We start from the raw sequence: 181157 nt of genomic DNA, 5'->3' as shown, positions 1-181157 counted from the left end.
AAAATTGAATAGATTCATCACTTTTTTTATCAAATATAAAGCTTTTTATTAAATTATGGGTAATTGCGGACAATCAAAACAATTATTATTATTTTCAAAAAACAATATAAAAAACCATTAAAATGGATACAAATTCAAACAAAATGAGCCCGATACAATATCGAGCTCATTATTATCAAAATTAATTATAAATTTGTCTAAACTTTTGGGTTCAGTCTAATCATCCAACAGTGGTTTTTTTTTAATTTTACTATTTCTAGCTATTTCCTTTTTTGAAATCAGCTAAAAAAGTAGCCAAACCAATATCAGTAAGCGGGTGTTTTAGCAATCCTTCAATCGCGCTCAAAGGACCTGTAATAACATCCGATCCAACTTTCGCACAATTGATAATGTGCATTACATTACGCACTGATGCAGCCAAAATTTGTGTTTCGTAACCGTAATTATCATAAATCAATCTGATTTCTTCAATCAAAGCCATTCCGTCTGTAGAAATATCATCTAATCTTCCGATGAAAGGAGACACATAAGTTGCTCCTGCTTTTGCCGCCAATAACGCTTGACCTGCAGAAAAAACTAAAGTAACATTAGTTCTTATTCCTTTGCTTGAAAAATATTTACAAGCTTTTACTCCGTCTTTAATCATCGGAATCTTAACTACGATTTGCGGATGCAAAGCGGCTAGTATTTCGCCTTCGGCAACCATTCCTTCAAAATCTGTCGAAATTACTTCGGCACTTACGTCACCATCAACTAGTTCACATATTTTTACATAATGTGCAATAATATTGTCAGCTCCTGTAATACCTTCTTTCGCCATAAGCGATGGATTAGTAGTTACACCGTCTAGAACTCCTAGATCATTAGCTTCCTTGATGTCTTTTAAATTTGCGGTATCAATAAAAAATTTCATTTCTTTTGTGTTTATTTTTGATTATTATTTACTTTCTTCGATGTATTTTAGAATTTCTTTTGAAGCACTTTCAGGATTGAATCCAAATTTTTGATCCAAAACACTTGCTGGTGCCGAATAACCAAAATGGTCTAATCCAATCACTTTTCCGCTATCGCCTATCAATCCTTCTAAGTTTACAGGAAGTCCAGCGGTAAGCCCGAAAACTAATTTCCCTTTAGGAATAACGCTTTCTTGGTATTCCTTTGATTGTTGTTTGAACAACCCTTCTGAGATGATAGAAGCTACATTCACTTTCAAATTATTCTCTTTTTCCAAAATCGCTGCAGCATCCATAAGTGTAGAAACCTCCGAACCGTTGGCAAATAAAGTAATATCTGGATTTGGTGTTGACTTCACTAAATAACCTCCTTTATTAGCTTCTGTTGCCTCTTGATATCTTGAAGCTCCTGTTGCTGGAATGTCTTTAATGTTTTGTCTTGAAAGTATCAAAGCGGTTGGTGTCGTAGTGTTTTTCAAAGCCATATCCCAAGCTACTGAAGTTTCGATAGCATCGGCAGGGCGAAGTGCTAATAAACTTTGGTGACCAGAATGGTTTTTGATTTTTTCCATCAAACGCATTTGTGCTTCTTGCTCAATGGGTTGGTGCGTTGGTCCGTCCTCTCCTACTCTAAATGAATCGTGAGTCAAAACATATTTCACTGGCAATTCTTGAATAGCCGCTAATCTAATAGCTGGTTTCATATAATCTGAGAATACAAAGAAAGTCGCTACAACAGGAACAACTCCTCCGTGAAGGGCGATTCCGTTGGCGATAGCTGTCATTGTTAACTCAGCAACTCCAGCTTGTAAAAAAGCACCTTTGAAATTATTTTTTTGCAAAACAGTAGTTTTTTTCAAGAAACCATCTGTTTTATCACTGTTGGATAAATCCGCCGAAGAAACAATTACGTTTTCTAAGTTTTCTGCCAAATATGCTAATACTGCCGAAGAAGCCTCTCTGGTAGCCACATTTGCTTTTTGAACTACTTGACTCAAATCTAAATCAGGAAGTACTCCTGAAAGGAACATTTCCATTTTTTGTGACAAAGCTGGGTTTGCTTTTTTCCAAGCAGCAACTGTCTCTTTTTTGATTGCAGCATTCGCCACTTTTTTAGCCAATACTTCTGAATAATAGGCTTGAACATCCTCGTAAATATCAAAAGAACTTTCTGGATTGGCTCCTAAGTTGATTAAGGTTTGTTTGAAATCTGCTTTGGTATCACCAATTGGTTTTCCGTGCAATTCGCATTCGCCTTCGTACATATCGCCATTGGCCAAAACGCAACCTTTACCCATAATGGTTTTACCAATAATTAAAGTAGGTCTTTCGGTTTCTGCGTTGGCATCGTCTAATGCTTTTCGGATTTGCTCGTGATTGTGACCATCGATATTGATTACTTTCCATCCCCAAGCTTCATATTTCATCGTTGTGTCTTCTGAAGATACTTCGTCTGTCATGGAAGAAAGTTGCACATCATTCGAGTCATAGAACATAATAAAATTGTTCAGTCCTAAATGTCCAGCAATACGACCAACTCCTTGAGAAATTTCTTCTTGAACTCCTCCATCTGTAATGAAACCGTATATTTTATGTTCAAAAAGACCAGTAAATCTGGCATCTAGGAATTTGGCAGCTATTGCAGCTCCAACTCCCATTGCGTGTCCTTGTCCCAGTGGTCCTGAGGTATTTTCTATTCCTCTCAACACATCAACTTCAGGGTGTCCTGGAGTTATAGAACCCCATTGTCTGAAATTTTGCAAATCTTCTTTTGAATAATTTCCTAATAAACTATATTGTGCATACATCAAAGCCGATAAATGTCCCGCATCCATAAAGAAACGATCTCTGAAAGGCCAATCCATCTCCGTTGGATCAAAATTTAAATATTCTGAGTATAAAATGTGTAAAAAATCTGCGCCTCCCATTGCGCCTCCAGGATGACCTGAATTTGCCTTTTCTACCATTGATATGGCTAATGCTCTAATGTTATCAGCGGATAAATTGTCAATTTTTTTGTTCATGTTGTTTGTATAGTTTATAGTTTAATCTCAGTTTTTTAAGTGTTTATCTGCAAAAATAATTAATAAGTGTGAAATATACATTTACAAATGTAACAAAATTATTAATACAAAAAATAAAAAAACATTCTTTCTATTTTCAAATTAAAAAAGGATTTGAAATGAGTTTCAAAATTTATGCTTAATTCTAAATTTATCAGTCAAACACAAAATATGAGTTGGAAGAATAAATCGGAAACAGGGTGTCAAGTGAAAATTTATAAAAAAATAAAGCCAATTTTTTTGATAAAATTTTTCTTTTTTTTAACGCCACAAAAATAAGCAAATAACTCTTTATAACGAGCAAAAAAAGTATAAAAAATGAGGTTTTTTATTAAAAAATGAAATATCTTATAAATCAAAATCCAGGAAACAGAATGCTGTGTTTTTGATGATTTCGAGACACTTAAAAAATTACATAACGAATAAAAACACTTATTTTACAAGGGATAACAGGAATAATTTTCCGATTTTAAGAAAAAAAATGCCTCTATTAATGTGCAAAATAAAACATAATTTAATGTGTTTTTGAGACTAATAAGAATAATCATTTTTTAAAAAACAATCGGTTGCATAAAACAACCGATTGTTTTTTTATTGAAAATAATTTAAAATCCATTATAAAATAAAAATAAAAAATAATATTTTTACATCTTATACTTATAAGATTATACCATCAACTGGTGCAAAAAGATCAGAATGAACAAAAAATTCAGCTTTCTGCACTTTGTTATACTACTTTTGGAATAGAATAAAAATTATGCCGTTAAAATTCAATCTGAACATCAAAATTATATCCTTAAATAAATGAAACTTACAAAAATTTTTACTTGCATTTTAACGTTTTTCTTGATTGGAATTAGTAATGCTCAGGAAAAGCCAAAGACTAATGATTGGGAAAATCCGGCAATATTTCAAATTAATAGAGAACCCGCCAGAGCAGCTTTTTTGCCTTACGCGGATGAATCGTCGGCAATTGCAGATGATTATACTCGATCGCCTTGGTTTTTGACTTTGGACGGAAAATGGAAATTTAATTGGTCGCCTACCCCTGATGAAAGACCAGAAGACTTTTTTAAAACAGATTTTAATACAATCAATTGGAAGGAAATTTCGGTGCCATCTAACTGGGAGCTACAGGGCTATGGAATTCCTATTTACACTAATGTAACGTATCCATTTGTTAAAAATCCACCATTTATTGACCATACCGATAATCCTGTGGGTTCTTATCTGCGTACTTTTGAACTACCTAAAAACTGGGATGGCCGCCGTGTTTACCTACATTTTGAGGCTGGAACTTCGGCAATGTACATTTGGGTAAATGGCGAAAAAGTAGGCTATAGTGAAAACACAAAAAGTCCAACAGAATTTGATATTACCAATTATGTAAAAGCTGGCAAAAATAAGATTGCTGTCGAAGTGTATCGTTGGAGCGATGGTTCTTACTTGGAAGATCAAGATTTTTGGCGATTGTCGGGTATTGATAGAGCCGTTTATCTTTACAGTACTGAAAATGTTCGGATAGTCGATTTTTTTGCACGTCCAGACCTTGATGCTTCCTATAAAAATGGAAGTTTGTCGGTTGATGTTAAAATCAAAAACCTGAATACCGTTTACAAAAATAACCAAACTGTAGAGGCCAAATTAGTCGATGGTACAGGAAAAGAAATTTTTACAAAAACTTTAAAAATAAGTGTAAAAGCCAATACTGACCAATCCATTACCTTTAACCAAAATGTTGCTGCGCCTAAATTATGGAGTAATGAAACACCTTATTTATATACGTTATTACTCAAACTAAAAGATGAAAACGGAAAGTTCATTGAAACAGTTTCGACCCAAATTGGTTTTAGAAAAGTAGAATTGAAGAACGGACAGTTACTGGTTAACGGTATCCGAATTATGGTGCACGGTGTCAATATTCACGAACATAATCCAAAAACAGGTCATTATCAAGATACAGAAACGATGATGAAAGACATCAAAGTAATGAAGCAATTGAACATCAATGCGGTGCGATGCAGTCATTATCCAAACAATTTGATGTGGGTAAAACTGTGTAACAAATACGGTTTGTTCCTCGTTGATGAAGCCAATATAGAAACCCACGGAATGGGAGCGGAATTACAAGGTGGGTTCGACAAATCAAAACATCCTGCTTATCTTCCAGAATGGGAAGCAGCTCATATGGATCGAATTTATAGCTTGGTGGAGCGAGATAAAAACCAACCATCAGTTATTCTATGGTCTTTGGGAAATGAATGTGGCAATGGTCCCGTTTTTCAAGAAGCTTATAAATGGATAAAAAACCGAGATAATTCGCGTTTGGTACAATTTGAGCAAGCAGGTGAAACCGAAAATACCGATGTGGTTTGTCCGATGTATCCGGGTATTAATTATATGAAAGATTATGCCAAACGCAAGGATGTAAAACGTCCATTTATTATGTGTGAATACTCCCATGCGATGGGAAATAGCAGTGGTAATTTTCAAGAGTATTGGGATATTATTCGCAGTAGTCCCAATATGCAAGGTGGATTCATCTGGGATTGGGTTGATCAGGGATTCGAAATGACCGATGAAGTGGGTCGGAAATATTGGGCTTATGGAGGCGATATGGGAAGTCAAAATTACACAAATGATGAAAATTTCTGTCATAATGGATTGGTTTGGGCTGATCGAACACCTCATCCAGGCGCTTTTGAAGTAAAAAAAGTCTATCAGGATATTTTATTCTCGGCAGTTGATTTGAAAACAGGAATTATTCAAGTAGAAAACGGATTTGGTTATACCAATTTAGATAAATACATTTTTAAATATGAAGTTTTAAAAAATGGGTTGGTTGTTAAATCTGGCACTATTAATTTGAGTCTTGATCCACAATCTAAAAAACAAGTTCAGCTTGAATTACCAAAAATATCTACTGAAAATGGGGTAGAATATTTGCTAAATATTTTTGCTTATACTAAAGAAGGCAACGAAGTATTACCTCAAAATTTTGAAGTAGCCCGAGAACAATTTTCAATTGGAGAAAGCAACTATTTTGCAAAAACTACCGATTCTGGAACAAAACCAACCGTTAATGACACTAAAGATGCCATCACGCTTATTGCAGCAGGCGTAGAAGTGACAATCAGTAAGAGATCGGGTTTAATGCAACAATACAAAAGCAAAGGCGAAAGTTATTTTAATCTGATGCCGGTTCCTAATTTTTGGCGAGCGCCCACAGATAATGATTTTGGAAACCGAATGCACTTGACCAGTAATGTCTGGCGATCCGTGGGAAGATACAATACAAGTCTAACTTCTATTATCGTGAAAGAAGAATCAGGTAGAACGGCTGTTGTGGTAACTCTTTACCTGAAAGATGTCGCATCGACCTATACAATTACTTATACAATGAGTTCTGATGGAAGTTTAACTTTGTTGAATTCATTCAAAGCAGGAGAAAATCCTTTGTCTGAAATGCCCCGTTTTGGAATGTTGTTTAGCCTTAAAAATGACCTAAATAATTTTAGTTATTATGGAAGAGGGCCTTGGGAAAATTATCAAGATAGAAATACATCTTCTCTCAAAGGTATCTATCATAGCAAGGTAGAAGATCAATATGTTCCTTATTCACGTCCACAAGAAAATGGGTATAAAACAGATGTTCGTTGGTTAACACTCACAAATAATCAGGGAAATGGTATTGAAATTGAAGGATTACAGCCCTTAGGAGTAAGCGCTCTAAATAATTATCCCGAAGATTTTGATCCAGGTTTGACCAAAAAATACCGACATACCAATGATATTACACCCCGGAATGAAGTGATTTTATGTGTTGATTTAGCGCAAAGAGGCGTTGGTGGCGACAACAGTTGGGGCGCTCTACCGCACGAACCTTATCTACTGAAAAACAAAGAATATAACTATGGTTTTGTCATTAAACCCAAAAAGAAATAAGAATGTATTATAAGGTTTAATGGTCAAAATAGATATAAAAAAAAGGGTATTGAAGAAAATTTCAATACCCTTTATATTTATTCAAAACTTATCCAATCAACTTCGACTTGTTTATTATTATCTGTTAATTGCACAGACACATTTTGAATACCTGATTCAAACTTTTTAACAGGAACTTTTATATCCTGCCAAGTGGTGCTTACGGGAATTTTGACTTCGGCAATTACAGTACCATTTATTCCATTGGTGCGTATTTGCAAAATGCCTCCAGTAGAAGACAAGGCTTTTACAGTAACCGATTTTAATCGCTTTTTGCCAAAATCGACTGTGTTGTATTCAATCCAAGCATTCGATTGGCTCAAAACTGTTTTCCAACCTTTGAAAGTATCAACTGCATCAACAAAAGCGATTGACGTCCCTTTTTCGCTGATATTGCTGTATCTATCCATCTGAATTTCGTTTACAGCACTAGTTACACCAATTCCTCTTAAAGTTGGAATCACTTTATTAATCGTACCATCCAAATTAAAAGTTAGAAAATCTGCTCGAACAGATCTAGCTTTATCAAATGTTGGAGAATAATCATTGTGATGGTAAAACAAATACCATTGATTTTTGAATTCAATAATCGAATGATGATTTGTCCAGCAACCTGTAGGGGATTCGTCCATAATTGTTCCCATGACTTTAAACGGTCCTAATGGATTATCGCTAATGGCGTACTCTAAACGCTCAATTTTGTTTTCAACATGAGGATAAGTCATATAATAAATCCCGTTTCTTTCAAATACATAAGGCCCTTCTTTCAATCCTTTGGATGGTAAATCTCCTAAAATTTTAACTTCGGAGTCTAGTTCGAGCATGTTTGCTTTTAGCTTTGCACCAAAAATATCCCGAGAAGACCAATACAAATAGGCTTGTCCATCTTTATCAATAAAAACATTGGGATCAATACCTTTCACACCCTTAATAGGATTAGATTCAGGAATAAATGGGCCAGATGGTTTATCGGCTATTGCTACTCCAATGGTAAACCCTTTACCATAAGTAATGGTGTCTTTTGGGGTAGATGGGAAATAAAAATAATATTTTCCATTTCGCTCAATACAGTCGGGAGCCCACATACTGTAACTATCGGGACGAACCCACGGTACTTTATTTTGTTGAACTATCATACCGTGATCTGTCCAATCAATGAGATTATCCGAAGAAAAAACGTGATAATCTTCCATACAAAACCAATCCTTTCGGCCTTTGCCTTCAGTGGATAATATGTCATGCGAAGGATAAACATAAACCCGATCTCCAAACACTCTTGCCGATGGATCGGCAGAATATTGATTCCTTATTATTGGATTTTGAGCAATCCCAATAAAAGAAAAACACATAAAAATTGATAATACTATCCAGCTTATTTTTTGTTTTTTCATTTGTTTTAAATTATTTTAAAATTCTAATTTGATAAAATCGAGGTGTAGGTATTTTGTTTTTAGCCGTAATTTTTAATTGAAAATTCTCTTCTTCTGGTATTTGAATTTTGATTGTTCTGTTTTCTATAGAACTTATTTTTACTTCAATTCCATTGATTGCAATTTCAAAATTTTCGGACTTTATATCGTTCAAAGTGCTGATTTCAATATATTTACCAGCTTTATTTTTATTTTGCAATTGATAAGAAATATAAGAACGTGTGCTACGCCAAAATTTCTCGTCATCATAGCCCGAATTGCTTTGCTCTCCTTTGTATTGATGATCTACCTCTGGCTGTTGTTCGCCACAGTTGATTTTATCTACAGTCTTGGCTTCAAGTGCTAAAAGTGCTATTTCTTGTTGTTTTTGAATTTCTTTTTGGTTTTCGTAATCCTTTTGGGTAAACGTCTGAAAATACATTTGATAACGTGCATCGTGAATCTGATAGAACGGTTGAAGTAGCAATGAATCCATTTTAAAATTCATATTATCAATAGGTTGCAGTTTAGACACATAGTTTTTAGAATCGTCCACTAAGACATACGCCTCATTAATAGGATAGAGTTTTCCTCTTGTTTCGTGTCCCATTCGGCTATCATCAGCAAAAAGTCCTTTTAAATCCGCAGTAGAAGTTTTGGCTGCCAAAACGATTGGACCACGCACAAAAGCTGCCCAATTGGAACCATCTGGAAGATATTCTAATTTGGTTTTTATAGAAAATTGGACAGAGATTTTGTCTCCATTTTTCCAATTTCTATTCAAATTAATATACTGTGAAGGATTTGCTTTAACTAATTCTGCTTTTCCATTAACCAAAATTTGGATATTTTCAGCCCACTTTGGATAACGAATATTAAGAGAAAAAGTCTGATTGTTTGTCAATTTCAATTCTAGTTCCGTCGAATTTTCGTTTGGGAAATTATTTTTCTGTATCAATTGCAGTCCTTTTTCTTTCCAATTGAGTTCCGATGGGATAAAAAGATTTACAAAAACATCCTTTTCAGAATGGCTATAAATCAATTCGCCATATTTTGTATGGTTTTCAATACCAGAACCTACGCAACACCACATACTCGTTTCGGGTTGCGAATATACCCTGTAATGATTTGGGCGGATAGGCGTAAAATATACAAAACCTCCTTTTTCGGGATGTTGACTCGACAAAATATGGTTGTAAAGTGTGCGTTCGTAATAATCTAGATAGCTCACATCATTATTATCCAAGAACAAAGCTTTACTCAAACGTAGCATATTATAGCTATTACAAGTCTCAGGTCCTTGATTGGATTCGAGCATTTCTTTGAAGTTATTGGTTGGATTAAAATGTTCCCGAACGCTGTTTCCTCCAAATGCCACACTACGCGTTTGAGTTACATTTTGCCAAAAATATTCTGATGCCTGTTCCCAATCAGTATTATGTGTTAATGTGGCGATTTTTTCAAACCCAATTACTTTAGGTATTTGTGTATTGGCATGAAGACCTGTCAGTTTATCTTGCTTCTCAAGCAGAGGATTTAAAAGTTTAAGATGTGAAAGTTTTTTAGCAGCATCGAGATATTTCTTGTCTTTTGTAATTATGTATAAATCGGCAAAAGTTTCGTTGATTCCACCGTGTTCCGTATCCAATACGTGTTGAATTTGCTCCGTAGAAAGTGGTTTTATGAGTTCGATAAACCAATCACCTAAACCAATCAAAACTTGCTTGGCTTGTTGATTATCTGTAATTTCATAAGCATCTCGCAACCCCGCAAAAAGTTTATGAATATTATAAATAGGAACCCAAGTATTATTCAACCCGAAAGTGCTTCCATCAATATCCCCTTTGTGGATACGTTCCCAAAATACTTTCCCATTAGGAATGCCTCCAACATAGCCATTGCCGTTTTTTGCTTGACAAAGAGCGAGTTCATTAACCATATAATCCAAACGCATCTTTAGTTCGACATTTCCAGTACTTGCATACATCATGGCTAAGGCGGACAAATAATGTCCACCGATGTGACCATCTAATCCTGAACTTTCCCAGTTGCCATATCGATTGGCTTTCAATGGTAAGCCGGCATCAATCAAATAAGGAGCGAGTAATTTATCAGGATTGAGTTCTAGAATGTATTTCAGGTCAACATTTTGGGCCTTTTTAAACATACCATCCGTTAGCTTTACATCCTGCAATTTAAAAGGTTGCATTTGTGCAAAAGAAGATTCAACACAAATAAGGATTAGTAAGTATTTTAAATTTTTAAATTTCATAAATTTTAGTTCAATTTATAGTCTACTCCAATTAATCAATCTCTTAAATTTTTAGATTTAATATACTCTGCCATTTATTTAATGCCAAAGAATTAGTCTTTGACATTAAACGTATAGCTGTTATTCTTAAAAATTAATTATTCAGGTTGTGCATCATTTGCTGAAGTAGCATACAATCCTAACAAACAACCAGTAAATCCACCTGCTACATCAGTCGATAAAATATCACCAGAAACAGTTCCTCCTACGGTAACAAAATCAACTCCGTTTAGAGAATAACTAAACACATACTCATCTCCGTTGGCTTTTATTTGTAATTGCACTGGTTTCTTGATATCTATTTTTGCGCTTGCTACAATTGTAGAGGTTACTGGATCTCTCCTTACTTTCTGATTTTTTTGTAGTACCACATAATAGTCTTTGTCTTTCATTGTAATTCCAAAAACATAATTTGAACCTTCATTTTGTAAAGCTACAACACCGGCCAAATCTTTGTCTGATTTTGGTTTGTATTCAATAGTAGTAGTCAAAGAAAAACTATTGTGTTGCTGACGATAAAACAAAGTTGATGTAGGTTTGACCTCTTTTATGTTGGTTTCAAACGGATTAATTTGCAATCCTTTTTTTGATGTCGTGATAAATTTTTCACGAGGTCCTCTTAGACCAATCCAACGATTATCCAATTTATTTGAAGTAAAATTATCATTGAACGTAAAATTTCCATTAGGAAAGAATCCTTCTTTACCTGTTTTGTTTTCAGTAACTCCTTTTGGCATTTTCATTTTTGGCTCCAATGGAATCAATCCATTTTCGAAAACTGGAAATTCTCCAGACCAATCTACTGGTAAAATGAAAGTTTCACGACCTGTATTCACTCTGTTTTTTTCGTTAGGCCTAACTGCTAAGAAAATACCGTAATATTTATTTCCAGGTCCTTTTACTAAATCAGCGTGACCAGCCCAATCTACTTTGTTTTTTCTGTCTCTTCCAAAATATTTTTGTGTTAAAATTGGATTGTTTGATGCTGGAATAAACGGTCCTTTTGGGCTATCACTTTTAAAAATAACTTCGGTATGATTACCTCCTGTACCTCCTTCGGCACACATTAAAAAATATTTTCCGTCTTTTTTGTAAAGATGTGGTGCTTCTATCCAAATTGGATTTTTAGCAGGGTCAACACCACCATCAACTATGATTTTATCTGAACCAGGAATTACTTTGTCATTTTCAACATCATATTCCCAAATTTTGATAACTCTATGACCATTGTAACGCTCTTTCCCATTATCAGGAGCATCATTGTGAACGATATATCCTTTGCCATTATCATCAAAGAAAATTGCAGGATCTATTCCGCCAAAACCTAATTTGATTGGATTTCCCCAACCTTTCATCGGGTCTTTTGTTTTTACAATAATATTATTTAAGCCTCCAGAAAATGCTGTTACAATCATATAGAATGTGTCATTATGAGGATTGTAGGTAATCCCTGGCGCATAAACTCCTTGACTAATACCTGTATCATGCGGATTGAATTGGGTGACATCATTTAATACGCCTCCCAAGTCAGTCCAATTTACCAAATCTTTAGAATGAAAGACAGGCACGCCCGGAAACATTGCAAATGAAGAACATACCATATAATAATCATCTCCTTTTCGGGTAATGGCTGGGTCAGGATAACATCCTTGCAAAATAGGCGTATAAAACTCGTCTGATTTTAATGGGTTATCGGTATATACTTTATCATTCCCTTGGTAGGTGAAATTAGAGAATAAAGGAGCATTGTTCTTTTGTTTATTTTGGCTGTTTGCTCCAATAAAGGATAACAAAACTATGCCTAAAAATAATAGTACTTTTGTGTTTTTCATTACGGTAAATTTTAATTGTTTATTTTTCATTTGTTAATTATATTTTCTTTATTTCTAATTTTATTATACTCTTTTTTGTAGTCGATATACATTGAACTTGGTTGCGAAAATTATTTTGAGAATTTCCAATAATCAAAATACAATATATCAGTCTTGGCTTTTCCTTTAAAAACGAAATATACATCGTGAATTCCTGAAACTTTTTTTACATCGATTGTTTGCAATGCCCATCTGTCATTTCCTCCTGTCATTGGCACTTTTACAGTTCCAATTAATTCTCCGTCTTTGCTGTCTAATCGTATTTCCATTGATACATTTCCGTTGTGAGTTGTACCAATTCGTGTCGTGAATTTCGAAGCTCCATCTTTACGGAAATCTACTTCTTTTACTTTGGTGAAAGCGTCATTGTATTTTGCTGTAATAAAATTACCCACCACTTTGTTTTTCATTGATTTCACCCCTTCTGACCAAGCGATGGTTTCTGCCTCAATTTTAACGAAGGGATTTAACGGACTTAAACTCTTTTTGATTCCTTCGGTCATGTTCATTTGCACGATGGAACCATCTTTATTAAATTTAAGTTCTTCCACACATACAGAACGAGTAAAACCTGTACCACCCGGCAATGCGGCATTATGATAGAAAAAATAACTTTTCCCTTTAAAGTCGATAAGCCCAGGATGATTGGTAAAAGAACCCCCCTGTGTAGGCATTACAATCCCTTTATAATCCCAAGGACCTGTTGGCGTTTTACTGGTCGAATAGCCAATGTGCTCCGATATGGGTCCTGCTGCAAATAATAAATAGTACAGATTATTGCGTTTGTATAACCACGGCCCTTCCTCATAAGTGGTAGGTCTTAAATCATTTTTTTCTCCGAGACGTTTGCCAAAAGATTCTACAGTATTAGGAATTTGTTTGATTTCACCCTCATAGGAAATCATATCCTCATTTAGTTTTACATAATAGCACACTGGGTTGCCCCAAAACAAATAAGCCTGACCATCGTCATCTATAAAAACGGTTGGATCTATGTCGGCATTACCATTAGAAATTAAAGGTTTTCCCAATGGGTCTATGAATGGACCATAAGGACTATCAGCAACGGCAACCCCTATGGCTCCTTTTCCTTCTCGAGTTGTATTGGGAACGTACATATAAAATTTTCCTTTTCGTTCTATACATTGCGGAGCCCAAGCATTCATTTTTGCCCACTCAAACTCTTTGTAGGACAATACTGCTCCGTGATCTGTCCAATTGACCATATCTTCTGTGGTGTATAATCGCCAATCGTTCATGGTAAACCAAGTAGAATCATCTTCGTCATGGCTTGTATAAAGAAACACTTTGCCATTATAAACCATTGGTGCTGGATCAGCTGTATAATTGGTTTGTACAATAGGATTTTGTGCTTTTCCTACTGTATAATTTAAAATTGTAATAAGTATTACAAGTGTTTTAAAACTCTTTGTCATTTTTTCTAATTCGTTAATACAAATCCTCCATTAGGCTGAATCGTTATTGATAATTCACCGTTTTTAGAAACTTTTACGCTTGTTGTATAAGTTTCTTTGGTATCCTTATCATTGTACATAGTGATAGTTTGCCCTGCAAGCATTGGCAAGTTGAGTTTAAGTTTTTTAGCTACCTTCTCTGCATTTACTCCTGCTACATACCATTTTTGTTCATGTCTGCGGGCAATTACACTATATTTACCTGGATAACCATCGATGAAAACGGTTTCATCCCAAGTTGTTGGAATTTTTTTCAAGAAGTCTAATTCAAAAGCGGGTACATCTGTAAGGTTATTTGGGGTTAACCCAAACATTTGAATAGGATTTTGGAAAAGTACGCTTGTTGCTAATTGAAAGGCATCAGTAGTCAATCGTAGTTGTCCTTTTGCATTTCCTTTATTTAGATATTTATTCAGTAATACTCCACCAAATTCCATACTGCCTACAGCATTTCGAATGAAAGGATGCAATGCCGCAAAATAGGATTCCTTATCGCGAACATCCTGAGAAAAAATCAGCATTTCGGATGCCAGAACAGCTTCGCTTCCTACGTAATTTGGATACATTTTTTCCCAACCACGAGGTAGAGTTGCTCCGTGAAAAATAATCATCAAACCGTAATCATTAGCGTCTGAAAGTATATCTTCATATAACTTCATCGTTTCTTGTTTGTCACCCCCAAAGAAATCCACTTTAAGTCCTTTGACACCCGCTTCTTTTAGCCATTTCATTTCGTTTTTTCGAGCAATAGCGGTATTCATTTTGTTGAGAGGCGTCATAAAAGCGTCGTTTACAGCACCATTCGAATTGTACCACAAGAACACCTCAACATTTTTTGACTTGGCATACTTGATTAATTCTTTCATTTTTTCGTAGCCAATTCTTTCATCCCACCATGCATCAATTAAGATGTATTCAAAATTCATGGCAGCAGCCAAATCGATATATTTTACTTGATCTTCATAGTTCATACTATTATCTTGCCATACAATCCAGCTCCAAGAACCACGTCCCATTTTATAATCTTGCGAAGGTTTATAAAGTGGTTTTACAACATCAAAAGGAATCGTTGTTTCAACAATTGGTTTGAGTGTTTCCCCTACGGTAATAGTTCTCCAAGGCGTTACACCCGGAAGACTTATTTGTGCTCCTGAACTTCCAAAACCGTTATTTTGTTTAGGATTTGGATATTCTACAGTATATAAACCGTCTTTATACCCACTTAAATGTGATGCTGTATATAAACTGCTCACTCCTGTTTCTGATAATAAAACCCAAGCTTTATTACCCAAATGAAAAAGTCCCGGAAAAACATAACCATCAGAAGATGTGTTTTTATCCAATGGTGCATCGGCTTCATAACCGCTTTCATAGCTAGGAGCTGTACGAGCAAATCCAGTCATTGCACTCATCATTGGAGAAAGAAATGTGGTTGTAGTTGACGGAAATTTATACCCAGTTGTTTCTTCTGTGACTACACAAGCTTTAGTGTCTCCCCAAGCTGGTAATTCATATCGAAAAGCAATATTATTATTACTTACTTGAAACAAAATAGCTGTTTTTTGTTTTTGGGCATTGGTGAACGAACAGTTTAAAGTATTGGCATTATAGCTAACTTTAGATTGTTTTATTTTAGTTTGAGTATATTCCTCTTGGACTTTAGCTACCGATGAATTTTCGAAAATCATATTGGTACTAAAATCCCCTGCATTGGTAATTAATCCTAACGGAGAATCTTCTAATACAATCCCACCTTTATAGATAACAGAATAAACTAGTTTGCCATTTTTGACCAATACGTTTACCACAAGGTTTCCATCAGGACTCGAAACCGACATTGTATTTTGCGAAGAAACTGCTGAAGAAATTATAAAGCAGCATAAAATAATTAATTTTTTCATTGTTTTTATATTTAATGTTTCTATAAGTAAGCCCAAATTAATTAAAGCATTGCCCCAAGTTGACACTATTTTACTTGAATAATAATGGAGCATACATAAACAAATCATGTCTCCAAACCGGCCAACTATGACCTCCTGGATATTCACTGTATTTATATTTAATTCCCATTTGATCAAACTTGCTCATCATTATTTTACAATTTTCAAAAGCAATATCTTCTTTACCTCCCATTGAAATCCAAAATTCTTTAATATTTGAATTAATAGTTGCGGCATTATTTTTCATAAATTCATATTGAGGTTCTGATAATGTTGTGCTATTTGCCCACCAACCAGAGCTGAATACTCCTATACTTGAAAACATATCTGAATTTTTCACACCTGCATACAAAGTCTGTAATCCGCCCATCGACAAACCGGCTAAAGCTCTATTTTTAGCATCGGTTGCTACTTTAAAATTACTTTCTACAAATGGAATTGCTCCCATTTTTAATTCATTTTCAAAAGCTATAAGCGCTCTTTCATCGAAACCTGTAACTCCTGTCATATTTCCGTCAAGCATTGCAATTACCATTGGCTTTGCTTTATTTTGAGCTATTAAATTATCTAAAATTAAATTGGCCTTTCCTTGTGTAGCCCATCCTCTTTGATCCTCGCCACCTCCGTGTAATAGATATAAAACAGGATATTTTTCGGTGGCATTATCGTAACCTGGCGGAGTGTAAACATACATTTCACGCCAAGAATTAGTTGCTTTTGAAAAGTATTTTTTAATTCGAATATCGCCATGCGGAACATTATTTAAAGCATAATAATCACCATCTCTATTTGGAATTTCTATACCACTAGCCATACGCCCCATTCCATAGAAACTTCCGCTTGAGGGATCAGCAACAGCCACACCATCGATAAGCAAGGAATAATAATTGAATCCTTTATTTATAACATCGGTAGTTAGGTTCCAAGTTCCCTCTGCATCTTTTACCATGTCGTATTTTTTACCTAAATCGATTTGCACTTTCACTGCTTCGGGAGCTTTAACTTTAAAAACAACTCGATTATCTGGCAATATTTGAGGATATTTAGCATTACGAATATTAGTTTCTGGTTGGGATCCTAATAGAGTATATGTTGAAAAACTTGATGAATCTACAGGTTTAAACAAAAACTGTGAAAACATATACAAACCATTTTTCCACACTTTAAAATCATGTCCTCCTGGTTCTAAATAATAAATATGCGGAACATCATTTTTATACAAATAGTCGTGTGTGCGCTTGCTGAATGTGATTAATCCATCGGCATCGCCACACGATATCCAAAGGAGTTTTAGTTTTTTCTTTGCTTCTTCTGGATTTGGCACCAATATTTCAGGCGATTTTGTATTCGGTGCAGACGAAAAACCTCCAACCCAAGCAAATTTGTCTAAATTACCCAAACCAAAATTAAGTGATTGTCCGCCTCCCATAGAAAGACCTGCGATTGCTCGGTTTTCTCTATCTTTCAAAACTGGATATTTTTTTTCGATATAGGGGATTAAATCATCCAAAAGATCTCTTTCAAAATTAGCAAATCCTTGAACCTTGTCTGGAGCCATAATGTTTCCGGTAGCGCGGTCATCTTTTATGGCGCGACCGTTTGGCATTACCACTATCATTGGCTTAATTTTTCCCTCGGCAAATAAATTGTCTAATATTATTTGTGGAGTTCCTCCATTTAACCACTCTTTTTCATCACCACCTATTCCGTGCAAAAGATAAAGAACTGGGTATTTCTTGCCTTTTGATAAACCCGGCGTTGTATAAACTAATGCTTTTCTAGTCGTTCCAACCGTTTTTGAAGCATACGAGATTGAGTCTATTTTTCCATGAGCAATTGCAGGTTTTAGTTGGTCGAAACCTTTTGGACCTTCCTTTTCTATTTTTTGGGCAACAACAATGCTATTACACATAAATAGTAATATTGCAGTTGTGATTATTTTTTTCATTTTATTTGTTTTTTTGGTTTTGTTAAAGTTTTCTTATTTGAAAAGATTAGCAGCAAATTGGTTTAAACACCTTTTTCATCTTTTATCATATCATATTTTACACCTCCTAAATCCAATTGAACTTTATTGGCTTGCGGTGCAGAAATACTGGCACGAACACGCCCTTCTGAATTGACTTGTGGATATTGCTTGCCTTGCTGATTGACAGAAGAAGGTTTGAAATCCGCCCTGATTTTTTGTGTTTCCTGACTCCAAATGGACTGAAAACACAAGCATGAAAATAGAATGAATGAACTAAGAAATCGTTTCATACTTATTTATATTTTATTTTTTCACTGATAATTCGTTTGCAGCATTCGCAAGAAAGACAAACCAAGCGCCACCGTCTATAATACACTCATTTTCTCCCCACAAAAAAGGCCAATCATCTTTGTTTTCTAAAAAGTCTGGTTTAAGAAAAATAAGCCCGGGAACAACTCCACCAGCAATAGTTGTAAAGTCCGCTCGATTGCCACCATAAGCTACATTTTTAGAACGATTTCCTACTGCATTTACAAAAGACAAATTAGAATAAGGGTGACATCCAAAAACATAGTTCAATCCCTTATAAACGTATTCTTTATCAACAACATCTGGATAAGATTTATGTATATAATAATTCACTCTTGCCCAATTAATAACCTGAGAACTGCCTCCCCAACCCCCTTTTAATATAGGAACCGCATAAGGATTATCGGAAGTTTCTTTGTCAATAGCAGCTTTATATTTAATGACATAAGTACGCAATTTTGCTTTATAGTTGTCGTCCATATATGGAATAGCAAGCAGGGCTGAATTCATATTTCCTCTTAAATTTTCATCCAATGAATTCCAAATTTTATTCAAAAACCCAGTTTTATATTGATCTTCTTTTGTGGTTATGAACAGCTGTAACATCGCAATCATATCACTCCCTTTAGCAAAATCGGAAAATGGACCATCTTCATCTTTTGCATCTTTTGGACCTTCATTTGCTTCGTTAAATAATTTTTTAGCGAGGGTCAAACATTTAACGGAAAGTTCATCATTATATCCTTTTAAAGCTCTACTTGCACCTGCTAAAGCGGCTGCAGTTCTATAATCAAGAAATGACGTACGATGCGTAAAGGCCCATCGATCATCAGGTGTGCCGCTCGAGACTCTATTGGATTCGTATGTTTTAAGAGATGGATTATATGGCAGATTATCAGTTTCCGTAGACGCATCTCCCAAGTGATGGTATTGATGCAAATTGGGTACAATTATACCTCTTACAGGATGACCAATGTTTTCTACTTGAGCAACAAGATTCAATACTCCGTGCTCAATTTGCTGCAATACATCTGGTTTGCCATCAGGACGATGTATATCTACAAATTGCGTTTTTTGATCTATATAGGTTTCGTCTCTGTTTACTTTAAAGGCTTCCCATGATTCTACAAAACTATCGACTACACTAACATGCGAAAAAGTCTGTATATCAAAATCTCCAGCATCAAACCAACCTCCTACGGACATACCTGGAATACGTTCCAATGGTTTGTATTTAGTTTCCGTTGTAGGTCCTTGTTTATATCCGTCAAAATGTTCGTGATTTAATGGCGCCTGAAGACAATCATCTAAAAATGGTTTGCCATGCCAAGTTCGATACGCTTCATTTACCTCCATATGATCCATTTGAACAGGAAACCAAACATCCATGGTTGGATGCCAAGTTTTTGAATAAATAGAATCCTCAATCTGAAAAGTATTCGTTTTTTGGTCTCCATATTGAATATAGTAAAGCCCTTTTTCGGTCACAGAACTGAAATCAAATTGGGCATAATTATATCTTAAATAATTTCCCCATACCTTAACATCTGCTTTTAGTTTCTCTACAAATTTACCATCTTCACTGAGTTTAAAAATCGAGGCTGAGGGTAACACTTTATCATTTTTGTCAAGTTCAATTACAGACACTTTCTTTTGGCTTGGCAAATAACCCACTTGAGAAAATCCTATTACTGGTTCTCTCGTCCAATTGGGTATAGCATTGGGTTCTACATACCAAGTTAACACATTCCCAGTTTTGTTTGCAGGAAGAAGGCTGCGTGCCACAAACCATCCATTCTGCCCTAGATCTCTTCCATCAAAAAGCATAACTTCCTGATTATCGGACTGAATTTTCACAGTTCGCTCAGGGTTTTCGGGAGCAAAGATTAGATTTTTGCCCGACTCAAGCGGTAATGTTACAATGTATTCTTTTCTACCCCTATCATCAAAAGTATTGTGTTTAGCAAATTGTGAGATTTTTTCAGAGGTAGGTCGCGTTTCAGTATTGCTTGCAGGATATCGAGGAAATGTTCCGGCTTTTCCATCAACTAAATAATTACTTTCAAAATAAGTACTTGGCAAAAACTCCATATTAAATCCTGCCTTTCCTTCTAAAATCTTTGGAATAGGCTTATCTAATACCACATTCAATACAAAACCTTTTCCTCTTGGTGTAACTATTATTTTAGAATCAAAATCGAAATCTTCATATCTCAGTATAACTTCAATTGTGTTGTTAGCCTTGTTTACTTTTCGACTTATCATTTTTGGAATTAAATCCCACTGTTCTGGTGTATTATGAAGTCTAATTGCACCACCAGTAACTGTCCTAACTCCGTGGTGTATAAACTCTATCCCTGCCGTTTTTTCATCAAAAAATATTCCATTATATTCATTATTAAAAACCAAAACATTCAAGCCTTGAGTTTCAAAATATTCTTTTTCATTTAATACTAATTTTTGAGAAAATGAAATGTTTGTTATACAAAACAAACCAGAAAATAGTATTCCTTTTTTCAATAAAGGGCAATCGAAATAGGAAAAAATCGTTAAAATAATATTGAGTCTACGCATAATTTATATTTTATTTATTAAATTAAATAACTAGTTGTGTGATGGTAAATTTATTTGCTTGTACTATTTCTTTTCAACCAAATACCAATCCATCATCAGATACTATTCATCATGTTTAGCCATGAATAGTTACCTTAATCCTTACTCCTTAAATAAAAGAGGTGCAAGTTCTTTAAAGCTGCGACGCCAAGTTAAAAACTCATGAGCAGTATTTTCAGAAACATAAGAAACAGCATTATATCCAGCCTCTTTAAGTGCAATTACAGCATTTTTCACGCCATCAGGACGTTCTTTACTTCCACAACTTAAAAAGATAAGTTTTACCTTCGATTTATCTTTAATATCTTCTGGTTTATAAATTCCACCACTCAAAAGTGCATAATGAGAGAAAATTTCTGGTTTGTTAATGGTTATCGTTTTTGTTTCCATTCCTCCCATTGATAAACCTGCCATCGCGCGATGCGTTTGTTTGGCAATCGTGCGGAAATTAGTGTCAACATAAGGAATTAATTCCTCTGTAAGAACCGTCTGAAATGGTTCAATCTTGAAACTAGCCATACCACCAAATTTAATTTCATTTGTCATTCCGTAAGTCATTACAACGATGAATGGTTTTATTTTACCTTCGGCAATCATATTATCCATAATAAGATTTACCCGCCCTTGATTGCTCCAAGCTGTTTCGTCTTCTCCCCAACCATGTTGCAAATACAAAACGGGATAAGACTTAGATTTATCTTTATGATAATTAGGCGGAGTATAAACATACGCTCTTCGAGAGGTGTTAGTGCTCTTTGAAGGAAAAAGAATTTGCTGTACATTTCCGTGAGGAACATCTTTCAAAGCGTAAAAATCTTGATCATGAGCCGGTATTTCGATACCACTTTCCCAACGAGTAGAACCATAAAAGTTCAATGCACCTGGATCATTAAAAATACCGCCATCTACAGTTACATGATAATAATGGAATCCTTCATCCATTGCGCCTGCAGTGGTTCCCATCCAAAACCCGTTTTCAGCTTTGGCAAGGGTAGTTCCTCCTTTTGCACCACCTAATCCTAGACTCACAACTACTGACTGCGCTTCGGGTGCTGAAATTCTAAATCGTGCATATCCTTGAGAATTAACTTGAGGATATTCTTGTCCCGGTTGATTAACAGAAGAGGGTTTAAAATCTTCGATTATAGCCGTTTGACTGGTTTGTGCAAAAGACAAATAGCTAGACAAAATAAATACCAATACTAAAACAATTGAATACTGTTTCATAATTTTAATTTTTTTTATATTATTTGAAAATAAGTGGTGCAAATGCGTGTAAACTTCTTCTCCAAGTTTGCCATTCATGTGCTGTAAGTGGAGAGATATAAAAATGAGTTTTTATACCAGCTTGATTCAAACTCTCCGTATTTACTTTTGGGTCACCTCTTAGTACATCCCTACGATTATCAAGTTCACGACTACCATAACTCACGAACAAAAGTTTTGTTTTTTCTTTGAAAGCAGGTGCTGTTTTAATATCGTCTAGATTTATACTTCCCCCGCTGAACATCCCCACATAGGCAAAAATAGTAGGATTAGCCAGAGTAATCACACGTGTTTGCATTCCTCCCATTGATAATCCAGCCATAGCACGATGGGATTGATCGGCTAGGGTGCGATAATTAGAATCAACCATTGGAATAATATCTTCCAACAAAGTTTTCGCAAATGCATCTGCCCAACCTTTTGGAGGCCAATTCCCTTTAGCACGATCCGCTTGAGAAACTGGTGCTGATTGAGCTGGAGGTGTCCAAGTTCCGTTATCCATAACAATGATAAATGGAGTTGTTTTTCCTTCGGCAATTAGATTATCCATGATCAAATTGGCGTGTCCTTGACCAGACCAACCTGTTTCATTTTCTCCAGAACCATGTTGTAAATAAAGTACAGGATACCTTTTATTATCTTTATTGTATCCCGGCGGTGTATAAACAAAACAACGACGCATGTTGTTATTGCTTTTAGAAAAATAAATTTGTTCTCTAACTTCTCCGTGAGTTACATTTTTGAGTGCATAAAAATCCTGATCTTTTGCTGGAACTTCGATTCCGCTTCCCCAACGACTTGCGCCATAATAGTACATACTTCCTGGATCAGGTACAGAAGCACCATCGATATTCAATTGATAATAATGAAATCCTTCGTCTTGAGGCGCAGATTCACCAGTCCAAACGCCTTTGTCATCTTTTTTAAGATCATATTTTACAGCTCCTATATCCAACTGCACTTTAAGAGCTTCTGGAGCAGTAATTTGAACACGAACTCGTCCTTCAGAATTTACCTGAGGATATTGCTTTCCTTGTTGTGTTGTTGCCGAAATTTTGAAATCCTCGATTACAGTAGTTGGAGTTTTTTGAGCCAAACTAACTCCTGTTGTTGCCATAAATAATACGGCAATTGCTAAAGATTGATACTTCATTTTCTTGGTTTTTATAGTTAAAAGAATAATTATTTGGATTGAGGAACAATAATTTGGTATTTGCCACTAAGATGCATTAGGCTAAACAAATGCATTAGACCATCATAATAAGGGTCAAAATAGCCGTCTTCATAGGGCTCCAATTTGGCATTCCAAACCGCGTGAACAAAATCTATACTTGCTTTATCTTTATTCACAAGTGAAGCGGTCGCGGCCGTGGATACCAAACCTATAGAATGTCTCAGTTTTTTCACAGGTCCTGCCTGAAGAATAAAATCGGGTGTAGTACCATCCAAGTTAAACTGATCTTCATAAGTGTCCATACCTTTAGATCTAAGGAAGTTTTGAAATCTCTTGGCATAATCTTCCTGCCATTTTTTGTCTTTACCATACCAAGTATAGTCCATAGCAATGTTCATAGGAACTCTCCAAGAATCATAACGAAATGCTGCAGGCATCCATTTTGTTGAATGTGGCGTTCCGTCAAACTCGGTATAATCTGCATTTAGCCCAGTTACAGGATGACAAGCTTTGTGCAAAAACTCACGAGATACATCGGCACATTCTTTATAAAATTGCTCGTGACCATCTTTGGCATATTGAACCCATATTTCGTAAAAAGCGGGAAGATGATAAGAAGGATCAGTCCATTTATAACCGCCACCTTCTGGCACAAAAGATATTTGTTTGTGCTCCGTATTGATAAGATTGTATATGTTGCCAGTACCATCTTTTTTCCACATTGCATCCAATATTCGGCGGGCTTCCTTGTAGTAATTTATTCCTGTATCATTCCCCCATTTATTAGAAGCAAAAAGCAAACTAGTTATATAATACAATTCCCCATCCGAAGCTGATCCTGGAGAATTCTGCTTCATAGTAACCGGGTTAAGACTCCATGCAAAATAACCCTCTCGTGGACCGCTTTGATGTTGCATATACGCTTTTGAAAATCTCCAGATTTTGTCGAAAACCTCTTTTTTATCCAGCTGGACTGCCACCATCATTCCATAAGACATTCCTTCGGTTCTTGCATCTTTATTTTTCACATCAGATACATAAGCCATGGTGTCTCCAACGGTGAAATATACCTTGTTTGGCCCTTCGAAAACATCGTAATATGCTTTCGAAAGTTTCTTATCTATAGCTTCTTTTTTATAACCAGCTTCTTTAAAAATATTTCTATATTTAATATTTTTGAATGCATCCTGATTTTTCTTTTGAGCCTGAATTACATTGAAACTTACCAATATTATTAATGTTGATATAGTTTTTATAGTAAGACCCTTCATGTTAAATATGCGTTTACTTTTCATTTTTATTAATTTATAAATTTGTTTTTATTTGAACAATTGTTGTAATGTATTTGTTAAGTATAATTTACAATTCATCCATGTATGTCCTCCTGGAACGATTAAAGTTTCAATTTCGATATTTTTACTTTTAAACATGGAAATATTTGCTTGTACACTTTTGTATAAAAAATCGTCTTTCCCTACGCTGATAGTGAAAAGTTTTAATTGTTCATTTACTTTCTTAGCATCAGGATTCCAATTTGTAAAATTCTTAGCAAATTCTTCTGTAGCAGTATAAGGTGCATAGGAAGAAATATAAGCGAACTTGTCTGTATTGGTAAATCCAATATTTAATGTTTGCCCGCCTCCAACAGAGAAACCAGCAATTGCACGATGTTCTGAATCATTATAAACAGGATAATTACTTTCTATAAAAGGAATAATATCATTAATAATATCTTTTGTAAAATCAGGCATTGGAGCAGGTCTTACATTTCCATAAGGCATTACAATAATCATGGATTTTGCTTTTCCTTCAGCAATAAGATTATCAGCAATAAGATTTGCTTTTCCAACTTTTGTCCAGGTTTCTTCTGTATCCGATCCTCCATGTATTAAATACAAAACAGGATATTTTTTGCTTTCCTGCATATTAAATCCGGGAGGTGTATAAACCAATACGCGACGGGTTTTATTTAAAGTTTTGGAATTATAAAATCTGTAGCTGATTTTTCCGTGAGGGACATTTTTTAGTGAATGAATTAAAGGTTTATTACCCGGCACATCAACAACACTCCTTTTAAACCGTTCGTTTGCAAATAGGTAAGTATTATTTGGATCATCTGTTTCCACTCCATCTACAATAAAGCTATAAGGATAAATATCAGGTTTAACTTTAGAAAGTGTTACTGTCCAAACCCCTTTATCATCTTTAGTCAAAGCAATGGGTTCCTTAAGGATTTCTGTACTTAATAAAACATTCTTGGAATTTGGCGCATAATACCTAAAAGTAACACTATTATCCGAAGAAACATCAGGAGAACTCAATCGAGGTGCTCTTTGTGCAATAGCAAACTGTACTGATAAAAAAAGTATGAAAACGGTGTATATATTTTTTTTCATGATATCTGTTATTTAAAAAGCAATTGGAGAGATTCGATCATAAATTTTTTCACATTCATCCAAGTGTGACCACCAGAAGTAATAAGACCCTGATATTTGATATTATGAGCATTTAAATAATTCATATACTCAACTGTAGACGGATACATAAAATCTGAATTTCCTACGCTTACCCAATTCAGTTTAAGTTGCGCATTAGTTTGCTCTGGATTTTTACCTATATAACTAAAATCGTTGTCCATATCTTTGGGAGAAGCAGATGCGCTATAACAGCAAATCGATCCAAATGTATCCAAATTACCATAGGCTGCTCTTAGGGTTTGTCCGCCACCTCTTGAAAAGCCTCCAATTGCTCTGCTTTCGCGTTTTTTTATAGCTCTGTAATTAGACTCAATATATGGGATTATATTTTTTATCAAATCGTTTTCCAACTGTTTCATTCTTGCATTCGAAGCTTCACTTTCTCTTGCTGGGTCTTCGGGTTTAGGTTTACCATTTTGTTCGGCAATTCGGGCGGCAACGTTGCCATACGGCATTACTACAATCATAGGTTTTGCAAGGCCTTCGGCAATAAGATTATCCAGAATCCAATTCACATTTCCAACTTTGTAAAATGTTTCTTCGGTATCAGTAGTGCCGCTTATCAGATAAAAAACCGGAAATGATTTATCCGGAGAAGCATCATAACCCGGTGGTGTATATACTACCAAATATCCGGTTGAATTTTCGAGAGAAGGATAATATTCATAATTTACTGAACCATGCGGAACATTTCTCATTTCATACATTCGTGGCTGATTTCCAGGAACTAATAAAATACTACCTTTGAATCTTTCATTAGGAAAATAGTTTACATTCCCCGGATCCATAACACCAACGCCATCAACTTCAAAGTTATACGGATACATATCCGGTGCAATTGGACCAACAGTAGTTCTCCATATCCCTTGTTCTCCTTTTTTCATTTCAACAGGACCTCCCGTAAGGAATTGCCCGCTCAATAGTACCTTTTGAGCATTTGGAGCTAAATATTCAAAAGTAACCGTCTTATCTTCATGTACCTGTGGAGAATTTGTAAATGGTCCTCGTGGTTGTGCAAATGCTGTGAACTGCAAAATGCATAGAACTGCAAAAAGCCATCGGTTTATACTTCTTTTCATTTTATTATTTATTTAAAAAGTTTTTGTGCAATTATTGAAAGATAAAGTTTGCAATTCATCCAGGTATGACCGCCATCAGAAATATAACTTTCATATTTAATACCCTTATTATCTAATACTTTAAAATAATCCTTTATTGCAGTGTATGTAAAATCATCCTTACCCACACCAATCCAAAAAAGATTAAGGTTTTTATTGGTTTGATTTGGATTTTCAAAAGCAAGAGCATTATTACGATCAAATTCATTAGGTAACATCCCAGGAGCAAATCCGAAAACCCAGCTAAAAATTTCAGGATTATTTAAACCTATATAAAGACTGGTGCCTCCACCTCCCGAAAATCCGCTAATGGCATGTGAATTTCTATCTTTTTTTATTCGGTAGTTTTTATTTATAAAAGGGAAAAGATGATTTAAAAAATCCTTTTTTATTTCCTGAAGATTATCCCAATTTCTCAAACTTCCAGCCGATTTATTTATAGTTGGATAAGCTCTTCCGTATGGCATCACAATGATCATAGGTTTTGCTTTTCCCTGTGCAATAAGATTGTCCAGAATACTATTTGCACGGCCTACTTTTGTCCATGTTTCTTCTGTATCTGTAGTACCGTGAAGTAAATACAGAACCGGATAAGTATTTTTTGTATCCAATTCATAACCAGGCGGAGTGTACACAACAACTGGTCTCTGGCCTAATTCAGGCGAGGTATAAAACCTGTAAGACAGCGTACCATGAGGGACATTTTGTATGGTATGTACCAAAGGAGTATTTCCTGTTATTTCTACCAGACTATTTTGAAATCCTTCATTAGGAAAAATATTTGTGTTTTTTGGGTCTGCCAATTGAATTCCATCAACATTAAATGCATAAGGATACATATCCGGTTTTACTGGGCCAATAGTGGCACTCCAAACACCTGACTCATCTTTAACCATATCAACAGATCCGTTTTCTATCTGTGAATTAAGCTTGACAGAATTTGCATTGGGAGCATACAATTTAAAAGCTACTGTATTATCTATATTCACCTGCGGTGAAATAAATTCAGGCTGCTTTTTGGGCTGACTTAAAACGCTGGCCCAAATGAATAAAAAGGCTAAATTGAATATTTTCTGAGTCATATAACTGTGATTTATTTTAGTTTAGATAGTTAAAAAACGTTACTCTTTAATGAATTGATTTCTCTTCATCCAGTCTAATAATGGAGTTATCCAACCCGCGTGTTTAAAAATAAATCCATGACCTCCTTTTGGATAAATGTGCATTTCGGCATCTACTTTATTATGTCTTAGTTTTTCAAAATACTGAATACTGTTATCAACATCTACTGTAGTATCATCTGCAGTATGCGTCAGATATGCCAGGGGCGTATTAGACTTAACCTGTAATTCATTTGAAAACAAATCGATATCATCATTACTTGGGTTTTTTTCTAGCAGATTATCTCTTGACCCTCCATGAGTTAAAGCATTAGTCATACTTATAACCGGATATACTAAAATTTGAAAATCAGGTCGCAAACTAGTGTTTTCTTTATTATCAATATAAGATTTTTCAAAATGAGTTGCTGCTGTAGAAGCCAAATGTCCGCCTGCGGAAAAGCCCATAATACCAATTTTATTTCTATCTAATCCCCATTTATCAGCATTATCTCTAACTAGTTTAATAGCTTGTTGTGCATCTTGCAAGGGACCTATTTTTTTGTCCACCATTATCGCGTCATTTGGCAACCTATATTTAAGAACAAAGGCTGCAATCCCTTTTTCTGCCAATGCTTTGGCTGTACTTACTCCTTCTCCATTGTAAACCACAACTGAATAGCCGCCTCCTGGCACAATAATTACGGCTGCTCCCGAAGCTTTTTCAGCATTGGGTTTAAAATATTCAAGTGTTGGAATGGTTACATCCTTATACATTCCAATTCCCGACTCTTTTAACTCTGTTGGTTTTGAGTTTGGAATTTTAGAAGGATATAAATTGATGATTTCTTGCGCCTGAATTAATACCGAAAAAAACAAAAAATAGCATATTAAGAGCAACCTTGTTTTATTTGTATCACGAAAATATTGATTTGCTTTTTTCATTTAAAAATTCATTAAGTGGATTATCTTATGGCTTTTACAGCTTACTTTTTTTACGAAGCTTCTTGTGTTATGCTTATTGAATTGTGATTTTTGTCATTTTTAAATCATTGGCATCCGAACTGTTGCCATAATAAACTTCATATTCTCCAGGAGTTACATTCATTCCTATAATTTTAGAATCATAAAATTCAAATGAAGAAGCAGGTAAATCGATAGTTATATTTTGTTTTTCACCTGCTTTTAAATCAATTCGTTTAAACGCTTTCAAGGTTTTTAAAGGCCCATCGGGATCATTTAATTTTCGAACATATACCTGAACAATCTCTGTTCCATCACGTTTGCTGCTATTTTCTATTGGAAAACTTAACTGCGTATTTTCATTCGATTGTATGGTTGACTTGCTCAATTTGCCTGAACCAATATTAAATTGAGAGTAACTTAAACCAAAACCAAAAGGAAATAAAACATCTGTTGTGTATCGATACGTGCGACCTTTCATTGAATAATCTTCAAAATCACCTAGTTTCTCTGAGTTTTTATAAAATGAAATAGGTAGTTTCCCAGCAGGATTATAATCACCAAAAAGCACATCGGCAACAGCCTGACCTCCTGCTTCACCTGGATACCAAGCCTGTAAAATCGCATCGCAACTTGCTGTCTCGGGCGTTAAAGCAATTGCAGAACCGGAACAGTTTACAAAAATCACTTTTTTACCCGCAGCTTTAAGCTCTTTTAAACACATTCTTTGAACAGCCGGAAGATCGATATTGGTTCGGTCACCACCTTTAAAACCGGGATAAGAAACTGGCATTTCTTCGCCTTCAAGCAAAGTAGAAAGTCCACCTGCAAAAACTACGGTATCGAAACCTTTTAATTTTTGGATTAAAGCACTGAAATCTATAGCATATTCTTTTCCAAAATCGAATTCAAGATTGGCTTGCCAGTTGTTTGACTGGGCAAAAAGAATTTCTATTTTATATTTCTTACCAGCTTCAACTGGAAAAGGGATATTCCCGGGAACAGTTCGCCAATTCGTGTATTTTGCTGTCGATTTCCCGTTAATTAACAATTCGAAAGCTCCGGTTGCTCCCGTTTTGAAAATAAGAATATCATTTGCTTTAGCTGTAAATTCCGTTTCATATTTTGCCGAAAATCCTTCCAGTTTAACTCCCGAAGCAAACTCATGCTGACCAGCAGTAGTCATTTTTATAGGATTTACAATTTGCTGAGATGCAACACTATTCCCCTCTCTATTAGGATTATTCCAATAGGTTGCTTTCATCCCTTTTTTCCCTTCAAATGAAATTTGGTCAAAATAAGTTTGAGTTACTTTATCTTCAACTAAATCGCAGGCTTTATCATAAAAGATATTTTTCGAATCTATTTTTGATTCAATTCCGTCTTTAATGGTAATGGTTTTAACTGGCGTTCCATTATAATTTCCCCATAACATAGGTTCATTATCAGCATTTGGACCTATGATGGCAATTTTGTTTGTTGCTTTATTTAAAGGGAGAACGTTGTTCTTATTTTGCAAAAGCGTCATTGACTTTTGAGCCATTTCAAGTGTTAATTGTTGGTGTTTTTTGCTGTTAAGAACTGATGCAGGGATTTTTGTCCAAGGCACAATCGCGTCGTCATCCATTTCGCCTAAATCAAAACGGCCTATTAAAACTCGAAGCAGACTTTTATCAATATCGGCTTCTTTAATTAAATCTTTTGCAACAGCTTCTGGCAAATTTTTAAAAGGATATTTCTCCCAAACACATTCTACATCAGTTCCTGCAAGAACGGCTTTGGATGCTGCATGTGTCGCATCTGATGAAACTTTATGCGTGGTGTAAAAATCAGTTACGGCTCCACAATCTGAAACTACTAGGTATTTAAAACCCCATTCATCACGAAGAATACGTTGCAATAATCGAGTATTGCTACAACAAGGTTCATCGTCAAGACGTTGATAGGCACACATTACTTGGCGAACATCGGCATCTTGTACTAATGCTTTAAATGCGGGCAAGTAGGTTTCGTATAATTCTCTAGGATTTACATTGTTTAGATTCAATTCATGTCTGCTCCATTCAGGTCCGGAGTGAACAGCAAAGTGTTTTGCACAGGCTAAAAGTTTACGGTATTTAGCATCTGCTGGACCTTGTAACCCTTTAACGACTGAAATTCCCATTCTAGAAGTAAGGTAAGGATCTTCACCATAGGTTTCTTGACCACGACCCCAGCGAGGATCTCTAAAAATATTTACGTTTGGAGTCCAAACAGAAAGGCTCAAAAAACGTTTATTCTCATTACCATTTTGTGTCCATTGATTGTATTTTGCGCGAGCTTCATCTGAAACAGCATCAAAAACACGATACAATAATTGATCATCAAACGAGGCTGCCATACCAATAGGTTCTGGAAAAACCGTTACATTATCATTATTTGCATAACCGTGCAAGGCTTCACTCCACCAATTGAATTTTTTAATTCCAAGTCTTGGTACAGCATCACTTTGATCGCACATTAATGCTGCTTTCTCTTCAAGTGTTAATCTTGAAATTAAATCTTTGGCTCGTTCTTCTGAACTCAAAGATGGATTTTGATAAGGAAATTGCTGAGCAGTTATGCTAAATATTGAAAATAGACTTAAGAAAAATAGATGTTTAATTTTCATGATTTTTAATAGAATTAAATTTAACAATTAAGTTTTTTTTAAGAAATGAAGCCATGAACTAATTCGTTTTTGAAATTTGTCCATTAATATGGAAATAATCAAAATCTGCAAAACCACCCACATTTTTTGTGGCATAATTAAATAACCCAAAACGGTACCCCATAAAATGAGGAAGTGTATAAGGCAATTTTATTGTGCTTCCAATAGCAACCCATTTATTACCGTCTAGGCTGTAATAAAACTTTCCTTTATCGGCTTTGTTTTTAAAATCACATTCTGCTTTAAAATATACTTTGTCTTGATTTAATGGTACACTTGCAACTTCTTTAGGAATGCCTTTTGCTGCTTCAATCATTACAATTTTCCTAGACCCGTTTTCAATTTTTACAGCTATAAATCCATATTCCTTTTGTAACAAAGAAAGTCCTGCAAGGTCTCCTTCTTTCATTTTAGATACTTCAATAAGCGTAGCTGCTGAACTTTCTGGCCCAAAGGTTCTTTGTGTCAACGTGTTTTTAGCTTGAACAAAACTGCTGTCTATTCTAGCTGTTTTTAATCTTAAATAGCCTTTTCTTTCTCTAACGGACCAAAGCGAATTATCTGGATTATGATTCCATTGCCAAACTAAAGGCAAAGCTGCATCTCCTTTTTTACGATTAAATTCATCGGAATTTACAATTCCAGGAATTAATCCTTTGCTGGCAGGCAAGTCTAAAGTTTCTGACACTTTTCCGTTATCACCTAAAATTGGCCAATCCTTTTCCCATTTGACTGGAACCAAATAAGGAATACGCCCTACACCTCCAGCGTCTCTAAATAAATAAGAAAACCATCTGCCATCTGGAGTGTCGATAAGTCCACCTTGTGCAACACCTTGATCTTGTAATCCAACTTTTCCTTCCCATGAGCCATTGATGTTATCGGCACGGTGAATAATTACTGTACGCATTCCTCCTCGTGGCCAACAAATATTGAATAAATAATATTTTCCATTAACTTTAAAAAGTTGAGAACCTTCAGAATTTAGCATAATATTATCACCTGCAGGAGCACTGGCGTTTTCTATCAAAACTCTTTTAGTTTCTTCTTTTACACCTGAAAGATCCTTGTTCAGCTCTATTATTTCAAGTTTTCCAGCTCCCCAAACCATATAAATTTTGCCATCATCATCAAAAAGAATAGAATGATCGTGGTAAGAGCTATTTAAAACTATCTTTTTCCAAGGTCCTTTTTCTATATTTTTTGTTGAATAAATGTATGTTTTACCCGTTGTTCCTGAAAAAGTACTTAGGTAATAAAGTCCTTCATGAAAGCGCAAACAACTAGCCCACGAACCTCTACCATAATCATTTTTTCCATTGTCTAAATTGAGTCTATCATCGTTGTCTTCTAATGTTTCATAAGCATAATTAACAAGCTTCCAATTGACTAAATCAGTAGATTTCATAATTGGAACACCCGGATTAACGTGCATTGTTGTACTGCTCATATAGTAGGTGTCACCAACTCTAACCATCGATAAATCAGGAACATCTGCATAAATCAATGGATTTTTAGCTTTATTTTCTTGAGAATATGCAACCGTTTGCGAAATTAAGATGTAAAAGATGAATATGATTTTATTTTTCATTAGATGATATTTTTAAATTACGGTGTGTTTTTTATTTGATTTTACTTACCCCTTCTGTGGTTTGTATTATTTTTTGAATTGTACCATCTTCATTGTAATACATATAATCAACACAAACAGAACGTCTATAACTACCACCTGTAGGCAAACTTCCATTATGGTAAAAAAAGTATGATTTGCCCTTGTAATCAATAATACCAGGATGTGTAGTAAAACTATTTTTTACATTGTCCTGAATAATCCCCTGATAAGTCCATGGCCCTGCAATGTTTGTTGCGGTACAATATTCTATCATTTCTGGTTTAGTACCAGCACCAGGATAAACTAAATAGTAAAGATTTTTTCTTTTATAAACCCAAGGGCCTTCGATATAATTTTTGGGCTTGAAAGTAGTAATAGCTCCATCCATTTCTATCATATTTTTTTTAAGTTTAACCCATTTGCAGCTTGAATGTCCCCAAAATAAATAGGCTTGCCCATCATCATCAACAAATACTGTAGGGTCAATATCATCCCATGAATGTTTCATGTCTGTAGTCATTTCATTTACTACAAGAGCTTTTCCAATAGCGTCTTTAAAAGGACCTGTTGGACTGTCTGAAACTGCTACTCCAATTGCAGCTCCACCTTTACTATTGGCATCTTCTTTATGAAATGTAGAAACAAACCAGTAAAACTTTCCATTTCTCTCGATACACTGTGCTGCATAAGCATCGCCAGTTGCCCAAGAAAAGGTGCTTGGAGAAAGTGGCGCTCCGTGATCTTTCCAGGTTGCCATATCCTTTGTAGAAAACACATGCCAATCTGCCATTTTATAATTGGTGTCTGCTTCAGTGGCTACATCATGTCCCGTATATAAATACAGTGTACCTTTATGTACAATTGGAGATGGGTCGGCAGTAAAAATATGACTAATTATAGGGTTTTGTGCTGTAATTTCAATCATCGACAAACAACACATTAATACAAATAGAATCTTGGTTTTTAATTTCATAATTTATAAAGTTTGGTTAATAGCATTTCTTTCTTGTTACTCTTTTGTGTAGCATTTCGATCGGATTTATTTTTGTTAAAAACTACTTTTTTATGACTACTTTTTTACCACTATATTTTATGGATTTGGCAACAGTATCATTTTGATTTCCTGTTATCCATTTGATATTCATAGTATATGTGTCTATTTGATCTTTATAGTTACCTATTTGATTTCCAATAGTTAAACTTTGATTCTTTTCATTCCAAGTCATAGTAATTTCAATATGCTCTCCTTTTTCATAGTTGTAATTATCGCCTTCGTCATTGTATAGGGAAAAAGACGCATCCTTACCAGTATAAACCCGAATTTCAAGTTCGTCTTGTTTTGTTTGAGTGCTTTGAACTACATTTCCCATCGGTACAATTGAACCTTCTTTTACAAAAACTGGTATTTTATCTAATGGAGCTGGAGTTGCTATAGTTTGACCTCCTTCAAATTTTTTGCCCGTCCAGAAATCATACCAAGCGTTTTGTTTTGGTAAATAAACATTCCAATTGGTAACATCAGGTGCTGTCACTGGCGCTATCAAAAACGCTTTTCCAAACATATATTGATAGGCTTGACTCACTGCGGTTGTGTCATCATTGAAGTCCATAATTAGGGATCTCATCAAAGTCGAATTATTCTTAGATATTTGCCAAGCTTCTGAATAGATATAAGGCATTAATTGGTATCTAAGATTCATCATAGTACGCATATTATTCTCTACTTTTTCGCCATATTTCCAAGGTTCCGTTTCTGTTTGATATCCGTGAATACGAAATATTGGGTTGAAAGCTCCCCATTGAAACCAACGAGTTAGTATTTCGTGATACTTTTCATCAGTATATTGCCCTTTACCAGGACGGAAAAAACCACCTATATCAGTAGTCCAATAAGGCATTCCGGTAAGATTATAATTTAAACCAGCAACTATTTGACGTTTGTATGCATCCCAGTCCCAGCCAATATCTCCCGACCAATTAATAGTGGCGTAACGTTGCTGTCCCAAAAAGGCGGAACGAGTTAGAATGGCAACTCTCTTGTCTGGATTGGTATTTCTTTGTCCTTCATAAACGGCTTTGCTAACAAATAACGGATACGTCAAACGGTAAAAATCACCCAACCCAAAATAGGTTTGTTTGCCTCTTAGGGCATCATTTTCAGGCTCCGTTGCATCCATCCACCAAGAATCTACACCCAGAGCAAATAAATTTTTATCGAGCGCGTTCCAATGAGTCTTTTGGGCTTCTGGATTATAAATATCAATCCAAGGACTATCTTTTATAAACAAATTTTTAGATACATATTCCTTGGCGATTTCAGATTCTTTGTTCAAATTTTCCCAAACCGAAACCGAAAAATGAGCATTCAAATCATGAATTTCTTTTATAAATTTTTCTGGTTCAGGATAATGTGTTTCATCAAATTTAGGCACTCCCCATCCATATTTTCCCCAATATTGCCAGTCCTGTACAATAACATCCACAGGTAAATTACGCTTTCTAAATTCTTTAAGAGTAGAAACCAAATGCTCTCCAGAAGTGTATCGCTCGCGACATTGCCAAAACCCAAAGGCCCATTTAGGCAACATCGGTACATTACCAGTCAGATTGCGGTAAGTGGCAATAATTTCGTCTGTATCTTTTCCTGCAAAAACAACATAATCTAGTGATTTGGCATTAGGCGAATTGAAAACGGTTTCATTATTAGAAAGTTTTAAACTAAGAGAAGGCGTGTTACTCGCTTTGCAAACCACTTTTACAGTATGTTCTCCCGCTTTTAATTGAACTAATTTACTTACTGCTGGCGGCAACCATAAATTTGATTGATTGATTACATCGATATCGTCAATAATTACTAAATGGCGGCTATCCATGTCTCCAAGATCAAGCATTACAGAATATTCACCGTCTTTAGCTACTGAAAAACTACCAGAATAAACTGCTTGCTGTTGAGATACTCGCTGTGTGCCAGTTGTGGTTGTAACTTCGGCTTCGCGTTTTTCACCTTCTTTTGTATCATTTTTAGATAAAGCAATATTTTGATTACTTGGGTTAAAATAAGTCAAACCATATTGGTGCCATAATAAACCATAGCCTTTATTAGAAACCAAAAATGGAATAGCAATTTGTGAATTCACTTGAATTAACTTTCGAGTACTATTTTTTAAATTATAAAAACCATCTTGAAATTGCCCGAGTCCAAACAAGTATTCATCTTGAGGGGATTCAAAGGCTAGTTCAGCTACAAAACAAGGTTCACCCATAATGGTACTGGGTTTCATCAACCTTGAATTTGCCTTTTCACTAAGGAAAACTTTTCCAGATTTATCGCTATACTGAAGCACTCCTGTTTTTTTATCGAATGCTACTATTATCGCTTTTGTGATGAATTTTAAACTTGTTGCGTCTTCTTTAAATGCAAAACTTGGCAGATTGGGTTTGTTGATAAATACAAACTCTTGAACTTCTTTTGTATTTCCAATTTCATATTGTACTCGTATTGATTTATCCGTAAGAGGAATTATATTTAAAATTCCTTGTGATAAATCTATAGCTAATTTGCCCTTCGTTAAAGTATGTTTTTTATACTGCTGGGCACTAATTGAAGTTGCCAACAAACCTAAAAACAGAATATATACGAGTCTTTGCATGTAATATTATTTTTTATTTTTTTGTCAATTCAAGCATCTTGGAAGCATATCGCTTGCCTAACATTCTATATCCTTCGGCAGAAAAATGAAGATTATCAGCGGCATCAGGACATCCGCTAGATGAAATCACATATGAATTTGGAATTATTTCTGGCAGGGTAGCTATTATTTTATTCATACTCGCACATATCCCGCCTTGATCTGCATGCACAACTTCACCAGCCAATAAAGGTGTAGATTCTGCTTTAAGATTAAGGTCTTTCAATAAATTATCATAAACTACCTTTACCTTTTTAGTCCACAATGTATCATTGGTATTCGATTCGCCTTGATGTAATAATATTCCTTTTATAACACCATCTTTTTGAGCAATTTTAGCCATTTCTACTAATCTCGCATAAGGATTTCCGTCATATTGAGCTACTGTCGATTTTAACCATTGTGGAGACGTGCTCACATAAGACTCATAATTATCCTTGTCGAAAAGTTCTATTTTACAACCACCAACGGCTACATTGATAACACCAACTTTCACATCTTCTGGAAGGTTGGCAATCATTTCTCTTCCAAAATAATCGGCTGGGGTAAGCCCTGTTGTACAGCGACTCAAAGGAGGAACAGCTGTGTACCATTGTCCTTTTTTTCTGTTTAAATTATCACAATCTACCGCTTCTAAAACTTGAAAACGGGCATTCACAATAGTATCTTGAGGTTCAATTTTGGCACTTCCCTCCATATTAGACTGTCCCAAACAGAGATAAATATGAAATTTAGGATTTTGTGCAAATGTATTTGTTCCAAAAAACAATACTGTAACAGTAAACAACAGGCTTAATTTATTTTTCATTTCTTTTAAGTTTAAATTTGTTTTCAATATTTTATAAAATTATTTTTTCATTTACTAAGCAATGTAATAACATTCCCTTTTTTAGTTGGTATATCAACAATCGTAGTTGGTTTAAGTTCGAGCAACATAATAGTAGCTTTTTTAGATATAATAGCCACCGGCGTTTCAGCAACAAAATAAAAAGGATTTGGGTTTTCTCCATTGGCATCCAATAAATCGGCACCCGATTTTTGCTTCATAGTATTAGGCAAACGAAGTCTCAAATTACCACCAAGCTCTGATTTAATAACTAATTTTATTAGTTTGGCATCTTTCCATTGCATTTCGAGGACTTCAAAACCTCCTCTAGTCTTCAACCCATTGACGTTACCATCTTTCCAAACATCGGGTAGAGCAGGAAGCAAATGAATTGCACCATTTGAACTTTGTACAAGCATTTCGGAAATTCCTGAAGTACAACCAAAATTTCCATCAATTTGAAATGGTGGATGCGCATCAAAAAGGTTGTTGTACGTACCTCCTCCACCAGGATTAACACCTAGTGGTGTGAGTTGATTTTGAATGAGTTTATAAGCGTGATTACCATCCTGCAATTTTGCCCACCAATTCACTTTCCAACCCATACTCCAGCCAGTGGAAACATCACCACGCTGAATTAATGTATTTTTGGCTGCTGCAAACAATTCAGGGGTTTTATAAGCCGAAATTTGATTAGAAGGAAATAAACCATACAAATGCGAAATATGTCTATGATTGTCTTTGGGATCATCTATGTCATCAAGCCATTCCTGAAGTTGGTTGTACTGACCAATGTGCATTGGAGCTAGTCGATTCCGTGTTTTTTTGAGCGTTTCTATAAAAGCTGTATCAGTATTTAAAGCTTCTGCAGCACGAATTGTTGTGCTAAAAATGTCAAATACAATTTGATTATCCATTGTAGTACCAGCATCTATCGAAGCTCCTTCAAAGCTTTTTGGTGAATTTTCTGGAGAAATACTTGGACTTACCACTAACCACTTATTTTGTGGGTCTTCTACTAAAAAGTCAACATAAAACTGAGCTGCTCCTTTTATTGCAGGATATACAGAAGCTAGGTATGTTTTATCACCATTATAAAGATAATGTTCCCATAAATGTTGACTCAGCCAACCGCCAGCTTCTGGCCAAGTTCCCCAAAAAGAACCGTCAACAGCACCCGTGACTCGCCAAATATCAGTATTATGATGCGCCACCCAACCCTTGGCTCCATACATTACTTTGGCAGTTTCTTGACCCGTAACAGACAATTCTTTTATCATCTCTAAAAAGGGTTGGTGCAGTTCAGCCAAATTGGTTCTTTCTGCAGGCCAATAGTTCATTTGGGCATTGATATTAATGGTGTATTTACTGTCCCAAGCTGGATTTATATTTTTATTCCAAATACCTTGAAGATTGGCAGGCTGACCTCCTGGTTGTGATGAAGAAATGAGTAAATATCTTCCATATTGAAAATAAAGCGATACTAAACTGGGGTCATTGGTATTTCTGAAATTTTTCAGGCGCTCATCGGTTGGTAAATCTACCGCTGGAGTAGTTCCTAAATCTAATTTCACACGATTAAAATATTTTTGATAAGCAGCTATGTGACTTGTCAATAATTTGTCATACGATTTTGAAAAAGCTTTATTTAAATACTCGGTGGCTCTTTTATTTTCATCACCACTGATGTCTTTATAGTTGTTAAAATTGGTGGCTATCGAAATATAGATGGTAGCAGTAGTTGCATTTTTTATACTAAGTTCCGTGTCTGTTGAAGAAAGTGAACCTCCATCCAATTTGATACGCGTGATACCTTTAAATTTTACCATACCCTTTACAGTTTCGTGATCACTGGTAACACCAAAAATAGTCAGGTCCTTATTTGGGGTAGTGGCAAAAGTTTTTTGTTTTTGAGGAGAGGTATAATCCACCTTGAAAGAGAGGCTGCCTGCCTTGCTTGTAGAAACTCTCATTACAATAACTCTGTCAGTCATTGAAGCAAATGTCTCCCGAGTGTAAGTAACATCTCCCAATGTATAAATGGTTTTTGCAACAGCTTTTTCTATATCAAGTTCTCGATGATAATTGGTATAATTTTCGTGTCCGTCAAAAACTAGATTCAGATTTCCCAAGGGTTGAAACATCTGTCCATGCGATTTCTTTGTAATTATATTTTGATTGGCAAGCTTCTCGGCATCCTTGTGTTTTCCTTCGAATATAAGTTTTCTGATTTCAGGAATAGCTTTCAAAGCTGCAGGATTGTCGTTACGATTTGGACTTCCACTCCAAAGTGAATGCTCATTAAGCTGAATTATTTCTTTGTCCACATTGCCATAAATCATGGCTCCTAAACGCCCATTGCCAATTGGCAGGGCATTTTCCCATATATCACCTGAAGGCTGGTTATACCAGAGTTTTAGATTTTGAGTTTCTTGTGAGTGTACGAGTGAAACCCCTAATAAAAAGATTAATATATATACTTTTTTCATTACAAATAACTGATTTATGTTTATGTAATTTATATTTTCACAAATGTTTTATGTGTTAAATATACACTTAAAAAATTAGAAACAAAATTCATGCCGTAAAACATTTTTACGTGCAAGAATTTTGAAAAAAAATTATTACTTTATTATTTTTTAAAATAACTCTCTTTAGGCCCGAGATAACTTGGTCTTAAACCTCCTGTATTGATTATTATTTTTTCGATTACAACTCCTGGATCTACCATCCAAACTTTTAAATTATGATAACCTGCTTGAGGCACATTTATACTTACTTTAGATTGCCTGGCTTGATCTACTACCGCTTTAGACCATTCGGGAGAATTTATTTTATAATCATTAGGAACATTGGTAACATATTGCGGTTCTTGATCATCAAATGAAACGGCAAATTGAATGTCCTTATTAGGAATAAAATTAAGTAACGGCGAGGTTATCAAAGTAATATCTAGTTTGTCTTTAGAAAATAAATATACAGGATATTCTAGGCAAGGAGCATCTTTTTTGGGCGTTGCTGCAGGAGAATTGGCTGGTGCTGTAGCTCTCATTCCAGACAATGTAAGTCCGTAATCGTCTATTTTAATCCATTTGCGATCACCTTCTTCTTTGTTTTTTGAAAAATGCTCGGCTTCAATAGCAATTAATCCACCACTTTCTACAAATCCTTTTATATTATTGTCTTCAGGATTAAATGCTTGAACACTTAAAGAAACTTCCTTCCCTGCACCTGAAATGGTAATGTTGGCTTGAGTTTTCCCTTTTGGCAATAGGTTTTCATTTAATTTTACCCAAATCCGTTTGTCAGTTTGGTCGATTTTGCCTTTGCTTTCGCTAAAAGTTAGCCAAGGAACATCGGTTTTAATGGTGTATTCAAAAGGGATTTTTCCACTATTAAAAATTTCGATAAACTGCTCTTTATTATTAAAGATATCCAAGTCGGGAAGAATAGCTTTTTCCGAAGAACCTGGCCAACTTTCCTCAGTTCCTGCAATACTTATTCCCATTGATGCTTTGGCTAATGGTTGAACATCCAATAGAGGAACAGCTCTCAAACTATTTTCTCTTGGCGGCATCCAATTATTGTAACCAAGATGGGTTTGATCCATAAAATGATTCCATCTTCCATCAGCATAAATTTGATTGTAATGGTTCATCAGGGTTTTGTCCTGCTTGAAAAGTTCACGGGTTTGCGCTGCCATAACATTAGCACTTACCCGTTTTTGGCTGGCGTATAAATTATTCCTTGCAGCACTATAATACAATTCGTTAACCAAAGCACTAGCTTTAGTTGGAAACAATACTATTTGATAAAAAGCATCTCTTTTTTCTTTGGGCAATTTTGCATAAATAGCTTCGGCTTGTGCAGTGATTTTATTAAAATCAGCTACTACATTTTCGGCTTCTTGGTAATTTATTACACTGTAGGTTTGTGGAGTCAATGATTCTATTTTTCGGCGTCCATTGTATTTGGTATATTTTGATAAAATATCTGCAATTTCATTGGCATACTCATCTCCAAACTCTCTAGCAGCCCATAATTGAGTGTATTCATTTATATTAGAATTTGTCCATTTATTGGTGTCCCAAGCGAGGCTCATAAAATACTCCATAGGCAATTCATATCCCTTGAAATGCCCTACATTTACAATCCAGATCCTGTCGGCTCCGTATTGTTTGGCAAGCGACATTTGGTCCCAAATTTTGGAAATTGGATTCGTGTTTATCCATTCGTAACTGCGTGGTCCCCCGTGGTAATCAAAATGATAATAAACTCCAGAACCGCCAGCTCGCAGGCGTTCTTCAGGCGTTGGTAGTCTTCGGAGATTACCCCAGTTATCATCAGACCAAAGTAGTGTGATATTATCAGGGACTTTCATACCTTCATTGTAATAATCCATAATTTCTTTGTACAAACACCAAGATTGGGGAACTTGGTTAATGTCAGAATTCATTTCTTCGGAAATTATTTTTTGTTGTTTTTTAACTATTCCTTCGACCATCGCAATATTCGACTTTAGGTCGCCTTCCATTTCTGAATCATTAGCTCCACGAAGTCCCAAAGTAACAATACTTTCGTAGTTTTTGTTGCGACGAACACCTTCTCTCCAAAATTTTTCTAAGGTGTCGGTATGTTTTTTATAATTCCAATGTCCTAAAGTGCGGAAGTAGCGTCTATCCCATTCTTGTTGCGCACGAATCATGGGTTCTTGATGAGAAGTGCCCATTACGATACCGTATTCATCGGCTAGCCGGGAATTTTTAGCATCATCTTCGTTAAAGGCATTATTCCACATCGCTGGCCACAGATAATTGGCTTTAATTCTGAGCATTAGTTCAAATACTTTGGAATAAAATTCAGAACCATAATTGGCAACTTCATTACCAATAGGTGGATTTTGGCTGGGTTTTACCATGCCATATTTTTCTTTTATCCAATTGCTCAAAGCGGGAGCTTCGTCGTTTATAAATATACCGCGGTATTTTACACTTGGTGATTGAGTGTGTTTTATTGGTTTTACATAAAGAGCGTCTTTATGAGCAACGGAAACATCTGCCCAGAAATACCAGGGCGAAACACCTATTTGTTGAGATAAATCATATATGCCATAAATAGTTCCTCGTTTGTCGTTTCCTACAATTACAAGAGCTTTATCAATTCCTGGAAAAGGATTATCTACCGTTTGAATGGTGTAAGCCTCCCATTTGCCTACTATATCTTTAATATCAATTTTTTTGCTTTTTACTAACTTGTCAATGATTGGACTTTTCCCATAAGTACCTACTATTACAATTTGCTTGTTATTGGGTAATTTATCAAAAACTATATTTGGAGGAAAATTTGTGACCTTTTTAATATCGGATTGCAAGTCTTTTAATGCTCTTAGTACTCCAGGATAATCGTTTGTGCCAATGAATAGTGGGCTTGATTTGCCTGTTGCAGAAAGTGTGAAGAAATTTTTACCTACAATAGTTGATATATAGGATGGTTCTCCGATTGCCGATGCCGTTGTTGGCAGGAATATTGCCACCAAGAAACCAACCAAAAAGCGAAAACTCGGGTGAAAAAATGAACAATTTATAGTTTTAAAAAACATGAGAATAATATTTTAATTAAAAATAGATATATGCGTATTAAATCTTATAAAATTATTAAAAAAATAAATTATCAATAATATTGGATATAGATATATCGTTATTAATTGACTTATACTTTGTTAAAGAGTAATTTAATTAGAATCAAAAAGCATGTTTATAATAAAAAAAGCAAAGAGATTAAATAACAACAATTTATTAATAAGTTATATAGGCTTTATTGATATTACTTGAAAAAATATACCAAAAAAAGTCGGGAGTAACCAGCTCCCGACTTTGGTAAAAAAAACAACCTATTAACTAAAAATTCAAAATTATTGTGCATAAATTTCTATTTTAAAACTTATTTCACAATTTAATTTGACAATCTTTATGAATTTTATAACACAAAAATTGCTAATAAAACACCTATGTCAAAACAAGTTTGACACAGGTATTTTTACATTATACTAATTATAACTTGTAGACAACGAACGTGCACCATGAATACGAATTTGCATGAAAGTACCGGATTTTGTTCAGGTCTGAGCAATTTCAACCCCAGCAAGACTCCCTTGTAAAGTTTGTGGAATATTAGAAGACCACACATCTCCTAATGTCGATCCGTTAATAGAAGCAACCGAACCAGTAACCGCTACTTTTCTTTGGGTACCATATCCAATTATTACTAATTCTTTTAAATTATTTGATTCCTCTAATAGCGCAATATTAATTTTAGATTGACCTTTCACAGCAAATTCTTGAGTTATAAACCCCTAAAACTTTATATTAATACTGCATAGGCTGGTACATTATTAATGGAATACTTTCCATCAATATTTGCAGAAACACCATTTTTTCCTCCTATAAGAGAATTATTTACTCCTGGAATTAATCCCTATGCATCGAAAACTATTCCTGACACTATCGTATAGTCATTTGCCACTACAAAAACATAAACAAAAGAAGTTAGAACCCCAGATGTTTAAAATGTTTTGATTTGCTTAAATAACTAAAAAGTTAGTCATAAATAAATTGATTAACTTGGTTAATTAGTTTTGTGTTAAATTATGCTTGTAATTACAATTCCCTTCAAAAAGATTAAATAATAATTCACTTGAACAAATATAAATAAAAAAATTATATACACAACCGATTGTGTAAATTATTTTTATTAATATCAAAAAAAAAAAAACGTTAATTTAAAATATACCCTAATAAATACGTAAAATAATATTGAATGTATATTTATTAAACTATATTTTAATTATTTATAATCGAATAAATTGCTACTACCTTACCTTTTAGAAATTAAAAAAGCCTTGAAAAATCAATTTCAAGGCTTTGTTATAATCTTGTAATGTATTTATTTATTCAAATACTGAACGGTTGCAATTACACCATCCATTTGTGCCAAAGCAAACATTCGACCGTGAAAAGAATAGCCTGGATTGTATCCTTTGTCTTCATCGCCCAACATCATTCGACCGTGATCGACACGCATTGGTAATTTTGGGTTTTCTGCTTCAAATATGGTAACTAACTCTATTAAATGTCCACGACCTTCAAGATGTGAAGCCTCAATAAAATTGCCTCCTTCTAAAGTTTCTGTACTTCTTAGATGCACAAAATGAGTACGAGAAGCAAATTTTCGTGCCAACTCAGGAACATTATTCAGGATTCCAGTGCTCAATGAACCTGCACAAAAAGTCAATCCGTTGTGTGGATTATCAACAGCATTCAAAATCCATTGAATATCTTCCTCATTAGTAACGATACGTGGTAATCCAAGCATTTGAAACGGTGGATCATCAGGATGAATACACATATTTATATCGTATTGTTCACAAACAGGCATAATACGGTTTAAAAAATAACACAAGTTTTCGCGTAATTCATTTTTATCAATGTTGTCATAAACAGCAAGCAACCTGTTGAAAATAGCCACAGGGTTTTGGTCTCCAGCTTTTATGTTTCCATTGATAAATCCTTGTGTTTTTACAATAATAGTATCTATCAATTGTGCTTTTTCTTCTTCGGAAATACTTTTATCTAGTTCATATACTTTTTTGAGTTCTTCGCTAGTGTATTCTTTGTCGGCATCTTTTCGATTAAGAATTAAGATGTCAAAATAGGCAAATTTGATTTTATCAAAATACAAAGTCGAAGTTCCATCTTCCAATTTATAATCTAAATCAGTTCGGATCCAATCGATCACTGGCATAAAATTATAACAGATTGTTTTCAAGCCACATTTTCCAAGATTTTCAAGACTTACAATATAGTTATCAATAAGTTGGTCTCTATTGGGCGCATTGTTTTTTATACCTTCACTTACAGGAAGACTTTCTATAACCGACCAACGCAATCCAGATGCTTCGATATAATTTTTTAAATCAAGAATAGCTTCTTCTGACCAGATTTCACCATTAGGAACATCATGCAATGCCGAAACGATGCCTTCAACCCCAATTTCCCGAAGCATAGATAAAGCTATTTTATCCTTTTTGCCAAACCATCTCCATGTTTTTTCCATAATTAAACTCCGCTAAAAGCACTAAAACCACCATCTACTGGCAATACCACTCCTGTTATAAAACTGGCCGCATCGCTACACAAAAACTGAACAGTTCCGTTTAATTCTGCTATATCTCCAAAACGTCCCATTGGTGTTTTGGCCAATACTTTTTTACTTCTATCCGTAAGCGAACCATCAGGATTAATAAGTACTGCACGATTCTGATCTCCAATAAAAAATCCAGGTGCCAATGCATTTACACGAATGCCATCACCATATTTCAATGCCATTTCAGTAGCCAACCATTGTGTAAAGTTGCTAATTCCAGTTTTCGCAACTGAGTACCCTGGTACACGAGTTATTGCTGAATAAGCAGCCATTGAAGACATGTTGATAATACTACCGCTTTTTTGTTTCGACATCACTCGTCCAAATACCATACTTGGAAAAACGGTTCCGTTTAAGTTTAGGTTGGTTACTTTGTCCCAATCGCTAATTTTCATATCAAAAAACTCTTGATCAGGCATCAATGTTGCTCCGGGAAGATTTCCACCTGCAATATTCAATAATATATCAATTCGGCCCCATTTTGCCAATACTTCTTTCGATACATTTTCTAGACTTTCCATATCAAGCACATTGCCAACAACTCCTATTACATCACTCCCAAAAACGGCAAGTTCAGCTACCCTTTTATTTAGGTTTTCTTCGTGAATATCGATGGCTACTACTTTTGCTCCTGCTTGCAGAAAACTTTTGGCTATACTTCCTCCCAAAACTCCACCAGCTCCAGTAATTATAGCTATTTTTCCTTGAATACTAAATGCATCATTCATAATTGTTTGTTTTAAAAATTTACCAAACAAATTTAAGTATAAGTAAAACTAAATATATTTCCTAAATTTGCACATACTAATTCTATTTTTGCAATTTAAAGCTAATTGATATGAAAACAATAATGAACGAACGACTTCTTATTTCGGAGTTCGCCCCACTCAATGTCCGTTTTTATGATTACAATCATTTTACCTATCCCTTGCATTTTCATTCGGAATATGAGATCATTTATATTAAAGAAAGTACAGGAACTCGGTTTGTAGGAAACAGTATAACAAGATATGAAGCTGGCGATATTCTGCTTATTGGTAGTAATTTACCACACTTTTTGAAAAGTGATGAGGTGTATCATTCAGGCAATAATGATTTAAGGGTAAAAGGCACCATAATTCAGTTTGAAAAAGATTTTATGTATTATGCCGTAAACAATTATCCGCATTTTATTAAAATAAAAAATCTGCTTCAAGAATCGCAAAGAGGGATTTATTTTGCTCGAGGTCACTTTCTAAAATTGCAGGATTTATTAGAGAAAGTACCTTTAGAAAACGGTTTAAATCAACTGATGCTTTTCTTAGAAATTTTAAAAGAAATGTCAGAAACAGATAACCGACAAATTATTTCGACAACTGATTTTGTTAATGAAACGATTTATGATACTGCAAGAATTGATAAAGTAATTTCCTTTTTGAATAAAAACTATACCCGAAATATTAGCCTTGAAGAAATTGCTTCTTTTGCTGCGATGAATACTGCTGCTTTTTGTCGTTATTTTAAAAGTAAAACAGGCAAATCTTTCAAAAACTACATTTTAGATATGCGGATTGGTTTTGCGTGTAAACTATTGCTGATGGAAGATATCGGTATTTCGCAGTTAAGCAGCAAATGTGGTTTTGAAACGATATCCCATTTCAATAAAACATTCAAAAAAAACACAGGTCATGTTCCATCTTTATATAGAAAAATGATGCTCAGTCGGTAATGATTGAAATAAAAAAAACCTGAAAAATTGACTTTTCAGGTTTTTATAACTACTAACCTAATTTAAAAAACCAAATCATTTTAAATTATTTCGTACCTAAACAAAAATTTTGTTTAGTGTTTTTTTATTTTTTTACAGAGAATTTAAACGTTGTTTTTGTTTTATAATTCTCTCCCGGATTTAATATTGTGGTAGGGAAATCTTTTTGATTTGGCGAATCTGGATAATGTTGCGTTTCAAGACACAAACCTGTTCTGTAAGCGTAAGTTCCGCCATTTCGCATTGGTAATTTTCCATCTAAGAAGTTTCCTGTGTAAAGTTGGATTCCCGGTTGATCAGAATAAACTTCAAGTAATCTTCCACTTGGAGCATTATAGGCAGAAGCTACAAAACGGTAACCTTTGTCTTGATTATTTAAAACCCAGCAATGGTCATATCCTAATCCTTTTTTCAATTGATCATCGGTAACATTAATATCTTTTTCGATTACTTTTGGTTTTCTGAAATCGAATGGAGTATTAGTTACATCCATCAATTTTCCTGTTGGAATTAAATCCGCATCTACAGGAACTAATTTATCTGCATCGATAGTGATTTCGTCTTTCAAAATGGTTTTTGTAAAATCGGCTCCCAAGTTGAAATACGAATGTTGAGTCAAGTTTACAACCGTTTTCTTATCAGTCGTTGCTTCGTAAAGCACGTCTAAAGAGTTGTCATTATTCAACGTATAAGTCACAAAAACAGTTAAGTTTCCAGGATAACCTTCTTCTAAATCTTTACTGATATACTTTAATTTTAAAACAGCATTATCTCCACCTTTGGCTTCTTCAGCAGTCCAAATCACTCTGTGAAAACCTTCCGGTCCACCGTGTAAAGCGTTAGCTCCATTGTTGGTTGCCAATTGATATTCTTTGCCATCAAGAGTAAATTTTCCTTTTGCAATTCGGTTTCCATATCTTCCGATAAGGGCTCCAAAATAAGGATTAGCTTTAGTATATTGCTCTAAATTGTTAAAACCAATTGCCACTTCTTCAGAAACACCTGCTTTGTTAGGCACTTTCAATGAAGTTATAATTCCACCATAAGTCATGATATTGACTTCCATTCCTTTTTGGTTTTTCAATGTATAAACATCTACTTTTTGACCTGAAGGAGTTGTTCCGAATTCTTTTTTTTCTATAGACACGCTATCCGTTTTTGGAGTTGTATTTTCTTGTTTTTCGTCTTTTTTTGCATCCTTACATTGCACAGTAAGAAAAGCTAAACTTAGTAAGGAAAATCCATAAATACAACGTTTTAATACATTCATAATTTGTGTTTTTTTTTGTTAATTATTAATAGTTTGAAAGTTTGAATGTCAAAAAACGCATTGTCATAGACATTCAAACTTTCAATTTTTTTATTTACAAACCGTGTTGGAAAATGTGAAAATAAGCTTCATTTGCATTCAAAGTATCTTTGAAGTTACGAATGGTTGTTTGATTGTCAATTACAACCAATTCGATTCCTGCAATATCGGCAAAATCTTCCATAAATTCAGTAGTTACCGCTTGGCTATAAACCGTGTGATGCGCTCCACCTGCAAGAATCCAAGCAGTTGCAGCGATGTCAAGGTTTGGTTTACAATCCCACAATACACGCGCTACAGGTAATTTTGGTAATTCAGCCATTGGTTTTACGGCAACAACTTCGTTTACGATCAAACGGAAACGAGTTCCCATATCGACTAAAGATACATTGATAGCTTCGCCAGCAGGAGAATTAAACACCAAACGAGCTGGGTCTTCTTTACCTCCAATTCCTAACGGATGTACTTCGCAAGATGGTTTTCCGTCAGCAATTGATGGACAAATTTCAAGCATATGTGAACCCAAAACATAAGATTTTTGAGGTGTAAAATGATACGTGTAATCTTCCATAAAAGAAGTTCCTCCTTCAAGACCAACATTCATTACTTTCAAAACTCTTACCATAGCTGCAGTTTTCCAGTCTCCTTCACCACCAAAACCATAACCATCGGCCATAAGACGTTGAGTTGCAATTCCTGGTAATTGTTTCCAAGCACCCAAATTTTCGAAAGTATCTGTAAATGCTCCGAAACCACCTTCTTCAAGGAAAGCTCTTAGTCCCAATTCAATTTTTGCTGCATCGGCTAATGAATGTCTTTTGGCCCCACCTTCTTTTAAATCGTCGGTTAAGCTATAAGAAGCTTCGTAAACAGCCAATAAATCGTTCAATTGTTGGTCAGTAACTTTATCAATATGTTTGGTCACATCCGAAGAATCGAAACCATTTACTGAAACGCCAAAACGAATTTGAGCTTCTACTTTATCGCCTTCGGTAACGGCTACTTCACGCATATTATCACCAATACGAGCTACTTTTAGGTTTTGCAATTCATTCCAACCCAAAGCTACTCTTGTCCAGTTTCCTAATTTGGTTTGAACGCGTTCGTCTTCCCAATGTCCAACAATTACTTTGCGTTTTTTGCGCATTCTAGACATAATGAAACCAAATTCTCTGTCTCCGTGAGCCGATTGATTTAAGTTCATAAAGTCCATATCGATAGAACTCCAAGGAATTTCAGCATTGAATTGTGTGTGCAAATGACACAAAGGTTTGTTCAAAATACTCAATCCACCAATCCACATTTTGGCTGGTGAAAAAGTGTGCATCCAAGCTACAATACCAATACAGTTTTTGTTGGAATTGGCTTCTAAACATACATTTAGGATTTGAGCAGGAGATTTTACCACATCTTTGTACACCAATTTTACAGGTATTTTTGAAGATGCGTCCAATCCTTTTGCAATTATTTGCGAATGTTCTGCAACTTTTCTTAGTGTTTCTTCACCGTATAACTCTTGGCTTCCTACTACAAACCAAATTTCTTTTTGGGCAATATTTATCATTATATATTTTTTAATTATTTAATCTTTTATCTATTCAATCTAAAATCTGAATTCTGCAACCTGAAATCTGCAATCTGACTACTGACCGTAATACGAATCTTTTCCGTGCTTGCGTTCGTAATGTTTTTTGATTAGAGAATCTTTCAATCTTGGAGCATTTGGATTTATCAATAAAGTTAGATGTGCCATTTCAGCTACAACTTCTAGAACTTTACTATTATAAACTGCTTTTGCGGCATTTTTTCCCCAAGCAAATGGCCCGTGATTTCCAATAAGAATCATCTCAACTTCTTCATAAGAAAGTCCTTTTTCTTTGAAACAATCCAAAATCTGGATTCCCGTATTGTGTTCGTAATTCCCTTCGATAAGTGCATCACTCATTGGGGTGGCACAAGGAATATCGGCTGTTAAATGATCTGCGTGAGTGGTTCCAAAAATTGGAATGTCTCTTTGCGATTGCGCCCAAGCTACAGAATAAGTAGCATGAGTGTGGGCAACACCACCAATATTTGGCCAGTTTTTGTATAAATAGGCGTGCGTTTTCGTGTCTGATGAAGGTCGTTTTGTTCCTTCGATAATGTTGTTGTCGAAGTCAACAATCACAATATCTTCGGGTTTCAAATCTTCGTATGGAACACCGCTAGGTTTGATGGCAAAAACACCATTTTCTCTGTCAACAGCACTGACGTTTCCAAAAGTGTAAACCACTAATTTCAAGGCGTTCAGTTCCATATTGGCCTCGTAGCATTCTTGTTTTAAAGCTGCATATTTTGAACTCATTCTGCTGTTTTTATTTTGTTATACTTTCAATAAATTGAGCTAAATCAGAATAAGAATCCATCAATTCTTGATAGGCTTCTATTTTGTCTGATTCTGGAAAATATTCGCTTTCAAAATCGCTTCCCATTTTTTTGCTGGCTTCAATCACATTTGGATAAATTCCAGCGGCAACGGCTGCATAAATCGCTGCTCCCAACGCTGGTGCTTGATCTGAAGCGGCTACTTTGATAGGTTTATTCAACACATTCGCTAAAGTTTGCATAATAAATGGTGATTTTCTGGCCACGCCTCCAATACCAATTACGCTGTCAATGCGAACGCCTTCTTCTTCGAAACGGTCCACGATTTTTTTAGAACCAAAACAAATAGAATTGATTAAAGCTTTGAAAAGATGTGGTGCTTTTGTTCCCAATGAAATATTGGAAATAGCACTTTTCAATCCTTGATTAGCATCTGGAGTTCGTCGTCCGTTTACCCAATCCAAGGCAGTAGGAATACTTTCCGACAACGGAATGGCTTCGGCTTGTTGCGTTAAAGTCTTGATGAAATTAGACTCCACTTCCGCTTTTAATTGTACTTTTTGTTCGTCAGATAATAGGTTAGAAGTATAAACCAAATTATCTAAAGGCCAAGAAAGCGTTTCTTTGAACCAAGCCAAAACATCGCCAAAAGCGGATTGTCCCGCCTCTAAACCAATGTAGCCTGGAATAACCGAACCATCCACTTGTCCGCAAATTCCTTTTACGGTTTTTGTTCCAATTATTTCTTTGGTAGAAACCAAAATATCGCAAGTTGAGGTTCCCATAACGCGAACTAAAGTGTTCTCGTCGATTTTAGCTCCAACAGCTCCAGAATGCGCGTCGAAAGTTCCAACGGCAATTATGGTGTCTGTTGTAAGTCCTAATCGGGTTGCCCATTCCTGATTTAAATTTCCAGCAACTACATCTGAAGTATAGGTTTCGTCGTATAAGTTTCCGCGAAGTGTTGCCAAATACGGATCTAATTTTTCTAAAAATTCTACTGGAGGCAAACCATTCCAGTCTTCGTGCCACATTGCTTTATGTCCAGCTGCGCAACGACTTCTTTTGAAAGATTTTAAATCTTTGTCGTCAATCAACAAATACGTCATCAAATCGCAATGTTCCATCCAAGTGTGGGCTGCGTTTTTAACCGCTTCGTCTTCACGAGCTACGTGCAAAATTTTGGCCCAAAACCATTCAGATGAATAGATTCCGCCTTCGTATTTGGTGAAATTTTCTCCACCCCAATTGGCAGATAATTCATTGATTTCGTTGGCTTCGTTTATGGCTGTATGATCTTTCCAAAGCACCATCATCGCATTTGGGTTGTGTTCAAAACCTTTTGTCAAAGCAAGCGGAGTACCGTCTGCAGTAACTGGAATTGGAGATGAACCTGTGGTGTCGATACAAATACTTTTTATTTGTGAAGGATCCACTTTTCCAGCGGCAACCACTGCTTTTATTGTAGATTCCAAGCCTTCGATATGATCCAAAGGATGTTGACGAAATTGATTTATCGATGCGTTGCAATATTCTTTGTTTCCCCATCTTTTGTAATGACAAACATCGGATGCCAACTCTTGACCATTCTCTGTGTCGATTAAAACGGCACGAACTGAGTCTGAACCATAGTCTAATCCTATAACGTAATTTTTCATTCTTAATACTTTAAATTGCAAAGACAAATGTACTCTATTTATTTTTTAAGTGTACTATAAACACTTAACTAAATTTAGCTATCTCATTTTTATCAAAACTTCAATAAATCAGGTGTTTTAGAGTATAAACAAACACATATGATTGTCTTTATTTTATTCTACTGATTTTAGTTTAACTTTAATTTCAAAACAGTCACAGAATAGGCTGGCAAACTCACTGAAACGTTGTCGCCTTTCAATTTAATTTCGCTTTCCGTTGGACTAATTTTATTTGGAAATTCAAAAGAATTTACGTCATCTAAATTCGCACTTGTAAGTGTTGTAACTATCCCTCTGGATTGTAATTTATTTCCTTTTAAATCGATAGTAACCTCTTGTGCTTTTGCTGCAGCATTCACTAATTTTACAATAATTTCTTTAGAATTTACATCTTTTACGGCTGATGCAAACAAATCATTTTGTCCAATTACTGTTTTCCCATCTTTGGTAATCGCCAATAAATCGGTTCCTTTATTAGTTGCAAATATTTTTTGCACCTGATAATTTGCTGAACCATACGCTTCTAAATTATTGAACCAAATCATATCTGGTGTCCATTGCCAAGCTTCTGCGTGAGCCATCAAAGGTGCATAAGACGTCAAGTGAACTACTTCGGCATTTCGTTCTAAACCAGTCATAAAAGCCGCTTCTGAGAAAGCACATTCCCAATTATTTTTGTTGTCAGGACTTGCTATCGCTACACTTTGTGCAGCATATTCTCCGGCAAATACTTTTGGCCCTTTTCGGTCGTAATTATCATAGCGAGTAACATTATCCCTGAACCATTTTGGGTTTTTATAATAATGTTCGTCCACGATTTCAGCATTCAGTTTTTTAAGTTCTTTCGTTCCATATTCGAAATAGTCGCCGTCAGGAAATGGCCCAGCTCCAGAAACAATAGTCATTGCAGGATATTTGGCTTTAATGGCTTTTTCGAAAACTTTGTATCTTTCGATATATTCTGGGCCCCATTGTTCGTTTCCAACACCAATTAATTTTAAATTGAAAGGTTTTGGATGTCCCATTTCAGATCTAATTCTACCCCAAGGAGTATCCGCTGAACCATTCGCAAATTCGATTAAGTCTAAAGCATCTTGCACATAAGGATTCAATTCATCCATAGGAACTAATTCGCCCGTATTGAATTGACAAGCCATTCCGCAACTCAAAATTGGTAAAGGAGATGCTCCAATATCTTCGGCAAGTTGGAAATATTCGAAAAATCCTAAACCAAAAGTTTGAAAATAATCAGGTGCTGGTTTGTGGTCAAACTCCGTATTCCATCGGTTGATTAATGTTTCTCTTTTGTCCACATCACCAACGGTTTTTTTCCACTGGTACCGTTGTGCCAACGTTCTTCCTTCGACAATGCAACCACCAGGAAATCTCAAAAATCCAGGTTTCATATCATATAAAAGTTGCACAATATCTTTTCGTAACCCATTTTTTCTGTTGTTCCAAGTGTCTTGTGGGAACAACGAAATCATATCCAAATCGATCGTTCCTGCACCTACGAAAGTGATTTTTAATTTGGCTTTTGCTTCGGTTTGGGTAGCCGTGAACTGGGCTGTATAATTCTGCCAATCGTTTGATGTTGGAACAATACTAGTTTCGCCTAGGACTTTTTTGTCTTTATCAATAAATTGAATATTAATTTTTTTGATGGCTCCGTCGTGATTAGAAGCTTTTAAAGATATATTGTATTTCGCGTCTTTTTTGATTCCCATACCACGAAATCCTTCATTTATCAGTTCGTAACCTTTGTCATCCTTAATGATAACTCTCAAAAAATTGGGATTGGTTTTATTTTCCAATACTTTGACAGTAGTTGCAATTCCTGATTGCTTGTTGAAAGAATGTCTGTCGCTATTGGGTTGATTCCAACCCATAAGTGGATTTTCAAATTCGAAAGAGCGGTTTTTAACCATTTCAGCATACAAACCACCATCGGCAGCAAAGTTGATATCTTCAAAAAAGACACCATACATTGTGGGTTGAATTTTTGCAATGGTTTTGACGGTATTCACTTCCAAAGTTGTTTTTTGGGCATTGGCAAGAAAACTGGCGAACAATAATCCGCAAAGACTAATATTTGTAATTAGGTTATTTTTCATTTTTTATTTAGTTTAAATTCGAACTTTACTTTTGATTGTTTTTCGGTTTTTTTTATTTTAAAGATTCTACAACAGGCCATAAATCGGCATCCCATTGCAACTGTTTTATTTGCAAAACAGGTCTTCCTTTTTGTTTGGCATCATAAGCGTGATAAACAATGTAATCTTTCCCGTCAAAAGTATAAGTGCTGTTGTGACCTGCACCAAACCAATTTTGATTCCCTTGAATGAGTAACGTTCCTCCTCCTTCGTTCAAAAGTTTCCCTTCCTTATCTACATAAGGACCTGTGATTTTTTTGGATCTACCAACCACCACTTTGTACGTACTTTTTTCTCCACGACAACACAAATCCCAAGATAAAAATTGATAATAATAATCGTTCTTTTTAAAAACAAAAGGTGCTTCAAGTGCTCCATCTCCTGGATCAGTATCTGCTAATTCGAAGGTTCTTTTGCGTTTTGCTATGGTAAACCATTCCTCTGGTTGCGCAATTGATATTAAATCGGAATTCAATTTAACCATTTTTAAACCTTCCCAAAAAGAGCCGAAAGCCAGCCAAGGTGTGTTGTTTTCGTCGAAAGTTAAATTAGGATCAATGGCATTCCAAAGGTCCCGATTGGGTATGGATTGAATGACAATTCCCTGATCGACCCATTTGTAAGCGGGGTCTTTTGGGTCTAAAGTGGTATTGATCGTCACGCCAATCGCCGAAGTATTTTTGGCGAAAGCCGAAACGGAATAATACAAATAATACATATTGTTATGAAAAGAAATATCTGGAGCCCAAATATGATTGTCGAAATCAGAAACTACTTGATTCACCCAAAGAGGTTTTTCTGGGAATATGGCGGGTTCCTTGTTCCAATTTTTTAAATCTTTAGAACTGAAAACGCTGATACCTTTTCCGGTACAATATAAATAATAGGTATCTTTTTGTTTAATCATTACAGGATCATGAACTGAAATATCCTGAGCCGAAGAAAAAAACGACATCAATAGTGCTAGAAAAGAGAATGCTTTTTGAAAGTTTTTAGAAAATTTCATATCAGTTTGAGTTTTATTTTTGGATTCCTTCCGAAGTCATAATTACACGTTTCATAGTTCCATCTGAATTATAATACAATCTATCAACGCAAACCGATCTTCTGAAACTACCACCATTAGGTTGAGTACTCCCATTGTGATAAATAAAATAAGGAACCCCTTTGAAATCAATTATGGATTGGTGGTTTGTGTTTGAATTTCCTGCAATTTCATTCAAGATTCCTTTGTATTCCCAAGGTCCGTTAATGGATTTGCTCATAGCGTAGGCAATTTTTTCAGGAAACTCATAGGCATACGATAAATAATACCAATCCTTATGCTTGTGAATCCAAGGTGCTTCGGTAAAATTAGGCAAGCTGATCGTTTGAATTGGCCCGTCTAATTCGATCATGTTTTCTTTTAGTTTCGCATAATGACAAACTGTGTTTCCCCAAAAAAGATAGGCTTGACCGTCATCGTCAATCAGTACTGTTGGATCTATATCGTCCCAGTCGATTTTAGTTTGTGTGGTCATATCATTAGTAACAATTGCTTTCCCTAAAGCATCTTTAAATGGTCCCGTTGGACTGTCGGAAACGGCAATACCTATAGCTTTTCCGTTGATGGTTCCGTGCGAAACGGTAACGTACCAATAAAATTTTCCGTTGCGTTCGATGACTTGTGCTGCCCAAGCATCACCTTTTGCCCAAGCAAAATCTGTTACTTTTAACGGAATAGGATGTTCTTGCCAATTTACCATATCGGATGAAGAATACACCAGCCATTCGTTCATTTTATAAAAATTGAAATCATTGGGCGCTTCGTCGTGACCTGCATAAAGATATACTTTGTCTTTGTAAACCAAAGCCGCAGGATCGCCCGTGAATTTGTCTTTTATGATTGGGTTATTGTTTTGAACCACTTTACCATTGGCAGAAGCCTTTATTTCATCTGGCTTTATAGTTTTGCAAGAAGAAATAAGAATAAAAACAGATAGAATTAAGAATGTGTTTTTCATGTATTTTATGGTTTTTGAAAACCAATTTTTTAATAAAAATGCTCTTCCTAAAAGAAGAAAGAGCATTTTTTCTAACTAACTAACTAACTAACTAACTATTAAAAAAAATCAATTTATTTTTTTGCCCCAAATAGGAACTCCTGCTGTGGTAAGCCCCGAATAGGTTAGTGTAACCACTCTGGTAGCGGCTTCCCAATCCCAAGCGTCGCTAACTTTGCATTTTATACCATTTACGGTAAGTGTTTTGTTGGTGCTGTCATAGGACCAAGTTCCTGTAGCTGCACCGCTCACTTTTTTGTCAGCAGTCAAATATATTGTAGCTGATTTTTGAATAACGGCATATTGATAATTCACTGTAATTTGTTCCCAAGTTCCAATGAAAGAGGCATCAGTAATAGTAGTTTCTGGCACCGCTGCAAATCGTTCAGGATCGACTACAGGCCAACCGTCTTCTGTCCATTTTATGGCTCGAACGTGACCCATCATAAGAGCATTCGACGCATTGACACCTGGTACATCTTTTGGCAATCGCGCCTGAGATGCGTAATACCATTGTTTGGTGTCTGGATTTTGAAACACAGCACAATGCGAAAATCCAACCCATCCTGTGTGACCATTAAATCCATAAGGATGTGTAAGCATTGGCCAACAATCGGCACCATTGGTAACATTGGCACCATTGATTCCTAAGAAAGGCCCAGTAATACTTTTGGAGCGGCAAACTCTAGTGTTATAAGGAACATCAAGTCCGTCATAAGCTAAGAAAAGATAATAATATTGAGTATCTGGATTGTATATAATCTCTGGTCCTTCGGAAGCTTGCCAACGACTTGTTGCACTTCGCGATGCGATTCGAGTTCCATAATCGGTAAGTGTTTTTAATTGATCCGGTTTTCCAGTAGTTGGATTCAATTTCAAAGCTGCAATACCGGAGTGCCAAGAACCATAAATTAAATACTGATCACTTTCAGGAGTGATGACTAGTGTTGGATCAATGGCATTAAATTTGAAATAAGCATTTTCCCAATTTCTACTACCTGCAAAAGAATAGGGTTTTAATCCATCCGGTTCAGAACATACCACCATTCCTTTGTCAACCCAAACATTTGTGGCTAAATCGTCTGATTCTGCCAATCCTATAAAGGCTCTTTCTGACCACGAGGTCTCAAAACTGGTTCCCGTAATCGGTTCATCAACTACAATACTGTAATACATGCGGTATTTACTTCCCACTTTTTTGATGTAGGGAGCCCAATACCCGTATCTTGGATTTGTGATTTCTGGTAAGGCAGGAGTCATTCGCGCTCTTTTATTGTTCAAAGAATCTTTTACCCAAGCTGGTGCTGTTACCATTGCCGATCCCATATATTCCCATGTAACAAGGTCTTTGGAGCGTCTATAAGGAAAATGTCCGTGACCGTCATGGGCATTTCCATAGGAAGCATCAGTTTGATACATGTAATAATATTCTCCACATTTTTCTACTGAAGGATCATGAACGTTGGCTAAATTCCATTGTGAATTAGTACTCCAAGAAGCTATAGATATGTAATTATCCGAATAAGTAGGCCCAGCAAATGTTGAAACAACTGGTGGAACCACAACTGGCGGAACTACAACTGGTGGAACGGGTGTTGGAGTATCATCTCCAGAACAACTACTAACTGCTATAGCCAATAAAAACAGTACCAAATAAGGCACTAATTTTAAAATGGAATTTGATTTTTTCATTTGATATTTCTTATTTTCCTTCTAAAGTTACAACAGAAAAAGGAGGAATTACAACTTCTAGTTTCCCTTTTTTAATTTGGAATCCTTTGAAAACTGCAGGTTGAATTTTTGTTGGATTATCAAAAGTATTGTGATCTTGTAATTTTGATGACGTAACAATCACACCTGATACCGATTTGATTCCAAGTTCATTAAGGTCAATTTCTATGGTATTTGGTTTTTTAGAGTCAACATTTACTAACGAAATATGCACCAATCCATTCTTGTCTTTTGATGCCGAAGCGGATAAAGCAGGAAGTGATTCGCCATTAAAGGTGTATGACGGTGAGTTGATTGTAAGTGGCAATAATTTTGCATCCTGATGCACGCTGTACATTTGCATTATATAATAAGTTGGTGTCAACAACATTTTGGTTTTATCAGTAAGAATAACCGCTTGTAACACATTGACACATTGTGCTAAATTAGCCATACGAACTCTCTCGGCATGATTATTAAAAACATTAAGGGTTGCTCCTGCCAAAACAGCGTCTCTCATGGTGTTTTGTTGGTATAAAAAGCCAGGGTTACTTCCTTTTTCAACTTCATACCAGCCTCCCCATTCATCTACAACCAAAGCAATCTTTTTATTTGGATCGTATTTGTCCATAATGGCAGAATGTTTAGTAACCAATTCTTCCATTTTTAAAGCTTGCTTCATGGTTTTGAAATAAAGATCTTCATCAAAATCGACACCATCGCCTTTCTTGGCCCAATCGATTACAGAATAATGATGCAAGGCTACTCCGCCAAGCATTTGATTGGGAATGTTTTTCATTAAGGTTTCAGTCCAATTATAATCATCACTACTTGCGCCAGAAGCTACACGCATCAAACCTCCTGAGTTAGACCAATCCGACATAAATGTAGCATATTTACGGTATTCGCCGGCATAATAATCGGCTGTCATGTTTCCACCACAACCCCAAGCTTCGTTACCTACTCCCCATATTTTAACTTTCCAAGGTTCTTTTCTACCGTTTTTTACACGCAAATCACTCATTGGACTTTTTCCATTAAAATTCACATATTGTACCCAATCTGCCATTTCTTGAACCGTTCCACTACCCATGTTTCCAGCCAAATAAGGCTCGGTACCTAATAGTTCACATAAGTTTAAGAAATCGTGGGTTCCAAAACTATTGTCTTCGGTAACGCCACCCCACCATTGGTTTACAATTGTTGGTCTGTTTTCTTTTGGTCCAATACCATCTTTCCAGTGATACGTATCTGCAAAACATCCGCCTGGCCAACGTAGGTTTGGGATTTTTAATTCTTTAAGTGCTTTAATAATATCATTACGCACCCCATTTGTATTGGGTATTTTTGAAGTGTCTCCAACAAAAAATCCGCCATAAATACATCTACCCAAATGCTCGGCAAAGTGTCCGTAGATATTTTTATTGATTATTGGTGCACTTTCACTGTTTTTTATGGTAACTACTGTAGTTTCTTTTTGTGAAAAAATACTTTGACTACTAAGAAGGATAACGGATACTAATACTATTATTTTTTTCATGTGTTCTATTTATTGTTTTTTATTGGTCACACCTGTCTGCCGACAGGCAGGTGTAATTGCTTCGCCTATTCGCAAAAGCTCGGGTCGCACATCATCATTGATGTTTGTAACCAATTTATGCATATGATCATTTCATAATTACTTTAAGTTAAATATCACAAGGTAAGCTTTTAAAAACTTACCTCATGATACTAACAATTCTAACTAACTTCAATTATAGTAATTAAACAAAATTATTAATAACTATCATTCTGATTTGACCCTGGATTGTTATCCATTTCTAATTGTGGTATTGGGAAAAACTCCCTACCCTGGGCATAGGATTTAAATTCAACATCTCTTGATTGTAACCAAGCTAATTTTACTGGATCTTGTAACCAACCCCAACGACGGATGTCATCAAAACGGTGACCTTCTAATGGGAATTCTAAGAATCTTTCGTGTCCAATTTGCTCTCTCATTTGTACTTGGTTCATACCTGGTTTTGCTGTTGCTAAATTGGGCAAACCTACTCTACTTCTTACCATTTGAATATATTGATAAGCTCCAGGAGTATCGCTAGTTTCGTTTAAACATTCAGCGTACATTAGCAAGACATCTGCATAACGCAATAAACGCTCGTTTATGCCTGAACGCCAGTCGAATTCATTGGCATAATTTCCATCTGAATTTTGATATTTTCTACAAAACAAATCGTTCAAATCTCCTGCATTACCAGCGTAGAAAGTTGAAAAAGTTTGCCCATAAAGTTTTACTCCTGGTTTATTGTAGAACATTGTCGCATCTAAACGGGGGTCTACTGCATTTGTCACCGTTTTTTCTACTTGGAATTCATTAAACAATGTAAACGTTGGTTGTACGTCTGTCCACCCAAAAGCTCTTGGTCCATAAGTTATGGCTCTAGCAGATGTTTTTCCCCAACCTGTGGCTGGAGCTCCACCCCAACCTAAATCTACACCACCAGCACTTCGGCTGAATTGAACTTCAAAAAGTGATTCTGAATTGTTTTCGTTTGTATCCGTAAAGTTATCACGATAATTAGATACTAAGGAATAAACTCCTAAATCGATAACTTGTTTGAAAGCAATTTTTGCGTTTGTAAAATCTTTGGTAAACAAATAGGCTTTTCCTAAATACCCCAGAGCAGCACCTTTTGTAGCACGACCTTTATTATTAAGATCAGCATGAGTAGCTGGCAGTAAATCAGCAGCAGCTTTGAAATCTGCAATTACTTGAGCCCAACCTTCGGCTTCTGTTTTTTGAGGATAAATAGCTGCTATTTGAGTTGGTAGAGGAACGCTTTTAAACATATTTACGGCGTGAAATAGATACAACCCTCTTAAAAAACGAGCTTCTCCTAGAATTCTATTTTTGAGTGTAGCATCGGTAAATGCAATATTGGGTACGTTTTCTAAAACTTGGTTTGCACGATAAACACCTTGATAGTAGGTTTCGTAAGCCCAGCCATAAATAGCTGCATTTGACACATTAGAATTGAAACGCCCAACATTATACATAGCGTCCCAAGGGCTGTTGCTTCTACAATCATCTCCTTTCAAGTCTAATAATAATGGTGTACTTCGCATGTAAGTTCCATCAGTAAGTAAACTTCCGTAGGCTGCATTTATGCCTTCTACAGCATCTTGGTCGGTTTTCCAAAAGGAATCCACCGCATCATTATTGGGGTCAACTTGAATTAAATCTTCATCGTTAACACAACTTGTTGTTATGATAGCTAGAGAAAAGAAACCAGCTATATAATTATATATTTTATATTTCATTTTGATTCGTTTTTAATGGTTTGCTAATTTTAAAAATTTACTTCAATTCCTAAAGAAACAGTTCTAGGATTTGGGAATGAACCTCCATCATAACCTCTTGAGAAAGATCCGTCATTGCTGTTAAAATCAGGATCACCTCCAGTATATTTAGTAATTGTCCAAAGGTTTTGCCCGTTTACATATACTTTTGCTTTTTGAATAACTTGATTTACAGGAATTTGGATTTCATAACCAATTTCCATAGTTTGCAATTTTATATAATCACCACGTTCAATAAATCTATTTGAATCTCTTCCGTTGGCATTTGGATCACCTATCATTGGACGAGGCACATCGGTATTAGTATTTGTTGGTGTCCAATAGTTTAGCATATCAGTATGGTGATTGCCATATTGTCCAGCCATTAAATTGCGATAGATACTATTGAAAACTTTGTTTCCGCCTGCACCTTGCCAAAACATAGAGAAATCCCAATTTTTGTAATTAGCACTAAAATTAATTCCATAACTGTATTTAGGAATTGTAACCCCTTGATAGGTTCTATCAAGATCACTAATCATACCGTCAGCTTTATCAAATATTCCATCACCATCAGTATCTATAGTTAATTGATCTTTGAATTTAACATCCCCTACTCCAGCATTCGTCTGTGTTGGTGATGCAGCAAGATCAGCAGCATCTCGAAAAATACCAGCAGTTTCATAAGCAAATATTTCTCCCATTGATCTTCCTTCTTCAGTTTTTGAAGCAGCTCCATAAATTGGATTTCCATTGATACCAATTTGTTTCACTTCATTTTTCAAAGTTCCTATATTGGCAGAGATGCTATATTTGAAAGCATTGCGATTGTTATTGTAGGTTGCAGAAAATTCAAATCCTGTGTTTTTCATTGCACCTGCATTAGTTGTAATACTTGCTGGGAAAGCACCTGTAGAAAACGGTAATGGAACACCAATTAAAAGATTTGTAGAATTTTTTACAAAATATTCAGCCGTAAATTGCAAATCATTGTCAAACAATCCTACCTCTACTGCTACATCTGTTGTTTCATTGTCTTCCCATTTTACATTTGGATCTAAAGAAGCAACCACTGTTGTTCCCGGAGCCAAAGCATTATTGAAATCGTATCCCGCGAAGCTATTAATTGTAGTGGCGAAAAAATAAGGTGCAATAGTATTGTTTCCTAATTTACCATAACTTCCTCGAAGCTTAATATTGCTTACCCATTTTGGCAAGTGAATGAATTTTTCATTACTCAATTTCCAAGCTCCAGAGAACGAATAGTTGTTAGACGAATTGTTTTTTTCACTAAACAATGAAGATTTGTCTTGTCTGAAATTGGCTTGCAACAAATAACGATCATCAAATGAATAATTGATTCGACTTATAGATGATTTACCCGTTATTGTAGTATTGCTTTCGCCTGTACTTGTATCGTCAGCATATTGTAGTTTGCTTATTTCGCCATAATCATAACCTACACCTCTTGACCAGTGGTTGTACGAATCGCTACGTTCTTGAACAAAACCTACCAAAGCATCAAATTTATGTTTGTCTATATCTAATGAATAAGATAAAGTGTTGTTGAAGAAAGTCTTGTCTGAACTTCCAGTTGAAACATCTAAAGAAGCTTCTTCTTTGGTAGTAATATAATACCACCCCAAATCACTTTGTGGAATATATCTTCTGTTTTCATAATCCAAACGGTCAAAACTGGCATCGATTTTATATTTCAACCCTTTTATGATTTCAAATTCACCCCAGATATTACCAATAAAACGATTTCTTTGTCCGTTATTTTCGATTAAGTTGTTGAACCCAATAACGTTAAGAGAAATGGCTCTTTGTGTCAAGTTTGTTGTACCACCATATCCACCTAATCTATTGGCATCATAAACTGGCATTGTAGGAACCGCTCCAACTAAAGCACCAATAGCTGTTTCTCCTACATAACTGTTGAAGTTTTCTTTGTCAGATTGTGTGTAACCTATTTTTGTACCGTATTTGAAGATTCCTTTTTTGCCATTCAAATTCAAATTCATAGACATCCTTTCATAGTCTTGAGGCGATTTAATGTAGCTACTATTTTTGAAATAATCCAAATTCATATTGTAAGCCAAAGTTTCAGCACCTCCATTAAAAGTTAGGGAATGATTTTCAACAACTCCTGTTTCATAAGCTTCATTTTGCCAATTGGTATCAACATTAGTAATATAACTACTATTAGTTGGGTCGTTACCTGGAGCTATTGTTAATCCTGCATTTTTTTCGGCAGCACTTGTAATAGTTTGGTACCCCACTCTATCGGTTACATCCCAAGTTCTAGCCACATTCTGAAAACCCACAAGTGATTTGTATTTTACATCTAGTTTTCCTAATTTTCCTTTTTTGGTTGTAATGATTACAACACCATTGGCACCACGAACACCATAAATAGCGGCCGAAGAAGCATCTTTCAATACCTGCATTGACTCTACATCGCCAGGAGCAAAATCAAATGGTGCATCTACAATCATTCCGTCAATTACAAAAAGAGGATTGTTATTACTAAAGGAATTAAGTCCTCTAATTTTGATATTTACAAATCCCCCTGGTTCTCCAGAAGATTGAACTGTAACACCGGCTACTTGACCTTGAAGCATTTTTGCAGTGTCATAGGTAATTACTTTTTTAGCCGATTCCATGTTTACAATACCAACTGATCCAGAAAGGTCTGATTTTTTCTGTGTACCGTATCCAATAACGACAACTTCATCAAGTTTATTAACGTCTTCTTTTAAAGAAACATCAATCCTATCTTGATTACCCACTGTTATTTGTTGAGTTGCATACCCAACAAAAGAGAATTCTAAAACTTCACCCTGATTTGCTTGTACAGCAAATTTTCCATCAAAATCGGCATTCGCTGATTTTTTGGTCCCCTTTACAATTATATTTACACCCGGCAAAGTCATCCCGTCTGTTGCAGAAGTTACAACTCCTTTTATAACCTTTTCTTGGGCAATAAGATTATAGGAAGAAAATAGCATTATTACCACTGTTAAAAGCCATGCTTTTCTTGGTAATAAAAAATTACAATAATAAAATAATCGTTTGTTTGTCATCATGCGAATTTTTGGTTAATTAATAAGTGTTGATTTTACATTTGTAAATATAATTAAATTTTAATACCAAAAACAAATATATATCATAAAAAAATTAAGAAAATAAAACACATCCTATAAAGCAAACATGACCTAAACGATTAATAAATCGTAATTTTTCAAAAATATTTCACATTTTCAGGCTTAATATGTGTAAATAATACACTTTTAACCAAAAAACAAATATTACAGCAAAAAAAGAAATTTCAAAAAAAAAACAAAATGGATATAAAATATTCAGTTTTAACCTATATTAACATTAAGATAGATTAACAAAATATAATAAAATTCTCATTAATATTATGGTGTTTTTATTGAAATAAATGAAATTTGGTCAATGTATTATGAAAAAACAAGAACTAAAACGATTGAAATCCAAAAAAAAGGGAAAAATCAATTAATAAGTTTCAAAAAAAAGAATAAATAAACTATGTTTATAGATCCTATTATTAAAACTAAAAAAATGCCTTTTCATATATTTACAATATAGTATTTTTAAACTCAAATTTTTTAAAATAATACATTATTCTCTTTAGTGTAGAAATAACACTAAATAAATATTTGATAATTTAAGGAAGTTTATATATTTACACTAAAATTAAAAAGTATGTTAAATAGTTATAGCGCTACTGACAAAGTATTATTAGCAGTAGATTGTATCATTTTTGGATTTGACAATGATGAATTAAAAATACTTTTGGTAAAAAGAGATTTTGAACCTGAAAAAGGAAAATGGTCTTTAATGGGTGGTTTTTTGAAAAAAGATGAAGTTTTAAATACAGCAGCTTCAAGGATACTGAATTATTACACTGGTTTTCAAGATATCTATATGGAGCAGTTATACACTTTTAGCGAAATTGACCGAGATCCAGTAGAAAGAACCATTTCGGTTGCCTATTACGCTTTGATTAATGTCGAGAATCATAATGAAGAATTAATTCAGAATTATAATGCTGAATGGTTTAGTGTTAACGATGCACCAAAATTAATTTTTGACCATGACAAAATGCTGAAACATGCCATTAGTAGATTGCGTTATAGAACTTCAACAAAACCTATTGGATTTGAGCTTTTGCCTGAAAAATTTACGATGCGTCAACTACAAAAACTGTACGAAGCCATTTTGAGTAAAGAACTCGACAAACGTAATTTTATCAGTAAGATTAATTCTTTAGATGTCCTTATAAAATTAGACGAAAAAGATATGTTATCCTCCAGAAAAGGATCCTATCTATATACTTTTGATAAAGAAAAATATGAAGAAAAATTATTAAATGATTTTGTTTTGAACTTGTAACAGAACTTTTACCATTCTACATTTAATATTAAGAAGGGAGTCTCCGAAAAAGAGGCTTCCTTCTTTTTTTTACAACTAAGTGAGAATTCAAAATTGAAATATGAATAAAGCTAAAAATAAAATTATTTTATGAAGGTATATAGTAGTGTAAATTATGATTAGAAATAAAAAACACAAGTTTTGTGATTAAATCATTTTTATAAAATATTTAAATTGAGTTTGTTGTGTCAAAAAAAATATTATATTTACAAGTGTAAAAATAACACTTTAATAACTTAACAAACAAAAAAATGAAAAAAATTTTACTTTCAAAGAAATCGTTTTCGGTACTACTCTTCGGACTGATTTTTAGTATCTCAAATGGCATTAATGCTCAAACCTACAATTGGACAGGAAACATTGACGGAAATTTCTACAATGCTTCAAATTGGACGAGTACATCTGGGCCCGTAGTTTTTGATGACTCTGCATTTAAATTCGTTAAAACACACGCCGTAGTTACAAATCAACCCATCATAAGTCAATTCGTAGCTTGGCAACCGGGTGTTTTTGATAATACAGGAGGAAGTCTTATCGTAAACGCAGATTTTAATGTTTTCTATAATGATTTCCTCAATGGCACCGTTACCGTAAATACTGGAGCAATATTTACTTGCCGCAATATATTTCGTATCGGAAGAGAAGGATTAGGTGAACTAAATGTAAACGGTGGAACATTTAGAAGTAGTAACAATAATACTTGGCAAGGTATATTTATCGGTGTTCTCAACGGTGGAAATGGGAAAGCCAATATCAATACAGGTGGTACTATTGATGGAGGTTACCAATTAGAAATTGGAACCAGAGATTTTTATCCAACAGGTGAATTGAACGTAAACACTGGCGGAACTGCTGTTGCTTATTGGGCTACAATTATAGGACCAAATGGTACCATTAATGTGAATGGAGGAAATCTAAACACTGGAGAAACGTTTAAAGTTGGAGATTTATTTCTTGATACTCCTGGAAATGCCGGAACTATAGGTACAACTGTAGGAAAGCTAAATATAAATTCTGGAACAGTAACGGTTAATCAAAATGATTTGGCTGGCGTGAATTTTAATTTACATGCCAATGCAAAAGTCGTAATTGATGGAGGAAGTTTAATCATAAAACGTACTGGTGTTGATTTTACATCAACTATAAATGGATATGTGACTGGAGGAGAAATTGCAGCAGTTGCAGGGAAAACAATAGTTGTAACTTATGATGGAACTTCATTAACTACCGTTACTACCGTTACATTATTAAATATTAATAAGTTTGACAAAAAAAATTCATTTTCTATTTATCCAAATCCTGTTGAAAATTATATAAATATAATGTCCAAAAATGATTTTAGCGGAAAATTAAACGTAGCCGTTATTAATCTGGCCGGACAAACAATAATGGATAACCAATTAGAAAAAAACAATTCGGGTTCTTATAGTATAGATATAAAAAACAAATTGTCATCTGGGGTCTATCTATTGAAAATCAGCACTGAAACGGATACTTTTTCTTCAAAAATTATTGTAAAATAATCTTCAAATTAAATAAAAAAAGCGCTTTTAAATACTTTTTAAAAGCGCTTTTTTTATTGAATATAACCCTTTAATTCTAATGAATTCCTCTTCGTATTTTCTATATTTCCTCACTCAACGACGTTTTTAGGATCCCAATTAAAAGGTTTAATAATATATTCCCTCATCATAATTAAGTTTCACACATAGCGATTTCTAAACGTATCACAGTTGCTGGACAAATAGACATAAAAAAAGGAAGCCTCTAATTGAAGCTTCCTTATATTTTGTACAATTGGTCTGTTTCTAAATAGTTTTTAGTCTTCTACAACTATTTATTTGCGTTCTGGCTAGGTACTAAATTTAAAAATGATTTAAAACCTTCACTGTATTTATCGCTATCTACCATATAATAAAATGCTCCTTTTTTCGAATTAAGTTTGTCTTTTTCTTTTAATTTAAATAACAATTTAGTAGATAACAATTTACGGTTAAAATTTCCCTTATCGAATTCTGTATTATAAACCGCTTCATAAAGACTTTGCAACTGTGGCATTGTAAATTTTTCTGGCAATAACTCAAATAAGAGCGGGTGAAGCGCAGCCTTATACCTTAATTTTTCTTTGGCCAATTCAACAATTTTAGTATGGTCAAAAATCAATTCTGGCAACTGATTTATCGAAAACCAGGCTGGATGATAATCCTCACTGATTTGTTGATTGTATTTTTGAATATCAATTAAGGCAAAATAAGCAATAGATATGGTTCTTTCGACTGAATCTCTATCAGGTTCTGTAAAACCGTGTAGTTGCTCCATATACAAACCATCTAAACCCGTAAGATCTTTTAAGACTCTGACTGCTGCATTTTCTGAACTTTCATTTTCACCTATAAATCCTCCTACCAAACTCCAACTTCCTTTGAGAGGTTCAAGGCCTCTTTTGATGACTAACAGTTTCAACTCCTGTCCGTCATATCCAAAAATGATACAATCTACAGCAAATAAAAACCTTCTTTGTTGAGAATAACTTTGCATGATAAAATTAATAAATTGTAGTACTGATTTTAAGTAAGCTCATAAATTCAGTAAATGCTTTTTACCAGAATTTTGCGTACAAAGCAAAAATAATTAACAATGTAATTACGATCATTACTGTAGTTTGAGGTTTTATCTTAAACATTTCAGAATCTAATTCGAATGCTTTTGGATTTACTTTTGGTCCAGCAAAACTTACGGCAATCATCAACAACATCGTAAACATAAATGACAATCCCATACAAATATGGAACGGTATTTCGAAACCACCTTTTCCATTTGGCCAAGCTGTATATAACAAGGTTTCATTTCCGAATAAAGCAGGTGCAAATTCATTGAATAAAACAGATAATAAGAAACCCGAAATCACTCCCACAATGGCTGCAGTTCCAGTTGTTCTTTTCCAGAACATACCAAGAATAAACATGGCAAATACACCAGGACTAATAAAACCTGTATACTTTTGAATATAGGTAAATCCACCAACACCACCAATTCCAAGAACATCATTCCAAGTAAATAAAACGGCTAAAAGCATCGCTGCAAAAACGGCATATCTTCCAATGTTTACCTGACTTCTATCTGTGGCATTTTTTTGAATGTATTTTTTATGCACGTCCAATGTGTAAATAGTAGAAATACTGTTTACTTTTCCAGCTAAAGAAGCTACAATAGCTGCTGTTAAAGCGGCTACTGATAACCCTTTTAAACCTGTTGGCAAGAATGTTAATACAGCGGAGTATGCTCCATCTTTTCCTCCAACTAATTGGGGTAAATGCCCGTTTTCGTATAAAACAAAAGCAGCAATACCTGGCAACATAACAATAACCGGCATTAATAATTTTAAAAATCCTGCAAACAAAATCCCTGTTCTTGCAGTTTGCAAATCGGCACCCAAAGCTCTTTGAGTGATGTATTGATTACAACCCCAATAGTTCAAATTGATGATCCAGATACCTGCCAAATAAGACAACATCCCCGGAAAAGTAAGGTATTTATTGATTTCTAATTGAGTAGAATTTTCATCAGGTCTTGGAATAATCATTTTGAAATGCTCAGGAGCTTTTTCCATAAGTACTTGGAATCCTGCGATTGCATCTTCTCCAACACCAAAATATCGTCCAACTGTTGTTAAAGCAATATAAGTAGTTACTAAACCACCGATGATTAAAACCGCTACTTGAATTACGTCAGTATAAGCAACCACTTTCATTCCGCCCAAAGAAATTAGTAAAGCAAAAACAGCTAAACCAATCATAATAGCATGAAGATATTCACCGCCTGCCAATCCGTTGATAGCTACAGCTCCCAAATATAAAATAGAAGTTAAGTTTACAAAAACATATAAAAACAACCAAAATACAGCCATAATCAAAGCAGTAGATTCATTATACCTCGTTTTCAAAAACTGAGGCATAGTATAAATTTTATTTTTAAGATATACCGGAATAAACCAAATGGCAATAATAATCAAGGCTATCGCTGCAATCCATTCGTAAGCGGCAACTGCAATTCCTAAAAAGAATCCTTCCCCACTCATCCCGATAAATTGTTCTGCCGAAATATTTGAAGCAATCAAGGAAGCACCAATAGCCCACCAAGTTAATGTTCCTTCTGCCAAAAAGTACGCTTTGGCATCGTGTTCGTTTTTTTCGCGTTTCCTATATATAGTATATCCATAAACGGATACTACAATAAAATAGATAATAAATACAGCATAATCTGCGAAGGCAAGGTTTGGATTCTGGTTCATGTTAAAAATTATTTTAATAAAATTATAAATGGTATTCCGTCAGTAATGTATTCTATTGCTTCTAAAAACAAATCAAATTTCACTTATTATGATTCTAGAAAAATCTCCAAATTAATAGTATTTCCAAATGATAAATTAAAAACAGGAATCTAAATTCGATTTCGACCATTAGATTTTCTATTATATAAGAAATAGAATTTATTTAAAAATCATTTTTAAATCCAACTTTATAGTTGATTTTAATTTGATTGATTTTTCAAATATATTATTATTTGTTAAATTGACAATTATTTTATTGATTTATTTTTTTTGACAAAACCATTTAAACGGATAATTCAATAAAAATAAATAATTAATAGTTTTTTAGCAACAAAAAAAAGTAATTATACTATTAAAATGACTATTTTAAAAGGTAAGTATAAATTATGAGTAACATAAATATCCTGAACAACAAATAATAATTGTTGAATATTGCTATTTCTAAGCTATATATTTTGGATTAAAAACCAATAGTTTTTGAAGTGGTTAGGGTATATTTTTTTAAAGTTACTCGCTTTTATAAGAATAAAATCCCAATAGGAATATCTCATATTTAATAACATCAATATTTATTTTTTTGTAGAGCGGAACTTAGGCCTGACTTTAATCAATAACAAAAAAACCACCCCAAGGACATGTTTCATCCTGTTTTATGATGGTGAAATTTTCTTTTTTTAATGCTTCGGCGATTTGTTCAAAAACAACCCTTTTTTCAAAATTATTTGGCGAAATGACATCCTTTATTGTTGTTTTATAATATAAAATTAGCTTAATTATACTTTTTTACTTCCACCAAAACATCAGGGTATTTTTCGGCCAGTTGAAATGCCCAAAGTGCTTCAATAGTGGATTCGGCTCCGGAGTTTTTGTTCACATTGGTGCTTGAAGAAATACCATCGAAACAAACACCCGTTGACTTGTCATAGATTTTCTGTTTGGCGGGATTGTTTCCGAGATACCAAGTCAAAATTACAGCCGCCTGAGTCAGGTATTTAGTATTATTAGTAATTTTATACAATTCGATAGTTGCCCATATCATTGGGCGAATCCCATACGAAATCTGAGCAAAACTGGATTTTTTTATTACTGAAATGATACTGCCAGTTTGTTGAATTTCGAATGATTCTAAAAATCCTTCTTTTATAAGATAAGGATAAAAATGATCTACTTCTTTTTGGGCAGCCGTAATCCAATTTTGTTTATTTAAAGCCTTTCCTACCTTTAATAAGGCATAAGCCTGATCGCTTCCATAGGCGTGCCATGTGTTTTCATAACTCAAAAAAGCGCCATAAGGGAAGCTAGTTTCGTTTCCTTGTTGCATTAATAGAATTCCTTCGGCGAGTTTTTCGATAATTGCCAAAACTTTGGCATCTTGATTTTGTTGGTATACATTATATAATCCAAGCATCATGACGGCCGCCTGATCTGTTCCGGAATTGGCAGGAAGCCATTTCGGGACTGTTAAACCATTAACAATCTTGGTGTCTTTTGGCAAATTGCCAAAGTCTCTTTTGATATTCGACACTATTTTCTGAATTGAAGATTGTATTCTGCCTGCCAAAACCGGATCATTTGTTTTATAAAATGGAAGAGCTTCCGATAAATGCCAAAGCGCGCGCCAAGACCACCAATCAGGATTAGCTACACTCGTGCTGTAGGTTTTGTTTATGGAAAATTGTCTTGCAAGAAATTATAAAAATAACCGTTGTCGGCCTGCATTTGTAAAACAAATTCCGTGAGTTTCAAGAGTCTGCCCTGCTTTTCTTTTTTTGTTCCAATATCGGTTTCATTGAGATAGAAAATCGCCGCTCTCGACACATCATCCACGCAAGTGAATCCCTCGTCTTGTGCCGAAACCACGTGATATAATGGATAATCCGCATAAATTCCGACAGTGCCCACTTCTACCCCATTTTGCATCTTTACGGATGCATAAAGTGCTTTTAAATGACTGTCGTTTGTCCAAGTCAAAGAAGTTACTGGCGGAACGGGAGTTACTGGTGTTACCGGAGTTAAAACAGGTTTTGAAGTTTCCGGAGAGCTACACGAAACCAGTATATAAAGAAATAGCAGAAAGAAATTCTTGGAAAAAATATTTTTCATAGGTACGATTTTAAAAGCTTTTACCAATAGCATTCTTGGTTGAATCAGCCAACTTTAGTTTTTGTAAACAACAAAACTGTTTGTTTTCAGCATGGTGTTTCCCATCAATATTTTAGCTCCGGCAGGCAATTTTATATTATTTTTTGTACCAAAGTTGATTATTGTCGTAATGGTATCGTCATCAATAGACCGTGTAAATGAAATTTGATTGTCGGCATATTCAAGCTTGTCGTATTTGCCATATTGCAAGGCTTTTTCTCTATTTCTCAATTCAATTAACTCTTTGTAATTCTTTAGAATAGAATTCTCTTTCCTTTCCAAATTTCGGACATTAATTTTCTTGTAATCCGAATTAATCTTTATCCAAGATTTTTTGGTTGAAAACCCAGCCAAAACATCGCCGCTCCATTGCATTGGGCTTCGCGATTTATCACGGTTGTGCTTGTTTCCCTCACGAAGTGCTTCGTCAGGATTTTTACCTTTGTCCAATGCCAATTGATAATGGGTTTTACCTTGGATATCGAGCATGTCTTCTATGTTTTGAGCCGTGATATTGTGCATCCCAATTTCTTCGCCATAAAAAATAAAAGGGACTCCTTTTGCTGTCAGTATCAATGCTGCCAATGCTGTCGCTTTCTCTACATTACCATCGGCAAGACGGTCAATCATTCTAGGCATGTCATGACTACTGAAAAACAAGGTTGGATAATTGCTCATGTTTTTTTCCATACTTTGGAGCTCGTCAAAAATGCGTTGCGCCGAAAATTTATCGATGCTTCCAAAATTGAAATTAAAAACCACATCCAACAAATCCGGGGATTGATATTGCTTCAATATTTCAATCTTGTCACTTCCAATTTCTCCCACGACAAAGCGATTTTCATATTCATTGACCACCGATTTTATCTTTTTCATCACAGTCGAAACGCCCGATTGGTTGATGTCGTTGATATGTTCATGGACGCCGTCTTTCATTGGATTATCCCCCGTAATGCCGTCGGTTGTCAAAAAATTGATAACATCCAATCGAAACCCGTCAACTCCGCATTCCAACCAAAATCGCAGTATTTTTTCAACCTCGGCAACCACTTTTGGATTAGACCAGTTGAGATCCGCCATCCTTTTATCAAACTTATGGTAGTAATATTGATTCGTCAAAGTATCTTTTTGCCAAGCGCTTCCTCCAAAAAAAGATTCCCAATTGTTGGGTTTGTCTTTCCAAATATAATAATCGCGATACTTATTATCAACCGATTTTTGGGATTCCTGAAACCATTTGCAATCGGTGGAAGTGTGGTTCAGTACCATATCCATAATCACTTTTATTCCTCTTTTGTGGGCTTCATTCAAAAAGACGTCAAAATCAGCTTTGGTTCCATAAGTTGGATCAATTTCATAATAATTGGAAATATCATAGCCGTTGTCCACCTTTGGCGAACTAAGAAAAGGCGTAAGCCAGATTCCTTTGACTCCAATTCCCTGTAAATAATCCAACTTTTGGGTCATCCCTTTAAAATCTCCATACCCATCGCCATTGCTGTCGGAATAACTGGGCATATAGATTTGGTAAAACACAGCTTCTTTCCACCATTTCTTGGAAACCTCAAGATCCTGAGCTTTTACGGAATTGACATTAAATATAAAAAATGAAATTAATGCGGTGATTACAATTTTAGGATACATAACCAAGCTATTTTTATTTTTTTTGCTTTGCCATATAATCCACAACGATACCATCTACCAACATTTTTGATCCTCCATAAGTAATTTTACCAGATGTTGGAACACATACAATTACCGCTGCACTTTGTGGTCCCAGTTTAATTTTGGAAGAAGAGGTAACATTACGAGCTACAAAACTTCCAGAAACCGTATTGTATAAATCCACTTTTTTTCCCTTCTCCACTTTAATCGAAACTTTTTTCTTGGTGGTATAAGGATTGTAATATAAAAAAGAAGGATAGGCTTTATCGCTGAAAAAATCGGTGGCCAGTAAATTTAATTGAAGAATTCCTTTCACATTGGTTGCACGGATAATACTTCCAAAAATCCCAACATGCCCACTTCCGTAAACGCTGAATTGCGATTCTTCGGGATTTTGACCTGGTACCCATAGCGGACCATCTCCTTGAGCCACGGGGCCTTTCAAATTTTCATGTGCCTTATAACTCGACTGCTTAATGATCCCTTCATAGCCAATTACTCCTTTGGTCACCTCGGCCAGTTGCGGAATTGTTTCATGTTCGTCCGGCATGTGTTGAGGATAGAAAAATCGAGATGCATTTGCAGCGTTCAACATCCATTTTCCAATGGCCGCTGCATAGGATTGATTGTATCGCACCATCGGCACCATTGGCCAAGCCATATCATAGGTATTCATCAAGAAACCATAACCACCGTGATCTACCGTGCTGCCTACCGTTCCTGAAATATCGATTCCGTTCCAGTTACCCACCAACACGCCCCAGCCTTCACGACATATTGCTGTACCGTCGAAAGTCCAGCCGAGCATTTTATTCGTGTCGAAATTCTTTCCTTCCTCAGCATTTATTCTTGCTGACAAATAAGCCCCAAAAGGCATCAGTAATTCATACGTTGGGTTTATTTTTTGGGATTCTAAAGCAGTTAATGCACTAATTGCTCCTTTCAAATATCTTGGATCACCCCATTTTTTATAGGCTGCATATAAAACCCAAGCGTGACCTGCCGCTGCATCCGGCTGGGCACAGATGTTGTTTTTCATCGGTTTCATTTTGCCATAATCAAAATAGGAATAGTCATAATTGCCATTCAAAATCAAATCGGCATTGTAAAACTTGTCGGCGATGCTTTTTGCGATTTCGTCAAAACCTGGTTCTTTTGGATATTGGTCATAAACAGCATAGAACAATAGATTCGGATACACGTCATACCACCAGTCCCGGCCATAACCACCACCCAACAAAGCGACTTCGGGACAGGTATTATTCATCATGATATTCCAACCGGTTTCCTTGTTGTAATAGTTTTTGAGCATTCCGACGTAATTTTGCTGTTTGCTTTTGTCAATTCCTACCAAACTAGCTCCTAAAGTTGCTCCCATGGTAGCAAGTGCTTCATGAAACATCCCTTTATTATTGGTTCCTTGTCTCACGTCAGCAACGGCGGTATATACGCCCACAACGTTTTGGGGAAAATTCTTTTTGGTGCTGTCTATCCAAACCATAGGCCAAAATTTGCCTTTGGCATTGAAATCATAGACCGTACTGTCAAAACTCACAGCCAGTTTTTTATAATCGATAATTTGCAGCGGTTGCGGCAAGTTTGGCATTTGATCGACACGCGCTATCTTTTGTTGTTGGACTTGTGCCGTTCCGTTTATCCCGAAAAGGATGAAAAAAAGACCAACGAAAGTGATTTTAAAAATAGTATTCATTTCTTGTTTGATTTAGTTGAAAAACCATATAGGTTATTTATTCTCGATACATTTTTTGTTCTGTTTTACTTCACAAAAAATACTCGAACTGACGTAAGAGAAAAATTTTACACCAATTTCTCGGTAACTTCACTCATTACCTTGGGGTTTATTACGGGTTCGTCCGGTGAAAACAAATTTCCTTCGGCAATAATATTTTTGCTAATATAAACAGAACATAATTGCAATAAAGCAATAATTCCTATCGCATAACGCAAAGCAAAATCTTCGGATATCGAATAATACAACACCAGAAATGTTCCCGCACCCAATAGTCGTCCTAAATACAATCCCGCTTCATGGTTCAAAATATAAGTGAATTCCCCTCTTTTCTCAATACGGGAAACTATGTCAATCACTTTTAATTGAATGGGGAAATAGGCCAAGTCCATCAATGGTTTTGCGATAAGCAATAATAATAGAAATACAATTACCCCAGTTTTATTGTAAAGTAAGCCGTTTAAACAAGCCCCTAGAGCAAACAACACCAATCCAGCAGAGAATATTTTTATTCTATCCGAAGGTTTGGAAAATCGTCCCAACAAGTAGATAATAATTGCCGCAAGGACTGCACCAATAGACTGTGCTTTTCCTAAAGCTCCTTCTTCTCCCAATAATTTAAATATTAACATTGCCGGTGCTGTTACCAGAAATCCTTGTGCCAAACCCTTGAACGTTGCCAAAGACAATAACTTGTACCATAAGGAGTGGAACTTGAAAAAAATGTATTTTTTTTGAGTAGGATTTTCAAAACTCCCCCGAAAACAGACAATCGAAGCCGTAATAGTAATCAAAAAAACGATACCGGTAATAATTAAATACGCGGTGTGTTTCTCGGCTTCACCAGTTTTGGATTGAATGAACCATCCAATAGTTGCGGGGATTGCGATGGCGATAATTGTGTACATAAAAGTCTCCAATCCATAATAATAGTTTCGGTTTTCATCATTCGTGATGGCAAGTGCAAGGTAGTCTCTATTGGACCAATACAATCCAAAGGATAGCCCCATAGTGATCCCCGCTATTCCTATTCCTGTTAAATCCAGCGTTTTCAATGACATCATAATAATCATCGAAACACCGCTAAGCATCATTCCCGCCGAGTATAGTTTTCGGATATTAAAATGTTTTAATAGAAAACCATTCAGTAAAAAAGTAAGTGGAATTCCAGTATAAATTGCCAATTGATAAATTACCACTTTTGAAGTATCGCTGGAGTTTCGCATAATATAAGCCGCAACAAAAATATCTATCACCGGCAAAACTAATGCATACACCATATTGGTCAAAATCAGAATTTGAAAATTATGTGTTTGACTTTTAAAGTGGCCCATTTCGGTTCTTATTTTCTTCAGCATCTGTTAAATTTTAAAAGTGAATAAATAGCCGCAATTGAAAAATCTGCAGCGCAAACAAACTCGTCGGATGCTCCGTAATATACCGTAATCGTATCGCCATCAGGATGCACAACATGTCCGTTGGTAAACACTACGTTTCCAAAAAATCCACTCAATTCATAGCTCTCAGTTGGCACCATAATGGGTTCTTCGGTTCTGGCAATCACTTTTGAAGGATCATTTAAATCCATTAAAAAAGCACCCAAACAATATTGATGTGCTGCATTGGCACCGTGATAGATGGACAACCAGCCTTTTTCTGTTTTTATGGGAGCGGCTCCGGCACCCACTCTTTTGCTGTCCCAAAGCCCAATTCTTGTTTTAATAATGCAATGATGATTTCCCCAATGAAGACCATCAGGAGACGAAGTCAGCCAAATATAATTTCCACCAATATCGACACTGCTCGGACGGTGTAGCGCATAATACAAGCCGTTGATTTTTTCTTGGAAAATGGCGCAATCCTTATTGTGTGGCGGCAATATCAGACCGTGTTTATCGAAATTCTTCCAATCCGTTGTTGTGCGTAAACCAACACCAACTCCGTTTGGAGAAACAGAAGTAAAGGTCAAATAATAGGTTCCATCCAATAAAGCAACACGACAATCTTCGATACCGAAAGTTTCCAACATCCCTTCGCCTACCAATGGTGGATAGTTTTCCGGCTCGTAAAATATATGCCCATCTTCACTACAAAGCAATCTTAGATGGGAAAGCGTGGTCAAATAATCAACTCCTTTATAGTTGATTACTCTAGCATCGCTGGCATCTAATTCAGGATCATCCATAGGGATTTCTATAATTTCTATGGCTCCCGTTTCCGTAAGAATAGGAAAGGAAATTATATTTTCTTTTTGTTTGGGTCTTTCTGCCACCCGAACAATCAACCAAGTTTTTCCTTCAAATTGAAATACACCTGGATTAAGCAGACAGGTGATTTCTAAGCCTTCTCTGCTGGCTGGAATATCCGCCGGTGATAATAAGGGGTTTTCTGTAAAACGTTGTGCGATATCGATCATTTTTTATAGTGTAATTGTGTTTTTAATTTAAATAGTGTACTTCAAAATTAATAATGGTAATCGATGATATTTGTTCCTGCGATGAGTGTTTTATTTTTCATGGATGTTTTTATTTCTGATGGCACTATTATGAGTGTCATAGCTGTATTTGCATTTAATTTGAAATTAAAATTTCCAATAACCTTTCGTCCAATATATTTTTTTGATACACTATCATAAATATTTACGGAACTGTTCCCTACATTAAAGGATACATTTTTTATTTCTTTATAAGGGTTATAAAACAAAAACGTAGGCAATGCTCTTGAAGAAAAGAAATCGGTTGCATTACAGTTTATTTTCAGAATTCCTTCCACATTTGTCGTGTCAACAATTGAGGCCAACATTCCAACCCAAGCTGATCCATAAGGACACAAATCGGTAGCTGAGGAATATTGTTTCATCTGATCACCCAAAGCATAAGGACCTTCATTTGCCAATACATCTTTATAAACTTCAAAACCATTGCCATGATCTAAATCTTTGCGAAGACCCTCATAGCAAATCACATGGTTTGGATCTCCCTGCCATACGGCACTGGTTTGTCTGTTTTTTGGATGTTCATCGCTATAAAAAAGTCGACTGGAATTTGATAAATTCAAAATCCATTTTCCAATGGTTTTAGAATAAGAAGGATTATATTTTACAATTGGAACCAATGCTGCCGCTTGCGAAAAGGTGTTCATTGCGAAAGCATATTGCTCCTCTTTTTTCTGCCCCACTAAACCATCAACATCATATTGCCCCCATTTTTCAGCCATTACACCCCATCCATTACGGTCGGAGTTTTGCCCGTCAAAACACCAATTCAATAGTTTTATCTCGTCGTATTTTGTTCCTAATTCAGCATTCATTCGTACTGCCATGTAAGCACCATAAGGCATCATGATCTCATAATAAGCACCTTCTTTTTCTGGTCGGTTTTGTAAATAATCCATACAGGACTTACTCGCTTGAAGATAGGAAGCATCTCCCCATTTTTTCCAAGCGGTAAATTCAAGCCATGCTAAACCCGCTGCTGCATCTGGTTCATGCCAAACACCGTTATAAACTCCCTTGTTAGTTTTAAAATCGAAAGCAGTAAAATTAAAATCAGGATATTTTTTTTCTTTGGACAATCTATTTATACATACAATCCACTTATCGGCATTCAATTTCATGATGTCAGCGATTTCCTTTTTTTTAGGATATTGGTCCACGAGCATATTGAACGCCATTCCTGGAAAAATATCATACCAAAAGGTTTCACCTGTTTTTCTGTCAACAGAATTCATAACTAAATTTTCTCCGTTTTTAGTATTATAAAATTGTCGACACATTGATACAAAATCAATTCCGTTGTAATTACTTTTATCAATTCCTACCAATGACGCACCCAAAACAGAACCAATTACGGGTAATGATTCATAGCTAGACTGTTTATTCATATTTCTTGAAGCACCAACATAACTTGGAATCCCGAAAGAACGAATGGGTACATTTACTTTATTATCATCCCACCAAATTAATGGCAGAAGTGGTCCCTTAGCATTAAAATCGTATAAAAGCGAATCTTGTTGCGCTGTTACTTTTTTCCAATCCTTCATCTTGTAGGGCGTCGGCATATTAGGCATTGCATCAACCAAACGAATTGAAATTTGTTCTGCGGCTTTTTGTGCATATCCTAATTGAAAAGTCGCCAGAGCAATAAAAAAAACTATTTTGCTTTTTATCATGTTTTTATTTTTTAATGCTGGATTATATTGATTCTCTGATTCCGAATAAAGAGTTATTTCATAATTTGTTTAAAAAAAAAGAAGTAGCAATTTTTATTAATTAACTGCTACTTCTCAAGGATACTAACTAACTAATTCACTAACCAAACTTATTTTCTAATATCCTCCTAAATTCTGCACCAAAAGTCCAGCGGAAGCATCAATTTCTGATTGCGGAAGGGGATACAACATATGTTTATCCTGAAAGTTCTTTCCGTGTGCTGTCATCACTGCTTTGGCAATTCCCCATCTTTTTAAATCTAACATTCTTTGGTTTTCAAAACCAAGTTCTGCTCTTCTTTCAGAAATCAACCAACCCTTAACGGTAGCTTTATCAGTAGAAGCTGGTCTGTCTGGCAAAGTTCCAGCAGGTGCATTTCCACCTGTAGCAATTACAGTATTTCTAGCTCTTGTTCTAATTTGATTAATAATCGCAATGGCCCCAGAATAATTTCCTGTTTCATTAAGCGCTTCTGCTTTCCAAAGTAGCGCATCTGCATAACGCATATATATCTTATTAGTTGGAGCATCATCATTGCCTTTATTTCCTCCGTTCAATGTTCCTAACATTTTATTAATATTTTGATTTGGTACGTCAGCGGTATACAATTTTCTAGGGTCATTTGGCTCAAATGAATTCATAAAATTGGTACTTGGAGCAAAAAATCCCCACCCTAAAGGAGCACAAATTCCATTTCCTCTTCTAGGATTTGTACCAGATTGATGGTCATATACAAAAATGTCTTCATTTTCAGCAAACTCAGAGGAAGTGCTAAAACAACTAAAGTAATTCGCATTTAAACTAAAACCAAGAGGTCCTAATTCGTCTACTAAAGAGGGTACTTCAGACCATTTTTCAGTGTATAATGCTGCTTTTGCTTGAAGTGCAATTACAGCTCCTTTTGAAACTCTCCATTTTTCAGTTGTAGAACTGTATTTGGAGTTTGGCATTAATCCTTTTGCCAATACCAAATCTGCTTTAATTCTATCCCAAACTACTGATTTATCGACTCTTACAGCATTGGTGAAAGCTTCTTGATAGGTTTGCACGGGAGCCAAAATTAAAGGCACACCTCCAAAATTAGTTACCAATGAAAAGTAGTAATATGATCTCAAGAAATATGCTTCTCCTAAAAGTTGGTTTTTTCTTGCTGTAGTGATACCCGTTAAAGTTTCTAAGTCAGGTGAAGTTAAGAATCCAATAGCGATATTGACTCTTTTTATACCTTCATAATCATATTTCCATAATCCATTTGGACCACCATTTGTTGAGGTAAAAGTAAAGTTGTTGATATCATCCATCCAAGGCTGATCGCCATCTGGACTCCATTTTTTTTCCATATCATCGGATGCAATGTCTTGCATTACAAAATCGTTTTGGAATACTAGACCACCACCCCAATTCCATTCGGCCAAAATGTTCAGTCTGTTTGAAAGCAATTCATACGAGGAATTAACAGATTGTTCTACTGAAGTAAGAGTAGGAGCAGATTTTGCCTGTTCCAATGTTGTTGCACCTATTGGCTCAGAAGTAAGCTGATCTTGACAACTCACTAAAAGTACGATGCTTACGATGAGTGGTGTTATAAATATTTTTTTCATAATATACTATTTTAAAAGTTTAATTAAAGTTTTACCTGAAGTCCCAAAATAAACGCTTGTGATTGAGGATAAGTTCCTTGGTCAATCAATGATGTTGATTCTGGATCTAATCCTGTATAGTCCGTGATCGTAAACAGGTTTTGACCAGATGCGTAAATACGTAAATGTTTTAACCCTATTGATTTCACTTCAAAAGTGTAGCCGATTTCAATATTTTTCAATCTCATATAGGAAGCATCTTCAACAAAAACACTTGATACATTACCACCACCATTATTATTAAACGTTAGACGTGGTGTTGTATTACTAGTTCCTTCACCATTCCAGCTGTCTAAAACAGAAACCATCGAGTTGAATGGACGACTATCATAATTCAAGATTTGCTTCAAACCGTTGTAACGATCCACTCCTTCTACCCCTTGCAACAAGAATGAGAAATCAAAATTTTTGTAATCAGATGAGAATGAAAGACCATAGGTCATTTTTGGGATAGGATTTCCTATTATGGCTCTATCGTCGGCATTAATTTGTCCGTCCGCATTGATGTCTTTAAACTTTATATCTCCCGGAACCGTTCCATTTGTGTTTGAAAACAGAGTGCTGCTTACTTCAGCCGTGTTTTGATAAATACCATCAAACACTAGTCCATAGTAAGAACTTATTGGCTGCCCCACTGTTGTTATTGTACGTGTTCTATCATCAATGATGTTGGCAACATACGTTTGAAGTTCATTCACTCTATTTGTTAATGTAGCTACATTTGCATTTATGCTGTATTTAAATGCGTGGTCATTGTCTTGAAAATTAAGTCCAAATTCAAATCCTTTATTATTCACTACCCCAGCATTTACAATAGTTTGATTAATCACCCCAACAGAAACTGCGGGTAATGTTACTCCCAATAAAATGTCATCGGTAATTTTCTCAAAGTAATCAGTGGTAAATGAAAGTTTATTTTTAAGTATACTCAAGTCCAAACCAAAATTTGTTTGAGTAGTAGTTTCCCATTTAATATCTGGATTACCATATCTTATTATATTTACTACTCCACCCGCGGTAGAAACCAAAGTTTGATAGGCATTATCCGGTATTTCCTGATTTCCTGATTGTCCCCAACTTGCTCTCAATTTCAAGTTTGATATCCAATCTATTTTTTGCATAAAATTTTCTTTTGAAATTATCCAACCTCCAGAAACAGATGGAAAATATCCCCATTTATTGTTAGGTCCAAAACGAGAGGAAGCATCAGCTCTTATGGTAGCCGTAGCAAAATATTTATTGTCATAGCCATAAGTTCCAGAAGCGAAATAAGACATAAGTCCCCAATTTTTAGCAGTTCCTCCGCTACGCATATTAGTTTCACTTCCATAATCAAGATATCGGAAAGAATCAGAAGTATTGTCAAAATTTTGTCTGCTACCTCCCATTCCATCTGAATTACTACTAATACTTTCGCTACCAAGCAATGCGTTTACGCTATGTACTCCATCAAAGGTTTTTATGTAGTTCAGGGTATTACTAAAGGTAAAAGTCATACTTTGTCCTCTATTTTCATCCAAATTATTAGGTCTATTGATTCTTCCCATACCATAAAATTGGTTTCCGGTATCATTTATGTCAGCATCACCATAATTTGAAGCGAAATTTTTATTATGGCTGTATGCAATATCAGCTCCAAGATTACTTCTAAACTTCAAAGACTTGTCTTTTAAGAAAGCATATTCAGCATATATATTTCCAAATGTTTTAAAAGTCTCGCGTTTATCATCCGCAAAATTCGCGTGCGCGATTGGATTTGATGTAAATTCATAATTGCGGCTCCATCCATTATTAGGTCCTGTGTAGAATGGCAAATCTGTATATGGATTTTCGGCAGAATAAGTAGGATCATTGACATCTTTATATACACCAATAACAGGTGGGCGTATTAATGAATGACGAATAATTCCGGGAGCATCACCACTGGAAGATAACTTGTCTTGTTTTTCTTGGCTTATTTGAAGATTTGTTCCCACTTTCAACCGATCAGAAACATTTGAATTTACATTTGCCCTAAAATTAATACGCTGGTATTTATCATTATCCCCTACAACAATACCGTCTATACCATAATAGCCTCCAGAAATTAGATATTGCACGTTTTCAGAACCTCCACTTACTGAAGCTTGAAAGTTTTTTGAGAAGCCGGTCGTGAATAATTCGTCTTGCCAATTGGTATCTGCCAAAGGTATTCCATTCACGGAACCAAGTGCTCTATCCGCAGCATAAGGACTGATCGCAGAAGCCGAATTTCCTGTAGTATTGTGCCAGGCCCGATCTTTCACTGTTAAATATTGGTCTGCATTTAGCATTTCAGGAAGATTTGCAGCAAAATGAAATCCTGAAAAATAATCCGCAGTAATAGTAGATTTACCTTGTTGACCGTTTTTGGTAGTGATTACAATTACGCCACCCGCAGCTCTCGAACCGTAGACAGCTCCTGCAGCCGCATCCTTCAATACTGTCATTGATTTCACGTCCGCTTGATTAAGAAAGGAAATATCACGCGTTGGAACTCCGTCAACAACATATAAAACTTCATTGTTTCCAAGCGTCCCTTCACCCCTGATTCGTATTTTAATTCCATCACCCGGAGCACCAGTATTGGCCGCAACAAAAACACCCGCTACTTGTCCTTGCAAGGCTTGTGCGATATCGGGCACCCTTGTTTTAGATAAGTCATCCATGTTAACTGCAGTAACTGCGCTAGTAATTGAAGCTTTCTTTTGCCCAACATATCCCACAACTACAACTTCGCTTAAGTTACTTACATCCTGTTTTAAAGAAATAAATAATTCACTTTTTCCAGATACAGATACCTCTTGATTCATATATCCTATATAACTTAAAACTAAAACAGCTTTGGAATCTACATTATTAATGGCAAATTTTCCATCAATATCAGTAATCGTATTTATAGTCGTTCCTTTGATGTTAATATTTACTTGTGGTATTGGTCCACTTTCATCGGAAACGACACCTTTAACTGTTTGAGCATACATTATGCTCCCCGATAATATTGTCCATACAATGAACAAATTATAAATAATACTTTTTTTCATCATAAGGAAGTGTTAAATTGATTAGTGTTTTGAGTAAGTTTTTTCATTTTAAAAAAAGTTTTGGTTTGTTAATATATCGTTGTAGTTATCTGGTTATAAAATTAGTTGGAGAGTACAAAAAAGTGTGTACACTATTTCATCAAAAGTGTACACTGAGTAAAAAGTAGCTGATTTACAGAAGATTAAAAAAAATTAGCTTTTTGAAATATATTTGAGCTGATAGTTTTTTGGTGTGATCGTATACATTTTATTAAATTCCCTGTAGAAATAAGAACGGTTATTAAAGCCGGATTGATAGCATACTTCAGAAACGGTCAACACATTTTTACGCAAAAGTTCCGCAGCGTATTTTAATCGTATAGTTCGTATTAAATCTCCCGGAGAAAGCCCGAAAATTTGTTTGATTTTTCGATACAATTGCGAATTACTAATCCCTAATTCTTTTTCAATAAATAAACTTTGAAGATTTTCGTTGTCAATATTAATCCGTATGAGTTCAATTACTTTTTTAATAAAATCTTTTTCCTCATTATCTATTGGCAAAGTAGATAGATTTTCGATCAGAGTGTCTTGAGAAAAATGCTTAAATATAAGTTCTTTTTCTTCAATAAGTTTTTGTATTCTTATTAATAAGTGATCCGGGTGAAAAGGTTTTGGTATATAAGAATTAGCTCCGCTTTCTATTCCTTCAATTCGATGCAAAACCGAATCTTTTGCTGTAAGCATTATAAAAGGAATATGGCAGGTTTTGATGTTTCCTTTGATTTTGGCGCAAAGCTCCACTCCATCCATCAGTGGCATCATTACATCACTAATGATAATATCCGGATTCTCTTTTTCAAGAATAGCCATAGCTTCTATACCATTGTATGCTGTAATAATTTTATATGTTTCACCTAGTAATTCATTAAGGAACATATGAATTTCTTTCTCATCTTCAACAATTAAAACTGTTTTACGAATATCTTCAAGTAAGTCAAGGGATGATATTTTATTAGGAATGCCATCAGATTTACTTGGAATTTCTTCAAGGATATTTTTTAGATGCTGTGAAATCAGAATCGGACTTGCTTCAACATCCAATTCCTTTTCATTAAAAGCTGCTTTGCTGCAAGGCAATAGAATGGTAAAAGTTGTTGATTCATTGGGAATACTGGAAACGAAAATGGCACCTCGTAATACTGTCACTAATTTTTTTATATAGGCCAATCCAATACCGGTTCTAAACAAATCGTTGTCTGTGGTTCTATTGGAGTCTGACAAGAAAAATCGATCAAACAAGGAATCCAGTTTTTCTTTGGGAATTCCCTTTCCTGTATTTACGATGGTTATGTTTAATTGATTTGAATCTTCATCCTGAATGTAAAACTTGAGATCAATCCTTCCGTTTATTGGAGTGTATTTAAAAGCATTTGACATCAGGTTAAATACTATTTTTTCGATTTTATCCTTGTCAAACCATCCCGGTAGTTCAGACGGAATGTCAAGATTATAATCAATATTTTTATCCAATGCCCATTCATCAAACAATTCGGCGATTTGTTCTATCAGGTTGACAAGATCAAATTTCTTTGCAGTAATTTCTAAATAGTCATATTCTGCTTTTCTAAATTCGAGTAATTGCTGGGTTAGAAATAATAACCTTGAAGAGTTTCTTTGAATCATATGAACGAACTTCTGATTTCTCTTATCAAGGTTTGATGCTTCAGAAAGTTTTTGAATGGGCCCCACAATCAAAGTTAAAGGAGTTTGAAACTCATGGGCAATATCGGTAAAAAATGTAAGCCGGTTTTCGTGTAGTGCTTCTTCTCTTTTTCTAAAAAGAATATTTTGACTTAATGATTGACGTTTTTTATAGTAACTTAAAACAAACATTATAAAAAGTACAACCAAAATGGCATAGATAATAATTGCAACTGTTGATTGCCAAAAAACGGGTTTAATCTTGATGTTGATGGCGTGAACCGGTTTACTCCAAACCCCGTCGCTATTGGACCATTTTATCCATAAAGAATAGTTGCCTTGCGGAACGTTTGTAAAGGAAATAATTCTTCTATTATTGATAAAATTCCAATTCTTGTCAAAATTCGTCAATTGATAGGCATATTTACATTTTTCACTATTTGTAAAAGTTAAAGCCGCTAATTCAATGTCAAAAAAGTTTTGATTGTACTTCAAAACTATAGACGGAGGATTATTAGAATCAGGAGGTATCACTAATCCTTGATAATAAGGAGTGGTCTGATTTTGACCGCTAATTTTATCAATCAGAATATCAGGAACTATAGAAGACTCTTTTATTTTTTGCGGCAAAAAATAATTAAATCCCTTGATTCCTCCCATAAAAACATAATCGGATTTCTGATTTTGGTAGAAAGCTCCATCGGCAAATTCATTGTTTTGAAGTCCCTCATTTTTGGTGTAATTGATAAATTTAGATTCATTCACAATAAAATTTGACAAGCCAAAATTGGTGCTTATCCAAAGATTCGATTTGTTATCACAAACAATACCGTGAATGGTATTATTAGGAAGACCTTCTTTAACTGTAAAACTCTTGAATACTGCTTTTCCGTCAGAATTCATTTTTTCCAATAAATTTAAACCAAAACTAGTTCCAATCCAAAGTCTATTATTAGCATCCGTTTGCAGACACAATATGTCATTATTGGATAAACTCTGTGAATCCTTGCTAATGTTTTTATAGGTGTGAAAAAAGCCTGATTTTTTGTCAAAGAGATTCAATCCTCCCAATCGGGTTCCAATCCAAAGCTGATTTTGGTTTTTTGGAACTATTGAAAAAATAATATTACTGCTCAGGGATTTCCCTCCTCTATTGTCGGCAATGTATTTCTTGTATTCGGTTACTTTTAGCTGTTCGCCTGAACGTTCAATTTTACATCGAATCATTCCATAACCATTCGTTCCTAACCAAATAAATCCTTCATTATCCTGATAAATGGCATAGGTTGACTTGAAATAATCACATTTTTCATTCCCAATAATTTCCGCCCAACTAATCAATTTTGATTTTTTTAAATCAAAAACATTAATTCCATTGCCATCGCTACCAATAAAAATTAAATCTTCTTTCCCTTTGCATAAAGCAAAAACAGAATTATCAATGGCACTGTTGCTATCATTGAAATTCTCATAATGTAAAGTTTTTTCAGCATTCAGATAAAAATTGGAAGGAAAACGAAATAATCCTTTTCCCTTTGTTCCAACCCAAAAAGAATTTTCGTCTACTTCTAAAAAGGCTCTTACAATACCTCCGTCCAATTCTGGAACTTGTATTTTAGAAATTAGATTAAAAGATTTTTTAAGAGGATACATTTTAAAAACCCCATCCCCATCAGTTCCGGTCCAAATAACATTTTCACTTCCTTGAATTAATGTAGTTATCTTTTGGTTTTTCAGGTATTTTAGCCACGGTTTGATGACACTATTTCCGTCATTGTCCACAATAGAATATCCTGATTTACTCAAAAGCACAAGTCCGTCCGGAATATTCCCAATGATGTTTCCAATATTTTTTTCAGGGAGTAAATGACTTTTATTGTCCAATAAAGAATATAAATTAGTGATACCTGATGTAGAGACAATACAGATTTTACCTTTCGGCATTAGCTCAAATGTTCTGATTCCATTTGAAATCAATCTCACTTTTGAGATGTTGATTTTGCCTTTACTTTTGGTTTTAAACGACAAAGCATAAAGTTCATTGTTTTCAAATAAAACTAACAATTCGCCGGTTAAAGTGAATTCCATTTTTTCAACTGCCTTTGTTGAAAAATTTTTGATTTTTAATAATTGAAAATCGTTGCCGTCAAAGTAACCAATCCCCCAATCTTTTACCGCACAAAAAACATTTTTTGAGGCATCAAGCGCCATATTAAATTCTGATTCTGATAACGGCGGCTTGTTTTTTCTGGTATAATAATAACGTTGAAAAGTATCTGTTTTTTTATCATACTGATTAATACCGTGAATCGTTAATATCCAGATTTTTCCGGTATGATCTTCATCAATTTTAAGAATTACCTGATTGCTTAGGCTATTTTCGTTGTCCAATTCAGGTCTGAAAATTTTGAAACTATTTCCATCGTACCGATTTAGACCGTCCCAAGTTCCTATCCAAAGTAAATTTTCGGAATCCTGAAAAATTGCATTAACGGAACTGTTTGAGAGCCCTTTAGTATTGTCTAACTGCTCCAAGGAGTATTTTAAATCTGATGCCTTGGAAAAGTTAAGATTAGATTTAAGACGATTACTACTGGCTTTTGGATCAACTTTATGCAGTTTTGGTATTGCATTATTTAATGCTATAAATTTTTCCTTATTATTACAAGAGAAAAAAAATATAAAAATAAAACTAACAATAAAAATTTTAATTCTCAATTTAATAAATGTATTTCCTATGTTAATTTTAAAATGGTTCTACTATGAAAAAAAACAATCGTGAGGTTATTTATCTTTTGAAAAATAAACTTTAGGAAGGATTATAAAAAAAAATATAGATAGTAATATTTTTAATTTTCTTCATTTATTGCAATACAATAATACAAATATAGCAAAATTGAGTAATCTTGAAATTTTAACTTATGCGAATCAAGGGTTAAAATATTAAGTTTATAAAAGCGGAAGCGATTTTGCCAAAGATATGAATCAACAGTCCTTTGGCAGACCTCACTTTACTAGCTCTTTGAATATCTGTTTTTTGAATTAGCCAATTAAATAATGACTCAATAGGTTGTCTAACTCTTGATACTGCTGTCGAAAACAAGTCATTTGCAGCTTTGTCTCTATTTTTAATTTCTTGACACTGCCCTTTGATACCCTTGACTGATGTCATCATAATTGAGTTTTTTTCTTGCTCTAATTCAGAAAAAAAATCTTGTTTATTATATATTTTATCTCCAAAGAAATTTCTGTTAGTTTTCTCAGACCAAGCTTCTTTGAAAACAGTTAAATCATTTACTGAAGCAGGAGTTATTTGAATTTCCTCAGGAAAAGGGATTTTATTTAAACGTCTAAAAGCCAATGCGTGTAATTTCACACCATAATAATAGAGGTTTTTAGTAGAACAATATCCTTTGTCGGTTAGTTCTTTAGCCGCTTTTGCATTACGCTTTCCTGAACAAGTGATTATTGGCATTGAATCCAGTAAACTTTGATCAGCAAAACAGTCAGAGGGTATAAAATCTTCAAACAACGAAGATGTAAAACGTCTAAAAGCTTCCGACAATTGGTTAAGCCGATTAGAAAAAGCAGTATATGAACCGAGTTTTGGAAACCAATCACGCAAATAATCACAAGCATAATTGTGAATTTGTTTGATGCTAAAGCGTTGTTCTTCTTGAACTGCAAATAGATAAATGGTCATAATTTCTTGGTCTGTTAAATCTTGCTTATCGTTGTTGCTAAAACGTTCGCAAGTATATTTTAAATCTTTTTCAAATCTGTCGCAGATTATTGAGTAGATTTTTATTAATTTTAGGGCTTTAGGCTGATTAATCATATATTTAAATGTGCGTTAGATACACTATAAATATACTGATTACCAGCTTATTAAACTAATTATTTGAAAGATATTTCTTTCCTTTTTATGCTTTTTTCAACCCTTGATTCGCATAAATTACTAATTAAATGGCCCAGTAAAAATAAAGCCCTACAATTAAATTGCACTTTTTTCAAACCGAATGTGGTTTCAGCTTGATTCAAAAGACAAACCTCAATTTTAGACATAAAAAAAACCTCTAAATTTCTTTAGAGGTTTTTGAAAATAATGTGAAGGCAGAAGGATTCGAACCTTCGACCGCCTGCTTAGAAGGCAGGTGCTCTATCCAGCTGAGCTATGCCTCCATTAATCATTAATTTTACTAATTACAAGAAAACTCAATAATTAGTCGGGGTGGCAGGATTCGAACCTGCGGCCTCCTGCTCCCAAAGCAGGCGCGATAACCGAGCTACGCTACACCCCGAAGTGCAAAAAAAGCGGAGAGTAAGGGATTCGAACCCTTGGTACAGTTTCCCATACGCATGTTTAGCAAACATGTCCTTTCGGCCACTCAGGCAACTCTCCAATATAAGAACTTATATTCCTTTTAAGCGGTTGCAAATGTAACTTTCTATTCTATATTTCACAAATAATTAACCCCTTTTTTTAAATGTTTTTTTTATACTGTTTTAAAATACTTAACAATCAAATGTATAGACTAATAAAAATAGAGATTTCAATTATATTTTTATGTATGATGCAATAAAAAAAATAAATTATTCAACATTTGATGACCAAATATATAATATTATCAAAATTGTAATTTGGTATTTACACAAAATGATTAAATTCGCAACTTAAATATAGAATTCAACTATTATGAACAAAAAAGTCGTTATTGTTTCTGCTGTCCGAACTCCTATTGGCAGTTTTATGGGAGGATTATCTACTGTTTCTGCTCCAAAATTAGGGGCAGTAGCTATAAAAGCCGCATTAGATAAAATACAATTAGATTCAAATTTAGTTGATGAAGTTTTTATGGGCAATGTCATTCAAGCTGGAGTTGGTCAAGCGCCTGCTAGACAAGCTGCGATTTATGCGGGTTTACCCAACTCTGTCGTTTGCACTACTGTTAATAAAGTTTGCGCGTCAGGAATGAAATCAGTGATGCTAGGAGCCCAAGCCATTCTGTGTGGTGATGCCGAAATTGTTGTTGCTGGCGGAATGGAGAATATGAGTTTGATACCCCATTATGTACATTTGAGAAACGGATATAAATTTGGCCCAGCAACTATGGTTGACGGAATGCAGAAAGACGGACTCACCGATGCTTACGACAACAACGCTATGGGCGTTTGTGCTGATTTATGTGCCGCGGAGTATGAAATAACTCGCGAAGATCAAGATAGCTTCGCAATTCAATCCTATGAGCGTTCTGCGAAAGCTTGGGAAGAAGGAAAATTTGACAACGAAATAGTTCCTGTTGCAGTTCCTCAAAGAAAAGGTGAACCAATTATAGTTTCTAAAGATGAAGAATTTACGAATGTAAAATTAGACCGAATTCCTTCTTTGAATGCCGTTTTTACAAAAGATGGAACTGTAACTGCAGCCAATGCGTCTACAATAAATGATGGAGCTGCCGCTATAGTATTGATGAGTGAAGAAAAAGCATTATTAATGGGTTTAAAACCTTTGGCCTATATAAGAAGTTATGCCGATGCGGCTCAGGAACCAAAATGGTTTACCACAAGTCCTTCTAAAGCAATTCCAAAAGCATTAGAAAAAGCAGGATTATCAATAGAAGATGTAGATTATTTTGAATTTAATGAAGCTTTTGCTGTGGTAGGTTTAGCCAATGCAAAAATCCTTGGATTGAATGATACAAAAGTAAATGTAAACGGCGGAGCAGTTTCTTTAGGTCATCCGCTTGGTTGCTCTGGTGCAAGAATTATTGTAACTTTACTAAATGTTTTAGAACAAAATAATGGTAAAATTGGAGCGGCTGCAATCTGTAATGGCGGCGGTGGAGCTTCGGCCATTGTTATTGAAAGAGCATAAAAACGTTGCAGGTTATAAGTTATGAGTTTACCTTTATACGCAATTTTACACACAACTTTTAACCTATTAACCCATAACCTTTAACCTTACTGTATGTTCGGAATTTGTAATCTAGCCATAATCCCTCTTCGAATTGAGCCTAACGATAGAAGTGAAATTGTTTCTCAAGTTTTGTTTGGCGAACATTTTGAAATCTTGGAACAGTTCAAACAATGGTCGAAAATTAAATTACAATTCGATGATTATGAAGGTTGGGTCGATTCTAAACAATATCAAATCATTTCCGAATCTGAATTTCATCAATTATCTGAGGATGTCATTGTATTAAATGCTGATTTAATAGAATACATAACAGGACCAGATAATTTATTACTTCCAATTCCGTTGGGTTCTTCACTTTCTTTTTTGAATCATTCTGATATTAATACTGCAAACTATAATTTTGAAGGAACAAAAACTAGTGGAATAAAATCTAAAAAATGCATCTTAAATACGGCTTTTATGTACCTCAACGCACCTTATCTTTGGGGAGGAAAAACGCCTTTTGGTATTGACTGCTCGGGTTTTACACAAATGGTTTACAAGCTTAATGGCTACAAATTATTACGTGATGCTTCACAACAAGCGCTTCAAGGAGAAGCATTGAGTTTTATTGAAGAAAGTGAGCCTGGAGATTTGGCTTTTTTCGACAATGAGGAAGGAAATATTATTCACGTAGGAATTATTATGGAGGACAACTATATCATTCACGCGAGCGGAAAAGTGAGAATAGACCGCTTGGATCATCTAGGAATTTATAATGCCGAAACAAACAGACATACCCACAAACTTAGGGTCATTAAAAAAATTATATAAAAAAAAACCGTTTCAACTTTTACATTGAAACGGTTTTTCATTTAAACTACTGCACTTTTATTTTTGCTCAAGTACTTTAATTTTTGCTTTCAACTCTTTGGATTCAGGCATCATTTCTAATGCACTGTAAACATTTAACAGTGTTTTTGCTACATCAATATTGGTTGGATCTAACTCATACGCTTTTTGAAGAAACGGAATAGTACTTTTGAACAAATCCTGTCTTTGAGTTTTCAACACTTCATAACGTTTCATATCCTTAGCAGAAGTTCCCAATTTATTCATTTCATCAATGATAACCTTCTCGTCTTCTAGTTTCAAAGCAGCCAAATTTATGTAAGCATTTGCATACTTAGGATTAATTTCAATTACTCTTTTATAATACTTCTCAGCATCAACACGATTTTTTGCGTTGGCACTTAGTACACCTAAATTGAAAACTAAATCGGCATCGTTTGGATTTTTTTCTAAAGCTTCAGCAACTAATTTTTTGTAAGTTTCAAAATCTTTAGTATCTAAATACAAATTGGCCTCTGTTAAAAGTAATGAGTTGTCCTCTGGATTCGCTTTTCTAGCATCAGAAATTGCTTTTTTAGCCTCTTCAATTTTACCGTCTTGAACTAAAATCAAAGCAATATTTTTGTAGATCTCACCTCTTTTTGAAGGAATCGCTTCCGTTTTTGGTTTTTCGTGAGTACCCAATTTTACAGCCAAATCTCTTTCTTTTACTGTAACATACTGATCTTCTTGACTAGTCAATTTATTAGTAGCCAAATAACTCGTTCCTTTTCCTGAATAATTTAATGTTTTCAATTCTTCATACAACTTAAGAGCTGTAGCATAATCTTTAGCATTTACATAAGTTGATGCTGCATAATATAAGTTGATGGTATCTTTTTTATCTAATAAATAAGCATCGTATAATTTTTGAGCACCCTCTAAATCTTTATCCGATTTTGTATCAGCAATTGCACTATTCAATAATTTAAATTTAATATCAATTATCGAAGTAGTGCCTTGAGCTGAATATTTATCCTTCCCAGATACTTTTTCTACAGCTAATAATTCTTGAAATGACTTTGCAGCCAATGTTAAATTTTTGCCTTCTTCTACTTTTTTATTGGCTAGTTCCAAATAAGCATTCCCATTTACAAAATAAAAGTGAGCTTTTTCAGCATCAGCTGCATTTGGTATCAATGACTGAGCCCCATTTAAAATTGTTACTGCTTCTTGTGGATTTCCACTTTTTAAAGCTTTTTCAGCTGCTTTAATTTGATCTTTTTGAGCAAAAGCAAATACTGAAATCAATAATGCTGACACTAGTATTACATATTTAATTTTCATAATTTTTGTTTTTAATTTATGTGCAAAAATAACTAGAATAACATTTATTATTTATGATAAAAATCATAAATAATAAATGTTATAGATTAATATTTAATTATTCATCAGAATCTTCGTCGTCACCAACTTCATCTGAATCTTCATCCTCTTCTAAATCGTCTTCATCAGAATCATCATCGTCTTCTACGGCATCGTCTTCAAGAACTTCAAGAACTGGTTTCACTCTTTCGATTACTTCTGTTTCTATGACATTTCCTTCTTCATCGACCACTACTTCCTCATCATCATCTTTCATTACTTTAGTAACTGCAGCAATAGAGTCGTTTCCTTTCAAATTGATCAATTTAACACCCTGAGTAGCACGTCCCATCACTCTTAAATCTTCAATAGCCATCCTAATCGTCAATCCAGATTTGTTAATTATCATCAAATCATCGGCATCAGTTACTGCACTTATTGAAATTAGTTTTCCTGTTTTCTCGGTGATATTCAAAGTTTTGACACCTTTTCCACCACGATTTGTAATTCTATATACATCTTCACCATCTTCATCAACTAATTTGGTACGCTTTCCGTATCCATTTTCAGTTACAACCAAAATCTGAGAATCAAGGATATTATCTTTATCGACAGTAACCATTCCAATTACTTCGTCGGTATCATCTTTTAGAGTAATTCCACGAACTCCAGAAGCGGTTCTTCCCATTGGACGGGTTTTAGTTTCTTCAAAACGAACCAGTTTTCCTGATTTCACAGCCAAAATAATCTGGCTTTCTCCGTTGGTTAATTTTGCTTCCAATAACTCATCACCTTCTTTAATTGTAATTGCAGCAACTCCATTTACTCTCGGTTTAGAATATTTCGCTAAAGATGTTTTCTTAACCTGACCTTTTTTAGTCACCATAACCAAATTATGACTATTAATATAGTCTTGGTTTTTTAAATCTTGTGTGCAAATAAAAGCTTTGACTTTATCATCACTTTCTATATTAATAAGATTTTGCAATGCTCTTCCTTTAGCCGTTTTGCTTCCTTCTGGAATTTCATAAACGCGCATCCAGAAACATTTTCCTTTCTGAGTAAAGAACATCATATATTGGTGATTGGTAGCAACATACATATGCTCCAAGAAATCTTGATCTCTTGTTCCCGCACTTTTTTGTCCAACTCCTCCTCTATTTTGTGTTTTATATTCGGTAAGGTTTGTACGTTTGATGTAACCTGCGTGCGAAATAGTAATTACTACATTCTCATCGGCAATTAAATCTTCAATACTTACATCTCCACCAGAATATTCAATTAAAGAACGACGAGCATCACCATATTTATCGCGGATTTCAACAAGTTCTTCTTTTATCAAAGCAATTCTCAGATTAACATCTGCTAGTAAAGCTCTTAAATGCTCTATCAACTTCATTATTTCTTCAAATTCAGCTCTTAATTTGTCTTGCTCTAGCCCAGTCAATTGACGCAAACGCATTTCAACAATGGCACGAGATTGAATATCAGATAGTTTAAATCTTTCTATTAATTTTTCTCTTGCTTCTTCGGTATTTTTAGATGCTTTAATTAATGCAATAACTTCATCAATATTATCAGAAGCAATTATTAAACCTTCTAAAATATGGGCTCTTTCTTCAGCTTTTCTTAATTCGAATTGAGTTCTTCTTGTAACTACATCGTGACGGTGTTCTACAAAATAATGAATCATATCTTTTAGATTCAACATTTGCGGACGTCCTTTTACCAATGCAATATTGTTTACACTAAATGAAGATTGTAATTGTGTAAATTTATAAAGTGTATTTAAAACTACATTTGGCGTTGCATCACGTTTCAAAATATAAACGATACGCATTCCGTTCCTATCCGATTCATCACGAATATTTGCAATTCCTTCGATTTTTTTATCATTTACCAAATCAGCTGTACGCTTAATCATATCCGCTTTATTGACTTGGTATGGAATTTCAGTAACAATGATACATTCTCTTCCATCTACTTCTTCAAAACCAACTTTGGCACGCATTACAATTCGTCCTCTACCTGTTTTAAATGCTTCACGAACTCCTTCGTAACCATATATTGTACCTCCAGTTGGAAAATCTGGCGCTTTAATATGATTCATCAATTCATCTATTTCAATTTCGTTATTATCAATATAAGCCAATGTTCCGTTGATAACTTCGGTAAGATTGTGTGGTGGCATATTAGTAGCCATACCAACTGCAATACCTGTCGCACCATTAATCAATAAAGTAGGAACTCTTGTAGGCATTACTTTTGGCTCATACAAGGTGTCGTCAAAATTCAACTGAAAGTCAACAGTTTCTTTTTCGATGTCTGCCATAATTTCTTCCGAAATTTTACGCATTCTAGCTTCAGTATAACGCATTGCTGCTGGACTATCGCCATCAACAGAACCAAAGTTACCTTGACCATCGACTAATAAATAGCGCAAACTCCATTCTTGAGCCATACGAACCATAGCATCATAAACAGAAGTATCTCCGTGAGGGTGATACTTTCCTAAAACTTCTCCGACTATTCTTGCCGATTTTTTATGGGCAGATTTTGAAGTTACTCCTAAATCATACATTCCGTAAAGTACTCTTCGATGTACTGGTTTCAAGCCATCTCTAACATCAGGAAGTGCTCTTGACACAATTACCGACATCGAATAATCGATGTAAGCTGATTTCATTTCATCTTCAATGTTAATGGGAATTAACTTTTCTCCTTCAGACATAGTTGTAATATTTAATAAATTTATTTTAGTTTCAAAACGTGCTAATATACGCTATTCCGATGTTTTTATGCAAACATTTCCGTACTTATTTCAATGATTTATTAACAAAATGAACTGATTTTTTAGTTAATAAATTATAGAACTTTTAACGTTTTTTTGTTCTTTTTTTTGTCAATTAGCTGACATAACTTCATAAGAGGAATGATTTTTGTTTTTCAAACAGTAATTCACTAAATTTACATCAGCAATACAAGATAATATGGATGATAATTTTTCACCAAGAGTAAAAGATGTTATTACTTATAGCAAAGAAGAAGCCTTGCGACTGGGTCACGATTTCATTGGTACCGAACATCTTATGCTCGGAATTTTGAGAGACGGAAACGGCAAAGCTATTAATATATTGAATAATTTATCAATAGATTTAAACCTTTTGCGTAGAAAAGTAGAGATTCTGAGTCCGGCAAGTCCTTCTATGGATACCAACAACGAAAAGAAGAATCTACACCTGACTAGGCAAGCAGAGCGCGCATTGAAAACCACTTTTCTAGAAGCAAAAGTATTTCATAGCACATCAATTAGTACAGCACATTTATTATTGTGCATCTTAAGAAATGAAAACGATCCCACAACCAAGCTACTAAATAAACTCAATATTGATTATGATGTAGCCAAAGAACAATATTTAAATATGACACCATCCGAAGAAAATTTTATCGAAAACTTGCCAAAAAATGATGCCTACAATGAAGATTCAGGACAAGATGACAGTCTGAAAGAAGGAAATTTTAATAATCCAGCCAATAAATCCAACAAAAAATCGAAGACTCCTGTTTTGGATAATTTTGGGAGAGATTTAACAGAAATGGCCGAAGAAGGAAAATTAGACCCTGTGGTAGGACGTGAAAAAGAAATTGAACGGGTTTCTCAAATTTTAAGCCGTCGTAAAAAGAATAATCCACTGCTTATTGGAGAACCAGGCGTAGGGAAATCTGCCATTGCCGAAGGCTTGGCTTTGCGAATTATTCAAAAGAAAGTATCCAGAATATTATTCAATAAACGAGTGGTAACACTTGATTTAGCCAGTCTTGTTGCTGGAACAAAATACCGTGGACAATTCGAAGAACGTATGAAAGCCGTGATGAACGAATTAGAAAAAAATGATGATATCATTCTTTTCATTGACGAAATTCACACTATTGTTGGCGCTGGTGGAGCAACAGGTTCGCTTGATGCTTCAAATATGTTCAAACCCGCTTTAGCCAGAGGAGATATTCAATGTATTGGTGCCACAACTTTAGACGAATACCGTCAATATATTGAAAAAGATGGCGCATTGGAAAGACGTTTCCAGAAAGTAATTATTGAACCAACTTCGGTTGAAGAAACCATTACGATTCTGAACAACATCAAAGACAAATATGAAGATCACCACAATGTAACGTATAGCCCAGAGGCTATCGAAGCTTGCGTTAAATTGACTAATAGATATATGTCTGAGCGTTTCTTGCCTGACAAAGCTATCGATGCTTTAGACGAAGCAGGTTCAAGAGTTCACATCACCAATATTGAAGTTCCAGCACAAATTTTGGAATTAGAAAAACAATTAGAAGATGTTCGCGAACTGAAAAATGCGGTTGTCAAAAAACAAAAATACGAGGAAGCAGCAAAACTTCGGGACGATGAAAAACGTTTCGAAAAAGATTTAGCTATTGCCCAAGAACAATGGGAAGAAGATTCTAAAAACAATAGAATCGAAGTTACCGAAGACAATGTTGCTGATGTAGTATCAATGATGACGGGAATTCCTGTAAATCGTATTGCCCAAACCGAAAGCAATAAACTGGCCATTTTGCCACAACTTATCGAGAATAAAGTCATTGGACAAAAAGAAGCCGTTTTGAAAATTTCGCGTGCCATCCAAAGAAATCGTGCCGGATTGAAAGATCCAAATCGACCAATTGGTTCCTTCATTTTCTTAGGACAAACGGGAGTTGGAAAAACTCAATTGGCCAAAGTTTTGGCCAGAGAATTATTCGATTCCGAAGAGGCTTTGATCCGAATTGATATGAGTGAATATATGGAAAAATTCGCCATCTCTAGATTAATTGGAGCACCTCCAGGATATGTTGGCTATGAAGAAGGGGGACAATTAACAGAGAAAGTACGTCGTAAACCGTATTGTGTAGTGCTTTTAGACGAAATAGAAAAAGCACATCCCGATGTTTTTAATATGATGTTGCAAGTTTTAGACGATGGTTATTTAACCGATAGTTTGGGACGAAAAATCGATTTCAAAAACACGATTATCATTATGACTTCGAATGTTGGAGCACGACAATTGAAGGATTTTGGTCAAGGAGTTGGTTTTGGAACAGCTGCCAAAGTAGCGCAAGCCGATGACAATTCGAAAAGTATCATAGAAAATGCTTTGAAGAAAACATTTGCTCCAGAATTCTTGAATAGAATTGATGATGTGATTGTATTTAATGCATTAGAAAAAGAAGACATCAATTTGATTATCGAAATTGAATTGAAAAAACTATACGAACGCATCAAAGATTTAGGCTACCAATTAGTTCTTTCTGATAGAGCCAAAGCATTTATTGCCGACAAAGGTTTTGATAGACAATTTGGCGCAAGACCACTCAAAAGAGCGATTCAAAAATATGTAGAAGATGCTCTTGCCGAAGAAATTATTACTTCTAAAGTGAGTGTTGGCGATGAAATTTTTATGGATTTAGAAGATGAAACTTCGCAAGAATTATCTGTTAAAATTCAAAAAGCCGAAGAACCTACGAATTAGCCTGAATTTATTAGACATTTATTAGCCAAGAATTCAATAATTTCAAAATATATCTGTGAAATTAGTGAATTCGTGGCTTTTTTTTTAATGCTTTTAATGCCAAGCCGAGAGTTGTTAAGTTTATGGAAATTCAGCGGATTTCAATGTTAATAGAAATCAAAATACGAAACAACATCAACCCCATCGGGGTTGCATTATATAGATAATCATACGATCCTGTTGGGGGCGTTGTGTAAATCGAATATTATTTCTATAAACATTTGACCTTTCCAAGGACTGTGAATCCTTAACTTAATGATATTGCGCTCGACTTGACATACGTTATACCCAAAGAACCAATCATTTAAAATCATTGTAATTCGCCTCTCATTGATTTAACCGTAATTTAACATTCAAAGTTCTCTATTCGATATATATTTACATCTGATTTAGTTTCCATACAAACCACATTTATGTTACAAAGCAAAATAATTTTAGGCAGCGAAGAATGGTGTACACTTCCTGAATTAGGAATTCCTTCCATAAAAGCTAGAGTCGATTCTGGTGCTAAAACCTCGGCTTTACATGCCAAAAATATTGCTCCATTTATTAAAGATGGACAGAATTGGGTCAAATTTGACATCAATCCAATACAAAATAATGTCAAAACCATAATTCATTGTGAAGCTCCTCTGGTCGATAAAAGAGTCGTAAAAAGCTCGAGTGGTTTTAGAGAACAACGCTATGTCATTCAAACTTCATTAGAGATTGGAAATTCTATTTGGATAATCGAAATGACTTTGACCAATCGAGATTCAATGGGTTTCCGAATGTTATTGGGTCGTGAAGCGATGAGCGGAAGGGTTTTAGTCGATCCCGAACAACAATATCTTTTGGGACAAACATCTAGTGATAATTTAAATGAAGTCTATAAAAATGCCGTAAAAACGAGTTCCGGTTTACGCATCGGATTACTGGCAAGCAACCCCGAATTGTACAGCAACAAGCGAATTATGGAAGCGGGAGAAATGCGTGGCCACAAAATGCACTTTTTGAACATCAAGGAATGCTATATGAAACTAGATGCCAAAACTCCCGAAATTCATTATCGTGGTGGAATAATCCTAAATCAATTTGATGCCATTATTCCAAGAATTCGACCGAGTATCACTTTTTATGGTTGCGCTTTGACAAGACAATTCGAAGCTTTAAATGTATTTTGCTTGAATTCATCGACTGCAATTACCCAATCTCGCGATAAATTATTTTCTTTGCAATTGCTACTGCAAAGCGGCATTGATATTCCAACAACGGGTTTTGCCAATTCGCCTTTGGATACCAACGATTTGATAACAATGGTTGGCGGCCCACCATTGATCGTAAAATTACTCGAAGGAACTCAAGGAAAAGGAGTTGTTTTGGCCGAAACCAAAAAAGCTGCCGAAAGTGTCATCAACGCCTTCAAAAGTTTGAATGCAAATATATTAGTTCAAGAATTTATCAAGGAAGCCAACGGAAAAGACCTTCGTTTGTTTGTAATCGACGGAAAAGTGGTAGCAACCATTCAAAGAGAAGCATTGCCGGGCGAATTCCGGGCTAATATTCACCTTGGTGGAACCGCATCTGTTATAAAACCCACATCCGAAGAGAAAAAAATTGCCATTCGTGCCGCCAAAGCCATGGATTTGAAAGTGGCTGGTGTGGATATTATTCGCTCTACAAAAGGCCCTTTATTACTCGAAGTAAACTCATCTCCGGGACTCGAAGGAATTGAAAGTGCCACTAATAAAGACATTGCGGGCGAAATGATTTTGGCTATTGAGAAGAATTTTAAAATATAATAATTGGCTGAAGCATATCTTTAAATAAAAAATATGGATCAATATTTTGACATTATCATTCGAAGTGCATCCGTATATCTTTTTATGCTCATCGCTTTGCGAATTTTTGGTAAGAAGGAATTATCCCAACTCAATACCGCCGATGTTATCCTGATTTTATTGATAAGCAACTCAGTTCAAAATGCAATGGTAGGAAGCGATACCAGCCTTTGGGGTGGACTGGCAGCAGCAGCAGTACTTTTTGTCATCAACTTTACGCTAAAAAAACTGATGTATAAGTTTCCCAAATTCAGTGATTTTATGCAGGAAAAACCAGAAATATTAATCCACGATGGGAAAATGGATTTCAAAACATTGAGCAAATTAAACATCACAAACGATGAATTAAAAGAAGCAATAAGAGAACACGGGGTCGAACATTTCTCAGATGTAAAGTTGGCAATGCTCGAAATTGATGGCAATATCAGCATTATTTCTGGCGAGAAAAACATTAGACAAACGCATTACAAAAGACTCAAACGAAGTAAAAAAACAATGGGGTAAATTAACTTAACCATCTAAAACATCTAAGGTCATTTAAGTTTTATATATTATTATCTTACATGTCCTTAAATGTCTTAAATGATTTAAAACTTACAGTAATTCAACTACATTTTTAAACTCCTTAATCGCAACGAATTCAAGATTACCGAAACAGAGCTAAAACTCATTGCAGCCGCTGCAATCATTGGTGATAACAATAATCCAAAAACAGGATACAACATTCCCGAAGCCACTGAAATCCCCAAAATATTATAAATAAAAGCAAAAAACAAATTCTGTTTGATGTTTCGCATCACGGCGTGACTTAGGTTTTTGGCTTTGACAATGCCTTGCAAATCGCCTTTTACTAGAGTAATTTTGGCACTTTCAATTGCCACATCCGTTCCTGTTCCCATTGCAATTCCAATGTCGGCTTGCGCCAATGCTGGAGCATCGTTGATTCCGTCGCCTGCCATAGCTACAATTTTCCCTTCGGCTTGTAGGCGTTTAATTTCATTGAGTTTATCTTCGGGCAAACAATTGGCAATAAAACCTGTCAAATGCAATTCGTTGGCGACTGCTTTTGCCGTATTTTCGTTGTCACCCGTAATCATAATGACTTCAATTCCTTGACGCATCAATTCCTTGATGGCATCGGCACTCGTGGCTTTTATTTTATCGGAAATCGCCACAAAACCTACCGCAATTCCATCAACAGCAATATAGGAAACTGTTTTTCCAAGTTTTTGTTCGATTAGAATTTTACCTTCTAAATCATCGGAAATCTTTGAATTTACTTGCTCCATTAGTTTTTTATTTCCCAAAGCCACTTTCTTATTTTCTACAGTTCCAATTACACCTTTACCGGAAATAGCTTCGAAATCTTTGACATCAATTAAAGAAATATTTTTTGTTTTGGCATAATTCACCACGGCTTGCGCCAATGGATGTTCGCTGTATTGATTCAAGGAAGCGATATATTGTAATAATTCTTCTTCCACATTATTAGTAGAAAACACTTTTTCAACGGATGGTTTCCCTTCCGTAATGGTTCCCGTTTTATCGGTAATCAGGATATTTACTTTGTTCATATTTTCTAAGGCTTCGGCATTTTTGATTAAGACTCCCGATTGCGCGCCCTTGCCTACACCAACCATTACGGACATTGGTGTGGCTAATCCCAAAGCACACGGACAAGCAATTATCAAAACGGCAACCGCATTGATAAAACCGTAAACCATCGCAGGTTCAGGACCAAAATTTGCCCAAACAATAAATGTTACTACCGAAATAATCACTACAATGGGTACAAAATATTTAGCAATATTATCGACGAGTTTCTGGATAGGCGCTCTGGAACGACTGGCATCATTGACCATTTGTACAATTTGCGAAAGCACTGTTTCCGAACCTATTTTTTCGGCAGTCATAACAAACGATTTGTTTCCGTTGATGGTTCCTGCAATGACAGCATCATCAACCCTTTTATCAACAGGAATAGGTTCTCCCGAAATCATCGATTCGTCTATAGTGCTCTCACCATCGGTAATTTTTCCATCGACAGGGATTTTTTCTCCTGGTTTTACTCTCAACAAATCACCTTTCTTTATATCGTGAATAGCTATTATTTTATCCTTTCCATCAATGACAATTGTGGCTTCTGTTGGCGCAAGCTGTAATAATGCTTTAATGGCTCCACTAGTCTGGCTGTGTGCTTTGGCTTCCATTACTTGTCCCAATAATACTAATGTCAAAATCACCGCTGTGGCCTCAAAATAAAGTGACACACTACCGTGATTTTTGAATTCTTCTGGGAAATATTCTGGAAATAACAAACCTGTAATACTAAATAAAAAGGCTATTCCTGTTCCTATTCCTATAAGAGTAAACATATTTAGATTCCAAGTCAAAATGGATTTCCAAGCACGAATAAAAAACATCCATCCCGCATAAAATACAACCGGAAGTGTCAGGATAAATTGTACCCAATTCCATTTTTGAGTTTCCATTATTTGATGTAAGGGATTATTGTGCAGCATTTCTAGCATCGAAATGATGAAAACAGGAATGGTAAACACCAACGCTATTTTCATTTTTCGCAGTAAATCAAGGTAGGTTTTATTTTCCTCACTATCCAAAGGTTTCATTGGAACCAAATCCATTCCGCAAATTGGGCAAGAACCTTGTCCGTCTTGTACAATATCAGGATGCATCGGGCAAGTATAAGAAATCTTAGTGACATTTAAATCGGGAGCTTTGACCAAATCCATTCCGCAAACTGGGCAACCCACTTGCGAATCATAGACTTTTTCGCCTTCGCAAAACATCGGACAATAATATTTTCCGGAAGCGCTACTAGGCAAGGAAACAGAATCGTTATGTGATGTTGAACCGCAACAGGATTTAGCAACTAGTACTTCATCTGTTTTAGATATAGTTGCATTAGAAGTACTTTCTTTTATTACATACTTTCCAGCTGCATATAATTCTTTTTGCAATTTGAATATTGGAATATGTTTTTCAGTAATTATGGTAGCCGTTGGTGGATCTAAAATTACGCTTGCTTCTACTCCATCGATAGCATTCAAAGCTTTTTCTACTTTGGTACGGCAGCCGTTGCACGACATCCCAGATATTTCATATATATGTTTCATTTTGACTTTATTTAATACTACAAATATCGGAAGGAAATGTAGTTTTGATGTTATACAATTAGTTTTAAAATTTGTACAATTTACAATTTGATTATAGCTTTTCTGAAAACAGATTTCGCATTTTTAAATTGTGATGGTTTAAAATTTATGGCTATCGCAACAGGATGCGTTGCTCCAAAACCTTAGAAAAAAATGCTCCAAAATATTAGATATTGAAAGGGCTCGTTTCCGATTACAAACCTTTGCCAATTTTCGAAATTGCTTGTTTGTTTCGTGCTACTGTAAAACTAACCTCGCACTTTGAACTCATTAATGGAACTTTGATTGCAAGAGACAGCACCCAACATAAAGCTCAAAATAGACAATCTGCTAATACTGTTCATACCAACTGAATTTATCGTGAACGATTTGTGCCTTTTCATTATTTAAATACTCTAAAAAAGATTTAGAAACTGGAGAATGTTTCTTTCCCTTTAACCATATTAATCTCCAAGTTGTTATAATTGGAAGACCTTTGATTGAGATAATTTGCAATTCATTGTTATGCAATTCATTTTTAATTCCAATTAACGGCATAATAGAATATCCCAAACCGGCCAATAGTGACTGCTTAACTGCTTCATTAGAGGTTAACTCCATCTTCTTTAAGACAGATATATTATTAAGTTTAATAAAACTTTCCATTGTTTGTCTAGTCCCTGACCCTTTTTCTCTAAATATTAAAGGCAAATCTTTAAATATTTCTTTTATGTTAGTACCCTTTTTGAATTTTGTTTCGGTATTTCCTACCAAGTACAACTTATTTTGAAGTAAATCGAGTTTCTCAATATTTAATGTATTTGGTAAAATAGAAACAAGTGCAAAATCTACTTCATTATTTTCCAAACTCTTAACAACTTTATTTTTATTAGTCACATCCATCATTAATTCAATTCCAGAATGTTGTTGCATAAAATTAGTTAGAAAATAAGGCATTACATACTTTCCAGTGGACACTACAGAAATCTTTAAACGCCCTGTTAGTTGGCCTTTGTAAGCTAAGGTTTTATAGTTTATGGCGTATACTTGGTTGATTATGTTTTCAGCCGCCTCCGCAATTTCTAATCCAAAATCTGTAATGTAAATTTTACGTCCGACCACTTCAGTTAAAGGAATGTCAAATTGGTCTTGAAAATTTCGCAACTGAATAGAAACCGCTGGCTGAGTAAGGTGCAATTCTTCCGAAGCCTTAGTTACACTTTGTGTTTGTACGATTTTCAAAAATATCTGCAATTGATTCAATGTATAGTTCATTAATTATTTTTATGGATTACATTACAAATATAAATAAAAATTTATGAATTAGAATTCTCAATTTTGCAGCATAAAACATAAAGTAATTGTAACAACAACTTTTTGAATTAAGAAAAACTATCCATTCAAAAACCAAAAGTGCAAAATTTAAAATTGAAAAAGAATGAATTTAATTGTATTAAAAACCAGTTTTTGCTTGATATTAATGATTGCCTTTTTAATAATGGCTTTCATAACTAAAGATGTTGTTAATAGTCAACTATTCGCCATCTTAGTAATAATAATAGGAGCTTTGGCATCAAAACATTTATTACCTAAAAATCCAAAATAAAATGAATAAAACTGAAAAGCTTACACTTATTGAAGGTGACTTCTCCTTTGACGAGGCTAAAGAAATTCTAACAAGTATGTTTTCCTCCAAAATCAATTTTCATAATATACAAAATTGGAGTTCTCAAGAGCGGTTTGGAAAAGACGATGAAATTGCACAAAAAAGAATTCCTGCACTAAGAAACGAAATGAAAAAACTAGAGGAGATTTTATCGGAAGCCAAAGCTCAAAATAAAAAGCTAGTGGTTAGTTCAGAAATAAATATTTCACTTTTAGAAGACTAATGTTCAAAGGAAGAAATTTACTCATAGCTACTAAACACGAAAAGGAAAAAGTGATTGCGCCAATTTTAGAAAAAGAATTGGGTGTAAAATGTTTTCTTGCTTCTGAATTAGATACAGATGAACTAGGAACTTTTACAGGGGAAGTGGAAAGAAAAGATGATCCTATTACCACAGCACGGAAAAAATGCCTTATGGCAATGGAATTGGCTAATTGTGATTTGGCTATTGCTAGTGAAGGTTCTTTTGGATCACATCCTTCAATTTTTTTTGCTCGTGCGGATGATGAATTTTTACTCTTCGTTGACAAGAAAAATGATTTAGAAATTAGTGCAAGAGAGCTAAGTTTAGAAACCAATTTTAATGGTTCAGAAATTAAAACTGAAAAAGAACTACAAGAATTTGCTGCCAATTCAAATTTTCCTTCACACGGCTTGATTCTTAGAAAATCAAAAGATGATTTAGGAGACATTCTTAAAGGAATCACAAATGAAGAGCATCTAAAAAATACTTTTCATAACCTCATTACCAATTACGGAACAGCTTATATAGAAACAGATATGCGAGCTATGTACAATCCAACAAGGATGAAGGTGATTGAAAAAGCTGCCTTCAAATTAGTTGACAAAATAAAATCACTATGTCCAAAATGCAGAACACCGGGATTTGGAATTATTGATAGACGAGAAGGACTTCCCTGCCAGCAATGCCATTTTCCTACTCGCTCCACTTTAAGCCACATCTATTCTTGCCAAAAATGTAGTTATAAAAAAGAAGAAAAATACCCAAATGGAAAACAGACAGAGGACCCGATGTACTGTGATATTTGTAACCCATAAAAAACAATGATAACAACTGATATAAATAAAGCAAAAGAAATACTTCTGAAAAATGAGTTGATAGCAATTCCTACCGAAACAGTATATGGTCTAGCAGGAAATGCTTATAATGAAACAGCAATAAAAAAGATATTTGAACTAAAAAAAAGACCATTTTATAACCCTTTAATTATTCATCTTAAGTCAGCGTCTTGTATTAGCGATGTTGCTTTAGAAATTCCTGAAAGTGCGTTGATTCTTGCTACTACCTTTTGGCCAGGTCCATTAACATTAGTCCTAAAAAAACAACCCCATATTTCAGATTTAGTAACTGCAGGAAAAGAAACCGTTGCCATAAGAGTGCCTAATCATCCAGTAGCATTGGCTTTATTAGATCAACTTGATTTCCCTTTAGCAGCCCCAAGCGCAAACCCTTTTGGGTCCATAAGTCCAACAAATGCGGAACACGTTTACAATTATTTTGGTGAGGAACTGAATGTTATTTTAGACGGAGGGGAATGCGAAAAAGGTTTAGAATCTACTATTATTGGATTTGAAAATAACCAGCCCGTATTGTACAGACACGGATCAATTTGCTTGGAGGAAATAGAAAATATTGTGGGGAAATTAGGCATTACAACAAATAGTGATACATCACCAAACGCGCCAGGTATGCTCTCGCGACATTATGCTCCAAAGACTGATACTTACCTTACCAATAATATTTCTGAATTATTAAAATGTTTTGAAGGAAAAAAAATAGGCTTGCTGCTTTTTAAGAATACTGTTCAAAATAAAAGCATTATTCATCAAGAAATACTATCAAAATCTGGAAATTTTAATGAAGCCGCTAAAAATTTATACGCCGCAATGCATCGTTTAGACCAAAACAAACTAGATGTAATTATAGCAGAAAGATTGCCAGACGAAGGTTTGGGCAAAACCATTAATGACAAATTAGAAAGAGCAACAAAAAAAGAATAGATGAAAACAATTATACGGAATGCTTGGATTGTAAATGAAGGCAATAAGGTTATCGCAGATATTCTAATTGCAAATGAACGAATTGAAAAAATTGGTACCTCCATTAATGTAGAAGGAGTAGGTACGATTAAGGAAATTAATGCCGAAGGACTATATATATTGCCCGGAGTTATTGATGATCAAGTACACTTTCGTGAACCAGGTTTAACACATAAAGGAAACATTTACTCCGAATCAAGAGCAGCAGTAGCAGGTGGAATAACCTCTTTTATGGAAATGCCAAACACAATACCCAACACCTTAACGCAAGAGTTGTTGGAGGAAAAATATGTTATGGCATCAAAAACATCAGTGGCCAACTATTCCTTTTTTATGGGAATCAATCAAAACAATTTAGAAGAAGCGTTAAAAACAAATAATGAAACTGTATGTGGAATAACTGATGATGGATTATATTTTAATAATGACGAGGGCATTTTGGCCAATTATCCCCAATTTTTAGAAAAACTTTTCTCTCGAACAGATTCTTTGGTTGCCTTGCATAGCGAAGATGATGTTATTATTAAAAATACCACAACCCAGTATCTCAAAAAATATGGAGAAAACATACCTTTTGAATTTCATCCAAAAATAAGAAGCGAAGAAGCTTGTCTAACCGCCACAAAACGTGTTTTGGAAATTGCTAGAAAGCATAATAATCGGTTGCATTTATTTCATATTTCTACACTTGCAGAAGCCAATCTATTCGACAATAATCTTGCTATTCGAGAAAAAAGAATTACAGCTGAAGCCTGTGTGCATCACCTTTGGTTTTCAGATAAAGATTATGAAAGGTTGGGAGCAAAAATAAAATGGAATCCAGCAATTAAAACAGAGAAAGACAAAAACGGATTATTAGCAGCTCTTTTAGATAATAGACTTGATATTATTGCTACAGACCATGCTCCCCATACTATCGAAGAAAAAAGCGGTACTTATTTCAAATCCTTGTCTGGTGGACCTTTGGTGCAACATGCTCTACCTGCAATGCTTGAATTAGTTCATCAAGGTAAAATCAGTATTGAAAAAATAGTTGAAAAAATGAGTCATAATGTTGCTGAAATATACAGGATTAAAGAGCGTGGCTACATTCGCGAAGGGTATTTTGCTGATTTAGTACTAGTAGATTTGAATAATTCTTGGCAAGTTACACCAAAAAATATTCTTTACAAGTGTGAATGGTCTCCATTTGAAAATCAATGCTTCAAAAGCAAAATTGTAAAAACATTTGTAAATGGAAATTTAGTGTATGATAATGGAATCATAAATGATAATAAACTTGGTAAAAGATTAAAATTTTCAAAATTTCGATAAAAAAATAGTCAGAAAGTTATTTTTTTTGTGAATCCGAAAAGACTCAATGTCTTGTTTTAGGAATGCAATACATAAATATAATTTATGTATTGCATTAGAAAGATAAATAAAAATAAATGGATTAAAATATTAAAATTTGCAGTATTAATTATAATTATAAAAATGAAAAGAAAATTATTACCCATTATTGCGATAGCTATAGCTAGCCTGTTAGTAGTGTCTTGTTACACTGGAACTAAAAAATTAAGAGATAAATCAAAAGCTAAAAATGTAGTTCATATCAATAGGCATGTAATGACAAAAGCTGAACAGGCTTCATTACTTCCTGAAGATGTTTTACAAGAGTTCAAAAATGGAAACCAACGATTCAATAGTGGTAATGTTACTCAACGAGATCATTCAGAAGAAATCAGAAAGGCTGTCACTGGTGGTCAATTTCCCAAAGCAATAGTTTTAAGTTGTGTAGACAGTAGAGTGCCAGTAGAAGATGTATTTGACCAAGGTCTTGGTGATGTTTTTGTTGGAAGAGTAGCAGGAAATTTTGTCAATACAGACCTCTTGGGAAGTATGGAATTTGCTTGTAAAGTTTCAGGTGCTAAGTTAATTATAGTAATGGGGCATCAACACTGCGGAGCCATTAAGGGGGCAATTGACGATGTTCATTTAGGGAATATTACTGCAATGTTGAAGAGTATTAAACCTGCAATTGAAATGAGTCAAAGCTTTGCAGGTGATAAATCTTCAAAGAATGAGGAATATATTAAAACAGTTAATAAAAATAATATTCGAAATGCCGTCTCGCAAATTAGAGTCAAGAGTGACATCTTAAAAGATATGGAAGATAAAGGCGAGATAAAAATAGTAGGTGCGTATTACTCACTACTAACAGGCAAATTAGAGTTTGTAGAATAATCGTCTAAATTTAAACAATTAAAAAATAAAAAATAATTATGAACTTTAATTTACTAATAGAAAACTTAACAAACCCAGCATTACTCTTTTTTGTACTTGGCATTTTGGCTGTTTATTTAAAAAGTGATTTGGAAATACCAGAGAATTCATCAAAATTTATTTCATTATACCTTTTATTTGCTATAGGTTTCAAAGGTGGACAGGAATTATCTCATGAGGAAATTACAATGGAAATCGGATGGTCAATGCTATTTGGAATTTTTATTTCCTTAATGATACCGCTCTACACATTCTTTATTCTTAAAAGAAAATTAAACGTATTTGATGCTGGAGCTATAGCAGCAGCTTATGGCTCGGTAAGTGCAGTAACATTTGTAACGGCAGTTTCTTATCTCGAATCTCAGCAACTATTACTCCACGGACATATGGTGGCAATTATGGCTTTGATGGAATCGCCTGCAATAATAATTGGATTGATTTTAATTTCAATATTTAACAAGGACGAAACCCAAATAATTAAAAAACGAAGTGTAATAAAACATTCCTTTACAAATGGAAGTGTCCTACTTATTCTTGGGAGTTTGATTATTGGTTATGTAGCAAATGCTAAGCAGGCAGAAGGAATAAAACCATTTACAAACGATCTTTTTAAAGGATTTCTAGCCATCTTTCTTTTAGACATGGGTATTACAAGTGGCAGAAAACTAAAAGCATTTTTCTCATTCGGTTGGTTTCCTATTATTTTTGCTATTTTAATTCCATTGATTAATGGTTGTATCATTGCGATGTTAAGTTCCTTTGTGACACAAGACATAACCAATCGATTTATATTTGCGGTTTTAGCCGCAAGTGCCTCTTACATTGCAGTTCCAGCGGCTATGAAAATTTCAGTTCCTAAGGCAAATCCTGGTCTTTTCTTACCAATGGCTCTTGCAGTAACCTTCCCTGTAAATATAACAATTGGTATGCCTATCTATTTTCTAATTGTGCAAAATACTTGATTAAAAATTATAGCTAACACACAGGTTCAAGCACATTTGCAATTACTTACGAATTTTTCTTGATTTTTGTGTTCGTGAACTTCGTTTCGCACAATGCAAAACACAGGACAAAATTGCAAAAGCTTTCACCTTTCCAGACAGAAAATTATTTATTAAAATTTTATTCTCTTCAAAATTTTTAAAACTGCCTCTCAAAACCGAAAAAAATGACCAATTTACAACTCGACAAATGACAGCGAATATCACATTAAACAAAGACTTTTATCAATCGACATACTGAACGCCAGCGGCTAACAGCCTAGCGGTTGCGAAACTCCTCTAAAAAAGTAAATTTTAAATACAATGAAACATTCAACCTCTTTTAAAGCAATTTAAAGGAGGTTTGGTATTAGGGTTTGGTATTTAAAAAAAAATGACAGCAAAAAAAGGTTTTTATTGGGTTGTAAAAAATGTTTTAAAAAAAGTCTGAATCTTTCCTTGTTTTGGGGATAGAAATTGGGTCAAAATACATGGTTTTCACATCACTGTGCACAGGTATTTTGCAGAGATTGTATATAAGTACTGCCATAATTACAAGTTTGTTGGCTGGCTTTTTGTCTCGTGCGTTTTAGTCGCTACATATTGGTAAAATTAACTAAAGTCCTAATAACTAGTGCTACCTTTTTGCTTTGCAGCTTAAACATTTTCTTGGTATAATTAGTGATTTTTGGCGATTTTAGCTGCGTTTTTTGTGTATTCCATAATCAATTAGGTTTTAGGAGACACAATTACATTATGGCTTTAGCTTTTTAAAAATTTACAAAGTCCAGTTTCTTAAAACTTTCTTTTATATTTATTTGCTATTTTCCAGTTCTTTACTTTTACGACTAGTGTCGCAAAAATCATACAAAAAATCGCGAAGATGTTTGTTGAATTTAATAGGCTCTTCTAAATTGGACACATGTCCAGCATTGCTAATAACATGAAGCACTGAGCTATTAATGTTTTTATTCATAAATTTAGATTCGTCCAATGGAGTAACAGCATCTTCTCTACCACAAATAATCAGTGTGGGAATCGTAATGTTTTCTAAAATAGAACACGATTCTGCACGTACAGCAAGTGCTATCAGTCCTTGTGTAATGATGTGTTGGGAATTTGAAAAAACAACCTTACGCAATTGTTCTACCAATTCGGGTTTGTTAGTAATAGAACTTTCATGAAAAACATTTTTTATAAATCCTTCGTTAAAATTACTAACGCCAAACTCTTTAATGTCGCTTATAGTTTTATATCTTTTAATCTTAACTTCATAAGAATCGGCTATACATTGAGTATCGCATAAAATCAATGCTTCAAAACGACTTGGAAATCGTTTCATAGCATTAAGGGCGATAAAACCACCCATAGACAAACCACAAAGAATTATTTTTTCGAGACCAAGTTTGTCCATAAATAATATTAAATCATTGGTAAACAAATCCATGCTAAGATACGACTCTTCGTCAATAGATTTTCCAAAACCTCTAATATCACAGGCAATTACTCGATGTGTAGATTTTAAAAATTCCAATTGCTCTTGCCACATTGTTTTATCAAAAGGAAAACCGTGCAAAAACACAATTGGAATAAGTCCCTCTCCAAGATCGTCATACGATAAATCAATACTGTTTACGTTTACCGATAAATTATACCCTTTTTTTGCAATTACCATGGTTTTGTTTTTTTAATATTCTCCTAAAATAGACACCGTAGAACTTATTACAAAGTTATTTTGGAGTTGCTTTAAAAAATTATACAATTTGACTATAGAGTTATAAAATTCACTGATTTGGATATAAAAAAAGAAATCAATAGTTTATTTTTAGGTTTCTTCACCAGTTCGTCCTTTGAACTCGATTATATAGCTAAAACTTTGTATAAATTATATACCATTCAAAAGAGGAAAACGGTTGTGCTACATTTGATATATTTGTAAAACAAATATCAATTTTCATTTCTCAAATCATGAATAAATACTTTATATTTTTCTTGTTCGTATTCATTTCAATAGTATTCTGCACAACTTCTCATAAAACTAATTTTCTTAATGATGAACAAATTAACCCAATAGCGGAGGAATGGGAAATTGCTTCTTGGAAAAATTTTAGCAAATCGGCAATCACACATACTTGGGACGACAATACAGCCAAACAATTGACCACTGCACTACCTATTTCGATGAGTTTGAGTTGAAAACAACATTTTTTGTGACTAATCTTTGGAACCCAAATTGGACAGGTTTCAAAACAGCTTCGCTAAACGGACATGAAATTGCCTCACACACCTTAACTCATCCTTCATTTGCAACACTTACAGGTACTGAAATCTTAGCCTAATTAAGCGGTTCTCAAAATAACATCAATAAAAAAATAGGAAACAAAAATTGCCTGACGATGGCTTATCCATTTTGCGTTTCTGAAAATTATAATCTAACCGAAAAAGTTTATATCGCTGCCCGAATTTGTAACGGTAAAATTGTACCAAAAGTTCCTAGCAATTTTATGAAAATTAGTTCTTTTGTTTGTGGCACAGAAACCAGTAATAAAACAACAACCCATTTTAATGCAATTGCTGACCAAGCTGTTAGCGAAAACGGATGGGCAATATATTTATTTCATGGGATTGACAATGATGGCGGCTATTCACCAATAGAATCTACTGAATTGCGAAATCATTTACAGTATTTAAAAACTAATAAAGAGAGTTTTTGGATAGAAACTTTTGTAAATGTTGTCAAATATATCAAAGAAAGACAAGCAGCAACAATCCAACAGACAAGATCAAACAAAAACGTAATAGCAGCTAAATTAATCGATAATCTGGACAATTCAATATACAATTATTCCATTACCTTGAAAAAGGAAATTCCAATGTCTTGGAATAAAATAATAGTAAAACAGAACAACTCCCCTATAGATTTTAAAATAATCACCGAATCATCAAAGAAATATACTATTATTAATGCTATTCCTGACGCGGGCGAAATACAAATAATTAAAACTAAAAAATAAATCAGTTTGTTATTCCGCAGAATTCTATACAGATGAAATTGATTTTAAAAAAATCTATCCCAAGAAGATACTCAAAATATAATATATAATAGCGGCCAACAAAGCCGATACTGGAATGGTAAGCACCCAAGCCCATAAAAGACTCACAGTGACTCCCCAACGAACTGCCGAAACACGTTTGGTTAAACCAACTCCAATAATAGAACCTGTAATAGTGTGAGTTGTACTAACGGGTACTTTGAAATGTTCTGTAAAATATAAGGTCAAAGCCCCAGCAGTTTCGGCTGCTACTCCTTCAAATGAGGTTACTTTTGTAATTTTGGTACCCATCGTTTTTACAATTTTCCAACCTCCGCTGAGTGTTCCAGCTGCAATTACGGTATAACACGCCAATGGAATCCATTCGGGCATAGCTCCTTTTATCCCTTTATCATCATCTGGAAGTATTACTTGCAACCAATCTGGAAGCTCCATAATATCAACACCGCTAGTTTTAATATATACCGCAACTGCTGCTGCAATAATTCCCATTACTTTTTGGGAATCATTTCCACCGTGACCCAAACTAAATGCTGCAGAAGATAATAATTGCATTTTTTTCAAAACCGCATCGGCTTTATGCAAATTCAAACTGCTAAATGTCAAGGCAAATATAGAAATGGAAAGGATTATAAAAGCAACTAAAAACCATTTGATATTATGCGATTCAAACACAACACTCCATAAATGAGAATCAAAACGGGGATTTTCAATTTTTTCATAAGGAACCATTTGGCTATACACAAACGATACAATCAATATCATTAATGCAATAGTAAATAGTTTAGGAAGGATACTTTTTTTCGAAGCATTTAATAACCAAATGGAAATAAAATAAGATACAATAGCTCCCAACAAGGGTGCAAGTACTATAAAAGCTATAATAATAAATACTCCCGAAGGTACTCCTCCATCTTTTCCTTCTTTGTACCAACTCACGATATTGTACCAATGATGAACTGTTCCGTCGATAGTGTAATCTGAAAAACCGTGACTAGCAATAGCGTGAGCTAGAGCAGCTCCAGCAAACCCACCTATTAAAGTGTGAGACGAACTCGAAGGAATTCCTTGCCACCAAGTAATTAAATTCCATATAATTGCGGCCACAACTCCAGCAAGAATAACAACTAAATTAATTTCGCTGGCATTGGCGGTTTTGGCAACGGTATTAGCAACACCCAAACCAAAAACCCAATAGGCTAAAAAGTTGAAAAATGCTGCCCAAAGTACCGCCTGAAAAGGAGAAAGAACTTTAGTAGCAACAACGGTGGCAATAGCATTGGCAGCATCGTGAAAACCATTGATGTAATCAAAAATCAAGGCTAATACGATAATAACTATAAGTAAAGTAAACATAATATTTAGGAATAGGTTGAAAAATTAAAAAATTGAAAAGTAAAGATTACAATAGAAATCTTTCTGTATTTCAATGGCTTAATCTATAATTTGTTACGAATGTTTTACAGAAATCGATTCTAAAACACTAGCAACGACTTTACATTTATCGGTCGCTGTTTCTAAAACGGACAATACCTCTTTGTATTTAATAATATTTTTGACATCAGTCTCATTTTCAAAAAGATCCGCAACCGCTTTGTCATAAACACTGTCTGACTTGGCTTCTAATTTGTTAATTCTAGAACAAGCATCCGTAATTTTTTTCATTTTTTTCAAATCCCTCAATTCTTTTACAGCGCTATCAATATTTTGACAAGCTTCAAGATTAATTTCGGTCAATTTTCGAATAGATTTTGTGATTTTAGCTACTTGATACAATCGCATTCTACTCGAAGCCCCGTGAAGATTATCAGCTACTCTATCAATTGAAGTAATTAAAGAGTGAATATCTTCTCTATCAAATGGTGTGATGAAATTTCTACTCAGTTCAAGATTGGTCAAACGAGTAATGTCCTCACCTTTTTGCTCTAATTCATCGATTTTCAAAAAAAGTTCGTCTCTCTCCTTTAATGGAAGATTTACGGCTTCGTGTAAAATTGAAGCTAATTGCACTAGATTTGATGAAGCTTCCTCAAAAAGGGGAAAGAATTTTTTATCTTTTGGAACAAAAAACTGAAAAATACTATTTATTGACATTTTAATAATGTTTAATTAATTTAGAAAGCAAAAATACTCCTTTATTTTATGTTAATGTTAAGTAATTGTTAACAATTGGAATCTATTCAAAAAACTCAACGTTTTGTCCATATCATAGTGCAATATTCGGTCTTCTTTCACGAAAGGCACTTCTATACGATAGGATTTTAAAAACTGCTCTATAAAATCACTAGACTCCAAAGGCCTTCTAAATTCAATGGCTTGCGAAGCATTCATCAATTCAATAGCGAGAATTCGCTCTACATTTTCCATCACACGCAAAGCTTTAGTCGCTGCATTTGCTCCCATACTTACATGATCTTCCTGACCATTGCTAGATACAATACTATCGACACTTGCTGGTGTTGCCAATTGCTTGTTTTGACTGGCGATACTCGCTGCAGTGTATTGCGGAATCATTAAACCCGAATTCAAGCCCGGATTGTCAACTAAAAAAGCGGGAAGATTGCGCTGTCCAGAAATCAATTGAAATGTTCTTCTTTCTGAAATGCTTCCCAATTCAGCCAAAGCAATAGCGATAAAATCTAAAGCTAAAGCCAAAGGTTGCCCATGAAAATTACCTCCCGAGATAATTTCGTCAGTATCTATAAATATATTAGGATTATCAGTAACCGAATTGATTTCGGTTTTGAAAACATTTTTTACATAATCAATAACATCCTTCGAGGCTCCGTGAACTTGTGGAATACACCGAAAAGAATACGGATCCTGAACATGCTTTTTTACTTGGCTACTAATTTTACTTCCTTTCAAAAATTGAGTGACGCGATTTGCCGTCAGAATTTGCCCTTTATGCGGTCGTATCGAATGAATTAATTCGTGAAAAGGCTCTATTCTTCCATCAAATCCCTCCAAGGAAATGGTTCCAATCAAATCAGCAAAATACGAAAATTTGCAAGCTTTCATCAAAATATGTACACCATAAGCACTCATAAATTGAGTTCCGTTCAATAAAGCCAAACCTTCTTTGGATTGCAATACAATAGGCTTCCATCCAAAATGCTTTAAAACTTCACTCGAATGCACTTTTTTGCCTTCAAAAAACACTTCACCTTCACCCAATAACGGCAAAGACAAATGAGCCAAAGGAGCCAGATCGCCCGAAGCGCCAAGCGATCCCTGAGTATAAACAATAGGCAGAATATCATTGTTATAAAAATCGACCAATCGCTCCACCGTTTGCAACTGAATTCCAGAATGTCCATAACTCAACGATTGTATTTTGAGCAACAACATCAATTTTACAATTGCAGTAGGAACTTCATCGCCTGTGCCACAAGAATGCGATTTAACTAGGTTTTCTTGAAGTTTCGAAAGGTTATCATTAGATATTTTCACATTACAAAGCGAGCCAAAACCAGTATTTATACCATAAATAGGTTTCAAATGCGAAGCCATTTTAGCATCAAGATACGCTCGACATTTTTGGATATTGACTTTGGCTTCATCGGATAATGCCAACGATTTATGGTGCGAAATAATTTCTTGTAGCGTTTCCAAGGAAAGAACTTCAGTACTTATATAATGTGTATTATCCATTTAAATAGTATCTTTTGTGAGATCAAAATTCCACAAACCAATATTAAAAAACAAGATTTTGACGGTAATTTTTTTTATATTCTTTCCACAAGCCTTTGTTTATTAAAATATTCGCAAAAACAGAATAAAAGGTTTTGTTATTTTATAAAAAACTGTACTTTTGAAAAATCAAAATGAAAAATAGCAAAAAATCATATCATTCTTCGATAACAACTCAAACTAGAGTTGCAATTGCTGTTACTTTCACCACTACAACAACCACTACCCTTTAGGGGTACCTCTTTTACATATAATCCAGTTTACATGCTTTTTTCTAAATGAAGAGAGTTCATAGGTGTATAAAAAATAGTTGCATTCAAAAATAAAAACAACACAATGAGAATATTAAAATTTGGCGGAACTTCTGTTGCCAATTCACAAAACATAAAATTAGTTTTAGATATAGTTATCAAAAAAACGGTCCAAGAAAATGTAATTGTTGTGGTTTCTGCTTTTACCCAAGTGACCGATTTATTAGTTCTTGCCTCTCAAAAAGCAGCTTCAAACGACGAAAGTTACAAAGAAATTGTAGTCGAAATCGAGAAAAAACATCTCGACGCTATCAAAGAATTAATTCCAGTTAGCGAACAAAGTGGGCTTCTAAGCCACATTAAAAGAATCATCAATCATCTTGAAACTCTATTGGACGGTTGTTTTTTACTTGGCGAATTATCCCCGAGAACTTCCGATACCATTCTAAGTTTTGGCGAATTATTATCTTCTTATATCATCGCCGAAGCCTTCAAACAAAATCATAAAAATTCAGGTTATAAAGACAGTCGCGAACTCATAAAAACCAATAATAACTTTGGAAAAGCCGCTGTAAACTTTGACATTACTAATGAATTAATCGCAGAATATTTTGCATCGAATGATACTCAAATCGTTGTAATGCCAGGTTTTATTGCTTCGACCGAAGAAGGAATTGGAACAACTTTAGGTCGTGGTGGTTCCGATTATACAGCTGCAATCTTGGCTGGTGCTTTGAATGCGTCCGAATTGGAAATCTGGACTGACGTCAACGGAATGTTTACTGCCAATCCAAAAATTGTAAAACAAGCCCAACCTATCGCTACTATTTCCTATCAAGAAGCGATGGAATTGTCGCATTTTGGTGCCAAAGTATTGTATCCACCAACTATCCAACCGGTTTTCAAAAAAAACATTCCAATTTGGATTAAAAATACTTTTGAACCGGAAGCCAAAGGAACTTTTATTTCAAACCAAGACAATTCGCATACCAATCCTGTAAAAGGAATTAGCCATATCGATAAAATTACACTCATCACTCTGGAAGGTTCTGGAATGATTGGTGTTGCCGGAGTTTCTAAACGATTGTTCGAAGTCTTATCGCACGAAAACATCAATATTATTTTCATTACTCAAGCCTCATCGGAACATTCGATTTGTATAGGTATTCTAAATGTTGATGCCGAGAAAGCCGAAAATGCTATTAATAAAGCTTTCGCCAATGAAATCACCCAAAACAAAATCGATCCTTGCATCGTCGAAAAAGACCTTTGTATTATTGCTCTGGTTGGTGAAAACATGAAAAATCATCAAGGTTTGAGCGGTCGAATGTTCAGTACTTTGGGTAAAAATAATGTCAATATTCGAGCCATCGCTCAAGGAGCTTCCGAAAGAAATATTTCGGCAGTTATCAACGAAAGAGATGTTAAAAAAGCATTGAATACGCTTCACGAAAACTTCTTCGAGGAAAACACCAAACAATTGAACTTGTTCGTGATGGGCGTTGGAAATGTAGGTGAAAAATTCATCGAGCAAATCCACCTACAAAAGAAATTCCTAAAAGAAAATCTAAAAATAAACCTGAGAGTAGTTGCCGTTTCCAATTCAAGAAAAATGTATTTTGACGAAGATGGAATTCCTTTGAAAGAATGGCAATCGCTATTAGAAAATGGAGAAACTGCCGATAAAGAAGCTTTTATTGCTAAAGTAAAAGCACTTAATTTACGCAACAGTATTTTTGTGGACATTACTGCCAATCAAAGTGTTTCTGAAACTTACGAACAGTATTTAAAACAAAACGTTGCCGTAGTAACTTGTAACAAAATTGCCTGTTCATCGGCTTATGATAATTACAAAAAACTAAAAAATCTTTCGCGTCAATTCAATGCGCCTTTCTTGTTCGAAACCAATGTGGGCGCAGGATTACCTATTATTGACACCTTGAAACACCTAATCGCTTCGGGAGATAAAGTGAACAAAATTCAAGCGGTTTTATCCGGAAGTTTGAACTTTATTTTCAACAATTTCGACGAAAATAATTCGTTCCACGATGTGGTAAAAGAAGCCGGAGTGCAAGGATTTACTGAACCAGATCCGAAAATCGACTTGAGCGGCGTAGATGTTGCTAGAAAAATTTTGATTCTAATTCGCGAAAGTGGCTACCAATTCGATATTGAAGATATTGCCAACAGATCGTTTTTACCAGCCGAATGTTTGGCGACTACCAACAACGAAGATTTTTTCAAATCTTTACTAAAAAATGCGACTCATTTCGAGAATTTACTGGCAGAAGCAAAAGCAAAAGATTGTCGTTTGAAATATGTAGCCACTTTCGAAAACGGAAAAGCTAGCGTTGGTTTGGAATTCATCCCGAAAGAAAGTCCATTCTATAATTTAGAAGGAAAAGATAATATTGTACAATTTTACACCGACCGATACATTGACCAACCTTTATTGATAAAAGGCGCTGGTGCTGGTGCTGCGGTGACCGCTTCAGGAATTTTTGCCGATGTAATACGTATTGGAAATATATAATGGATGCGATGTAACGCCAATAAATAAAATATTTTGCCTGCCGTACAGACGCGATTAATCGCGTCTCTACCAAAAAAAATAAAATTATGAATGAAATAAAAATATTTTGCCCCGCCACCATTGCCAATCTTTCCTGTGGATTTGATGTTCTTGGATTGTGTTTGGCCACTGCAGGTGACGAAATGATTATTCGAAAATCCGATCTAAAAGGCGTTCGCATCACTAAAATCGTGGGTGCTAATTTGCCATTAGAAACCGAAAATAATGTGGCTGGCGTAGCAGCTTTGGCAATGCTAGAAGAAGTGGAAACCGAATTTGGATTCGAAATCGAAATCTATAAAAACATCAAAGCCGGAAGCGGAATCGGAAGCAGTGCAGCTAGTTCGGCCGGAGCTGTTTTTGGAATCAACGAATTATTAGGTCGTCCTTTTACCAGAAAAGAATTAGTGAAATTTGCAATGCAAGGCGAAAAATTAGCCAGCGGAAATGCCCACGCCGATAATGTTGCTCCTTGCCTATTGGGCGGTTTTACTTTGGTAAGGTGTTCCAATCCTTTGGATATTATCAAGATTGACAGCCCGTCAGAATTGTATGCGACTGTGGTTCATCCTCAAATCGAGTTGAAAACTTCGGATGCGCGTTCCGTATTAAAACAAACCGTTTCTCTAAAAAGTGCCATTACCCAATGGGGAAATGTGGGTGGATTAGTAGCTGGATTGTACACGAATGATTATGAATTAATTGGTCGTTCTTTGCACGATGAAATCATCGAACCGGTTCGCAGTATGCTGATTCCCGGTTTCGATTTAATCAAAAAAACGGCATACGAAAACGGAGCTTTAGGATCAGGAATTTCAGGTTCAGGTCCTTCTATTTTTGCTTTAAGCAAAGGAAAAGAAACTGCCGAAAAAATCGCCCAAGCAATGAGTAAAGTGTATGACGAAATCAATTTGCCTTATGAAATTCACGTTTCTAAAGTGAATCCAGACGGAGTGAGTATTTTATAAAAGTTCCAAATAATTTCCCTTAAGTAAGATTAAAAATAAATTATATTTAAAAAATTACCAAAATTTGGTAACTTTACAAAAAAATATAAAAATATGGGACGCAATACATCAGTTTCTTTAGGGGATTACTTCGAGAATTTTGTTGACGGTAGAATTTCTGAAGGGAGATTTAAAAATGCCAGCGAAGTGATTCGCGCGGGTTTGAGAATGTTAGAAGAAGAAGAAAACAAAATAATGGCTCTCAAAAAAGCCATTAACGACGGAATTGAAAGCGGAATTGCCGAAAATTTTAATCCCAAACAACATTTGGAATCTTTAAAAACTAAAAAAAGAGATGCCTAAATTTCATCTTACTAACAAGGCTGTTGAAGATTTGTCTAAAATTTGGGAATATACTTTCGAAGTTTGGTCAGAAGATCAAGCCGACAAATATTATTATGAATTATTATCTGATTGTCAAAAATTAGCAGAAAATCAATTTTTAGGCAGAAGTTACACAGAAATAAACAACGAAATTCAAGGATTCAAATCAGGACAACACATCATTTTTTACAGTATTGTAAATGAGGATAAAATAGAAATCATTCGGTTTTTACATTCCAGAATGGATTTAAAAAACAAAATACAAGAATAAAAACACAAATTATTTAAGATTTCAGATTAACGATTTTTGACCCGAGCTTTAGCGAACTGGCGAAGCATTTCAGATGGAACTCAAGTTGCTAAAAAATCAAAAATCGTTAATCGCTAATCTTCAATCTAAAATCAAATGAAATACTACAGTTTAAACCACAATGCCCCAAAAGTTTCTTTTGAAGAAGCCGTAATACAAGGACTAGCAACCGATAAAGGATTGTATTTTCCGGAATCTATCACACCTTTATCTTCCGAATTTTTCGAAAATATCGAAAATTTAAGTAACGAGGAAATGGCGTACGAAGCCATTCAACAATTTGTAGGCGACGAAATTCCTACCGAAACCTTAAAACAAATCATAGCTGAAACCTTGTGTTTCGATTTCCCGACCGTGAAAGTGGAAGAAGGAATTTATGCATTAGAATTATATCACGGACCAACAATGGCCTTCAAGGACGTGGGAGCACGTTTTATGTCCCGTTGTTTAGCTTATTTCAACAAAGACAAAAAAGACAATAAAAACACCGTATTGGTGGCTACTTCAGGCGATACTGGAGGAGCTGTTGCAAGCGGTTTTCTTGGCGTTCAAGGTGTAGAAGTAATCATTTTATATCCTTCGGGGAAAGTGAGTGACATTCAGGAAAGACAATTGACCACTTTGGGACAAAACATCAAAGCATTGGAAGTAGATGGTGTTTTCGATGATTGCCAAGATATGGTCAAAAAAGCTTTTTTGGACGAAAGTTTGGCACACCACAACCTAACTTCGGCTAATTCGATCAATATTGCTCGTTGGTTACCACAAATGTTTTACTTTTTCTTTGCCTTCAAGCAATTAAAATCACAAAACAAACCATTAGTATTTTCTTGCCCAAGTGGGAATTTTGGAAATATTTGTGCCGGAATTATGGCAAAAAAATTAGGATTGCCTATCGAGCATTTCGTAGCATCGACCAATGTGAACGATACCGTTCCAAGATTTTTAGTTCAAGGAAATTACGATCCAAAACCTTCTAAAGCTACGATTTCGAATGCGATGGACGTGGGGAATCCAAGTAATTTTATCCGAATTCAGGAAATGTATAACAACGATTTGGAACTATTCAAAAAAGATTTCTCTTCTTTTTCATATACCGATGAAGATACTACAGCGGCAATGCAAACCATCTACAAAACCGATGGTTACATCGCAGAACCTCACGGAGCTGTGGGGTATTTAGGTTTGAAAAATGAATTACAAAATCATCCAACTGCGATTGGAATATTCTTGGAAACCGCTCATCCTATCAAATTTTTGGATGTGGTTGAACCTGCTTTAAACATAAAACTTCCAATTCCAACCCAAATTGAAAGCGTCTTGAATAAAGAAAAAGTAAGCGTAAAAATTAAAACGTACGAAGAATTGAAAGCGTTTTTGGGATAAAAACACGATTTTTTCAAACACGAATTGCACTAATTTCCACTAATTATTATGTGGAAATTAGTGCAATTTGTTTTGTATAATAAAATATTATCCACGGATAACACTGATTCAACGGATTGAGCACGGATTTTTATTTGTAATAAATCAACTTAAATGACCTTAAATACCTTATATGGTGAAAAATTGGCCACAGATTGAACTGACTTAACGGATTAAGCACAGATTTTTCTTTGTAATAATCCAACTTAAATGAACTTATATTTTTATAATTACACAACTCAAACAATCCAATTAATACAAACTTATATGACTTATATGGTTAAAAAAATATTTTATACATCTAACCGTAAATTCACACAAAACATTATATTTGATAAAAATATTCCTATGAAAAGATATAGTTTATTGTTATTAATTGTGATGCTATCCTCCTTCACAACCCCAAAAGCAACAATTACACTTTCAGGTAAAATTACAAATGTCGAAAACGGAACAATCTGGATCAAAGGAGAATCTTTTGAAAAAGAAATCAACTTAAAACCCGATGGAACCTTTTTAGAAAAATTACCTATTGATTACGAGGGAATTTATTCGATTGAAACTTCTAAAAATAGAATGCCCATCTATTTTTCTAAAGATTCTAAAATGAGTCTATCTGCTGATGATTCAAACTTTAATTCTACCCTAAAACACACTGGTAAAGGAAGTATAGAAAATCAATATATTGCCAAGAAAACCATTATTACTACGCAAATTTCAAATGAAGAATTGTATAAATTGAATGAAATTGACTTCTTGAAAAAAGTAAAGGAAATCAAAAATTCTATTTCAGTCTTATACAATAAAACTAAATTTTCAGATAGCTATTTCAAAGAAAAAGAGGTTGAAAACATTCATTATTTTGAACAAATAAAATTGATACATTATATAAATACGCACGGCTATTATGCAGGTCTAAATGGGTTTGTAGTTTCTGGAAATTTCCCTAAAATTGATAACAAAATGGATTTGGATAATGAATCTGATTTTTTGTTTTCATTTGAATATCAAGATATTGTAATGAGAAAATTTTTCGAGAATATTAAAGGCGATGAAGGAAGTTTTTTTGTTTCAGCAAAGAATGCCATCCCTGAAATAAAAGCACTAAAAAGTAAAAGTATAAAGAATCGATTAATTCTAAATAGCGTCAATGATATTAACATTGATAATGCAAACTACAAAAACACCTACAACGAGTTAATTTCCATTACAAATGATCCAAAAACTAAGGAAGTCCTAACTACCAATTACTATAATACTTTAGCATTAGAACCAGGCAAACCGTCCCCTACTTTCAATTATGAAAATCAAAAAGGAGAAACAACATCTTTAGAAAGTCTGAAAGGAAAATACGTTTATATTGATGTTTGGGCTACTTGGTGTGGCCCTTGTCGTGAGGAAATACCATCACTCGAAAAAGTGGAAGAACAATTTCAAAGTAAAAATATTGTTTTTGTAAGCATTTCAATTGATAATAGTAAAGACCGTGAAAAATGGAGCAAACTTATAAACGATAAAAATATGAGTGGGATTCAGTTATTGGCAGACAACGAATGGGATTCAAAATTTATAAGAGAATATAACATTGGGGGAATTCCGAAATTTATCCTAATTGATTCAAATGGTAATATTGTGAATGCCAATGCACCAAGACCATCAGACCCAAAACTTGTTGAATTATTGAGCAGTTTGCAATTATAACTCTCTGAGTCGAACATCAAATTGCCAATTCCAACCCAAATTCAAAGCGTTTTGAATAAATAAAAAGTAAGCTTAAAAATCAAAACTTTCGAGGAATTGAAAGCGTTTTTGGGATAGTCTTTGTAAACATTAAAACAATATAGTAGCAGTTTATTTCACCGTAAACTGCTTTTTTACGGCTATTTATTCAAATTGTGTACTTATTTACTTCATCCGAAACAGTCTTATAAAATGAAAACAGATTCAATTTGATTTTGTTAGGCTTAAATAAAAATCACTCTTTTATTCCCATTCATTGAAATCAATGCGAATAATATTTTTATATATTTGCTAACTTATATCAAAATAGAAAGGCTAAAATTGAATGAGTCTTATTATTATTGTAAAAAAAAGAGAGTAATTAAAATAATGTCCGAAAAAAAAGACTTTAGCGAACAATTATTAATAAGTGAACTCAAAAATCACAACGAAAAGGCATTTCGTACCCTTTACGATTGCTATTCCCAAGACATTTATCGCTACAGCCTTAGTATTCTAAAATCAAAAGAACTCGCCGAAGAGAATGTTCAGGAAGTCTTCTTGAAAGTTTGGTTGCACCGTGAAAACTTGAATTTAGAGCAATCTTTTAAATCTTATATATTTACTATAGCCCGAAATCAGGCCTTTAATTTCTTGAATAAAGCCGCCAATGATTTGGTTCTAAAAGAAGAAATTTTCTATGAAAGTCAAAAGTCATACAATCAGGGAGACTTTTCGGTCCGTGAAGCCGATTGCAAAAGACTAAAAAAACAAGCCCTAAAACAACTGCCTCCAAAGCGGAAACTCATCTTCAAAATGTCGCGAAAACAAGGAAAAACCTATGAGGAAATTAGTCAGGAATTAGGCATTTCGGTCAATACAGTCAAAAGTCAAATGAGCAAAGCCCTCGAATCATTGCGACTCTTTTTTCAGGTCAATGATGGATTCACATAAATTAAATTTACTGCAAATTTTCTAAATCACTCTTTTCGAGTGATTTTTTTTATTTTAATTTAAAACACAACTACCTAAATTTAAGTTATTTATAAACTAAATAAATATTTTTTAAAAAATTTACAACGTTTGAGTAGTAGTCAAATGCTCTTCAACTGTATAATATAGAACAGAAACAAAAAAAGCAATTCGCTATGAATGAAAATTCAGAAATACAAAAATTACTTCACAAATTTATTTTTAACCAATGCACGGTAGAGGAAACAGATGAAGTTGTAGCATATTACAGAAAAAACAAACTCACCTCTGATTTTCCAAGTGTTGAAGATATCAAAATGTTATCCACCGAAATTCCTAAAATGGATGAGGCCACTGCGGATAGAATATTTTCAAACGTTTTGGCTAGCACTAAAGAAATTGAACAAGTCGAAATCATAACGACAAGAAATCCATACCGAAAATATATGGCAATTGCCGCATCATTTCTTGTTTTGTTGACCATTGGATTATCCTATCAACATGGTTTTTTTAGTCCAAAGAAGGATGTTATAATTAATAATAGCAACGAAATCACTTTGCAGTTAGAAAATGGTGATATTCAAGTAATCTCTGCCAATAAGAATTCTAAAATAGCCGATGCTAACGGAAACGTAGTAGGTAATCAAAACGGAAATAAGATTGTTTATGATACCGAAACTACTATAGAAAAACTCGTTTACAACACCATAAAAATTCCTTATGGAAAACGTTTTGAATTGCAATTATCCGATGGTACAATTGTACATTTAAATTCAGGAACTACTTTAAAATATCCAGTAAAATTTATAGCTAGCGAAAACAGACAGGTTTTCCTAGATGGAGAAGCCTATTTTGATGTGGCCAAAGACAAAACACATCCTTTTGTAGTCAATGCCGATAATTTGAATGTTCGTGTTTTAGGAACTCATTTTAACGTTTCAAACTATCCCGAAGATAAATTGACTGATGTTGTTTTAGTCGAAGGTTCTGTTGGTCTTTATAAAGTAAATGAAAAATTCAATGCCGAAAAAAATACCGTTCTTAAACCGGGATTCAAAGGTAGTTTTTCCAAAACCGACAATCAAATCAAAACCAAAGCAGTGGTTACCGATGTCTATACTGCTTGGATTAAAGGCGGTTTGACCTTTAGAGATATGACTTTTAAAGACATTTCCAAAAAACTCGAAAGACATTATAATGTCACTATTGTAAATCAAAACACAAAATTGTCTGACGAGAAGTTTAATGCCAGTTTTGGCGATGAACCAATAGCAAAAGTATTAAGCTACTTTAATGAAATTCACGGAATCCATTACACACTAAAAAATAACGAAGTACTAATTAAATAACCATTAAAAACCAATGAAAAATAAAAAGTTGAATAAGCAGAAATAAAAAAATCGGAAAGAGCTGCGAACAATTTCCGATTAAATAAACGATTGAACATAACAAATTAAATACAATCAATTACAAAATTATGAAAAAAAAACCAAAGAATAGTGGAATGTATTTTCCATTGTTCCAAAACAACCTGAAATTGAAACTAACCACTTTACTTATTTTGGTCGTCATGTTTAATATTCGAGCCAATAGTTATGCCCAAACAAAGGTAAACTTGGAATTGAATAATACTACCGTGGAAACGGTTTTAGAGACGATTGAACAAAAAACAGATTTTCGATTTATTTACAAGTTGAATGATATCGACTTGAATCGTGTCATTTCCATTAAGGCCAAAAATGAAACTATTGATGTTGTTTTGAATAAGTTATTCAAAGGCACTGCAACAGATTTTAAAGTCAGAGAGACTCAAGTCATTTTGAAAAAACTTGCCATTGATAAAGTGGAAAGTATAATAATTATAAAGCAAACCGTAAAGGGAAAAGTGGTTGACGAAAACGGGATGCCATTGCCAGGAGCATCCGTTGTTGAAGTAGCCACCAATAAAGCCGTTTCTACAGATGTTGACGGAAATTTTGAAATTACTGTCGAAAATAGTGATTCTGAAATCATCGTGAGTTATGTAGGATATAAAGAAAAGAGATTCTTGGCTAACATGCAAAACACAACAATTAAACTATTTCCAGAAACAGCAGATTTAAAAGAAGTAGTCGTTATTGGTTACGGTACTTCTTCCAGAAAAGATGTAACAGGAGCAGTATCTTCAATAGCATCAAAAGATATGAATCAAGGAGCAATTGTGAATCCTTTACAATTAATTTCTGGTAAAATGGCTGGGGTAAACATCACTCAAACAGGTAGCGAACCAGGAGCAACACCTAACGTTAGAATTCGAGGAATTTCTTCTTTGATTGGAGGAAGTGATCCTTTAATAGTAGTTGATGGTGTTCAGGGAAATATGGATTTATTAAACCAAATTCCTCCAAGCGAAATCGCATCAATGGACATATTAAAAGATGCATCGGCAACCGCAATTTATGGCTCTAGAGGTGCTGCCGGTGTTATTATTGTGAGTACCAAGAAAAACAAAGCAGGAAAAACATCTATTGAATATTCTGCTTCAACAGCAATGGATTATATTCCAAAAAAATTAGATATTTTAGATGCAAATCAGTGGTGGGAACAAGCGCAATTAGTAGGTGTTCCTGCTTCTGCCAATCACGGATCAAATACCGATTGGTATGGTCTTCTCACTAAAAGCGGAGCAACACAAACACATACTTTATCTTTTGGCGGAGGAACGGATACTTTTAGTTACAGAGCTTCCATCAGTGCCATTTTGCAAGATGGTGTTGTCATCAATTCACAAAATAACAAATACATCGGTAGAATTCAAGCGACTCAATCAGCCATCGATAACAAGCTAAAACTGATTTTTAATCTCAATACTGGAATTACAGAGTCCACCAATAGTATTGGAAGTATCGGAAGAGCTGCTTTTACATCGAATTTAATTACAAATGCGTATGTAATGCGTCCTACCGATCCTGTTTATGATACTAATGGGACTACTTATTATACAGATCCTAATGTTTTTCAATATTTAAACCCTTATGCAGCAGCACAAACCGTTGCCAACGAAGGACAAAATGACAACTTGTTTGGAAGCCTTAAAGCCGATTTGGATTTATATGAAGGATTAACGGCAGGCTGGTTTGGAAGTTGGAGAAAAACAAACAGCTTCAATGGTTATTATCTCCCTGCAGAATCAACTCTTGCTGCTGCAATTGACCAAAAAGGACAAGCAAACGTTAGTAATAACAGGCAAAACGAAAAATTAATGAATATTAGTCTTTCGTATAAAAAAATATTTGGAGACCACAGCATTAATGTCTTGGGATTATACGAATGGCAAAACCAGGCATATCAAGGGAATTATGCGCAAGCCAGAGGGTTTATCAATGACATTGCCACTTATAATGCACTGCAATTGGGCGACTTGTCAAAAGTACAACCTGGAGATATACAATCTTATAAAAACGACAGAACCTTGGTTTCCTACTTAGGACGTGTCAATTACTCCTATTTGAGCAGGTATTTATTTACGGCCAGTTATAGACGAGATGGCGCTTCCGTTTTTGGAGCCAATAATAAATGGGGAGATTTTCCATCGGCTTCTGTGGCTTGGCAAATCAACAAAGAATCTTTTATGGCAAACCAAACCACTTTCAACGACTTAAAACTAAGAGTTGGATATGGTGTTACGGGGAACCAACAAGGATTGTATCCGCAAAATTCCATTTCATTAGTAGGTGGTTCTGGAGTAACTTATTTTGGAGGTTCACAAATTACAAATTTCAATGTGACACAAAATGCCAATGCCGATTTACGTTGGGAAACCAAAAAACAAACCAATATAGGAGTTGATTTTGCTCTTTTAGACAGTCGATTAAGAGGAACCATTGATGTTTATACAGCAACTACCGATAATCTTTTGTTTGATTATACCGTTCCTCAGCCTCCTTATCCTTACAATACTATCAAAGCAAATGTGGGAAGTATTCTAAACAAAGGACTGGAAATTTCATTGGGTTACGATTTAATTAAAAACGAAAATACCACTTTGACACTTGCCGGAAATGTATCATTCCTTAAAAATGAAGTGTTAAACTTGAGCGGAAGTATCAACGGAGTTCCTTTGAATACCAATTATGTTCCTTGGGGACCAAGTTCTTATTTGATAGAAGGACAACCTATTGGAACTTTCAATATTCTGCACCATACTGGAAAAGACAATGCCAATTCTGAAACCGTACTTGATGTTGACGGAAATGGTATCATCGACCAAGGGAATACGAGTCCGGATCGTTTGATAAATGGTTCTGCTTTACCAACGTACACCTATGCTTTCAATCCTACTTTTTCACATAAAAATTTAGATCTTTCTATGTTATTCAGAGGGTCTGGTGGAAACAAAATTTACAATGGTTTACGATCAAACTTAAGTTATTTAGAGAACATCGGTAAGGCCAATGTTTTAGACAGTGCCATTCCGTTAGGATTATATAATTCTAAATACGGTTCCGATTTATGGCTTGAAGATGGTTCTTTTTTAAGATTAGAAAATGTAACTGCAGGCTATAACTTTCATTTTAAAAGCGTTAAATACATTGAGTCGCTTCGACTTTCTCTTACCGGAAACAATTTATTTGTCATAACTAAATATTCTGGAATTGATCCAGAGTTGAATTTTAGTGGTGGCAATGGCTTTGGAGGGGATAATGGTATTTATCCTCGCACTCGAAGTTTCGCATTAGGTTTGAATGTAAAATTTAAATAGTAAAAGAAAATGAAAATCAAAAATATAGTATTAACAGGAATCTTAAGTTTCTTGTTACTGGTAGGATGTACCAATATAGATGAACACGTCTATGATAAATATCCCGCAAACGACTTTTATGGAACGGCTCAAGGTGCCGATGTTGCTCTTGCCAGCGTTTATGCACAAGTTGGTGGAAACTGGGATGGTGTTGGATATGCCGGAGCAGATAGAGGTTGGTATGACCTAAACTGTTTTAGTTCCGATGAACAAGTTATTCCGCACAGAACAACTGGGGATTGGGAATTAGATTTTGCCCGATTGTACAAACACGAATGGTTGCCTACAGATTCTTTCATAAATAACACTTGGAGATGGCTGTACAAATCTATTTTCAATGCCAATTTAGCGGTGAATCAATTGGAAGCTTCCAATGCGGAACCATCAAAAATTGCAGAAGCTAAAGTATTGAGAGCTTTTTTCTACTACTTATTGATAGATGATTTTGGAGATGTTCCTTTTTATACGGACAACAATATCACTGTAGATCAAATTCCACAATCAAGTCGTAAAGTAGTTTATGATTTCATCGTAAAAGAACTGACTGAAAATGTAGAAACTCTTTCCACTACCAAAGGAGGAAATTACTACGGACGATTCAACAAATGGGCAGGTTACACTTTATTAGCCAAAGTCTATTTGAATGCCGAAGTCTATACAGGAACTCCAGAATGGGCAAAATCTTTAGCCGCTTGTGATAAAGTAAGCGAAGGTGGATTTACGCTACATTCCGCTGCCACCAATGCTTCTAGCCCGATGGGAAATAAATATTATGAATTATTTGGTGATGTGCTTCCAGATGACGAAACCATTTTGGCGATGTTTGCTACTGCAAATGTGGTGTCCCGAAATATTTTTACCGTTCGAAGTTTAAACGGACCTGACGCAAAAAACCTCTTCGGTTATAGCGGATGGAATGGTACTATTGTGCCTAAAGATTTCTTTTTGAAATACGACGACAAAGATATTCGCAAAAAACAATTCCGTTATGGAGATCAAGGTGGTGGAGTCAATTATTCTATTGATGTGGCCTCTTTGGACAATCCAGGAGCTGCACCTCAAGCGGGTGTTCGTAATACTAAATTTTATCCTGTAACCCCTTCGGACGGTGGTGGAGCATCCAATGATTTTCCAATTTACAGATATGCCGATGTATTGTTAATGAAAGCCGAATGCAATGTAAGACTTGCCAATGCAGCAGCTGCAAAACCTTTCGTAGATCAAATAAGACAACGTGCGGGATTGGGAATTTTAGCAGCCAATCCAACCTTGGACAATATATATAACGAAAGAGGATTTGAATTGAATTGGGAAGGTCATAGAAGACAAGATATGATTCGCTTCAATAAATTTTTGTTGGCAAATGAATTCAGAGGCGTTTCAGCTGCTTTCAGAAAGTTATTCCCATTACCAACGGCAGCTTTAGACGCAAACAAAGGACTAAAACAAAATCCAGGTTACAACTAAATCTAGAACTATTATGAAAATATATATATACAAGTTATTCGCAATAGGCACTTTACTTTTTCTAAGTGCATCCTGTACAAATGACACGGAGCTTACCAGTTTGAAAGAGGTGAGTTTTAGCAGTGCTCTTGTGGCATCACCCAACACAATCGTTCTTAAAACTACTACTGCTTCACAACCTGTAGTAGCGTTCTCTTGGCCAGCAGTAGTTTTTCCTATTCAAGCTCCTGTAACCTATGCTTTAGAATTTGATATTCCATCGGATGTTTCAGGAAGTACCGCTTGGGGAAAAGCAGTAAGAGTTGAAGTGGGCGAAGATGTTTTAAGCAAATCGCTTTTAGGAGATGACCTTAACAAAATGGCTATTAAATTAGGCCTTCCGGTAGATGTTGCCAGTAAAATAGTGGTTCGTGTAGAGTCGTATTTAGATCGTAAAATCTATTCTGAACCTATTACGATTACAGTTACACCTTTTGCAAAACCAGTTGTTTTTGGAGAAATCTATATGCCTGGATCTTATCAGGATTGGATTATTGGTACAGCCGCCGCCCTCAAAGCAATTGATAGTGGAGTATATCAAGGGTATGTAACTTTTCCCGCTTCAAAAGGGTTGGGATTCAAATTTACCAATGAGAGAAATTGGAATCAATTTTACGGTGCCGATGCCAATGGCAATATTTTAGACGGTAGCACCACCGATTTTGCAATTACAAAAGCAGGAACTTATCAAATGACGGTTAACCTGAACACATCAAAATGGACTGCAGTGGCTTACTCTTGGGGAATAATTGGAACCGCAACTCCTGGTGGCTGGGACAATTCAACCAATATGGCTTACGATCACCAACTAAAAGTATGGAAATTTACGGGTGCTTTAAAAGCAGGTGCTTTAAAATTCAGACTTAATAATGCTTGGACTATCAATTATGGACCAAAAAACAATTCGGATGGCATAATGTACCTGGATAATCCAGGAGCTTATGATGTTAGTGAAGCAGGTAATTATGAGGTCACGTTTACTATAGCAGAAAAAAATCCAACAACGGGTGCTTATCCAGCAACAGGAACTTACACAATCAAAAAAATCTAATAAAATAGGAATCGTTCTAAATATAAAAATGGTTTAGTTAGTTAATAAAATGCATCCCTCTTTTTTAAGGATGGAGGGATGCAACCATAAAAAAAACAGAACGTTAACACATAAAAAAAATAAAAATGAAAATATTCATAAACCTCTTTTTTGCACTTCTCTTTTCTTCAGGATTGGCTTCGTGCAGTTCATCAGATAATAATTCGGACCCAAAGCCAGCTTATCAACAATACGGCACACCCTTTGCCAATATGCCTAAAAAAGAAGATGCCATTATTTATCAGGTAAATCTTCGTGCTTTTAGTCAAGCTGGAACCATAAAAGGAGTGCAAGACCGATTGACCTCCATTCAAGAACTTGGCGCAAATGTTATTTATTTAATGCCTATTTATCCTGTTGGAATCGTTAAATCAGCGGGCGGAATGGGATCTCCTTATTCCGTTAAAGATTACAAAGCGGTAAGTACCGAATTCGGAACTCTTGAAGACCTTCGTGTTTTAGTAGAGGAAGCCCACAAAAAAAATATGGCAGTAGTTCTGGATTGGGTTGCCAATCACACTTCTTGGGACAACGCTTGGATTACAGCTCACCCTGACTGGTATCAAAAAGATGGAAATGGAAATATTATCATTCCTCCAGGGACAAATTATAATGATGTAGCCCAATTGGATTTTAATAACACCGAAATGAAAAAAGCTATGATTGACGCTATGTCCTACTGGGTTTATAGTGCCAATATTGACGGTTTCAGATGCGATTATGCCGATTTTGTTCCCCAAAATTTTTGGACGGAAGCCATCACTTCATTACGAAAAATTAAAAATCAAAACATCTTAATGCTTGCCGAAGGAAAGAGAGTGAATCATTTTGCTTCTGGTTTTGATTATACTTTTGGTTTTGAATATTATGGTGGTTTGAAAAAAGTATTTAGCGAAAGCAAACCTACGACTGTCATTCAAGATGCAAACGCTGTCGAATATGCCAACAATTACGATAACTCCCAACGAGTTGTAAGATACACAACAAATCATGACGTGAATCTTTTTGATGGTACACCTCTAGAATTGTTTGGTGGCAAAAAAGGGTCTGTTGCAACATTTGTTGTGGCAGCTTACATGAAATCCATACCAATGATTTACAACGCACAGGAAATAGGGTACGCCAAAAGAATCGATTATTTTAATAGAACTCCTATCGATTGGAGTACTACCGATGCCAATATGCTGGCTGAATACAAAAAGATAATTGCTTTCAGAAACACCAGCACTGCCATCAAAACAGGAACGTATAAAGGGTTTAGCAGTGATTCTGTAAGTGCCTTTACTATGGAAACGGCAACAGATAAAGTTTTGGTACTAGCAAACCTAACTAGCTTGACAACGAAATATATTGTTCCAGCGGCTTTAACAACCACAGCTTGGAAAGATGCTTTCACGGGTACAGCAACAACAGTTACATCTGAGATAACCCTTCAACCTTACCAATATCTGGTACTGAAAAATTAACAGTGAAAATTTTAAGCCACCAATCAGTGTCTTAGTCACACACTTTATTTATTGTCCTTAAAGCACAAAGGCACAAAGATTTAATACGCTCTACTTTCTGGCTAAAAAGTTTGAATTGTGATTGATTTTACCTGCTTCGACCCCCTTGTATTTGTGTTTTTGAGACAATTTATACCATAGACACTTATTTAAAAGCCTAATAACTAACTGTATAATGCCGATATAGTAAAAAAAACAGTACAATTTATTGGACTGTATTGACCCCAGCGATAGCAAACTGGCAAAGCAATACATAATTGGCATTAGTAATCATAAAACTTAAAAACATGAATTTTAAACAAAATCTATTGGTTAGATTCCGCCTAGACAGAAAATTACTTGGACTGCTTTTGGTTTGGACCAGCAACTTTTTAATGCAAGCCCAAGTTATTACTTCCCCTAACAAGAATCTTTCCTTGCAATTTGAACTTACTACCAATGGAGTTCCCTCCTATCAGTTGAGTTACAAAGACAAATCGGTAATCAAACCAAGCACTTTGGGAATTGAGATAAAAGATGCTCCTTCGTTTATGGATGGTTTTTCGTTAACAGACTCCGCTCAATCTTTGGTTGATGATTCTTGGAATCCAGTAATGGGCGAAGAAAAAATAATTCGCAATAATTACAACGAATTGGTAGTCACTTTGGCGCAAGCCAAAAACAACAACCGCTACATCCGTATCCGATTCCGATTGTTCAACGATGGTTTGGGGTTTCGTTATGAATTTCCAAAACAAACTGACTTAAATTATTTTGTAATCAAAGAGGAACACACCGAATTCAAATTGGCAGGTGACCATAAAATTTTCTGGATTCCGGGAGATTATGACACGAATGAATATGCATATACTACCTCTAAGATTTCAGAGATTCCTTCATTAATGAAGAAGGCAACTATTGAAATTAATTCGCAATTTCCAATTAAAGATTTGGCAGTTCAAACGCCTTCAATGATGAAAACTGCGGATGGTTTGTATGTCAATATTCACGAAGCGGCTCTGATTAATTATCCTGCAATGTCTTTGAATATAGATGCCAAAACGTTTAAAATGAGTTCGCACCTAACTCCCGATGCAGTTGGCAATAATGGTTATATGCAAACGGACACGCAAACCCCTTGGAGAACGATTGTAGTCAGCGATAAAGCCACCGAAATTCTAGCTTCAAAAATGATTTTGAATTTGAATGAACCTACAAAATACAAAGATGTTTCTTGGATAAAACCAATGAAATTCATTGGAGTTTGGTGGGAATATTTCGTTGCCGGAAAAAGCACTTGGGCGTATGGCAAAGAAAACAATGTAAAACTAGGACAAGATTTTTCTAAGCTTACGCCAAATGGAAAACACGGAGCTACAAACGAAAGAGTAAAAGAATATATCGATTTTGCCTCCAAAAATAATATTGATGCTGTATTGGTCGAAGGTTGGAATGTAGGTTGGGAAGATTGGATTGGAAATTGGAAAGAAGAAGTCTTTGATTTTGTGACACCTTATCCCGATTTCGATGTGAAAGCTTTACACGCTTATGCCGCTTCCAAAGGGGTACAAATCATTATGCACCACGAAACTTCGGGTTCGGCTACAAACTACGAGCGCCGTTTAGACCAAGCCTTTCAGTTTATGAAAGACAATGGATATAACGCTGTAAAAACAGGTTATGTAGGCCAAATTATTCCACGTGGCGAACACCACGACGGTCAATGGATGGTAAATCATTACATCCATGTTGCGGAACGTGCCGCCGATTACAAAATTATGATTGACAGTCACGAAGCTGTTCGTCCTACTGGATTGAACCGTACTTATCCCAACTGGATTGCACAAGAATCGGCACGAGGAACTGAATTTGAAGCAATGGGCGGATTAGCTCCAGAACACACCACCATTTTACCTTTTACTAGACTGATGGGAGGCCCAATGGATTTTACTCCCGGTATTTTTCAAACGGATCTTTCGTATTATGGTACAGGTGGGAATCAACGAGTAAATACCACTTTGGTCAAACAATTGGCTTATTATGTTACAATGTACAGTCCGCTCCAAATGGCCGCAGATATTCCTGATAATTACAATCGTTTTCCAGATGCTTTTCAGTTCATCAAAGATGTGGCATTAGATTGGGACAACAGTTATATTCTGGAAGCAGAACCCGGAGATTACATCACCATTGCCCGAAAAGCAAAAGCGAAAAACGAATGGTTTATTGGTGGTATCACCGACGAAAATTCAAGAACGGCTACCATTTCTTTCGATTATTTACCAAAAGGAACGCAATACATAGCTACAATTTATTCTGATGGAAAGGATGCCAATTGGAACGAAAAACCACAAAGCTATACGATTACAAAAGTCATTGTGACTTCAAAATCGGTATTAAAACAATACATCGCTCCCGGAGGTGGAGTTGCCATTAGCATCAAAACAGGAACAGCTTCAGAAGTAAAAGGATTAAAAAAAATATAAGAATAAAAGTCCTATTGTAAGGAGACTTTCTTTGCAATAGGGCTTAAAAAAAGAAAATTTCAATCTATTATTAATCAAAAAAAACCACAATTATGAACAATTTAAAAACAAAAATTATGAACAAAAAATTACTATTATTCGTTATTTGTCTGATGACATTTTCATTTGCTAATGCGCAAATTACCTCTATGGCTATAGTAGGCGCTGGAGCTGGTGGATGGCCTGCTGATCCACAAGTTGATGCCCATCAAATGACAACCGCCGATGGCGGACTACATTGGACCATTACTAATTTGGGGCTCTCTAATGGTGCTGTAAAGTTCAGAGCCAATAATGAATGGAATCCTATCGCAAATTGGGGTGGAACTACTTTTCCATCAGGAACAGGAACAGTGGATGGTGCTGCAATAACAGCAGTGGCAGGAATTTACAATGTGACTTTCAATACGAATACTTTAGCTTATACTTTCGAAATACAACAAGTAACATTTCAGGTAATAAGTATCATTGGTGATGCATCTCCAATTGTTTGGGGCGATACTGATATGACTACTACTGACGGGAATATTTATACTCTCAGAGCTACATTGGGTACAGGAGCACTAAAATTCCGGGGAGATCATTCTTGGACATTGCCTTACAATTGGGGTGGAACTAATTTCCCTTCAGGAACTGCCGTTGTTGATGCCAATGGTGTAATTATTCCAGCTGCTGGAACTTATGACATTACTTTTAATAAAACAACCCTAGCCTATAGTATTAAATTTAAAGTCATAAGTATTTTTGGTGACGCAACCCCAGGATCATGGACTACGGATACCGATATGACAACTCTTGATGGTAATAATTATACGCTAACAAATGTTGCTTTGATTTCCGGAGCATTAAAATTTCGTGGAGACCATTCTTGGACACTGCCTTATAATTGGGGAGGCACAACCTTACCTTCAGGAACAGCGGTAATAGATGCCAATGGTTTTCCTATTCCAAGTGCTGGCAACTATAATATCAACTTCAATGTAGCCACAGCAACATATTCAATTTCCAGTTCTTTAACAACTAAATCATTCAATACTTCAAAGTTTAGTGTATATCCAAATCCTGCAAAAAACAGTTGGAACTTTAGCTCTTCGAATGAGAACATCGAAAGCATTCAAATTGTAGATGAATTGGGAAAAACAATTCGCTCTTCCTTTTCTAAAAGCAACAATGTAACGGTTGATGCTTCTGGATTAACTAGCGGAATTTATTTTGCGAAAATTGCAACAACAACGGGTACAAAAACCCTAAAATTGATTAAAGATTAGATTAATATGTTTTTTGCTAAGTCCCTTAGTACTTCGGTGCTAAGGGACTTTTTTTATTTTATAATAAATTTTACCACCCCTCGTTAAATCCGTTTTTCAAAGCTAAATGATATTTTTCTATATCAAATTGATACAAATCGGGAGCCTTGTGTGCACCACCTTTTCTGATTTCGTTCAACTTAATCAAAATATCATAACGTAACATTTTTCGGTAAAAATTTCCGCGATTGAGCTTTTTGCCCAAAATGATTTCATACAATTTCTGGAGTTCGGGCATAGTAAATTTCTCGGGCAATAAATTGTAGCCAATAGGCTTGTAATTTAATTGTTTTCGTAGGGCAACTAAAGCTTTCTCGAAAATTGTTCCGTGGTCCATCATCAGTTTTGGCAATTCATCTATAGCTGTCCATTCGCAAGCATCAGAAATCTCATCAACAATCAAATTCACTTGTGAGTAATCAACCAAAGCATAAAACCCTATCGAGAGGAATCGTTGCTTATTCCATATTGCATCGTCAAAGTTCTCAAAAAATCCTTCGGAACGATTCAAATCGCTAAAAACACGGAATTGTTGCAAATATATATTGGCAGCTCCTGTTCTTTCAAGAAGAATTCTACTAGCCGCTTCATTTAGATTTTCGGTTTTCAAAACGTATCCACCCGGAAGTCCCCAAAGTTTTTCTTCTTTTATTTTGATAAGCAAGACTTTCAAAACCGCATCATGAAACCCAAAAACTACACAATCAATAGACAAATTAGGCAAATACTTTACCCAAGCCTCATTTGAATTTTCCTCGATTAATTTTCTAAATTCCATTTTTCTATATTCTGCGCTAAAATACGAATTTGACGATAACTTTCTCTTTTTTAAAACTATTAATCAAAAGTTTTCAATCTTTTTTTGCAAATATTAAAAAAAATAATTAATATTGCTTCATAATGAAGCAATAAATTACTATTAATCAATAAACCCTATGAAAAAAATCTCTATTGCGAAAATTTCGCTATTGTCTGTTCTCATTATCTCTGGAATTTCTTGGAAGACAAACCCTGAAATAATAGAAACCAATGACAAACCCAAAATCACTATTAATGGCTTTACATTTTCAGATTTAAACCAAAATGGAAAACTAGATAAATACGAAGATACACGACTTCCTATGAATGACAGGATTCAGGATTTGATAAGCAAAATGACCGATGATGAAAAAGCAAGTATGCTCATTGGAATTGGAATGCCCGGATTTGACATAACGACTTTTAAGTTTACAACTGAAGGTTTTCAAGGTAAAGTGCCGGGAGCTGCAGGTGGAACATTTGAATTAAAACGATTGGGAATTCCATCGGTAACAGTTTCTGATGGACCCGCTGGATTAAGAATTAATCCAAAACGAAATAACGAAGCTAACTCCTATTATGCAACTGCTTTTCCTGTTGGAACGTCACTAGCATCCACTTGGAATACGGAATTAATCAACAACGTTGGAAAAGCAATGGGTAACGAAGTGAAAGAATATGGTGTAGATGTTTTGCTTGGACCTGGAATGAATATTCATAGAAATCCGTTGTGTGGCAGAAATTTCGAATACTATTCTGAGGATCCACTATTGACCGGGAATATTGCAGCAGCAATTGTAAACGGAATTCAATCGAATGGCGTTGGAACTTCGGTGAAACATTTTGCAGCCAACAATCAGGAGCGCAATCGAATGGGAATCAATGCCCATATTAGCGAAAGAGCCTTGCGTGAAATATATTTACGCGGTTTCGAAATTACGGTAAGAGAAGCACAACCTTGGACCATTATGTCTTCTTATAACTTAATTAATGGAGTTTACACTTCTGCAAGAAAAGATTTATTGACCACTGTTTTAAGAGACGAATGGGGATATAAAGGCTTAGTTATGACGGATTGGTTTGGGGGTTATAATGGATTTGGGGGTACAAATTCTCCATTTTCGCCAAATTCGGTGAGTGATGTTACCGCACAATTATCAGCTGGAAATGATTTGTTAATGCCGGGATTACCTTCTCAAAAACAGGCAATTTTAGACAATATGAAAAGCGGAAAATTAACTGCAGCAGCCGTAAATACTAATTTAACTCGAGTTTTAGAATTAGTAATGAGATCGCCTTCAATGAATAATTATAAATATTCCGATAAGCCAAATTTGACAACAAATGCCGAAGTCACTAGACAAGCCGCTGCCGAAGGAACTATTTTATTAAAAAATGATAACAATACCTTGCCTTTCACTTCAAAAAAAGCACCTTTGTCCGTTTTTGGAGTTACTTCATACGATTTCATTTCTGGAGGAACAGGAAGTGGTGATGTAAATGAAGCCTACACTATTTCATTATTAGACGGATTGACCTATGCTGGTTTTGCAATAGACTCAGAATTAGAAAGGTTATACAAACCCTATGGAGTTGACCAAAAAGCACAAGAAATGGAACGCCGTGAAAAAAATGGTGGATTATTAGCGACTCCAAAAAGAATTCTTGAATTGGAATTAAGCAAAGAAATCATTGCAAACAAAGCCAATTCCTCTGAACTTGCCTTAATTACCATAGGAAGAAATGCTGGCGAAAATGCAGATAGAAATATTGATGAAGACTTTAATCTAGCCGCTGATGAAGTAGCTTTAATCAACAACGTTTCCGAAGCTTTTCATGCCAAAGGCAAAAAAGTTGTCGTGGTGTTGAACATTGGTGGTGTAATTGAAACCGCTAGCTGGAAAAATAAAGTAGATGCCATCCTTTTGCCTTGGCAACCGGGACAAGAAGGCGGAAATTCAGTAGCCGATGTTTTTACCGGAAAAGTAACTCCATCAGGAAAATTAACAATGACTTTCCCTGTAAAATATGAAGATGCTGCTGCTTCAAAAAACTGGATTGGAACACCTGCCGAAAATCCAACTAACGTAACCTATGAAGAAGGAATTTATGTGGGCTACCGCTATTTTAATACTTTTAACTTAAAACCATCTTATGAATTTGGTTATGGTTTGTCTTATACTAATTTCGATTATTCCGATATAAAATTAAGTGGAAAAACTTTTACCAACAAATTAACAGCAACTATAACTATAAAAAATACAGGGAAAACAGCAGGAAAAGAAGTGGTTCAATTGTATTTGTCGGCTCCATCTAAAAACACAGACAAACCAAGTTCTGAGTTGAAAGCTTTCGCCAAAACTAAACTATTACAACCCGGAGAAAGTCAAACCATAACATTGACTTTAAATCCAAAAGATTTAGCTTCATTTGTTACTGGTAAAAATGCTTGGATTGCAGAAGATGGTAATTATAATGTAGCAATTGGAACATCATCATTAAACATCAAAAAAACGGCTGTTTTTTCATTAGCCAAAGAATTAATTGTAGAAAAAACAAATTCTTCCTTCGCTCTTGATGCCAAATTTTCCGATTTGAAACACTAATTGATGTAAAGAATTCTTGATCCACTTCTGCAAAGAAGTTGTTCTTAAAAAGCCCTTCAAATTGTGGGGCTTTTATAACTAAAACTAAGTGATAACTTAGTTTTCATTAAACAAAAACAATTAAACGCATGAATACTAATGCTATAAATTCAAAACCACATTATCCAATTTTAGATGGTTTACGTGGTGTCGCAGCACTGATGGTGGTCGCTTTTCACATTTTTGAAGCGCATGCTACAAGTCATCTAGACCAAGTAATAAACCATGGTTATCTTGCTGTGGATTTTTTCTTTTTACTATCCGGCTTTGTAATTGGCTACGCTTATGATGATAGATGGGATAATATGTCAATTGGGAATTTTTTCAAACGACGTTTGATAAGACTTCAACCAATGGTTATTATGGGAATGATTATCGGTGCATTGTTGTTTTATTTTCAGGATTCAGTAGTATTATGGCCTAGCATACACGAAGTTCCTGTATGGAAAATGCTGTTGGTAATGGTCATTGGATTTACGCTAATTCCTGTTCCTTCTTCATTGGATATTCGAGGTTGGGCAGAAATGCATCCGCTTAATGGCCCAGGATGGTCTTTGTTTTATGAATATATTGCCAATATAATGTATGCTCTTTTTGTTCGAAAATTTTCAAAAACAGCACTTTCAATACTCGTATTTCTTGCCGGATGTGCATTAATTCATTTGGCTGTAACAAGTCCGAATGGTGATATTATTGGAGGTTGGTCTTTAAATCCAGAACAAATACACATTGGTTTTGCTCGAATGATGTATCCCTTTTTTGCGGGAGTATTGCTTTTCCGTATGGGAAAATTAATTCATATAAAAAACGCCTTCTTTTGGTGCAGTTTACTAGTTATAATAGCTTTAGCAATGCCAAGAATTGGCGGAAGCGAATCCTTATGGATGAATGGTATTTATGATTCAGCAGTGGTTATTTTGTTTTTTCCTCTAATAATTTTCTTGGCGGCAGGCGGAGAAATTAAAGGTAAATTTTCTGCTAGAGTATGCAAATTTTTTGGTGATATTTCATATCCAATATACATTACGCATTATCCAATAATATACATCTATACCGCTTGGGCAATAGATAATAAAATCAAGTTTAGCGATGCCTATCCTATAAGTATTTTAGTTTTGCTATCGTGCGTTGCACTTGCTTATGCTTGCCTAAAACTATATGATATACCGGTTAGAAAATGGATTAATAATAAAGTCTTCCCAAAATAAGCATAGAATGATTTGAAACACTAAATTTCAAATGAATTAATTACAAAAAAATGGATTCGATTAATTTCGAATCCATTTTTTTTGTATCAACTGGATGTGCTCAACTTTGTAAAAGAACAACTGTAATGAAATGTCTTGTTGTTGCATTTTTTTTTAACTTTGAAAAATTGAAAACCACAATCGGGAAAATAGAAATTACCTATGATCACACAAGCAACTACAGAAGACGTTTCCTCGTTAAACCAATTAATAAATTCAGCCTACCGAGGAGAATCGTCTAAAAAAGGATGGACTACCGAAGCCAATTTATTAGAGGGCAAAAGGACGACCGAAGCAGAATTAATTGAGATTATTAAAGACAAGAAAAACACCATTCTAAAATATTCGGAAAACAACCAGATTCTGGGTTGCGTATTGTTGAAAAGAAAAAAAGATGAATTGTATTTAGGAATGCTGACCGTTTCGCCTGAATTGCAAAATAGTGGCATTGGAAAAAAGCTAATGCAAAAAGCCGAAATTTTTGCTGAGGAGTTAGGGCTTTCTAAAATTGTAATGACTGTGATTTCGGTTCGCGAAGAACTAATTTCTTGGTACAAACGCAAGGGCTTTGTAGATACAGGAGCAAGAGAACCTTTTCCAGTGAGCGAGGTTTTTAGTCAAACCTCTAATGATTCATTAGAATTTATGGTGTTGGAAAAAAGGATACCACAAAATGATGTATCACTTGCTCCTTTAAACACTGATTTTGAATAAAAAACAGGCCACAGATTAGAACAGATTTTATATATTTATTCCAGCTTAAATGACCTTAAATGACTTATTTGGTTAAAAAAAGTTTACTTCTCTAAACTTAAATAAGCTTTCCCAATATTCTTTATTACATCCGAAGCGATAAACGCCTGATAACCCGTTTTGGGCAAAGCAATATCTGCCGTCAATCCGTGAAGATAAACCCCTAGAATCGCCGCATCAACAGGTTCATAAGATTGCGCCAACAAACTCGTAATCATTCCCGTGAGCACATCGCCAGTTCCGGCTGTAGCCAAAGCAGCGTTGCCAGTGGTATTTTTATAAATGGTTTCCCCGTCGATTATATAAGTGGGAGCGCCCTTCATCACAATAACAAAATTATTCTGTTTAGAAAAAGCAACAGTTTTCTCGAATTTTTCGGCAACCGAATCCCATTCTCCTATAAGTCGTTCCAGTTCTTTTTGATGTGGAGTGAGTATGGTTTTCTCAGGCAAAAAAGTAAGCCATTGTTGGTTTTGAGACAAAATAGTTAGCGCATCAGCATCGATGACTAAGGGTGTTTTATTGGTTTTGACAAATCGGTGCAAGGCAGTATGCGTTTCGATATCCCGACCAATTCCGGGTCCAATTCCGATAGCTTGAGGAACAAAATCGAAAGCAATTCGGGTAATGTATTTTACCGAAAGATCGGTTAAAACCATTACCTCTGGATTGGCCGTTTGCACAATTTTGTAACCACATCTTGGAATAAAAACCGTAACCAAACCACAACCCGTTTTCAAACACGCTTTAGAGGACAGGCTCACCGCTCCTATTTTGCCATAACTACCGCCAATGATCAAAGCGTGACCTTGAATGCCTTTGTGCGTATGCGAATTAACGGGCTTGTATCTTTTAAGAATTTCGGGCTGATCGATGTAAATTGCTACTTTCATGAAGTGGATTTTGAACATTTAAAAATACAAAAATTAAATGATTCCTCGTTTGTAGTAATTTATTTTTATTTATTAGTTTTATGTAGGTAAATCATTAAGTTTGAATGATAATTGCAAAAGCTTGTTAAATGCGTTAAGACAACTCTATTTAGTAAATTGTTGCTATTTTAAACGTCGCAGAAATCACATAGCAAATCGTTAAAAAACATACTTAAAATGAATATTCACGAATTAAGAGAAGCCCAAGTTCGGTATCAAAACAAAATAGAAGAAGTTATTGAGGCAAGAAAAGAACTTCATAAATTGCGAAATTCATTTGTAAATTACTTTGATATTAACAAGATTAATTCAATGGAAGGCGCTCCGCAAAGTCTCCGACTTTGAGGAGGTGTGAGTCAGTCTGTGACTGACTAAAAATTCAAATATTCTAAAAACAAAACCCTTTGCCACTCCATAAATAATCAATAAATTAGCCACATGAAATTTTATATCAATAGACAATGAAAAATACTGCGCTGACGCACATACACGAGATTTTGGGAGCCAAAATGCTTCCTTTTGCTGGATACAATATGCCTATTTTATATGAAGGAGTTAATGCGGAACACGAAGTAGTTCGCAATGGTGTGGGCGTTTTTGATGTGTCGCATATGGGCGAATTCTTGCTAACGGGACCAAATGCTTTGGCTTTGATTCAGAAAGTGACTTCGAATGACGCTGCTACTTTAACTAACGGTCGAGCGCAATATTCGTGCTTACCGAACAACGATGGCGGAATTGTTGATGATTTATTAGTTTACAAAATAAAAGACGAGCAATATTTACTAGTCGTAAACGCTTCGAATATAGAAAAAGACTGGGATTGGATTTCAAGCTATAACGATTTGGATGTAGAAATGAAAAACCTTTCGGATGATTATTCTCTGCTGGCCATTCAAGGACCAAAAGCCTTAGAAGCGATGCAATCCTTGACATCGATAGATTTGTCGGCTATTCAATACTATCATTTTGAAGTGGGTGATTTTGCAGGAATCGAACATGTGATTATCTCTGCAACAGGATATACTGGTTCTGGTGGTTTCGAGATTTATTGCAAAAACTCGGAAGTAGAACAAATCTGGAATAAAGTTTTTGAGGCAGGTGATGCTTTCGGAATCAAACCAATTGGTCTCGCCGCTCGTGACACTTTGCGTTTGGAAATGGGGTTCTGCTTATACGGAAATGACATCAATGACACGACTTCGCCACTCGAAGCAGGTTTGGGTTGGATTACCAAATTCACCAAAGAATTCACCAATTCTGAAAACTTGAAAAAGCAAAAAGAAGCGGGTGTTTCTAAGAAATTAATCGCTTTCGAAATGCAAGAACGCGCTGTTCCAAGACACGATTATGAAATTGTGGATGCTTTGGGCAACGTCATTGGAATCGTAACTTCTGGAACGATGTCACCATCGATGAATATTGGAATCGGAATGGGTTATGTAACTACTATAAACAGTACAATTGACAGCGTTATTTTTATTAGAATTAGAAAAAATGATGTTCCAGCCAAGGTGGTAAAATTGCCTTTCTACAAGAAATAATAATTGAAAAAAGCAATCGTTATACTACTCTTATTTTTATCAAATGAGATCATTGCCCAGTCTGAAACGGTTGCTTGTATTACCTTATCCAAAATTAACGGGTTAATCAAAGATTTTCATTTCAAACCAAAACCGGTAAATGACAGTTTATCGGTTTATGTTTTTACCCATTTTCTAAAAACAATAGACGGAAAAAACGAATTGTTTCTAGAATCAGAAATTAACAGTCTAAAAAAACACAAATACAAACTAGACGACAATATTATCCATTTGAATTGCAGTTTCTTAAACGAATTTTACAGCATTTATCAAAAAGCAGTTAACCGCCACATTGCGATTATTGAAAACATAAAAAAAGAAAAATTTTCTTTCAGTAGTGTCGAAATAATGAGATCCTCTAAAAAAGCGATGACGTATTTAAAAACGGAAAGCGATTTGAAAAAATTCAATAAAAAACAAATGCTTTATGATGTTCTTAGCGAAATAACGGAAAGCAGCTCTAATAAAGATTCTCTACAAAACGTATTTTCTAGCATTTCGGAAACTTCAAAACAAAAAATATTTGAAGATTATTCCTGCGAAGCAACCAAGTATAGCCTTACAATCGAGGAGTTTTACAATCTCTTTTTCAACGTATTTTGTTCCTATTTTGACCCTCATTCCGCATTTTTTTCAACCAATGAAAAATCAGATTTTCTATCAACGATAAGTTCCGATAATTTTACTTTAGGGCTAAGTTTTTCGGTAAAAGATAAAAACAATATTGTCATAGACGACATACTTCCTGGTGGACCTGGCTATTTTTCGGAAAAATTAGAAATAGGAGATCAGGTCATCAAAATAAAATCAAAAAAAGAAGAATACTTGGTAAATTGTAACAATTTTGAAAAAACAGGAAAGATTTTAAGCTCCAGCGAATACAAAGATGTTTCTCTTACGATGAAGAAAAAAAGTGGATACGTTTACACCGCAAACCTCTATAAACAAGTAATGAAAGATTATCAAAACAGTGTTTATAGCTACATATTAGAACGGGAAAATCAAAAAACAGGATACATCAAAATTCCTAGTTTTTATTCCACTTTAGAAAACGGGAAAACAAACGTAAGTGATGATGTAGCCATAGAAATAAACAAACTCAAGGAAGATAAAATCACTGGTTTAATCATTGATTTAGAAAACAATGGAGGTGGTTCTATGGAGGAAGCTGTTAATCTTTGCGGTTTGTTTATGAACACTCCGTTATTAGCACAAATTGTAACAAAATCAAATCAAAAAGAAATAATTGGCAATCAAAAACCAAAAAATAGTTATACTGGTCCAATCATAATCTTAATTAATGGTTTTTCTGCGTCTGCTAGTGAATTTTTTGCTAATGCTATGCAAGACTATAATTTAGCCTTAATCGTAGGAACAAAATCTTTAGGAAAAGCAACTATTCAAGAAATTGTGCCATTAAAAGGGGAATATGAACAATTTCTTAAAATCACCATTGGAAAATTTTACCGAATAACCGGAAAAAGTAATCAGTACAAAGGGATCATACCCGATATTGAAATTCCAAGTTTATTTGACGATCAAATGCCTAAAGAAAAAGATTTCCCCACCGCATTTAAGAACGATAAAATTGAAAGCATTGTGGATATCAATAAATATCCGATGAATGAAAAACAAAAAGAAGCCATTTTACAATACACCCAAAAATCAAAAACGAATCAAGAATTGCAAAAAAACATCCGTATAAAGGCAAGTTTTAATCAATTTTACACACAGTCTATAACTATCCCTTTACAATTCAATTCTGTTTTTGCTCAAACAAAAGAATTTACAAAGCGGTGGAAAGAAATAGAAACATTTATTAAGACCGATTATCCATTTGTCATAACCAATACTTCAAATGAAATACAAAGAATGCAAATGAGTGGCTACTTAAAATTTATAAATAGTGCACAAATTAAAAATTTAAAAACCAACTTTCGTGTTTTTGAGTCCATAAAAATTATGGGGAATTTAAAATAGAATAGCAAATTAAAAATTGTAATTGTAATTGAATTTTGATATTGCAATTGAAAAAGTTATTTTTGCATTGTTAAAAAAAAATAAGCAATGGGAAGAGCGTTTGAATTCAGAAAAGGAAGAAAAATGAAACGTTGGTCGGCTATGGCCAAAGCATTTACCAGAATTGGGAAAGATATTGTAATGGCAGTAAAGGAAGGCGGACCAAATCCTGATGCCAACTCCAGATTAAGAGCCGTAATCCAAAACTCTAAGGCAGTAAATATGCCCAAAGAAAATGTGGAACGCGCCATCAAAAAAGCAACCGACAAGGATACAGCAAACTATAAAGAAGTATTATTCGAAGGATACGCACCACACGGAATCGCAATTCTAGTGGAAACAGCAACCGACAATAATAATAGAACTGTGGCCAATGTTCGTAGCTATTTCAACAAATGCAACGGAACTATGGGAACACAAGGTTCTGTTGAGTTTATGTTCGATCACAGCTGCAACTTCAGAATTCCTGCTAGCGGAATCGATCCTGAAGAATTAGAATTAGAACTAATTGATTTTGGTGCTGAAGAAGTTTTTGAGGACGAAGATGGTATTTTGATTTACGCTCCTTTTGGTAGTTTTGGAACCATTCAAAAAGAATTGGAAAATAGAAAAATAGAAATCCTCTCCTCAGGTTTTGAACGTATTCCTCAAATTACAAAAAAATTAACAGAAGCTGAAATGGCTGATGTAGAAAAACTAATCGAAAAAATAGAAGAAGATGACGACGTGATGAACGTGTATCATACAATGGAAGAGTAAGCAGATTGCAGATTCTCCACATAAAAAAAACTCCATTCGTTTAATCGAATGGAGTTTTTTTATGCCTTAATACTTAATACTTTATTTTATAAATTCAATTTTTTGTACTTCTTCTTCGTTAATGCTGTCAAAGAATCCTTGTTCATTCATCCAGTCATCACTAAATACTTTGCTCATATAACGAGAACCGTGGTCAGGAAAAATAGCAATTACATTACTGTTTTTGTCAAACTCACCTACTTCAGCATATTGTTTTATGGCTTGAAGAACTGCTCCAGATGTGTAGCCTACAAACAAACCTTCGGTTTTGGCTAATTCTCTTGTAGCATGAGCACTTTCTTCGTCGGTAACTTTCATAAACTTATCGATAACGTCAAAATCAGTTGCCGATGGAATTAAGTTTTTTCCCAATCCTTCAATTCGGTATGGATAAATTTCGTTATTATCGAATTCTTTGGTTTCGTGGTATTTTTTCAATACCGAACCAAAAGCATCAACGCCTAAAATTCTAATATTTGGATTTTGTTCTTTCAGGTATTTTGCTGTCCCAGAAATAGTTCCTCCTGTTCCACTACAAGCAATAAGGTGGGTTATTTTACCATTTGTTTGACCCCAAATTTCAGGTCCAGTAGATTTGTAATGAGCATCAACATTAAGTTGATTGAAGTATTGATTGATGTAAACAGAACCTTTAGTTTCTTCGTGCAAACGTTTGGCAACATTGTAATAAGAGCGTTCATCATCGGCGGAAACGTGTGCAGGACAAACATACACTTTTGCTCCTAAGGCACGTAACATATCTATTTTGTCTTTTGAAGATTTTGAAGTTACAGCCAAAATACAATTGTAACCCTTAATAATACTTACCATTGCTAAACTAAAACCGGTATTTCCTGAGGTAGTTTCTATGATAGTATCGCCAGGAGTTAAAATTCCTCTTTTTTCGGCTTCTTCAATAATAAATAAAGCTATTCTATCTTTAGTGGAATGACCGGGATTAAAGGCTTCTACTTTAGCGTAAAAATTTCCTTCTAATTTTTCGGTAACTTTATTTAACTTAATGAGCGGTGTGTTGCCTATTAATTCTAAAATATTATTATAAGCTTTTATTTCTTCTTTCATAAAAAAATAGTTAATCAAGGACTCTTTTTTATTCAACCTTAAATCCCTGCAAATTTAACAAAAATATTCTAATTACTTTTCAATTTTCTCTAAATCTAATAAAAAACTGTATTCTTTGGCCAATTCCTTAATGGCTTCAAACCTTCCCGAAGCTCCTCCGTGTCCAGCTTTCATATTTGTATCGAGAAATAAAAGAGAATCATCTGTTTTAATACTTCTCAACTTAGCAACCCATTTAGCTGGTTCCCAGTATTGTACCTGCGAATCGTGCAAGCCTGTAGAAACATACATATTAGGGTGTTTTTGTTCTTTCACATTATCATAAGGCGAATACGAAGCCATATAATTGTAATATTTTTTAACATTTGGATTTCCCCATTCGTCATATTCTCCCGTCGTAAGAGGAATGCTTTCGTCCAACATTGTTGTTATTACATCCACAAAAGGTACTTGAGCGATAATTCCGTGATATAATTCGGGTGCTAAATTCACAATTGCCCCCATCAATAACCCTCCAGCTGAACCGCCTTCGGCATACAAATGTTCTGGAGAAGTGTATTTTTGTTCAATAACAAATTTAGAACAATCGATAAAATCAGTAAATGTATTTTTCTTTTTCAACAATTTCCCATCTTCATACCATTGTCGTCCCAAATCTTCGCCACCGCGAATATGAGCAATGGCAAAAATAAATCCTCTATCAAGTAACGTCAATCGAGTGGATGAAAATGTGGCATCCATAGAATGTCCGTAGGAGCCATAAGCATATAACAACAATGGATTCTTGCCGTCTTTATTGAGCCCTTTTCTGTAAACCATCGAAATAGGAATTTTGATTCCGTCTTTTGCAGTGGCCCAAATTCGCTCTTCGGTGTAATTGTTTTTATCGAATTTTCCACCCAGAACTTGTTGTTCTTTCTTTATTTCTTTGGTTTTCGTTTTTACATTGAAATCAATAACCGAAGAAGGCGTCGTCATTGATTGATAGGAATAACGCAAAATATCAGTGTCGAAATCCACGTTAGTTCCTGTGTAAGCAGTATACGTTTCACTTTCGAAAGGCAAATAATATTCCCCTTCTCCACTCCACGGCATAATTCTTATTTTATTCAAACCATTGGTCCGTTCTTCAACAACTAGAAAATCCTTGAAAATTTCAATATCTTCTAACAAAACATCCTCACGATGCGGCACAACTTCCGTCCAATTTTCTTTAGAAGTGGCGGTCTCCAAAGTTTTCATCAATTTGAAATTCGTGGCCTCGTCGGCATTGGTCATAATATAAAAACTATCACCATAATGATTGATACTATATTCTAAACCCCGAATTCGTTTCTGAAAAACTCTAAATTTTCCGTCAGGATTGTCTGCTTCTAATATTTGATATTCGGTAGTCAAAGTGCTTCCTGATTCGATTGCTAAATATTTTCTAGACTTGGATTTGGCCACCTCAACATTGTAAGTTTCGTCTTTTTCAAAATAAACCAAAACATCATCAGCTTGATTTGTACCTAATTTATGCTTGAAAATTTTATCGGAACGCAAGGTAACTTCATCTTGACTCGAATAAAATATCGTCTTGTTATCATTGGCCCAAACCGCATTTCCTGACACTTTTTCTATTCTATCGCTAAGAATTTTACCAGTTTGCAAATCCTTGACTTGAATATCATAAATTCTTCGTCCAACAATATCAAAACTAAAAACGGCTAATTTATTGTCTGGACTAATGCTCAAACCGCCTAATTGGAAATAGGATTTTCCTCTTGCCAATGTATTACAATCGAACAAAATTTCCTCTTTGGCCGAAAGGCTTTCCTTTTTTCTGGAATAAATTGGATAATTTTTCCCAGTTTCAAAACGGGTAATGTAGTAATAACCGTTATACAAATAAGGAACTGACTCGTCATCTTCCTTGATTCTACTCTTCATTTCCTCGAACAATTCCTTTTGAAAAGCCTTGGTATGAGCTGTCATTTTTTTGTAATAGGCATTCTCTTTATTCAGATAATCAATGACTTCTGGATTTTCCCTATTGTTCAACCAAAAATAATTGTCAATTCTTACATCACCGAACTTATCCAAAGTCTTGGGGATTATTTTGGCTAATGGTGGTAGTATTTTTTTAATCATATTTTAAGCTTTCGGTTTTGAAGACTATTTACAAAAATAGCACAAAGAGAGTTTAGAATGAATCTATATTTTATGAAATATTTATTAAATATAAGTTTGCAATATACTAATTTTGCAGCACATATTTTAAAAATTATTACAATGGATTTAATGGGAATGATGGGTAAATTGAAAGAAACTCAAAGAAAAATAGAAGAAACAAAATTGCGATTGGATTCGGTTTTAATAGACGAGCAAAGCACTGACGGCGCATTAAAAGTGACTTTCACAGCAAACGGAAAATTAAAATCCATCTCTATAGCTGATTCTTTATTAGAAGACAAAGAACAATTAGAAGATTATTTGATTGTTACCTTGAACAAAGCCATCGAAAAAGCGGCAAAAGTAAACCAAGCCGAATTAGATGCTGTCGCCAAAGTAGATATGCCAATGATTCCTGGAATGGATGAAATGTTCAAATAAAAAAATAAACTAACTCCCAAATTGAGTCAAATGATAAATAACAAAAACTGGCACGAAAAACACTTTGAAACATTAGGTTTTGGCAGCCGTTTGTCTGATTCAGTGGCAAAAGGAATGGGTTCTTGGAAATTTATCATCCTACAAACAGTTTTGGTAATTCTTTGGATGGTCTTAAATATTGTTGGCTTTTTCTATCATTGGGATGTGTACCCTTTCATCTTGCTCAATCTTCTTTTTTCGACCCAAGCTGCTTATGCTGCGCCAATAATTATGATGTCCCAAAACCGACAAAGCGAAAGAGATAGATTGCAAGCACAAGCGGATTATCAAACCAACATTGATGCAAAAAAAGAAATTGAAGCTTTAACTATAATCCTTAATAAATTGGATGTAGAAAAATTAGACAAAATCATTGCAATGCTGGAAGAAATGAAAAAATAGTTAGAAGTTGGAAGTTAGAAGTTGGAAGTTGGAAGTTAGAAGTTAGAAGGTGGAAGTTGCCTGCCTGCCGGTAGTTAGGGAAGTTTTAAGTTATGCGTTAAGGGCTATGCATTAAGTGTTGTCCAGACTCATAACCCCTAACTCTTAACCCCTAACGTATTATAACTTCTCCAACGTTTCCAACACATACGTATGCATCACTTCACGATAATCTAAATGGGTAACAATACGTAATTTTCCGTGTCCCATTGAACTTATCGATATGTTTTTTTGTTTTAATTTTTCCATTAAAACAGCCTCATTTATATTTGGTTGAACCGAGAAAATTAAGATGTTAGTTTCAACTGGTTCCACTTTTTCGACCCAATTCAGTTTTTCCAAAACAGCTCCAATTTCCTTGGCGCGACGGTGATCGTCTGCCAATCGTTCGATGTTATTATCCAATGCATAAATTCCTGCTGCCGCTAAATAACCCACTTGTCGCATACCACCACCAAGAATTTTTCTAACTCTCAAAGCTCTGTGAATCGTAGCTTTATCAGACAATAAAAGCGAGCCTATTGGCGCTCCCAATCCTTTGGACAAGCAAACCGAAATAGTGTGAAAGACTTTTCCGTAGGCTACAGGATTGTCTTTGGTGGCCACCAAAGCATTCCAAATTCTAGCGCCATCCAAATGAAATTTCAAATTATTGTCATCACAAACCTTTCGTATTTTCTTGAATTCTTCAAAATCATAACAAGCACCGCCTCCTTTATTAGTCGTATTTTCGACGCAAACCAAACTCGTTAGCGGACTGTGATAAAATTCTGGATCATTGATTGCTCCAGCCACTTGTTCAGCTGAAATCATTCCGCGATTTCCGTTCAATAAGCAACAGGAAACACCACTATTAAAGGAAGCTCCACCGCCTTCATAATTATAAACGTGTGCATATTTATCAGCGATTAATTGTTCGCCGGGTTGTGTGTGTAATTTGATTGCCGTTTGATTCGCCATCGTTCCAGATGGGAAAAATAGTGCCGCTTCCATCCCGAACATTTTGGCAACTCTGGCTTCTAGCTCGATAACGGTTGGGTCTTGCTTGTAGACATCGTCACCTACTTCGGCTTTAAACATGGCTCGCAACATTTCTTGAGTTGGTTTGGTTACGGTATCGCTTACTAAATTAATTTCCATATTACTTTTATATTTTAGATAAAGGACAATTCGCGAATTGTCCCTACCAATATTTTTTCTATTTTTGTGGCACAAAATTACTATAATTTATGACAACTACCGAACAAATAAAAGGTATTGTAGAGCGCCTTGGTGCGTTGAGGAGGTATCTTTGACGTTGATGCCAAACTTATCGAAATTACTAACGAAGAAGAAAAAACCCTGGCTCCAGATTTCTGGAACAACGCCAAGGAAGCCGAAATCTATGTGAAAAATCTCCGTTCCAAGAAAAAATGGATTGAAGATTACAATAAAGCCGTCGAAATGGCTGATGAGTTGCAACTCGCATACGAATTCTACAAAGAAGGAGAGTTCACTGCAGAAGAGTTGGACGAGCAATACAATGGCACCCAAAACCATATTGAAGCCATCGAGTTCAAAAATATGTTGTCGGATGAAGGCGACAGTTTAAGTGCTGTTATTCAAATTACGGCTGGAGCAGGCGGAACGGAAAGTTGTGACTGGGCTTCGATGCTGATGCGAATGTATATGATGTGGGCCGAAAAATCGGGATACAAATTACGGGAACTGAATTACCAAGAAGGCGATGCAGCGGGCATAAAAACGGTAACATTGGAAATTGAAGGTGATTATGCTTTTGGCTACCTCAAAGGTGAAAACGGAGTGCATCGATTGGTTCGAATTTCTCCTTTTGACAGTAATGCCAAACGACACACGTCTTTTGCTTCGGTTTATGTGTATCCGTTAGTCGATGATACGATAGAAATTGAAATAAATCCAGCAGATATTGTCATCACAACGGCTCGTTCGAGTGGCGCTGGTGGACAAAATGTGAATAAAGTAGAAACTAAAGTTCAACTGGTTCACAAACCTTCGGGAATACAAATTCAATGCTCAGAAACGCGTTCGCAACACGACAACAGAAACCGAGCGATGCAAATGTTGAAATCGCAATTGTATGAAATTGAACTCAAAAAACAACAAGAACAACGCTCTGATATTGAAGCTGGAAAGATGAAAATCGAATGGGGTTCGCAAATCCGAAATTATGTGATGCAACCTTATAAATTAGTCAAAGACGTTCGCACTAGTTACGAAACCAGCAATGTTGATGGCGTGATGAATGGCGAAATAGACGATTTCCTGAAAGCGTTCCTGATGATGATGGGACAAAAGGAGGAAGAATAGTTGTCAGTGATCAGTGTTCAGTGCTCAGAATTTATAATAATATTAAACCTGACAGGTTATTGAAACCTGTCAGGTTTTGTTGTAAATTAGAATCTATTTATATTTAATTTCATAATACAAAAACCTTATATTTTAGAGTACTTATACTTGTCTAATGAGCTTTTGAAATGTATTTTAATGCTCATCGTTTTATTCTATTTACACATTTAATCTTGCTAAAAAATTAAGATTAGGAATTTTAACTCAAAAGTGCTTTATTTGATGAATATATCCCATTCTAAATCAAAGATCACAATGATATCCTTCTCTATCCAAGAAATAAACGAAGTTCTAAAAGGTGTCATTGTTGGCAATACAACCATTAATATTACCGCTCCAGAACAATTAGAATTGGCAAATACTTCTGAAATTTCTTTTATTGGAAACAAAAAATACGAAAAATTTTGGAATACATCTAATGCTTGTGCAGCAATTGTTAACGAAGATATTTCGATTGAACCAGGAGATAATAAGGCTTTTATCAAAGTAAAAAACGCTGATTTAGCAATGTCCCAAGTCCTAGAGCTTTTTGCTCCTCCTACTCCACTCTTTAGCGCAGAAATTCATCCAACAGCAAATATTGACAAAACCGCTATTATTGGAAAAGGTTCTCGAATTGGTGCTGGAAGTTACATTGGTCCAAATGTTCGACTTGGAGAAAACGTTACTATATATCCCAATGTTACCATTCTTGACGAATGTACCATTGGAAACAATTCTATAATTTGGTCAGGCGCAGTCGTTCGTGAACGTTGTCATATGGGCAATAATTGTATCATTCATCCCAACGCAACAATTGGGGCTGATGGTTTTGGATTTCGTCCTTGTCCCGAAAGAGGTTTAGTGAAAATTCCTCAAATAGGAAATGTGATTTTAGGAAACGGTGTAGAAATTGGTGCTAATACTTGTGTTGATAGAGGCAAATTCAGTTCTACTATTTTAGGTGATGGTTGCAAAATCGATAATTTAATCCAAATCGGACACAACAGCGTGCTTGGGAAATTCTGTATTATGGCAGGACAAAGTGGTTTAGCTGGATCAGTAACTCTTGGAAATGGAGTTATGATTGGAGGAAGTGCTTCGATTACTGATCACGTGACTATAGGTGATGGTGCGGTTATAGGTGGCGGTTCGGGAGTGACTAAAGACGTCCCTGCAAAAGCAACTCTTTTGGGTTATCCCGCAATCGAAGCTCGTGATGCATTAAGACAATGGGCTATTTTGAAAAGATTGGTAAACGAATCCAAGAAATAAAATCAATTATATTAAATCGACCGCAGATTCGCAGAATTTAAAATTATTTTTTAATCTGCGAATCTGCGGTCGATTATTTTTTGAAGTATAAAAGATTAAGCTACATAAGCTAATTATACTTTCAATATTTCAATTATTCTAAAATTTGTTTCAATTGATTTCGTAATTTAGCCTTCGCTATTATAGATTAATACAATTTCATTATGGACATGAACTTCAATAAAAACGAAGACCACAATAAACTCCTCCTTTCTAACTTGCATCATAAATTTGCCAAAGTAAAACTTGGTGGCGGAGAAAAACGCATTCAAAAACTACATTCTGAAGGCAAAATGACAGCGCGGGAACGCATCGATTATTTGTTGGACACCAAAGCTAAATCAATTGAAATTGGTGCCTTTGTTGGTGAAGGAATGTACACGGAATTTGGGGGCTGTCCTTCTGGGGGCGTGATTGTAAAAATAGGTTACATTAAAGGAAAACAATGTATTGTCGTTGCCAATGATGCCACTGTAAAAGCAGGAGCTTGGTTCCCAATTACCGCCAAGAAAAACCTAAGAGCACAAGAAATTGCGATGGAAAATAAACTTCCCATCATTTATTTAGTCGATTCGGCTGGAGTATTCTTGCCCCTTCAAGACGAAATTTTCCCAGACAAAGAACACTTTGGACGCATTTTTAGAAATAATGCTTTGATGAGCAGTATGGGAATTACCCAAATTTCGGCCGTTATGGGAAGCTGTGTGGCTGGTGGTGCTTATTTACCAATTATGAGTGATGAAGCATTAATAGTGGACAAAACAGGAAGTATTTTCTTGGCAGGAAGTTATTTAGTCAAAGCTGCCATTGGCGAAAACATTGACAACGAAACCCTAGGCGGAGCAACCACACATTGCGAAATTTCGGGAGTAACTGATTATAAAGCCAAGGATGACAAAGACGCTTTGGACAAAATAAAAAATATTGTTGACAAAATTGGCGATTATGACAAAGCAGGTTACAACCGAATAAAAGCCGTAAATCCCGCTTTAAACGAAGAAGAAATATACGGCATTTTGCCAAAAGCTCGAAATGAGCAATATGATATGATGGAAATCATCAGCCGATTGGTAGATGAATCTGAGTTTGAAGCCTATAAAGATGGCTACGGACAAACCATAATTACAGGTTATGCCAGAATTGACGGTTGGGCTGTGGGAATAGTGGCCAATCAACGCAAAGTAGTCAAAACTAAGACTGGCGAAATGCAGTTTGGAGGTGTTATCTATTCGGATTCTGCGGATAAAGCCACCCGATTTATTGCCAATTGCAATCAGAAAAAAATTCCATTAGTTTTCCTGCAAGACGTTACAGGATTTATGGTCGGTTCCAAATCGGAACAAGGTGGAATTATAAAAGACGGTGCCAAAATGGTGAATGCCGTTTCAAATTCGGTTGTACCTAAATTTACCATAATCATAGGAAATTCTTATGGAGCCGGAAATTATGCTATGTGCGGAAAAGCATATGACCCAAGATTAATTGTGGCTTGGCCAAGCGCCGAACTCGCTGTGATGGGTGGAACTCAGGCTGCCAAAGTATTGGCACAAATTGAAGCTTCTTCTCTAAAAGCAAAAGGAGAAATCGTAGATGAAGAAAAAGAAAAGGAGTTATTCAACAAAATAAAAGCGCGTTACGATGCGCAAACTTCTCCTTATTATGCTGCATCTCGACTTTGGACAGATGCCATCATCGACCCTTTAGATACCAGAACTTGGATTTCGATGGGAATTGAAGCTGCCAACCATTCACCTATCGAAAAGAAATTTAATTTGGGCGTAATTCAAGTTTAATGAAAATGAGGATAGTTTAAAATAAAATTTCACATAAAAAAAAGAGGATTTCAAAAATCCTCTTTTTTTTTATCAGTAAAATTTACCTACAAAGACAAAACACTTTCGTTTCTCATAATTTTACCAGTTGCAGTCTCATGAAACTTGGGAATAAAGATAATTTCCTTCGGTATTTCATATTTATTTAAAACATTAAAAACGGAGTCCTCAATAACAAATGATTCTCCTTCAACATAAAGCACTGCTTTTTCACCTAAAGTTTCATCATCTTTTCCAAAAACGAAATAACGTCTCGGAATAAGTTTTGAAAGTTTATCTTCGATTTTTTCTGGCAATAATTTTATTCCTCCGCTATTAATAATATTGTCGAGCCTGCCCTCCCAGATAAATTGTGTATCGGAGATTAATTTTACAATATCATTCGTAACGATGTCGTTCTTACTTATTTTTTTTGCATTAATCACTAAACATTGTCTGTCATCGATAGAAACAGTTACATTAGGCAAAGTTGTAAAGGCTACTGCCCCAATTTTTTTTGCTGCTATATGTGTTATGGTCTCAGTCATACCATAAGTTTCATAAATTTCGATTGGCAATTTCACCAATTCTTCTTCTAATGCTCTATGAATTCTTACTCCGCCAATGATTAATTTCTTTATCTTTTTTTGTTTGAGTTGGGTCAAAGAGTTTTTTGCCTGCAAAGGTACCATAGCACAAAAATCAAAACTTTCGTCAATTTTGTCTAACGGATTTGATGTTGGCTCAACAAATTTCATATCCAATCCCAAAATAAAAGAACGAACCCACATCATTTTTCCAGCAACATAATTGGTTGGTAAACAATGTAACATAGTGTTACCAGGCTCTAAACCAAAGAAATCACCAGTTGCCAAAGCTGAATCAAGCATTGCTTGTTTTTCAATTCGGATTACTTTTGGAACTCCTGTAGTTCCCGAAGTACTCAATTCGATATAGGATTTCTCGTCAAACCAATCTAATAAGAAAGTACCAATATGTTGTTCGAATGGTTTTCCCTCTTTTATAAAACAATAGGCCACATAAAACATTTCTTCTCTAGAAATGTGAATCCCATTCAATTTAAAACGGTTGTGAATGTTTTTATACGTTATTTGATGCATTGTGTTGTGTTTCATGATTTATTAATTTGGAGGTAGAACTTTACCAGTAAGTTTTGATGACCAATCCTTCCAATTGTATCTTTTTGCAAATATATATAAGATTATCGGATACACAATTGCAATCGAAATTATCATTTCATTTAATACTGCAGCAGGATTTTCGACACCTGAATATTTAAAAACTGCATCGGTATGAATTGCCGAATAATCGGAAGTAATTAATAAAGCAGCCATCATATTATTTCCTAGATGAAAACCTAAGGCTAGCTCTAAACTTTCATCCATCAATGTCATAATTCCGAGTAATAATCCAGTTCCAATATAAAATACCATAACGCCATAACCCATTCTAGCCACTTCAGGATTAGCACTATGAAACAATCCAAAAACAACCGAAGTAAAAATCAAAGGAAACCACCTGTTTTTTACTATAATACCCATTTGCTGCATCAAATAACCTCTGAATAAATATTCTTCAAGTCCTATTTGACATGGAAAAAATAACAAACTTATAAAAAACAAAACAGCAAATTTGGATGGGTTAAAATTCCAAATAATGTTCGAATTATCGTTAAAATAAGTAACTATAAATACACCAATTGTCAATATAACAACTAATGAAAAGGAAAATAAAATTCTCTTGTAATCTATTTTAATCCTCGAAGTTGTTAGCGAAAGAATGCTTCTATGATGCAAATTACGAACCATCAAAAACAGCAATCCCAACAGAAAAACAAAGGGCGATAAATTAATAATGAGCGATAAATTATTAGGAATTTCACTCATCGATTTGTAAACTTCATCTATTTGCTCTTTTGACATTGAAAAATAGGCAATAAAATTCCCGATAAAAATACCCGCAGTACAAAGCGTGGTAATTAAAACGCGCCACCAAGTATTATTGCCTTTATATGCTTGTTCTATAAACATTTACAAAATTGAATTAATTAAAACTTAAATCTACTATTGACAGCCCGAAATTAACCTAATTTTGCGTTTATATCCCTTACTTTGCAAAAAAAATTAACAGTTAATACAATGATTAAAATTTATCATAATTCCCGTTGCGGAAAATCTAGAGAATGCTTGGCTTTTCTTGAAGATTCTGGTAAAGAATTTGAAGTTATAAAATATTTAGAAAACGTTCCAACTTTGAATGAGTTAAAGTCAATTATTGAAAAATTAAATATAAAACCCATTGAATTGGTACGTCAAAAAGAAAAAATTTGGATAGAAAATTTCAAAAATAAAACAATGTCTGAGGATGAAATTATTCAAGCGATGATTTCGAGTCCAATTCTTATAGAAAGACCAATTATCGTCAATGGAAACAAAGCTGTTATTGCACGTCCGTTAGAAAATGCGTTAACAATTCTTTAATTTACAGCATTTGTATTTTAACATACCTTTATGATTTGCTACTTAAACCAAAGGCTACTTTTGCAGTCTTAATGGAAAAAACACTCCTTAATTGATGAAAAAACTAAAATTTACACTACTTGCATTATTGATATTGACATCAATAAATATATATTCTCAACAAAGAACTCAAGTTTCAAAAATAAAGATTACTGGAAAAGTGATTGAAAAAGTGAGCAAACAAGCTTTGGAATATGCTACAATCACATTCACAAGCGGTACATCTACCAAAACAATTGCTGGAGGAATTACGAATCCAAAAGGAGAATTTGATGTTGACATCACACCTGGGACTTATAACGTCAAAATAGAATTTATTTCTTTTAAACCAATCATAATAAAAGAACGCAAACTTGACAAAGGGACAAATTTAGGGCAAATCACATTAGAAGAAGATGCCACACAATTGAACGAAGTTGTAATTCGTGCCGAAAAATCTTCAGTAGAAATCAAACTAGACAAAAAAGTGTATAATGTAGGTCAGGATATGATGGTGAAAGGTGGAACTGTAAGTGATGTTCTGGACAATGTTCCTTCTGTTTCTGTGGATACCGAAGGAAATGTAAGCTTAAGAGGAAGTGATAATATCCGAATTTTAATTGATGGAAGACCTTCATACGCAGTAAATATTGCTGAAGCTTTGAGACAACTTCCAGCCGATGCCATTGATAAAGTAGAAGTTATTACAAATCCATCGGCGCGATATGATGCCGAAGGTGGTTCCGGATTAATCAACATCATTCTTAAAAAAGGTAAAAATCAGGGTTTTAATGGAACTTTTATTGCTTCAGCAGGAATTCCCGAGACGTATGGTTTAAGTGCAAATTTGAATTATAAAACAGAAAAACTAAACTACTTTACGAACTTGGGTTTCAGTCACAGAACAAATCAAGGTGGTGGTAAAACTAATTCTCAATATTTTAACGAAGATGGTTCTATTAAAAACTTTTTAAACGAAGATCGTGAAACAGAGCGAACTAGAGATGGTTTTAACGGAAGAACGGGTATTGAATGGACGGTTGCACCAAATACTTTTTGGACAAATGCTATTAATTACCAAAAGGATAATGGTGAAAATAATGATTTAATCAATTTTAATAATTTTGATGCTGATTATAATTTCACAGGTTCAACTTACCGTTTGGGTTCAGGAGAAAATGGCGGTAAAAACATAGAGTACACTTCAAACTTAATCAAAAACTTCAACGACAAAGGGCACAAACTTACTATTGATGGTTCTATTTCAAGAAATTCAGAAAAAGACCAAAGTAGTATTACTGGCTCTAACAATTTTAATAACACATTAAATAATCAAGTTCAAAAACAAGTACAATTTCAAGCCGATTATGTACTTCCAATAGGAGAAGGAAGTCAGTTTGAGGCAGGATATAAAGGAAGTTTTGGTGACTTAGACAATCAATATTATGTTCTTGACGAGTTAGGAGTAAGAATCGATAATTTATCTAATACTTTAGAATACAAAGAATATATCAATGCTCTTTATACTTCATACGGCTTTAAAGTAAATAAATTCTCTTATTTATTTGGGTTACGTTGGGAAGACACCAATATCGAAGTAAATTTATTAGACAACAATGATTTTAATACTAAAAAGTACAACAACTTTTTCCCAAGTGCTTTTGTTAGTTATGAAATCTCAGACCAAAGTAACATTACTACAAGCTACAGCAAACGTTTATCTAGACCTAGAGGTCGTTTTATGAACCCTGCGGTAAATTATGCAAGTAATGTTAATATTTTTCAAGGAAATCCTGACTTAGATCCATCTCTAACCAACAAATTTGATTTTGGTTATATCAAACGTTGGGACAAAATAACTTTTAATACCTCAGCTTATTTTGAAGATACTAAAGATGTTTTCAGTTTTGTGCGATCTCCTACAGGCGATGAAGTAAATGGAATTCCAGTTATTAAAAGTTCACCAATTAACTTAGGAAAAGAACAAAAATATGGTTTTGAGTTTACTTTAAATTATAGCCCATTCAAAATTTGGAGATTGAACAGTAATTTCAATTTTTATAATGTAAAAACCACTGGCGAAAACAGTTATAAAGATACACAAGGCAATATTATAGTTCAAAATTTGGACAACCAAGCTAATACTTGGTCTGCAAGAATTAGTTCAAAACTGACATTACCATACAAAATTGACTGGCAGCTAAATGGGAACTACAATGGAGAACAAAAAACCGCTCAAGGTAAAAACTTGGATCAGTTTAGTATGAACACCGCTTTTAGTAAAGATGTGCTAAAAGACAAAGCAACCATAGCTTTCAATATTAGTGATATTTTCAATTCGAGAATAATGAGATCTTATACGTATCTTGATAATCAAACATCCTATGGCGAAATGCAATGGCGTAAACGTCAATTTAATTTATCATTCACTTACCGTTTTAACAAACCAAAAGGAGAAAAAGAAAAGAATCCACAACCTAGAAATGAAGATGGCGGAGGAGAATTCCCTGGATAATAAATACACGAAAATAGGTTAAATTGGTAACTTATTATTTTTTATAAAAACCTATGAAGCATTTAAACTTCATAGGTTTTTTTTGTTTAAAATATCATTGCTTGAATATATTAATAATTCGAATGAAACACTATCTTAGCTTTACTTTTTAAACCCAACAAAATATATTTATGACCAATATAATAGTTTTAGGAGCGGGAATGGTAGGTAGCGCAATGGCCGCAGATCTATCAAAAAAACATTCGGTAACATTGGCAGATTTAAGTATTCAACGATTAGAATACATCAAAGAAAAGCATCCAAAAATTGGTGTTTTACAAGTCGATGTTTGCGATAAAGAAAACCTACTATCTATACTCAAAGATTTTGATTTAGTGGTGTGTGCTGTACCCGGATTTCTAGGTTTCGAAACCATAAAAACCGTAATTGAAGCTGGAAAAAATGTGGTGGACATTTCCTTTTTTCCAGAAAACGCACTAGAATTAGATGCATTGGCAAAAGCCAAAGGAGTAACAGCCATTGTAGATTGTGGCGTTGCACCAGGAATGCATAATATAATCTTAGGATATTATAATGAAAAACTGAAATTGACGGATTTTGAAACTTTGGTCGGTGGTTTACCAAAGCTAAAAAAATGGCCCTTCAATTATAAAGCACCTTTTTCGCCAATTGATGTAATTGAAGAATATACTCGCCCTGCCCGTTATGTCAAAAATGGAAAAATTATCACTCGTGAAGCCTTGACCGACTGTGAATTGGTAGAATTTGATAAAGTGGGAACCCTAGAATCATTTAATTCTGATGGATTACGCTCCATACTATTCACGATGCCTCATATCAAAAATATGAAGGAAAAAACACTTCGATATCCTGGTCACGTTGAATACATAAAGGTTTTGAAAGATAGCGGATTCTTTAGTGAAAAGAAGATTTTGGTAAATGGAGCATCCATTTCACCAATAGATTTTACCAGCAAAATTCTCTTTAACGAATGGAAATTGGGTGAAACCGAAGAAGAATTGACTGTGATGCGGATTACCTTGAAAGGAACAAACACAAAAGGGGAAATAGAAGAAGTTGTCTATAATTTATATGATGAATATTGCCCCGAAACACAAACTTCATCGATGGCGCGAACAACAGGATATACCGCAACCGCTGTTGCGAATCTGTTTTTAGAAGGATTATTCACAGAAAAAGGGGTTTTCCCACCTGAATTAATCGGAAAACACGAAACTTGCTTTAAATATATTTTAAACTATTTGAAAGAGCGAAATGTAAATTACAATAAACTACCTCGGGGCAGAGCCCCAGAGGTATTAATAAAATAACAGCCACAGATTCAAAGATTTTAAAAAATCATTTTAATCTGTGACTCGAGCAATAGCGAAAAGGCGAAGCAATCTGTAGCAAAAAAACCGAAGCAGAGCTTCGAGGAATTAAACCTAAAGAGATTAAAACGCAAACTATTTTTGAAGTCTAACTTCAATATCTTTTCAATATCTTTGATCCTTAATAATTATCTAATGAAAAATCCTCAAATCCTAGTTCTGTTCCTAATTGGCGCCGTGCTAACTATTATTGGAGTAATATTCAAAATCTCGCACGAACGAAAAGATTGGACGACTTTCTTTCTAATCATCGGAATGACTTTTGAAGCTGTAGCCGCGATATTGATGCTACTAAAATTATTCAAAAAAAATAAAAACAATACCGATTCTTTTCTAGACAGTTAAGAAATTTTTAAATAAATAAAAAGGGCTACATTCGATAATGAATGTAGCCCTTTTTAGAATTTAAATTATCTGTTAGCGCTGTTGTCTTGCAACTTCACCGTGATGCGACAAATCCAGTCCAAGTTCTTGATCTTCATCGGTAACTTTTACAGGAATGAACTTATTGATTATTTTAAACAATAATAAGGTAAAAAAGAACGCATAACTAGTTGCAAAAACAATGGCAACGCATTCCTTAAACAGTAACATTCCATCACCTCCAAAAAACAAACCATTTGGTATCGCTTCATTTATAGAACTATTGGCAAAGAAACCCAAACAAATAGTACCTATTATACCGCCCATTCCGTGAATTCCCCATACATCTAGAGCATCATCCCAACCTTTCTTTTCCTTATACTTTACAGCCAAAAAGCAACCGCAAGCCGCTATAATTCCAATAATTGCCGACGAATAAATATCTACATAACCCGCAGCAGGAGTTATTGTAGCCAAACCAGCAACCGCTCCAGTCATCAATCCGACAAAAGTAGGTTTCTTGTTGCCCGTATTCCATTCGATAAATAACCAAGTAACTGCTGCAAAAGAAGCTGCTGTATCTGTATTCAAAAAGGAGGAAATCGTGATCGAATTGACCGCCAATTCGCTTCCCGCATTAAATCCGTACCAGCCAAACCAAAGCAATGCAGTTCCAATGGCTACCAAAGGAATATTATTAGGTTCGTGTTTATTGGTTCGTCTTCCCACAAAATATACCGATGCCAAAGCTGCAAAACCAGCCGTTGCGTGAACTGTAATTCCTCCTGCAAAGTCAAAAACACCCCATTCAGCAAGCAATCCGCCACCCCAAACCATGTGAACAAATGGGTAATACACAAAAATTTGCCAGAAAATCAGGAAGTAAACATACGATTTAAAAGAAACCCTGTTGATAAAAGCTCCAGTAATCAATGCAGGAGTGATGATGGCAAACATCATTTGGTAAGCAATGAAAATATATTCTGGAAAACGTTTGTCTGCTGAGTACAGTGTAGAAGGTGTAATGCCGTGATAAAATGCCTTATCAAAATTGCCTATGATTCCGAAAAAATCGGATCCAGAACTCATGTTCCCGCTAAAACAAAGCGAATATCCAAAAGCAAACCAAAGGACTGTTCCAATTCCCATAGAAACAAAACTCTGCATCATTATACTCAAAATATTTTTATTACAACCCAATCCGCCGTAAAAAAAGGCGAGTCCGGGAGTCATCAACATCACTAAACTAGTGGCAAGAATCATAAAAGTGGTTAACCCTACATCTAACATAACTATTATATTTATTTTTACACAAAATTACCAATCATTTCACAATAATTCCAATGTTTATTTTACAAATTTAATAAAATTTGTTATGTTTAATTAATTATTGACGGTATTGTAATGTAAATAAGCACAATATTTTAGTCAACCCCTTAAAAAATAGGGGTGTATTGTATTTTAAACTATTATTTATTTTTATTTTAAATTAATATCACAAAATGAAGTATCAAAAACGGAACAATTTTATTTAATTCTCAATTTTATACCTTTGTTTTATTAAAATGCAACAAAATGAACATCAAACTCATCGCCATTGGCAAAACCGATAATAAAAATTTGCAATCCTTGATTGACGAATATCAAAAACGTTTGTCGTTTTATATCAAATTCGATTTAGAAATTATTCCCGACATCAAGAATGTAAAAAACTTATCGGAAAGCCAGCAAAAAGAAAAAGAAGGCGAATTGATTTTGGCTAAAACAACACCAACCGACCAACTTATTTTATTGGACGAAAACGGGAAAACCTTTTCGAGTGTAGGATTTTCTGAGGAATTGCAGAAGAAAATGAATTCGGGAGTAAAAACTTTGGTTTTCGTCATTGGTGGTCCTTATGGTTTTTCAGAAACAGTTTATGCTAAAGCTCAAGGTAAAATATCGCTGTCTTTAATGACATTTTCGCATCAAATGGTGCGCTTATTTTTCATCGAACAATTGTATCGCGGATTTACGATTTTGAAGAATGAACCGTATCATCATCAATAGGAAGTGGCCAGTTTGCAGTCGCAGTGTTCAGTTGTTGAAATTTGTATATTTTCAGACTTTAATAGATAAATTCTTCAGGAACATTATTATTGAAAGAATCTAGTTTTCTAACTAAAATTTTAGTCTGAATATATTCTTCGTATGACATATTTTTATCAAAAACCAGGAATATTCTAGGCTGAACAACATGAGTTATACTATAAACATAACTCACAAGCTCTTTCTTTTGAATCTCTTTACCATCAACTAAAACTAAATCATTCCTTTTTTTAAATCTAATAATCATATAACCTCCTGCAGGTTCTCCAATAGTATAATACACTTTCGTGAAAGGTAGAAACCCCATATTCTTGCCAATACTATCAGCATACGAATAATAATTTTCGGCTAACTCATTTTTATGAGCGACTTCATTTCGCTTTTTTTCCTGTAATTTCATCACTTCGGGAATCACCAATCGCAACGGCAATCGCTTGTCAATATTAAGAATCCAATTGGTTGAAATAATGGAGTTTTTTCGGTTTACTTCTGCCAAAGTATCTTTTCCTTTGGCTCTAAAGAAAATATAAATTGGCGAATGATCGACCACATCCGAAACTATCGTTACATCCGATTTTGGCAATAAAATGTCTTCTTTATTTCCGCAAGAAAATAAAAATAAAAGGGCAATTAACGAACAATATTTCATTACTGATTGTTGATTTTATTGAATAAGGTAACACATTCCATCCCTTCTTTCACATCGTGAACCCGAAGAATTTTGGCCCCTTTGGTCAATGCAACAGTATTCAAAACCGTGGTTCCGTTTAAAGCGTCGCTCGCAGAAGATTGCAAGGTTTTATAAATCATAGATTTTCTCGAAAATCCTGCTAATAAAGGTAATTCCAAAATTTCGAACAGTTCCATTTTTTGCAAGACTTCGTAATTTTGATCCAAAGTTTTAGCAAAACCAAATCCTGGATCAATAATCAAATCGTTGATACCGAAACTTCTCGCTCTAGCCACTTTTTCAGAAAAATAGAAGAGAATTTCTTTGACTATATTCTCATAACTCGTCATCTTTTGCATCGTTTCGGGAGTTCCGCGCATATGCATCATAATGTAGGGAACATTATATTTTGCAATGGTTTCCAGCATATTATCATCCAGATTTCCAGCAGAAATATCGTTGATAATCGCCGCTCCATTTTCGATACAAACTTTCGCGACTTCGCTTCTAAAAGTATCAACAGAAAGTAACGTTTCTGGATAATATTCTAAAATCAGATTGATAATTGGAAGTATTCTTTGCAATTCTTCCTCTTCCGAAACATATTCGGCGCTGGGCTTGCTGGAATAGGCTCCCACATCAATAAATGTGGCTCCATCGCTGAGCATTTTGCCAACTTTAGTCAGCATTTCACTGCTGCTTTTATACATTCCACCATCATAAAATGAATTGGGAGTTACATTCAAAATCCCCATCACTTTGGGAGTTGTCAAATCGATAAGTTGTCCTTTGCAGTTTATTGTCATCTTAAATCAAATTTCGTTAATTATCATTTTTACATCCAATAAATATTTCTTATTTTTGAGGAAATTTTTTGACAAATATAACCAATAAATGAACATAACTTCTCAACAATATGATAGCGTAATTGCAATTTGTCGCTCGCTATTTATCAATAAAATGAAAGATTATGGTAGTGCTTGGCGCATTTTGAGATTGCCTTCGCTAACAGACCAAATTTATATCAAAGCCCAAAGAATAAGAAGTTTACAGGAAAACGAAGTTCGAAAAATAGACGAAGACGAAAACGGCGAATTCATCGGAATTATAAATTACTCTATTATGGCATTGGTACAACTCGAACTTGGAGTTGTCGATCAGCCTGATTTGAATGTGGAAAAGGCAACTGAATTATACGACCAAAAAATTGCGTTGACCAAACAATTAATGGAAGACAAAAACCACGATTATGGCGAAGCTTGGCGCGAAATGAGAGTGAGTTCTTTGACAGATTTAATTTTGCAGAAATTACTTCGAGTGAAACAAATTGAAGACAATAAAGGAAAAACTTTGGTTTCTGAAGGCATCGATGCAAATTATCAGGATATGATTAATTATGCTGTTTTTGCCTTGATATTAATGAAAAATGGTAAATAACAAATAGCAAAAATCAAATAACAAATAAATTCAAAATCGAAAAAATTCAAAATTCAAAATCTTATGGAACCAAAAAAATACGATTTAGAAGAACGAACTTTGAAATTTGCAATAGATTCAAGATTATTTTAAAAAAAATTACCACGAAACATTTCTAATATTGAAGATGCAAAACAATATGTTAGATCATCCGGATCAGTTGGTGCAAATTATATTGAAGCAAATGAATCGTTGAGCAAGAAAGATTTTTGCTTTAGAATCAAAATTTGTAGAAAAGAGGCAAAAGAAAGCAGTTATTGGTTAAAAATAATGAGAGCTACTAATTTAGAATTTGAATCAGAAATAAATATATTAATACAAGAATCAGACGAACTAAAAAAAATTTTTTCAGCCATATTAGAAAAGTCATCCTAAACCAACTAAAATTTTATTTACTTTTTTAAGTTTTGAAAATTTAAAAAATTAATATTTAGAATTTATTTGTTATTTGATTTTTGCTTTTTGGAATTTATACAATTTGGAATTTAAAAAAGAACTATGAAAACATTTACCACCCAATTCCCTAGACTATTCGTCGGGATTCTATTTATTATTTCAGGATTAATAAAACTCAATGATCCTTTGGGATTTTCATACAAACTGGACGAATATTTTAGCGAACCCGTTTTCAATATGCCTTTTTTTGTTCCTTATACATTGGCAATTGCCTTGTTTTTAGTCATTGTTGAAGTAGTTTTGGGTGTCATGTTGCTCCTTGGTTACAAATCAAAATGGACGATTTGGAGTTTGTTGCTTTTGGTAATTTTGTTCACATTTTTGACTTTTTATTCGGCTTATTTTGATGTGGTAAAAGACTGTGGATGCTTTGGTGATGCTTTACATTTAACTCCTTGGCAATCTTTTTCGAAAGATTTAATCTTGTTGTTTTTTATTCTAATTTTATTCTACAATCAAAAATATATCAAACCCCTATTTGCTGATAAAATTCAAACTATTTTAGTTCTAACTAGCCTTGTTTTGTGTTCTTTCATGGGATATTGGGTTCTCAATCATTTGCCTTTGAAAGATTTCAGACCTTACAAAGTGGGAACCAACATCCGCAAATCGATGGAAATTCCTGAAAATGCTCCAAAAAGCCAAGTAGAAATGATTTTCATCTACAAAGTTAAGGGGATTGACAAAGAATTTACCGAAAAAGAGTTGATGACACTTCCTGAAGGCGCAGAATTTGTTGATAGAAAAGACAAAATTATTGTTCAAGGTTACCTTCCTCCTATTCACGATTTCAAATTAGAATTAGATGGAGAAGATCAAACTGACATGATATTATCTAAAGAAAAAGTGTTGCTAATTGTTGCTTATGATTTAGAAAAAGCAAATGTATCAGGCTTGCAAAAAACAAACGAATTGTATAAAAATGCGAGTGCCAAAGGATATTATGTTGCATTATTGACTGGTTCATCAACAGATGTGATAGCTGATGCAAAAAAGAAATATAATTTTGCTTTTGATTGTCTATTTTGTGATGCGACAGCTTTAAAAACTGTAGAAAGAGCGAACCCAAGTTTCGTTTTATTAAATTATGGAACAGTAACTCAAAAAGTTCATTATAATGATAGTGCGGATTTAAAATTGTAATCCTTATATTTACAGTTAATTATGAGCACTAGAAGAGAAAGAAGGAAAAAAAAATTATACTTATTTTTATAAGTTGTATTCTGTTTGGGACAGGTTACTATTTCCTAAACGAAGTTTCGACTTGGATTGAAGTTCCTCTGGGAGTTACATTTCACGTTATTTTTGGATGCACTTTAATGGCTATTTCTGGAATTTATATTGGCTACACACTTAAGCAATTGTTTTTCACTAAGAAAAGAAAAAGAACCAAACGCATCTATTTGGACGATACTACAGATAAAAAATCGACTTAAAACGGTATTCTTTTTTCTTGAATTTGCCATCAAACATTTACGAAATCGAAATAGTACAAATGCCTGAAATAATGCACTTTACTCTTCGCTGTTTTGTTTTTAAAATGTAACTTTGGGAAAATTTTTAAAATGAAAAAAATACTTGTATTGCTTTTAGCTGTTATTAGTTTTTCCTGTTCTCAAGCTCAAAAAACCACCTTTTCGAAAGAAGCCTTGTCTGAAACTTTACTTTCAGATAATGGAAAACAAGTCGCTTTTAAAGACATTCTAAAAAACCACAAAGGCAAAACCCTTGTTATCGAAATATGGGCTTCTTGGTGCGGAGATTGTATCAAAGCAATGCCAAAAGTAAAAGAACTTCAAACCAATAATCCTGAGGTAGAATATGTTTTTATCTCAATGGATAAAACAGCCGATAAATGGAAAGAAGGAATTGCAAAACACGAAATCAAAGGCGAGCATTTTATGGCTAACGATCAGATGAAAGGCGTTTTTGCTAAAGCCATAGATTTAGATTGGATTCCAAGATATATTATTATTGACAAAACTGGAAAAATCGTTATTTACAGAGCTATCGAAACCGATTTTAAAAAAATTAATACCACGTTGAAGGAAGTTAGAAGTTAGAAGTGGGAAGTCAGAAGTTAGAAGTCAGAAGTGGGAAGCGGAATTCTTTGTTATTTTAACATTATCAACGGATTCAACTGTGGAATCTATTAAAAATTAAAGCTATAAATTTCAAAAACAACAAACAATAAACAACAAACAATAAAATAAACACAATTAAAATGAGAAAGAAGATTGTAGCAGGAAACTGGAAAATGCATAAAAATGCAACTCAAACTGCAGAACTATTAAACGAATTAAAAACACAAGTTTCAACTGAAAATAATGCACAAGTAATTGTAGCACCTACATTTGTAAATTTGGCTTTGGCAACTAGCCTATTAGAGTCATCTGCTATCAAAGTGTCTGCACAAAATATGCATCAAGCAGAAAGTGGTGCTTACACTGGCGAAATCTCTGCCGATATGTTAAAAAGCGTTGGTGTAGATACCGTAATTCTTGGCCATTCAGAACGTAGAGCTATTTTTCACGAAACGGATGCTTTGATTGCTAGCAAAGTAGACACGGCTTTACAACACGATATGGCTGTTATTTTTTGCTTCGGCGAAGAGTTGAAAGACCGTCAATCTAAAAACCATTTCAATATTGTTGAAAACCAATTGAAAGATGGTTTGTTTCATATTGAAGCCAAAGATTGGGAAAAAATTGTTTTGGCTTATGAACCAGTTTGGGCCATTGGAACAGGAGAAACTGCAAGTCCAGAACAAGCTCAAGATATGCACGAATTCATCAGAGAAACGGTTCGCAAAGCTTTTGGAAGCGATATCGCCGAAGATGTTTCTATCCTTTACGGTGGAAGTGTAAAACCAGACAACGCCAAAGAAATTTTCTCTAAACCAGATGTTGACGGTGGATTAATTGGTGGAGCAGCGCTTAACACAAAAGATTTCTTAGCCATAGTAAACGCTATCTAAGAACTTAGAATATATTTCAAAAAAGAGTCCTCAATTACGAAAGTAGTTGGGGATTTTTTATGTTTAAAAAATATCCTTTTCCAAAAATTAAAACTAAAATTGCAATAAGTTCAAATTTGCCTATTTGGTATGTAAGCACTTTCGAAAGTATCGTTTATACAGATAATGATAATAAATTGATAAATAAATTATAATGATTATAAATTATTAAAAAAACAAGCTTTAAATTCAGGAAATTAGCAATAATTTCTTAAATTTATAGTGATTGACTTAACCAAGCAGATACAATTACTACCTACCTCCTTAAGCCAAATGTCGTTATTGGCCTTTTTTTATTGTATTCAGACTAGAAAAAACAACACTTTTAACTTTAAAAAGTGGAAACCAGACACCACTTTAAAAAACGGGGTGGAACCGAAAAACCTTACGAGTAGGAAAATTTAAATCATTTTATAATGAAAAATTTTACTTTTATTATGGTTTTGATATTCTTAGGATTATCAAATGCTACGGGAGTAGCGCAAGGAAGTTGGAATGAATTACAATTCAATCCGACGGCAAACGCTGGAGAATCGATGCAATTTGTTAGCGCCACTGAAGGTTGGATTAGTTTATCTTCCAATCAGTTGTTGCACACCACAAATGGAAGCCTGTGGAGTGTTGTTACTCCAAATAGCACAGATGTTACTTCAGGTATAGATGCGCCCGGCTCAAGAATTAGTTTTATTAATCCTGCAACAGGATGGGTTTTGAAATCTTTAAATGCCGGAAATGACAATTTCTCTGGTGCTATTTTATACAAAACTATAGATAGTGGCGTGAATTGGAGTCGAACAGTGCTTTCAACCACAACAGGCGATGCAGGTATTCAAGTACAATTTGTAGATGCTAATAATGGTTGGGTTTTGATTTTTAATATGAATTCAGGAACACCTATATTCTTAAAAACTTCAGATGGTGGTACAACCTGGACGCCCACAAATGGTGGAGGCATTTTTTATTATGTAAATGCCACTACGGGTTATGCCTTTTCTGCAGGTCCAAATATGCTACCACCTTACTACATTATGAAAACAACGGATGGAGGTTCTAATTGGATACCTCAATATGTAGATAACACCGTTGGCGAATTAAATGCTATTGAGTTTACTGATGCAAACAATGGATGGATTGTGGGTAGAAATTCAAAAATATTCCATACAACTAATGGTGGAACAAATTGGGTTCCTGTAACAAATGCTTTTCCTAATACAACCTTTAAAAACAGTGCATTATCATTCATTAACAATACTACTGGATGGATTGCTTCAAAAGCTGATACAAATGGCAGTAGCTCTTTTATGATCTCAACTACTGATGGTGGATCAACGTGGTCAACCCCACAAATGCTCCCATTTAACTCTGATGTATTTTCAATGGATTTCTGGGATGCCAATAACGGTTGGGCCACTTCAGATTCTTATAATAATAATGGAATTGATTATCCAGGTCAAATTGCAAAATATAGCGTTTCAACTGGAAACTATAGCAACGCCACTTTAAACGGACCTTGGTTTATGTATGCCGATGTAACTCCAATTGATCCTTATAATGATAATTTAAATTATTTAGTTTTTGATGGCAATGGAAACATAACAGACTTTAATGGTTTTGGTGGTCCTTGGACCGGTAATTATACTGTTAGTCCTTCAGGAGTCATTTCTGGAAATCTAATTGGTGATGGTCAAAACTTTCCAATAGGTGGTCAATTAACTTCAACTACAGAAGGTACTGGCTCCGCAGGTGGACAAAACTGGAGATTACACAAAATAGCCAATCCTGGTGCGTTGAAAGATAAAATAACAGGAACATTAACAACAGATAATTGCGGCTCCAGAAACGTTACTTTAAATATAGATAGTAATGGAGTCATCACTTCTGCAATAGGATTGGCAGGGACAGTTACTGGACGTGTTTATGCTGATTTAGGAGTTTACGTTGGACATATGAACACCGGAGAAATGGGAGAATGGCACGAACTTTCGATTATGGGTTATTATAATAACAATAATTTAAATGGCCAACTTGCATTGGAAACTAATAGCTGTACCTATGAATTATCAAATTTGGTTCGTAGTGATAATCAACCAATAAATACAGACTGGACGCTTCAAACCAATCCACTAGGAACCAGAATGTGCGGAGCAATGCAATTTGTGAGTGTAACCGAAGGATGGATTTCTATTGCTCCCGGAGGACTTTTACACACAACCAACGGAGGAACCACTTGGACAGAAACAATACTACACCCTACTGATGTTATATCCTCACCTTCTGATCCTGGTCTTAACTTAAGTTTTATTAATGCTTCAACAGGTTGGATTCTGAAAACTTTTGGAACTTTTGATAGTCCTCTTGGTGCTGTGGTATATAAAACTACTGATGGCGGAGCAACTTGGAATAGAAAAGTGGTTTCAACAACTGCAGGAGATGCTGGCTTTCAACTTCAATTTGTAGATGCGAACACTGGATGGTTATTGATTTATAATTTTATCACTTATAACGTAACTTTCCTAAAAACTACCGATGGCGGAACTAATTGGGTTCCTGCAAATGGTACTGGTATTTTTAGTTATGTTGATGCTAATAACGGTTGGGCATATTCGTCAGCAACCTTATTACCACCTTATACTTATACCATTTATCGAACCTCAAATGGTGGTACAAACTGGACTCCAATTGCGGCAGATAATACAACTGGAGAAATTACTAAAATGACATTTATAGATTTGAACAATGGATGGATTGTAGGTAAAAACGGAAAAATCCTTAAAACCACAAATGGAGGAGTGAATTGGATTCCAATAACAAATACAGGTATCACAAGTGAATATAAAAACAAAAGTGTCCATTTCATAAATCCTAACGTTGGATGGATCTCCAGCAAACGTGATAATAGCAGTGATAATGCAATTGTACTTCATACTAAAGATGGAGGCACAAACTGGACTACTCAAAGCACACCATCCAACTACTCTATATTTAGCATCTATTTTTGGGATGCAAATAATGGCTGGTGCACAGGTGATTATGGTGCAATTGCTCGTTATTCTGGAGCATTAAGTGTTAAAGAAAATCTAGCTGATAAATTCATCAGTATTTACCCAAATCCAAATAACGGAACCTTTTATTTCAGTTTGAAAGAAGCCAATTCTAAAGTGAAAACAGAAATTTATACACTTTCTGGTCAAAAAGTGTTCGAAGCTTCCAACTTTGGAATGCAACCACAAAACGAAATCAATTTTGCGCCACAAACCAAAGGAATTTATTTAATAAAAATTACCGATGGAGAAAACACTTATTCAGAAAAAATTATGATTAAATAATCGATATTAAAAATAAAAACAACTATTTCCTGCTAGCAAAAACTCCTTTGTTAGCAGGAATATTTTAGTGTTTGATGGAAAAAATCATCGTATATTTGAATACAGAGAATATGAAAATCAGCCAAAAGTAATTTAGACTAAATGTTAGTTAATGATACCCCAAATTCTATTTTTGAAAAAGCAACACTTGTTCATAGTGGTGAAGACTATTTTTCACGATTAGAAAGGATTATTTTAGAATCGAAAACCGAAATTCATATTCAAACGTATATTTTTGATTATGATAATACTGGCAAAAGGATTATTGCTGCCTTAAAAGAAGCCGCTTCCAGAAATGTCAAAATAAACATTCTGATTGATGGTTTTGGCTCGTTGTCATTCCCAACAGAAATCATCAATGAACTTTCGAAAATTGGAATCGAATTAAGAGTCTTCTCACCTTTTTTCTCGGCAAATTCATTATACATCGGGCGGAGGTTACACCACAAAATAATAGTTTCCGATGCCAAAACAGCTTTAATTGGCGGAATAAACATTGCCGAAAAATACCACGGAACCGAAAAAACAACACCTTGGCTCGACTATGCGGTGGAAATCAATGATGAAAACATAGCAGAATCGTTACAGAAATTGTGCAGAGATATTTATTTCAAGAATAGAATTATCCGAAGAAAAGAAATCACCTCAATTTTTGATAAAGGGGAAGTAAATAGTATTTCCGTGCTTCAAAATGATTGGTTGAAAAGAAAAAACGAGATTTTCAAAACCTATATCAACAAAATTAGCACCGCCGAAAAAGAAATTGTAATTGTTAGCAGTTATTTTCTTCCCGGTAAAAGATTGATAAATGCACTAAAAAAAGCATCCCAAAAAGGAGTAATAATAAAATTGATTCTTTCGGGAATATCCGATGTTCCTATGGCAAGGCGCGCTAGCTGTCATTTGTATTCTAAACTTTTACGATTCAATATCGAATTATACGAATGGAAAAAATCAGTTTTGCACGGAAAAATAGCAGTAATTGATGGCAATTGGACCACCATTGGATCTTTCAATCTCAATAATTTAAGTTCGTTTGCCAGCATCGAAATGAATGTAGCCATCGATTCGGAAGATTTTGCTACTAATTATCTTTTACATCTCAATGAGATTATCGCTCAATGCGATAGAATTACTCCCGAAACTTTAAAATTAACCCACGTTTTGACTTCAAAATTGACCAATTGGTTTTCGTATTGGATATCCCGAACAGCGGAAATAATAGTTACTTACATTCCCCATAAAAGGTTTAGGAAATTTTATTAGAAACACAATAAAATCTTAATTACAGTTTTAATGGGTGAAAATTCACTAAATTTATAGTGAATTTCAACTGTAATAAATACACTAATTCTTATAAAGATCTTGCGTGTACAATTAGATCTTGAACTACTTTACAAATCGAATCTCAAGCATAAAAATTAGAAAAACAATGTAAAATGGCATTTATAGACTACTACAAAGTATTGGGAATCGAAAAATCCGCAACGGATGCCGAGGTAAAAAAAGCCTACCGTAAACTTGCTCGAAAATACCATCCCGACTTGAATCCCAACGACAAACAAGCCGAACAAAAATTCAAGGAAGCCAACGAAGCCAACGAAGTATTGAGTCATCCCGAAAACCGCAAAAAATACGATCAATACGGCGAAAACTGGCAACATTCCGAGGAATTCGAGAAACAAAAACAACAGCAATCTCGTGGTGGTGGACAGCAAGGAGGATTTGGAGGTTTTGAAGGATTTTCTGGTGATGGCGATTATTCCGATTTCTTCGAATCGATGTTTGGAGGTCGTGCTTCTGGTGGCAGAAGACAAACCCGACAATCCAAAGGTGGCGATTACACTACCGAATTACATCTGGATTTGAAAGACGTTTACACCACTCAAAAACGAGAATTAACCATCAACGGCAAAAAAATAAGACTCACCATTCCAGCCGGAG

General features: G+C 34.8%; 128 protein-coding genes and 3 tRNA genes (1 of these 131 running past the window's edge). 59 read left to right on the top strand and 72 right to left on the bottom strand.

From position 1 onward, the window contains the following. Positions 1 to 256 precede the first annotated feature (256 nt). Positions 257 to 913, bottom strand: coding sequence for a fructose-6-phosphate aldolase (gene fsa / locus FNW17_RS06440; RefSeq protein ID WP_143391809.1), 657 nt, complete (start codon positions 911 to 913; stop codon positions 257 to 259). Positions 914 to 937: 24 nt separating this feature from the next. Further along, entirely contained in the window at positions 938 to 2977 is a 2040-nt protein-coding gene (locus FNW17_RS06435) for a transketolase family protein (RefSeq protein ID WP_144071186.1), read from the bottom strand. An 843-nt stretch (positions 2978 to 3820) separates the two neighbouring features. Between FNW17_RS06435 and FNW17_RS06430 the strand changes: the two genes are divergently transcribed. Further along, a complete protein-coding gene (locus tag FNW17_RS06430; RefSeq protein WP_144071185.1) occupies positions 3821 to 6961 on the top strand; it encodes a glycoside hydrolase family 2 TIM barrel-domain containing protein in 3141 nt (1046 codons plus the stop codon). Positions 6962 to 7038: 77 nt separating this feature from the next. Here FNW17_RS06430 and FNW17_RS06425 read toward each other — a convergent pair whose 3' ends face one another. The 25 genes from FNW17_RS06425 to FNW17_RS06305 form a co-directional block, all read right to left on the bottom strand. Continuing rightward, positions 7039 to 8391: a family 43 glycosylhydrolase gene (locus FNW17_RS06425; RefSeq protein ID WP_143389772.1), complete on the bottom strand. Its 1353-nt coding sequence runs from the start codon at positions 8389 to 8391 to the stop codon at positions 7039 to 7041. 10 nt (positions 8392 to 8401) lie between these two features. After that, complete coding sequence (locus tag FNW17_RS06420; protein WP_218043857.1) at positions 8402 to 10681, bottom strand: glycoside hydrolase family 127 protein; 2280 nt, start codon at positions 10679 to 10681, stop codon at positions 8402 to 8404. A gap of 137 nt (positions 10682 to 10818) precedes the next feature. Continuing rightward, a complete protein-coding gene (locus FNW17_RS06415; protein ID WP_218043856.1) occupies positions 10819 to 12552 on the bottom strand; it encodes a glycoside hydrolase family 43 protein in 1734 nt (577 codons plus the stop codon). A 110-nt stretch (positions 12553 to 12662) separates the two neighbouring features. Beyond that, a complete protein-coding gene (locus FNW17_RS06410; protein ID WP_144071183.1) occupies positions 12663 to 14027 on the bottom strand; it encodes a glycoside hydrolase family 43 protein in 1365 nt (454 codons plus the stop codon). Positions 14028 to 14032: 5 nt separating this feature from the next. Next, on the bottom strand, positions 14033 to 15967 hold the full coding sequence (locus tag FNW17_RS06405; RefSeq protein ID WP_144071182.1) for a glycoside hydrolase family 97 protein: 1935 nt from the start codon (positions 15965 to 15967) through the stop codon (positions 14033 to 14035). 70 nt (positions 15968 to 16037) lie between these two features. Next, a complete protein-coding gene (locus tag FNW17_RS06400; protein ID WP_144071181.1) occupies positions 16038 to 17954 on the bottom strand; it encodes an alpha/beta hydrolase-fold protein in 1917 nt (638 codons plus the stop codon). Positions 17955 to 18016: 62 nt separating this feature from the next. After that, complete coding sequence (locus FNW17_RS06395) at positions 18017 to 18265, bottom strand: hypothetical protein (protein WP_218043855.1); 249 nt, start codon at positions 18263 to 18265, stop codon at positions 18017 to 18019. Positions 18266 to 18278: 13 nt separating this feature from the next. Beyond that, positions 18279 to 20858 (bottom strand): glycoside hydrolase family 9 protein, encoded by a 2580-nt coding sequence (locus FNW17_RS06390; RefSeq protein ID WP_144071180.1) that lies wholly within the window; start codon positions 20856 to 20858, stop codon positions 18279 to 18281. 141 nt (positions 20859 to 20999) lie between these two features. Next, a complete protein-coding gene (locus FNW17_RS06385) occupies positions 21000 to 22124 on the bottom strand; it encodes an alpha/beta hydrolase-fold protein (RefSeq protein ID WP_143389779.1) in 1125 nt (374 codons plus the stop codon). A 19-nt stretch (positions 22125 to 22143) separates the two neighbouring features. After that, positions 22144 to 23316: an alpha/beta hydrolase gene (locus FNW17_RS06380; RefSeq protein WP_144071179.1), complete on the bottom strand. Its 1173-nt coding sequence runs from the start codon at positions 23314 to 23316 to the stop codon at positions 22144 to 22146. Positions 23317 to 23345: 29 nt separating this feature from the next. Then, positions 23346 to 24632, bottom strand: a complete 1287-nt coding sequence (locus FNW17_RS06375; RefSeq protein ID WP_235893252.1) for a glycosyl hydrolase family 8 — start codon at positions 24630 to 24632, stop codon at positions 23346 to 23348. Positions 24633 to 24656: 24 nt separating this feature from the next. Further along, entirely contained in the window at positions 24657 to 25733 is a 1077-nt protein-coding gene (locus FNW17_RS06370) for an esterase (protein WP_144071178.1), read from the bottom strand. An 8-nt stretch (positions 25734 to 25741) separates the two neighbouring features. Beyond that, on the bottom strand, positions 25742 to 26893 hold the full coding sequence (locus FNW17_RS06365) for an esterase (protein WP_144071177.1): 1152 nt from the start codon (positions 26891 to 26893) through the stop codon (positions 25742 to 25744). An 8-nt stretch (positions 26894 to 26901) separates the two neighbouring features. Next, positions 26902 to 28014, bottom strand: coding sequence for an esterase (locus FNW17_RS06360; protein WP_144071176.1), 1113 nt, complete (start codon positions 28012 to 28014; stop codon positions 26902 to 26904). 39 nt (positions 28015 to 28053) lie between these two features. Then, positions 28054 to 28977, bottom strand: a complete 924-nt coding sequence (locus tag FNW17_RS06355; protein ID WP_144071175.1) for an alpha/beta hydrolase — start codon at positions 28975 to 28977, stop codon at positions 28054 to 28056. A gap of 73 nt (positions 28978 to 29050) precedes the next feature. Next, complete coding sequence (xyl3A, locus tag FNW17_RS06350) at positions 29051 to 31645, bottom strand: xylan 1,4-beta-xylosidase (RefSeq protein ID WP_144071174.1); 2595 nt, start codon at positions 31643 to 31645, stop codon at positions 29051 to 29053. A 58-nt stretch (positions 31646 to 31703) separates the two neighbouring features. After that, positions 31704 to 33275: a glycoside hydrolase family 43 protein gene (locus tag FNW17_RS06345; protein ID WP_144071173.1), complete on the bottom strand. Its 1572-nt coding sequence runs from the start codon at positions 33273 to 33275 to the stop codon at positions 31704 to 31706. A gap of 31 nt (positions 33276 to 33306) precedes the next feature. Further along, complete coding sequence (locus FNW17_RS06340; RefSeq protein WP_143389787.1) at positions 33307 to 34269, bottom strand: glycoside hydrolase family 43 protein; 963 nt, start codon at positions 34267 to 34269, stop codon at positions 33307 to 33309. Positions 34270 to 34351: 82 nt separating this feature from the next. Next, a complete protein-coding gene (locus FNW17_RS06335; RefSeq protein WP_144071172.1) occupies positions 34352 to 36946 on the bottom strand; it encodes a glycoside hydrolase family 31 protein in 2595 nt (864 codons plus the stop codon). Positions 36947 to 36959: 13 nt separating this feature from the next. After that, positions 36960 to 37793 (bottom strand): sialate O-acetylesterase, encoded by an 834-nt coding sequence (locus FNW17_RS06330; RefSeq protein ID WP_143389789.1) that lies wholly within the window; start codon positions 37791 to 37793, stop codon positions 36960 to 36962. 47 nt (positions 37794 to 37840) lie between these two features. Further along, entirely contained in the window at positions 37841 to 40300 is a 2460-nt protein-coding gene (locus tag FNW17_RS06325; RefSeq protein ID WP_144071171.1) for a glycoside hydrolase family 95 protein, read from the bottom strand. 143 nt (positions 40301 to 40443) lie between these two features. Then, entirely contained in the window at positions 40444 to 43410 is a 2967-nt protein-coding gene (locus tag FNW17_RS06320) for a glycosyl hydrolase 115 family protein (RefSeq protein ID WP_144071170.1), read from the bottom strand. Positions 43411 to 43926: 516 nt separating this feature from the next. Further along, positions 43927 to 44139, bottom strand: a complete 213-nt coding sequence (locus FNW17_RS06315) for a hypothetical protein (RefSeq protein WP_143389792.1) — start codon at positions 44137 to 44139, stop codon at positions 43927 to 43929. A gap of 614 nt (positions 44140 to 44753) precedes the next feature. Beyond that, complete coding sequence (gene uxuA / locus FNW17_RS06310; RefSeq protein WP_144071169.1) at positions 44754 to 45923, bottom strand: mannonate dehydratase; 1170 nt, start codon at positions 45921 to 45923, stop codon at positions 44754 to 44756. 2 nt (positions 45924 to 45925) lie between these two features. Further along, positions 45926 to 46741 (bottom strand): SDR family oxidoreductase, encoded by an 816-nt coding sequence (locus FNW17_RS06305; RefSeq protein WP_144071168.1) that lies wholly within the window; start codon positions 46739 to 46741, stop codon positions 45926 to 45928. Between the two features lie 110 nt (positions 46742 to 46851). Between FNW17_RS06305 and FNW17_RS06300 the strand changes: the two genes are divergently transcribed. Beyond that, the gene (locus tag FNW17_RS06300; protein WP_144071167.1) at positions 46852 to 47721 is read left to right on the top strand and encodes an AraC family transcriptional regulator; all 870 of its coding nucleotides are present in this window, start codon (positions 46852 to 46854) and stop codon (positions 47719 to 47721) included. Positions 47722 to 47845: 124 nt separating this feature from the next. Here the strand turns inward: FNW17_RS06300 and FNW17_RS06295 are convergent, their stop codons facing one another. The 11 genes from FNW17_RS06295 to FNW17_RS06245 all read right to left on the bottom strand — a co-directional run bounded on the left by FNW17_RS06295 (position 47846) and on the right by FNW17_RS06245 (position 65385). Further along, on the bottom strand, positions 47846 to 49030 hold the full coding sequence (locus FNW17_RS06295) for an aldose epimerase family protein (RefSeq protein ID WP_144071166.1): 1185 nt from the start codon (positions 49028 to 49030) through the stop codon (positions 47846 to 47848). A 94-nt stretch (positions 49031 to 49124) separates the two neighbouring features. Further along, complete coding sequence (gene araA, locus FNW17_RS06290) at positions 49125 to 50633, bottom strand: L-arabinose isomerase (protein WP_144071165.1); 1509 nt, start codon at positions 50631 to 50633, stop codon at positions 49125 to 49127. 78 nt (positions 50634 to 50711) lie between these two features. Next, on the bottom strand, positions 50712 to 51413 hold the full coding sequence (locus FNW17_RS06285; RefSeq protein WP_144071164.1) for an L-ribulose-5-phosphate 4-epimerase: 702 nt from the start codon (positions 51411 to 51413) through the stop codon (positions 50712 to 50714). Between the two features lie 10 nt (positions 51414 to 51423). Continuing rightward, the gene (locus FNW17_RS06280) at positions 51424 to 53091 is read right to left on the bottom strand and encodes a ribulokinase (protein ID WP_144071163.1); all 1668 of its coding nucleotides are present in this window, start codon (positions 53089 to 53091) and stop codon (positions 51424 to 51426) included. Between the two features lie 167 nt (positions 53092 to 53258). Beyond that, positions 53259 to 55244, bottom strand: a complete 1986-nt coding sequence (locus tag FNW17_RS06275; protein ID WP_144071162.1) for an alpha-L-arabinofuranosidase C-terminal domain-containing protein — start codon at positions 55242 to 55244, stop codon at positions 53259 to 53261. A 52-nt stretch (positions 55245 to 55296) separates the two neighbouring features. Next, entirely contained in the window at positions 55297 to 56289 is a 993-nt protein-coding gene (locus FNW17_RS06270; protein WP_144071161.1) for an arabinan endo-1,5-alpha-L-arabinosidase, read from the bottom strand. Between the two features lie 13 nt (positions 56290 to 56302). Next, entirely contained in the window at positions 56303 to 57286 is a 984-nt protein-coding gene (locus tag FNW17_RS06265; protein ID WP_144071160.1) for a glycoside hydrolase family 43 protein, read from the bottom strand. Positions 57287 to 57394: 108 nt separating this feature from the next. Next, complete coding sequence (locus FNW17_RS06260) at positions 57395 to 59017, bottom strand: arabinan endo-1,5-alpha-L-arabinosidase (protein ID WP_144071159.1); 1623 nt, start codon at positions 59015 to 59017, stop codon at positions 57395 to 57397. A 10-nt stretch (positions 59018 to 59027) separates the two neighbouring features. Continuing rightward, positions 59028 to 60575: an alpha-N-arabinofuranosidase gene (locus FNW17_RS06255; RefSeq protein ID WP_144071158.1), complete on the bottom strand. Its 1548-nt coding sequence runs from the start codon at positions 60573 to 60575 to the stop codon at positions 59028 to 59030. A gap of 236 nt (positions 60576 to 60811) precedes the next feature. After that, positions 60812 to 62356 carry a RagB/SusD family nutrient uptake outer membrane protein gene (locus FNW17_RS06250; protein ID WP_144071157.1) on the bottom strand — a complete coding sequence of 515 codons (1545 nt, stop codon included), beginning with the start codon at positions 62354 to 62356 and terminating at the stop codon, positions 60812 to 60814. A 29-nt stretch (positions 62357 to 62385) separates the two neighbouring features. Beyond that, positions 62386 to 65385: a SusC/RagA family TonB-linked outer membrane protein gene (locus FNW17_RS06245; protein ID WP_185965270.1), complete on the bottom strand. Its 3000-nt coding sequence runs from the start codon at positions 65383 to 65385 to the stop codon at positions 62386 to 62388. A gap of 721 nt (positions 65386 to 66106) precedes the next feature. Here FNW17_RS06245 and FNW17_RS06240 point away from each other — a divergent pair. Next, on the top strand, positions 66107 to 66796 hold the full coding sequence (locus FNW17_RS06240; RefSeq protein ID WP_143389808.1) for an NUDIX hydrolase: 690 nt from the start codon (positions 66107 to 66109) through the stop codon (positions 66794 to 66796). Between the two features lie 290 nt (positions 66797 to 67086). Then, entirely contained in the window at positions 67087 to 68358 is a 1272-nt protein-coding gene (locus FNW17_RS06235) for a T9SS type A sorting domain-containing protein (RefSeq protein ID WP_144071155.1), read from the top strand. A gap of 310 nt (positions 68359 to 68668) precedes the next feature. On the opposite strand, the gene FNW17_RS06230 is transcribed toward FNW17_RS06235, so the two are convergent. The 16 genes from FNW17_RS06230 to FNW17_RS06155 all read right to left on the bottom strand — a co-directional run bounded on the left by FNW17_RS06230 (position 68669) and on the right by FNW17_RS06155 (position 91719). Further along, positions 68669 to 69373, bottom strand: a complete 705-nt coding sequence (locus FNW17_RS06230) for an NUDIX hydrolase (RefSeq protein ID WP_143389810.1) — start codon at positions 69371 to 69373, stop codon at positions 68669 to 68671. Positions 69374 to 69434: 61 nt separating this feature from the next. After that, positions 69435 to 71126, bottom strand: a complete 1692-nt coding sequence (locus tag FNW17_RS06225) for a sodium/sugar symporter (protein ID WP_143389811.1) — start codon at positions 71124 to 71126, stop codon at positions 69435 to 69437. 808 nt (positions 71127 to 71934) lie between these two features. Beyond that, positions 71935 to 72726, bottom strand: a complete 792-nt coding sequence (locus FNW17_RS06220; RefSeq protein WP_144071154.1) for a sugar phosphotransferase — start codon at positions 72724 to 72726, stop codon at positions 71935 to 71937. A 104-nt stretch (positions 72727 to 72830) separates the two neighbouring features. Beyond that, a complete protein-coding gene (locus FNW17_RS06215) occupies positions 72831 to 73268 on the bottom strand; it encodes a hypothetical protein (RefSeq protein WP_144071153.1) in 438 nt (145 codons plus the stop codon). A 54-nt stretch (positions 73269 to 73322) separates the two neighbouring features. Next, complete coding sequence (locus FNW17_RS06210; RefSeq protein ID WP_144071152.1) at positions 73323 to 74951, bottom strand: alpha-glucosidase; 1629 nt, start codon at positions 74949 to 74951, stop codon at positions 73323 to 73325. A 13-nt stretch (positions 74952 to 74964) separates the two neighbouring features. Further along, positions 74965 to 76683: a hypothetical protein gene (locus tag FNW17_RS06205; RefSeq protein ID WP_218043854.1), complete on the bottom strand. Its 1719-nt coding sequence runs from the start codon at positions 76681 to 76683 to the stop codon at positions 74965 to 74967. A gap of 107 nt (positions 76684 to 76790) precedes the next feature. After that, the gene (locus FNW17_RS06200) at positions 76791 to 78080 is read right to left on the bottom strand and encodes an MFS transporter (RefSeq protein WP_144071151.1); all 1290 of its coding nucleotides are present in this window, start codon (positions 78078 to 78080) and stop codon (positions 76791 to 76793) included. Beyond that, entirely contained in the window at positions 78074 to 79138 is a 1065-nt protein-coding gene (locus FNW17_RS06195; protein ID WP_144071150.1) for a glycoside hydrolase family 130 protein, read from the bottom strand. Before FNW17_RS06195 ends, FNW17_RS06200 begins: the two co-directional genes overlap by 7 nt. 47 nt (positions 79139 to 79185) lie before the next feature. Next, positions 79186 to 80892, bottom strand: a complete 1707-nt coding sequence (locus FNW17_RS06190) for a hypothetical protein (RefSeq protein ID WP_144071149.1) — start codon at positions 80890 to 80892, stop codon at positions 79186 to 79188. A gap of 156 nt (positions 80893 to 81048) precedes the next feature. Beyond that, positions 81049 to 82533 (bottom strand): RagB/SusD family nutrient uptake outer membrane protein, encoded by a 1485-nt coding sequence (locus FNW17_RS06185; RefSeq protein WP_144071148.1) that lies wholly within the window; start codon positions 82531 to 82533, stop codon positions 81049 to 81051. Positions 82534 to 82556: 23 nt separating this feature from the next. Next, the gene (locus tag FNW17_RS06180; RefSeq protein WP_144071147.1) at positions 82557 to 85637 is read right to left on the bottom strand and encodes a SusC/RagA family TonB-linked outer membrane protein; all 3081 of its coding nucleotides are present in this window, start codon (positions 85635 to 85637) and stop codon (positions 82557 to 82559) included. A 189-nt stretch (positions 85638 to 85826) separates the two neighbouring features. After that, complete coding sequence (locus FNW17_RS06175) at positions 85827 to 89852, bottom strand: two-component regulator propeller domain-containing protein (RefSeq protein ID WP_235893251.1); 4026 nt, start codon at positions 89850 to 89852, stop codon at positions 85827 to 85829. Between the two features lie 400 nt (positions 89853 to 90252). Beyond that, complete coding sequence (locus tag FNW17_RS06170) at positions 90253 to 91155, bottom strand: transposase (RefSeq protein ID WP_144071145.1); 903 nt, start codon at positions 91153 to 91155, stop codon at positions 90253 to 90255. Between the two features lie 270 nt (positions 91156 to 91425). Further along, positions 91426 to 91499: transfer RNA gene (locus FNW17_RS06165), tRNA-Arg, on the bottom strand. Between the two features lie 44 nt (positions 91500 to 91543). Beyond that, positions 91544 to 91618: transfer RNA gene (locus FNW17_RS06160), tRNA-Pro, on the bottom strand. A gap of 14 nt (positions 91619 to 91632) precedes the next feature. Then, positions 91633 to 91719, bottom strand: a tRNA-Ser gene (locus FNW17_RS06155). 294 nt (positions 91720 to 92013) lie between these two features. On the opposite strand from FNW17_RS06155, the gene FNW17_RS06150 reads away from it, so the two are divergent. Then, positions 92014 to 93192 (top strand): acetyl-CoA C-acyltransferase, encoded by a 1179-nt coding sequence (locus FNW17_RS06150; protein WP_144071144.1) that lies wholly within the window; start codon positions 92014 to 92016, stop codon positions 93190 to 93192. A gap of 93 nt (positions 93193 to 93285) precedes the next feature. Next, a complete protein-coding gene (locus FNW17_RS06145; RefSeq protein ID WP_144071143.1) occupies positions 93286 to 94047 on the top strand; it encodes a C40 family peptidase in 762 nt (253 codons plus the stop codon). A gap of 57 nt (positions 94048 to 94104) precedes the next feature. On the opposite strand, the gene FNW17_RS06140 is transcribed toward FNW17_RS06145, so the two are convergent. Next, the gene (locus FNW17_RS06140; RefSeq protein ID WP_144071142.1) at positions 94105 to 95391 is read right to left on the bottom strand and encodes a tetratricopeptide repeat protein; all 1287 of its coding nucleotides are present in this window, start codon (positions 95389 to 95391) and stop codon (positions 94105 to 94107) included. Positions 95392 to 95488: 97 nt separating this feature from the next. Continuing rightward, complete coding sequence (gene gyrA, locus FNW17_RS06135) at positions 95489 to 98140, bottom strand: DNA gyrase subunit A (RefSeq protein WP_144071141.1); 2652 nt, start codon at positions 98138 to 98140, stop codon at positions 95489 to 95491. A 259-nt stretch (positions 98141 to 98399) separates the two neighbouring features. Here gyrA and FNW17_RS06130 point away from each other — a divergent pair, with 259 nt between their 5' ends. From FNW17_RS06130 to FNW17_RS06120, 3 genes are all read left to right on the top strand, one after another. Beyond that, entirely contained in the window at positions 98400 to 100946 is a 2547-nt protein-coding gene (locus FNW17_RS06130; protein ID WP_143389827.1) for an ATP-dependent Clp protease ATP-binding subunit, read from the top strand. 452 nt (positions 100947 to 101398) lie between these two features. Beyond that, positions 101399 to 102766, top strand: coding sequence for a 30S ribosomal protein S6--L-glutamate ligase (rimK, locus tag FNW17_RS06125; RefSeq protein WP_143389828.1), 1368 nt, complete (start codon positions 101399 to 101401; stop codon positions 102764 to 102766). Positions 102767 to 102799: 33 nt separating this feature from the next. After that, positions 102800 to 103309, top strand: a complete 510-nt coding sequence (locus tag FNW17_RS06120; RefSeq protein WP_143389829.1) for a DUF421 domain-containing protein — start codon at positions 102800 to 102802, stop codon at positions 103307 to 103309. Positions 103310 to 103413: 104 nt separating this feature from the next. On the opposite strand, the gene FNW17_RS06115 is transcribed toward FNW17_RS06120, so the two are convergent. Then, positions 103414 to 105942 (bottom strand): heavy metal translocating P-type ATPase, encoded by a 2529-nt coding sequence (locus FNW17_RS06115; RefSeq protein ID WP_144071140.1) that lies wholly within the window; start codon positions 105940 to 105942, stop codon positions 103414 to 103416. 212 nt (positions 105943 to 106154) lie between these two features. On the opposite strand from FNW17_RS06115, the gene FNW17_RS06110 reads away from it, so the two are divergent. Then, complete coding sequence (locus FNW17_RS06110) at positions 106155 to 106334, top strand: hypothetical protein (RefSeq protein WP_143389831.1); 180 nt, start codon at positions 106155 to 106157, stop codon at positions 106332 to 106334. Here the strand turns inward: FNW17_RS06110 and FNW17_RS06105 are convergent. Then, positions 106312 to 107235, bottom strand: coding sequence for a LysR family transcriptional regulator (locus FNW17_RS06105; RefSeq protein ID WP_143389832.1), 924 nt, complete (start codon positions 107233 to 107235; stop codon positions 106312 to 106314). The genes FNW17_RS06110 and FNW17_RS06105 overlap by 23 nt on opposite strands. Positions 107236 to 107398: 163 nt before the next feature. Here FNW17_RS06105 and FNW17_RS16280 point away from each other — a divergent pair, with 163 nt between their 5' ends. The 7 genes from FNW17_RS16280 to FNW17_RS06075 all read left to right on the top strand — a co-directional run bounded on the left by FNW17_RS16280 (position 107399) and on the right by FNW17_RS06075 (position 112914). Then, positions 107399 to 107566 carry a hypothetical protein gene (locus FNW17_RS16280; protein WP_185964778.1) on the top strand — a complete coding sequence of 56 codons (168 nt, stop codon included), beginning with the start codon at positions 107399 to 107401 and terminating at the stop codon, positions 107564 to 107566. 1 nt (position 107567) lies between these two features. Further along, the gene (locus FNW17_RS06100; protein ID WP_143389833.1) at positions 107568 to 107849 is read left to right on the top strand and encodes a hypothetical protein; all 282 of its coding nucleotides are present in this window, start codon (positions 107568 to 107570) and stop codon (positions 107847 to 107849) included. Next, positions 107849 to 108685 (top strand): DUF6671 family protein, encoded by an 837-nt coding sequence (locus tag FNW17_RS06095; RefSeq protein ID WP_143389834.1) that lies wholly within the window; start codon positions 107849 to 107851, stop codon positions 108683 to 108685. Before FNW17_RS06100 ends, FNW17_RS06095 begins: the two co-directional genes overlap by 1 nt. Positions 108686 to 108691: 6 nt before the next feature. Continuing rightward, on the top strand, positions 108692 to 109648 hold the full coding sequence (locus FNW17_RS06090; RefSeq protein ID WP_144071139.1) for an L-threonylcarbamoyladenylate synthase: 957 nt from the start codon (positions 108692 to 108694) through the stop codon (positions 109646 to 109648). Then, positions 109649 to 111001 carry a dihydroorotase gene (locus FNW17_RS06085; RefSeq protein WP_144071138.1) on the top strand — a complete coding sequence of 451 codons (1353 nt, stop codon included), beginning with the start codon at positions 109649 to 109651 and terminating at the stop codon, positions 110999 to 111001. Positions 111002 to 111085: 84 nt separating this feature from the next. Next, the gene (locus FNW17_RS06080; protein ID WP_235893250.1) at positions 111086 to 111913 is read left to right on the top strand and encodes a carbonic anhydrase family protein; all 828 of its coding nucleotides are present in this window, start codon (positions 111086 to 111088) and stop codon (positions 111911 to 111913) included. Between the two features lie 38 nt (positions 111914 to 111951). After that, positions 111952 to 112914, top strand: a complete 963-nt coding sequence (locus tag FNW17_RS06075) for a sodium-dependent bicarbonate transport family permease (RefSeq protein ID WP_143389836.1) — start codon at positions 111952 to 111954, stop codon at positions 112912 to 112914. 832 nt (positions 112915 to 113746) lie between these two features. On the opposite strand, the gene FNW17_RS06070 is transcribed toward FNW17_RS06075, so the two are convergent. After that, on the bottom strand, positions 113747 to 114607 hold the full coding sequence (locus tag FNW17_RS06070) for an alpha/beta fold hydrolase (protein ID WP_143389837.1): 861 nt from the start codon (positions 114605 to 114607) through the stop codon (positions 113747 to 113749). Between the two features lie 293 nt (positions 114608 to 114900). On the opposite strand from FNW17_RS06070, the gene FNW17_RS06065 reads away from it, so the two are divergent. The 3 genes from FNW17_RS06065 to FNW17_RS06055 are packed head-to-tail and all read left to right on the top strand — an operon-like array spanning position 114901 to position 115946. Then, positions 114901 to 115128: a hypothetical protein gene (locus FNW17_RS06065; RefSeq protein ID WP_143389838.1), complete on the top strand. Its 228-nt coding sequence runs from the start codon at positions 114901 to 114903 to the stop codon at positions 115126 to 115128. Next, positions 115065 to 115271 (top strand): polysaccharide deacetylase family protein, encoded by a 207-nt coding sequence (locus tag FNW17_RS06060; RefSeq protein WP_185964779.1) that lies wholly within the window; start codon positions 115065 to 115067, stop codon positions 115269 to 115271. The genes FNW17_RS06065 and FNW17_RS06060 overlap by 64 nt, the downstream gene beginning before the upstream one ends. Positions 115272 to 115328: 57 nt before the next feature. After that, a complete protein-coding gene (locus tag FNW17_RS06055) occupies positions 115329 to 115946 on the top strand; it encodes a polysaccharide deacetylase family protein (protein WP_144071137.1) in 618 nt (205 codons plus the stop codon). A gap of 54 nt (positions 115947 to 116000) precedes the next feature. On the opposite strand, the gene FNW17_RS06050 is transcribed toward FNW17_RS06055, so the two are convergent. From FNW17_RS06050 to hutH, 3 genes are all read right to left on the bottom strand, one after another. Next, on the bottom strand, positions 116001 to 117341 hold the full coding sequence (locus FNW17_RS06050; RefSeq protein WP_143389841.1) for an inorganic phosphate transporter: 1341 nt from the start codon (positions 117339 to 117341) through the stop codon (positions 116001 to 116003). Positions 117342 to 117434: 93 nt separating this feature from the next. After that, entirely contained in the window at positions 117435 to 118079 is a 645-nt protein-coding gene (locus tag FNW17_RS06045; protein WP_143389842.1) for a DUF47 domain-containing protein, read from the bottom strand. A gap of 57 nt (positions 118080 to 118136) precedes the next feature. After that, positions 118137 to 119639, bottom strand: coding sequence for a histidine ammonia-lyase (hutH, locus tag FNW17_RS06040; protein ID WP_143389843.1), 1503 nt, complete (start codon positions 119637 to 119639; stop codon positions 118137 to 118139). Between the two features lie 375 nt (positions 119640 to 120014). On the opposite strand from hutH, the gene thrA reads away from it, so the two are divergent. The 14 genes from thrA (at position 120015) to FNW17_RS05970 (ending at position 140911) form a co-directional block, all read left to right on the top strand. Then, positions 120015 to 122462 (top strand): bifunctional aspartate kinase/homoserine dehydrogenase I, encoded by a 2448-nt coding sequence (gene thrA / locus FNW17_RS06035; RefSeq protein ID WP_143389844.1) that lies wholly within the window; start codon positions 120015 to 120017, stop codon positions 122460 to 122462. Between the two features lie 86 nt (positions 122463 to 122548). Next, the gene (locus tag FNW17_RS06030) at positions 122549 to 123469 is read left to right on the top strand and encodes a homoserine kinase (protein ID WP_144071136.1); all 921 of its coding nucleotides are present in this window, start codon (positions 122549 to 122551) and stop codon (positions 123467 to 123469) included. Between the two features lie 93 nt (positions 123470 to 123562). After that, positions 123563 to 123811 (top strand): type II toxin-antitoxin system ParD family antitoxin, encoded by a 249-nt coding sequence (locus FNW17_RS06025; protein ID WP_126563077.1) that lies wholly within the window; start codon positions 123563 to 123565, stop codon positions 123809 to 123811. Next, positions 123804 to 124103: a type II toxin-antitoxin system RelE/ParE family toxin gene (locus FNW17_RS06020; RefSeq protein ID WP_126563076.1), complete on the top strand. Its 300-nt coding sequence runs from the start codon at positions 123804 to 123806 to the stop codon at positions 124101 to 124103. Before FNW17_RS06025 ends, FNW17_RS06020 begins: the two co-directional genes overlap by 8 nt. A gap of 135 nt (positions 124104 to 124238) precedes the next feature. Next, entirely contained in the window at positions 124239 to 125528 is a 1290-nt protein-coding gene (gene thrC, locus FNW17_RS06015) for a threonine synthase (protein ID WP_143389845.1), read from the top strand. A 387-nt stretch (positions 125529 to 125915) separates the two neighbouring features. After that, positions 125916 to 127268: a TlpA family protein disulfide reductase gene (locus FNW17_RS06010; RefSeq protein WP_185965269.1), complete on the top strand. Its 1353-nt coding sequence runs from the start codon at positions 125916 to 125918 to the stop codon at positions 127266 to 127268. 408 nt (positions 127269 to 127676) lie between these two features. Further along, entirely contained in the window at positions 127677 to 128240 is a 564-nt protein-coding gene (locus tag FNW17_RS06005) for an RNA polymerase sigma factor (RefSeq protein WP_143389847.1), read from the top strand. A 194-nt stretch (positions 128241 to 128434) separates the two neighbouring features. Beyond that, positions 128435 to 129607 carry a FecR family protein gene (locus tag FNW17_RS06000; RefSeq protein ID WP_144071134.1) on the top strand — a complete coding sequence of 391 codons (1173 nt, stop codon included), beginning with the start codon at positions 128435 to 128437 and terminating at the stop codon, positions 129605 to 129607. Between the two features lie 128 nt (positions 129608 to 129735). After that, the gene (locus FNW17_RS05995) at positions 129736 to 132999 is read left to right on the top strand and encodes a TonB-dependent receptor (RefSeq protein ID WP_143389849.1); all 3264 of its coding nucleotides are present in this window, start codon (positions 129736 to 129738) and stop codon (positions 132997 to 132999) included. 9 nt (positions 133000 to 133008) lie between these two features. Continuing rightward, a complete protein-coding gene (locus FNW17_RS05990; RefSeq protein WP_143389850.1) occupies positions 133009 to 134505 on the top strand; it encodes a RagB/SusD family nutrient uptake outer membrane protein in 1497 nt (498 codons plus the stop codon). A 13-nt stretch (positions 134506 to 134518) separates the two neighbouring features. Continuing rightward, positions 134519 to 135595, top strand: coding sequence for a SusE domain-containing protein (locus FNW17_RS05985; protein WP_143389851.1), 1077 nt, complete (start codon positions 134519 to 134521; stop codon positions 135593 to 135595). Positions 135596 to 135720: 125 nt separating this feature from the next. After that, positions 135721 to 137100, top strand: a complete 1380-nt coding sequence (locus FNW17_RS05980; protein ID WP_143389852.1) for an alpha-amylase family glycosyl hydrolase — start codon at positions 135721 to 135723, stop codon at positions 137098 to 137100. Between the two features lie 413 nt (positions 137101 to 137513). Next, a complete protein-coding gene (locus tag FNW17_RS05975; RefSeq protein ID WP_235892941.1) occupies positions 137514 to 139604 on the top strand; it encodes a glycoside hydrolase family 97 protein in 2091 nt (696 codons plus the stop codon). Between the two features lie 116 nt (positions 139605 to 139720). Then, positions 139721 to 140911: a T9SS type A sorting domain-containing protein gene (locus FNW17_RS05970; protein WP_185965268.1), complete on the top strand. Its 1191-nt coding sequence runs from the start codon at positions 139721 to 139723 to the stop codon at positions 140909 to 140911. 70 nt (positions 140912 to 140981) lie between these two features. On the opposite strand, the gene FNW17_RS05965 is transcribed toward FNW17_RS05970, so the two are convergent. Beyond that, complete coding sequence (locus FNW17_RS05965; RefSeq protein WP_143389855.1) at positions 140982 to 141728, bottom strand: NUDIX hydrolase; 747 nt, start codon at positions 141726 to 141728, stop codon at positions 140982 to 140984. Between the two features lie 157 nt (positions 141729 to 141885). Here FNW17_RS05965 and FNW17_RS05960 point away from each other — a divergent pair, with 157 nt between their 5' ends. The 3 genes from FNW17_RS05960 (at position 141886) to FNW17_RS05950 (ending at position 146354) form a co-directional block, all read left to right on the top strand. Then, complete coding sequence (locus FNW17_RS05960) at positions 141886 to 144354, top strand: beta-glucosidase (RefSeq protein ID WP_143389856.1); 2469 nt, start codon at positions 141886 to 141888, stop codon at positions 144352 to 144354. A 128-nt stretch (positions 144355 to 144482) separates the two neighbouring features. Then, on the top strand, positions 144483 to 145601 hold the full coding sequence (locus tag FNW17_RS05955) for an acyltransferase family protein (protein WP_143389857.1): 1119 nt from the start codon (positions 144483 to 144485) through the stop codon (positions 145599 to 145601). Positions 145602 to 145802: 201 nt separating this feature from the next. Then, complete coding sequence (locus FNW17_RS05950) at positions 145803 to 146354, top strand: GNAT family N-acetyltransferase (RefSeq protein WP_143389858.1); 552 nt, start codon at positions 145803 to 145805, stop codon at positions 146352 to 146354. An 83-nt stretch (positions 146355 to 146437) separates the two neighbouring features. On the opposite strand, the gene FNW17_RS05945 is transcribed toward FNW17_RS05950, so the two are convergent. Continuing rightward, positions 146438 to 147286, bottom strand: a complete 849-nt coding sequence (locus FNW17_RS05945) for an NAD(P)H-hydrate dehydratase (RefSeq protein WP_143389859.1) — start codon at positions 147284 to 147286, stop codon at positions 146438 to 146440. A gap of 216 nt (positions 147287 to 147502) precedes the next feature. Between FNW17_RS05945 and FNW17_RS16275 the strand changes: the two genes are divergently transcribed. From FNW17_RS16275 to FNW17_RS05930, 4 genes are all read left to right on the top strand, one after another. Further along, positions 147503 to 147670 carry a hypothetical protein gene (locus FNW17_RS16275; RefSeq protein WP_185965267.1) on the top strand — a complete coding sequence of 56 codons (168 nt, stop codon included), beginning with the start codon at positions 147503 to 147505 and terminating at the stop codon, positions 147668 to 147670. A gap of 116 nt (positions 147671 to 147786) precedes the next feature. Next, the gene (gcvT, locus tag FNW17_RS05940; RefSeq protein WP_143389860.1) at positions 147787 to 148869 is read left to right on the top strand and encodes a glycine cleavage system aminomethyltransferase GcvT; all 1083 of its coding nucleotides are present in this window, start codon (positions 147787 to 147789) and stop codon (positions 148867 to 148869) included. A 3-nt stretch (positions 148870 to 148872) separates the two neighbouring features. After that, positions 148873 to 150888 (top strand): S41 family peptidase, encoded by a 2016-nt coding sequence (locus FNW17_RS05935; RefSeq protein ID WP_143389861.1) that lies wholly within the window; start codon positions 148873 to 148875, stop codon positions 150886 to 150888. Positions 150889 to 150975: 87 nt separating this feature from the next. Next, positions 150976 to 151686, top strand: a complete 711-nt coding sequence (locus FNW17_RS05930; RefSeq protein WP_143389862.1) for a YebC/PmpR family DNA-binding transcriptional regulator — start codon at positions 150976 to 150978, stop codon at positions 151684 to 151686. Positions 151687 to 151767: 81 nt separating this feature from the next. Here the strand turns inward: FNW17_RS05930 and FNW17_RS05925 are convergent, their stop codons facing one another. Then, entirely contained in the window at positions 151768 to 152808 is a 1041-nt protein-coding gene (locus tag FNW17_RS05925; protein WP_143389863.1) for a PLP-dependent cysteine synthase family protein, read from the bottom strand. 72 nt (positions 152809 to 152880) lie between these two features. Beyond that, entirely contained in the window at positions 152881 to 154941 is a 2061-nt protein-coding gene (locus FNW17_RS05920; protein WP_144071132.1) for a S9 family peptidase, read from the bottom strand. Positions 154942 to 155082: 141 nt separating this feature from the next. On the opposite strand from FNW17_RS05920, the gene FNW17_RS05915 reads away from it, so the two are divergent. Together FNW17_RS05915 and FNW17_RS05910 are read left to right on the top strand one after the other, a co-directional pair. Continuing rightward, positions 155083 to 155403 (top strand): YbaB/EbfC family nucleoid-associated protein, encoded by a 321-nt coding sequence (locus tag FNW17_RS05915; RefSeq protein WP_126563132.1) that lies wholly within the window; start codon positions 155083 to 155085, stop codon positions 155401 to 155403. 30 nt (positions 155404 to 155433) lie between these two features. Continuing rightward, positions 155434 to 155844, top strand: a complete 411-nt coding sequence (locus FNW17_RS05910) for a DUF1003 domain-containing protein (protein ID WP_144071131.1) — start codon at positions 155434 to 155436, stop codon at positions 155842 to 155844. 159 nt (positions 155845 to 156003) lie between these two features. Here FNW17_RS05910 and FNW17_RS05905 read toward each other — a convergent pair whose 3' ends face one another. Beyond that, entirely contained in the window at positions 156004 to 157023 is a 1020-nt protein-coding gene (locus FNW17_RS05905; protein ID WP_143389866.1) for a threonine aldolase family protein, read from the bottom strand. 89 nt (positions 157024 to 157112) lie between these two features. Between FNW17_RS05905 and prfB the strand changes: the two genes are divergently transcribed. The 3 genes from prfB to FNW17_RS05890 all read left to right on the top strand — a co-directional run bounded on the left by prfB (position 157113) and on the right by FNW17_RS05890 (position 161336). Continuing rightward, positions 157113 to 158211, top strand: a protein-coding gene (gene prfB, locus FNW17_RS05900) for a peptide chain release factor 2 (RefSeq protein WP_143389867.1) whose coding sequence is annotated in 2 segments (ribosomal slippage) — positions 157113 to 157175 and positions 157177 to 158211 — 1098 coding nt in all. Because the reading frame shifts where the segments join, the coding sequence is not laid out codon by codon here. Between the two features lie 294 nt (positions 158212 to 158505). Next, on the top strand, positions 158506 to 159504 hold the full coding sequence (gene lpxD, locus FNW17_RS05895) for a UDP-3-O-(3-hydroxymyristoyl)glucosamine N-acyltransferase (RefSeq protein ID WP_144071130.1): 999 nt from the start codon (positions 158506 to 158508) through the stop codon (positions 159502 to 159504). Positions 159505 to 159707: 203 nt separating this feature from the next. Beyond that, complete coding sequence (locus FNW17_RS05890) at positions 159708 to 161336, top strand: acyl-CoA carboxylase subunit beta (RefSeq protein WP_143389869.1); 1629 nt, start codon at positions 159708 to 159710, stop codon at positions 161334 to 161336. An 86-nt stretch (positions 161337 to 161422) separates the two neighbouring features. Here the strand turns inward: FNW17_RS05890 and FNW17_RS05885 are convergent, their stop codons facing one another. Then, complete coding sequence (locus tag FNW17_RS05885; RefSeq protein WP_235893249.1) at positions 161423 to 162490, bottom strand: AMP-binding protein; 1068 nt, start codon at positions 162488 to 162490, stop codon at positions 161423 to 161425. 6 nt (positions 162491 to 162496) lie between these two features. Then, complete coding sequence (locus FNW17_RS05880; RefSeq protein ID WP_143389870.1) at positions 162497 to 163405, bottom strand: CPBP family intramembrane glutamic endopeptidase; 909 nt, start codon at positions 163403 to 163405, stop codon at positions 162497 to 162499. 108 nt (positions 163406 to 163513) lie between these two features. Between FNW17_RS05880 and arsC the strand changes: the two genes are divergently transcribed. The 4 genes from arsC (at position 163514) to FNW17_RS05860 (ending at position 168124) form a co-directional block, all read left to right on the top strand. Then, positions 163514 to 163855: an arsenate reductase (glutaredoxin) gene (gene arsC / locus FNW17_RS05875; RefSeq protein WP_144071129.1), complete on the top strand. Its 342-nt coding sequence runs from the start codon at positions 163514 to 163516 to the stop codon at positions 163853 to 163855. 94 nt (positions 163856 to 163949) lie between these two features. Beyond that, positions 163950 to 166388, top strand: a complete 2439-nt coding sequence (locus FNW17_RS05870) for an outer membrane beta-barrel family protein (protein WP_144071128.1) — start codon at positions 163950 to 163952, stop codon at positions 166386 to 166388. Positions 166389 to 166558: 170 nt separating this feature from the next. Further along, on the top strand, positions 166559 to 167719 hold the full coding sequence (locus FNW17_RS05865; RefSeq protein ID WP_144071127.1) for a saccharopine dehydrogenase family protein: 1161 nt from the start codon (positions 166559 to 166561) through the stop codon (positions 167717 to 167719). Positions 167720 to 167914: 195 nt separating this feature from the next. Further along, on the top strand, positions 167915 to 168124 hold the full coding sequence (locus tag FNW17_RS05860; RefSeq protein WP_143389874.1) for a GldL-related protein: 210 nt from the start codon (positions 167915 to 167917) through the stop codon (positions 168122 to 168124). A gap of 72 nt (positions 168125 to 168196) precedes the next feature. On the opposite strand, the gene FNW17_RS05855 is transcribed toward FNW17_RS05860, so the two are convergent. Beyond that, positions 168197 to 169432 carry an ammonium transporter gene (locus tag FNW17_RS05855; protein ID WP_143389875.1) on the bottom strand — a complete coding sequence of 412 codons (1236 nt, stop codon included), beginning with the start codon at positions 169430 to 169432 and terminating at the stop codon, positions 168197 to 168199. Between the two features lie 285 nt (positions 169433 to 169717). Here FNW17_RS05855 and rlmH point away from each other — a divergent pair, with 285 nt between their 5' ends. After that, the gene (rlmH, locus tag FNW17_RS05850) at positions 169718 to 170191 is read left to right on the top strand and encodes a 23S rRNA (pseudouridine(1915)-N(3))-methyltransferase RlmH (protein WP_143389876.1); all 474 of its coding nucleotides are present in this window, start codon (positions 169718 to 169720) and stop codon (positions 170189 to 170191) included. A gap of 58 nt (positions 170192 to 170249) precedes the next feature. Here rlmH and FNW17_RS05845 read toward each other — a convergent pair whose 3' ends face one another. Next, positions 170250 to 170879 carry a hypothetical protein gene (locus FNW17_RS05845; RefSeq protein ID WP_144071126.1) on the bottom strand — a complete coding sequence of 210 codons (630 nt, stop codon included), beginning with the start codon at positions 170877 to 170879 and terminating at the stop codon, positions 170250 to 170252. Beyond that, positions 170879 to 171706: a dihydropteroate synthase gene (gene folP, locus FNW17_RS05840; RefSeq protein ID WP_144071125.1), complete on the bottom strand. Its 828-nt coding sequence runs from the start codon at positions 171704 to 171706 to the stop codon at positions 170879 to 170881. Before folP ends, FNW17_RS05845 begins: the two co-directional genes overlap by 1 nt. An 88-nt stretch (positions 171707 to 171794) precedes the next feature. On the opposite strand from folP, the gene FNW17_RS05835 reads away from it, so the two are divergent. The 8 genes from FNW17_RS05835 to FNW17_RS05800 form a co-directional block, all read left to right on the top strand. Then, the gene (locus FNW17_RS05835) at positions 171795 to 172337 is read left to right on the top strand and encodes a DUF1599 domain-containing protein (RefSeq protein WP_143389879.1); all 543 of its coding nucleotides are present in this window, start codon (positions 171795 to 171797) and stop codon (positions 172335 to 172337) included. Positions 172338 to 172487: 150 nt separating this feature from the next. Next, positions 172488 to 172751 (top strand): four helix bundle protein, encoded by a 264-nt coding sequence (locus FNW17_RS16490; protein ID WP_317129769.1) that lies wholly within the window; start codon positions 172488 to 172490, stop codon positions 172749 to 172751. Positions 172752 to 172874: 123 nt separating this feature from the next. Then, positions 172875 to 173975, top strand: coding sequence for a BT_3928 family protein (locus FNW17_RS05825; protein WP_144071124.1), 1101 nt, complete (start codon positions 172875 to 172877; stop codon positions 173973 to 173975). Between the two features lie 422 nt (positions 173976 to 174397). Continuing rightward, positions 174398 to 174895, top strand: a complete 498-nt coding sequence (locus FNW17_RS05820) for a TlpA family protein disulfide reductase (protein WP_144071123.1) — start codon at positions 174398 to 174400, stop codon at positions 174893 to 174895. Positions 174896 to 175056: 161 nt separating this feature from the next. Next, the gene (gene tpiA / locus FNW17_RS05815) at positions 175057 to 175809 is read left to right on the top strand and encodes a triose-phosphate isomerase (RefSeq protein ID WP_143389882.1); all 753 of its coding nucleotides are present in this window, start codon (positions 175057 to 175059) and stop codon (positions 175807 to 175809) included. A gap of 455 nt (positions 175810 to 176264) precedes the next feature. Continuing rightward, positions 176265 to 179174: a YCF48-related protein gene (locus FNW17_RS05810; RefSeq protein ID WP_144071122.1), complete on the top strand. Its 2910-nt coding sequence runs from the start codon at positions 176265 to 176267 to the stop codon at positions 179172 to 179174. 141 nt (positions 179175 to 179315) lie between these two features. Next, entirely contained in the window at positions 179316 to 180479 is a 1164-nt protein-coding gene (locus tag FNW17_RS05805) for a phospholipase D-like domain-containing protein (protein ID WP_144071121.1), read from the top strand. 173 nt (positions 180480 to 180652) lie between these two features. Continuing rightward, a protein-coding gene (locus tag FNW17_RS05800) for a DnaJ C-terminal domain-containing protein (protein ID WP_144071120.1) crosses the window boundary here: on the top strand, positions 180653 to 181157 show its 5' portion. It continues 398 nt past the right edge of the window; only the first 505 of its 903 coding nucleotides appear in the window; it begins with the start codon at positions 180653 to 180655; its stop codon lies off the right edge, out of view.

The organism is Flavobacterium franklandianum, from assembly GCF_007097365.1.
GTDB classification, from domain to species: domain Bacteria; phylum Bacteroidota; class Bacteroidia; order Flavobacteriales; family Flavobacteriaceae; genus Flavobacterium; species Flavobacterium franklandianum.
The sequence above is the reverse complement of the archived record's forward strand: the minus strand, read 5'-3'. Positions and strand labels throughout refer to the sequence as shown.

Excerpts from the sequence above, each read along its gene's own strand:
- fsa (WP_143391809.1), bottom strand. The coding sequence starts at position 913 with ATGAAATTTTTTATTGATACCGCAAATTTAAAAGACATCAAGGAAGCT.
- FNW17_RS06435 (WP_144071186.1), bottom strand. The coding sequence starts at position 2,977 with ATGAACAAAAAAATTGACAATTTATCCGCTGATAACATTAGAGCATTA.
- FNW17_RS06430 (WP_144071185.1), top strand. The coding sequence starts at position 3,821 with ATGAAACTTACAAAAATTTTTACTTGCATTTTAACGTTTTTCTTGATT.
- FNW17_RS06425 (WP_143389772.1), bottom strand. The coding sequence starts at position 8,391 with ATGAAAAAACAAAAAATAAGCTGGATAGTATTATCAATTTTTATGTGT.
- FNW17_RS06420 (WP_218043857.1), bottom strand. The coding sequence starts at position 10,681 with ATGAAATTTAAAAATTTAAAATACTTACTAATCCTTATTTGTGTTGAA.
- FNW17_RS06415 (WP_218043856.1), bottom strand. The coding sequence starts at position 12,552 with ATGAAAAACACAAAAGTACTATTATTTTTAGGCATAGTTTTGTTATCC.
- FNW17_RS06410 (WP_144071183.1), bottom strand. The coding sequence starts at position 14,027 with ATGACAAAGAGTTTTAAAACACTTGTAATACTTATTACAATTTTAAAT.
- FNW17_RS06405 (WP_144071182.1), bottom strand. The coding sequence starts at position 15,967 with ATGAAAAAATTAATTATTTTATGCTGCTTTATAATTTCTTCAGCAGTT.
- FNW17_RS06400 (WP_144071181.1), bottom strand. The coding sequence starts at position 17,954 with ATGAAAAAAATAATCACAACTGCAATATTACTATTTATGTGTAATAGC.
- FNW17_RS06395 (WP_218043855.1), bottom strand. The coding sequence starts at position 18,265 with ATGAAACGATTTCTTAGTTCATTCATTCTATTTTCATGCTTGTGTTTT.
- FNW17_RS06390 (WP_144071180.1), bottom strand. The coding sequence starts at position 20,858 with ATGCGTAGACTCAATATTATTTTAACGATTTTTTCCTATTTCGATTGC.
- FNW17_RS06385 (WP_143389779.1), bottom strand. The coding sequence starts at position 22,124 with ATGAAACAGTATTCAATTGTTTTAGTATTGGTATTTATTTTGTCTAGC.
- FNW17_RS06380 (WP_144071179.1), bottom strand. The coding sequence starts at position 23,316 with ATGAAGTATCAATCTTTAGCAATTGCCGTATTATTTATGGCAACAACA.
- FNW17_RS06375 (WP_235893252.1), bottom strand. The coding sequence starts at position 24,632 with ATGAAAAGTAAACGCATATTTAACATGAAGGGTCTTACTATAAAAACT.
- FNW17_RS06370 (WP_144071178.1), bottom strand. The coding sequence starts at position 25,733 with ATGAAAAAAAATATATACACCGTTTTCATACTTTTTTTATCAGTACAG.
- FNW17_RS06365 (WP_144071177.1), bottom strand. The coding sequence starts at position 26,893 with ATGAAAAGAAGTATAAACCGATGGCTTTTTGCAGTTCTATGCATTTTG.
- FNW17_RS06360 (WP_144071176.1), bottom strand. The coding sequence starts at position 28,014 with ATGACTCAGAAAATATTCAATTTAGCCTTTTTATTCATTTGGGCCAGC.
- FNW17_RS06355 (WP_144071175.1), bottom strand. The coding sequence starts at position 28,977 with ATGAAAAAAGCAAATCAATATTTTCGTGATACAAATAAAACAAGGTTG.
- xyl3A (WP_144071174.1), bottom strand. The coding sequence starts at position 31,645 with ATGAAAATTAAACATCTATTTTTCTTAAGTCTATTTTCAATATTTAGC.
- FNW17_RS06345 (WP_144071173.1), bottom strand. The coding sequence starts at position 33,275 with ATGAAAAATAAAATCATATTCATCTTTTACATCTTAATTTCGCAAACG.
- FNW17_RS06340 (WP_143389787.1), bottom strand. The coding sequence starts at position 34,269 with ATGAAATTAAAAACCAAGATTCTATTTGTATTAATGTGTTGTTTGTCG.
- FNW17_RS06335 (WP_144071172.1), bottom strand. The coding sequence starts at position 36,946 with ATGCAAAGACTCGTATATATTCTGTTTTTAGGTTTGTTGGCAACTTCA.
- FNW17_RS06330 (WP_143389789.1), bottom strand. The coding sequence starts at position 37,793 with ATGAAAAATAAATTAAGCCTGTTGTTTACTGTTACAGTATTGTTTTTT.
- FNW17_RS06325 (WP_144071171.1), bottom strand. The coding sequence starts at position 40,300 with ATGAAAAAAGTATATATATTAATCTTTTTATTAGGGGTTTCACTCGTA.
- FNW17_RS06320 (WP_144071170.1), bottom strand. The coding sequence starts at position 43,410 with ATGTTTTTTAAAACTATAAATTGTTCATTTTTTCACCCGAGTTTTCGC.
- uxuA (WP_144071169.1), bottom strand. The coding sequence starts at position 45,923 with ATGGAAAAAACATGGAGATGGTTTGGCAAAAAGGATAAAATAGCTTTA.
- FNW17_RS06305 (WP_144071168.1), bottom strand. The coding sequence starts at position 46,741 with ATGAATGATGCATTTAGTATTCAAGGAAAAATAGCTATAATTACTGGA.
- FNW17_RS06300 (WP_144071167.1), top strand. The coding sequence starts at position 46,852 with ATGAAAACAATAATGAACGAACGACTTCTTATTTCGGAGTTCGCCCCA.
- FNW17_RS06295 (WP_144071166.1), bottom strand. The coding sequence starts at position 49,030 with ATGAATGTATTAAAACGTTGTATTTATGGATTTTCCTTACTAAGTTTA.
- araA (WP_144071165.1), bottom strand. The coding sequence starts at position 50,633 with ATGATAAATATTGCCCAAAAAGAAATTTGGTTTGTAGTAGGAAGCCAA.
- FNW17_RS06285 (WP_144071164.1), bottom strand. The coding sequence starts at position 51,413 with ATGAGTTCAAAATATGCAGCTTTAAAACAAGAATGCTACGAGGCCAAT.
- FNW17_RS06280 (WP_144071163.1), bottom strand. The coding sequence starts at position 53,091 with ATGAAAAATTACGTTATAGGATTAGACTATGGTTCAGACTCAGTTCGT.
- FNW17_RS06275 (WP_144071162.1), bottom strand. The coding sequence starts at position 55,244 with ATGAAAAATAACCTAATTACAAATATTAGTCTTTGCGGATTATTGTTC.
- FNW17_RS06270 (WP_144071161.1), bottom strand. The coding sequence starts at position 56,289 with ATGAAATTTTCTAAAAACTTTCAAAAAGCATTCTCTTTTCTAGCACTA.
- FNW17_RS06265 (WP_144071160.1), bottom strand. The coding sequence starts at position 57,286 with ATGAAAAACACATTCTTAATTCTATCTGTTTTTATTCTTATTTCTTCT.
- FNW17_RS06260 (WP_144071159.1), bottom strand. The coding sequence starts at position 59,017 with ATGAAAAAATCAAATTCCATTTTAAAATTAGTGCCTTATTTGGTACTG.
- FNW17_RS06255 (WP_144071158.1), bottom strand. The coding sequence starts at position 60,575 with ATGAAAAAAATAATAGTATTAGTATCCGTTATCCTTCTTAGTAGTCAA.
- FNW17_RS06250 (WP_144071157.1), bottom strand. The coding sequence starts at position 62,356 with ATGAAATATAAAATATATAATTATATAGCTGGTTTCTTTTCTCTAGCT.
- FNW17_RS06245 (WP_185965270.1), bottom strand. The coding sequence starts at position 65,385 with ATGCTATTTTCTTCCTATAATCTTATTGCCCAAGAAAAGGTTATAAAA.
- FNW17_RS06240 (WP_143389808.1), top strand. The coding sequence starts at position 66,107 with ATGTTAAATAGTTATAGCGCTACTGACAAAGTATTATTAGCAGTAGAT.
- FNW17_RS06235 (WP_144071155.1), top strand. The coding sequence starts at position 67,087 with ATGAAAAAAATTTTACTTTCAAAGAAATCGTTTTCGGTACTACTCTTC.
- FNW17_RS06230 (WP_143389810.1), bottom strand. The coding sequence starts at position 69,373 with ATGCAAAGTTATTCTCAACAAAGAAGGTTTTTATTTGCTGTAGATTGT.
- FNW17_RS06225 (WP_143389811.1), bottom strand. The coding sequence starts at position 71,126 with ATGAACCAGAATCCAAACCTTGCCTTCGCAGATTATGCTGTATTTATT.
- FNW17_RS06215 (WP_144071153.1), bottom strand. The coding sequence starts at position 73,268 with ATGAAAAATATTTTTTCCAAGAATTTCTTTCTGCTATTTCTTTATATA.
- FNW17_RS06210 (WP_144071152.1), bottom strand. The coding sequence starts at position 74,951 with ATGTATCCTAAAATTGTAATCACCGCATTAATTTCATTTTTTATATTT.
- FNW17_RS06205 (WP_218043854.1), bottom strand. The coding sequence starts at position 76,683 with ATGAATACTATTTTTAAAATCACTTTCGTTGGTCTTTTTTTCATCCTT.
- FNW17_RS06200 (WP_144071151.1), bottom strand. The coding sequence starts at position 78,080 with ATGCTGAAGAAAATAAGAACCGAAATGGGCCACTTTAAAAGTCAAACA.
- FNW17_RS06195 (WP_144071150.1), bottom strand. The coding sequence starts at position 79,138 with ATGATCGATATCGCACAACGTTTTACAGAAAACCCCTTATTATCACCG.
- FNW17_RS06190 (WP_144071149.1), bottom strand. The coding sequence starts at position 80,892 with ATGATAAAAAGCAAAATAGTTTTTTTTATTGCTCTGGCGACTTTTCAA.
- FNW17_RS06185 (WP_144071148.1), bottom strand. The coding sequence starts at position 82,533 with ATGAAAAAAATATTTATAACACCACTCATCGTAAGCATCGTACTTTTA.
- FNW17_RS06180 (WP_144071147.1), bottom strand. The coding sequence starts at position 85,637 with ATGATGAAAAAAAGTATTATTTATAATTTGTTCATTGTATGGACAATA.
- FNW17_RS06170 (WP_144071145.1), bottom strand. The coding sequence starts at position 91,155 with ATGATTAATCAGCCTAAAGCCCTAAAATTAATAAAAATCTACTCAATA.
- FNW17_RS06150 (WP_144071144.1), top strand. The coding sequence starts at position 92,014 with ATGAACAAAAAAGTCGTTATTGTTTCTGCTGTCCGAACTCCTATTGGC.
- FNW17_RS06145 (WP_144071143.1), top strand. The coding sequence starts at position 93,286 with ATGTTCGGAATTTGTAATCTAGCCATAATCCCTCTTCGAATTGAGCCT.
- FNW17_RS06140 (WP_144071142.1), bottom strand. The coding sequence starts at position 95,391 with ATGAAAATTAAATATGTAATACTAGTGTCAGCATTATTGATTTCAGTA.
- gyrA (WP_144071141.1), bottom strand. The coding sequence starts at position 98,140 with ATGTCTGAAGGAGAAAAGTTAATTCCCATTAACATTGAAGATGAAATG.
- FNW17_RS06130 (WP_143389827.1), top strand. The coding sequence starts at position 98,400 with ATGGATGATAATTTTTCACCAAGAGTAAAAGATGTTATTACTTATAGC.
- rimK (WP_143389828.1), top strand. The coding sequence starts at position 101,399 with ATGTTACAAAGCAAAATAATTTTAGGCAGCGAAGAATGGTGTACACTT.
- FNW17_RS06120 (WP_143389829.1), top strand. The coding sequence starts at position 102,800 with ATGGATCAATATTTTGACATTATCATTCGAAGTGCATCCGTATATCTT.
- FNW17_RS06115 (WP_144071140.1), bottom strand. The coding sequence starts at position 105,942 with ATGAAACATATATATGAAATATCTGGGATGTCGTGCAACGGCTGCCGT.
- FNW17_RS06105 (WP_143389832.1), bottom strand. The coding sequence starts at position 107,235 with ATGAACTATACATTGAATCAATTGCAGATATTTTTGAAAATCGTACAA.
- FNW17_RS16280 (WP_185964778.1), top strand. The coding sequence starts at position 107,399 with ATGAATTTAATTGTATTAAAAACCAGTTTTTGCTTGATATTAATGATT.
- FNW17_RS06100 (WP_143389833.1), top strand. The coding sequence starts at position 107,568 with ATGAATAAAACTGAAAAGCTTACACTTATTGAAGGTGACTTCTCCTTT.
- FNW17_RS06095 (WP_143389834.1), top strand. The coding sequence starts at position 107,849 with ATGTTCAAAGGAAGAAATTTACTCATAGCTACTAAACACGAAAAGGAA.
- FNW17_RS06090 (WP_144071139.1), top strand. The coding sequence starts at position 108,692 with ATGATAACAACTGATATAAATAAAGCAAAAGAAATACTTCTGAAAAAT.
- FNW17_RS06085 (WP_144071138.1), top strand. The coding sequence starts at position 109,649 with ATGAAAACAATTATACGGAATGCTTGGATTGTAAATGAAGGCAATAAG.
- FNW17_RS06080 (WP_235893250.1), top strand. The coding sequence starts at position 111,086 with ATGTATTGCATTAGAAAGATAAATAAAAATAAATGGATTAAAATATTA.
- FNW17_RS06075 (WP_143389836.1), top strand. The coding sequence starts at position 111,952 with ATGAACTTTAATTTACTAATAGAAAACTTAACAAACCCAGCATTACTC.
- FNW17_RS06070 (WP_143389837.1), bottom strand. The coding sequence starts at position 114,607 with ATGGTAATTGCAAAAAAAGGGTATAATTTATCGGTAAACGTAAACAGT.
- FNW17_RS06065 (WP_143389838.1), top strand. The coding sequence starts at position 114,901 with ATGAATAAATACTTTATATTTTTCTTGTTCGTATTCATTTCAATAGTA.
- FNW17_RS06055 (WP_144071137.1), top strand. The coding sequence starts at position 115,329 with ATGGCTTATCCATTTTGCGTTTCTGAAAATTATAATCTAACCGAAAAA.
- FNW17_RS06050 (WP_143389841.1), bottom strand. The coding sequence starts at position 117,341 with ATGTTTACTTTACTTATAGTTATTATCGTATTAGCCTTGATTTTTGAT.
- FNW17_RS06045 (WP_143389842.1), bottom strand. The coding sequence starts at position 118,079 with ATGTCAATAAATAGTATTTTTCAGTTTTTTGTTCCAAAAGATAAAAAA.
- hutH (WP_143389843.1), bottom strand. The coding sequence starts at position 119,639 with ATGGATAATACACATTATATAAGTACTGAAGTTCTTTCCTTGGAAACG.
- thrA (WP_143389844.1), top strand. The coding sequence starts at position 120,015 with ATGAGAATATTAAAATTTGGCGGAACTTCTGTTGCCAATTCACAAAAC.
- FNW17_RS06030 (WP_144071136.1), top strand. The coding sequence starts at position 122,549 with ATGAATGAAATAAAAATATTTTGCCCCGCCACCATTGCCAATCTTTCC.
- FNW17_RS06025 (WP_126563077.1), top strand. The coding sequence starts at position 123,563 with ATGGGACGCAATACATCAGTTTCTTTAGGGGATTACTTCGAGAATTTT.
- FNW17_RS06020 (WP_126563076.1), top strand. The coding sequence starts at position 123,804 with ATGCCTAAATTTCATCTTACTAACAAGGCTGTTGAAGATTTGTCTAAA.
- thrC (WP_143389845.1), top strand. The coding sequence starts at position 124,239 with ATGAAATACTACAGTTTAAACCACAATGCCCCAAAAGTTTCTTTTGAA.
- FNW17_RS06010 (WP_185965269.1), top strand. The coding sequence starts at position 125,916 with ATGAAAAGATATAGTTTATTGTTATTAATTGTGATGCTATCCTCCTTC.
- FNW17_RS06005 (WP_143389847.1), top strand. The coding sequence starts at position 127,677 with ATGTCCGAAAAAAAAGACTTTAGCGAACAATTATTAATAAGTGAACTC.
- FNW17_RS06000 (WP_144071134.1), top strand. The coding sequence starts at position 128,435 with ATGAATGAAAATTCAGAAATACAAAAATTACTTCACAAATTTATTTTT.
- FNW17_RS05995 (WP_143389849.1), top strand. The coding sequence starts at position 129,736 with ATGAAAAAAAAACCAAAGAATAGTGGAATGTATTTTCCATTGTTCCAA.
- FNW17_RS05990 (WP_143389850.1), top strand. The coding sequence starts at position 133,009 with ATGAAAATCAAAAATATAGTATTAACAGGAATCTTAAGTTTCTTGTTA.
- FNW17_RS05985 (WP_143389851.1), top strand. The coding sequence starts at position 134,519 with ATGAAAATATATATATACAAGTTATTCGCAATAGGCACTTTACTTTTT.
- FNW17_RS05980 (WP_143389852.1), top strand. The coding sequence starts at position 135,721 with ATGAAAATATTCATAAACCTCTTTTTTGCACTTCTCTTTTCTTCAGGA.
- FNW17_RS05975 (WP_235892941.1), top strand. The coding sequence starts at position 137,514 with ATGCAAGCCCAAGTTATTACTTCCCCTAACAAGAATCTTTCCTTGCAA.
- FNW17_RS05970 (WP_185965268.1), top strand. The coding sequence starts at position 139,721 with ATGAACAAAAAATTACTATTATTCGTTATTTGTCTGATGACATTTTCA.
- FNW17_RS05965 (WP_143389855.1), bottom strand. The coding sequence starts at position 141,728 with ATGGAATTTAGAAAATTAATCGAGGAAAATTCAAATGAGGCTTGGGTA.
- FNW17_RS05960 (WP_143389856.1), top strand. The coding sequence starts at position 141,886 with ATGAAAAAAATCTCTATTGCGAAAATTTCGCTATTGTCTGTTCTCATT.
- FNW17_RS05955 (WP_143389857.1), top strand. The coding sequence starts at position 144,483 with ATGAATACTAATGCTATAAATTCAAAACCACATTATCCAATTTTAGAT.
- FNW17_RS05950 (WP_143389858.1), top strand. The coding sequence starts at position 145,803 with ATGATCACACAAGCAACTACAGAAGACGTTTCCTCGTTAAACCAATTA.
- FNW17_RS05945 (WP_143389859.1), bottom strand. The coding sequence starts at position 147,286 with ATGAAAGTAGCAATTTACATCGATCAGCCCGAAATTCTTAAAAGATAC.
- FNW17_RS16275 (WP_185965267.1), top strand. The coding sequence starts at position 147,503 with ATGAATATTCACGAATTAAGAGAAGCCCAAGTTCGGTATCAAAACAAA.
- gcvT (WP_143389860.1), top strand. The coding sequence starts at position 147,787 with ATGAAAAATACTGCGCTGACGCACATACACGAGATTTTGGGAGCCAAA.
- FNW17_RS05930 (WP_143389862.1), top strand. The coding sequence starts at position 150,976 with ATGGGAAGAGCGTTTGAATTCAGAAAAGGAAGAAAAATGAAACGTTGG.
- FNW17_RS05925 (WP_143389863.1), bottom strand. The coding sequence starts at position 152,808 with ATGAAAGAAGAAATAAAAGCTTATAATAATATTTTAGAATTAATAGGC.
- FNW17_RS05920 (WP_144071132.1), bottom strand. The coding sequence starts at position 154,941 with ATGATTAAAAAAATACTACCACCATTAGCCAAAATAATCCCCAAGACT.
- FNW17_RS05915 (WP_126563132.1), top strand. The coding sequence starts at position 155,083 with ATGGATTTAATGGGAATGATGGGTAAATTGAAAGAAACTCAAAGAAAA.
- FNW17_RS05910 (WP_144071131.1), top strand. The coding sequence starts at position 155,434 with ATGATAAATAACAAAAACTGGCACGAAAAACACTTTGAAACATTAGGT.
- FNW17_RS05905 (WP_143389866.1), bottom strand. The coding sequence starts at position 157,023 with ATGGAAATTAATTTAGTAAGCGATACCGTAACCAAACCAACTCAAGAA.
- lpxD (WP_144071130.1), top strand. The coding sequence starts at position 158,506 with ATGATATCCTTCTCTATCCAAGAAATAAACGAAGTTCTAAAAGGTGTC.
- FNW17_RS05890 (WP_143389869.1), top strand. The coding sequence starts at position 159,708 with ATGGACATGAACTTCAATAAAAACGAAGACCACAATAAACTCCTCCTT.
- FNW17_RS05885 (WP_235893249.1), bottom strand. The coding sequence starts at position 162,490 with ATGAAACACAACACAATGCATCAAATAACGTATAAAAACATTCACAAC.
- FNW17_RS05880 (WP_143389870.1), bottom strand. The coding sequence starts at position 163,405 with ATGTTTATAGAACAAGCATATAAAGGCAATAATACTTGGTGGCGCGTT.
- arsC (WP_144071129.1), top strand. The coding sequence starts at position 163,514 with ATGATTAAAATTTATCATAATTCCCGTTGCGGAAAATCTAGAGAATGC.
- FNW17_RS05870 (WP_144071128.1), top strand. The coding sequence starts at position 163,950 with ATGAAAAAACTAAAATTTACACTACTTGCATTATTGATATTGACATCA.
- FNW17_RS05865 (WP_144071127.1), top strand. The coding sequence starts at position 166,559 with ATGACCAATATAATAGTTTTAGGAGCGGGAATGGTAGGTAGCGCAATG.
- FNW17_RS05860 (WP_143389874.1), top strand. The coding sequence starts at position 167,915 with ATGAAAAATCCTCAAATCCTAGTTCTGTTCCTAATTGGCGCCGTGCTA.
- FNW17_RS05855 (WP_143389875.1), bottom strand. The coding sequence starts at position 169,432 with ATGTTAGATGTAGGGTTAACCACTTTTATGATTCTTGCCACTAGTTTA.
- rlmH (WP_143389876.1), top strand. The coding sequence starts at position 169,718 with ATGAACATCAAACTCATCGCCATTGGCAAAACCGATAATAAAAATTTG.
- FNW17_RS05845 (WP_144071126.1), bottom strand. The coding sequence starts at position 170,879 with ATGAAATATTGTTCGTTAATTGCCCTTTTATTTTTATTTTCTTGCGGA.
- folP (WP_144071125.1), bottom strand. The coding sequence starts at position 171,706 with ATGACAATAAACTGCAAAGGACAACTTATCGATTTGACAACTCCCAAA.
- FNW17_RS05835 (WP_143389879.1), top strand. The coding sequence starts at position 171,795 with ATGAACATAACTTCTCAACAATATGATAGCGTAATTGCAATTTGTCGC.
- FNW17_RS05825 (WP_144071124.1), top strand. The coding sequence starts at position 172,875 with ATGAAAACATTTACCACCCAATTCCCTAGACTATTCGTCGGGATTCTA.
- FNW17_RS05820 (WP_144071123.1), top strand. The coding sequence starts at position 174,398 with ATGAAAAAAATACTTGTATTGCTTTTAGCTGTTATTAGTTTTTCCTGT.
- tpiA (WP_143389882.1), top strand. The coding sequence starts at position 175,057 with ATGAGAAAGAAGATTGTAGCAGGAAACTGGAAAATGCATAAAAATGCA.
- FNW17_RS05810 (WP_144071122.1), top strand. The coding sequence starts at position 176,265 with ATGAAAAATTTTACTTTTATTATGGTTTTGATATTCTTAGGATTATCA.
- FNW17_RS05805 (WP_144071121.1), top strand. The coding sequence starts at position 179,316 with ATGTTAGTTAATGATACCCCAAATTCTATTTTTGAAAAAGCAACACTT.